General features: G+C 35.9%; 236 protein-coding genes, 1 tRNA gene, 7 pseudogenes, 2 riboswitches and 3 other annotated features (1 of these 249 cut by a window edge). Of the genes and pseudogenes, 165 read left to right on the forward strand and 79 right to left on the reverse strand.

The genetic code is table 11. The features are described 5' to 3' along the window. The 8 genes and pseudogenes from ACUN26_RS02330 to aceA all read left to right on the forward strand — a co-directional run. On the forward strand, positions 1–14 hold the 3' end of the coding sequence (locus ACUN26_RS02330) for a hypothetical protein (RefSeq protein ID WP_002093819.1). Its footprint begins 286 nt before the window's first position; the window shows 14 of its 300 coding nt (coding positions 287–300); its start codon lies off the left edge, out of view; its stop codon occupies positions 12–14. A 15-nt stretch (positions 15–29) separates the two neighbouring features. Further along, on the forward strand, positions 30–227 hold the full coding sequence (locus ACUN26_RS02335) for a hypothetical protein (RefSeq protein WP_000949415.1): 198 nt from the start codon (positions 30–32) through the stop codon (positions 225–227). Positions 228–514: 287 nt separating this feature from the next. Beyond that, the gene (locus ACUN26_RS02340) at positions 515–1,783 is read left to right on the forward strand and encodes a M48 family metallopeptidase (protein ID WP_001233276.1); all 1,269 of its coding nucleotides are present in this window, start codon (positions 515–517) and stop codon (positions 1,781–1,783) included. Positions 1,784–1,918: 135 nt separating this feature from the next. After that, positions 1,919–2,698 (forward strand): annotated as a pseudogene (locus ACUN26_RS02345) (MCP four helix bundle domain-containing protein); the annotation flags it as partial. A gap of 156 nt (positions 2,699–2,854) precedes the next feature. Further along, positions 2,855–3,646, forward strand: coding sequence for a methyl-accepting chemotaxis protein (locus tag ACUN26_RS02350; RefSeq protein WP_404841128.1), 792 nt, complete (start codon positions 2,855–2,857; stop codon positions 3,644–3,646). Between the two features lie 221 nt (positions 3,647–3,867). Then, positions 3,868–4,776 (forward strand): DMT family transporter, encoded by a 909-nt coding sequence (locus tag ACUN26_RS02355; RefSeq protein WP_000282398.1) that lies wholly within the window; start codon positions 3,868–3,870, stop codon positions 4,774–4,776. Between the two features lie 225 nt (positions 4,777–5,001). Next, positions 5,002–6,591 carry a malate synthase A gene (gene aceB, locus ACUN26_RS02360; RefSeq protein ID WP_000107647.1) on the forward strand — a complete coding sequence of 530 codons (1,590 nt, stop codon included), beginning with the start codon at positions 5,002–5,004 and terminating at the stop codon, positions 6,589–6,591. Between the two features lie 21 nt (positions 6,592–6,612). Then, positions 6,613–7,890 (forward strand): isocitrate lyase, encoded by a 1,278-nt coding sequence (gene aceA / locus ACUN26_RS02365; RefSeq protein WP_000787333.1) that lies wholly within the window; start codon positions 6,613–6,615, stop codon positions 7,888–7,890. Positions 7,891–7,927: 37 nt separating this feature from the next. On the opposite strand, the gene ACUN26_RS02370 is transcribed toward aceA, so the two are convergent. The 3 genes from ACUN26_RS02370 to ACUN26_RS02380 form a co-directional block, all read right to left on the reverse strand. After that, positions 7,928–8,257 carry a hypothetical protein gene (locus ACUN26_RS02370; protein WP_000721808.1) on the reverse strand — a complete coding sequence of 110 codons (330 nt, stop codon included), beginning with the start codon at positions 8,255–8,257 and terminating at the stop codon, positions 7,928–7,930. Between the two features lie 378 nt (positions 8,258–8,635). Further along, positions 8,636–9,427, reverse strand: a complete 792-nt coding sequence (locus ACUN26_RS02375; protein ID WP_000073822.1) for a phosphotransferase — start codon at positions 9,425–9,427, stop codon at positions 8,636–8,638. A 19-nt stretch (positions 9,428–9,446) separates the two neighbouring features. Continuing rightward, on the reverse strand, positions 9,447–9,941 hold the full coding sequence (locus ACUN26_RS02380) for a DUF6584 family protein (RefSeq protein ID WP_000208488.1): 495 nt from the start codon (positions 9,939–9,941) through the stop codon (positions 9,447–9,449). Between the two features lie 278 nt (positions 9,942–10,219). On the opposite strand from ACUN26_RS02380, the gene cspA reads away from it, so the two are divergent. Next, complete coding sequence (cspA, locus tag ACUN26_RS02385) at positions 10,220–10,423, forward strand: RNA chaperone/antiterminator CspA (protein WP_000301522.1); 204 nt, start codon at positions 10,220–10,222, stop codon at positions 10,421–10,423. A 137-nt stretch (positions 10,424–10,560) separates the two neighbouring features. Here the strand turns inward: cspA and ACUN26_RS02390 are convergent, their stop codons facing one another. Next, positions 10,561–10,746 carry a hypothetical protein gene (locus ACUN26_RS02390; RefSeq protein ID WP_000391370.1) on the reverse strand — a complete coding sequence of 62 codons (186 nt, stop codon included), beginning with the start codon at positions 10,744–10,746 and terminating at the stop codon, positions 10,561–10,563. Between the two features lie 290 nt (positions 10,747–11,036). On the opposite strand from ACUN26_RS02390, the gene ACUN26_RS02395 reads away from it, so the two are divergent. From ACUN26_RS02395 to ACUN26_RS02420, 6 genes are all read left to right on the forward strand, one after another. Further along, the gene (locus tag ACUN26_RS02395) at positions 11,037–11,618 is read left to right on the forward strand and encodes a competence protein ComK (protein WP_000444438.1); all 582 of its coding nucleotides are present in this window, start codon (positions 11,037–11,039) and stop codon (positions 11,616–11,618) included. Positions 11,619–12,126: 508 nt separating this feature from the next. Beyond that, a complete protein-coding gene (locus ACUN26_RS02400; protein WP_000347508.1) occupies positions 12,127–12,720 on the forward strand; it encodes a TVP38/TMEM64 family protein in 594 nt (197 codons plus the stop codon). Positions 12,721–12,902: 182 nt separating this feature from the next. Then, entirely contained in the window at positions 12,903–13,466 is a 564-nt protein-coding gene (gene lepB / locus ACUN26_RS02405) for a signal peptidase I (RefSeq protein ID WP_000751914.1), read from the forward strand. A 116-nt stretch (positions 13,467–13,582) separates the two neighbouring features. Beyond that, on the forward strand, positions 13,583–17,098 hold the full coding sequence (gene addB / locus ACUN26_RS02410; RefSeq protein ID WP_000058647.1) for a helicase-exonuclease AddAB subunit AddB: 3,516 nt from the start codon (positions 13,583–13,585) through the stop codon (positions 17,096–17,098). Continuing rightward, a complete protein-coding gene (addA, locus tag ACUN26_RS02415) occupies positions 17,095–20,820 on the forward strand; it encodes a helicase-exonuclease AddAB subunit AddA (RefSeq protein WP_000572316.1) in 3,726 nt (1,241 codons plus the stop codon). The genes addB and addA overlap by 4 nt, the downstream gene beginning before the upstream one ends. Positions 20,821–20,832: 12 nt before the next feature. Beyond that, positions 20,833–21,120 (forward strand): RNA polymerase alpha subunit C-terminal domain-containing protein, encoded by a 288-nt coding sequence (locus tag ACUN26_RS02420; RefSeq protein ID WP_000179958.1) that lies wholly within the window; start codon positions 20,833–20,835, stop codon positions 21,118–21,120. Between the two features lie 88 nt (positions 21,121–21,208). Here ACUN26_RS02420 and gerPF read toward each other — a convergent pair whose 3' ends face one another. The 7 genes from gerPF to ACUN26_RS02455 form a co-directional block, all read right to left on the reverse strand. Next, the gene (gene gerPF / locus ACUN26_RS02425; protein ID WP_001141566.1) at positions 21,209–21,424 is read right to left on the reverse strand and encodes a spore germination protein GerPF; all 216 of its coding nucleotides are present in this window, start codon (positions 21,422–21,424) and stop codon (positions 21,209–21,211) included. 42 nt (positions 21,425–21,466) lie between these two features. Beyond that, positions 21,467–21,853: a spore germination protein GerPE gene (locus tag ACUN26_RS02430; RefSeq protein WP_000902321.1), complete on the reverse strand. Its 387-nt coding sequence runs from the start codon at positions 21,851–21,853 to the stop codon at positions 21,467–21,469. A 15-nt stretch (positions 21,854–21,868) separates the two neighbouring features. Further along, positions 21,869–22,063 carry a spore germination protein GerPD gene (gene gerPD / locus ACUN26_RS02435; RefSeq protein ID WP_001052804.1) on the reverse strand — a complete coding sequence of 65 codons (195 nt, stop codon included), beginning with the start codon at positions 22,061–22,063 and terminating at the stop codon, positions 21,869–21,871. 6 nt (positions 22,064–22,069) lie between these two features. After that, positions 22,070–22,684, reverse strand: coding sequence for a spore germination protein GerPC (gene gerPC, locus ACUN26_RS02440; protein ID WP_001070754.1), 615 nt, complete (start codon positions 22,682–22,684; stop codon positions 22,070–22,072). 68 nt (positions 22,685–22,752) lie between these two features. After that, the gene (gene gerPB / locus ACUN26_RS02445) at positions 22,753–22,959 is read right to left on the reverse strand and encodes a spore germination protein GerPB (RefSeq protein ID WP_001012514.1); all 207 of its coding nucleotides are present in this window, start codon (positions 22,957–22,959) and stop codon (positions 22,753–22,755) included. Between the two features lie 14 nt (positions 22,960–22,973). After that, positions 22,974–23,195 carry a spore germination protein GerPA gene (gerPA, locus tag ACUN26_RS02450; RefSeq protein WP_001111187.1) on the reverse strand — a complete coding sequence of 74 codons (222 nt, stop codon included), beginning with the start codon at positions 23,193–23,195 and terminating at the stop codon, positions 22,974–22,976. A 99-nt stretch (positions 23,196–23,294) separates the two neighbouring features. Beyond that, complete coding sequence (locus ACUN26_RS02455) at positions 23,295–23,471, reverse strand: aspartyl-phosphate phosphatase Spo0E family protein (RefSeq protein ID WP_000462849.1); 177 nt, start codon at positions 23,469–23,471, stop codon at positions 23,295–23,297. A 246-nt stretch (positions 23,472–23,717) separates the two neighbouring features. Between ACUN26_RS02455 and ACUN26_RS02460 the strand changes: the two genes are divergently transcribed. Further along, positions 23,718–24,617: a fumarylacetoacetate hydrolase family protein gene (locus ACUN26_RS02460; RefSeq protein WP_001213082.1), complete on the forward strand. Its 900-nt coding sequence runs from the start codon at positions 23,718–23,720 to the stop codon at positions 24,615–24,617. Between the two features lie 35 nt (positions 24,618–24,652). On the opposite strand, the gene ACUN26_RS02465 is transcribed toward ACUN26_RS02460, so the two are convergent. Further along, the gene (locus ACUN26_RS02465; RefSeq protein WP_000926856.1) at positions 24,653–24,934 is read right to left on the reverse strand and encodes a hypothetical protein; all 282 of its coding nucleotides are present in this window, start codon (positions 24,932–24,934) and stop codon (positions 24,653–24,655) included. A 110-nt stretch (positions 24,935–25,044) separates the two neighbouring features. Further along, a complete protein-coding gene (gene rocD, locus ACUN26_RS02470) occupies positions 25,045–26,235 on the reverse strand; it encodes an ornithine aminotransferase (RefSeq protein WP_000616647.1) in 1,191 nt (396 codons plus the stop codon). Positions 26,236–26,385: 150 nt separating this feature from the next. Here rocD and ACUN26_RS02475 point away from each other — a divergent pair, with 150 nt between their 5' ends. Next, a complete protein-coding gene (locus tag ACUN26_RS02475) occupies positions 26,386–26,751 on the forward strand; it encodes a YisL family protein (protein WP_000233490.1) in 366 nt (121 codons plus the stop codon). Positions 26,752–26,808: 57 nt separating this feature from the next. Here ACUN26_RS02475 and ACUN26_RS02480 read toward each other — a convergent pair whose 3' ends face one another. Next, positions 26,809–27,363 (reverse strand): DUF2777 domain-containing protein, encoded by a 555-nt coding sequence (locus tag ACUN26_RS02480; RefSeq protein ID WP_000616037.1) that lies wholly within the window; start codon positions 27,361–27,363, stop codon positions 26,809–26,811. A 240-nt stretch (positions 27,364–27,603) separates the two neighbouring features. Here ACUN26_RS02480 and asnB point away from each other — a divergent pair, with 240 nt between their 5' ends. The 3 genes from asnB to katB all read left to right on the forward strand — a co-directional run bounded on the left by asnB (position 27,604) and on the right by katB (position 32,125). Then, positions 27,604–29,451 (forward strand): asparagine synthase (glutamine-hydrolyzing), encoded by a 1,848-nt coding sequence (gene asnB / locus ACUN26_RS02485; RefSeq protein ID WP_000333959.1) that lies wholly within the window; start codon positions 27,604–27,606, stop codon positions 29,449–29,451. Between the two features lie 190 nt (positions 29,452–29,641). Further along, entirely contained in the window at positions 29,642–30,601 is a 960-nt protein-coding gene (gene hemH, locus ACUN26_RS02490) for a ferrochelatase (RefSeq protein ID WP_001075095.1), read from the forward strand. 57 nt (positions 30,602–30,658) lie between these two features. Continuing rightward, positions 30,659–32,125 (forward strand): catalase KatB, encoded by a 1,467-nt coding sequence (katB, locus tag ACUN26_RS02495; protein WP_001069169.1) that lies wholly within the window; start codon positions 30,659–30,661, stop codon positions 32,123–32,125. Between the two features lie 272 nt (positions 32,126–32,397). On the opposite strand, the gene ACUN26_RS02500 is transcribed toward katB, so the two are convergent. Further along, on the reverse strand, positions 32,398–33,630 hold the full coding sequence (locus tag ACUN26_RS02500) for an ammonium transporter (RefSeq protein WP_001091643.1): 1,233 nt from the start codon (positions 33,628–33,630) through the stop codon (positions 32,398–32,400). Positions 33,631–33,848: 218 nt separating this feature from the next. On the opposite strand from ACUN26_RS02500, the gene ACUN26_RS02505 reads away from it, so the two are divergent. Continuing rightward, positions 33,849–35,144, forward strand: a complete 1,296-nt coding sequence (locus ACUN26_RS02505; RefSeq protein ID WP_000412004.1) for an alpha-amylase family glycosyl hydrolase — start codon at positions 33,849–33,851, stop codon at positions 35,142–35,144. Between the two features lie 10 nt (positions 35,145–35,154). Continuing rightward, on the forward strand, positions 35,155–35,382 hold the full coding sequence (locus tag ACUN26_RS02510; protein WP_001169966.1) for a hypothetical protein: 228 nt from the start codon (positions 35,155–35,157) through the stop codon (positions 35,380–35,382). Between the two features lie 39 nt (positions 35,383–35,421). Here the strand turns inward: ACUN26_RS02510 and ACUN26_RS02515 are convergent, their stop codons facing one another. Beyond that, positions 35,422–35,913 (reverse strand): YajQ family cyclic di-GMP-binding protein, encoded by a 492-nt coding sequence (locus tag ACUN26_RS02515; protein ID WP_001040146.1) that lies wholly within the window; start codon positions 35,911–35,913, stop codon positions 35,422–35,424. Between the two features lie 230 nt (positions 35,914–36,143). On the opposite strand from ACUN26_RS02515, the gene ACUN26_RS02520 reads away from it, so the two are divergent. The 3 genes and pseudogenes from ACUN26_RS02520 (at position 36,144) to ACUN26_RS02530 (ending at position 38,695) form a co-directional block, all read left to right on the forward strand. Beyond that, the gene (locus ACUN26_RS02520) at positions 36,144–36,998 is read left to right on the forward strand and encodes a CvfB family protein (protein WP_000281281.1); all 855 of its coding nucleotides are present in this window, start codon (positions 36,144–36,146) and stop codon (positions 36,996–36,998) included. 251 nt (positions 36,999–37,249) lie between these two features. Next, positions 37,250–38,098, forward strand: a pseudogene (locus tag ACUN26_RS02525) (RHS repeat domain-containing protein); the annotation flags it as partial. A gap of 11 nt (positions 38,099–38,109) precedes the next feature. Beyond that, positions 38,110–38,695 (forward strand): annotated as a pseudogene (locus ACUN26_RS02530) (hypothetical protein). Between the two features lie 68 nt (positions 38,696–38,763). Here ACUN26_RS02530 and prsA read toward each other — a convergent pair. Both prsA and ACUN26_RS02540 read right to left on the reverse strand, forming a co-directional pair. Then, positions 38,764–39,621, reverse strand: coding sequence for a peptidylprolyl isomerase PrsA (prsA, locus tag ACUN26_RS02535; protein ID WP_001214219.1), 858 nt, complete (start codon positions 39,619–39,621; stop codon positions 38,764–38,766). A 129-nt stretch (positions 39,622–39,750) separates the two neighbouring features. Beyond that, positions 39,751–39,882, reverse strand: coding sequence for a DUF3941 domain-containing protein (locus ACUN26_RS02540; RefSeq protein WP_001120851.1), 132 nt, complete (start codon positions 39,880–39,882; stop codon positions 39,751–39,753). A 100-nt stretch (positions 39,883–39,982) separates the two neighbouring features. Here ACUN26_RS02540 and ACUN26_RS02545 point away from each other — a divergent pair, with 100 nt between their 5' ends. Next, on the forward strand, positions 39,983–40,840 hold the full coding sequence (locus ACUN26_RS02545; protein WP_000364440.1) for a YitT family protein: 858 nt from the start codon (positions 39,983–39,985) through the stop codon (positions 40,838–40,840). A gap of 25 nt (positions 40,841–40,865) precedes the next feature. On the opposite strand, the gene ACUN26_RS02550 is transcribed toward ACUN26_RS02545, so the two are convergent. From ACUN26_RS02550 to ACUN26_RS02560, 3 genes are all read right to left on the reverse strand, one after another. Further along, positions 40,866–41,063: a DUF3813 domain-containing protein gene (locus ACUN26_RS02550; RefSeq protein ID WP_000527396.1), complete on the reverse strand. Its 198-nt coding sequence runs from the start codon at positions 41,061–41,063 to the stop codon at positions 40,866–40,868. Further along, positions 41,064–41,204, reverse strand: a complete 141-nt coding sequence (locus tag ACUN26_RS02555) for a hypothetical protein (RefSeq protein ID WP_000516816.1) — start codon at positions 41,202–41,204, stop codon at positions 41,064–41,066. 104 nt (positions 41,205–41,308) lie between these two features. After that, positions 41,309–42,118, reverse strand: coding sequence for a Cof-type HAD-IIB family hydrolase (locus tag ACUN26_RS02560; protein ID WP_000043172.1), 810 nt, complete (start codon positions 42,116–42,118; stop codon positions 41,309–41,311). Positions 42,119–42,610: 492 nt separating this feature from the next. Here ACUN26_RS02560 and ACUN26_RS02565 point away from each other — a divergent pair, with 492 nt between their 5' ends. Then, the gene (locus tag ACUN26_RS02565) at positions 42,611–42,790 is read left to right on the forward strand and encodes a YjzC family protein (protein WP_002093816.1); all 180 of its coding nucleotides are present in this window, start codon (positions 42,611–42,613) and stop codon (positions 42,788–42,790) included. A gap of 210 nt (positions 42,791–43,000) precedes the next feature. Continuing rightward, on the forward strand, positions 43,001–45,601 hold the full coding sequence (clpB, locus tag ACUN26_RS02570) for an ATP-dependent chaperone ClpB (protein WP_000365396.1): 2,601 nt from the start codon (positions 43,001–43,003) through the stop codon (positions 45,599–45,601). A gap of 36 nt (positions 45,602–45,637) precedes the next feature. On the opposite strand, the gene ACUN26_RS02575 is transcribed toward clpB, so the two are convergent. Continuing rightward, a complete protein-coding gene (locus ACUN26_RS02575) occupies positions 45,638–45,820 on the reverse strand; it encodes a YjzD family protein (protein ID WP_001211112.1) in 183 nt (60 codons plus the stop codon). 156 nt (positions 45,821–45,976) lie between these two features. Here ACUN26_RS02575 and ACUN26_RS02580 point away from each other — a divergent pair, with 156 nt between their 5' ends. The 7 genes from ACUN26_RS02580 (at position 45,977) to ACUN26_RS02610 (ending at position 52,076) form a co-directional block, all read left to right on the forward strand. Next, positions 45,977–46,711 (forward strand): hypothetical protein, encoded by a 735-nt coding sequence (locus tag ACUN26_RS02580; protein WP_000028709.1) that lies wholly within the window; start codon positions 45,977–45,979, stop codon positions 46,709–46,711. Positions 46,712–46,740: 29 nt separating this feature from the next. Then, a complete protein-coding gene (locus ACUN26_RS02585; RefSeq protein ID WP_000486174.1) occupies positions 46,741–47,613 on the forward strand; it encodes an NAD-dependent epimerase/dehydratase family protein in 873 nt (290 codons plus the stop codon). Positions 47,614–47,677: 64 nt separating this feature from the next. Next, positions 47,678–47,854, forward strand: coding sequence for a ComZ family protein (locus ACUN26_RS02590; protein ID WP_001003338.1), 177 nt, complete (start codon positions 47,678–47,680; stop codon positions 47,852–47,854). 233 nt (positions 47,855–48,087) lie between these two features. After that, positions 48,088–49,020 (forward strand): beta-ketoacyl-ACP synthase III, encoded by a 933-nt coding sequence (gene fabH, locus ACUN26_RS02595; protein WP_001100553.1) that lies wholly within the window; start codon positions 48,088–48,090, stop codon positions 49,018–49,020. A gap of 30 nt (positions 49,021–49,050) precedes the next feature. Continuing rightward, complete coding sequence (gene fabF / locus ACUN26_RS02600) at positions 49,051–50,289, forward strand: beta-ketoacyl-ACP synthase II (RefSeq protein WP_000412641.1); 1,239 nt, start codon at positions 49,051–49,053, stop codon at positions 50,287–50,289. Positions 50,290–50,395: 106 nt separating this feature from the next. Further along, on the forward strand, positions 50,396–51,187 hold the full coding sequence (locus tag ACUN26_RS02605; RefSeq protein WP_000539318.1) for a DUF2268 domain-containing protein: 792 nt from the start codon (positions 50,396–50,398) through the stop codon (positions 51,185–51,187). Between the two features lie 142 nt (positions 51,188–51,329). Further along, positions 51,330–52,076, forward strand: coding sequence for a YjbA family protein (locus ACUN26_RS02610; protein WP_000966122.1), 747 nt, complete (start codon positions 51,330–51,332; stop codon positions 52,074–52,076). A 142-nt stretch (positions 52,077–52,218) separates the two neighbouring features. Here the strand turns inward: ACUN26_RS02610 and trpS are convergent, their stop codons facing one another. Both trpS and ACUN26_RS02620 read right to left on the reverse strand, forming a co-directional pair. Continuing rightward, complete coding sequence (gene trpS, locus ACUN26_RS02615; protein ID WP_000110979.1) at positions 52,219–53,208, reverse strand: tryptophan--tRNA ligase; 990 nt, start codon at positions 53,206–53,208, stop codon at positions 52,219–52,221. Between the two features lie 75 nt (positions 53,209–53,283). Beyond that, positions 53,284–53,500: a binding site (T-box leader), on the reverse strand. Positions 53,501–53,605: 105 nt separating this feature from the next. After that, the gene (locus ACUN26_RS02620; protein ID WP_001045000.1) at positions 53,606–53,986 is read right to left on the reverse strand and encodes a DUF3899 domain-containing protein; all 381 of its coding nucleotides are present in this window, start codon (positions 53,984–53,986) and stop codon (positions 53,606–53,608) included. Between the two features lie 319 nt (positions 53,987–54,305). Between ACUN26_RS02620 and ACUN26_RS02625 the strand changes: the two genes are divergently transcribed. The 5 genes from ACUN26_RS02625 (at position 54,306) to ACUN26_RS02645 (ending at position 60,024) form a co-directional block, all read left to right on the forward strand. Continuing rightward, on the forward strand, positions 54,306–55,961 hold the full coding sequence (locus tag ACUN26_RS02625; protein WP_000727208.1) for a peptide ABC transporter substrate-binding protein: 1,656 nt from the start codon (positions 54,306–54,308) through the stop codon (positions 55,959–55,961). A gap of 128 nt (positions 55,962–56,089) precedes the next feature. Then, complete coding sequence (gene opp3b / locus ACUN26_RS02630) at positions 56,090–57,019, forward strand: oligopeptide ABC transporter permease (RefSeq protein WP_000534168.1); 930 nt, start codon at positions 56,090–56,092, stop codon at positions 57,017–57,019. Next, positions 57,016–58,032: an oligopeptide ABC transporter permease gene (gene opp3C / locus ACUN26_RS02635; protein ID WP_000974107.1), complete on the forward strand. Its 1,017-nt coding sequence runs from the start codon at positions 57,016–57,018 to the stop codon at positions 58,030–58,032. The genes opp3b and opp3C overlap by 4 nt, the downstream gene beginning before the upstream one ends. Positions 58,033–58,052: 20 nt before the next feature. Next, positions 58,053–59,096: an ABC transporter ATP-binding protein gene (locus ACUN26_RS02640; RefSeq protein ID WP_000854338.1), complete on the forward strand. Its 1,044-nt coding sequence runs from the start codon at positions 58,053–58,055 to the stop codon at positions 59,094–59,096. Further along, the gene (locus ACUN26_RS02645) at positions 59,089–60,024 is read left to right on the forward strand and encodes an ABC transporter ATP-binding protein (RefSeq protein WP_000166337.1); all 936 of its coding nucleotides are present in this window, start codon (positions 59,089–59,091) and stop codon (positions 60,022–60,024) included. Before ACUN26_RS02640 ends, ACUN26_RS02645 begins: the two co-directional genes overlap by 8 nt. A gap of 127 nt (positions 60,025–60,151) precedes the next feature. On the opposite strand, the gene ACUN26_RS02650 is transcribed toward ACUN26_RS02645, so the two are convergent. Continuing rightward, complete coding sequence (locus ACUN26_RS02650) at positions 60,152–61,597, reverse strand: MATE family efflux transporter (RefSeq protein ID WP_002093815.1); 1,446 nt, start codon at positions 61,595–61,597, stop codon at positions 60,152–60,154. Positions 61,598–61,949: 352 nt separating this feature from the next. Between ACUN26_RS02650 and ACUN26_RS02655 the strand changes: the two genes are divergently transcribed. Further along, positions 61,950–63,599: a peptide ABC transporter substrate-binding protein gene (locus ACUN26_RS02655; RefSeq protein ID WP_000728607.1), complete on the forward strand. Its 1,650-nt coding sequence runs from the start codon at positions 61,950–61,952 to the stop codon at positions 63,597–63,599. Positions 63,600–63,628: 29 nt separating this feature from the next. Here the strand turns inward: ACUN26_RS02655 and ACUN26_RS02660 are convergent, their stop codons facing one another. Continuing rightward, a complete protein-coding gene (locus tag ACUN26_RS02660) occupies positions 63,629–63,832 on the reverse strand; it encodes a hypothetical protein (RefSeq protein WP_000559975.1) in 204 nt (67 codons plus the stop codon). Positions 63,833–64,424: 592 nt separating this feature from the next. Here ACUN26_RS02660 and spx point away from each other — a divergent pair. Then, on the forward strand, positions 64,425–64,820 hold the full coding sequence (gene spx, locus ACUN26_RS02665) for a transcriptional regulator Spx (protein ID WP_000258267.1): 396 nt from the start codon (positions 64,425–64,427) through the stop codon (positions 64,818–64,820). A 49-nt stretch (positions 64,821–64,869) separates the two neighbouring features. Here the strand turns inward: spx and ACUN26_RS02670 are convergent, their stop codons facing one another. Then, on the reverse strand, positions 64,870–65,544 hold the full coding sequence (locus ACUN26_RS02670; RefSeq protein WP_000362596.1) for a TerC family protein: 675 nt from the start codon (positions 65,542–65,544) through the stop codon (positions 64,870–64,872). A 345-nt stretch (positions 65,545–65,889) separates the two neighbouring features. On the opposite strand from ACUN26_RS02670, the gene mecA reads away from it, so the two are divergent. The 4 genes from mecA (at position 65,890) to pepF (ending at position 71,392) form a co-directional block, all read left to right on the forward strand. Then, on the forward strand, positions 65,890–66,573 hold the full coding sequence (gene mecA, locus ACUN26_RS02675; RefSeq protein WP_000402125.1) for an adaptor protein MecA: 684 nt from the start codon (positions 65,890–65,892) through the stop codon (positions 66,571–66,573). Between the two features lie 72 nt (positions 66,574–66,645). Further along, positions 66,646–68,190: a cardiolipin synthase gene (locus ACUN26_RS02680; RefSeq protein ID WP_000799211.1), complete on the forward strand. Its 1,545-nt coding sequence runs from the start codon at positions 66,646–66,648 to the stop codon at positions 68,188–68,190. Between the two features lie 80 nt (positions 68,191–68,270). Then, positions 68,271–69,515, forward strand: coding sequence for a competence protein CoiA (locus tag ACUN26_RS02685; RefSeq protein ID WP_002093814.1), 1,245 nt, complete (start codon positions 68,271–68,273; stop codon positions 69,513–69,515). Positions 69,516–69,565: 50 nt separating this feature from the next. Beyond that, on the forward strand, positions 69,566–71,392 hold the full coding sequence (gene pepF, locus ACUN26_RS02690; RefSeq protein WP_000003362.1) for an oligoendopeptidase F: 1,827 nt from the start codon (positions 69,566–69,568) through the stop codon (positions 71,390–71,392). 535 nt (positions 71,393–71,927) lie between these two features. Here the strand turns inward: pepF and ACUN26_RS02695 are convergent. The 3 genes from ACUN26_RS02695 to ACUN26_RS02705 all read right to left on the reverse strand — a co-directional run bounded on the left by ACUN26_RS02695 (position 71,928) and on the right by ACUN26_RS02705 (position 73,979). After that, positions 71,928–72,821, reverse strand: coding sequence for a ClpXP adapter SpxH family protein (locus tag ACUN26_RS02695; RefSeq protein WP_000360648.1), 894 nt, complete (start codon positions 72,819–72,821; stop codon positions 71,928–71,930). Further along, complete coding sequence (locus ACUN26_RS02700) at positions 72,821–73,219, reverse strand: globin domain-containing protein (protein ID WP_000043381.1); 399 nt, start codon at positions 73,217–73,219, stop codon at positions 72,821–72,823. Before ACUN26_RS02700 ends, ACUN26_RS02695 begins: the two co-directional genes overlap by 1 nt. Before the next feature lie 181 nt (positions 73,220–73,400). Beyond that, positions 73,401–73,979 carry a CYTH domain-containing protein gene (locus ACUN26_RS02705; RefSeq protein ID WP_000191111.1) on the reverse strand — a complete coding sequence of 193 codons (579 nt, stop codon included), beginning with the start codon at positions 73,977–73,979 and terminating at the stop codon, positions 73,401–73,403. A gap of 144 nt (positions 73,980–74,123) precedes the next feature. Here ACUN26_RS02705 and ACUN26_RS02710 point away from each other — a divergent pair, with 144 nt between their 5' ends. Genes ACUN26_RS02710 through ACUN26_RS02725 form a run of 4 tightly spaced genes read left to right on the forward strand, consistent with a single transcriptional unit; the run spans position 74,124 to position 76,887 of the window. Then, positions 74,124–74,495 (forward strand): UPF0738 family protein, encoded by a 372-nt coding sequence (locus ACUN26_RS02710; RefSeq protein ID WP_001180013.1) that lies wholly within the window; start codon positions 74,124–74,126, stop codon positions 74,493–74,495. A 30-nt stretch (positions 74,496–74,525) separates the two neighbouring features. Continuing rightward, positions 74,526–75,164 (forward strand): GTP pyrophosphokinase, encoded by a 639-nt coding sequence (locus ACUN26_RS02715; RefSeq protein WP_001081482.1) that lies wholly within the window; start codon positions 74,526–74,528, stop codon positions 75,162–75,164. A gap of 17 nt (positions 75,165–75,181) precedes the next feature. Then, complete coding sequence (locus ACUN26_RS02720; protein ID WP_000673191.1) at positions 75,182–75,979, forward strand: NAD kinase; 798 nt, start codon at positions 75,182–75,184, stop codon at positions 75,977–75,979. Between the two features lie 14 nt (positions 75,980–75,993). Beyond that, positions 75,994–76,887, forward strand: coding sequence for an RluA family pseudouridine synthase (locus tag ACUN26_RS02725; protein ID WP_001079100.1), 894 nt, complete (start codon positions 75,994–75,996; stop codon positions 76,885–76,887). Positions 76,888–76,935: 48 nt separating this feature from the next. Here ACUN26_RS02725 and ACUN26_RS02730 read toward each other — a convergent pair whose 3' ends face one another. The 7 genes from ACUN26_RS02730 to ACUN26_RS02760 all read right to left on the reverse strand — a co-directional run bounded on the left by ACUN26_RS02730 (position 76,936) and on the right by ACUN26_RS02760 (position 84,312). Beyond that, on the reverse strand, positions 76,936–78,324 hold the full coding sequence (locus tag ACUN26_RS02730; RefSeq protein ID WP_000730504.1) for a peptidase G2 autoproteolytic cleavage domain-containing protein: 1,389 nt from the start codon (positions 78,322–78,324) through the stop codon (positions 76,936–76,938). A gap of 153 nt (positions 78,325–78,477) precedes the next feature. Continuing rightward, positions 78,478–79,218 (reverse strand): bis(5'-nucleosyl)-tetraphosphatase PrpE, encoded by a 741-nt coding sequence (gene prpE, locus ACUN26_RS02735; RefSeq protein WP_000872707.1) that lies wholly within the window; start codon positions 79,216–79,218, stop codon positions 78,478–78,480. A gap of 75 nt (positions 79,219–79,293) precedes the next feature. Next, positions 79,294–80,454, reverse strand: a complete 1,161-nt coding sequence (locus ACUN26_RS02740) for an FtsW/RodA/SpoVE family cell cycle protein (protein ID WP_000655682.1) — start codon at positions 80,452–80,454, stop codon at positions 79,294–79,296. A gap of 143 nt (positions 80,455–80,597) precedes the next feature. Then, entirely contained in the window at positions 80,598–81,527 is a 930-nt protein-coding gene (locus tag ACUN26_RS02745; protein ID WP_002038165.1) for a glycosyltransferase family 2 protein, read from the reverse strand. Between the two features lie 13 nt (positions 81,528–81,540). Then, the gene (locus tag ACUN26_RS02750) at positions 81,541–82,293 is read right to left on the reverse strand and encodes a class I SAM-dependent methyltransferase (protein WP_001292084.1); all 753 of its coding nucleotides are present in this window, start codon (positions 82,291–82,293) and stop codon (positions 81,541–81,543) included. 235 nt (positions 82,294–82,528) lie between these two features. Beyond that, the gene (locus ACUN26_RS02755; protein ID WP_000428841.1) at positions 82,529–83,374 is read right to left on the reverse strand and encodes a TylF/MycF family methyltransferase; all 846 of its coding nucleotides are present in this window, start codon (positions 83,372–83,374) and stop codon (positions 82,529–82,531) included. A 122-nt stretch (positions 83,375–83,496) separates the two neighbouring features. Further along, positions 83,497–84,312 carry a BclA C-terminal domain-containing protein gene (locus ACUN26_RS02760; RefSeq protein ID WP_000069684.1) on the reverse strand — a complete coding sequence of 272 codons (816 nt, stop codon included), beginning with the start codon at positions 84,310–84,312 and terminating at the stop codon, positions 83,497–83,499. Between the two features lie 165 nt (positions 84,313–84,477). Here ACUN26_RS02760 and ACUN26_RS02765 point away from each other — a divergent pair, with 165 nt between their 5' ends. The 10 genes from ACUN26_RS02765 to ACUN26_RS02810 all read left to right on the forward strand — a co-directional run bounded on the left by ACUN26_RS02765 (position 84,478) and on the right by ACUN26_RS02810 (position 92,497). Then, positions 84,478–85,575, forward strand: coding sequence for a glycosyltransferase (locus tag ACUN26_RS02765; protein ID WP_033657385.1), 1,098 nt, complete (start codon positions 84,478–84,480; stop codon positions 85,573–85,575). Positions 85,576–85,729: 154 nt separating this feature from the next. Beyond that, positions 85,730–86,419 (forward strand): class I SAM-dependent methyltransferase, encoded by a 690-nt coding sequence (locus tag ACUN26_RS02770; protein WP_001078421.1) that lies wholly within the window; start codon positions 85,730–85,732, stop codon positions 86,417–86,419. Further along, positions 86,416–87,102 (forward strand): glycosyltransferase family protein, encoded by a 687-nt coding sequence (locus tag ACUN26_RS02775; protein WP_001271194.1) that lies wholly within the window; start codon positions 86,416–86,418, stop codon positions 87,100–87,102. The genes ACUN26_RS02770 and ACUN26_RS02775 overlap by 4 nt, the downstream gene beginning before the upstream one ends. A gap of 12 nt (positions 87,103–87,114) precedes the next feature. Next, complete coding sequence (locus ACUN26_RS02780) at positions 87,115–87,795, forward strand: glycosyltransferase family protein (RefSeq protein WP_000651532.1); 681 nt, start codon at positions 87,115–87,117, stop codon at positions 87,793–87,795. Between the two features lie 14 nt (positions 87,796–87,809). Continuing rightward, positions 87,810–88,547, forward strand: coding sequence for a sugar phosphate nucleotidyltransferase (locus tag ACUN26_RS02785; protein ID WP_000676186.1), 738 nt, complete (start codon positions 87,810–87,812; stop codon positions 88,545–88,547). Between the two features lie 8 nt (positions 88,548–88,555). Further along, positions 88,556–89,101 carry a dTDP-4-dehydrorhamnose 3,5-epimerase gene (gene rfbC, locus ACUN26_RS02790; protein WP_000869430.1) on the forward strand — a complete coding sequence of 182 codons (546 nt, stop codon included), beginning with the start codon at positions 88,556–88,558 and terminating at the stop codon, positions 89,099–89,101. Positions 89,102–89,116: 15 nt separating this feature from the next. Further along, complete coding sequence (gene rfbB / locus ACUN26_RS02795) at positions 89,117–90,088, forward strand: dTDP-glucose 4,6-dehydratase (protein ID WP_001024154.1); 972 nt, start codon at positions 89,117–89,119, stop codon at positions 90,086–90,088. An 11-nt stretch (positions 90,089–90,099) separates the two neighbouring features. Next, on the forward strand, positions 90,100–90,954 hold the full coding sequence (rfbD, locus tag ACUN26_RS02800; RefSeq protein ID WP_000664678.1) for a dTDP-4-dehydrorhamnose reductase: 855 nt from the start codon (positions 90,100–90,102) through the stop codon (positions 90,952–90,954). A gap of 108 nt (positions 90,955–91,062) precedes the next feature. Beyond that, the gene (gene fabI, locus ACUN26_RS02805; RefSeq protein WP_000421885.1) at positions 91,063–91,833 is read left to right on the forward strand and encodes an enoyl-ACP reductase FabI; all 771 of its coding nucleotides are present in this window, start codon (positions 91,063–91,065) and stop codon (positions 91,831–91,833) included. A 142-nt stretch (positions 91,834–91,975) separates the two neighbouring features. Then, positions 91,976–92,497 (forward strand): spore coat CotO family protein, encoded by a 522-nt coding sequence (locus ACUN26_RS02810; RefSeq protein WP_002038172.1) that lies wholly within the window; start codon positions 91,976–91,978, stop codon positions 92,495–92,497. 60 nt (positions 92,498–92,557) lie between these two features. On the opposite strand, the gene exsY is transcribed toward ACUN26_RS02810, so the two are convergent. Continuing rightward, positions 92,558–93,016, reverse strand: coding sequence for an exosporium assembly protein ExsY (gene exsY, locus ACUN26_RS02815; protein ID WP_001277750.1), 459 nt, complete (start codon positions 93,014–93,016; stop codon positions 92,558–92,560). 125 nt (positions 93,017–93,141) lie between these two features. On the opposite strand from exsY, the gene ACUN26_RS02820 reads away from it, so the two are divergent. Next, positions 93,142–93,501: a DUF1360 domain-containing protein gene (locus tag ACUN26_RS02820; RefSeq protein WP_000899656.1), complete on the forward strand. Its 360-nt coding sequence runs from the start codon at positions 93,142–93,144 to the stop codon at positions 93,499–93,501. A gap of 101 nt (positions 93,502–93,602) precedes the next feature. After that, positions 93,603–93,788: a hypothetical protein gene (locus ACUN26_RS02825; RefSeq protein ID WP_033657318.1), complete on the forward strand. Its 186-nt coding sequence runs from the start codon at positions 93,603–93,605 to the stop codon at positions 93,786–93,788. Between the two features lie 78 nt (positions 93,789–93,866). On the opposite strand, the gene exsF is transcribed toward ACUN26_RS02825, so the two are convergent. The 6 genes from exsF to ACUN26_RS02855 form a co-directional block, all read right to left on the reverse strand. Continuing rightward, on the reverse strand, positions 93,867–94,370 hold the full coding sequence (exsF, locus tag ACUN26_RS02830; RefSeq protein ID WP_000492940.1) for an exosporium protein ExsF: 504 nt from the start codon (positions 94,368–94,370) through the stop codon (positions 93,867–93,869). 167 nt (positions 94,371–94,537) lie between these two features. Further along, complete coding sequence (gene cotY, locus ACUN26_RS02835) at positions 94,538–95,008, reverse strand: spore coat protein CotY (protein ID WP_001277720.1); 471 nt, start codon at positions 95,006–95,008, stop codon at positions 94,538–94,540. A gap of 132 nt (positions 95,009–95,140) precedes the next feature. Next, positions 95,141–97,207 carry an ATP-dependent helicase gene (locus ACUN26_RS02840; protein ID WP_000191189.1) on the reverse strand — a complete coding sequence of 689 codons (2,067 nt, stop codon included), beginning with the start codon at positions 97,205–97,207 and terminating at the stop codon, positions 95,141–95,143. Between the two features lie 99 nt (positions 97,208–97,306). Next, positions 97,307–97,729 carry a GNAT family N-acetyltransferase gene (locus ACUN26_RS02845; RefSeq protein ID WP_000543300.1) on the reverse strand — a complete coding sequence of 141 codons (423 nt, stop codon included), beginning with the start codon at positions 97,727–97,729 and terminating at the stop codon, positions 97,307–97,309. 1 nt (position 97,730) lies between these two features. Then, positions 97,731–98,249: a YjcG family protein gene (locus tag ACUN26_RS02850; RefSeq protein ID WP_000765873.1), complete on the reverse strand. Its 519-nt coding sequence runs from the start codon at positions 98,247–98,249 to the stop codon at positions 97,731–97,733. A gap of 93 nt (positions 98,250–98,342) precedes the next feature. Then, a complete protein-coding gene (locus ACUN26_RS02855) occupies positions 98,343–99,074 on the reverse strand; it encodes an alpha/beta hydrolase (protein ID WP_001076855.1) in 732 nt (243 codons plus the stop codon). 203 nt (positions 99,075–99,277) lie between these two features. On the opposite strand from ACUN26_RS02855, the gene ACUN26_RS02860 reads away from it, so the two are divergent. Together ACUN26_RS02860 and ACUN26_RS02865 are read left to right on the forward strand one after the other, a co-directional pair. Continuing rightward, positions 99,278–100,189, forward strand: a complete 912-nt coding sequence (locus ACUN26_RS02860) for a DMT family transporter (RefSeq protein WP_000808239.1) — start codon at positions 99,278–99,280, stop codon at positions 100,187–100,189. A gap of 77 nt (positions 100,190–100,266) precedes the next feature. Then, entirely contained in the window at positions 100,267–100,662 is a 396-nt protein-coding gene (locus tag ACUN26_RS02865) for a PH domain-containing protein (RefSeq protein WP_000395640.1), read from the forward strand. Between the two features lie 24 nt (positions 100,663–100,686). Here the strand turns inward: ACUN26_RS02865 and ACUN26_RS02870 are convergent, their stop codons facing one another. Further along, a complete protein-coding gene (locus tag ACUN26_RS02870) occupies positions 100,687–101,085 on the reverse strand; it encodes an Ig-like domain-containing protein (protein WP_000878714.1) in 399 nt (132 codons plus the stop codon). Between the two features lie 158 nt (positions 101,086–101,243). Continuing rightward, a complete protein-coding gene (putP, locus tag ACUN26_RS02875) occupies positions 101,244–102,722 on the reverse strand; it encodes a sodium/proline symporter PutP (RefSeq protein ID WP_000107200.1) in 1,479 nt (492 codons plus the stop codon). A gap of 461 nt (positions 102,723–103,183) precedes the next feature. Next, positions 103,184–103,421, forward strand: a binding site (T-box leader). A gap of 42 nt (positions 103,422–103,463) precedes the next feature. Next, positions 103,464–103,708: a binding site (T-box leader), on the forward strand. Positions 103,709–103,759: 51 nt separating this feature from the next. On the opposite strand from putP, the gene trpE reads away from it, so the two are divergent. The 15 genes and pseudogenes from trpE to ACUN26_RS02950 all read left to right on the forward strand — a co-directional run bounded on the left by trpE (position 103,760) and on the right by ACUN26_RS02950 (position 118,109). After that, positions 103,760–105,178: an anthranilate synthase component I gene (trpE, locus tag ACUN26_RS02880; protein WP_002093812.1), complete on the forward strand. Its 1,419-nt coding sequence runs from the start codon at positions 103,760–103,762 to the stop codon at positions 105,176–105,178. Then, a complete protein-coding gene (locus tag ACUN26_RS02885; RefSeq protein WP_000636351.1) occupies positions 105,175–105,762 on the forward strand; it encodes an aminodeoxychorismate/anthranilate synthase component II in 588 nt (195 codons plus the stop codon). The genes trpE and ACUN26_RS02885 overlap by 4 nt, the downstream gene beginning before the upstream one ends. Continuing rightward, positions 105,759–106,784 (forward strand): anthranilate phosphoribosyltransferase, encoded by a 1,026-nt coding sequence (trpD, locus tag ACUN26_RS02890; protein ID WP_001099645.1) that lies wholly within the window; start codon positions 105,759–105,761, stop codon positions 106,782–106,784. The genes ACUN26_RS02885 and trpD overlap by 4 nt, the downstream gene beginning before the upstream one ends. Position 106,785: 1 nt before the next feature. Next, positions 106,786–107,547, forward strand: coding sequence for an indole-3-glycerol phosphate synthase TrpC (trpC, locus tag ACUN26_RS02895; RefSeq protein WP_000536706.1), 762 nt, complete (start codon positions 106,786–106,788; stop codon positions 107,545–107,547). Further along, entirely contained in the window at positions 107,544–108,158 is a 615-nt protein-coding gene (locus ACUN26_RS02900) for a phosphoribosylanthranilate isomerase (protein ID WP_000865150.1), read from the forward strand. The genes trpC and ACUN26_RS02900 overlap by 4 nt, the downstream gene beginning before the upstream one ends. Beyond that, complete coding sequence (gene trpB, locus ACUN26_RS02905; RefSeq protein ID WP_001105048.1) at positions 108,155–109,348, forward strand: tryptophan synthase subunit beta; 1,194 nt, start codon at positions 108,155–108,157, stop codon at positions 109,346–109,348. Before ACUN26_RS02900 ends, trpB begins: the two co-directional genes overlap by 4 nt. A 3-nt stretch (positions 109,349–109,351) precedes the next feature. Then, a complete protein-coding gene (trpA, locus tag ACUN26_RS02910) occupies positions 109,352–110,128 on the forward strand; it encodes a tryptophan synthase subunit alpha (protein WP_000537847.1) in 777 nt (258 codons plus the stop codon). Positions 110,129–110,202: 74 nt separating this feature from the next. Then, on the forward strand, positions 110,203–110,562 hold the full coding sequence (locus ACUN26_RS02915; protein WP_000946157.1) for a DUF4029 domain-containing protein: 360 nt from the start codon (positions 110,203–110,205) through the stop codon (positions 110,560–110,562). A gap of 114 nt (positions 110,563–110,676) precedes the next feature. Continuing rightward, positions 110,677–112,176: an L-lactate permease gene (locus tag ACUN26_RS02920; protein ID WP_000996264.1), complete on the forward strand. Its 1,500-nt coding sequence runs from the start codon at positions 110,677–110,679 to the stop codon at positions 112,174–112,176. A 91-nt stretch (positions 112,177–112,267) separates the two neighbouring features. Further along, on the forward strand, positions 112,268–112,951 hold the full coding sequence (locus ACUN26_RS02925) for a DUF2278 family protein (RefSeq protein ID WP_001128599.1): 684 nt from the start codon (positions 112,268–112,270) through the stop codon (positions 112,949–112,951). Positions 112,952–112,986: 35 nt separating this feature from the next. After that, positions 112,987–113,328: pseudogene (locus tag ACUN26_RS02930) on the forward strand (RHS repeat-associated core domain-containing protein); the annotation flags it as partial. Between the two features lie 494 nt (positions 113,329–113,822). Then, positions 113,823–115,268, forward strand: a complete 1,446-nt coding sequence (locus tag ACUN26_RS02935; RefSeq protein WP_000537250.1) for a hypothetical protein — start codon at positions 113,823–113,825, stop codon at positions 115,266–115,268. 106 nt (positions 115,269–115,374) lie between these two features. Next, positions 115,375–115,551 (forward strand): hypothetical protein, encoded by a 177-nt coding sequence (locus tag ACUN26_RS02940; RefSeq protein WP_000509719.1) that lies wholly within the window; start codon positions 115,375–115,377, stop codon positions 115,549–115,551. A gap of 69 nt (positions 115,552–115,620) precedes the next feature. Next, entirely contained in the window at positions 115,621–116,040 is a 420-nt protein-coding gene (locus ACUN26_RS02945; protein ID WP_001084723.1) for a YxiG family protein, read from the forward strand. Between the two features lie 491 nt (positions 116,041–116,531). Beyond that, entirely contained in the window at positions 116,532–118,109 is a 1,578-nt protein-coding gene (locus tag ACUN26_RS02950) for a glucosaminidase domain-containing protein (protein ID WP_000472907.1), read from the forward strand. Between the two features lie 202 nt (positions 118,110–118,311). Here ACUN26_RS02950 and ACUN26_RS02955 read toward each other — a convergent pair whose 3' ends face one another. Next, the gene (locus tag ACUN26_RS02955; protein ID WP_000397504.1) at positions 118,312–119,145 is read right to left on the reverse strand and encodes a hypothetical protein; all 834 of its coding nucleotides are present in this window, start codon (positions 119,143–119,145) and stop codon (positions 118,312–118,314) included. Between the two features lie 201 nt (positions 119,146–119,346). Here ACUN26_RS02955 and ACUN26_RS02960 point away from each other — a divergent pair, with 201 nt between their 5' ends. Both ACUN26_RS02960 and ACUN26_RS02965 read left to right on the forward strand, forming a co-directional pair. After that, positions 119,347–120,132, forward strand: coding sequence for a zinc ribbon domain-containing protein (locus tag ACUN26_RS02960; RefSeq protein ID WP_000650067.1), 786 nt, complete (start codon positions 119,347–119,349; stop codon positions 120,130–120,132). 19 nt (positions 120,133–120,151) lie between these two features. Continuing rightward, positions 120,152–121,387, forward strand: a complete 1,236-nt coding sequence (locus tag ACUN26_RS02965; RefSeq protein ID WP_001099929.1) for a TcaA 3rd/4th domain-containing protein — start codon at positions 120,152–120,154, stop codon at positions 121,385–121,387. 46 nt (positions 121,388–121,433) lie between these two features. Here ACUN26_RS02965 and ACUN26_RS02970 read toward each other — a convergent pair whose 3' ends face one another. After that, positions 121,434–121,856 (reverse strand): hypothetical protein, encoded by a 423-nt coding sequence (locus ACUN26_RS02970; RefSeq protein ID WP_000336278.1) that lies wholly within the window; start codon positions 121,854–121,856, stop codon positions 121,434–121,436. Positions 121,857–122,055: 199 nt separating this feature from the next. Here ACUN26_RS02970 and ACUN26_RS02975 point away from each other — a divergent pair, with 199 nt between their 5' ends. From ACUN26_RS02975 to ACUN26_RS02985, 3 genes and pseudogenes are all read left to right on the forward strand, one after another. Continuing rightward, on the forward strand, positions 122,056–123,390 hold the full coding sequence (locus ACUN26_RS02975; RefSeq protein WP_001110248.1) for an FAD-dependent oxidoreductase: 1,335 nt from the start codon (positions 122,056–122,058) through the stop codon (positions 123,388–123,390). A gap of 76 nt (positions 123,391–123,466) precedes the next feature. Continuing rightward, positions 123,467–123,956: pseudogene (locus ACUN26_RS02980) on the forward strand (GNAT family N-acetyltransferase). A gap of 250 nt (positions 123,957–124,206) precedes the next feature. Next, the gene (locus ACUN26_RS02985) at positions 124,207–124,617 is read left to right on the forward strand and encodes a DUF3908 family protein (RefSeq protein WP_000996796.1); all 411 of its coding nucleotides are present in this window, start codon (positions 124,207–124,209) and stop codon (positions 124,615–124,617) included. 31 nt (positions 124,618–124,648) lie between these two features. Here ACUN26_RS02985 and ACUN26_RS02990 read toward each other — a convergent pair whose 3' ends face one another. From ACUN26_RS02990 to odhA, 6 genes are all read right to left on the reverse strand, one after another. Then, complete coding sequence (locus ACUN26_RS02990; protein ID WP_000025730.1) at positions 124,649–125,239, reverse strand: class I SAM-dependent methyltransferase; 591 nt, start codon at positions 125,237–125,239, stop codon at positions 124,649–124,651. Positions 125,240–125,330: 91 nt separating this feature from the next. After that, positions 125,331–126,872: a SagB family peptide dehydrogenase gene (locus tag ACUN26_RS02995; RefSeq protein ID WP_001175567.1), complete on the reverse strand. Its 1,542-nt coding sequence runs from the start codon at positions 126,870–126,872 to the stop codon at positions 125,331–125,333. Positions 126,873–126,887: 15 nt separating this feature from the next. Further along, positions 126,888–128,837 (reverse strand): TOMM precursor leader peptide-binding protein, encoded by a 1,950-nt coding sequence (locus ACUN26_RS03000; protein WP_000191879.1) that lies wholly within the window; start codon positions 128,835–128,837, stop codon positions 126,888–126,890. Continuing rightward, a complete protein-coding gene (locus ACUN26_RS03005; RefSeq protein ID WP_001061534.1) occupies positions 128,834–130,753 on the reverse strand; it encodes a putative thiazole-containing bacteriocin maturation protein in 1,920 nt (639 codons plus the stop codon). The genes ACUN26_RS03000 and ACUN26_RS03005 overlap by 4 nt, the downstream gene beginning before the upstream one ends. Positions 130,754–130,878: 125 nt before the next feature. Continuing rightward, complete coding sequence (gene odhB / locus ACUN26_RS03010) at positions 130,879–132,138, reverse strand: 2-oxoglutarate dehydrogenase complex dihydrolipoyllysine-residue succinyltransferase (RefSeq protein WP_000569923.1); 1,260 nt, start codon at positions 132,136–132,138, stop codon at positions 130,879–130,881. A gap of 130 nt (positions 132,139–132,268) precedes the next feature. Further along, a complete protein-coding gene (gene odhA / locus ACUN26_RS03015) occupies positions 132,269–135,136 on the reverse strand; it encodes a 2-oxoglutarate dehydrogenase E1 component (RefSeq protein WP_000197114.1) in 2,868 nt (955 codons plus the stop codon). Positions 135,137–136,103: 967 nt separating this feature from the next. On the opposite strand from odhA, the gene ACUN26_RS03020 reads away from it, so the two are divergent. From ACUN26_RS03020 to ACUN26_RS03065, 10 genes are all read left to right on the forward strand, one after another. Further along, entirely contained in the window at positions 136,104–136,319 is a 216-nt protein-coding gene (locus ACUN26_RS03020) for a helix-turn-helix transcriptional regulator (RefSeq protein ID WP_000428507.1), read from the forward strand. Next, positions 136,316–136,693 carry a hypothetical protein gene (locus tag ACUN26_RS03025; protein ID WP_001000064.1) on the forward strand — a complete coding sequence of 126 codons (378 nt, stop codon included), beginning with the start codon at positions 136,316–136,318 and terminating at the stop codon, positions 136,691–136,693. The genes ACUN26_RS03020 and ACUN26_RS03025 overlap by 4 nt, the downstream gene beginning before the upstream one ends. Positions 136,694–136,721: 28 nt before the next feature. Continuing rightward, positions 136,722–136,904 carry a DUF3976 domain-containing protein gene (locus tag ACUN26_RS03030; protein WP_001178306.1) on the forward strand — a complete coding sequence of 61 codons (183 nt, stop codon included), beginning with the start codon at positions 136,722–136,724 and terminating at the stop codon, positions 136,902–136,904. 135 nt (positions 136,905–137,039) lie between these two features. Further along, positions 137,040–137,402 (forward strand): hypothetical protein, encoded by a 363-nt coding sequence (locus tag ACUN26_RS03035; RefSeq protein WP_001034135.1) that lies wholly within the window; start codon positions 137,040–137,042, stop codon positions 137,400–137,402. A 17-nt stretch (positions 137,403–137,419) separates the two neighbouring features. Next, complete coding sequence (locus tag ACUN26_RS03040) at positions 137,420–137,689, forward strand: hypothetical protein (protein WP_001193096.1); 270 nt, start codon at positions 137,420–137,422, stop codon at positions 137,687–137,689. Between the two features lie 80 nt (positions 137,690–137,769). Next, positions 137,770–138,315, forward strand: a complete 546-nt coding sequence (locus ACUN26_RS03045) for a hypothetical protein (RefSeq protein ID WP_001267646.1) — start codon at positions 137,770–137,772, stop codon at positions 138,313–138,315. 168 nt (positions 138,316–138,483) lie between these two features. Then, a complete protein-coding gene (locus tag ACUN26_RS03050) occupies positions 138,484–139,080 on the forward strand; it encodes a DUF4878 domain-containing protein (RefSeq protein WP_000756069.1) in 597 nt (198 codons plus the stop codon). Between the two features lie 766 nt (positions 139,081–139,846). After that, the gene (locus tag ACUN26_RS03055; protein WP_131232464.1) at positions 139,847–139,915 is read left to right on the forward strand and encodes a hypothetical protein; all 69 of its coding nucleotides are present in this window, start codon (positions 139,847–139,849) and stop codon (positions 139,913–139,915) included. Positions 139,916–139,947: 32 nt separating this feature from the next. Then, entirely contained in the window at positions 139,948–140,847 is a 900-nt protein-coding gene (locus tag ACUN26_RS03060) for an ABC transporter ATP-binding protein (RefSeq protein WP_000054719.1), read from the forward strand. Next, positions 140,840–142,081, forward strand: a complete 1,242-nt coding sequence (locus ACUN26_RS03065; protein ID WP_001084157.1) for an ABC transporter permease — start codon at positions 140,840–140,842, stop codon at positions 142,079–142,081. The genes ACUN26_RS03060 and ACUN26_RS03065 overlap by 8 nt, the downstream gene beginning before the upstream one ends. A gap of 326 nt (positions 142,082–142,407) precedes the next feature. On the opposite strand, the gene ACUN26_RS03070 is transcribed toward ACUN26_RS03065, so the two are convergent. From ACUN26_RS03070 to ACUN26_RS03095, 6 genes are all read right to left on the reverse strand, one after another. Beyond that, the gene (locus ACUN26_RS03070; RefSeq protein WP_000846644.1) at positions 142,408–142,881 is read right to left on the reverse strand and encodes a hypothetical protein; all 474 of its coding nucleotides are present in this window, start codon (positions 142,879–142,881) and stop codon (positions 142,408–142,410) included. A gap of 452 nt (positions 142,882–143,333) precedes the next feature. After that, positions 143,334–143,540 carry a hypothetical protein gene (locus ACUN26_RS03075; protein WP_000568080.1) on the reverse strand — a complete coding sequence of 69 codons (207 nt, stop codon included), beginning with the start codon at positions 143,538–143,540 and terminating at the stop codon, positions 143,334–143,336. 32 nt (positions 143,541–143,572) lie between these two features. Next, complete coding sequence (locus ACUN26_RS03080; RefSeq protein ID WP_000443121.1) at positions 143,573–143,767, reverse strand: hypothetical protein; 195 nt, start codon at positions 143,765–143,767, stop codon at positions 143,573–143,575. Positions 143,768–143,930: 163 nt separating this feature from the next. After that, positions 143,931–144,110: a hypothetical protein gene (locus ACUN26_RS03085; protein ID WP_000060405.1), complete on the reverse strand. Its 180-nt coding sequence runs from the start codon at positions 144,108–144,110 to the stop codon at positions 143,931–143,933. Between the two features lie 120 nt (positions 144,111–144,230). After that, a tRNA-Val gene (locus tag ACUN26_RS03090) sits at positions 144,231–144,303 on the reverse strand. A 193-nt stretch (positions 144,304–144,496) separates the two neighbouring features. Then, the gene (locus ACUN26_RS03095; RefSeq protein WP_000929646.1) at positions 144,497–144,712 is read right to left on the reverse strand and encodes a hypothetical protein; all 216 of its coding nucleotides are present in this window, start codon (positions 144,710–144,712) and stop codon (positions 144,497–144,499) included. A 435-nt stretch (positions 144,713–145,147) separates the two neighbouring features. Between ACUN26_RS03095 and ACUN26_RS03100 the strand changes: the two genes are divergently transcribed. From ACUN26_RS03100 to calY, 6 genes are all read left to right on the forward strand, one after another. Beyond that, entirely contained in the window at positions 145,148–145,375 is a 228-nt protein-coding gene (locus ACUN26_RS03100; RefSeq protein WP_000251867.1) for a hypothetical protein, read from the forward strand. Positions 145,376–145,528: 153 nt separating this feature from the next. Beyond that, positions 145,529–146,815 (forward strand): D-alanyl-D-alanine carboxypeptidase family protein, encoded by a 1,287-nt coding sequence (locus ACUN26_RS03105; RefSeq protein ID WP_000234287.1) that lies wholly within the window; start codon positions 145,529–145,531, stop codon positions 146,813–146,815. A gap of 194 nt (positions 146,816–147,009) precedes the next feature. Beyond that, the gene (sipW, locus tag ACUN26_RS03110) at positions 147,010–147,579 is read left to right on the forward strand and encodes a signal peptidase I SipW (RefSeq protein WP_000767788.1); all 570 of its coding nucleotides are present in this window, start codon (positions 147,010–147,012) and stop codon (positions 147,577–147,579) included. 64 nt (positions 147,580–147,643) lie between these two features. Continuing rightward, positions 147,644–148,231 carry a CalY family protein gene (locus ACUN26_RS03115; RefSeq protein ID WP_000172853.1) on the forward strand — a complete coding sequence of 196 codons (588 nt, stop codon included), beginning with the start codon at positions 147,644–147,646 and terminating at the stop codon, positions 148,229–148,231. 135 nt (positions 148,232–148,366) lie between these two features. Continuing rightward, positions 148,367–149,221 carry a DUF4047 domain-containing protein gene (locus ACUN26_RS03120; protein WP_000919981.1) on the forward strand — a complete coding sequence of 285 codons (855 nt, stop codon included), beginning with the start codon at positions 148,367–148,369 and terminating at the stop codon, positions 149,219–149,221. Between the two features lie 427 nt (positions 149,222–149,648). After that, positions 149,649–150,242, forward strand: a complete 594-nt coding sequence (gene calY, locus ACUN26_RS03125) for a biofilm matrix protein CalY (protein ID WP_000053720.1) — start codon at positions 149,649–149,651, stop codon at positions 150,240–150,242. A 75-nt stretch (positions 150,243–150,317) separates the two neighbouring features. On the opposite strand, the gene ACUN26_RS03130 is transcribed toward calY, so the two are convergent. Beyond that, a complete protein-coding gene (locus ACUN26_RS03130; protein WP_000578871.1) occupies positions 150,318–150,641 on the reverse strand; it encodes a helix-turn-helix domain-containing protein in 324 nt (107 codons plus the stop codon). Positions 150,642–150,720: 79 nt separating this feature from the next. Continuing rightward, entirely contained in the window at positions 150,721–150,855 is a 135-nt protein-coding gene (locus tag ACUN26_RS03135) for an anti-repressor SinI family protein (RefSeq protein ID WP_000276222.1), read from the reverse strand. Between the two features lie 345 nt (positions 150,856–151,200). Between ACUN26_RS03135 and inhA1 the strand changes: the two genes are divergently transcribed. The 11 genes from inhA1 to ACUN26_RS03190 all read left to right on the forward strand — a co-directional run bounded on the left by inhA1 (position 151,201) and on the right by ACUN26_RS03190 (position 164,318). Continuing rightward, positions 151,201–153,588: a M6 family metalloprotease immune inhibitor InhA1 gene (gene inhA1 / locus ACUN26_RS03140; RefSeq protein WP_001035956.1), complete on the forward strand. Its 2,388-nt coding sequence runs from the start codon at positions 151,201–151,203 to the stop codon at positions 153,586–153,588. Positions 153,589–153,745: 157 nt separating this feature from the next. Beyond that, the gene (locus tag ACUN26_RS03145) at positions 153,746–155,113 is read left to right on the forward strand and encodes an aldehyde dehydrogenase (RefSeq protein ID WP_000028364.1); all 1,368 of its coding nucleotides are present in this window, start codon (positions 153,746–153,748) and stop codon (positions 155,111–155,113) included. Between the two features lie 237 nt (positions 155,114–155,350). Further along, a complete protein-coding gene (gene potA / locus ACUN26_RS03150; RefSeq protein ID WP_000720326.1) occupies positions 155,351–156,334 on the forward strand; it encodes a spermidine/putrescine ABC transporter ATP-binding protein PotA in 984 nt (327 codons plus the stop codon). Further along, positions 156,331–157,179 (forward strand): spermidine/putrescine ABC transporter permease PotB, encoded by an 849-nt coding sequence (gene potB / locus ACUN26_RS03155; protein WP_000715502.1) that lies wholly within the window; start codon positions 156,331–156,333, stop codon positions 157,177–157,179. The genes potA and potB overlap by 4 nt, the downstream gene beginning before the upstream one ends. A gap of 6 nt (positions 157,180–157,185) precedes the next feature. Further along, on the forward strand, positions 157,186–157,986 hold the full coding sequence (gene potC, locus ACUN26_RS03160; RefSeq protein WP_000714202.1) for a spermidine/putrescine ABC transporter permease PotC: 801 nt from the start codon (positions 157,186–157,188) through the stop codon (positions 157,984–157,986). Between the two features lie 36 nt (positions 157,987–158,022). After that, complete coding sequence (potD, locus tag ACUN26_RS03165) at positions 158,023–159,072, forward strand: spermidine/putrescine ABC transporter substrate-binding protein PotD (RefSeq protein WP_000772488.1); 1,050 nt, start codon at positions 158,023–158,025, stop codon at positions 159,070–159,072. Between the two features lie 59 nt (positions 159,073–159,131). Beyond that, the gene (locus tag ACUN26_RS03170; RefSeq protein ID WP_000727808.1) at positions 159,132–159,779 is read left to right on the forward strand and encodes a phosphatase PAP2 family protein; all 648 of its coding nucleotides are present in this window, start codon (positions 159,132–159,134) and stop codon (positions 159,777–159,779) included. Positions 159,780–159,888: 109 nt separating this feature from the next. Beyond that, the gene (locus ACUN26_RS03175) at positions 159,889–162,081 is read left to right on the forward strand and encodes an MMPL family transporter (protein WP_000856447.1); all 2,193 of its coding nucleotides are present in this window, start codon (positions 159,889–159,891) and stop codon (positions 162,079–162,081) included. 101 nt (positions 162,082–162,182) lie between these two features. Beyond that, the gene (locus ACUN26_RS03180) at positions 162,183–162,599 is read left to right on the forward strand and encodes a hypothetical protein (protein WP_000490306.1); all 417 of its coding nucleotides are present in this window, start codon (positions 162,183–162,185) and stop codon (positions 162,597–162,599) included. A gap of 98 nt (positions 162,600–162,697) precedes the next feature. Beyond that, positions 162,698–163,621: an RluA family pseudouridine synthase gene (locus ACUN26_RS03185; RefSeq protein ID WP_000448340.1), complete on the forward strand. Its 924-nt coding sequence runs from the start codon at positions 162,698–162,700 to the stop codon at positions 163,619–163,621. Between the two features lie 91 nt (positions 163,622–163,712). Then, on the forward strand, positions 163,713–164,318 hold the full coding sequence (locus ACUN26_RS03190; RefSeq protein ID WP_000241828.1) for a DUF1648 domain-containing protein: 606 nt from the start codon (positions 163,713–163,715) through the stop codon (positions 164,316–164,318). Between the two features lie 39 nt (positions 164,319–164,357). Here the strand turns inward: ACUN26_RS03190 and ACUN26_RS03195 are convergent, their stop codons facing one another. The 4 genes from ACUN26_RS03195 to ACUN26_RS03210 all read right to left on the reverse strand — a co-directional run bounded on the left by ACUN26_RS03195 (position 164,358) and on the right by ACUN26_RS03210 (position 169,614). After that, complete coding sequence (locus ACUN26_RS03195) at positions 164,358–165,179, reverse strand: CAP domain-containing protein (protein ID WP_000747570.1); 822 nt, start codon at positions 165,177–165,179, stop codon at positions 164,358–164,360. A 465-nt stretch (positions 165,180–165,644) separates the two neighbouring features. Continuing rightward, entirely contained in the window at positions 165,645–166,973 is a 1,329-nt protein-coding gene (locus tag ACUN26_RS03200; protein ID WP_000209622.1) for a (Fe-S)-binding protein, read from the reverse strand. Further along, positions 166,970–168,382 carry a glycolate oxidase subunit GlcD gene (gene glcD, locus ACUN26_RS03205; RefSeq protein WP_000884781.1) on the reverse strand — a complete coding sequence of 471 codons (1,413 nt, stop codon included), beginning with the start codon at positions 168,380–168,382 and terminating at the stop codon, positions 166,970–166,972. The genes ACUN26_RS03200 and glcD overlap by 4 nt, the downstream gene beginning before the upstream one ends. Positions 168,383–168,498: 116 nt before the next feature. After that, positions 168,499–169,614 carry a CdaR family transcriptional regulator gene (locus ACUN26_RS03210; RefSeq protein ID WP_000898653.1) on the reverse strand — a complete coding sequence of 372 codons (1,116 nt, stop codon included), beginning with the start codon at positions 169,612–169,614 and terminating at the stop codon, positions 168,499–168,501. Positions 169,615–169,750: 136 nt separating this feature from the next. Here ACUN26_RS03210 and ACUN26_RS03215 point away from each other — a divergent pair, with 136 nt between their 5' ends. The 9 genes from ACUN26_RS03215 to ACUN26_RS03255 all read left to right on the forward strand — a co-directional run bounded on the left by ACUN26_RS03215 (position 169,751) and on the right by ACUN26_RS03255 (position 177,907). Further along, positions 169,751–170,725, forward strand: coding sequence for a YncE family protein (locus ACUN26_RS03215; RefSeq protein WP_001234167.1), 975 nt, complete (start codon positions 169,751–169,753; stop codon positions 170,723–170,725). Beyond that, positions 170,718–171,389 carry a response regulator transcription factor gene (locus ACUN26_RS03220; RefSeq protein ID WP_000521658.1) on the forward strand — a complete coding sequence of 224 codons (672 nt, stop codon included), beginning with the start codon at positions 170,718–170,720 and terminating at the stop codon, positions 171,387–171,389. The genes ACUN26_RS03215 and ACUN26_RS03220 overlap by 8 nt, the downstream gene beginning before the upstream one ends. Before the next feature lie 3 nt (positions 171,390–171,392). After that, the gene (locus ACUN26_RS03225) at positions 171,393–172,793 is read left to right on the forward strand and encodes a sensor histidine kinase (RefSeq protein ID WP_000494805.1); all 1,401 of its coding nucleotides are present in this window, start codon (positions 171,393–171,395) and stop codon (positions 172,791–172,793) included. A 229-nt stretch (positions 172,794–173,022) separates the two neighbouring features. Then, positions 173,023–173,712: a FadR/GntR family transcriptional regulator gene (locus ACUN26_RS03230; protein WP_255253890.1), complete on the forward strand. Its 690-nt coding sequence runs from the start codon at positions 173,023–173,025 to the stop codon at positions 173,710–173,712. A gap of 168 nt (positions 173,713–173,880) precedes the next feature. After that, positions 173,881–174,600, forward strand: a complete 720-nt coding sequence (locus ACUN26_RS03235; protein WP_000869145.1) for a (Fe-S)-binding protein — start codon at positions 173,881–173,883, stop codon at positions 174,598–174,600. Between the two features lie 16 nt (positions 174,601–174,616). After that, positions 174,617–176,038 (forward strand): LutB/LldF family L-lactate oxidation iron-sulfur protein, encoded by a 1,422-nt coding sequence (locus tag ACUN26_RS03240; protein WP_000061931.1) that lies wholly within the window; start codon positions 174,617–174,619, stop codon positions 176,036–176,038. Further along, complete coding sequence (locus tag ACUN26_RS03245) at positions 176,038–176,748, forward strand: LutC/YkgG family protein (protein WP_000907756.1); 711 nt, start codon at positions 176,038–176,040, stop codon at positions 176,746–176,748. The genes ACUN26_RS03240 and ACUN26_RS03245 overlap by 1 nt, the downstream gene beginning before the upstream one ends. 86 nt (positions 176,749–176,834) lie before the next feature. Next, positions 176,835–177,584: a prepilin peptidase gene (locus ACUN26_RS03250; RefSeq protein ID WP_002038259.1), complete on the forward strand. Its 750-nt coding sequence runs from the start codon at positions 176,835–176,837 to the stop codon at positions 177,582–177,584. Between the two features lie 23 nt (positions 177,585–177,607). Next, positions 177,608–177,907, forward strand: a complete 300-nt coding sequence (locus ACUN26_RS03255; protein WP_000342675.1) for a cyclic-phosphate processing receiver domain-containing protein — start codon at positions 177,608–177,610, stop codon at positions 177,905–177,907. Between the two features lie 27 nt (positions 177,908–177,934). Here ACUN26_RS03255 and ACUN26_RS03260 read toward each other — a convergent pair whose 3' ends face one another. The 7 genes from ACUN26_RS03260 to phaQ all read right to left on the reverse strand — a co-directional run bounded on the left by ACUN26_RS03260 (position 177,935) and on the right by phaQ (position 183,416). Then, entirely contained in the window at positions 177,935–178,786 is an 852-nt protein-coding gene (locus tag ACUN26_RS03260) for a formate/nitrite transporter family protein (RefSeq protein WP_000893032.1), read from the reverse strand. A 205-nt stretch (positions 178,787–178,991) separates the two neighbouring features. Next, the gene (locus ACUN26_RS03265; protein ID WP_000383309.1) at positions 178,992–179,786 is read right to left on the reverse strand and encodes a TerC family protein; all 795 of its coding nucleotides are present in this window, start codon (positions 179,784–179,786) and stop codon (positions 178,992–178,994) included. Between the two features lie 90 nt (positions 179,787–179,876). After that, positions 179,877–180,042, reverse strand: a riboswitch (yybP-ykoY riboswitch). Positions 180,043–180,080: 38 nt separating this feature from the next. Continuing rightward, positions 180,081–181,400 (reverse strand): TrkH family potassium uptake protein, encoded by a 1,320-nt coding sequence (locus ACUN26_RS03270; protein WP_000822351.1) that lies wholly within the window; start codon positions 181,398–181,400, stop codon positions 180,081–180,083. A 114-nt stretch (positions 181,401–181,514) separates the two neighbouring features. Next, on the reverse strand, positions 181,515–181,700 hold the full coding sequence (locus tag ACUN26_RS03275; RefSeq protein ID WP_000241211.1) for an alpha/beta-type small acid-soluble spore protein: 186 nt from the start codon (positions 181,698–181,700) through the stop codon (positions 181,515–181,517). A 151-nt stretch (positions 181,701–181,851) separates the two neighbouring features. After that, positions 181,852–182,295 (reverse strand): MaoC family dehydratase, encoded by a 444-nt coding sequence (locus ACUN26_RS03280; RefSeq protein ID WP_001067920.1) that lies wholly within the window; start codon positions 182,293–182,295, stop codon positions 181,852–181,854. A gap of 101 nt (positions 182,296–182,396) precedes the next feature. Beyond that, entirely contained in the window at positions 182,397–182,921 is a 525-nt protein-coding gene (gene phaP / locus ACUN26_RS03285) for a polyhydroxyalkanoic acid inclusion protein PhaP (RefSeq protein WP_000448600.1), read from the reverse strand. Between the two features lie 42 nt (positions 182,922–182,963). Then, positions 182,964–183,416 carry a poly-beta-hydroxybutyrate-responsive repressor gene (gene phaQ / locus ACUN26_RS03290; RefSeq protein WP_000903016.1) on the reverse strand — a complete coding sequence of 151 codons (453 nt, stop codon included), beginning with the start codon at positions 183,414–183,416 and terminating at the stop codon, positions 182,964–182,966. Positions 183,417–183,614: 198 nt separating this feature from the next. Here phaQ and phaR point away from each other — a divergent pair, with 198 nt between their 5' ends. The 5 genes from phaR to ACUN26_RS03315 all read left to right on the forward strand — a co-directional run bounded on the left by phaR (position 183,615) and on the right by ACUN26_RS03315 (position 188,824). Then, on the forward strand, positions 183,615–184,097 hold the full coding sequence (gene phaR, locus ACUN26_RS03295; protein WP_000566960.1) for a polyhydroxyalkanoic acid synthase subunit PhaR: 483 nt from the start codon (positions 183,615–183,617) through the stop codon (positions 184,095–184,097). A gap of 153 nt (positions 184,098–184,250) precedes the next feature. Next, positions 184,251–184,994: an acetoacetyl-CoA reductase gene (locus tag ACUN26_RS03300; RefSeq protein ID WP_000250411.1), complete on the forward strand. Its 744-nt coding sequence runs from the start codon at positions 184,251–184,253 to the stop codon at positions 184,992–184,994. Positions 184,995–185,076: 82 nt separating this feature from the next. Continuing rightward, entirely contained in the window at positions 185,077–186,162 is a 1,086-nt protein-coding gene (phaC, locus tag ACUN26_RS03305; protein WP_000206839.1) for a class III poly(R)-hydroxyalkanoic acid synthase subunit PhaC, read from the forward strand. 95 nt (positions 186,163–186,257) lie between these two features. Next, a complete protein-coding gene (locus ACUN26_RS03310) occupies positions 186,258–187,451 on the forward strand; it encodes an NAD(P)/FAD-dependent oxidoreductase (protein WP_000772553.1) in 1,194 nt (397 codons plus the stop codon). A 23-nt stretch (positions 187,452–187,474) separates the two neighbouring features. Next, the gene (locus tag ACUN26_RS03315) at positions 187,475–188,824 is read left to right on the forward strand and encodes a TrkH family potassium uptake protein (protein WP_001204701.1); all 1,350 of its coding nucleotides are present in this window, start codon (positions 187,475–187,477) and stop codon (positions 188,822–188,824) included. Between the two features lie 39 nt (positions 188,825–188,863). On the opposite strand, the gene ACUN26_RS03320 is transcribed toward ACUN26_RS03315, so the two are convergent. Beyond that, positions 188,864–189,247 carry a DUF3905 domain-containing protein gene (locus ACUN26_RS03320; protein ID WP_000404293.1) on the reverse strand — a complete coding sequence of 128 codons (384 nt, stop codon included), beginning with the start codon at positions 189,245–189,247 and terminating at the stop codon, positions 188,864–188,866. A 100-nt stretch (positions 189,248–189,347) separates the two neighbouring features. Here ACUN26_RS03320 and ACUN26_RS03325 point away from each other — a divergent pair, with 100 nt between their 5' ends. The 11 genes and pseudogenes from ACUN26_RS03325 to cbpA all read left to right on the forward strand — a co-directional run bounded on the left by ACUN26_RS03325 (position 189,348) and on the right by cbpA (position 199,940). Continuing rightward, positions 189,348–189,500 carry a hypothetical protein gene (locus tag ACUN26_RS03325; protein ID WP_000240799.1) on the forward strand — a complete coding sequence of 51 codons (153 nt, stop codon included), beginning with the start codon at positions 189,348–189,350 and terminating at the stop codon, positions 189,498–189,500. 228 nt (positions 189,501–189,728) lie between these two features. Beyond that, complete coding sequence (locus ACUN26_RS03330) at positions 189,729–190,805, forward strand: putative 2-aminoethylphosphonate ABC transporter substrate-binding protein (protein ID WP_445540869.1); 1,077 nt, start codon at positions 189,729–189,731, stop codon at positions 190,803–190,805. A 19-nt stretch (positions 190,806–190,824) separates the two neighbouring features. Then, entirely contained in the window at positions 190,825–191,826 is a 1,002-nt protein-coding gene (locus ACUN26_RS03335; RefSeq protein ID WP_000006203.1) for a putative 2-aminoethylphosphonate ABC transporter ATP-binding protein, read from the forward strand. Continuing rightward, complete coding sequence (locus ACUN26_RS03340) at positions 191,827–193,584, forward strand: putative 2-aminoethylphosphonate ABC transporter permease subunit (protein ID WP_000425534.1); 1,758 nt, start codon at positions 191,827–191,829, stop codon at positions 193,582–193,584. Positions 193,585–193,736: 152 nt separating this feature from the next. Beyond that, positions 193,737–194,531 carry a phosphonoacetaldehyde hydrolase gene (gene phnX / locus ACUN26_RS03345; RefSeq protein WP_000687390.1) on the forward strand — a complete coding sequence of 265 codons (795 nt, stop codon included), beginning with the start codon at positions 193,737–193,739 and terminating at the stop codon, positions 194,529–194,531. Between the two features lie 15 nt (positions 194,532–194,546). Then, positions 194,547–195,641, forward strand: a complete 1,095-nt coding sequence (gene phnW / locus ACUN26_RS03350) for a 2-aminoethylphosphonate--pyruvate transaminase (RefSeq protein ID WP_001014015.1) — start codon at positions 194,547–194,549, stop codon at positions 195,639–195,641. Next, positions 195,638–196,822, forward strand: coding sequence for a saccharopine dehydrogenase family protein (locus ACUN26_RS03355; protein WP_000862167.1), 1,185 nt, complete (start codon positions 195,638–195,640; stop codon positions 196,820–196,822). Before phnW ends, ACUN26_RS03355 begins: the two co-directional genes overlap by 4 nt. Positions 196,823–196,862: 40 nt before the next feature. Further along, positions 196,863–197,645 (forward strand): DeoR/GlpR family DNA-binding transcription regulator, encoded by a 783-nt coding sequence (locus ACUN26_RS03360; protein WP_000117656.1) that lies wholly within the window; start codon positions 196,863–196,865, stop codon positions 197,643–197,645. 357 nt (positions 197,646–198,002) lie between these two features. Next, positions 198,003–198,329: pseudogene (locus ACUN26_RS03365) on the forward strand (NEAT domain-containing leucine-rich repeat protein); the annotation flags it as partial. 231 nt (positions 198,330–198,560) lie between these two features. Further along, positions 198,561–199,190, forward strand: a complete 630-nt coding sequence (locus ACUN26_RS03370) for a class II aldolase/adducin family protein (RefSeq protein ID WP_000895994.1) — start codon at positions 198,561–198,563, stop codon at positions 199,188–199,190. A 126-nt stretch (positions 199,191–199,316) separates the two neighbouring features. After that, entirely contained in the window at positions 199,317–199,940 is a 624-nt protein-coding gene (cbpA, locus tag ACUN26_RS03375) for a cyclic di-AMP binding protein CbpA (RefSeq protein ID WP_001264227.1), read from the forward strand. A 163-nt stretch (positions 199,941–200,103) separates the two neighbouring features. Here cbpA and ACUN26_RS03380 read toward each other — a convergent pair whose 3' ends face one another. Beyond that, positions 200,104–200,874 carry a divergent polysaccharide deacetylase family protein gene (locus ACUN26_RS03380; RefSeq protein ID WP_001234118.1) on the reverse strand — a complete coding sequence of 257 codons (771 nt, stop codon included), beginning with the start codon at positions 200,872–200,874 and terminating at the stop codon, positions 200,104–200,106. Between the two features lie 491 nt (positions 200,875–201,365). On the opposite strand from ACUN26_RS03380, the gene ACUN26_RS03385 reads away from it, so the two are divergent. After that, positions 201,366–201,647: an aspartyl-phosphate phosphatase Spo0E family protein gene (locus ACUN26_RS03385; protein ID WP_000495542.1), complete on the forward strand. Its 282-nt coding sequence runs from the start codon at positions 201,366–201,368 to the stop codon at positions 201,645–201,647. Between the two features lie 29 nt (positions 201,648–201,676). Here ACUN26_RS03385 and ACUN26_RS03390 read toward each other — a convergent pair whose 3' ends face one another. Then, entirely contained in the window at positions 201,677–203,173 is a 1,497-nt protein-coding gene (locus ACUN26_RS03390) for a DUF3149 domain-containing protein (RefSeq protein WP_000865077.1), read from the reverse strand. 195 nt (positions 203,174–203,368) lie between these two features. Between ACUN26_RS03390 and ACUN26_RS03395 the strand changes: the two genes are divergently transcribed. From ACUN26_RS03395 to ACUN26_RS03410, 4 genes are all read left to right on the forward strand, one after another. Continuing rightward, the gene (locus tag ACUN26_RS03395) at positions 203,369–203,815 is read left to right on the forward strand and encodes a MarR family winged helix-turn-helix transcriptional regulator (RefSeq protein ID WP_000203343.1); all 447 of its coding nucleotides are present in this window, start codon (positions 203,369–203,371) and stop codon (positions 203,813–203,815) included. Between the two features lie 159 nt (positions 203,816–203,974). Then, a complete protein-coding gene (locus tag ACUN26_RS03400) occupies positions 203,975–205,669 on the forward strand; it encodes a M3 family oligoendopeptidase (RefSeq protein ID WP_000008590.1) in 1,695 nt (564 codons plus the stop codon). Between the two features lie 139 nt (positions 205,670–205,808). After that, positions 205,809–206,342, forward strand: coding sequence for a DinB family protein (locus tag ACUN26_RS03405; protein WP_000941967.1), 534 nt, complete (start codon positions 205,809–205,811; stop codon positions 206,340–206,342). Positions 206,343–206,442: 100 nt separating this feature from the next. Next, positions 206,443–206,559, forward strand: a complete 117-nt coding sequence (locus ACUN26_RS03410) for a DUF6254 family protein (RefSeq protein ID WP_000038354.1) — start codon at positions 206,443–206,445, stop codon at positions 206,557–206,559. Between the two features lie 11 nt (positions 206,560–206,570). On the opposite strand, the gene kinB is transcribed toward ACUN26_RS03410, so the two are convergent. After that, positions 206,571–207,779, reverse strand: a complete 1,209-nt coding sequence (gene kinB, locus ACUN26_RS03415) for a sporulation sensor histidine kinase KinB (RefSeq protein ID WP_002038243.1) — start codon at positions 207,777–207,779, stop codon at positions 206,571–206,573. A gap of 207 nt (positions 207,780–207,986) precedes the next feature. Next, a riboswitch (PreQ1 riboswitch) is annotated at positions 207,987–208,030 on the forward strand. Between the two features lie 93 nt (positions 208,031–208,123). Here kinB and queC point away from each other — a divergent pair. From queC to queF, 4 genes are read left to right on the forward strand one after another with little or no spacing between them, the layout of a single operon-like run. Then, a complete protein-coding gene (gene queC / locus ACUN26_RS03420; protein WP_000711602.1) occupies positions 208,124–208,786 on the forward strand; it encodes a 7-cyano-7-deazaguanine synthase QueC in 663 nt (220 codons plus the stop codon). Continuing rightward, a complete protein-coding gene (gene queD / locus ACUN26_RS03425) occupies positions 208,786–209,277 on the forward strand; it encodes a 6-carboxytetrahydropterin synthase QueD (RefSeq protein ID WP_000368413.1) in 492 nt (163 codons plus the stop codon). Before queC ends, queD begins: the two co-directional genes overlap by 1 nt. Beyond that, entirely contained in the window at positions 209,270–209,986 is a 717-nt protein-coding gene (gene queE / locus ACUN26_RS03430; protein WP_000036310.1) for a 7-carboxy-7-deazaguanine synthase QueE, read from the forward strand. The genes queD and queE overlap by 8 nt, the downstream gene beginning before the upstream one ends. 18 nt (positions 209,987–210,004) lie before the next feature. Beyond that, the gene (gene queF / locus ACUN26_RS03435) at positions 210,005–210,502 is read left to right on the forward strand and encodes a preQ(1) synthase (protein WP_000918895.1); all 498 of its coding nucleotides are present in this window, start codon (positions 210,005–210,007) and stop codon (positions 210,500–210,502) included. Positions 210,503–210,550: 48 nt separating this feature from the next. On the opposite strand, the gene ACUN26_RS03440 is transcribed toward queF, so the two are convergent. Further along, a complete protein-coding gene (locus ACUN26_RS03440; protein WP_001165081.1) occupies positions 210,551–210,736 on the reverse strand; it encodes a YkvS family protein in 186 nt (61 codons plus the stop codon). A gap of 240 nt (positions 210,737–210,976) precedes the next feature. Here ACUN26_RS03440 and ACUN26_RS03445 point away from each other — a divergent pair, with 240 nt between their 5' ends. After that, a complete protein-coding gene (locus tag ACUN26_RS03445) occupies positions 210,977–211,123 on the forward strand; it encodes a hypothetical protein (RefSeq protein ID WP_000461689.1) in 147 nt (48 codons plus the stop codon). Between the two features lie 91 nt (positions 211,124–211,214). Further along, on the forward strand, positions 211,215–211,817 hold the full coding sequence (locus tag ACUN26_RS03450) for a histidine phosphatase family protein (RefSeq protein WP_000264991.1): 603 nt from the start codon (positions 211,215–211,217) through the stop codon (positions 211,815–211,817). 36 nt (positions 211,818–211,853) lie between these two features. Here the strand turns inward: ACUN26_RS03450 and ACUN26_RS03455 are convergent, their stop codons facing one another. Continuing rightward, complete coding sequence (locus ACUN26_RS03455) at positions 211,854–212,432, reverse strand: GNAT family N-acetyltransferase (protein WP_000619577.1); 579 nt, start codon at positions 212,430–212,432, stop codon at positions 211,854–211,856. 245 nt (positions 212,433–212,677) lie between these two features. Here ACUN26_RS03455 and ACUN26_RS03460 point away from each other — a divergent pair, with 245 nt between their 5' ends. From ACUN26_RS03460 to ACUN26_RS03545, 18 genes and pseudogenes are all read left to right on the forward strand, one after another. Beyond that, positions 212,678–212,872, forward strand: a complete 195-nt coding sequence (locus tag ACUN26_RS03460; RefSeq protein ID WP_000344285.1) for a hypothetical protein — start codon at positions 212,678–212,680, stop codon at positions 212,870–212,872. A gap of 25 nt (positions 212,873–212,897) precedes the next feature. Then, on the forward strand, positions 212,898–213,215 hold the full coding sequence (locus tag ACUN26_RS03465) for a hypothetical protein (protein ID WP_000502192.1): 318 nt from the start codon (positions 212,898–212,900) through the stop codon (positions 213,213–213,215). Between the two features lie 476 nt (positions 213,216–213,691). Further along, positions 213,692–214,051, forward strand: coding sequence for a class Ib ribonucleoside-diphosphate reductase assembly flavoprotein NrdI (gene nrdI, locus ACUN26_RS03470; RefSeq protein WP_000959449.1), 360 nt, complete (start codon positions 213,692–213,694; stop codon positions 214,049–214,051). Further along, positions 214,038–215,165 (forward strand): annotated as a pseudogene (locus tag ACUN26_RS03475) (ribonucleotide reductase N-terminal alpha domain-containing protein); the annotation flags it as partial. The gene nrdI and the pseudogene ACUN26_RS03475, both read left to right, overlap by 14 nt. Positions 215,166–215,547: 382 nt before the next feature. After that, positions 215,548–216,498 (forward strand): ribonucleotide reductase, encoded by a 951-nt coding sequence (locus tag ACUN26_RS03480; RefSeq protein WP_306474175.1) that lies wholly within the window; start codon positions 215,548–215,550, stop codon positions 216,496–216,498. Between the two features lie 94 nt (positions 216,499–216,592). Beyond that, positions 216,593–217,561 carry a class 1b ribonucleoside-diphosphate reductase subunit beta gene (nrdF, locus tag ACUN26_RS03485; protein ID WP_001203010.1) on the forward strand — a complete coding sequence of 323 codons (969 nt, stop codon included), beginning with the start codon at positions 216,593–216,595 and terminating at the stop codon, positions 217,559–217,561. A gap of 418 nt (positions 217,562–217,979) precedes the next feature. Beyond that, entirely contained in the window at positions 217,980–219,329 is a 1,350-nt protein-coding gene (locus ACUN26_RS03490; protein WP_000521249.1) for an APC family permease, read from the forward strand. 185 nt (positions 219,330–219,514) lie between these two features. Next, positions 219,515–220,789, forward strand: coding sequence for a Glu/Leu/Phe/Val family dehydrogenase (locus ACUN26_RS03495; RefSeq protein ID WP_002038236.1), 1,275 nt, complete (start codon positions 219,515–219,517; stop codon positions 220,787–220,789). A 17-nt stretch (positions 220,790–220,806) separates the two neighbouring features. Next, positions 220,807–221,097, forward strand: coding sequence for an SAV0927 family protein (locus tag ACUN26_RS03500; protein WP_000762558.1), 291 nt, complete (start codon positions 220,807–220,809; stop codon positions 221,095–221,097). 27 nt (positions 221,098–221,124) lie between these two features. Next, positions 221,125–221,373 (forward strand): hypothetical protein, encoded by a 249-nt coding sequence (locus ACUN26_RS03505; protein ID WP_000291046.1) that lies wholly within the window; start codon positions 221,125–221,127, stop codon positions 221,371–221,373. A 146-nt stretch (positions 221,374–221,519) separates the two neighbouring features. After that, the gene (locus tag ACUN26_RS03510) at positions 221,520–223,649 is read left to right on the forward strand and encodes a sigma 54-interacting transcriptional regulator (RefSeq protein ID WP_000491359.1); all 2,130 of its coding nucleotides are present in this window, start codon (positions 221,520–221,522) and stop codon (positions 223,647–223,649) included. A gap of 290 nt (positions 223,650–223,939) precedes the next feature. Continuing rightward, positions 223,940–225,433: an aldehyde dehydrogenase family protein gene (locus ACUN26_RS03515; RefSeq protein WP_000886181.1), complete on the forward strand. Its 1,494-nt coding sequence runs from the start codon at positions 223,940–223,942 to the stop codon at positions 225,431–225,433. Then, on the forward strand, positions 225,434–226,816 hold the full coding sequence (locus ACUN26_RS03520; RefSeq protein WP_000537093.1) for a putrescine aminotransferase: 1,383 nt from the start codon (positions 225,434–225,436) through the stop codon (positions 226,814–226,816). Between the two features lie 193 nt (positions 226,817–227,009). Then, entirely contained in the window at positions 227,010–227,390 is a 381-nt protein-coding gene (locus ACUN26_RS03525; protein WP_000687520.1) for a GntR family transcriptional regulator, read from the forward strand. Next, a complete protein-coding gene (locus ACUN26_RS03530; protein WP_000137720.1) occupies positions 227,387–228,085 on the forward strand; it encodes an ABC transporter ATP-binding protein in 699 nt (232 codons plus the stop codon). Before ACUN26_RS03525 ends, ACUN26_RS03530 begins: the two co-directional genes overlap by 4 nt. After that, entirely contained in the window at positions 228,082–228,864 is a 783-nt protein-coding gene (locus tag ACUN26_RS03535; protein WP_000836179.1) for a hypothetical protein, read from the forward strand. Before ACUN26_RS03530 ends, ACUN26_RS03535 begins: the two co-directional genes overlap by 4 nt. A 14-nt stretch (positions 228,865–228,878) precedes the next feature. Beyond that, positions 228,879–229,781 carry an ABC transporter ATP-binding protein gene (locus ACUN26_RS03540; RefSeq protein WP_000528814.1) on the forward strand — a complete coding sequence of 301 codons (903 nt, stop codon included), beginning with the start codon at positions 228,879–228,881 and terminating at the stop codon, positions 229,779–229,781. Continuing rightward, positions 229,781–230,557, forward strand: a complete 777-nt coding sequence (locus ACUN26_RS03545; protein WP_000475420.1) for an ABC transporter permease — start codon at positions 229,781–229,783, stop codon at positions 230,555–230,557. The genes ACUN26_RS03540 and ACUN26_RS03545 overlap by 1 nt, the downstream gene beginning before the upstream one ends. Positions 230,558–230,686: the final 129 nt, after the last annotated feature.

Genomic DNA, 230,686 nt, shown 5'->3' on the forward strand with positions numbered 1-230,686 from the left:
ATGTACTGCCTTAAGGGGGATAAGTACTTATGTTATCGAAGAAACAAATAGGGTATATATTTGTTTTAGTAGGTTTTTTTACGATTATTATAACGACGCTATTTTTTCAAGACTATGAATATGTAAAATATGTAAAATATGTAAAAGGCGCTGGTTTAATGTGCTGGTTTGTAAGTGCTTTTCTTATTCCGAATTATGAACCGAGGAAAGTGTCTAAAAATAGGTGAAACTCTTCTTATGTAGAAGAGTTTTTTTTATCCCGCATTAACGGGCAGTAAGACCCCCACCTCAAAATTCAGTGACAGCAAAGAAGTTAGGCGAGGGATCAACTGCCCGTAAAAGCCCGATTGGTGAAGGCTAATAATCAGTGGGGGATGAAGAAAACCCCCACTGATTAAAGTTTCACTTTATGTAAATAGAAGGCTCTCGAGCAATTCTCGTAATTAGCTTGTTCTAATTTAGCATGTACGAACTTACAATAATAATAGACAGGCAGCATAGAGGAGGGAATAACGTGAGGAAAGTTATTGGGTGGTCGCTTTTTTTGTACGTTGGATTTGCGTTATTTATATATTGGTATTTATTTGGATGGAATCATGAACTCATTCCGGACATGTATAAAGGAACGAGTGCAGATCCAGAAACCTTTATGAATGCGAAAGAGCTTACGCTAAGCCAAGATTATTCGCGCGTGAAAAATTTACTGTTCTTTTTAGCGACGCCTCTTGAATGGATTATTTTATTATTTGTACTCGTGCTCGGTATTTCAAAAAAGTTTGAGAAATGGTCAACGGAAACGACTAAAATAAGTGTCTTACAAGTTGCGATTTATTTCTTTTATTTATCATTACTCACAACGGTACTGGCATTACCGATGCAATGGATTGGGCGTAAAGTGTCGGTTGATTACGGTATTTCCACGCAAAGTACACAAAGCTGGATAAAAGATCACGTTATCGATTTTTGGGTTAATTATGCGACGATGTTACTCATTGTTACAGTTCTTTTATGGCTTATCCGTAAATTCCCGAAGAGATGGTGGCTAGCAGGATGGGCACTCTCTGTACCATTTACAATCTTTTTAACGTTCGTACAGCCTGTTATTATTGATCCACTTTACAATGACTTCTCGACGTTGAAAAATAAAGAGTTAGAAACGAAAATTTTAGCGATGGCAGACAAAGCTGACATTCCTGCTAAACACGTATATGAAGTAAATATGTCGGAAAAAACGAATTCGTTAAATGCATATGTAACAGGAATTGGCCTTAACTCGCGTATTGTAATGTGGGATACAACGCTTAAGCAATTAAAAGATAAAGAGATTTTATTTATTATGGCCCATGAAATGGGACATTACGTAATGAAACATATATATTGGGGCGTTGCGAGTTATATTTTCATATCGTTTATAGGTATGTATTTAATTAGTCGTATTTTAAATATGTGTATTCGAAAATGGGGAGATACGCTGCAAATTTCAAAAATGGCATGTTTCTCGATTTTACCTTTATTTTTCTTAATTTCTTCTGTACTATCCTTTGCATCACAACCAGCAACAAACTACGTTTCACGAATAGAAGAACGCGCGGCGGATCAATACGCTTTAAATATGACGAAAGATGGGAAATCAGGTGTGAAAACTTTTCAATATTTATCAAAAACAAGTTTAAGTCAAGTGAATCCACCAGCGTTAGTAAAATTTTTCTTATACACACATCCACCAATTTTCGAAAGAATTCATACGTTTGAGCAATATGAGAAACAAAAAAACAAGAAGTAGCGATTATGCTACTTCTTTTTTATAGAAATATAAGTTTGGTATTGGGAATATTTATCATTGCTTTTTATTGTGATTTTGTAAATAATAAGCTATAAAATTCTAAAAATCTATATATAAAGGAATAAAGGTGGAAATATGTATTTTTTACAAAATTTAAAAGTGAAACATAAATTATTCTTACTTATCTCATTAGCAGTTTTGGGCATGGCAATTATGAGCTGTGTAGCAATTAATTCTATTAACAAGATTAAGCACGATACAGAAATTGTAGTAGATGATTATCAAAATTCTGCAGTTTTATTAGAAGGAATGCTTCGTACACAAAATTCACTAGAATATAACTTACTAGAATTAATTACAACGTCACAAAATGAGGGGACAAATAAAGAGGGGATTATTAGTAGTGTTGAAAAGGATCTTAAAAAATATGATTCTTTATTAAAAGAATATGATGATGGCGTTAATTTAAGTAAGCAAGAGGATGAGCTGTTTCAGAAGATGAAGAAATCTTTGCCAAGTTATATGGAGACATATAAGAAGTTGTTTGACAAAGCGAAGGGAACAAATGAATCTCAAATGGTAAACGAATTTCAAAAGGACTTAAAACCGAAGGGAGTAGAGTTAGCTGGTTATGCTGTAGATTTAGAAACTTATGTTTCAAACTTAGCTGACCAAGTATTTAAAGATTCTCAAAAAATGATAGATCGCTCTGTTATTACCTTTATCATTCTTGCAGTAGTTACTACAATCATTATATGTATAGTAAGTTATATTATTAGCAAGCTTATAGTGGCACCTTTACAAACGGTTAGTCGTATGATGGAAAGAGCAAAAGAGGGAGATTTAACTGTACATGGTGATTATAATGCTAAAGATGAATTAGGTATATTAGTAAGTGATTTTAACGAGATGATTGCAGGGCTAAGAACAAATATGCAAGAAGTAGAGAATAATATTCAGCTTTTATTCCAATATGCAGACGGAGTAGTATCTGCATCAGAAGTATCTAGCGGTGCAGCAAAGAAAATTACTATGGATATTGAAGAAGTTGCCAATGGCGCAGAGAGCCAAATGCAGGCAATGGAACAAACTGCGGGTGCGATGGAAGAGTTGACACAAGGAATGCAGAGTATAGTGAATACATCATCCTCTGTAAATGAATTGTCTGCTCAATCAGCACTAGATGCAGAGAGTGGTAACAAATTAATGAAACAAATGATTCAACAGATGGATACAATCCAAAATTCAGTACATAGCGGTGTGAAACAAGTAGAGACTATGAAAGAACAATCAGAAGAAATTGTTAAAATCATTGATGTTATGCAAGGTATTACCTCTCAGATTAACTTATTAGCATTAAACGCCGCAATTGAGGCTGCACGTGCTGGAGAAAGTGGTAGAGGATTTGCAATTGTGGCAGATGAAGTACGAAAATTAGCAGAACAATCTAGTGACTCTGCTAAACAAATTGAGAAGCTTATTACTCAAGTTATGGGAACAACGAATCATACGGTACATATGATGGGGAAAGTAGATAATGAGGTACAGGCAGGTACACAAGTAGTAATGCATACAGAAAAAGTATTTGGAACTATTACAGAAAAAGTGCAGCAAGTATCTGAGCAAATTCAAACGGTATCTATGTCTACAGATGAAATTGCAGCGAGTAGTGAGGAGATTTCTGCTTCTACAGAAGATATGGCGCAAATTTCTCAAAGATCATCTGATCGAACTGATAGGGTAAAAGAGTCTATTCAACAGCAAGAAAAATCTGTTCAAGAGATTTCGACTTCAATTGAACATCTGCACAACGTAGCAGGAGGACTAAAACAGATAGTTTCCCAATTTACTCTTCAAAAATAGTAGAGTATATGTAAGTCTTCATAAATATATAGACCTCTCAATACATATAAAAAATCATCCTGTGGAATACAAAAGGATGATTTTTTATTATGAAAATTTTGTGTGGATGTCAATCGTTATATTCTAGTTTTTTACAATTTTTTGATTGTAATATATAATAATAAGTAATGTTTTTAGAATTTTTAGTTTTATAAGAGAGTGATTGTAGGAGGAGAGAAAGGGTGTACAATAAAAAATCAATGCCGGCTATAAAAATGATCCTTTCGATGTCTATTTTCGGATCAATTGGATTTTTTTCTGTCCAAACAGGTTTACCGTCTTTTGAATTAGTATTTGTTCGTTGTATTTGTGCAACTATATTTTTAGCGTTATGTTGGTTAGTGACAGGACAATATAAAAATGAAAAGTGGAATAAAAAAGAGATTGTGCAAATATTAGCGTGCGGCGTATTTCTCGTTTTTAACTGGGTATTTCTATTTAAAGCGTTTGAAGTTATGTCAATTACAATTGCAATTTCTGTCTATCATCTCGCTCCAATTATCGTATTAATGATTGGGAGTATCGTATTTAAAGAGAGGCTAACAGCGTTTGCCGTTATGTCCATTGTCATTTGTTTCCTCGGCACGGTTTTAGTAGCTGGAGTAGATGGAAGTGTGTCGCTCGAGAAACTCATGTCATCTGGAATGGTATGGGCACTACTTGCAGCGTTATTTTATGCTTTTACGACTTTATTAGGAAAAGGAATCAAGCATACGAGTGCATATGCGATGACATTTGTACAAACGTTTTTAGGTATATTTTTATTGTTACCATTTGTGGATTTCGGACAGTTTCAAGGTTTAACAGAGACGAACTGGATGATGATAACGGCAACAGGACTTATACATACTGGGTTTGTATATTACTTGTTTTTTGACAGTTTAAGAGATTTATCGACGAGACTTATTTCTGTATTAGTGTTTTTAGATCCTGCTGTAGCAATTTTGTTAGATACGGTCTTTACCGGATTTAGACCGACTAGTATGCAAGTTGTAGGGATTGTCCTTATTTTTGTAGGAATGGCACTCACTTTTCGTAAAGGAAGAGAAAAGGAGCTATCGGTGAAGGGAAGTGCTACCTCTGAAATGTAAAGTTGTATTTGATATAATTTCATTTTTAATTTTGGAAGATGTTACGAAAAGGCCGTTGTTGTATAACAGTGGCCTTTTTTGTATGGAATAGAGCACGAAAGAACGGCGTTTTCAAAAAAAATGAAATGAATTTTCAAAAAAAACTTCCTTTTCTGAAGATTTGTTATATAATATAAAACATAAAATCAAATCTGTTATAAAACAGTTTAAGAAGGGGATGCTAATATGTCGACGCGAACTTCACGGGTTACATTGCCCGGAGAAATGTTACCAGCGTACAACGAAATATTGACACCTGAGGTGCTTAGTTTTTTAAAGGAACTACATGAAAATTTCAATGAGCGCCGCACAGAACTATTACAAAAACGTGTAGAGAAACAAAAAAGAATTGATGCAGGGGAGTTTCCGAAGTTTTTAGAAGAAACAAAGCACATACGTGAAGCGGATTGGACAATCGCCAATCTTCCGAAAGATTTAGAGGATCGCCGCGTAGAGATTACTGGACCGGTAGATAGAAAGATGGTCATTAACGCTTTAAATTCAGGAGCTCATCTTTTTATGGCGGATTTTGAAGATTCGAATTCACCAACTTGGGAAAATGCGATTGAAGGCCAAATTAACTTACGAGATGCAGTAAAGGGAACGATCTCACACAAAAATGATAAAGGAAAAGAATATAGATTAAATGATAAAACAGCTGTACTCATTGTGCGTCCAAGAGGATGGCATTTAGAGGAAAAGCATATGCAAGTTGATGGGAAAAATATGTCCGGCAGCTTAGTGGATTTTGGTCTGTATTTTTTCCATAATGCGAAGGCGCTTTTAGAAAAAGGAAGTGGCCCGTACTTTTACTTACCGAAAATGGAAAGTTATTTAGAAGCGAGATTATGGAACGATGTATTCGTATTTGCTCAAAAATACATCGGTATTCCAAACGGAACAATTAAAGCGACTGTGCTATTGGAGACGATTCACGCTTCGTTTGAAATGGATGAAATTTTGTATGAGCTAAAAGATCATTCTGCTGGCTTAAACTGCGGAAGATGGGATTACATTTTCAGCTTCTTAAAGGGTTTCCGTAATCATAATGAATTTTTACTGCCAGATAGAGCGCAAGTCACGATGACGGCGCCGTTTATGCGCGCGTATTCTTTAAAAGTAATTCAAACATGTCATCGCCGTAATGCACCAGCAATCGGAGGAATGGCAGCACAAATTCCGATTAAAAATAATCCAGAAGCGAATGAAGCGGCTTTCGAAAAGGTGCGTGCTGATAAGGAGCGTGAAGCTTTAGACGGTCATGATGGGACTTGGGTTGCCCACCCGGGACTTGTACCGGTTGCGATGGAAGTATTTAATCACATTATGAAAACGCCGAATCAAATTTTTAGGAAACGTGAAGAAATACGTGTTACAGAAAAAGATTTATTAGAAGTACCAGTGGGAACGATTACAGAAGAAGGTCTTCGCACGAATATTAGTGTAGGTATTCAATATATTGCATCTTGGTTAAGTGGACGGGGAGCAGCGCCAATTTATAACTTAATGGAAGATGCAGCAACTGCGGAAATCTCCAGAGCACAAATATGGCAATGGATTCGTCATGAAGGCGGAAAGCTAAATGATGGCCGCAATATTACGCTCGAATTAATGGAAGAATGGAAAGAAGAAGAATTAGTAAAGATAGAAAGAGAGATTGGTAAAGAAGCCTTTAAGAAAGGGAGATTCCAAGAGGCGACAACATTGTTTACAAACCTCATTCGGAATGATGAGTTCGTACCGTTTTTAACATTACCGGGTTATGAAATTTTATAAAGTGAAAAGGGGATGGAATAAATGAAAAACGAAAGAATCGATAAATTACAAGAGAACTGGGAATTAGATACGAGATGGAAAGGAATAACACGTCCGTATTCAGCTGAAGATGTAATTCGTTTGCGTGGTTCGATTGATATTGAACATACAATAGCACGCCGCGGGGCTGAGAAGCTTTGGACATCGCTTCATACGGAAGATTATATTAACGCACTTGGTGCATTAACAGGAAACCAAGCGATGCAACAAGTGAAAGCGGGATTAAAAGCAATTTACTTAAGTGGTTGGCAAGTAGCGGCTGATGCAAACCTTTCTGGACATATGTATCCAGACCAAAGCTTATATCCAGCGAACAGCGTACCAGCTGTAGTAAAACGAATTAATCAAACACTTCAACGTGCGGATCAAATTCAGCATATGGAAGGAAGCGATGATACAGATTATTTCGTACCGATTGTAGCAGATGCAGAGGCTGGATTTGGCGGACAATTAAACGTATTCGAGCTTATGAAAGGTATGATTGAAGCGGGTGCATCAGGTGTACACTTTGAAGATCAATTATCTTCAGAGAAAAAATGCGGACATTTAGGTGGAAAAGTATTACTGCCGACACAAACAGCGGTACGTAATTTAATTTCCGCACGCCTTGCTGCGGACGTAATGGGAGTACCGACAATTATCGTTGCAAGAACAGATGCAGATGCAGCCGATTTAATTACGAGTGATATCGATCCGGTTGATAAAGCGTTTATTACAGGAGAAAGAACACCAGAAGGATTTTATCGTACGAAAGCAGGACTGGATCAAGCAATTGCACGTGGTTTAGCGTATGCACCGTATGCAGACCTCGTTTGGTGTGAAACGTCTGAACCAAATTTAGAAGATGCAAAACGATTTGCAGACGCAATCCATAAAAAATATCCAGGGAAATTACTCGCTTATAACTGTTCACCGTCATTTAACTGGAAACAAAAATTAGATGAAAAAACGATTGCGAGCTTCCAAAAAGAAATCGCATCTTACGGTTACAAGTTCCAGTTCGTAACACTTGCTGGATTCCACTCATTAAACTACGGCATGTTTGAATTAGCGCGTGGCTATAAAGAGCGTGGCATGGCAGCATATTCTGAATTACAACAAGCGGAATTCGCAGCAGAGAAACACGGTTACTCTGCAACTCGTCATCAACGCGAAGTAGGAACAGGTTATTTTGATGAAGTAGCACAAGTCATTACAGGCGGTACTTCATCAACGACAGCGTTAAAAGGTTCTACAGAAGAAGCTCAGTTTACGAAATAAAAGGAAGGTGATCACAATTAAGTGATCACCTTTTTTATTACTCTTTATATAAACTGATAACATCTTCTCCCGTTAAATATATTACGGTTACTTTTTTATTATCCTTCTCATAAACTTTCATTCCACCCTCTGCAAAAGTCTTATCCCATCCCTTTAATTTTATATGTATTTGATACCATATAGATAAACCTGATTCAAAACAATCGCCTTTATATACATACTCACCTATCTCCTCAGTAGTATGAATTAATTTAGCTTCATAAGGTATAGGGAATCCTTTAATTTCAGAATCAATAGTCTTATTAAAAACTAGAAGGTATGTTAACGTAATAATAGTAGCCAATAACAAAAATAAAATCTTTTTCATGTATGTAAATCCCCCATGGCAAACGGCCTTGTAATTTTATCCCGCTATTTGCGGCAGTAAGACTCCCGCCTCAAAAGTTGGCTGGAGCAAAGAAGTTACGTGGGAGATGCACAAAACCCCACTGATTAAAGTTTCCCTTTAACTAGTTGTATTATAATATAATATTTTTATAATGTGATTTTAATTATTATAAAATTTTTGTGAAACGAAAAAATGGGCTGAATTCTCTTACATAACTATAGAAAGCTAAAATTTCGTTAGGGGGTATCTCGAGATTTTAGCTTGATAGTTCCGGTAGGAAAAGAAACGATATGAACGATTATTCGGATATATGTAACATAACTTAAAATATATTTACTAACAAAAATAGAAATAATATTAGATCCATTCTTTCCCATGCTTACGAATAAACGTCATATCTTTTTCATAATGATCTAGATGTCCTTCATCAATCATTCTTTGGAAATTTCCGTCTCCTTCTTGTACTTTTCTTTTCACATATGTACATAACCCTTCTAAACGTAGTAACACCATTTCGAAGTAATTTTCGTCCATATCTTTATCGTAGGACTGAGCAAACAACTTTACTCTTTCTTTAATACGACCTGCATGTTGCGATGAGTCGTAATGAATTGCCTCACCTGATTCCGTATAATACACTCGACTTAAAGGTACACAAGTATAAAGCGTATAAGCGATATCCCACATTCTTGGACCAGGAGCAGCGACGTCAAAATCAATAATACCGACTGGCTTTTCATTATTGAAAATAATGTTATATATAGCAAAATCATTGTGGCATAAAACCTCAATGTTATGTGGGGTATGATCCATCGGTTTCCAATCAGCTAATAACGGAAAGTCACTTACAGCATCATGGTACAGACGGAGCATCTTTGCGATTTCTTTCAGCACATCATTAGACCACATGAATTCTTTTAAAGGATAATTGCCTGCGTCGCCTTCTATAAATGATAAAATCTCTCTATCTTTTTCATCTATGCCCAAAAACTTTGGGGCATAATGAAATCCTTTGTTTTCTAGATGACGTAATAGCTTATGAATTTTTGTACTGTCTGGCTTTAATTCCCGCCGAACAGTATTTTCAGAACGATATACGTTTGAGACGTTTCCCCCTGTTAGCTTTTCTTCTTGTTCGTAGTTTGACATGTGAAAATTCCCCCTATAATTAAAAAATCCAATTCCAAATAGTGAATATACCGACAATAGCAGAGAAAAGAAGGAAAGCAAGGAATACTAGACACCCAAGAGAGAGTAACTTATCTTCCCATGTTTCTTTATATTCATATACTAATTCCTCTGCTACTTTTTTTTGTACTGGAGATAAAGGCTGCTCTTTATACAATTTCTTTATCTTGCTAGAATCGCCTTTGAATTTTAAAGCACGCGCAATATGATAAGGATCATTTCCCATTGATTTTTCAAATAATAAACATGATTCATGCATAATATCTGTTTTATGCTCCTCTAGATACCAATAACGTCCAGCCATTTCTGGATATTGTAATTTATAATAAATGTCTCCGATTTGTTTTCGAAGATGTAATTCATTTGGGTATGTAAAGATGAGACCGTGTAATCTTTCTCTTGCCTTTCCGAGATTATTATTTTCAATATCCTCTTCAATTCTCTTTAATGTTTTTTTAGGAATTTTGGTTGTCATGAATTCCTCCTTATATAGAATAGAGATAATTTTATTTTATAAGAAATACTAAAAATTAGAAATTCTATTTTCAAAAAAGATTGTACATTTTATTTTAAGTATGCTATGATGATGTCAGTTGAATAGTTAAATTAAGCAATCCATATATTATCAAGTGCCGAAAACGAACGAGAAAAAGTATGTGAGAACTAGTTTATGTTTCGTGTTTGATAATGTGTGGATTCTTTTTTTATACAGGAAGACTAAAATAATTTGTATTTTCTTAGGAGGAAATAATCATGGCAGTAACAGGACAAGTAAAATGGTTTAACAACGAAAAAGGCTTCGGTTTCATCGAAGTTCCAGGCGAAAACGATGTATTCGTACATTTCTCTGCAATCGAAACTGAAGGTTTCAAATCTTTAGAAGAAGGTCAAAAAGTTAGCTTCGAAATCGAAGAAGGCAACCGTGGACCTCAAGCTAAAAACGTAATCAAACTATAATTTTATAGTTGATGATGGAAAAAAGGATGGCTCATGCCATCCTTTTTTTGTTGTTGAGATATATGTAAATGAAGTTGTACTCGACGTTTATAGAGGTAATGAAGAAGAGTAAAAGGCTTTCCAAAAAGGAAGGCCTTTTACTCTTCTTTTCCTGCTTTTTTCTTCTCGCGTTTTTTACATTCAGGACATTTCGATTTACGAAATGGTTTAGCGAAGAATAGCAGAATGAAAAATAAACCGAATATAATACTAGCTGAGTTTTTCACGATAATGACGCTACTATTTTTCATTTGAATCGATGGTTGGATCTCTTTTTCTTCCATAAGGGCCCTCCATATATTGGATTTATATTTTAATTATAGCAAAGTTAATTGTTGTAATGATGTAAAAAGAGGAAGGGATAATAAATATTTATAGGTAGTATAAATGCTGTTTTTATGGTTATAAAACTATTTAATTTATATATCGTGATTTTATTGTTTGACAAATGTTTGATAAATGATAAAAAATTGTAAAAAAGCGGAACCTGTTACCTATTTCCTTTTCATAGGTGCTAAAATTATATATGCAGCTGCTAATATAAATAGAAAATGAAAAAAGGAGATAATAGGATATGGAAAGTAAAGTAGAACGCTATGTCGAAAATTATGTTGTAACTAAAAATACAATGGCCTTACTTCCTGTTATTCTAAGTGAAAAGAAAATTGTTACGCGAGTTGTTGAAATGGAAGATTCTTTTTTCGTATTTCAAAAGCCTCTAGATATTATAGAGAGAAGTTGTCGTAAGCATGGATCTAGTTTTTTGGGCAGAAAAGAAGGAACGAAAGAGTTAACGCACATTACACATAAAGCACCGATTGCAATCAGTCCGACAGATCAACTTTATTTTTTCCCTACTTATTCTTATTCTAGAAAAGAGTGCGCGTGGCTGTCGCATTTTTATATCGAAAGTAATCGAGAATTAAAAGATGGAAATCTTATGATTCGATTTATAAATGGCCTTGCTGTGAAATTAGAAATATCAAAAAGTAGTTTTGAAAATCAACAAAATCGTACAGCGAAACTGCGTACAGAATATGAAGATCGAAAGAAGAAACAAGGAAATCCTTGTTTTAAAGAAATTGATAAAAGAGATGAATCAACATTAAGACCAGCTTATGAGAAAGTGTATTTTGTTAGGGAAGAAGATGTGTGAGAGGAAAAGGATGAGGAGACTCATCCTTTTTTTATTTCATTATATATACAGTTTACGCTGTAAGATTCATAAATAAACCGAGTGAGATGTACAAATATATTGTTCTTTAATGGAACAATATAATGGTAATTTCCTTATATATATTTAATGTAGTGTGAATATATATCATTTTATATTTGTGGCATACATGATACTTCTTTCTATATAGGTAGAAATACCCTTACGTGCAGTAAGGGTATTTTTTTGAAAAAGACGAATTATTCCTTTCTGTAGTTTCTGCTTTTTCATCAAACGTAACCGTTAAGTTACAATTTGTGTATAGTGTCTAAATTATCTTCATATCCTGTCGAATATTGAAAGATTATCATAGCTAAATAATGAAGGAATTCTAATGAAGGACATGGAAACTTAATAATTACATCTCCATATGTCGTATCTACCATTTCCTCTTTCAGAAAAGCAATGATACAGTAGAGGTAGTAATTAGAGTAAAGGGGTAAAGTGTAGAATGGATTTTCAGTCAATCAAAGAGTATTTTTCACCAGAAAATATGGATCATATTGTTGAAAGTTATAAGGCGTTCGGACCGCTTCTTGGCATCGGTTTGCCGATGATAGAGGCGCTTATTCCAGCATTACCACTTATTGTGTTTGTACTAGCGAATGCTGTTGCATTTGGATTTTGGCTGGGTTTCCTTTATTCATGGCTTGGATCAGTAATCGGTGCTATGCTTGTTTTTTTCATTATCCGCCATTTTGGACGAAGCCGTTTCTTTTCTTTTGTAAATAAGCATGAGAAAGTGCGCAAGGCAATGGGGTGGATTGAAAGGAAAGGATTCGCGCCAGTGTTTGTTATATTTTGTTTTCCGTTTACACCGTCTGCGCTTATAAACGTTGTAGCTGGTTTATCTCGCATTAGCGTAAAACAGTTCGGACTTGCGCTCGCATTCGGGAAGCTTGTGATGATTTTTATTTTAACGTACATCGGTCATGATTTAATGTCGTTTATTCATAAGCCAGTGAAATCAGTTATTGTAGCGATTGTTATTTTTATTTTATGGTATGTCGGTAAAAGAATTGAAGTAAAGTTAGAACTACATTAAGAATAGTCTTCTTTGTCCCACTATTTGAGGGCAGTGAAACTCCCTCCAAAAAATTCGGCTGAAGCAGAGAAGTTAGGTGGGGATCAAACTGCCCGATCGGTGCGGGATGAACAAAATCCCCACCGATTAAGTTTCACTTTATAAATGCAAGCTTCATTATTAAAGGGTAAGGGGAGAAGCGGATGAAGAAAACTTTGAAAAAAGAAGGCCTAGAGTGGATACGAACAATTTTAATTGGTGTACTATTAGCTGTATTTTTTCGAACGTTTTTCTTTTCAACGTACGTTGTAGAGGGGAAGTCAATGATGCCGACATTGCAGGATGGCAATATGCTCGTTGTAAATAAGGTGAGTTATCAAGTGGGGGACTTGAACAGGTTCGATGTCGTCGTTTTTCATGCGAATAAAAAAGAAGACTATGTAAAGCGAATTATCGGTTTACCTGGAGACCATATTGAATATAAGCATGATAAGTTGTATATAAACGGTCAATTTATTGATGAGCCTTATTTAGAGAAGTACAAGAAAGAGATAAATGGAAGGCAACTAACAGGTGATTTTACATTAGAAGAGTTAACAAAAGAAAAGGTGGTGCCAGCTGGTCATATTTTTGTAATAGGCGATAACCGCCTTGGGAGCTGGGATAGTAGACACTTTGGCTTTGTGAAGGCTGATACAGTTGTCGGTAAAGTCGATTTAAGATATTGGCCAATTCAAGAGGTGCAAACGAATTTTTCAAAAGGTTGATATAATGAAGTAGAAGTATAGAAAAGACAAACAACTCCGTTTGTCTTTTTTCGTGTACTATAATACAATTATAGTAGCAAACTAACGTTCGTTGTGTAAGTGAAAGGTGGGGTTACATGTCACTTCGATTGGTGATTGGTAGAGCGGGAAGTGGAAAGAGTACACTTTGTTTACGAGAAGTGCAAGAAGAGTTAAAACAGCGCCCGAGAGGCAAAACAATATTATATCTTGTGCCAGAACAGATGACATTCCAGACGCAGCAGGCGTTAATTGAAAGTGAGGATGTAAGAGGTTCTATTCGGGCACAAGTTTTTAGTTTTTCACGATTAGCTTGGAAGGTGTTGCAAGAAGTTGGCGGAGCGAGTCGTCTTCATATTGATGAAGCGGGTGTGCATATGTTACTTCGTAAAATTGTAGAATCTCGTAAAGATGGATTATCGGTGTTCCAAAAAGCAGCGGAGCAAAACGGTTTCTTTGAGCATCTTGGCAGTATGATTGCGGAGTTTAAACGTTACAATGTGACGCCATCTAACGTATATGAAATGTGGCAACAATTAGATGCGCATAGTAGCAGTGCTGAGCAAAAGTTATTAGCGAATAAAGTATATGATTTACAGCTATTATATGATGATTTTGAACGTGCTTTAATCGGGAAATATTTAGATTCAGAAGACTATTTACAATTGCTAGTGGAAAAGCTTCCGCAGTCTGAGTATGTAAATGGTGCTGAAATTTATATAGATGGGTTTCATTCATTTTCTCCGCAAGAACTTGAAATTGTAAGACAGCTCATGATTTGTGGAGCGAGAGTCACAATTACGTTAACGATAGATGAAAAAACATTAGCGCAGCCAGTGAATGAACTGGATTTATTTTATGAAACGACGTTAACATATGAAAAAATAAAACAAGTAGCGCGTGAAGAGAAAATAGAAATTGAAAAAACAATTCCACTTATGGAACAACCGCGTTTTCATTCTCCGGCATTAGCTCATTTAGAAACGCATTATGAAGCGCGTCCGAATGAAAAGTATTATGATGAAGCAAGTGTAACAATTAGTACAGCGGCGAATTTACGAGCTGAAGTAGAAGGGGTTGCTCGTGAAATTCGTAGACTTGTCGCGGATGAAACGTATCGTTATCGAGATATTGCAGTACTTCTTCGTAACGGGGAAAGTTATTACGATGTGATGCGAACGTTATTTACAGATTATAATATTCCACACTTCATCGATGAAAAACGCCCGATGTCACATCATCCATTAGTAGAATGTATTCGTTCTGCCTTAGAAATTATTAGCGGAAATTGGCGTTATGACGCGGTGTTTCGCTGCGTGAAAACAGAGCTTTTATATCCATTAAACGTAAGGAAAGAAATGATGCGTGAAGAGATGGATGAGTTCGAAAACTACTGTTTAGCGTACGGTGTACAAGGGAAGAGATGGACTTCTGAGGATCCGTGGATGTATCGCCGTTACCGTTCACTTGACGATACAAACGGAATGATAACAGATATTGAACGTGAAATGGAAGAGAAAATAAACAGGCTGCGTGATGTTGTAAGAACGCCAGTTATTCGCATGCAAAAAAGGTTAAAGCGTGCGGGAACAGTGATGCAAATGTGCGAAGCGGTTTACTTATTTTTAGAAGAACTTGACGTTCCAAAGAAGTTAGAAGAATTACGTATACGTGCAGAAGAGAGCGGAGATTTCTTATTTGCAACAGACCATGAACAAGTATGGGAAGAAGTAATGAGCCTTCTTGATACGTTTGTAGAAATGCTTGGTGAGGAGAAGATGTCACTATCAATGTTCACGGACGTTATGTCGACAGGACTTGAGGCACTTCAATTCGCTAACATTCCGCCATCATTAGATCAAGTATTAGTTGCCAATATTGATCACTCCAGGTTATCAGATGTGAAAGCAACGTTTATTATCGGCGTAAATGAAGGAGTTATTCCAGCAGCACCGATGGATGAAGGGATGCTTTCTGATGAGGAAAGAGAAGTTCTTGGTGCGGCAGGAATTGAACTCGCGCCAACGACGAGACAAACTTTATTAGAAGAGCAGTTCGTTATGTATCAGATGGTAACGAGAGCGTCTGAGAAATTATATATTTCATGCCCACTTGCAGATGAAGAAGGAAAGACATTACTTGCATCTAGCTTTATTAAGAAAATAAAAAGAATGTTCCCTAATGTGAAAGACTCGTTTATTACGAATGACGTAAACGACTTATCGCGTTCGGAACAAATTTCATACGTAGCAACGCCAGAAGTGACGTTATCTTATGTCATGCAGCAACTACAAACGTGGAAGCGATACGGATTTGAAGGGAATCTAGATTTTTGGTGGGACGTCTATAACTTCTACGTCACTTCGGATGAATGGAAACAAAAAAGTAGTCGCGTGTTATCGAGTTTATTCTATCGAAATCGTGCGCAGAAACTAAGTACGGTAGTAAGTAGAGATTTATACGGAGATAAAATAAAAGGAAGCGTTTCTCGTATGGAACTCTTCAACCGTTGTGCGTACGCTCATTTCGCGCAGCACGGTTTATCGTTAAGAGAGCGTGATATTTTTAAACTAGATGCACCAGATATCGGTGAACTATTCCATGCAGCACTGAAGAGAATTGCAGACAGGCTATTACGCGAAAACCGCACTTGGGCGGATTTATCAATAAAAGAGTGTGAGCATCTTTCTGTTTTAGTAATAGAAGAAATCGCACCGTTATTACAAAGACAAATTTTATTAAGCTCAAATCGTCATTTCTATTTAAAACAAAAACTACAACAAATCATTTTCCGTACGTCAATCATTCTTCGTGAACACGCGAAGTCGAGCGGTTTCGTACCAGTTGATTTAGAGGTGCCATTCGGTATGGGCGGTACGGGATCGCTTCCGCCGATGGAATTCTCATTACCAAATGGTGTGAAGATGGAAGTTATCGGCCGTATTGACCGTGTGGATAAGGCTGAAGATGAAAACGGAACATTCCTTCGTATTATTGATTATAAATCAAGTTCAAAAGCGTTAGACTTAACGGAAGTGTATTACGGATTGGCACTTCAAATGTTAACGTATTTAGATGTCGTTACTACAAATGCACAAACGTGGATGAAAAAAGGCCACGCAGCATCACCTGCTGGTGTACTGTACTTTCATATTCATAACCCGATTGTTGAAATGAAAGGTGACGCATCTGAAGCTGAAATTGAAAAAGAAATTTTAAAGAAATTTAAAATGAAAGGCCTCGTACTAGGAGATGCTGACGTTGTTCGTTTAATGGATAACAAACTTTCAACAGGAAGTTCAGATATTATTTCTGCTGGTCTGAAAAAAGACGGTAGTTTTAGTGCGCGTTCTAGCATTGCAAGTGAGCAAGAGTTTAACGTACTGCAAAAATATGTACACCATACGTTTGAACATATCGGAAAAGACATTACAGAAGGTGTTATTGATATTGCTCCTTACAAAAAGGGGAATAAAGCGGCATGTACGTTCTGTAACTTCAAATCTGTCTGTCAGTTTGATGAATCACTTGAAGATAATCAATTCCGTACGTTAAAAGATATGAAAGATAGTGAAGCGATGGAGAAAATTAGAGAGGAGGTTGACGGAGAATGATAGAGAATTGGCCTAAAAAACCAGAAGGTAGTCAATGGACAGATGACCAGTGGAAAGCCGTTGTAGCGAATGGACGTGACATTTTAGTCGCAGCAGCAGCTGGATCGGGAAAAACAGCAGTATTAGTTGAACGTATGATTAAAAAGATTATTAATGAGGAAAATCCAGTCGATGTCGATCGCCTGCTCGTTGTAACATTTACGAATGCAGCGGCGCAAGAGATGAAAAATCGAATTGGAGAAGCGTTAGAAAAAGTACTAATTGATGAGCCAGGATCTCAACATGTAAGAAAACAGCTGAGCCTATTAAATAAAGCATCTATTTCAACGATCCATTCATTTTGTTTACAAGTAATTAGAGGGTATTACTACATGCTGGATGTTGATCCTCGTTTTCGTATTGCAAATCAAACAGAAAATGAGTTGTTAAAAGAAGAAGTGCTAGATGACATATTAGAAGAAGAGTATGGAATCGAAGATAATAGTATTTTCTTTGAATTAGTTGATCGCTATACGAGTGACCGTAGTGATGATGACTTACAAAGAATGATTTTAGCGCTTCATACAGAATCAAGAGCGCATCCAAATCCGGAAAAATGGCTCGATAAATTAGTAGAAGCATACGACGTGGAAGGAAAGACAATTGAAGATTTAGTGTATGCTTCTTACCTATTAGAAGATGTGAGATTCCAGCTTGAAACAGCGGAACAACATATTCGTAAAGCAACCGAACTCGCAATGCTTCCTGACGGCCCGGCGCCTCGCGTTGAAACCCTGCAAGCGGATGCAGCTTTACTTGGAATGTTATCATCAGCAGCTCGTGAATCGTGGACAAGCGTGTATGAAGCGATGCAAAACGTATCGTGGCAAACGTTAAAGCGTATTAAGAAAAGTGATTACAACGAGGATGTTGTAAAACAAGTAGACTCTCTTCGTAATAAAGCGAAAGATGAAGTGAAGAAATTACAAGAAGAGTTATTTAGCCGCAAACCTGAAAGTTTCTTACGAGATTTTCAAGATATGCATCCTGTATTAGAAAAACTTGTGAAGCTCGTAAAAGTCTTTACAGAGCGTTTCCAAGCGATGAAGCGAGATAAAGGAATGGTTGATTTCACAGATTTAGAGCATTTCTGTTTGCAAATTTTAAGTGAACAAAGTGAAAATGATGAAGTGAAGCCATCAGCAGTAGCGCTTCAATATCGTAATAAATTTGCAGAAGTACTAGTCGATGAATATCAAGATACGAACTTCGTACAGGAATCCATTATTAAATTCGTAACGAAAGATTCTGAGAGTGAAGGGAACTTGTTCATGGTTGGTGACGTAAAACAGTCAATCTACCGTTTCCGACTAGCAGAACCAGGCTTATTCTTAGGAAAGTATAAACGCTTCACGCAAGAAGGATCGGGCGGCGGAATGAAGATTGATTTAGCGAAAAACTTCCGTAGTCGTCATGAAGTACTAGCAGGTACGAACTTTATTTTCAAACAAATTATGGGCGAAGAAGTTGGGGAAATCGATTACGATGCTGACGCTGAATTAAAGCTAGGTGCTAGCTATCTAATAGGTGAAGATGTAGCGGCTGAATTATTATGCATTCAGCAAACGGAAGAAGAAGTACTAGAGGGTGAAGAAGGTACGGAAGTCGAAAAGGCGCAACTGGAAGCTCGTCTTATGGCGCAGCGCATTAAAGCGATGGTCGATTCAGGTTATGAAGTGTATGACCGAAAAACGGATAGTATGCGACCAGTGCAATATCGTGATTTCGTTATTTTACTTCGCTCTATGCCGTGGGCACCGCAAATTATGGAAGAGTTAAAACTACAAGGAATTCCAGTATATGCAGACCTTGCGACTGGTTACTTTGAAGCGACAGAAGTAAATATTATGATGAACGTATTCCGCGTTATTGATAATCCGATGCAAGATATTCCACTTGCAGCAGTACTTCGTTCACCGATCGTTGGATTAAATGATGAAGAACTTGCGACGCTTCGTGCTCACGGAAAGAAAGGGTCATTTTATGAAGTAATGAGCTCATTCTTAAAAGGTGCACCGCTTGAAGAAGAACAAGAACTTCATGAAAAACTAGAATGGTTTTATAACTTACTACAAGGATGGCGTGAATTCGCGCGCCAACAATCACTTTCTGATTTAATTTGGAAAGTGTACGGTGAGACAGGGTATTATGACTTTGTCGGCGGTTTACCAGCTGGAAAGCAAAGGCAGGCAAACTTGCGTGTATTATATGACCGCGCAAGGCAATATGAAGCAACATCATTTAGAGGATTATTCCGCTTCTTACGTTTTATTGAACGTATTTTAGAACGCGGTGACGATATGGGGACGGCGAGAGCTCTTGGTGAACAAGAAGATGTTGTTCGCATTATGACGATTCATAAAAGTAAGGGACTTGAGTTCCCGGTCGTATTTGTAGCTGGACTCGGTCGTCGTTTTAATACACAAGATTTAATGAAACGTTTCTTACTGCATAAAGACTTCGGTTTCGGTTCACAGTTCATTGATCCGCGTAAACGAATTAAATATACGACATTATCGCAACTTGCAATTAAACGTAAAATGAAAATGGAATTAATTGCGGAAGAAATGCGCGTATTATACGTAGCTTTAACGCGTGCAAAAGAGAAGTTAATTTTAATCGGAACAGTTAAGGATGCAAATAAGGAAATGGAAAAATGGCTCGATGCGAGGGAACATAGTGAATGGTTATTACCAGATCACATACGTGCTGGAGCGTCTTGCTATTTAGACTGGATTGCACCTTCATTATATAGACATCGTGATAGTGAAATACTTCTTGAATTAGGACAAGGAAGTATTCCAGATGAAATTTACGGGTATGACACTAGCTGGAAAGTAGAAGTTGTGGACGGTAACACGCTACTTGCACCAGAGCCAGTTCAAGAAGAGAAACAAGAGTTGTTAGAAGCACTTCGTGAGAAAAAGGCTGTGCCATTACAAAGTGAACGAAAAGAAGAAGTGTACGATAGGTTAATGTGGAAGTACGGGTATGAGGAAGCAACCTCTCATCGTGCGAAGCAATCCGTTACAGAAATAAAGAGAAATTATCAGTCTGAAGAAGGCAGCGATAACGCCTTTATTAGAAAACTACGTGCACCAATTAAAACACGTCCGCGCTTTATGGAGAAAAAAGGATTAACGTACGCAGAGCGTGGGACAGCAGTCCATACCGTTATGCAACATGTAGATTTGAAGAAGCCGATTACGGTTGAAGTTCTTCAAGAACAAATTGCTGGAATGGTAAATAAGGAATTGTTAACATTCGAGCAGGCGGAAGAAATAGCGATTGAAAAAGTAATTTCATTCTTTGACAGTGACCTAGGTAAAAGGGTATTAGCGGCGAAAAGTGTTGAGCGTGAAGTTCCATTTACGATGATGCTATCAGCAGAAGAAGCATATCAAGATTGGCAAGGGAATAGCGGGGAATCGATTCTTGTCCAAGGGGTTATCGACTGCATGATTGAAGAAGAAGATGGTATTACGCTAATCGATTTCAAAACAGATACGATTGAAGGTAAATTCCCAGGCGGATTTGAACAAGCAAAACCAATTTTAGAAGATCGCTATAAAGTGCAGCTTTCGTTATATGCAAAAGCACTCGAGAAAAGCTTACAACATCCTGTGAAAGAGAAATGTTTATACTTCTTTGATGGGAATTATGTTGTGAATATTGAGGAATAGAGGGGCTTGAAAATGGCGACGGAAAAAACGTTAAGAACGTGTGAAAAAGGACATGAATACTATAAAAGTAGCGATTGTCCAACTTGCCCAACCTGTGAGAAAGAGAGAAAGCCAAAAGAAGGTTTTCTCTCTCTTCTTTCAGCACCAGCAAGAAGGGCATTAGAGCACCATGGTATTCACACTGTAGAAGAGCTCTCAAAATATAGTGAAAAAGAAATTTTAAAACTGCATGGTATGGGACCTGCGTCTTTGCCGAAGCTTAGGAAAGCTTTGGAGGAGAGCGGGTTATCATTTAAATAAATGGTGATGTGATGAATAATTTTCAAAGAAAAGATCCGTTACTATTTCATATAAAAAAGAGGTGTCACCTATAGGAGACACCTCTTTTTTACGCTGTTCCAATCTGATCTTGATCTGCCACATCAGAATCAAACGTATTTGTTGCACTAACGCCGTTAAAAGTGTTGACGACAAATCCGACATTAGAAGCTCCGGACCCGTTATAAGCTTTCGTGTTTTCTTTCGGAGACACGTTATAAAAATCTCCTAAATTGAAAGAACCGTTACTGTTTTGAACGACTAGATTTCCAACAACAGAAGGCATACCATCCACCTACTTTACTAAGCTTTTTAATTACTATATGAATTATTGAGCGGAAGGTTCATCCGTAATATATTGGCGGATTTGCATAATACGAGAGTTATTAAAAACATAATCAACATTTCCAATTTGAAAGCAACCAGAATTTAAAAGTGTTCGCAATTCAACGTTATTTACTTCAATAAAAGGGCATTCATTTATAATATTTAATTTGACATCTGTCGTTCGCTTTGGGATTGTAATGTGTTCATCTGTAAAGATTTCAAATGCATCTAAGCGCCCTTCACCTTTTATATAACAAGGGATTTCCCTGTGGACGGCAAGAGCTCTACTTTTTAATTCCATTTGATTTGCATCTCCAACTTGAAATACAGCAGCAATCCCTAAAGAAATAATAGAAACATTTTGGACAATAGACACATGATGTAACATAATTTCTCAGTCTCCTTAACCTGGAGTAGGAGGGACATCTGTTACTAATGGTACAAATGGACCCTCTGTAACAGTTTCAAACGGTGTATCAAGAATAGAAGATAAAATGAGGAAATTTGCATCCCCAATTAAAAAGAGAGCGGACGAAGATACACCGTTCATTTTAATCTGTCCGACTTTTAACTCACGATTTACAACGTTAAGATTCATACATACTTACTCCTTTCGGAAATTTCCCGGTATGTGCTGAATAAAGGATAGAAAGGCTTTGTCGATATCTTGTTTCATTGCTTGAATAATGAGGTTTCGTAAATAATCTGGATCTGTTGAAATACCTTCATATGATTGAGCTTGTGATAAATAATAAGGAAGTCTATGCTCCATCTGTTTTTTTATGTCATCAACCATCATTTGTCGATACATTTCATCAAGCGGTGTTCTCTCTTCTTGTTCAAAGTGGAGAATTCGATTATATGCTTCTTCATCTAAGTAGCGATGCATTTCTTGAAGGATACCTTGATAAAAGTCAGGGTTGGTGTCAGTTTCAGGATTGACCTTCAATGTTTCTGTATCAACTTGAAAATCTTCAATTTGTTGTCCTTTTGTTGAAAATGGATTTAAACCAATATTTAAAGTACCATTTAAATTTTCTACTTTTAATTGATCGAATTTGTATTCCACTTTTCCTATAGAAGAGGAGGGGCGACTTTTTAATTCATTAAGCTCTTCTTGTAATTGGCGGACTTGATCTTCTAGGCTAAGGATGGTTGCTTGTTGTATTTGGAGAGCTTGCTGAAGTTGGTGTAAGTAAGTATATATATCTTGATTCATTTTGTGAAACCTCCTTTTCAATAGGGAGGGTAAATATATTCCTGCTATATATTTATGACAAGGATGCCTTAAGAAGAACTGTTTGATGGTTTGATAGAAATAATTTGTCCTTTCGCCTGTAATGGGCGAAGAGGCTCTGTAAATCCACCCGTATTTGAAAATTTAGATAGAGCTTTAATACTTCCGGCCGTACCAATTTGGAATACAGAAGAAGTCGTAATGCTATCGATTCTAATACTGTTAATGATAATACTTTGGTTCACGTAAAAATTCAATGCAATTGCCTCCTTTAAGTTGAACCAATTATCGCTTGATCGATTACATCTGAATCATTGACAGTCGTTGCGCTTTGATAATTGTAGACAGAAACATTATCTCCAACGTTAAAAGAGCCGGCCCCAGCGAAAGCACGTGAATAACTAATAGGCCTAATCGCAAATACATCTCCAATGTGAAAAATACCACTTGACCCAATATTGACGATACGAATATGTCCGACCATAGCTGGCATATAAAACACCTTTCGTTTTTAAAATTTTCTTTTCTACTATTGTATGGGCGTTTTCAATAAAATGTGTGTTTTTTTGAAATAAAAGAAACACACACGTTATTACGTGTGTGTTTCGAATGTTTGATTAGGTTGAAAATCCGTATGTACATGCCAAATTACATTTAAGAGCCTGTCCAGTTCTTGGCTACAATCCACTGTTTTTTGAGAAGTCATTCCGTAGCGTTCAGCAAAATAGATCATTTTTTCACGTTTTTTTTCAATAGCTTGCTCAAACATTGAAATCGGCTCCATCTCTAAATGAAATTTTTAGTATATATGTAGTACATATTATACAAAAATCCCATAAAAAAGAAACAACTTCGCTAAAAAAAGTAAAATTTCTACATTTTATGTCAAATAACGAATGGTAACGAATAAGGTGCGAGAAGAATATTGTAAAAATTAGCGTGCATGAGAAGGTTTTTTTCTTATAGATGCGAATACAATTAAATGGTATGAGTTTTAGGATGGAGAGTGGAAATATTGCGTTTTGTAACGGCGAAGAAAGAGGAAAAGGTATTTGTAGGTATTGTAGACGAAGAGGAAGAAAAAGTACTGCACTTAAGAGAAGCGCAAAGACAAAAAGGGGAAAAGGTTACGATTCCGATTACAATGTTAGAGTGTATTGAAAGAGGGACTGAATGTCTTGAGAAAATATGTGAAATTGTAAATTGGGCAAAGGAAAATGAAGGGGTAGCGTATTATCCGTTAACAGAGGTGAAAATATTAGCACCAATTCCAAGGCCAAGAAAGAATATACTTTGTGTTGGGAAAAACTATCGTGAACATGCAATCGAGATGGGCGGAGTAGAGTCTATTCCGGAAAATATAATGATTTTTACGAAAGCACCAACAACAGTTATTGGAATTGATGAGAAAATCAATGGGCATTCCCACGCAACGAATGAACTAGATTATGAAGGGGAACTAGCTATTGTTATTGGTAAGCGAGGGAAGCAAATAAAAAAAGAAAAAGCGCTTGACCATGTTTTCGGATATACAGTTATAAATGATGTAACCGCTCGTGACATTCAAAGGAAACATAAACAGTTTTTCCTTGGGAAAAGCTTCGATACGTTTTGTCCGATGGGACCGTATTTAATGCATAAATCAATGGTTGAAACGCCGAACGCATTACACATCGAAACAGTAGTAAATGGAGAAGTAAGACAAACTTCAAACACAAATAAAATGATTTTTTCAATTGAAGAAATTATTTCAACGATAAGTAAAGGGATGACATTAGAACCAGGCGATATTATCGCAACAGGAACGCCGTCTGGTGTCGGAAAGGGCTTTACACCACCGAAGTTTTTACACGCTGGTGATGAAGTGGTCATTACAGTAGAGGGAATTGGTACTTTGCGAAATGTAGTGAAATGAAGAAAACAGCTATCTTGTATAAAGATAGCTGTTTTCTATGGTCTCGGGTTATAGAGGTAATCGATAACGGCAAAAGTGTAAAGACCAATTAATGCAAGTGTACAAATGCCAAATAATATAACCGCAAGTGCGCTTTTTTCTCGTCCAAATCCAATAATAGTAAGAATAACAGCAGTCCAAAATGATGCTTTCAGTAGTGTGAGTGTAGTAGGAGTTGAGTAATGAAGCCATGTTGTGGAAAGGATGAAACCAAAGAATGTAACTAAAATAAAAGCTGTAGCTAAATAGTTAATATGTTTACCATATCTTAATAGCATGTCGCACCTCCTTCTGTGAATGAAAATACAGAAAATTACAATTGAATTTTAATATAAATCACTATAAAAGGAAAGAGGTTGTCCTAACGTGTAGGACAACCTCTCTATCATTACGATAAAACAGCTTTAATTTTTTGGAATGCCCACTCTAAATCTTCTTCAGAGATTACTAGAGGTGGTGCGATACGAATTACATTTTCGTGTGTTTCTTTACATAACAGCCCAGCTGCTTTTAGTTGTTCACAGTAAGGACGAGCTGGCTCGTTTAATTCGATACCGATGAATAAACCTTTACCGCGAACGTCAGTAATCATTGGGTTATCAATTTCTTTTAATTGCCCAACTAATTTTTCTCCTAATTGAAGAGAACGCTCTGTTAATTTTTCTTCTTCTAACACTTCAAGAGCTGCGATAGAAACAGCACATGCAAGTGGGTTACCACCGAATGTAGAACCGTGAGAACCTGGCTCGAATACACCTAAAATATCGCGGTTTGCTGCAACGCAAGAGATTGGGAATACGCCGCCACCAAGTGCTTTACCAAGTATGTACATGTCAGGAGTTACATCGTCCCAGTCGCAAGCAAATACTTTACCAGTACGGCCTAAGCCTGTTTGGATTTCATCTGCTACAAATAAAACGTTTTCTTTTTTACATACTTCAAGAGCTTCTTTTAAGAAACCAGCTGGTGGAATGTTAATTCCTGCTTCACCTTGAATTGGCTCTAAAATGAATGCTGCTGTATTTGGTGTAATTGCAGCTTTTAACGCTTCTAAATCACCGTAAGGAATTACAATAATGCCAGGAAGCATTGGACCGAAGCCACGCTTGTACTCTTCGTTTGATGACATAGAAACAGCACCCATCGTACGTCCGTGGAAGTTATCTTCACAAACGATGATTTCAGCGCGGTTTGCTTCTACTTTTTTCACATCATAAGCCCAGCGGCGAGCTGTTTTAATTGCAGTTTCAACAGCTTCTGCACCTGTATTCATTGGAAGTACCATTTCTTTATTAGTTAGTTTCGCAACTTTTTCGTACCAAGGGCCTAATTGATCACTATGGAAAGCACGAGAAGTTAACGTAACACGATTAGCTTGGTCAATTAAAGCGTTAATAATTTTTGGGTGACGATGACCTTGGTTAACTGCAGAATATGCACTTAATAAGTCCATATAGCGATTTCCTTCAGGATCTTCTACCCAAACGCCTTCTGCTTTAGAAATAACGATTGGAAGTGGGTGATAGTTATTTGCTCCGTATGTGTCTGTAAGTTCGATAATATCCTTAGTTTGAATCATGATTGTTCCCCCTTTTGTTATTACAAGAAGTTTGTAAATACTCTAAATATTATATCATTTAAATGTAAAAAAGCGAAACATTTCCTGAAAATAAATGAACATGTTATCATATAGAGTGAAAAAGTGTGAAAAGAGGAGGTAGGGGATACGATGGTACATATGCATATTACAGCATGGGCGTTAGGTTTAATTTTATTCTTCGTTGCGTATTCACTTTATTCAGCAGGAAGAAAAGGGAAAGGTGTACATATGGGGCTTCGTCTTATGTACATTATCATTATTGTGACAGGTTTCATGTTGTACATGGGTATTATGAAGACTGCAACAAGTAACATGCACATGTGGTACGGTTTAAAAATGATAGCTGGTATTTTAGTTATCGGTGGAATGGAAATGGTTCTTGTGAAAATGAGCAAGAATAAGGCAACAGGGGCAGTTTGGGGATTATTTATTGTCGCACTAGTAGCGGTATTTTACCTTGGACTGAAATTACCGATTGGTTGGCAAGTATTCTAATAAAAAATAAAACCACCGTATCTCTCAAATGTTTGGGGGATACGGTGGTTTTTATTTTTATGTCGCATCGATATGCAACTCTTCTCCATTTACTTTCGTAAAACGGAAAATATTTTTATTTGAAGAAGAGTGACGAACGAAATGGTGCTGCAGTGTACAGATCATCTCTTCATTATCAAATAAAAGAATATTTACTCCCTCGCATGCTTCCTCTTTCGGTAAGAAGGATAAATAATTATGGCAATACATGCAATCATATAGAGAGTAATGAAGTGATTGCAATGATTCTGTTAATAACGCAAAAACAGAATCGGGTAATTCCTCAAGCCATTCATGATAGCTAAGGAGTAATTTTTTACGAATGCGTATCATTTCCCCGTTTTGGAGGGGATGTTGTTCATTTGCGATTTGCAATATGTTTTGTTCATAAAAACGAGCTGGTAGCCAGTTGTTGTTATATAAAACCTCAAAGCCATCTTCGGCAATATCTTCTAATAAAAATGCTTCGTCATTTTCATCATCAAAGAATACCCATTCATTGTTTATATATTCTACATTACCGACTGAATGAGCACGAGGCTGGTTATATAAAATATGTTTACGTTGTATCATACACGATTTCTCCTTTATGAAAAGTAGTTATTCTTGTTATAGACAGTTCGCGCGTTCTTTATAACTAGACACATCCGGACATAGGTGGGCATACAATAAAACACGTTTTACTGAGTGAAATTATTATTCCGTATACGGATGGTAGGTTATCGTCAAGTTTGTCATTTTTTTGTATCCGCACTTTTAGAGTGGGGATTACTGCACGTTCAGGAAAAGTAATAAGATGGAAGGATGATTTATATGTGCGGGATTACAGGATGGGTGGATTATAAACGCTCATTAGAAGGAGAAAGGGCCGTCGTTATGAAGATGGCTGAGACGTTAGCGAAGCGTGGCCCAGATGATAATAAAGTTTGGATTAAGGGTAATGTCGCGTTTGGGCATAAACGGTTAATCGTTGTTGACCCTGAGGGTGGTAAACAGCCGATGACTTGTTTAAAGGATGAAGTGAATTATGCAATTTGCTATAACGGCGAACTTTATAACACGGAAGACATTCGAAAGGAACTTTTAAGAAGAGGATATACGTTCAAAGGTCATTCTGATACGGAAGTATTATTAGCATCGTATATTGAATGGAAAGAAGAATGTGTCGATCATTTAAACGGTATATATGCGTTTGCTGTATGGGACGAACGGAAAGAACAAGTATTTATTGCAAGAGATCGATTAGGTGTAAAACCGCTATTTTATAAATATGATAGTGGACGATTACTATTTGGCTCAGAGTTAAAAGCGATACTAGCGCATCCTGATGTGAAGGCTGAAGTAACGTTAGAAGGGTTATCAGAAATATTCGGCCTCGGACCATCTAGAACGCCTGGTCACGGTATTTATGCTGGTATAAAAGAATTACGACCGGGCCACGCAATGACATTTTCAAAAAATGGTTTATGTATATGGAGATATTGGAATGTAGAAAGTAAAAAACATGAAGATTCCTTTGAAGAAACAGTAGAGAAAACACGCTTTTTATTACAAGATGCTATTACAAGGCAACTCGTTTCTGATGTACCGTTATGCACTTTTTTATCAGGTGGTGTAGATTCAAGTGCTATAACAGCAATTGCCGCAAAAGAATATGAAAGATCAGGGAAAGGGCCATTACACACGTATTCTATTGACTATGAAGATAATGAAAAATATTTTAAAGCAAATGCATTCCAACCCAATTCAGATGCGCCGTTTATTAACTTAATGACTGAAACGTTTCAAACGACTCACCATCGTTGCGTCATTTCAAATGAACTGCTAGCAGAGTGTTTAACAGAAGCGGTGCTCGTTCGTGATTTGCCTGGTATGGCAGATATCGATTCCTCATTATTATGGTTTTGCCGCGAAATTAAACAAGACTTTGTCGTCGGTTTATCTGGAGAATGTGCAGATGAAATCTTCGGTGGGTATCCGTGGTTTTATAGAGAAGATGATTTACAATCAAGTGCATTCCCATGGATGCGCTCTACAGAAGCACGTGAACAACTTCTGAAGAAAGAATGGAGAAGTAAATTAAATTTACAACAATATGTACAAAGGCGCTATGAAGAATCCATTCAAGAAGTTCCTATTTTAGAGGGAGAAAGCCCACTAGAAGCGAAGAGACGACAATTATTTTATTTAAACATGGTATGGTTTATGACAACATTATTAGACAGAAAAGACCGCATGAGTATGGGAGCAAGCTTAGAAGTGCGCGTTCCATTTGCGGACCACCGACTTGTCGAATATGCGTGGAATATTCCTTGGGAAATGAAAATGTATGAAAACCGCGAAAAAGGTCTATTGCGTAAAGCTTTAGAAGGGATACTTCCACATGACATTTTATATAGAAAGAAGAGTCCTTATCCGAAAACGCATAACCCGCATTATACAAAAGCGGTAACAGTATGGCTACAGGATTTATTAACGGATAAAGGCTCAATTTTGCATGAATTGTTTGATAAAGAGCAATTGAATGGATTAATCCACTCAGGCGGAAGTGCATTCCAAACACCTTGGTTCGGTCAATTAATGACTGGGCCGCAACTTCTAGCTCATTTAGCACAAATTCACGTTTGGTTTAAAGAGTATGGGGTAAATATTAAAGAATAGCAAAAAAGCGGCTTACATGTACGTGAGCCGCTTTTTTTATTAAATAAATTGTCATATAAAATTAAAAACCACCTTATAAATAATATTTATTTAGAATTATTATTTTGACGTACTTATTATTGCTTGTTATAATTGGAAACAAACGTTCTTGAAAAAGATTCTCATTTTCAAAAATTGAGGTGTGAAATAGATGGCAAAGAAAAAAATAGGTTTACTCGTAATGGCGTATGGAACGCCGGAGTCATTGGATGATGTAGAAGCGTATTATACACATATCCGTCATGGGCGTAAGCCAACAGAAGAAGCGCTCCAAGATTTAATCGGGCGTTATAAAGCAATTGGTGGAATATCACCGCTTGCGAAAATTACGAAAGAGCAAGCGCATAAATTAACGGATTCAATGAATAATATATTTACAGAGTATGAATTTACTTGTTACTTAGGATTAAAACATATTGCACCATTTATAGAAGACGCAGTAGAAGAGATGAAGAAAGATGGGATTGAGCATGCGATTAGTATCGTATTAGCACCGCATTACTCTACATTCAGCATTAAAGCGTATAATGAACGCGCGATTCGTCTTTCGGAAAAAATTGGTGGCCCTGTTATTGAACCAATTGAACAATGGTACGACGAATCGAAGTTTATTTCCTATTGGGCAGATCAAATAAAAGAAACGTTTACAAAAGTTAAAGATAAAGAAAAAGCAGTCGTAATTTTTTCGGCGCATAGTTTACCAGAGAAGATTATTGCAGCAGGTGACTCATACGTAGAGCAATTACGGCAAACAGCAGATTTAATTGCTACAGAAGCAGGTGTAAAGCACTATACAATTGGTTGGCAAAGTGCAGGAAATACACCAGACCCATGGATTGGACCAGATGTGCAAGATTTAACGAGAGATTTATTTGAAGAGCATGGATATGAATCTTTCGTATATTGCCCAGTTGGATTTGTGGCAGAGCATTTAGAAGTTTTATATGACAACGACTATGAATGTAAGGTTGTAACGGATGAATTAAACGCCCAATATTTTAGACCGAATATGCCAAATGCACAACCTGTATTTATTGATTGTTTAGCTGAAATTGTTTCCAAAAAAATGAAGGGAATAGTTGACAAAGATTTAGTTTTGAATAATAATTAGTTTATAATAATTTTAAATAAATAATAATTACTACGGAAGAAAGAGGAGGATCCCCAGATGAATCCAAATAATCGCTTAACAACAAACCAAGGTGCTCCAGTTGGAGATAATCAAAACTCTCGTACAGCTGGTCGCCGTGGACCGGTATTGTTAGAAGACTATCATTTAGTAGAAAAACTTGCACATTTTGATCGTGAACGTATTCCAGAGCGTGTTGTGCATGCGCGTGGTGCAGGTGCTCACGGTGTATTCGTAACGAAAAACAGCATGAAGCAATATACGAAAGCCGCATTTTTACAAAATGAAGGAACTGAAACGCCTGTATTTGTTCGTTTCTCAACGGTTATTCATGGTCAAGGTTCTCCGGAAACAGCTCGTGATCCACGTGGGTTCGCTGTTAAATTTTATACAGAAGAAGGAAATTACGATATCGTAGGTAACCACTTACCAGTCTTCTTCATTCGTGATGCAATTAAATTCCCTGATATGGTGCATTCTTTAAAACCAGCACCTGATACAAACATTCAAACGCCAGATCGTTACTGGGATTTCATGACGTTAAGTCCGGAATCTACACATATGATGACGTGGGTATTTTCTGATTACGGTACACCAGCGAGTTATCGTGAAATGGAAGGTTTCGGTGTCCATTCATTTAAATGGATTAATGCAGAAGGTAAAATCGTCTATATTAAATATCACTGGAAACCACAGCAAGGTGTACGTAACTTAAATGCAAAAGAAGTGCAAGAAGTGCAAGGGAAAGACTTCAACCATGCAACTCGTGACTTGTTCGATGCAATCGAAAAAGGAAATTATCCGAAGTGGGATTTACACGTACAAGTGATGCAACTAGATGAAACGGATTCTTTAGACTTTGATCCACTAGATCCAACGAAAGTATGGCCCGAAGATCGTTTCCCATTAATGGAAGTAGGAACAATGACGTTAAATCGTAATCCGAAAAACTTCTTCGCGGAAGTAGAACAAGTGGCGTTCTCTCCGAGTGCAACTGTAAATGGTATTGAACCATCTGAAGATAAATTATTACAAGGACGTTTATTCTCTTACCCAGATACACAGCGTTATCGCCTTGGTGCAAACTACTTACAAATTCCTGTAAACTGCCCATATGCAGCTGTTCATAACCAACAACGTGATGGTGCAATGCAAGTAAATCAAAACCCATCTACGGTAAACTACGAACCGAGCCGTCATACGGAAAATCCGGTTGAAGATCCAACTTACCGCGATTCAACTATGAAAGTAGAAGGCTACGTATCTCGTGAAAAAATTGAGAAACCAAATGACTTCAAACAAGCAGGGGAGCGTTACCGTTCATTTTCTAAAGAAGAGCAAGATAACTTAATTGCAAACTTAACAAACGACTTAAAAGACGTAAATGAGCGCACGAAATTATTAGCTGTTTGTAACTTCTTCCGTGCAGATCAAGAGTACGGTATGCGTTTAGCTCAAGCGTTAAATGTTGATATTACGCAATATGTAGGGAATGCTCCGAAATAAATAGAAAAAGACGACCGGTTTTCGGTCGTCTTTTTATGTGTAAAATAAGCTTTACACGGGGTATTTTTCGTTTTCATCATGTCGGAATTTGTTGGTAAATCGATATTTTGTGTCGAAACGTCGATATAATGAAAGAATCGCTGATATATTTAAAAAATCGTCGATATATCCGAATAATCGCTGATATATTCATGAATATACCAACTAGGGTATACCACCGACAGTATAATAAAAAGAGATGCAATCTACTAGTAGTAGATTGCATCTCTTTTTTAATTCACTCGCTCAGTATACTCATAAGCCTTCTCACCGTGCATCGAAATATCAAGTCCCATATGTTCTTCGTGCTCATCTACCCGAACAGGGAGGAAGTAGTTGATCGCTTTAATAATGGCGTATGTCATTATAATTGTGAATGCATATGTTGCTCCGATTGCGACAAGTTGTTTAAATAGTAAAGCTGCGTTTCCGTAAAACAGACCGTTAGCGCCATCACCGTTTACAGTAGTAGTTGCGAAAAGTCCAGTTGCAATACCGCCCCAAGTTCCTCCGATGCCGTGACATCCGAATGCATCAAGTGTATCGTCGTACCCAAATTTCGTTTTCAAGAAGAAGACAGCACCGAAACATAATACGCCCCCGATTGCTCCGATAAGAAGGGCGGAGAAAGGTGTAACAAATCCGCAAGCTGGCGTAATTGCGACTAAACCGGAAACAACCCCGCAAGCAGCTCCCATCGCAGTCGGTTTCGATTGGAAGAACCATTCAGATAGCATCCAAGTTAGAGCAGAGGCAGCGGCGGCTATATTTGTATTAATAAATGCAGTTAAAGCGACGTCGTTTAATGATAATGCACTCCCGACGTTAAAACCGAACCACCCGAACCATAGTAAACCTGCACCTAACATCGTAAATGGTAAATGGTGAGGAGAGGTACCGTTTATGTTTTTTCGTTTTCCGAGGAAAATCGCTAATACAAGACCAGCAACACCAGAAGTGATATGAACGACATTACCACCAGCGAAGTCTAACGCGCCAAGTTCTCTTAGCCATCCGCCAACGCCCCATACCCAATGAGCGACGGGATTGTAAACGAGTGTTGTCCATAGAAGAATAAAAATAAGAAAGGCAGAAAAACGCATTCTTTCAGCGAATGCACCTGAAATTAAAGCTGGAGTTAAAATAGCGAACATGAGTTGGAACATCATAAATAAATTGTGAGGAATAGTAGATGAGTAGTCTGGATTTGGTGCGTAGGTAACTCCGTTTAAGCCGAACCAATCGAGATTGCCTATAAGTCCGTGCCAATCTGGTCCGAAAGATAAAGAATAACCGATTACAATCCACTGAATTGAGACGATAGCCATTGCGCTGTAGCTGTGCATCGTTGTGCTCAATACATTTTTACTACGAACCATGCCTCCGTAAAAAAGTGCTAATCCTGGTGTCATTAACATGACCATTACTGTCGTTATAAACATAAAAACTGTATCTCCCGTATTCATTCAATCCCCTCCTATAATGTTAGAAAATATTACATTATTTGTTATGTTTCATATCATATTCGAAATTGAGGTGAAAATCAACTGAATTTTTAGAAAAATTTATTAATCATGTAAGAAAATCTAACATTATGTATTTTTGAAGGAATGAAATCAGCGTATGCGATTTGCTTGGATAATTGGTATAATATTCTTACAATTAAAAAACTTGGGGGATGCGTGTGGAAAAAATATGGACTAGGAACCTATTCATTTGTTTTTGTTTAGCTGTCGTTTTGTTTGTACCAATACATACTTTTGCAGATGAAAAAAGAGAGTGGCGAGATGAAGTCATATATTCGATTATGATTGATCGCTTCAATAATGGAGAACCGAAAAATGACAAGCAGTTAGACGTTGTTAATTTAGAAGGTTATCAGGGCGGAGATATAAGAGGGATTATAAAAAGGCTGGATTATATAAAAGAAATGGGTTTTACGACTGTTATGCTTTCGCCGCTTTTTGAAAGTGGACAGTATGATGGATTAGACGTGCGAAATTTTCAAAAAGTAAATGAACATTTCGGAACAGAAAATGATGTGAAAGAGCTTGTAAAAGAAGCTCACGAAAAAGGAATGAAAGTTGTATTTCAATTTCCATTTGGAGAAAACGAACAACAAGTAATCGACTCGATGAAATGGTGGGTAAAAGAAGTCGATTTAGATGGAAGTTATGTAATACATAGTGAAAAAAAGCCGCGTTCTTTCTGGGGTGACGTTCAAAAGGATATGCAAGTGATAAAGAAAGATTTTCGTATTATGACAAAAGAAGATAGTGAATACAATGAAAAAATAGTAGAATCGTTTTCCGAAGCGGATGTATCGGTGAAATCGTTATATGATGTGAGTAAAAAAGAAGAGGAGTTTGTTACGTTTTTAGATAATCAAGAAACAAAAAGGTTTGCACGTATCGCAAAAGAAAATATGTATTATCCGCCATCACGTTTGAAACTAGCTCTTACCTATTTATTAACATCACCAGGGATTCCGAATTTTTATTACGGAACTGAAATCGCATTAGATGGAGGAAGCGTACCGGATAATCGCCGATTAATGGATTTTAAATCAGATGAAAAGTTTATGCAGCACATAACAAAGCTTGGCGAACTTAGACAAATGAGACCATCTTTACGACGTGGTACGTTTGAACTTTTATATGATAAAGATGGAATGAGTATATTAAAACGAAAGTACAAAGATGAAGTAACATTAGTAGCAATTAATAATACGAAAGAAACACAAAAAGTTTCCTTACCTGCAAGTGCAATTGGTGAAAAACAACAGTTAAGAGGATTGTTAGAAGACGAAATTATAAGAGAAGAAAACGGGAAGTTCTATCTCGTTTTAAAGCGTGAAGAATCGAATGTGTATACTGTTAGTAAAGAAACAGGTGTGAATTGGTTATTTATCTCCTTAATCGTCGGTGTGAACGTATTATTTATTGCGTTTTTAATTGCGGTTAAAAGGAAACGTAGATGAGGTGAGATATTTGCAGAAAAAGAAGTTGCTCGCTCTATGTTCATGTTTTCTTATCGTATTTGTAAGTTTGTATTTTGGGGACATCGGTGACGATAGGGAATTTGTTCGGTGGGGTGATAGTATTCATTCTGTTGACACAGCAGCTCTTAAGAAAAATAATATTCAATACAAAATCGAAAATGATAAAGTATATATTCCGAAAAAATCATTTGATAAAGCGATATGGTGCTGCTCTTAATAAATACAAAAACTCCTCTAATTAAGAGGAGTTTTCTTTTTAGCGATAGTTAATGAATTGTACGTCAATCGGTAAGTCAGCACTGCGAACGGCTGCGATTACTGCTTGTAAGTCATCACGGCTTTTCGCTGTAACACGTACTTGATCATCTTGTACTTGTGTTTTCACTTTTAATTTCATTTCTTTAATGATGTTGTTAATTTTTTTCGCGTTATCTTTATCGATACCTTGTTGTAACGTTGCGCGTTGGCGAACAGTGTTACCAGTCGCAGCTTCCACTTTTCCATAGTCCAAGTTTTTAATTGGAACGTTACGTTTTACAAGTTTAGAAATTAAAACGTCTTTTACTTGGTCTAATTTGAACTCGTCGTCAGAAGTTAAAACAAGTACTTCTTTTTCTAGTTTAATATCACTTTTACTTCCTTTAAAGTCATATCGGTTTTGGATTTCCTTTAATGCGATGTTAATTGCGTTTGTTACTTCAGGTAATTCTACTTTCGAAACGATGTCAAAAGAACTATCTTTTGCCATAGTTAGCACCTCCAAATAAATTTCTAATCTTTTTATGTACTGTACATACTAAAGTATAGCTGAAAACGAGCTTAGACTTAAGTGTTTTCATACTGATATTCATGTAACCTCACTTTATTATAGTGAATTTTGGGCAGTTGGACAAATAAAGGAAAAATCGTGTTATAATTAACTTTTGTTTGGAATGATAAAAAAGATAACTTTATATATATAGAAGGGAATTAAAAAATATGTATTTGCAATTAGGATCGATTGAACAGGTAACTGTTTTACGCGAAACGGAAATCGGATATATGGTTGGGAATGAAGAGGAAGAAATTTTCCTACATAAAAACGAAGTAGCTGGAGAAATTGAAGAAGGCGATACAATTGATGTATTCTTATACCTTGATCACCAAAATCGTATTTCAGCAACAATGAAGGAGCCAATTATTACAACACATGATTGGAATTGGGTAAAGGTTGTAGAAGTTATTCCTAGTTTAGGTGTGTTTGTTGATATTGGTGTATCAAAAGATATACTAATTCCACTTGATGAGTTCCCGATTTATATGCCAGTATGGCCAGAAGTAGGCGACGAATTATATTGTACGTTAAAATTAACGAATCGTGATCGTTTAATCGCTCTTCCAGCAAGAGACAGTGATATGCAAGAAATTATCGTAGATGCGACGCCATCTATGCGTAATAAAAACGTCAATGGACGTGTGTATCGTTCACTTCAAGTTGGTTCATTCATACTAACTGATGAGCATTTCCGTGCTTTCTTACACCATACAGAAAGAAAAGAACAAGTCCGCATCGGTGAGCGTGTAACAGGTCGTATTATTGACGTGAAAGATGACGGTACAATCAACATTTCACTTCTTCCTCGTAAAGAAGAAGGAATGGAAGATGATGCTGCAGTAATTTATGAATATATGGAAGAAAGAGGCGGAGCAATGCCGTTTTGGGATAAGAGCCACCCAGAAGACATTAAAGAACGTTTCAATATGAGTAAAGCTGCGTTTAAGCGTGCGCTTGGTAAAATGATGAAAGAAGAAAAGATTTACCAAGAAGAAGGTTGGACTTACTTTAAGAAATAAAGTGAATGAAAAAGAACTATTTTTTCTCTAAATTTTTAAGAGAAAAAATAGTTCTTTTTTTATTATAAAGTAGATAAAAAGTAAATAAGGTGTAATAAAACGTTTAATCTACAAATATTTTACTGTATTTATAAGGAAAAAAGAATATAAAATGGTAAATTGTAGGAAAATATACATTTTTAGAAAAAAGACACAATATTGTCGTTTTTATATTGAAGATCACCAGAAAATTCTTTAAATTGTTAATTGTAAGAATGAAAACAGATGAGAATGGCCACGTACGTACGTATATCGCACCGAATGATGCTGGTGTAACATATAATTATGATCAAACAGGGAAACTATCGGATTTAGCTATTGCAACACCACAGCAAATGCTACTATTAGAGAAATATGAGTATGACAAAACAGGAAACCGTACGAAGATTAAACATGAAAGTTCTGATGGGAAAATAACGGAAACAAATTACGTATACGATCCAATTAATCAATTATTAAAAGAATCTACACCAAATGGAACAGTTAGAGACTACACGTATGATGGATTTGGCAATCGTACGAGCGTGAAAATAACAGAAAATGGAAAAGAAACGAAATCAGTAATCGCAACATTTAACGAAGGAAATCAACTTCTAAAATTCGGAAACGAATCGTTAACGTATGACGCAAATGGTAACCGTACATCTGATGGGAAATACACATACACATGGAACGAAGCAGACCAACTTGTTGCTGTAACGAAAAAAGGGGAAGGCAAACCGTTCGCAACATATAAATACGACAACGAAAACCGTCGTATTGAAAAGAACGTAAACGGACAAGTAACCCGTTACTTCTACGACGGTGACAGCATTAACCCGCTATACGAAACAGGCGGGAACGGAAAAGTCCTCCGTCAATACGTTTACAACAAAGACGGTGTCCGCCTAGCAATGAAAATCCAAGATCAATCGGTATACTACCACTACAACCCGCGCGGTGACGTAATAGTAATGACCGACAAGGACGGACAAATAGTCGCAAGCTATGAATATGATGCATGGGGTAACGTCCTAAAGAGCGAAGCGAAAGGAATCGCAGCGGCCAATCCATTCGGATATAAGGAGAAAATATGGATAAATATATTGAAATACACAAACCTGCAACAGAAAATAACGAATATTTTCTAGTGTTAGATGAACATGATAATTTTGAATTGGTTATCAACGATTAATAGATATATAGTTGATGTTGATACAAGCATGGAACAATTTATGGAAACAATGATGTCGAAATTTCATTTATATCTTTTAGTGGATTGTGAAGGGGTTCAAGAAGAATTAACAAAGGTGCAAAATTATATTTAGGAAAAAGAATTAAAAGAGTTAAACTGGAAAAAGTCGACCGTAAAGAGCGCAATTTTAATAAAACAGAATGATCCTGCAACTGATATTTTCGATGTGATTTCTCCTGTATGTATGGAGGGAAGCCTCATGTTCCTTTTCTCTGAAAAGGAAGTAAACGAAAATGAATTAGAGAGTATTATAAAACATATAAAATTTGATCGGACAAGAGTATATTTCAATAAAGAAACAATTGAACTGGCGGGGGGAATGGGTTATATAGTAGGGCATTTTGAAGATGAGTATTATATAGTATCTTTACGTTCGGAAAAGCAAGTATTTGTTTGCTTTGCAGAAGAATGTATCATAGGCTAGAATACAAGCAATAAAACATGAAATAAAAAAAGCACAGTCTTATCTTTTTAAATAAGACCGTGCTTTTTTTAGTTTCCCCGCTCAAATATAAGAGAAAATGTATCGTTTAATTCACTATCATTTATTTTAATATTTGCCTTTTTTAATTCGTCTTGTAATAGTTTTTGACTGAATGTAGGGTCAGCGATACGTTCTTCTTCTAAGTTTTTACGAATGGAGTCTTTCACTTCATCGTAAGGCTTTAAATCCTTTTTATCAGTTAATTTAATAATGTGATAGCCGTTCGTTGATTTGACGGGATTGCTAATTTCGCCAACTTTTAGTTTGTAGGCAGCTGTTTCAAATTCAGGCGCCATTGTACCTGAATTAAAGTATCCGAGGTCTCCGCCTTTTTCTTTTGATAGTAGATCTTGTGATTCTTGTTTTGCTAATTCTTCAAATGAAGCACCAGCGTCTAGTTTTTTCTTTATTTCTTTCGCTGCATTTTCATCGCTTACTAAAATGTGACTCGCTTTAATTTCTGGTTTATAGTGGTCTTTCACGTCTTTTTCTGTAACGCTTTTCTTAACGGCTTCATGCAGAGCGAGTTTGAACTTCATTTGATTTTTGAAATCAGCCTCATCTTTTAAACGATTGTTTTCTAAAAATCCTTTGAATTGGTCTCCAAATTGATTTTTTACTTTTTGGACCTCGTTATCTACATCATCGTCAGATACTTTATATTTTTTTGTAATAACGTCGTATGCCATCATTTCGTATAGCATGTCTTTTCCGTAACGATCTTTCAATTGTTTTTCGAAGTCGCTCTTCGTAATGGTTGAGTCTGTTGCTGTAGCGACTGTAGCTGATCCATTCTTTTGTCCGCAAGCAGAAAGCATTAATATACTTATTAGTGCAGTAATAATGAAAATATGTTTCCCTCTCATGCTAACACCTCATCCGAATATGTTATCGCTATTGTAGAATATAGAAGTGAACATGAAGTGAATTTTTAATGTTTTTTCCTGTGAAATGTAAAAAAAGTACATCAACAATTATGTTGATGTACGATGGGATCAAAGGTGATCAGTCTTCTTGGAATATGCGCGCTTGCCCTGCTGAATATTTTTTTGCTCTTGCTCATTTTTTTGCGTGCGTTTTGCATTATTATCGCGAGCTTTTTTGTCGTTATCACTCGTATGTGGCATATGTATCAACTCCATTTCTAAACGTTGTACGTTTATCATTTCCTTTTTCGTAAAGACTATGTATAGCGGTGCATTTATGAAGGGTAAAGGTGGATTAGAGATGGATTTGAAGTTGAATTATACCGAACTTATTAAGAAATTAATCGTTGTAATTATCGCAGGTTTATTAAATGCGATTGGAATGAATTTGTTTTTAACACCAGCGAAAGTGTACGCGAGTGGCTTTGCTGGATTGTCTCAATTACTATCACAAATATTAGGTGATTTTTTATCTATTCATATATCTACAGGGGTGTTGTTTAGTTTATTTAATATTCCTGTCGTTATTTTAGCGTGGAAAAAGGTTGGGAAGGCTTTTACGTTTTTTAGTTTTCTATGCGTTATATTTATGACCTTGTTTTTAGAAATTATCCCAGTTCGAGCGGTTTCGAACGATATTATACTAAATGCAATTTTTGGCGGCATTATTTCAGCGATTGGGGTAGGGGTTGCATTAAAATGGGGTGCTTCTACAGGTGGTTTAGATATCATTGCGATGATTTTATCTAAGATAAAAGATAAACCTGTCGGTACATACTTTTTCTTTTTTAATGCAATTATTATTATCGCTGCGGGTTATGTATATGGGTGGGAGAAAGCGTTATATACGTTAGTAACTTTATATGTATCAACGAGAATTATTGATGCCATCCATACTCGCCATGTGAAAATAACAGCGTTAATCGTTACGAAAAATGGTGCAGACGTACGAAAGGCGATTCACTCACGATTAGTGAGAGGGATTACAACTATACCTGCAACAGGTGCTTACACAAATGAAAATAAGGAAATGTTAATGATGGTTATTACTCGTTACGAGTTGTACGAATTAGAAAGGGTTATTAAACAAGTAGACCCAGGTGCGTTCACAAATATACTGCAAACGGTCGGGGTATTCGGATTGTTTCGAAAAGATTAAAGAGGACCAAAGCTGGTCCTCTTTTTTAATGCAAATTCGTAATGTTTTGCAACTGCTCCTGCATCTCGCGTAGCTGAACTTTCTCAGCAGTTGAAGAGTTTGCGTAAGCGGATTGCAAAGCGTTTTTTGCTGTATATACGAGATCTTGTTGTTCAGCGCCGCTTGAACAAGATACGGCATTTGCAACAGCATCTCTAGCTTGTTGGAATAGTAAGTTCCCCATTTAAACCCCTCCAAAAGAAGAGTTACTTCTCGCTTTTTCTGCCTCAGCTAATGTACCTCTGTACGGGAATCTTGCATCATGCTTCATAACAGCATCGGCTCCTTGTTGGATAAAACGTTTTGATTTGTTCTTTTTACCCATTCGAAAAACCCCCTTTATTTAGCTGAAAACAATTGACGCGTTAACTCGGCGTCTAATTATAGTATGAGCGTTTGGCGAGAAACTATAAGCAGGGAATTTTTAGATTACAATCCAAGAACCTCTTCTAAATATAGAGCGATGCCATCTTCTTCATTTGTTAATGTCGTATGATTGGCGAGTGATTTTAATTTAGGTATTGCATTACCCATTGCGATACCGTGACCAGCAAATTCAATCATTTCAAAATCATTATCTTCATCACCGAAAGCGATAATGCGCTCTTTTGGAATGTTGTAATGACTAGAAATTTTTTGCAATCCGACCGCTTTATTTAATCCACTTTTTACAATTTCAATAATTGGCCAAGGTGCGCCCCATTTTCTATGATCGATCACTTCAGCGTGCATATCAGTTAAATGTTGACGAATTGCAACGGAATGATCATCGTGTGCGTCAATTAATAAACAAGTCGGATGGTCGTTTAAAATATTTAATAAATCTCCTGTGAAAATCTTTGGAGAACCAAATTCGAAAATGTGTTTTTTATCTTCATCAATTTCACGAACGTACACATCATCCATCACTTCAGCGTATATATTTTTTACGCCGAAATCAAAGCAAGCTCGGACAATTTCTTGGGCTGTTGCTAGCTCAAGTGGAGAGTGATGTGTGCCCCAATTTGAATCAAGAGGGTGATGCACGTAAGCACCATTAAAGTTTACAATCGGTGTATTAAGATTAAGTTCTTTATAATAATCAAAACTAGCACGGAATGGACGTCCTGTTGAAATGACGACGATATGCCCTTGTTCCTTTGCTTTTGTAATTGTCTGTTTCGTTCGAGTGGAAATTATTTTGTTGTCTGTTAATAAAGTGCCGTCTAAGTCTAATGCGATTAAATGTTGTTTACTCATAATTTCACCTCTTATAATAATTTTTTTGTATCTATCTGTATTTCCGTTTTTAATATGCAGAAATAAGAGGTTAGACTGGGTGAGACCACCATAGATGGAAAGTTCACTATATATCCATCTTACGTCGCAAAGTACGGTGGTGTCTACTATTTCTCGTTGGAAATCAAGAAAAGTCAATATTTTTTTAGAAAGTTCAAACAATGTTTCTTTCATTATGTACAAATTGTGAAAAGGGTTACATTGCCCGTATGAGGAGGCTTATAATAAACATGTAATCTTCTCGTATATGTTTGACTCTCCTTTGAAGCTAGCCTACAGGTAGGTTGGTTTCTTTTTTTTCTACAAGTAAGGAAGTAATCCCTGCTTAAGCTTGTGTAATTATATATATTGTAAATCGGTGAACTGTAGTACTTGTTTCCTAAACATGACAGAAAAGCTTTCTTTTAAAATGGATATACTAATGAGGCAAGACGTCATGGAAGGAGAATGAAGATGGGACAAAATCGCAGGTTTCGTTCTGGACAAAAAGCGCCAAATGATGGCGTTTACGTAGAAATTGGTGAAACGGGAAGTATGGTAAAAAATCCGCAAATGGTACAATTAAATGCCGGTGAAAAGTTTCCAGATAACACGAATCATAACCGTCAGTGGACATATAAAAGAAAACCGTAACAGAAGCCGCAATCTTTATTGCGGCTTTTTTTTGTTACATAATATAATTTCATTTACTGTACTTTTTTAAGTAGCATAATGAATGCTCCCTTTTTCTTTTTCCAATAATAAGTTTGAAAATACATAGGCAAATTTATTGTATAAAAAAGTAAGTTGGCGTATAATCAAATCAAAGGTCAAAGAAAGTCAAACTTTTGGAGGGCTGTAAAGATGGACTTAAATCAAATGACAACGAAAACACAAGAGGCGATTATGAGTGCCCAATCTTTAGCGGTATCTCATCATCACCAAGAGGTGGATACTGTTCATCTATTACTTGCATTATTAGAGGAGCAAGATGGATTAGCAGTACGTATATTTCAAAAAATGAATGTTGATATAGAAGCATTGAAGCAAGATGTAGAAAATGTAATTAAAAAGAAACCTTCTGTAACGGGAAGCGGAGCAGAAGTTGGGAAATTGTATATAACAAGCAATCTGCAGCAACTGCTTGTAAGAGCAGGGAAAGAAGCAGAAAAACTGCAGGATGATTACATTTCAGTAGAACATGTATTGCTTGCTTTTTCTGAAGAAAAAGGCGATATCAATCATTTATTTACAAGATTGCATATTACGAAAGATAACTTATTACAGTCTTTAATGACAGTTCGGGGGAATCAAAGAGTGACTAGTCAAAATCCAGAAGCAACTTATGAAGCGTTAGAAAAATATGGCCGTGATTTAGTGGCGGAAGTGAGAGCAGGGAAAATTGATCCTGTTATCGGACGAGATAGTGAAATTCGCCGCGTTATTCGCATTCTTTCACGTAAAACGAAAAACAACCCTGTTTTAATTGGTGAGCCAGGTGTTGGTAAAACAGCAATTGTTGAAGGATTAGCACAGCGTATCGTGAAAAAAGATGTACCAGAAGGGTTAAAAGATAGAATAATCTTTGCATTAGATATGAGTGCACTTGTAGCCGGAGCAAAATTCCGTGGTGAATTTGAAGAGCGCCTGCAAGCTGTATTAAATGAAATTAAAAAGAGTGAAGGCCGTATTTTATTATTCATTGATGAACTTCATACAATCGTCGGTGCTGGTAAAACAGAAGGTGCGATGGACGCAGGGAATATGTTAAAACCGATGCTTGCTCGTGGTGAACTGCATTGTATCGGGGCAACGACATTAGATGAATATCGTAAATATATTGAGAAAGACCCAGCGTTAGAAAGACGTTTCCAACAAGTATTAGCAGAGGAACCGACTGTTGAAGATACAATCTCCATTTTACGTGGTTTAAAAGAGCGTTTTGAAATTTATCACGGTGTAAATATTCATGACCGCGCGATTGTAGCAGCATCTGTTTTATCAGATCGATATATTTCAGATCGCTTCTTACCGGATAAAGCAATTGACCTTGTTGACGAAGCGTGCGCAACAATTCGTACAGAAATTGATTCTATGCCAACAGAATTAGATGAAGTAACGCGCCGTATTATGCAGCTGGAAATTGAAGAAGCCGCTCTTGGAAAAGAGAAGGACTTTGGTAGCCAAGAACGTCTGAAAACATTGCAACGTGAATTATCGGATTTAAAAGAAGTTGCAAGTAGCATGAGAGCGAAATGGGAGAAAGAAAAAGAAGATATTCACAAAGTTCGTGACTTACGTGAACATTTAGAGCGTCTGCGCCGTGAATTAGAAGAAGCAGAAGGTAATTACGATTTAAATAAAGCAGCTGAACTTCGTCACGGAAAAATTCCTGCAATTGAAAAAGAATTAAAAGAAGCGGAAGAAATGAGCGCACATAATAAACAAGAAAATCGTTTATTACGCGAGGAAGTCAGTGAAGAAGAAATTGCTGATATCGTTTCACGCTGGACTGGTATTCCTGTCGCAAAACTCGTTGAGGGTGAACGTGAGAAATTACTACGCTTAGAGCAAATTTTATCAGAGCGTGTCATCGGACAAGAGGAAGCGGTAAGTTTAGTATCAGACGCAGTTCTTCGTGCACGCGCTGGTATTAAAGACCCGAACCGTCCAATTGGTTCCTTCATTTTCTTAGGACCGACAGGTGTTGGTAAAACAGAACTTGCAAAAACGTTAGCGCAGTCTTTATTCGATAGTGAAGAGCAAATGATTCGCATCGACATGTCTGAGTACATGGAGAAACATGCTGTGTCACGCTTAATTGGTGCACCTCCTGGATATGTTGGATATGAAGAGGGCGGTCAATTAACGGAAGCAGTAAGACGTAAACCGTATTCCGTTATTTTGTTAGACGAAATCGAAAAAGCGCATCCAGAAGTATTCAACATTTTATTACAAATGTTAGATGATGGACGCATTACAGATTCGCAAGGACGTACAGTAGACTTTAAAAACACGGTTATTATTATGACTTCAAATATTGGATCTGCTCATTTATTAGATGGATTAGAAGCAGATGGTTCCATTAAAGAGGAATCAAGAGAACTTGTCATGGGACAATTAAGAGGACATTTCCGACCAGAGTTTTTAAATCGTGTCGATGAAATTATTTTATTCAAGCCTCTTACAACGAATGAAATTAAAGGTATTGTTGATAAAATTGTAAAAGAATTACAAGGTCGTTTAGCTGACCGTCATATTACGGTAGAATTAACGGATTCTGCAAAAGAATTTGTTGTAGAAGCTGGCTTTGATCCGATGTACGGAGCTCGTCCATTAAAACGATACGTACAGCGTCAAGTGGAAACGAAATTAGCGAGAGAATTAATTGCAGGCACAATTACGGATAATAGTCACGTAGTTGTTGATGTAGAAAATAACGAATTAGTTGTTCATGTGAAATGAAAATAAAAAAGAGTTCGGATAAAATCCGGACTCTTTTTAGTGTTGTTCTACTGGCTCGTTTGGAATTGCAGCTGAAATCGCTAATACTAATACCGCAAGAACAACTGAGAAAATAGACGCTTGGTTAAAATCGTATGTACCGCCAGTCATAGAGCCGATTACGTAGCTCATCATATGTACAAGCGCGAACGACCAAATTAATGCCCAAATGAAACGCATATTTTACACCTCTATTCGTTCAATCTGTCCTTATTGTAACACAATTGAAAAAAGAATATAGAAAAATATTTGTAGATTTTTCAACGCAAATTTGCATTACGTTCATACATTATAAAAGAGTGGTTTTATACGTTTAGAAAATAAGGCGGGGGAAAAATGAGTATTACGGAACGTTTTTTTTACTTAGAAAAAGAACCATGTGTCATTTATTTACCGGAGAAGCCAAATGGGTTTTCAGTTATGCTCCTCGGTGATTACAACTACTTTATTGAGAATGGTACAAGTTTATGGACACAGCATGCGGGAAGATCTTATTTTTTACATGGCCTTATTGAGGAAGGCTACACGGTCTTTTCTTCTAATTTATATGGAAGACACTGGGGGAATGACCAATCTGTTCGTCTAGCGAAACGTTTATATGATGTTGTTTTGAGAAAAGAGACATTAAATACGAAAATGCACATTATGGCAGATGGTATGGGTGCGCTTGTAGCGCTTGAAATGATGAACAAATACCCTGAAAGTATACGTTCTGTCATTATGTTAAATCCGTGTTTAGATTTGCCAGAATATGTGGAGTTCGAAAAAGAGCATAAGTTTTTTTACAAAAGATTAGTGAAGGAATTAAGTTTGGCGTACGATTCCAAAGAAGAAGAATTAGAATCAAAAATAAATAAGAAATCATTTACGCTTCTTCCGTCTTGTGTACCTGTTAAAATTTTCGTATCAACACAAGAAAAAAGAGGAAGAAAACAGTTGTTACGTAAATACGAGAAAATGAGGCAATTCAATCAATGTGATACTTCTGTCTTATTCCATCTCCAAGATGTGAAATATAAAATGGTTAGACAAACAACGGATTTCTTTAAAAAATATGAAGAAGAATTGTGAGGCTCCCATATACATAAATGAGGAGCTATTTGTTTCAAGGGGAAAGGGTTGGTGGTATGGAACGCGTGCTGATTATAGGTGCACTTACGTTTGTAGGTTATCACCTTGTGAATAAAATGATTGCAGAAGAAGTAGAAGTGTATGGTCTTGATTTTGATGAATATGATAGTATGACAAAAATTAATGAAGAGAAGTTATTGTTAATTGGGCGAAACGCTTTATTTACGTACTATCCAATAAGAGATGAAGATGGATGGAGATCAGTAGAGGAAGAGAATTTCGATGCAGTTTACTTTTGTTTGTGTGAACCAAACCAGCAAAGTGGCTTTCGGAATGAAAGAGTCATATTACAATATTTAAAGCGGATTATAAAAATGTGTGAAGAAAATAAAGTAAAGCTAAATCTAATTTCTTCTATTGAGGTAGGATGCACAGGGGAATCCGAAAATAAACGCCTATTTTCGAAAGTAGAAGAAGGGTTAAAAAAAGGGGAATTACAATATAGTGTATTTCGAGTTCCTACATTATATGGTCCGTGGCAACCATCCTTTATGATGTATCATCAGCTCATTTTATCAGAACTGGATGAGAAAGAGTGCCGTTGTACGAGTGAGGAAAAAGGAAGCGATTTACTTTACATTGAAGATGTATGCGAATACTTATGGGGAAATGGAACGAACGGAGAGCATCTCGGTATATACAATTTACTTAGTGGTAAACGGTCGTTATGGGAAAAAGGGATGAATCTTTTACGTGCAGATGATAAAGTGAATAAAAATAATAAGGAAGAAAGAGATGAAGCGGCCGAGGATATTCCGATAAAAAGAAATACCCCGTTAGAATACGGTTTAAATAAACAATTGGCACATATGAAAAAATATAAAGAGTTATACGAAGGATAGTGCACGTGTTACACTATTGTATGGATTATGAATTGAAAGTTTTAATGGAGAGGAAGAGTATAATATGAACGAAAAAAGCATGCAATTTTTACAAATCGCAATGAAGCATTTACCAGAGGCAAAGGCAATTTTAGATTCGAATGGAATTGAGCTTGATATGGAGAAGGCACAACCAGTGTTAGAGTTATTAATGAAAGTTATGAATGAAGCATATGAGCTTGGGAAAGCAGACAAAGAATAAAACCCTTCTTTTTGAGGGGAGAGAGGCTCGAACCGTGAGTAGAAGCGGTTCGGGTCTTTTTATATTTCGAGCGAAGTAAGGGGAGGGTATGTTTTCGTTGTTTTTACTGAAAAATAAAGAGAATAAAACGCTAGCTTTCTGTTTTAGCTGAAATATATTCTAGACAAAAGTAAATTTATGTTTTAAAATTAGTACCAAGTCATAATAATTGATATAAAACGGAGGGCTGCGATGTGAACGTGGGCATTTTAGGGATCGGAAGATATGTGCCAGAAAAAGTAGTCACAAATCACGATTTAGAGAAAGTAATGGATACATCCGATGAATGGATTCGTACGAGAACGGGAATTGCAGAAAGACGCATTGCCGATGAGACAATAGATACTTCATATATGGCCGTAGAGGCTTCTAAAAAAGCACTTGAAGATGCAGGGATTAGCGGAGAGGATATCGATCTTATTTTAGTGGCAACAGTAACGCCAGATCGTGCTTTTCCAGCAGTAGCTTGTGTGATTCAAGAGGCAATTGGAGCGAAACACGCAGCGGCAATGGATTTAAGTGCAGCGTGTGCTGGTTTTATGTACGGAATGATTACAGCACAGCAATTTATTCAAACTGGAACTTATAAAAATGTATTAGTAGTTGGTAGTGATAAACTATCTAAAATTGTAGACTGGAATGATCGAAACACAGCAGTACTATTTGGAGACGGAGCTGGCGCTATCGTAATGGGAGCTGTTTCAGAAGGAAGAGGCGTTTTATCTTTCGAATTAGGAGCAGACGGAAGTGGCGGCAAGCATCTTTATCAAGACGAGTATGTTATGATGAATGGCAGAGAAGTCTTTAAATTTGCTGTTCGTCAACTTGGAGATTCTTGTCTTCGTGTGTTAGATAAAGCTGGTCTTACGAAAGAGGATGTGGATTTCTTAGTACCACATCAAGCGAATATTCGTATTATGGAATCTGCGAGAGAGAGATTAAATTTACCACAAGAAAAAATGAGTATGACAATTGAAAAGTTCGGTAATACATCAGCTTCTTCCATTCCAATTGCAATGGTAGAGGAATTGCAAAATGGACGTATTCAAGACGGTGATTTAATTATACTTGTTGGTTTCGGCGGTGGATTAACATGGGGAGCAGTAGCTCTTCGTTGGGGTAAATAAGGATTGAGAGAAAAAAGGAGTGTATTTTGTATGGAAAAAAAGAGGGTCGTAATTACAGGACTAGGAGCTGTTACACCGATCGGAACAGATGTTGAAACAGCTTGGGAAAACATAAAAAAGGGTGTATCTGGAATCGGGCGACTTACAAGAATTGATCCGGAACTATTTCCAGCAAAAGTAGCAGCAGAAATTAACGACTTTGAAGTCGAGAAATATATTGATAAAAAAGAAGCGCGCCGTATGGATCGCTTTACACAATATGCAGTAGCAGCAGCGAAAATGGCAGTTGCGGATGCAAAGCTTGAAATTACAGAAGAAAACGGACCTCGAATTGGTGTATGGATTGGTTCTGGTATTGGTGGTATGGAAACATACGAAGAACAATTTAAGATTTTTACTGAGAAAGGTCCACGCCGCGTGAGTCCATTCTTCGTACCGATGATGATTCCAGACATGGCAGCAGGTCAAGTATCTATTGCGACTGGAGCGAAAGGAATTAACACTTGTTCTGTAACGGCTTGTGCATCTGGTGCAAACTCAATTGGTGATGCATTTAAAGCAATTCAGCGCGGTGATGCGGATGCAATGATTACAGGTGGAGCAGAAGCACCGTTAACAAGTATGGCATTCGCAGGATTTAGTTCAGCGAAAGCATTAACATTTAATGAAGATCCAGCAACTGCTTGCCGCCCATTTGATAAAAATCGTAGCGGTTTTGTAATGGGTGAAGGTTCAGGGATTCTAATTCTTGAAGAATTAGAGCATGCATTAGCACGTGGTGCTCACATTTATGCGGAAATCGCTGGTTATGGCGCAACTGGAGATGCATTCCATATTACAATGCCTGCTCCTGGCGGTGAAGGCGGAGTGCGTGCAATGCGTCAAGCTTTAGCGGATGCAGGTCTAGAGCCAGAAGATATCGATTACATTAATGCACATGGTACAAGTACAGATGCAAATGAAAAATACGAAACGATGGCAATTAAAGAAACTTTCGGTGAGCATGCATATAAAGTAGCCATTAGCTCAACGAAATCTATGACAGGTCACTTACTAGGTGCAGCTGGTGCTGTTGAAGCGATCTTCTCTATTAAATCAATTACGGACGGAGTAATTCCTCCAACAATTAACTATGAAACACCAGATCCAGAATGTGACTTAGATTACGTACCGAATAAAGCGAGACAGCAAGAAGTAAAAGCTGTATTAAGTAACTCACTAGGGTTCGGTGGTCATAACGCAGTATTAGTATTTAAATCGTATAAATAATAGATGAAATAAGGTGTTTTTTCGTAATAAACTACGAAAAAACACCTTATTTATTTTTACGCCTTTTTCTTCTTTTGCATATACATAAGAAAAAGGGGGGATAAAGATGGGGGTTGTTGAAACAGCCGAGTGGTTACATCTATATTATGGACGGCCAGAAAAGCTTTGTGAGAAATTTACGAAGTATATTCCACTACCAAAAGAAAGGTTGTATCGTTTTTTAATTTCTAAAGGTATGTATCGCCCAGTAATGCGAGGAGAACGTGAAATTAAAGAATTAGAGAAAAAAGAAATTTGGAAAGAGTTACGTATGGAGTATGATAAATTGAAAAATTGGTTAAAAGGTCCGGATGTCCCTATCTTTATTTTATTATCAGATTCGTATAATCGAACTGTACAAGAAGAGTATAACGGAAAAGCTGGATTATCTATGCGTCACGTTATTTTCTTATTCGTATGTGGACGGAATTCGGTGGAAGAATTAAAAGTGTTATTGGCACATGAATATCACCACATATGCAGGTTACATCAAATTGAGACGAAAGAAACAGAGTATACGTTACTTGATACGATGATTATGGAAGGGTTAGCTGAGCAAGCAGTAACGGAAAGATATACAGAAAAAAATAATGCACCGTGGACGAAATATCTTTCAAAAGAAGAGGCGATTTATTATTGGCAAAACGTTGTTCAAGAAAGAATAAGTATAAAACGAGGAACGAGGGAGCATGACGTATTATTAAACGGACTTCATTCTTATCCGAAAATGCTTGGTTATGCGCTTGGATTTCACATTGTAAAAGATTGTGTAGCGTTTGAAGGGGAAGATACACTGTCTTTATTACCTATAGATGCGAAAGAAATATTGAGTAAAGCAAATACATTTCGTATTCCATGAAAAACAGGAGGTCTATCTCCTGTTTTTTTAGATATTATAGAAGGAAAAATAATAATTAGAATATATTTCCTTAAGTGGAATAAAGTTAAGCGAAAATGAACATAATGATTGGTACAAACAGTAGTGAAGTGAGGGATAGAGAATGTTATATCTACATGATGTATGGGTAAATTGGTTTGAAGGTGAAGAAAATGGGTATAACGTTTGTCATTTTTACGAATGGCGGAAAGATGATACGATTGAACTATTAGATCAAGTGCCATTATTAAAAGTAGATGCCACATTATATCATTACATCGAGAACGAATTGTTAGAGCTTCCGCAAAAGTTGTTGGAAGACGTACATCATAAGGCTTATATTCGTAAAAATCATGAACGTTTGCAGCAAGAGTATTGCTTTGTTGTTACAGATGGAAAAGGAATTATTGCGATTGATACAATTGGTTACAATGTACCAATTAGAAAAAGTAGACTTATACCTCGCCAAGAGCAGATGGTATATGAGATGGTGGAAAACGTACAAGCAGAAAAGTATGAGTTCCAAGTAGAGGAAACAGAAAAGGAACATCATATTTTATCACCATCGCCTTTCATTATGAATGGCTTAACTCGTAAAGAGAGACAGCTAAAACAATTATTATTTATGGCGTTAGATCAATTACATACAACGAAAAACACAGCGGAAATTCGCTATTGGTACACAGAATGGGATCCGTCAGCATATGGAACGGTCCAACATATGGAATTTGAAGATATTTGGGCAAGACTATATGATGAAGCGAAATCAGGCTGGTCTGAGAAGCACGAACAATTATGCGAGCGCCTTGTAAAAGGACAGCCGTTTTTTGAAAAGTTATGGGAAATGGAAAATGAGCAAAAGGTAAATTAAAAAACCGCCAATTGGCGGTTTTTTAATTTGGTGAAATCTAGCTTCAGCGGCAAGAATGTGCCTTCCTGCGAGGCAAAAAGCGCCTCTACGTCAGGAGCTCCATCCCCCTCACATTCTAAACGAGCCGCTTCCACTTTATAAGTTACCTACGTTTTCTGCTTAGTCCCATTGCGTTTTCTACTTTGCGTAGTTGTTTGAATGCAACGCGGTTTGCTTTTTCGGCACCTTTGTCTAGAATTTCGTCTAGTTCTGGGGAGCTGATTAGTTCGTTATATTTGTCTTGGATTGGGCGAATTGCTTCTACGACTACTTGTGCTAGGTCGCCTTTGAAGTCGCCGTATCCTTTTCCTTCGTACATTGCTTCTATTTCTTCAACTGTTTTTCCTGAGAATGAAGAGTAAATTGTTAATAGGTTAGAGATTCCAGGTTTATTTTCTTTATCGAATTTCACGATACCTTCTGAATCTGTTACAGCACTTTTAATTTTCTTTTCAATTGTTTTTGGTTCATCAAGCATACTGATCATTGATTTTGGATTCGGATCAGATTTACTCATTTTTTTCGTAGGTTCTGTTAATGACATAACGCGAGCTCCTACTTTTGGAATACGAATTTCAGGAACTATGAACACTTCACGGAAGCGTTTGTTGAAACGCTCTGCTAGATCACGTGTTAATTCCATATGTTGTTTTTGGTCATCACCAACAGGTACGATTTCTGTGTTATAAAGTAAAATATCAGCAGCCATTAATGGTGGATACGTAAGTAATCCAGCTGGAACTGAATCTCTACCTGAAGCTTTATCTTTATATTGTGTCATACGCTCTAATTCTCCAACGTAAGCAACAGATTGCATGATCCATCCTAGTTGAGCGTGTGCAGGTACTTCTGATTGTACAAATAAAGTAGCTTTTTCAGGATCGATGCCGCATGCTACATAAAGTGCAGCAAGACTACGAATGTTTTTGCGAAGTTGTATAGGATCTTGAGGTACTGTAATGGCATGTTGGTTTACAATACAGAAATAGCAATCGTGTTCGTTTTGAAGCTCTGTAAATTGCTTCATAGCCCCTAAATAGTTTCCAAGTGTAATCGTTCCGCTTGGCTGAATACCAGAAAAGATAACTGACATAATTATTTCCTCCTAAATTTGAATGCGTGATAGGGAAGAGAAGGCAAACAAAAAAGCCCATTCATCCCAAAAAACTATAGGGACGAATGGACCGCGGTACCACCCTAATTATTTCACTACTGTGAAATCTCTCTAATCCATAGTAACGTCTGGATATAACGCCAAGGCCTACTACTTTCGGTTCGGTTTGGTGCTCAAAAGCCCATTCCACATTGTACAATTACTTGTTCACACCAGCCACAAGCTCTCTGAAATTGTTTCAATATGTACTCTTCTTTATCATCGCATACATATAAATTTATTTATTGTTAACTGAGCTCTTTTAATATGAAAGAACTAAAGTTTTATAACAAAATGTTTTGCTGATAATTATATCATATGGGATAGTGTTTGCAAACTACATCAAAATAGTAAAGCTAATGAGAGTCGAGAACGCTCCGAGTATGATACCTGTAATACAAATAGGATATGTCCATTTGAATGAATATGTTTTATAAATACGTTCTTTCTTATTCACCGGTTCCTCGGATTCTTCAATTAACGAGTCTATTTTTTTGTTCGTGCCAAATACTCTCTGGAAAGCGTAAAGAGTTACATTGAAAAATCCATTTTGAAATATGAATAAAAAACCACCTATCAGAATAAAAAATAGCGCGATATAAAACGAGATGTTGACAAAGTTCAACAAAAATTGAGATGAAATGAGGAATGCACCAATACTAGAAGCAATCATCGCTATAAAAATTAGTATACAAGTATGAAAAAAAACTTTATTCAAAATATTCCCCTCCGTCAAAATATTACTAGAATTATTATACTATAAAAGCTATAATAAGTACTAGAAATAATTTTTTGAAAATTATACGCAATTAAAGGTCTGATTTTAAGATGATGGTAGCAATGTTAACGTATCTCTTTACGAAAAATTAAAAATATAAACATTTTATTAAAAATTTTAACAAAAAAACAAAAAACTATATTCACAATCGTCGTATTATATGTATAATGAAAATTGTAGAAACTTGGAGATTATTCTTTCAATTCTACTTTTTAACAAGTGAGGGTACAGGAAGTGCAATTAGGGGAGGCAACACAACATGAAGAAAAAGATACCGTTATTACTTGCATCAACTTTAACTGCAAGTATGTTGCTTGGCGCGTGTAGCTACCAAAAAGATGACGCAAAAGCAAAAGGGAAAGAGAACGCTACGAGTAGTAGTAACGGAAAACAGATTCTTAATTTAACAGAGTTATCTGAAATTCCGTCAATGGATGCATCATTAGCATCTGACTCTTCATCTTCTACAGCATTAAATAATACGATGGAAGGTTTATATCGTATTGGCAAAGATCAAAAGAGAATGCCTGGCGTTGCAGAAGATGTCGAAAAGCTAGATGATGGGAAGAAATACATATTTAAATTAAGAAAAGATGCGAAATGGTCAAATGGGGAACCTGTAACAGCTAAAGACTTTGTGTATTCATGGAAAAGAGCCGTAAATCCAGATACAAAAGCAACGTATTCGTACATTATGTTCGATATTAAAAATGCAGAGAAAATTCATAAAAAAGAATTACCTGCTGACCAATTAGGTGTAAAAGCGATTGATGATTATACATTAGAAGTGGAATTAGACAATCCCGTTCCTTACTTTATCGATTTAACAGTTTATCCAGTATTTTACCCGCTAAATGAAAACTTTGTAAAAGCACAAGGTGATAAGTTTGGTTTAGAGGCAAATACAACATTATATAACGGTCCATTCGTTATGAGTGATTGGAAACATGAACAAAGTTTCCAATTCAAGAAGAATCCTTCATATTGGGATAATAAAACGGTTAAAATCGAAGAAATCAACTTTAATATTGTAAAAAATACAGCAACTGATGTAAATTTATATGAGACAAAAGCGATTGATCGTGCGGCTTTAACGTCTGAATTTGTTGATAAGTTTAGACAAAGCCCAGAGTTCCAAACAAGAAAAGAAGCAGGGGTTGCTTACTTAAGATTTAATCAAAGTAATCAGTACTTAAGTAATAAAAACTTAAGAAAAGCAATTTCAATGTCCTTTGACCGTGATAACATTGCGAAAGTTATTTTAAATAACGGTGCAATTGGAGCTTACGGATTTGTTGGAAAAGATTTCGCTGAAGGTCCGAATAAAAAAGATTTCCGAGCTGAAAATGGAAAGCTAGTTGAAACAAATCCAAAAGAAGCGAAAAAGCTTTGGGAAACAGCGAAGAAAGAGCTTGGAACTGATAAAATCGAACTAGAATTCTTAAACTTTGATAATGAAGATGCTAAAAAAGTTGGTGAATTCTTAAAAGGTGAGATAGAAAAGAACTTACCAGGTTTATCAATTAAAATTAAACAGCAACCATTCGCACAAAAAAATAAATTAGAAGATTCTCAGCAATATGATATTGCGTTTGGTATTTGGGGACCAGATTTTCCAGATCCAATCTCATATTTAGATATGTTTGTTACGAATGGTTCTCAAAATAAAACAGGGTATTCTAATCAGAAGTATGATGAGTTAATCCTAAAAGCTAAAACAGATACAAAAGATTTACAAGCTCGCTGGAACAACCTTCTAGAAGTAGAGAAGATGTTAATTAAAGAGGATGCAGTTATCACTCCAATCTTCCAAAAAGGTTCAGCGTATGTAGTAAAAGGTGCCGTAAAAGATATTATCCCAATTAACTATGGTGGTAAATTAACTTACAAATGGGCATCTGTTGAACAAAAATAATCTTTTTTTTCCATCGTTTACAAGGGTATATGCCTATGATGGGCATATGCTCTTATTTTAAAAAAATAAAAGTAAGAATATTTTAAACTATCTTATTGCTTTTGAGAAAAACGGGGAGGTGCTTGACTATGGGACGTTATGTATTAAAACGTTTCGTGTACATGGCTTTGACATTATTTTTAATTACTACACTGACTTTCTTTTTGATGAAATTACTTCCGGGTTCTCCGCTTAAAAACCAGGAGAAGCTATCACCGGCACAAAAAGAAATCATTCTTGAAAAATACGGATTAAATGATCCGGTACCAGTTCAATACGCACGTTACTTAGGTAACTTAGCAAAAGGTGATTTAGGGGTATCATTCCAATATGATAACCGCCCAGTAACAGACATGATTGTGGATCGTATTGGACCATCAGCCCAATTAGGTTTACAAGCGATTATATTAGGGACATTTATCGGTTTAATTTTAGGTATTGTTGCCGCACTTCGTAATAATACGTGGGTGGATTATAGTGCAACAGTTATTTCGGTACTCGGAATGTCGGTACCATCATTCGTATTCGCCGCATTACTACAATATTTCGTAGGGGTAAAACTTGGTTGGTTCCCGGTAGCATTCTGGAAAGGACCAGAGTTTACTGTAATGCCTACAATTGCATTATCGATGGGAGTTATCGCAACAATCGCACGTTTCTCTCGTGCAGAATTAATTGAAGTTATGCAGTCAGACTATATTTTAACAGCGAAAGCAAAAGGAATTAGTCAAGGCGTTATCATTGTAAAACACGCACTTCGTAACGCGTTAATTCCAGTTGTAACAATTTTAGGACCAATGGTTGCGGCATTAATTACAGGAACACTTGTTATCGAGCAAATTTATGCTGTACCAGGACTTGGGGAACAATTCGTTAAATCGATTACTTTAAATGACTATACAGTTATTATGGGAACTACGATTTTCTATAGTGCAATCTTCATTTTAGTTATTTTCATTGTCGATATTTTATACGGAATTATTGATCCTCGTATTCGTTTAGCGGGAGGGAAAAAATGATGAAAGATGTACAAAAATTATCTCCAGATTTATTTCAACAAGCCAATCAAAATAATGTTGATAATGAAGTCATTGCCCGTCCAAGCTTAACGTTTTGGCAAGATGTAAGAAGACGTTTGTTCCAACATAAAGGTGCGATGCTTGGCCTTGTATTATTAGTAATCATTGCGCTATTGGCGATTTTTGGACCGATGGTAAGTAAACACTCGTATAAAGAGCAAGATTTAGGTCGTGCGAAATTACCACCAAAAATTCCAGTTATTGAAAATGTTCATTGGTTACCATTTGACGGTACAGATCAATATGGTGTTGACCAATATGAAAAACGTGATATTAAAGAGTACTTCTGGTTTGGTACAGATGATCTTGGCCGTGACTTATGGACAAGAACATGGGAAGGTACACGCGTATCATTATATATCGCTCTTTTAGCAGCAGCAATTGACTTAGTAATTGGGGTTGCATACGGAGGTATTTCAGCATTCTACGGCGGTAGAGTAGATAATATTATGCAACGTATTATGGAGATTATTAACGGTATTCCATACTTAATCATCGTTATTTTAATGGTAATCATTATGGGATCTGGTATTTGGTCGATTACACTCGCGATGGCGATTACAGGTTGGATAGGGATGTCGCGGATTGTTCGTGGACAAATCTTAAAGTTAAAAAACCAAGAATATGTATTAGCATCTCGTACATTAGGTGCAACGAACACGCAATTAATTGTAAAACACTTAATTCCAAACGTAATGGGACCTATTATCGTAATGACAATGTTTACAATTCCATCAGCGGTGTTTGGTGAAGCGTTCTTAAGTTTCATTGGTTTAGGAATTCAGCCACCATTCGCGTCACTTGGTTCTCTTGTAAATGATGGTTATAAATCTATTCAAACGTATCCACACATGATGTTCATCCCTGCGGTTGTCATCAGTATGTTAATTCTAGCATTCAACTTAATGGCAGATGGATTACGCGATGCGTTAGATCCAAAAATGCGTAAGTAAACGAGGAGGGAGAAGTAAAAATGAAAACATTGTTAGAGGTAAAAGATTTACAAGTCTCCTTTGATACACATGCAGGTGAAGTACAAGCAGTGCGCGGAGTTACTTTTGATTTGAAAAAAGGGGAAACATTAGCGATTGTAGGAGAGTCTGGTTCTGGGAAATCAGTTACTTCTAAAGCGCTAATGGGGTTAATCCCAAATCCTCCAGGCCGTATTAAAAATGGAGAGATTATATTTGACGGTCGTGATTTAACGAAATTAACGGAAAAAGAAATGCAGCAAGTTCGTGGTAAAGATATCGCAATGATTTTCCAAGATCCAATGACATCATTAAATCCAACGATGACAATTGGGAATCAAATTATGGAAGGTCTTATTAAACACCAAGGGATGAGTAGAGGAGACGCACGTAAAGTTGCGTTAGAATTAATCGACCTTGTAGGTATTCCAAATCCAGAAGCACGTTTAAAACAATATCCTCACCAATTCTCAGGTGGTATGAGACAGCGTGTAGTTATTGCGATGGCGTTAGCTTGTAACCCGAAATTATTAATTGCCGATGAGCCGACAACAGCGCTAGACGTTACGATTCAGGCGCAAATTTTAGAGCTTATGAAAGACATTCAGCAAAAGACAGAAGCAGCAATCATTTTCATTACGCATGACTTAGGTGTAGTAGCAAACGTTGCTGACCGAGTTGCGGTTATGTATGCTGGTAAAGTTGTTGAAATTGGAACTGTAGATGAAATTTTCTACAACCCAAAACATCCGTACACATGGGGCTTAATCGCATCTATGCCAAGTTTAGATGGATCAGAGGAAGAGCTATATGCGATTCCAGGAACGCCTCCTGACTTATTAAAACCGCCAAAGGGTGATGCTTTTGCACCACGTAACCCACAGGCGCTGAAAATTGATTTTGAAATGGAACCGCCTTTATTTAAAGTAAGTGATACACACTATGCGGCAACTTGGTTACTTCACGAGCAAGCACCAGAAGTAAAACCGCCGGCAGTTGTTGAAAAACGTATTCTTCAAATGAAAGCAGGTGAACAACATGACTAAACAACGTGAGAAATTAATTGAAGTAAAAAATGTAAAACAACACTTCGACGTGAGTGGTGGTGTTGTCAAAGCGGTTAATGATATTTCATTTGATATTTTCCGCGGAGAAACATTCGGGCTTGTAGGAGAATCTGGTTGTGGTAAATCAACAACTGGAAGAACGATTATTCGTTTATATGATGCAACTGCTGGTGAAGTGTTGTTCGATGGTGAAAACGTACATGGTAAGAAATCACGCGCAGAACTGAAGAAGTTCAACCGTAAAATGCAAATGATTTTCCAAGATCCATATGCATCATTAAACCCTCGTATGACAGTAGGGGATATTATTGCAGAAGGTATTGATATTCACGGATTAGCAAAAAGTAAAAAAGAACGTATGGACCGTGTTCATGAACTGTTAAACACAGTTGGTTTAAATAAAGAACACGCAAACCGTTTCCCGCACGAATTCTCGGGTGGACAACGTCAACGTATCGGTATCGCTCGTGCGCTTGCTGTAGAACCTGAATTTATCATTGCCGATGAGCCAATCTCAGCACTTGACGTATCGATCCAGGCGCAAGTTGTAAACTTACTGAAACAGTTACAAAAAGAAAAAGGTTTAACATACTTATTCATTGCCCATGATTTATCAATGGTAAAATACATTAGTGACCGCATCGGCGTAATGTATCGTGGTCAAATCGTTGAGCTAACAACAAGTGATGAGTTATATGCGAATCCAATTCATCCATATACAAAATCACTATTATCAGCGATTCCGCTTCCAGATCCAGATTATGAGCGCAATCGTAAACGTATCGTATACGATCCATCGCAGCATGATTATGGTAATGAAGCACCAACAATGCGTGAAATTCGCCCAGGACATTTCGTATTATGTTCTGAAGCAGAGTACAAGAAATATAAAGAGATTTATCAATAAAAAAAAGGTCATTCTTCCGTTACGGAAGAATGACCTTTTTTACTATATTTGTCGATAAGTCGATATATTTAAAGAATCACCGATATAAAGTGTATTTATCAATAAATGCACCTTAATCAAAGAAGTGCTACTGCGCCTGAACAGAAACATTCTCTTCTTGCTCATTCGGTTTAACAAGTGTGTAACTTTCCCATGCTCTACTTCTCCAGCGGAAGAACATAATAATTGCCCGCGTCCATTCATCGATAGCAATCGCTAGCCAAATACCAACGAGTCCCATATCTAAATGGAAGGCGAAAAAGTAACCGAGTGGCAAACTCATTAACACCATAGAGAACGCACCAATTAAAACTGGATATTTTGCATCACCGGCTGCACGAAGGGAATTAATGATGACGATGTTCATCGTACGTCCTGTTTCGAGTAGTACACTTAGTAAAAGAACGCTTGCCCCTAGAGCGATAATATGAGGATTATCAGTAAATACCCCCATTAATTGTGTGCGGAATGTAATAACGAGAGCGACCATAAATAAAGTCACACCAATTGCCCATTGTACACTTTTCCATACACGTGTGTATGCTTCATCTTTTTCATTTCCGCCAACTAGGCGTCCCACGATAATAGCTGTTCCCATACCGATTGCAATTGCGAATAAATAAGTAAACATGGAAATGTTAGTAGCATATTGTCTAGCAGCTAACGATTCTGTTCCTAAGTAAGTTGCGTAGTACAGGAAGACAATTTGGCAAGCTTGATACATGACTTGTTCAAAAGCAGATGGAATGCCAATTTTTAAAATTTTCCCCACGTATTCTTTTGATAAGGTGAAGTAATATTGTAATTTTACACGGTATTCCATAACGCGGTATAGTAACCAGAAGAACACAATCAGTGTCAGTAGTCGACTGACAGCGGAAGAAATCGCGGCCCCTTGTACACCAAGTTCAGGGAAACCGAACTTCCCGAAAATAAGTACGTAGTTTCCGGCGATATGAATAATATTCATTCCAAGCGAAACAAACATTGCTTGCTTTGTAAAGCCGTGAACGCGAATAATTGCGGCTAACGAGTTAATAATAGCTTGAAGGAAAATGGCCCCTCCGACGATGGATAAATAGCTTTGTGCATACGTTAGTACATCGCCTTGTAAATTCATTGCCATCATCATATGTTTTGAAAATAAAAGAAAACCAGCACTTATAACGAGTCCGACCACTAAATTTAATGTGACGGCTAATGCTGATATTTTAGATGCTTCCATAAAACGTTTGGAACCGAGGTATTGAGATACGACGATCGCAGCGCCATTCCCGATTACTTCTAGTACCAAAATAGCGATATGAAGATATTGATTCGCTGCACCAACCCCAGATACAGCATCGTCTGATAATGCACTTAACATGAAAGTATCAGCGATCCCCATCAACATAAAAAGAAAAACTTCTAGAAAAATAGGCCATGTTAATAAGAATAAACTTAATTTTTCTGTCGGCCCGTTTTTTGAGTGAATTGCTGTCATGTCCGTCCCCTCTTTACCGATATCTATTTTTAGCAAAGTGTATCGTAACATACTTTCTTATCCTTTGCACTCATTTTAACCTACATATTTTTAATATGAAGAGACCTTCATTTTATGCTAAAAAGAGAAGGATAATTATACAAAAAATATTATAAAATATAAAATTTGTTTTTCTCTGATAATTTAGAAAAGTTTAAAATTTGTTATTTCCGACACTTCAGTCGGGTAAACTGGTAATATGAAACGTTTTCAAAGATTTATTTTTTCACAGGAAATTTTAATAAGATAGAAATATAAATATACAAAAAATATATTTGTGTGTATAATATGAATTATTAGAACATATATATATTTCTTTTTGTTTGAAAATGAAAGGGCTAACATTTTTATGGAGGGTGGAAATATGAAAAAAAAGATGCCGGTTTTTGTATTATCAACGGTAGCAATGAGCATGATTTTAGGGGCATGTAGTTATCAAAAAGATGAACAATCGCAAGCGAACGCAAAAGGGGATAGCGGGAAGAGCGGTGCGAAGCAAGTTATTAACTTAATTGAAACGCAAGAAATTCCAACGATGGATCCAGCATTATCAGCTGATGCAGTTTCTTCAAGAGTAATGACTAATACGATGGAAGGCTTATACAGTTTAGGAAAAGATGATAAGCTAGTTCCAGGTGTAGCGAAGGAATTCAAAAAGTCAGAAGACGGTAAAAAATATACATTTAAATTACGTGAAGACGCAAAATGGTCAAATGGTGAGCCTGTGACGGCGAAAGATTTCGTGTATGCATGGCAAAGAGCGATTAACCCAGACACAGCTGCGAAATCAGCGTACATTATGTATGATATAAAAAATGCAGAGAAAATTAATAAAAAAGAGATGAGTCCAGACCAATTAGGCGTAAAAGCAATTGATGACTATACATTAGAAGTGGAATTAGACAATTCAATTCCATATCTTGTAGATTTAATGGTATATCCAATCTTCTATCCTGTGAATGAAAAGTTTGTAAAAGAGCAGGGGACGAAGTTTGGTTTAGAAGCAAATACAACACTATATAATGGACCGTTTACACTAAGTGATTGGCAACATGAACGTAGCTTTAAAATGACAAAGAGCCCATCTTATTGGGAAAATAAAGAAGTGAAGATTGAGGAAGTAAACTTTAATATTGTAAAAGATACGTCTACGCCAATCAATTTATATGAAACAAACGCAGTCGATCGAGCGACGTTATTAGCAGAGTTCATCGATAAATATAAAGGAAAACCAGATTTCCAAACAGTAGAAGATACATCTGTATTCTTCCTTCGTTTAAATCAAAAAGATCCAGCGTTAGCAAATAAAAATATTCGTAAAGCAATTTCTCTTGCTTTTGAACGTAAGCCGTTTGTTGACACGCTATTAAATAACGGTTCTAAGCCAGCGACAGGATTAATTCCTGATAACTTCATTAAAGGACCGGATAAAAAGGACTTCCGTGCTGTAAATGGAGATATTGTAAAACCAAACGTGAAAGAAGCGAAGAAGTATTGGGAAGCTGGTAAAAAAGAGCTTGGTAAAAATGAAATCGAATTAGAGCTATTAAATGAAGACGTTGAATTATCGAAGAAAACTGGTGAATATTTAAAAGGTGAGTTAGAAAAGAATTTACCAGGTTTAACAGTGAAAATTAAACAACAACCATTTGCACAAAAACTAAAATTAGAAGATGCGGGCGATTACGTCATGTCATTCTCTGGATGGAGTGCAGACTTCCCAGATCCAGTTACATACCTTGATATGTTTGTAACGGACGGATCACAAAATAAAATGAAATATTCTAATCCGAAATATGATGAGATTATCATGAAAGCGAAGAAAGATGGAAGCGATGTAAATGCTCGTTGGAAAAACTTACTAGAAGCAGAGAAAATGTTACTTGATGATGCTGCGATTGTTCCGGTATATCAACGTGGTAGAGCATACTTACAAAGAGATTCAATTAAAAATATGTACAACCATAAATATGGTGGCGATTTAAGCTTTAAATGGGCGTCAGTAGAGAAATAAGAAAAAAGCAGGTGATTACCTGCTTTTTTTTAATACGTACGTTTCTTATAAATACCTTTCCCACCAACTTGGTTCCATCCGGATTGTACATCCAAACTTTTGTTAACAAACTTCATTTTTTCTTTTCCGCCAAAGAGTTTTTCACCGATGCTATTTGAAATGACACCAATCAATGCTGTGATTCCGATGATGAGGGCAGCAACAGTAACAAAATCAATAAAAAAAGCAATCATTTGCAAATTCCCCCTTTGCCTGTCTGTATTTTTATTGTATGAGATAAAAGATAAAAAAGAAAGAAATGTCAGAAAAATATTTGGTTTACTTTAGAAATCGTGTAGACAGGAGGGAGAATGTTTGTTAAAATAAGAACAAATGTTCCTTTTGATTCTCATTTATATAGTCTTACATTTCTTAATTGATTTATCAAGAAAAAGTAAGAAAACGTTCTCTTTTTTTAGGTGAAATTATAGATAAATAACTATATATTATATGAAAAATCAATGGGAAGTGAGTATTAAAAGGTTTGAAGGTCATTGTTAAAGTACAGCTAAAGTGAGCGTAATCATGTTACATAGCAGTGGAATACGCGGAAGAGTTTTCTCAACTAGTAGGAAATTTACTGTATATTTCTTGCAAAATCTATTGTATAATGATTATAGAAGTTACTTATTAAAAGTAATTGTTGTTTATTATAAGTTGTTGCTTACATGAAATGCGATTTTTGTACTTTGTTATAAGACAAGTTATCGCGAAAAATTACTGAAGTTAGAATTTTAAACTGTAATTAGTACAGAATTTGTACTCTTTAAGGAGAGTGAGCTTTGTATGGTAACATTATATAGTTCTCCAAGCTGTACGTCTTGTAGAAAGGCGAAATTATGGCTAGAGGAAAATCATATTCCTTATACAGAACGTAATATTTTCTCAGATCCATTAACGATTGAGGAAATTAAAGAGATTTTACGTATGACAGAAAGCGGAACAGATGAGATTATTTCTACTCGTTCGAAAGTTTTCCAAGAATTAAATGTAAACTTAGAGTCTTTACCACTTCAAGATTTATATAAGATGATTCGTGACTATCCAGGGATTTTACGTCGTCCAATTATGATTGACGAGAAGCGTCTTCAAGTAGGTTACAATGAAGATGAAATCCGTCGTTTCTTACCACGTACAGTAAGAACGTTCCAATTACGTGAAGCACAACGTCTTGTAAATTAATTATAATAATATGAAAACCTTCTACCTATTATATAGTAGAAGGTTTTTTTTATTGTTTCACATTTCGTATGCGAACTTGTTGAACGATAATACCGATGCATAGAACAGTGAAAATGAACAAGAAAGGAATGCTTGTAGTGAAACTTGGGTTGTTATGAAAAAAGGTTGCAAGTCTGTCTTCGTGTGTAATCATCTTTCCAGCTGTATAGGCGAGTATCGCTGCTCCGCAATAAATGAGAAGTGGAAAGCGTTCCATAAGGATTAAAATAAGTTTGCTGCCCCAAATAATAATCGGAATAGAAATGAGTAACCCGATTATGACGAGTAATAATCTTCCGTGAGCCGCACCTGCAATAGCGATGACATTGTCAAACCCCATAACGAGATCCGCGAATACAATTGTACGCACAGCTTGGAATAAAGTTGTTTTCCCTTGAATAGAAGAAAGATCGTTGCTATTATCAGTTAATAAATTTACTGCAATGAATGTAAGTAAAACGCCGCCGATAAGCTGTAAAAATGGAATGTCGAGTAAGTAGACAGCTATTATTGTAAGAAGAATTCGTAGCACAATTGCTAAAAGAGTACCGATCAAAATGGCTTTATTTCGTTTTGCTTCAGGTAAATTCCGGCTAGCTAATGCAATGACAATTGCATTGTCACCACCTAATACAACATCAATACCGACAATCATTAGTACAGATGTTAAAAACTCTAAGTCCATTCGTCTGCCTCCATTTATGATGTTTTAATAAGCGAAATATATGTATGTGATGAAGAAAGTGGGAACTAAATAATCTCCTCTAATAGAAGTTTCACTTTATTACAGTGTACGGGAGAATATAGAAATGTATGTCCAAATTTTTCGTGTGTAAAGAATTGTCATAATGATATATTTATGTAGACAATCGAATAAAGATAGGCATATAACTATTTTTGTAAAATAAATCGATTTTATTTCCCTTCTGGAGAATCTTATCATAAAATGAGAGTACAAGAATCTATTGATTTGTCATATGAGTGGGGGATCCCTTCATAACAATTCTAAACAGGAAGGGAGAGTTGTATTTTGGAAATTGAAAGAATTAACGATCATACGATGAAGTTTTTTATTACGTACATTGATATAGAGGACAGAGGGTTTAATCGTGAAGAAATTTGGTATGACCGCGAACGTAGTGAAGAGCTCTTTTGGGAGATGATGGACGAAGCTCGTGATCATGATGACTTCTTTATTGATGGACCGTTATGGATTCAAGTGCAAGCAGTCGATAAAGGGATTGAAGTACTTGTCACGAAAGCCGAGCTCTCAAAGGATGGACAAAAGCTAGAGCTACCGATAGGTGTAGACAAAATTATAGACATTCCTTTAGATGAGGGTATCGAGTCATTATTCCAGCAAGAATTAGTGGAAGAGGTAGAAGAACAAACAGGAACAAACTTTAATGAAGATGGTACGTTTGGCTTTTTAATTAAGTTTAATGATTTTGAAGATGTTATTTCATTAAGTCATCGTCTTATCTTTGAAGATATAAAAGATGAGCTGTATTCATTTGATGACCGCTATTATGTATATGTGGAATTCGATGAAGTGCTACATGATGAAGAAGAAATTGATCGTATTTTAAGTATTATTTTAGAATATGGAGAAGAATCAACTTTAACAATTCATCGTGTGAGTGAGTATGGGAAACAAATTGTGAAAGAGCGTGCGCTTGAAACAATTCGCAATAATTTTCCTGCTAAAACGTAGGCCGATTTCTGTAGTATGAAATCGGCTTTTTATATGAAGAATAGGAAAGCTTTCTTAGTAAGGAGGTAAGAGATGAAAAATACGTTAAAGTTGATTTTCTTTGTTCTACTATTGTTCGCATTATTTGTTTCGTTACGTATGTTTATTGATGTAGCATTTTATTCGGATGTAATTGGGATAAAAGATGTTTCGATTTTAGGTATTATTAGTATTTTATTTACGGTATCTGCATTTTTAATTGGCTGCGTTATTTTCTTAGAAAACCGTCACCCGTCTAAAACACTTACATGGCTCATTGTGTTAGGTATTTTTCCGGTATTTGGATTCTTCGCTTATTTATTATTTGGACAAAACTTTCGGAGAAAGAGAATGTTCCAAAAGAAGGCGTTACTGGATGAACAGGCGTTTTTACAATATAAGGGGCATGAAGATTATGAAGAACGGATGTTACGTAATCATAAGCATCAAGAGCTGTTATTTCGTTTAGCGGACCGCTTAGGTGCTTTAAATATTTCATTTCAAACGGAAACGAGAACATTAACAAATGGGGATGAAACGTTTCAGGCCATTTTAGATGGATTAAAACGAGCGAAACACCACATTCATATGGAATATTACATTGTGCGTGATGATAAGCTTGGAACAGAAATTAAAGATATTTTAATACAAAAATCAAAAGAAGGCGTAGTCGTTCGGTTTTTATATGATGCGGTTGGAAGTTTTAGGTTATCGAATTCGTATATTGAAGAATTAAATGACGCAGGTGTCGAAATGATTCCGTTCTTTCCTGTGCGCTTTCCAATTTTAAACGATAAGATTAATTATCGAAACCACCGGAAAATCGTTGTTATTGATGGAAATGAAGGGTTTGTAGGTGGGTTAAATATTGGAGATGAATATTTAGGGAAGGATAAATATTTCGGTTTTTGGCGAGACACACATTTATATTTGCGTGGTGAGGCTGTTCAAAGTTTACAGCTTATTTTCCTTCAAGATTGGTTTTATATGACTGGTGAGGCAGTGCTGGCTCCAGAATATTTACAGGCAAAAGCAGTTGAAGGTGATCATTGGGGCGGAGTTCAGCTAATTGCAGGTGGACCAGATAATAAATGGGAAACGATTAAACATTTATATTTTGCAATGATCTCTTCTGCTCGGAAATCTATTTGGATTGCAACACCGTATTTCATTCCGGATGATGATATTTTATCTGCATTAAAGGTAGCGGCACTTGCTGGTATTGATGTTCGTTTATTAATGCCGAGTAAGCCTGATAAGCGCACTGTCTTTTATGCATCAAGATCATATTTCCCTGAGCTTTTAGATGCAGGAGTAAAGATATATGAATACGAAAAAGGTTTTCTTCATAGTAAAGTTGTCATCGTTGATTCTGATTTAGCTTCAATTGGGACAGCAAATATGGATATGAGAAGTTTTCATTTGAACTTTGAAGTGAATGCCTTTTTATATGATACAGATAGCATTCGAAAACTCGTTCAAGACTTTAAAGATGATTTAGAAGAATCAAGTGAAATTCATGTCGATCGTTTTCATAAAAGACGTCTTCATAGACGAATTGTTGAATCGACATATCGATTATTATCACCTTTATTATAAAAAGAGATGTCCGAAATTGGGACATCTCTTTTTTAAAAGGGATTTGTAATAAATTGTAGAATATAAGGAGCTGAAAGGGTGTGATTATAATGTTTATCGCTAAAAGAGAAAACGGAGAGAAAATTCATCTACTCTATAATCGAAATGAAGAGCTTTTACAACGTATGCGTAAAAGGGAGCGTTTCTTTTGTATAGCTTGTGGAAAGGAAGTGCAAATGAAATTAGGGAAACAAAAAAGTTGGCATTTTGCTCATAAGAAAGTGGAGTCATGCCTTGCTTTTTATGAAGCAGAATCTATATATCATATGCACGGTAAAGAATTGCTATATAGATGGTTGAAACGTCAAAATTTCCATGTGGATATAGAGCGTTACCTTCCAAAAATCCAGCAAAGACCAGATATTTTCGTAGAGAGAGCAGGTAGGGAAATTGCGATTGAATATCAATGCGCCAATCTCTCCATAGAACAACTTTCTAAACGAACATACTCGTATTGGCAAGCGGGCATTCAGGTCATCTGGATCATTGGTGGAAATCAATTAAAAAAGCAAGCTGCATATTGGATGAAATTTTCCTCACTTCTGGCTTTCTCCTTACAATCTTATCCTCAGCCATTTCTCATTTTCTTCTGTCCGAAACAAAAATCATTTATGAAATGTGCCTTTATCACTCCGTTTTCTACAAACGTCTCTTTCTCACATATTATGTATTTACCAAACGATACAACTACTTTTGAATTACTCTTTTCCCCTGTTCCTTTCCGGAAAGAAATATTAGGACAGGAATGGAAGAAGCGAAAGGACTACTTTCGGCAAAATGCCCTGTCTATTTGGAATTATAATCATAAGTCACTATTACGCCTCTTATATCAATTTAAATGTACTCCAGCGAGCTTTCCTTCTGAAATTGGTGTGCCACTCCCGTCTTCATTTGCTTTTCAAACAAATCCATTTACATGGCAAGCATTTCTATACATGAAGTGTATAGAAAAGCTTGCGGTAGGGAATTGTATTTCCCTTCAATATGTGTGTAGTTATGTAAAAAAATATACGAAAAGGCGCTTACTTCCGTACTTTTCACAACATATATGGAAAGTAGCGGTTACTGAATATATGACTTTTTTATGTTTTGTAGGCGTGTTGCGTAAAGTAGGAACTTATACGTACCGAAAAATGAGGAATATAGTTATGTTACAGACGGAGGAGGAAGTTAGGAAATATGATGAGATTTGCCTAACTTATGCGCTATCTCTATTTGAGACAAAGTTCAACATGGGAGAAGAAAAAGGGGATATAATAAAGAATGAACGTGAAGGAATTACATAAGAAAAACAGAATTGTACTTAAGTAGAGATATTTAAAGGAGGGCTTACAGAATGTCTGAACAAAATAAAGCAAAAACATTACCAGATCGCAATGAGATTGAAGAAGCAAGTACGTGGCGATTAGAAGATATTTTCCAAACAGATGCAGAATGGGAAAAAGAATTTCAAGCGATTAAAGAGTTACTACCGCAGTTAACTGAATTTAAAGGGAAGCTTGGTGACTCTGCGAACAACTTACTTGAGGCACTGCAATATGAAGATGAAATTTCAATGCGACTAGGTAAGCTATATACATATGCTCATATGCGTTACGATCAAGATACAACAAACTCTGTGTATCAAGCTTTAAATGATCGTGCGACGAATTTATATTCACAAGTATCTAGTAGCACAGCGTATATCGTACCTGAAATTTTATCTATTTCAGAAGATACACTACAAGCATTTTTAAAAGAAAATAGAGACTTAAGTGTATATGAACATGCATTAGAAGAAATTACACGTCAACGTCCACACGTATTATCTGAGGCTGAGGAAGCTTTATTAGCGGAAGCATCTGAAGTAATGAGTTCATCAAGTAATACATTTGGTATGTTGAATAATGCGGATTTGAAATTCCCGTCTATTAAAGGCGAGGACGGAGAAGAAATAGAAATTACGCATGGTCGTTACATTCAGTTTTTAGAAAGTGATGATCGTCGTGTTCGCGAAGATGCATTCAAAGCTGTATTTGAAACGTATGGGAAATTTAAGAACACATTTGCAAGTACGTTAAGCGGAGCGGTGAAACGTAATAATTTCAATGCACGTATTCGTAAATATGACTCTGCTCGCCAAGCTGCATTGAGCAATAATAATATTCCTGAAGCAGTTTACGATCAACTCGTTGAAACGGTAAATGATCACTTACATTTATTGCACCGTTACATCGATATTCGAAAGCGTGCGCTAGGACTTGATGAACTTCATATGTACGATTTATATACACCACTTGTACAAGAAGTGAAAATGAATGTGAAATATGAAGAAGCACAAGACATGTTATTAAAATCTTTAAACGTACTTGGTGATGAGTATGTTGAAATTTTGAAAGAAGCATATGAAAATCGCTGGGTAGATGTGTATGAGAATAAAGGAAAACGAAGCGGAGCATATTCATCTGGTGCATACGGAACAAATCCTTATATTTTAATGAACTGGCATGATAATGTAAATAATTTATTTACACTTGCTCATGAGTTTGGTCATTCTGTGCATAGTTATTACACAAGAAAGACACAGCCGCACGTATACGGTGATTATTCAATCTTCGTTGCAGAGGTAGCGTCAACTTGTAATGAAGCGCTTCTAAATGATTATTTATTAAAAACGACAGAAGATAAAAAAGAGCGCCTATATTTATTAAATCATTATTTAGAAGGATTCCGTGGTACTGTATTCCGTCAAACGATGTTCGCAGAGTTTGAGCATATTATTCATAAGAAAGTACAAGAAGGACATGCTGTTACGCCAGATATGTTAACGGAGATCTACTACGATTTAAATAAGAAATATTTCGGTGACGCTTTAGTAATCGACGAAGAAATTGGATTAGAATGGTCTCGCATTCCGCACTTCTACTACAACTATTACGTATATCAATACGCAACAGGATTTAGTGCAGCAACGGCTCTATCTAAACAGATTTTAGAAGAAGGGCAACCAGCGGTAGAACGTTACATTAATGAATTCTTAAAAGCAGGAAGCTCTGATTATCCAATTGAAGTGCTGAAAAAAGCAGGAGTTGATATGGCATCTCCTGAACCAGTGAAAGAGGCACTACAAGTATTTGAAGAGAAATTAAATGAATTAGAAGCGTTATTATTTGAAGAAAAGTAATGAGAAAAGACGAGGGATTTTATCCTCGTCTTTTTTGTTTAAAAATACAATTTGTCGATATTTGTCGAAATGAAAATCGGTTTTCCTTACTATTTCTAAATTTGAAGACAGTTTTATAGTTAATTTTTGAATTCAAAATCCTTTAAATCGTTTTCTATGGTTGAAATAAGAGAGAGCGATGACGATGACTCCGAATAAAAGAGGAAAGGCGATAATTTTAGGAAAAGCTTGTAATAGAGAGAGAATGTACAAGAAAAAAGAAACAAGGACACATGAAAAAATTAGTAAAATATAGGATTTCTTTATGAAAAACACCTCCTAAAGGGCTTTTATATAGCTTATTCAAAAATGAAAACGTTTAGAATGTGACAAAAGTGTGAAATTCGACAAAAGGGGTTGTCATCTGACGTCGAATCTTGTAATATAATAAGCGTGAACGAATTCACATACAAACATATACCCCTTTGTTTGAACGTGAAAATTTCTCCCATCCCCTTTAATATTTTTATAAGCCGTAAAGAAAAAGACCTGGTGTTTACACCAGGTCTTTTTCTATTGCTATCCATTTCCAATAACGCTCACATTTTACGTCAATCATTTGTACTTTGCGTTTCAGTTGTAATTTTTTTAGTTCGCGCTCGATCTCTTGTTGCGAGCAGTCATATATAAATGCTACTTCTTTTGAAGATATAAATTGCGTTGCTTCTAGTAACATTTCTAAAGGCGGTAATGGTTCTGGCTCGATTTCACATTTTACGAGCTCTTTTAATAATTGTACGTATACATCATAGGAATAAGTTCCAGCGATTTTAATGCCTTCTTCATCTGAGTTCGCATGAAAAAAGACGAGGGAAGGTATTTCTGTAATATGCATTTCATTTGTGAATTTTAAGTCACATTGGAAAGCTTTTTTTGCGCTGGCGGAATGTAGATCTTTTTTAAATTCTTCTACATCAATATTGCTATCTTTTGCACATGCAAGCAATAATTCGCAGTCAGGGTTTGATACATTTTCAAGGAAAATGTATTCTTGGAGTTTTCGCAAAAACTTCGAACCTGCTTTTCGGCCTTGTAACTCCGCTGCTTTAATTGCCATCGAAACTAAATATGGTGTTGATGATGCCTCTTGCATATGTACTTTTCCATCACATGAAAAACCTTGTAAACTTGTCGTCTTTTCCCACACAAATCGAATATTAGCAGGTTTATTCCATTTGTGTGAGGAAGCGTTCGTTCCGTCCACTTTTCCAGTTACAATATGACGAATAGAGAAGTATTTCCCGTATTCAAGCCATAGTTTAATAATAAAGGGTTCAATTTCCCAGCAATCTTTACAAAGTGGATCAATAAATAAATATGCTTCTACAGACTTATGCTCACATGCGGAAGGAGATGGCATATTGATATGCTTTGCTTCCTGTTTATCCATTATATTTCACCTGTTTCGTTTGGAGTATTAACCATATGCTGAGCAGTTAATGCTAAACGTTCAAAAACGAACTCTCTTATATGACCGTGTACTCCTGTGTCATCCATTGCTTGCTCCATACATGATAGCCAAGCCTCTGCTCGTTTTGGCGTAATCTCAAACGGAAGATGGCGTGCTCTTAACATAGGATGACCATGTTCTTCAGTGTACAAATTAGGACCACCTAAATATTGTGTTAAAAATTGTTTTTGCTTCCTAGCTGTTTCTGTTAAATCATCCGGGAAGATGGGAGATAAGTCAGGGTGTTTACTGACATAGGAATAAAATGTGTCTACTAATATTGCAATGCATTGTTCACCGCCAATTGCTTCAAATGGTGTCATCGGTTGCTTGCTCATCCTTTATAAACTCCTTTTTCCATGAAATGTATATCTATTGTAGCAATGGAATGTTCGAGAGGGCAAATAAACAGCCTTCCTAACATTCTTTGCTTCTTCTACAGGTGTAAATGAACCTTTTACTTTTTAAGAAGTGAGATGTATCCACTAGTAGAACGGATTCACTAGTGGAATTTTCACTTTAGCGTGCTTTGTTTTGTTTGGCAAGGAAAAAGCGTTTTACTTTGTTATTTGTATGGCGAACTGGTACGTTATGCTGTGTTAACAAATGAATAAATGCAGCTTTTCCTGTTTCTTCGTCTTGCACTTCATATTCAATTTCATAATCATCGTGATTGTAATAGAAACTATGATCAAAGACAAGCGTTCCGCCTTCAAATAATGTTTCAGCTCTTTCAGTTGTTAAACTGCCCATATAAGTTAAAGCGGAAACAGGAATTTGTAATTTGTGTAGTTGGTCTACTACAGCACCTTGAATGATTGTGTTTGTTTCCATCATCATTTTTGCTTCGGCCTCGGTTACAACTTGATGCGTTTCTAACAAGCCGATTTCTGCAGGTTGTTTTAACGTTAATGTATAAGTTTCCCCTTTATGACGAATACGAAGTGCAGAACCAGCTTCTTTTAATGAAAAGTCGGGCGTTTCAAAGTAGTGATTCACTTGTTTCGTGAAAGCTTCAATAGAAAAAGATTTGCATAATGATTGGAATTCTTCTTCTGTAACGATATTTTTAAATTCAATTTCAATTTCTTGTGTCATTGTATGCGCTCCTTTTGAAAAATAATTCTTTACACATTATCGCTTTTTCACAAATTTGGTTCAATGTTTTATTTGTTTGCGTCCATGTTATGATACAATAATACTGTTAAGTAAGACAGGAAGTTGAGATGGAGGAGTTCGAGCATGCAAAATAAAATTCAAGTAAAGAGCGTAGAAATGAGAGAGAATGCGCTTATTTTTTGTGCGGAAAATACTGAAATAGAGGTAAAGGAGTTAAGTGCGCGTAATCATGTACTTGTAGACTCAGACAATTTATCATTTTTATATATCTTAGAAAACGAATCATCTTTCATATATGTAAGTATTCCGCATACATGCTGGGAAGCGATGCGTGAAGCAATGAATAAAGATACAGCGATGTTTATTCAAGTGAATGATGTTGAAATGGAATTAGAAGGTTTAAAAGAAGAAGTAGAATATTTAGTTGAAAATATTGAAGGTAATGCAAATTACGGAGAAGAACTAGTAACTGCTGTAGAAAAAGTATTTCTATAAGCAAATGGATTGATTTTGGTGGTGGTTGAAATGAATCGAAATTGGGAAGAATTTTTAGCACCTTACCATCAAGCGGTGGCAGAGCTGAAAGTGAAACTAAAAGGAATGCGTACTCAATTTGCAATGTTAACAGAGCATTCTCCAATTGAGTTTGTAACAGGAAGGGTAAAGTCGGTTGCAAGTATCATTGATAAAGCGGAGAAGAGAAATGTACCGCTAGACCGGCTCAGAGAAGATATGCAGGATATCGCGGGCCTTCGAATGATGTGTCAATTTGTTGATGAGATTAAGCCTGTTGTAGAATATCTCCGAAAACGAAATGACTTTGAAATCGTGGAAGAGCGTGATTATGTTACGCAAAAGAAAGATAGCGGTTATCGCTCTTATCACGTTGTTATTAGTTATCCTGTTCAAACGATTCAAGGGGAACAAAAAGTATTGGTAGAAATCCAAATACGCACGCTAGCAATGAACTTTTGGGCAACGATTGAGCATTCTTTGAATTATAAATATAGTGGGCGTTTTCCTGAAGATATTAAAATACGCTTGCAACGTGCAGCGGAAGCGGCGTTTTTATTGGATGAAGAAATGTCTTCTATTCGTCTTGAAATTCAAGAAGCACAAAAGGCTTTTTCAAGAAAGCAAGAAACGAAAGATTCCGAATCATAAACTAAAGGGTGTTGGCGATGAAATTTACAATTATGTCAAAGGGAGATCAATCATCAGATACACTAGCAAGCACGATGAAAGAGTACTTGCTAGATTTTGGATTCATTATGGATGAAAAGGAACCCGATATTGTAATTTCTGTTGGGGGAGATGGAACGCTTTTATATGCGTTTCATCGTTATTATAATCGATTGGATGAAACAGCATTTGTTGGTGTACATACAGGGCATTTAGGTTTCTATGCAGATTGGTTACCGACAGAAGTAGAGAAATTAGTAATTGCGATTGCTAAAACGCCATTCCAAGTGGTGGAATATCCGCTTTTAGAAGTGATTATTCGCTATGTGAATGGAAGTAAAGAGTCACAGTATTTAGCGATGAATGAAGCGACTGTAAAAAGTGCAGAGGGCACATTAGTAACAGAAGTGGAAATACGGGGAGAGTACTTTGAAACATTCCGCGGGGATGGTCTATGTATCTCAACTCCTTCAGGAAGTACTGCCTATAATAAAGCACTTGGCGGTGCAATTATTCACCCTTCTATTGAAGCAATTCAAATTGCAGAAATGGCATCCATTAACAACCGTGTGTTTCGTACTGTAGGCTCGCCGCTTGTATTGCCGAAGCATCATACATGTGTGTTGAAGCCGGCTCCAGGGATGAACTTACAAATTACGGTGGACCATTTAACGATGGTTCATCAAGATGTGAAATCAATCCAGTATCGCGTTGCAAACGAGAAAGTGCGATTTGTTCGTTTCCGCCCGTTCCCATTCTGGAAACGTGTCCGTGACTCGTTTGTTGCAGATAAATAGAAGGGGTTTATATATTGAACAGATTTACATTGAAATGGGATATAGAGTCAGCTGAAGAGGGAACTTTAGTTAGAGAATTTTTGAAAACAAAAGGGATTTCTAAAGCTGCTTTAACGGATATAAAATTTCATGGCGGAGCCATTGAAGTAGATGGTCAATATGCAAGCGTTCGTCATCAACTACAAGCGGGCGAACAGTTACGTGTTTTTTTTCCAGTGGAAGAAAGAAGTGAAGGGATGATTGCGGAAGATATCCCACTATGCATTGTATATGAAGATGATGCAGTTCTTGTCATCAATAAAGAAGCGAACATGTCAACGATTCCGTCTAGAGAACATCCAGAGGGAAGTGTTGCTAACGCGCTTTTGTCTTATTATGATAAGCAGCATCTTGCCAGTACGGTGCACATTGTAACAAGGTTGGATCGTGATACGTCAGGACTCATGCTTATTGCAAAAAATCGTTTCGTACATCATCTTTTATCGAAACAACATCAACAAAAAGCTGTGAAACGAACGTATGAAGCAATTGTTCATGGAGAGATGATAAAACGTGAAGGAACGATTGATGCACCGATTGGTAGAAAATCAGATAGCATCATTGAACGAACATTTTGTGAGGATGGACAGAGGGCAGTTACTCATTTTAGAGTGATTCATAGCTCCTCGCAAAAGACGCATGTATCTCTTGAACTTGAGACAGGAAGAACGCATCAAATCCGCGTGCATATGGCTCATATGGGACATCCGTTACTTGGTGATGACTTATATGGAGGAAGAAGGGATGAAATGAAACGACAAGCACTTCACAGTACATCTTTGGCGTTTTATCATCCTATTTTAGAAAAGGAAATGTCTTTTGCTACGACGATTCCAAGCGATATGCAGCAGTTATTAATGCACGCTTAAAAAGGGACCAAAATTCTTATGTAATGAAGAATTTTGGTCCCTTTTTTCTTAGCGGAATAATATTAAAATTTGATTATCATCCGTACGCTTAATAACGAAAAATCCACTTTCAGCTTTTGTAGCAATGCCGTCATCATTTGGACGACAATATCCATGCGGTTCGCAAGTGCCATCATCACGTACTAACATTTGTCCAATTAATCCGACAGGAAGCCAACCAGAACGGTCTTTTCTTGCTATATATTTGCAAGCTGGATCCCATTCTGTATTTAAAAGTGGTTGTATTTCTTGTGTTTCTGTACGTACATATTGACGCTTTCCAAAGTTATCTGTTTTATAGCGCTTTTGCCAACTTAAAGCACCACTATTTCCTATAATAGCGGGGGTTGCACTAGATATTCCTAAAATGAAAGAATCGTTTGAAGTAGCTATCCGAATTTTTTCTTCGCTACTAAATGTAACGAAATAACCGACATCAATAGCTTTATGGTCCGCGGTTTCAAACATTTGTGCAAAATCCGTTCCGCCTGCATTGTAAGAAGCACCCTCAATGTACATTTCTCCATTATGAGCAAGCCATTTAGCACCGATATTATGATCGGTATCGTTTGTTCCATTTGCAATAAACCAAGAATAGGCTTCTTCGGCCGTGCCGAATCGTCCCATAATATGGCTTCCTGCAAAATGAGCTGTTGATGTATGATTACCTTCCGCATGAGAAGAGAATCCATTAGCGATAGTTGCGGTTCCTTCTGCGTGTGCTGCTTCGCCTAAAGCAATCGTATGTTTACCTTCCGCGTGAGAATAAGAGCCGCCTGCTGTCGTTTCACTTCCTTCACTATGCGAACTATGTCCAGTTGCTTTTGTTTTCGATCCTTCTGCATGGGAGCAAGTTGCTTTTGCGTGTGTAAGAAGTCCTTCTGCATGTGAAACTGTACCCTCTGCATGAGAGTGAAGCCCCTCTGCATGTGAATATCGGCCTTCTTTTTTTACTTTCGTATTTTCAGGTGCAGGAGTCTGAATTATGATCGTTTTTTCTGTTTGTATATTATTTGATGGAGTTAATGCTTCTTTTATTTTTTTTACTTGGTTTATAATATCGGTTGGAATTTCTGGTTGTATTTTTTTATTTATTGCTACAGGAATGTTCTCTTCCGTATTTTCCTGTTTTTCTTCAGAATGCAGTATTTGTTCATCGTGATGAGAGAGATGTTTATTTTTTTGTTGCATCTTTACTTTTCTACGATTGATTATGCGACTCATTACAGCATTTTCTAAAGAGACATATTTTGTTTTAGCTTTGCTCTTTTTTGATGACTCTTGTTCTTCTAGTTCTTCTATAGCTGCAGCTCGAATGCCGCACCAGTTGTTAATTCCATACATGGGCTGATATAAAGGGTGGAATTTTCTTTTTTGTTTAGAAGATTTTTTCTTCATTCTGTCACCTCCTGCGACATTATATGTCGTGCAATTAAAAAAAGATGCACTTTATTGCATCTTTTTTTAATTGCTTTACCTAGATTTATATAGGATACATCTAGAAAATATGATAATCTCTCGTTATTCGTGAATTGTACGAAGTAGAGAGGATTATGAAATTGGGCGGAATTTCTCAGGGACAAAAGGAAGGGAAGAAGGGACAGAAACGGTCTCCATTTCAGGGTAACGTAATCCAGTTAGTTTACCTCCAAATACAGCGCCAGTATCGATATTGACTGTATGATTTACAAAACGAGGTTCTTTTACTGGTGTATGTCCATATATAATCCAAGCGTCGCCCTTATATTCTTTCGCCCAGTCGCGACGGACAGGAGAGCCATCATCATGTTTTTCACCTGTAATATCGCCATATAATACAAACGTTTGTACTTTTTTATCTTGCCTTCCGATGTAATCTTTCCGAATGCCAGCGTGACATACAATTAACCTTTTCTCATCGAGCACGTGATATAAAGGGGAATTTTCATAAAGGGTGATGAACTTTTCTTTTATGATTTGCTGTTTTTGAAAAGATAGTGCTTCGTATTCAGCAGCAGTTGTTTCAAGTCCGTGAGCGATTGTCACATTACGTCCGAGGAAAAATCGGTACAGCTTATTACAGTGATTTCCAGGAGCGTAATAAGCCTCTTTTTTATGTATGACAAGTTCCCATACAAGTTCAATCATATGTAATGAATGAGGGCCACGGTCTGTAATATCACCAACGAATGCCAGCTTTCGCTCGTCGGGATGAACTGGCATTCCACTATTCCATTTATATCCTAGTTTCGTCGTTAAGTTTTGAAACTCTTGGAAGCAGCCATGAATGTCACCTATAATGTCATATTTCATATGTAAACCTCCATCCTATTTTTCATTAGTATAACTAAAAAAGGATAGAGATAAAAATATCGTTTTTTGCACGATTTATTTAAACATAAAAACTTTCGTTCGTGAGCGAACGTTTAAAATAAATCCAATTGCAATCATGTATGTAAGCAACGAACTTCCTCCGTAGCTCATAAGGGGTAATGTGATTCCTGTAATAGGTAGTAATCCGATTGTCATCCCGATATTTTGAAATACTTGAAAAGTAAACATTCCGATTGTACCAGCGCAGATGTAACTACCGAAAGGGTCATTACTTTCTAAAGCGATATGAATCATGCGGAAAATAAGTAGGAAAAAAAGTGCAATAATGACACTTGCGCCTAAAAATCCGAATTGCTCAGCGACATTAGTGAAAATAAAATCTGTATGTGGTTCTGGAAAGTATACTTGTCCATTTTCCCAACCTTTTCCTTGCATTTCTCCTGATCCAGTAGCTAAAAAAGCTTGTCTTAATTGATAGCCTTGCGCGTCATATTCGTAAGGGGCCAGCCAACCATAGAAGCGGTTTAATTGGTATTCTTTTAAGATATACTCCTTAAAGAATTCTGTATGAGCAATATAAATATACGTTAAGGTAACACCTGCTGTGAAAATAACGGAGACTAATCCGAAAATAAAGCGCCAACGTATACCGGAAACTAGTATCATTGCTGCCAGCATCGCTGAAATTACCATTGTGTTTCCTAAATCAGGTTCTTTTGCAATAAGTAGTAGCGGTGGCAAACTCGTTGCGAATATTTTTCCGAGTAAGATAAAATCTTCACGAGGTGTTCGAAAAAAATATTTTTCGTTATGATTAGCTATAATTCGTCCAATGACGATAATTAAAAATAATTTCATAATTTCTGAAGGTTGAAAATTTCCGATGCCTGGGAGCCTGTACCAAGCGGTAGCCCCTTTAATTGTAACGGCACCTGGAACCTGAAGTTCTAGCCCGATAAGTAATATCATTGCAAAGCTATATAAATACCAAGCAATTTTTTGATACCGATCGAAATCGATAATCATAATAACACTAATAGCGACAAATCCAATGAAGTACCATTGTATTTGCTTGAGTGCAAAATTTACATTTTGTAAAAATGGTGGTAAAGAGGTTTGCGCACTTGCAATAGCAAAGCAACTAACAGTCCCAATGGCAAATAAAATGAATAGTAATACGTAGTCTATTTGATATTGAGAATTCGTATCTTTCACTGTATGTAATCCTTTCTATCGCCTAGTAAATATGTTGATGACGTCATTCTAAAAGTAATATAAGCAGACTGTCCATACATTTATTCCACTATTTATGTAAAGTCATACATAATAGGGAGGAATAGCTCCTCCCTTATGCAAAGCTATCGTGGATTTAGCTCTTTTATAATTATATTTAAACAACGAGAAAGACGTATATGTGCATCTGGAATGAGATTGGGGTATTGTTTATAAAACTCGAATGCACCCATACACCACTCATAGGCTTTGAGCAGACTAGTTCTATAATCATTGAAATCTTGTAAGAAACCATACTTTTTTGAGGTTAAAACGAGATGTGAAAAATCTTCAGATCCTTCAAGTAATTTATGGTGTACTTGCTGTCCATCATGAAAGCGAAAGGAACTTAAAGGTTCAGTGATATAAAATGCATCACCTTTTGAAAGTAAACCCATCCAAGAGGCCATATCAACACTACAACAATAGTTCCTTTCATTTAGAGTACCAAAAGGTTCTGTTAATAGTCGCCTTCGAAAGAGTACAGTCGTAGGTTCACCAATAATATTCTGTCCAGATAAAAGCATATGGTTTCCAAAATCTATCCCACTTAGCAGGGTATCTTCGCTATACAATCTATTTACAGCGGGATGGTTTTCAATTATATCTCCATTTTCATCAATCCAAGTGCGATATGATGTAATAAGTGCGAGTTTTTGATTTAAGTCTTGTTGGAAATAGAACATCATTTTCTCAATTTTATTACTATGGAATAAGTCATCGTCCATTAAGAAGTTTATGTATTCGCCACTAGACTGTTCTAAGAGCATGAGGTCATTATGGAATTGTCCTAAAGTAGTACTATTCCGGATATATGTTATATGGGAATGGTTTGGTAAGTATTTTTCATTCATTAATTTTTCAGTTTCATCATTCGTACTATCGTCTCCTACAATAACTTCAATGTTTGGATAAGTTTGTGCCAAAGCACTTTCTAAAGCGATTTTGAAATAATGTGGTCTATTATAGGTGGGAATAAGGATGGAAACAAGAGGTAGATTTTTTTCATTTGTCATACGTAACTTCCTTTCAGAAGCTTTTTTTTGTAAGAACAATATCTTGATAACTCGTATATTCATGTCGGCCGCACCATAAACCATAGTGTGGTTTATTCATTACCTCTAAGCCATATTTATTCAATAAAGCGCAAATATCTGTTTCAGGATAAGCAACTGCGAAATTAGGAATATCTTTATTTACGACATAACAATTTTCAATTTGATGATAAAATCCTAACGTACTTAGTCCTGCATTTAAATAATAGGATGACTCAGGGTTTATTAAAAAGAACGTAATAAAACATCTCCCGTCTTTTTTTAATACACGTGCAATCTCAGATACGTAATGTTCTAATTCTGTTGGGAGAAGGTGCGTAAATACAGAAGTTAAAAAGATGAAATCGAATGTCGCGTCTTCATATGGAAACTTATAGTGAGAGGCATCTTCTTTTCCTTCTGGATTGTAAAATTGATTGTATATGTCAACGTGTTCAAAATGAAAATTATTACGGGTAGTTGTAATATTATTTTTACACCAAGTGATACCTTCTTTAAACAAATCAAATCCATAATACGCTCCATCATCAGTTAAGTAATTCATTAATGGAACAGCCATTCGGCCGACGCCGCAGCCTACATCTAATACTTTTTCGTTTGACTTTAAAGCCCCAATTTGAATGAAATGCTTTAGGAATTCTTTACCGACCTTTTCAAAATCGCCACCTACATATTGGACGAGTTCAGGAGGGGGGAGTAATTTTATTTCTTTTTCAAGTTCGCTCATAAATACACTCCTTCCTTGTAGTAAAAAGGCAAACCAATACGGTATCCATATTATCTCGATATTTACAGACGAATCTCACCTCAAAACGAAGAGTATGGGGAAATTAAAGTTTTATTTGATAGCGAAAGAGGATAAGATGTGACCGCTTATTACATACAAGGAGATTCCTAAAACGGTTCATGTATTCAAGTATTAGATTAATAGGAATGGAACCTCCTTATAATCAAAATTTCTCTTATTCTTTTCGCCAATATACACCAAAGATATCAATTTTAGTAATAGGAGCTTTTAAGTTTCTTTGATTTCTAAAGTCCGTCACAGCTTCTGCACAAGCTGGTAGTCCATAGTCATCAATAATAATATAGCCACCTGTTGAAACTTTATCGTATAAGTTCACGAGACCATCCATCGTAGATTCATACATATCCCCATCAAGTCGTGCAATTGCAATCTTTTCTATTGGTGCTGTTGGTAAAGTATCTTTAAACCAGCCTTTTAAAAATTTTACTTGATCATTTAATAAATCATATTTTCTAAAGTTTCCTTGTACTTGTTCTAAAGAAACACGTAAATAATCGAATGTGTGTAAATAATCACCGTAGTCTTTCGGATATTGTTCTAAATTCGGTGCTGGCAAACCTTCAAATGAATCTGCAACCCAAATATTGCGATCCGTAATGTTATTGGCTTGTAAAAAGCCATTCATAAAAATGCAAGAACCTCCGCGCCATACACCTGTTTCGATAAAATCTCCTTCTATATTTTCACGAACAACGGTTTCCATTGCCTCATGTAACTGATTCATACGTTCTCGGCCAATCATACTATGTGCTGCTCTTGGCCAATCCAGTCCATCATGACGTTCACTTTTTGAAACATCTGGCTTTACAATTTTTAAGTTATGATTTTCGGCATATTGCTTAATGAATAAAGGGAGTGGTACGGTAACTGGCTCGAATTGAAGTTCTTTTGATATATGTAGAGATGCAGGTAAGTACTCCTCATATTCTAACCATATTTCAAATAAAATTGTTTTCTTTAGCAATTCGAGATAAAGCTGAACAGCAGATTTATTTTCCATATTTATGCCTCCTGCAAAATGTCATACAACAATATGATTATGTAGATAGTAAAGATTTCATGATTGAATTCGAAATAGAAAAAGCAGTAAAACCAATATCAGTTTTACTGCTAAGTAAAAGATTAAGCGATTTTCTCAATAATAATAGATGCACTTGTACCAAGAGCTAGAGATAACCCAAGTCCTGTAACAACAGCTTCAACCATTGATGGAGTTATTGTAATTTGTGTAATTGCCTGGATAACGAGAGGCGCTCCAACTGAGATTAAGCTTGTGCCTGCACCTGGTACATTAACGCCATTAACTTGAATTGCAAGGCTACCTAATACACTTACTAATGCAGTATATGCGATAACAGTAATCTTGTAGAATCCAGTTTCACTTATGATGAAAGTATCAGCGTCCAATTGAGAAATTGCAGTACCAAACTGAGATCCAACCGTGTTAAACGGTACAGGATCATTAATTCCAAGAGCTAAAGAAACTGTAGCAGAGTTAAATGCATACAATCCTGCTGGAAGTCCTAATCCAGATGGCCCAGTAGGCCCAGTAGGTCCAGTTGGCCCAGTCGGCCCAGTAGGTCCAGTCGCACCAGTGGATCCAGATGGCCCAGTAGGTCCAGTTACGCCAGTACCTCCAGTCGGCCCAGTAGGTCCAGTTGCACCAGTACCTCCAGTCGGCCCAGTCGGCCCAGTAGGTCCAGTCGCGCCAGTTGTACCAGTGCCTCCAGTCGGCCCAGTAGGTCCAGTTGGCCCAGTAGGTCCAGTCGGCCCAGTAGGTCCAGTAGGTCCAGTAGGTCCAGTCGGCCCAGTTGGCCCGGTTGGAAGTGTAAACGGTGGTATTGGTGGTAAAGTTGGACCTACAAGATTAGGATCAAATGCACTAGCTGATAATGATTCATCAGGATTTAAGCCATCTGAATAATTATTATTTGACATAAATTCACCTCCATAAAGCTTTCATTATATAGTAGATGCAAAATCGCAAGAAAATGACACGGACATTTGAATTATTGAAAAGAAATCTAAAATAACTTGAACAATATAAAAATGTGGAAAGTTTCGCGTTTGTATAACATATGATTGAGTTGGAAGAAGGTGATTATATTGAACAAGCAAGGCATTACAATTAGTTTATGTATGATAGTCCGAGATGAGGAAAAGACAATAGCTCGATGTTTGGATGGGATTGAAGAAATTGTTGATGAAATTGTAGTAGTTGATACAGGTTCTGTTGATCGAACGAAAGAAATTGTAGAGAAATACACTCCTAATATATATGATTTCCAGTGGATTGATGATTTTTCGGCGGCTAGAAATTTTGCTTTTTCAAAAGCGACGCAACAGTATATATTATGGCTAGATGCAGATGACGTATTATTAGAAGATGCTCAAGAAGCATTGAAACAATTAAAGGGCCAATTAGATTCTAATGTGGATGCTGTTTCGATGCCTTATCACCTCGTAATGGACTCTAACGGGAAGCCTTTATATTGCACAAGAAGGTATCGACTTGTAAAGCGCGAAAAACAGTTTCAATGGTTTGGTAAAGTACATGAGTATTTAGCGGTTTCCGGTGAAATTTTTAATAGCAACATTGCTATTACACATAAAAAGGAAAAAGAAGTAACGGATCGTAATTTGAAAATTTTTCAAAATGCTGTAGCAGCTGGAGAAGAATTGAGTCCGAGAGATTTGTTTTATTATGCAAATGAATCTATGGATAATCAAAAATACAATGATGCGGTTCTTTTATATGAAACATTTCTGAATCAAGATGAAGGATGGTATGAAGAGAAAATCTATGCATGTGGTAAGTTAGGGGATTGTTATGCGAAGCTCGGACTGTGGGAGAAAGCAGTTGAGGCTTGTGCAAAATCGTTTCGGTACGATGTTCCTAGAGGAGAGAATTGTACAAGAATAGGATATATATATATGGATCAACAAAAGTATAATGAAGCGATATTTTGGTTTAAATTAGCAACGGAAGTGCCGCTGGCAAAGGATAGTCCGTTTCACAGTCCAGCTAGCTACACATGGCTTCCTTATTTACAAATGTGTATTTGCTACAGCAAGTTAGGGGAGCAAGACAAAGCTTATTATTACAATGAATTAGCAGCTTCTTATGTTCCGAATAATGCTGCAATCGAGTATAACCGTAAATATTTTCGAGGTGTTTTTGATAAACAATATAAGGTGTAATGCATGCTATTTTTAGGAAATAACTTGTCACGATTCTAATAATGATAGATTGGCTATATATTAGAGTATCGGCAGGGATGGTATTGGTTATAAAGTGTATTTTGTTCATATGAGATGTATATTTCAAATTCAATTTACATAAGGAGTGTGTGAAATGAATCGGGAAAAAAGTTCTTTATATGAAGAAAAATCTGATTTTTATTATAATGCAGCGAATCCAAATTTATTGAAGCATATAAAAAAGGAATGGAAAGAAGTTCTTGATATTGGTTGCTCGAGCGGTGCATTAGGAGCGGCTATAAAAGAAAATGGTACACGTGTATCAGGAATTGAGGCATTTTCAGAAGCAGCGGAAAAAGCAAAAGAAAAGCTAGATCATGTTGTTTTAGGTGATATAGAGACAATGGATATGCCGTATGAGGAGGGCCAATTTGATTGCGTCATATTTGGTGACGTATTAGAGCATTTGTTTGATCCATGGGCTGTGGTAGAAAAAGTGAAACCATATATCAAACAAAATGGTGTGATTTTAGCTAGTATACCGAACGTTGCTCACATCTCGGTGTTAGCCCCCTTACTCGCTGGAAACTGGACGTATACAGAGTATGGTCTGTTAGATAAAACGCATATTCGTTTCTTTACTTTTAATGAAATGTTAAGACTGTTTTTAAAAGCTGGATATTCAATTAGTAAAGTAGATCGTGTATATGTTGATCATAAAATATATGAGCCACTTATTGAAGAGTTATATGGAATTTGTAAAAAGTATCGTCTTGGAAGTGGCTTCATGGCTGAGACGGTTGTATTTCAATATATTATTGAAGCAGAAAAATCACAATTATGAGTGCGGCAGACAAAACAATATTATTTGTTACATGTATAAATGATCGGAAATTGTATGCACAATGTGCGCGACATATATTGAAATTGGCAGTACCTCCTGGATATACTATACAATTCATGCCGATTCGAAATGCAAAAAGCATGACGAGCGGATACAATCAAGCCATTTCACATCCAGCAAAGTATAAAGTGTATTTACACCAAGATGTATTTATTATAAACGCAGCCTTTTTATACGGATTAATTCAATTATTTGAGGAACATGAACATCTTGGAATGATTGGGATGGTTGGATCGCAATATGTTCCTCCAACTGGTGTATGGAACGAAGGGCGTGGGATTGTCGGGAAAGTCATTGGTTATATGAACGATTTGTTTTATATGGCAAGTTTAGAGCAACCATTTCATGAATCAAAGACGTTTATTCCTGTTGAATGTATTGACGGTTTGTTAATGGCAACACAATATGATATCCCGTGGCGAGAAGACTTATTTGACGGATTTGACTTTTATGATGTATCTCAATCATTTGAATTTAAAAAAGCAGGATATACAGTCGGTGTACCTGTACAGCGCGATGCTTGGTGTATTCATTATCATTTCGATGTGAATATGACAAACTATGAAAAATATAGAAAAGTATTTGTAGAAAACTATATGTCAGATGTGAATAAGGAAGAATAGAGGGGCTACAAAATGAAAGATCACACAATATTAGTCGTTGTTTGTGTAAATAATGAAAAGCTTTTCGAGCAATGCGAGAGGCAAATAAGAAACATTTTTGTTCCCCCTGGCTATGCTGTGCAAATTTTCCCGATACGAGATGCAAAAAGTATGGCAAGTGCATATAACCGTGCTCTTTCATTTCCAGCAAAGTATAAAGTATATATACATCAAGACACGTACCTTATTAATCGTGATATGTTTTATAATCTTATTTCTCTTTTTAAAGAAAATGAAAAACTTGGTTTAATTGGAGTCGCTGGTGCTCAGTTTTTACCGAGTAACGGGATATGGTGGGAAGGGAAAAATTTAGTGGGGAAAGTGATTGAGTATAGAAGACGGAATTATCAATTATTAAATTTAGATCAAGGGTTTTATGGAAATCAATCTTTTATGTCAGTGCAGGCAATCGATGGTTTACTCATGGCAACACAGTATGATATTCCGTGGCGAGAAGATTTATTTCAAGGATTCCACTTTTATGACGTTTCACAGTCTTTAGAGTTTCAAAAGGCTGGCTATCTAATTGGCATCCCTAATCAAGCAAATTTATGGTGTATTCATTATAACGGAGATGAGTTTGATGCCGATACATACGAGAAGTATCGGAAAGTGTTTGTAGAACAGTATAAAGATATACTATCTCCATCATAAGGGAGAGATGTAGGATGAAAGGGATTATTTTAGCGGGCGGAACTGGATCGAGACTATATCCAATTACGAAAGTCACGAATAAACATTTGCTTCCTGTTGGACGGTATCCAATGATTTATCATGCAGTATATAAGCTAAAACAATGCGGGATTACAGATGTTATGATAATTACAGGTAAAGAGCATATGGGAGATGTTGTTAGCTTTTTAGGAAGTGGCCACGAATTTGGCGTGTCTTTTACGTATCGGGTGCAAGATAAAGCGGGCGGGATTGCACAAGCTTTAGGTCTTTGTGAAGATTTCGTCGGAAATGATCGTATGGTAGTTATATTAGGAGATAATATTTTTTCAGATGATATTCATCCGTATGTTGAAGAGTTTACAAAGCAAAAAGAAGGTGCGAAAGTGCTATTGCAATCTGTAGAAGATCCTGAAAGGTTTGGTGTAGCGCATATTCAAAACCGAAAAATAATTGAAATTGAAGAAAAGCCGAAAGAGCCGAAAAGCTCTTATGCTGTTACGGGAATTTATTTGTATGATTCGAAAGTCTTTTCTTATATAAAAGAATTAAAACCTTCCGCAAGGGGAGAACTTGAAATTACAGATATAAATAATTGGTATTTAAAACGAGGAGTACTTACTTATAATGAAATGAGCGGTTGGTGGACGGATGCGGGAACTCATGCTTCTCTTCAAAGGGCGAATACGTTAGCACGGGATATGAACTTTGGGAAACAGTTTAACGGAGAATAGGTGAGAATATGAAAGTTGTAGAAACAAACTTTACCGATGCAAAATTGTTAGAACCGAGGTTATTTGGAGATGAGCGTGGCTTTTTTACTGAAAGTTATAATAAGAAGGTGCTAGAAACATTAGGGGTTACGTATTCATTTGTACAGGATAATGTTTCTTATTCAGCAGAAGCGGGAACAATTCGCGGATTACACTTTCAAAAAAATCCGAAAGCACAAACGAAACTTATTCAAGTTATGCAAGGAGCAATCTATGATGTTATCGTTGATTTGCGAAGAGATTCACCAACCTTTAAACAGTGGAGAGGATATATTTTAAGCGCAGATAACCACAGGCAATTATTAGTGCCAAAAGGATTTGCACATGGTTTTTGTACACTTGTCCCGCATACTATTGTTATGTATAAAGTAGATGAATATTATAGTGCTGATCATGACTCTGGTGTGCTTTGGAACGATAAAGAATTAGCGATTCCATGGCCAGTAACAAGTCCTATTTTGTCTGATAAAGATCGAATATTACCGTTACTTCAGGAATGTGAAGATAGCTTTTGAGTAGGAGAGTTGTTTATGAATATATTAGTAACAGGTGGGGCCGGATTTATTGGAAGTAACTTTGTCCATTACATGTTACAAAGCTATGAAACATATAAAATAATAAATTTCGATGCATTAACATATAGCGGGAATTTAAATAACGTAAAGTCTCTTCAAGATCATCCGAATTACTTTTTTGTAAAAGGGGAAATTCAAAATGGAGAGCTGCTGGAACATGTTATTAAGGAACGTGACGTGCAAGTAGTTGTAAATTTCGCAGCTGAATCACATGTAGATCGTAGCATTGAAGATCCGATCCCTTTTTATGATACAAACGTAATCGGGACAGTCACTTTATTAGAATTAGTGAAAAAGTATCCGCATATTAAGCTCGTACAAGTATCAACAGATGAAGTATATGGTTCTTTAGGGAAAACAGGAAAGTTTACTGAGGAAACCCCATTAGCTCCAAATAGTCCGTATTCTTCAAGTAAGGCGAGCGCGGACATGATAGCTTTATCTTATTATAAAACATATAAATTACCAGTTATAGTGACGCGTTGTTCCAATAACTATGGGCCGTATCAATATCCCGAAAAATTAATTCCATTAATGGTTACGAATGCGCTGGAAGGAAAAAAACTACCGTTATATGGTGATGGATTAAATGTAAGAGATTGGTTACATGTAAAGGATCATTGCAGTGCAATTGACATCGTTTTGCATAAGGGGCGTTTAGGAGAAGTATATAATATAGGCGGAAATAATGAAAAAACAAATGTAGATGTTGTGGAGCAAATTATTACTCTCTTAGGTAAAACAGAAAAAGATATTGAATTTGTTACAGATCGTTTAGGTCATGATCGTCGTTATGCAATTGATGCACACAAAATGAAGAATGAGTTTGATTGGGAACCGCAGTATACGTTTGAACAAGGGCTAAAAGAAACAGTGGAATGGTATGAAAATCATATAGAATGGTGGAAACCACTAAAAGAAAAGTAAGGGGCATGAAAATGAAAGAGCGGGTTATTATAACAGGAGCAAATGGTCAGTTAGGAAAGCAACTGCAAGAAGAGTTAAGTCCTGAAGAATATGACATATATCCTTTTGATAAAAAGTTACTAGATGTAACAAACATATCCCGAGTTCAACAAGTGGTACAAGAGATAAGACCACATATAATCATTCATTGTGCAGCTTATACGAAGGTGGACCGTGCTGAGAAAGAACAAGATCTTGCTTATTTAATAAATGCAATAGGAGCTCGAAATGTAGCGGTTGCTTCACAATTAGTAGGGGCTAAGTTAGTTTACATTAGTACCGATTATGTATTTCAGGGCGCAAGACCGGATGGGTATGGGGAATTTCATAATCCAGCGCCGATAAATATATACGGGGCCTCTAAGTATGCGGGGGAGCAGTTCGTCAAAGAGTTACATAATAAATATTTTATCGTTCGTACATCGTGGCTGTATGGTAAATATGGAAGTAATTTTGTGAAAACGATGATGCGATTAGGTAAAGAAAAAGATGAAATAACCGTTGTAGCGGATCAAATTGGCTCTCCTACGTACGTGGCAGATTTAAATATGATGGTTAATAAGCTCATTCACACTTCTTTATACGGTACATATCACGTATCCAATAGAGGATCATGTTCTTGGTTTGAATTTGCACAAAAAATATTTTCTTATGCAAATATGAATGTGAATGTATTACCTGTTTCAACGGAAGAATTCGGATCGGAGGCTGCGAGGCCGAAATATTCTATTTTTCAACATAATATGCTACGATTAAATGGTTTTTTACAAATGCCTTCTTGGGAAGAAGGATTAGAACGTTTTTTTATAGAAACAAAAAGTCATTAACAAATTTATGTTAATGACTTTTTTGTTTGCCTTTAAGCGGTTTTATGGTACTATAATTATAGTATCAGGTACTAATAACAAGTATAAGTATTTCTGGGAGGATATATCATGGAACTATTACAAGGGAAAACATTTGTTGTTATGGGCGTTGCGAACCAAAGAAGTATTGCATGGGGAATTGCTCGCTCTTTGCATAATGCAGGTGCAAAATTAATATTCACATATGCAGGAGAACGTTTAGAAAGAAATGTTCGTGAATTAGCGGACACATTAGAAGGACAAGAATCACTTGTATTACCTTGTGATGTAACGAATGATGAAGAACTTACAGCTTGCTTTGAAACGATTAAGCAAGAAGTTGGTACAATTCACGGTGTAGCACATTGTATTGCTTTTGCAAATCGTGATGATTTAAAAGGTGAATTTGTAGATACTTCTCGCGATGGATTTTTACTTGCACAAAATATTAGTGCATTCTCTTTAACAGCTGTAGCAAGAGAAGCGAAGAAAGTAATGACAGAAGGCGGAAATATTTTAACGTTAACATACCTTGGTGGTGAGCGCGTTGTGAAGAATTATAACGTTATGGGTGTTGCGAAAGCTTCATTAGAAGCGAGCGTAAAATATTTAGCAAACGATTTAGGCCAACATGGCATTCGTGTGAACGCTATTTCTGCAGGACCAATTCGTACGTTATCTGCGAAAGGTGTAGGCGATTTTAACTCAATCTTAAGAGAAATCGAGGAGCGTGCACCACTTCGTCGTACTACAACGCCAGAAGAGGTTGGAGATACAGCAGTATTCCTATTCAGTGATTTAGCACGCGGTGTAACAGGAGAAAATATTCACGTTGATTCAGGATATCATATTTTAGGATAAATATTGATTATAGTTTTTAAAGGACAGTCTCTAAAAGTTGAGGCTGTCCTTTTTTATTGTTCTCAGAAAGAACGATTTTTAACGAAAGTTCTTGCCACGTTATGAATATAACTATAATAGTACACGATTTATTCAGCGACGTATGGAAGTGGGAGGGACGAGTGTGAAGAATAAAAATAAAAGTTCAACAGTTGGAAAACCGTTGTTATATATTGCGCAAGTAAATTTAGAACTTGCTGCACCGAAAATAAAACGAATTATATTAACGAATTTTGAAGATGAGGACCGAGAAGAGAAAAGTAATAGAAACGAAAATGTTGTAAGTAGTGCTGTGGAAGAGGTGATAGAACAAGAAGAGCAGCAAATAGAAGAAAAAATAGAAGAAGAGGAACAAGAAGAGCAAGAAGAACAACAGCAAGTGAGAGCCGTCCCGTACAATAAATCATTTAAAGATATGAATAATGAAGAAAAAATTCATTTTTTATTAAATCGTCCTCATTACATTCCGAAAGTAAGATGTAGGATAAGAACGACTACCGTCTCATATATAGGATCGATTATATCGTATCGTAATGGCATTGTATCCATTATGCCACCAAATAGTATGAGAGATGTTCGGTTATCTATAGAAGACATCAAATCGATTGATATGGCCGGCTTTTAAATATGTAAAGGTGGTAGAAAGCTTCTACCACCCCAATAGTTTTTTAGTTTACTTAACTTATTAGATAGTAACGTCGCGTAGGCATTGAATCGCACAGAAGCAGCTTAAATCAACAGTAATGCAAGTAGATGTCGAGATTAATCTTGCATTTGGTACAGCTAAAAACGTACAAATTGGATCGTCACCAGGCGGTACAGGAGAACCGTCACCTAATACTACAGTTAACACACGCAGTACAGCACAGCTATCATCATCTACGCTTTCCACACGGAAAATTGGAGAACGGCAGCTAGTAAGGCTTGAAGATGGTGCAAATGCTTCAAAAGGTTCACCAGTTTTTGTGTATAAAATAAAAGGGCGTGTATTTGCTACTGATGCAGTATTGTGTGCTCCTAAAAATGGGATTTCACAACCAGATCCACACGTAGTAGTAGAGCAATCTTGTAATTCATTGATGAATTTTACAACGTCAACTACACAATGAGAAGAGCTATGGTGTTTATTTTCGTTACAACTCATTAATGTCACTCCTTATCTTCTTGTTTGTATTTACATTAATAAGATATTGGAGTCGGAGAGATTTGGTCACAATCTCAAGACCTTTTTTTTTAAATAGGCGAAAGAAGATAAGGGAAGGTGGATTCATGCTATTTACAAGCTGGCTTTTATTTTTTATATTCGCGTTAGCTGCTTTTAGGCTCACTCGTTTAATTGTTTATGATAAAATTACAGCTTTTTTGCGAAGACCGTTTATTGATGAATTAGAGATTACGGAACCGGATGGAAGCTTATCAACTTTTACAAAAGTAAAAGGTAAAGGATTAAGAAAATGGATTGGCGAATTATTAAGTTGTTATTGGTGTACAGGTGTATGGGTCAGTGCTTTTTTATTAGTTTTATATAATTGGATCCCGATCGTTGCGGAGCCATTACTTGCATTATTAGCTATCGCAGGTGCAGCTGCAATTATTGAAACAATTACAGGATATTTTATAGGAGAATAATATAGTTTCAAAATGTGAGAAAAAGCGGAGTTTAAAAGAATGAGGGAACGGATATAAGAAGTTGTTCATATAGTGAATAGACAGAATTGACAGTAGAGGAGATGTTTGCTGTGAGCAGTAATCAAAGGCAAAATTCATATGACCTGCAGCAGTGGTATCACATACAGCAACAACACCAAGCACAACAACAGGCATATCAAGAACAATTGCAACAACAAGGATTTGTGAAGAAAAAGGGATGTAATTGCGGGAAAAAGAAGAACAAAATAAAACAATATGAAGAATGAAACACTCATGTTACTGTGAGTGTTTTTTATTATAAATATAAAAAAGCGGTATTCCTGTTTTAGAAATACCGCTTTTTACTAGCTAATTTGTGCAACTGTTAATGCTGCCGCACGGACGTCTACAGTTCCAATCAATTCAACTGGTACGATTTGAATTAAGTCACCAGGGTTTAAGTTAATAAGAATAACACCACTGGATACGTCTACTTCACCAGTACCAATAACGTTAGAACGAACCGCTGTACCTGATCCAGGAATAATGTTAGCCGGCGTACCTAATGATAAGAAGAAACGACCAGCTTCTGGTGCCGTAGGAACGTTATCAAGACTAATTGTTAATGTATAACTAATTTGATAAATACCAGCTCGTAGAATTCGAATACCATCTCCGACACTTACTGTATCATTTATTACAGGAACAGTAATATTTGGGTTTGGACTTACGCTAGGTAATAGTAATGGTGTAAATAGTGAAGCGAACTGAGGTGCAGAAGCGTTGAAAGCAAAACCGAAGGCAGGTAGTGTACTAGCTGGTTTCGCTTCGCAATCAATCTTAGTAAATTCGCAATCAGAAGAGAACATGTTTTTCACTCCTTTATCTGTTTCTACTTTCAGTTAATGAAAAGGACAGGTTCTATGTTCTAGACAAGTTCCCAATTTTATAAAAAATACATAATAATACCTTTTAAGCATGGATTGGGTGGCAGAATTCTCTGCCACCCAATCCATGCTTAAATCGTTATTTAGTTTTAAATCGTAACATCACGTAAGCATTGAATAGCACAGAAGCAACTTAAATCAACCGTAAGACAAGCAGGGGTTGATACTAACCTTGCATTTGGTACATTTAAAAACGTACAAATTGGATCGTCACCAGGTGGTACAGAGGAGCCATCACCTAATACTACAGCTAATGCACGTAACACAGCACAATCATCATCATCGATGCTTTCAACGCGGAAAATTGGAGTTCTACAGCTAACAAGGCTTCCTGATGGTGCAAATGCTTCAAAAGGTTCTCCAGCCTTTGTGTATAAAATAAAAGGACGTGTATTCGCTACTGATGCAGTGTTATGTGCTCCTAAAAATGGAACTTCGCAACCAGATCCACATGTAGTGGTTGCGCATTCTTGTAATTCATGTATAAAACGAACGACATTAGATACACAGTTGAAATCAAAATCATGGTGATGATTATCTTCGTTGCAATTGCAGCTCATTATGTTCACTCCTTATCGTGAGTTCTGACATACACTATTACAATATGAACGGGATATGGTTGATATTACGTTAATTCTTATGATAAAAGCAGGTAATTTGAATAGGAGGGGGGAGTACGAGAAAAGACATCCTTATTTAGTGGATGTCTTTTCAGGTAAGTCTTTTCTTGTAGTATATAAAAAACGAGATATGTCTAATTTCTTTCCTCTGAAAAATTGCGGAGAAGAAATGTAAAGTTCTTCTTTCGCACGTGTAATTGCGACATAGAGTAATCGTCGTTCTTCCTCTAGTGCTTCAGAAGTTTCCGTTACACGGTCATTTGCGTCTTTTAAAGAAGAAGTATGCGGCAAAATACCATCGCTCGCTCCAAGTAAAAAGACGCATGGAAACTCAAGGCCTTTTGCGTTATGAATGGACATAAGCGAAACGGCATCTTTTTGCGGCATAGTTTTTAATGCTTCCATTTCTTTTTGACCTTGAATCGCCTCGTCGATAAATTGTAAGTAAGCTGGAATATCGGTGAAACGAGTTGCAGACTCCATTAATTCTTCTAACATTTCTTCTTGGATGTCTTTATGCATCGTAAAGGAAGAACGATCGTTACTTTGTAAGTACTCTAAATATTTTCCTTTACCATGAATAATTTCTTTTAATGCTTTTTTCGGTTCTAGTTCTTTTATAAATTTAATAAAATCAATGCGCTCATTTACCTTTTTTACTTGAAAAGGTTTCAAGCTCGGATTTAATAATAAGAAATGAAGAAGAGAAGGGAAACGACCTTCACCATATTTCCATTGCTCACGTTCAATAAAGGAAATGCACTCATCTCGGCCGATATACATAGTTGGTAATATGTTAGAAAGAGATTCTAGGCGAAACGGTTCAATCACGAGTCGTAAATGATCTAATACAGGTCTAATTAAAGAGTGCTCGTAAAAGGATTGACTCGCACCGTGTTTAATAAACGGGATTTTATGAATTGTAAGCTGATCAAGTAACGAACGGCTTACAGAATGTGTGCGATACAGTAAACAAAAATCTTTATAGTTTCGTTCGCCACTATCTACTTTCTCTTGAATGAGCTGTAAAATTTGATTTGCTTCATCAAGAGTTGTAGCTGGTCGTGCGTAAAATGGTTGTACACCTTCTTCACGAACAGAATATAGCTCTTTATCAAAACGCTCTTGATTTAGTTTGATAACTTCATTTCCAAGTCCAACGATAAATGGATTGGATCGATAATTCGTATTAAGCGCGATAATCGTTGTATTATCAAATTCCTTTGGGAAAGATAAAATAATTTGATGACTTGCTCCTCGCCAGCCATAGATCGCTTGATCATCATCACCTGCGATAAATAAATTATTTCTTGGCGTGGCTAACAATTTTACAATTTCATATTGTGCATACGATGTATCTTGGAACTCATCTACTTCAATATAGTGGAAACGTTGTTGTAATTGAGTAAGTAAGGGAGCGTTATTTTCTAACATATAATATGTTTCTAATAAGATGTCGTCGAAATCGATATAATTATATCGTTGTTTTACCTCTTCAAAACGTTCGTATACTTCTTTAAATTCTTGTTCAACTGGTGTTTTCGCTTTTACATCTTTCGGACGATTTAAGTTGTTTTTTTCAAGGGAAATCATAGCGAGCATCGTTTCCGCATCATAACCGTCTTTTAAACGTAATTCTTTTAAAATTTTCTTTATCATAATTTGTTTATGTTTTTCATTTGCTAAAATTTGCTGATTATATCCTTGGCTACGAAGCAATTTTAAAAAGACAGAGTGGAATGTACCAGCAACAACATAGCTACTTGTGGCACGATTCATACCTGGTAAATTTGCTACACGACTTCGGATTTCTTCAGCCGCTTTTTGTGTAAATGTAAGCAATAAAATATTCCGTGGATGAACTTGTTTTACATTTACTAAATAACCAACGCGGGTTGTTAAAACAGATGTTTTTCCGCTTCCGGCACCAGCCAATGTAAGAACAGGACCTTCTGTCGTTCGCACAGCTTCTAATTGTTTTTCGTTTAGAAAAACATTTTGCTGTTCGAGAGCGCGGAAATACGCCGCATCTGCATCTTCTTCCATAATTAAATGGGTAGATGTTTTCGGAATATGATATGTCGCACGCGGAATATCAGCGTGTGTTAACGATTTTTGTGAAAATTTTTCTTGTGTCATATATTCACCTTCAAAACTATAGCATCAACATTTAACTTTAGCGGAAGAAAAAGAAAATAGCAATGTAAAAAACAGGAGGGGCTACCTCCTGTTTTCAAATTACAATTCTTTTATCATAACGATGTGAGGAATATTTGCTTCCATAAATACATCAGAACTCGTTACGTATCCAAGTTTTTTATAGAAATCTTCAGCATGTGTTTGGGCATGAAGTTTCAATTTTGGTAGCGAGTTTTTTTTTGCATATGCTTCAAGTGCATCCATTACAATTTTTCCAATGCCTTTTTTACGATGGGAAGCTAGTACGCAAATGCGTTCCATTTTTCCTATTCCATCAATGGTGCGAAAACGACCAGCACCAACTGGAACATCATTATCATAAATAACAACGTGTGTTGATGTTTCTTCAAACTCATCATACTCTTCTTCAGCAGAAACGCGTTGTTCATTCACGAATACTTGCTTACGTACAGAGAATGCATCTCTTAGTTGTTCGTCTGTTTGTACGATCTGTGCGTGCAAATTAGTTGTTCCCCTTTCCAAGGTGGAATGTTTCGTGTACAGTCCATGTTCCGTTTTCTAATTGATATAGAAGATGGAAGCGATCAATTGGTTGTTCATAATAGAAATCTTTCATACGTAATCGACCTAATACATCAGCATGCTCTGCATCTGATAAACCTTGTCCGATTGTTAAATGAGGTACAAAAGCGTATTCGCGTTCTTGCGTGAATAATCCGCTATGCATTTCTTCATTTAAGAAAGTAAGTTCAGGTGTTTTTTCTACTTTAAAATAAAGAACATTATTAACAGGTGCGAATGAACCAACTTTTCCGACATGAAGGGTGAAAGGGTTCGTTTTATTTGCGATTGTATGTAGCTCGTTTACAATCGATTCTAATTGTTCATCTTGCGTCTCAAAGGGTGTTTTCAATGTAATATGTGGCGGAACTAATGCGTAGTGCGGATCATAACGCTTACGCAATCCGTTCGCTTTATCTTGAATCATTTTAGATGGAAAAATTACAATGCCTAATTTCATGTTCCAATTCCTCCCTTTGTAAGTCTAGTTAGATTTTGAGAAAAATAAATCTCTTTATCTATTATATCAAATTATTCTGAACACTGCTCTCTATTATTTCATTGATAGAATATGAGAGAAGGCTTTCGGTAAGTCAGCCTGCCAATACTTCCAAGTATGATTACCTTCAAACTCTTCGTAATGCGTGATGAAATTTCTATCTGTAAGAAGAGTATTAAGCTCACGGTTCGGTTCTACGAAATCAGATACTTGTCCATCAGTGCGCTTTACAGCTGTTTCTTCTGTACCAATGACGTGATAAAGTTCTAAAGCCTGTGGATCTTTGAATTCTTTTGCTAAGTTCATTACTGTTTCGTCAACAAATGGTGATTGCATAACAACTTTACCGAATGTATGCGGATACATAAGTGCAGTCATAAAGGAAACTGTACCGCCAAGAGAATCTCCAATTAAAACGCGACCTTTACCCATTTGATACGTTGGATAATTTTCATCGATATATGGAGCAAGCTCGTGAGCAAGGAAACGAATGTAAGCAGCATTCTTTACATCGCTTGGGAAATATTTTTCCTTACGATCGTGTACGTTTTTATATGGAATACCGACAATAATTGTGCGGTCAATTTCTTCAGTTTCACGAAGGCTTTCAATTACACGGTGTGCTTTACCGAGCTGAAAATAATCTCTACCATCTTGTGCAATTACAACTGTATGTTTGTGCAGTGGCGTGTAATTTACTGGTAAGTAAACTAAAAGCGTAACATCTTCTTGAAGTGATGCGCTATAAAATGAAATTTCCTCAATTCTCCCTATTGTTTGATTCATGTAGATCCCCCTAAATAAAAATTTACTGTAATGATTGTAAGGGCGACGCTTATAGTGAAAATGAAAGAACGATTCACTAATAGGTGCCTTAATTTCTATTTTACCATAATGGTACGAAGAATCTAAAAAATTAGTATTTAAGTTAGGAAAGAAAACGGATATAATGAAGTGGGATTTTTGACAGGTGAGAGGGGAGACAGAATTTGAAACAGGAAAGATCAATTGCACTACCGTTAGCCATTTCCATTATAGCTATTTCATTCGCAGCAGTTTTTGTAAAGATGTCCTCAGCACCATCTTCCATCTTAAGTATGTATCGTTTATGGATTATTGTACTTATTATGCTGCCTATCGTTTGGAAGAAGCGGGAAGAGTTCCAGAAGATTCAAATAAAAGATTGGGGATTTTTAATTGGATCTGGATTCTTTTTAGCGCTACATTTTCTTTTATGGTTTGAGTCTTTAAAGCATACAACAGTTGCTAGCTCGACAATTATTTTAGCACTTCAACCGATCGTGTCTTTAGTTGGAGGTTTTTTTCTATTTAAAGAAAGAACAACCTACTCAGCCATTGCAACGATGGGTATCGCTATATTAGGTGTAATGTGTATTGGTTGGGGAGATTTAGGTTTAAGTAAACAAGCAATTTATGGAGATATATTATCCTTTTTAAGTGTAATAGCGGTTGTCGGTTATTTATTTATCGGGCAAACGACAGTAAAGAAAGTCTCACACTGGATTTATAGCTTTACAGTTTTTGCATTCGCAGGTATTTTTATGGGGATTTATAATATCGTGCTGCAAGTGCCTTTTACAGGTTATACGAAGTGGGACTGGACCGTTTTTCTTTTACTTGCGATTGTACCGACAGTGTCACATGTCATTAATAATTGGTTATTAAACTACGTAAATGCAACAACAATTTCGATGAGTATTTTAGGAGAACCAGTTGGGGCGTCTATACTAGCATTTTTCTTACTGGGAGAAAAATTAAACGCAATGCAAATTATCGGCAGCACGCTCGTATTGTTTGGTGTATCTGTTTTCTTACTGCAGCAACAAAAAAGAACAGCAAAAAATGTGGTGAACGAGCCAGTGTATACACAGGATTTATAATGTTAGCGGAGAAAAGAGAAGTTAAGATACTTCTCTTTTTGTTTTGTAGAAATTTAGGTGAAGAAGGGGGGAGTGTAGTGGAATTTCCATCAAAAAAAGACGCATGGTTATATTCAATCTTTTTCATTATTTTAGGCGCCTGTTTTACTCCAATATTTGCAGGGAGAGAATATTTTCTTTTGTTTTTTACAATTCCATTGGCAATAGTATTTATTTGGAGTTGGTTTTCAACAAAATATATTGTCGGGGAAGAAACAATTACTATTAGATCAGGTCCCGTAAAAAAATGTATATTTATACGAGATATAAAACAAATTTCAAATACGAAAAACCCAATAGCAGCTCACGCATTATCATGCGATCGACTTGAAATTGTTTACGGCGTACATAAAACAGAGATTATTTCTCCTAAAGATAAAGAACAATTCATCAATCTCGTAAAAAGTAAAAATCCCCACATTGAAATAAAGTAAAAGAGTGGCTTCGTAGCCACTCTTTTACTTTGGGTTTGTCATATAAGGTTGTACATGAATGACGCATAGGTCACGAAATTTTCCTTCAGCAGTTGTAACAATTACGACTGCTCTTCCTGCACTTTGTCCAGTAATCGTTACCGTATCTCCTTTTGGATATATGGTAATGATGTCAGAATTCATATTTGTCCAAATAAGTTCTTTATTTGCTGCTTGCATTGGCAAAACGGAAGCTGATAAATCCGCACTTTGTCCAGTTTTTATTTTCAACTTATTTTTTTGCATATGAATACCGATAACGGAAATAACAGAAGGAGCAATTGAAATTTTGGGTGGATTAGGTTGAATGTTTAAACGAGAAGCAGAAGTATTTGTAATAGGTGAAAATTTTCTTATATGTTGTTGCTGGAAAGCTGCTAACATGTTGGAGTCCCCTTTCTGTATAAGTGCTAATACTAATACTATAAAGGAGTAGTGTTATGTTAAATTTAACGAAACATAAAGAATTTGTTAAATTTGAGAAGAAGATTGTCGAACTGTAAAAAAATCTCTGCTGTTACGATAACAGCAGAGATTTCTTTTTATAGACTATCACTATGTTGTTTTTCGAAATTCTCAAATTGCTCTTCAACTTCTTTTGAAGGTTGTGTTAGTAAACTAACGATTACGATTGCTAGTAAACTAATTGTGAAACCAGGAATCATTTCATATAAGAAGTTTGTTAAGAATTTAAATTGAGTCCATATTATAACAGTAGCGGCACCAGAAATCATACCAGCAAGTGCGCCCCATTTCGTCATGCGTTTCCAATATAGACTTAATAAAATAGCTGGTCCAAATGAAGAACCAAATCCAGCCCAAGCGTATCCAACAAGAGCTAAAATCGTATCATTTTGTTTAAACGCTAATGCGCACCCAACTAATGCGATACCAAGAACAGCCATACGACCGACAAATACAAGCTCTTTATCAGAAGCAGAGCGTTTAAAGAAGGTACGATATAAGTCTTCTGTTACAGCACTTGAAGTAACGAGAAGTTGAGATGAAATTGTACTCATAATTGCAGCTAAAATCGCAGCTAATAAAAATCCAGTAATAAGTGGATGGAATAAAATTTTTCCAAGCTCAAGGAAAATTGTCTCTGGGTTAGATAATGTCAACTCTTGTTGTGAATAGTAGGCAATACCGATAAGACCAGTAAACATAGCTCCGACAACAGAGAAAATCATCCAGCTCATACCAATTCTTCGTGCGCTTTTCAGTTCTTTTACAGAAGAAATTGCCATAAAGCGTACGATAATATGAGGTTGTCCAACATAACCAAGGCCCCATGCGAATAAAGAAATCATTCCTAAAGTGGAGGCACCTTTAAAAATATCTAAACGTGTTGGATCTACAGAGCGAATTGTATCAAATGCAGGTCCAAGTCCGTTTGCATTCATAATTGTTACGATAGGAACAAGAATAAGAGCAACTACCATAATGATTCCTTGCACGAAGTCTGTCCAACTTACTGCTAAGAAACCACCAAATAATGTGTAAGCTACAACGACGCTTGCTACAATGAATAATCCAATATGATAGTTCATACCAAATGAATTTTCAAATAATACAGCGCCTGAAACTAACCCTGAAGCTACATAGAAAGTAAAGAAAATCATAATAACAAGTCCAGATACTAAGCGTAGCATGTGAGATTTGTCGTGGAAACGGTGTTCCAAAAATTCTGGGATAGTAATAGAGTTGTTTGCAATTTCAGAGTAGGTACGTAAGCGAGGAGCGACATATAGCCAGTTTGCGTATGCGCCTAGTGTTAGGCCAATTGCAATCCAACTACTACTTAATCCAACGCTAAACATTGCACCGGGTAAGCCCATTAAAAGCCAACCACTCATATCGGATGCTCCAGCACTTAATGCTGTTACTGCGGGGCCTAGTGTACGACCGCCAAGCATATAATCTGTTAAGTTGGATGTTCGTTTGTAGGCGAAATAGCCGATTACTAACATCCCGAGCATGTAAATAGAGATAGAAGTTAAAGTTAACATCTGCGTACTCATGTAGTTCCCCTTCCTTTTGTCATGTCTTTTGATGCATTTTGCATATTTATCCCGCATTAACGGGCAGTAAAACTCCCACAAGTTAAAATTGACTGGGCAAGGAAGTTAGGTGGGAGATCAACTGCCCGTAAATGCCCGATTGGTGAAGGCTAATAATCAATCGGGGATGAACAAAACCCCCACTGATTAAAGTTTCACTTTATAATCTATCATGATTATTCAGAAAAATCCATGCGCAAATACGAATTTTCTGAAATTTAAGCGTTTTTTGACAGTTCTTTACTTTTGGGATATATGACTTTCTAGCAAAAAACCTTAATTTTAATAGAGTATTTATTATATTTACATAAAAACACGTTGTTTTGTCAATATAATATTGAAAGAAGGGAAAAATATTTTTTTTCGAAAAAAGTATTGACTTGTGAAAAAAGTTAAGTCTATAATGAGTGCAACTTAAAAAAATGCAAGCGTTGATGAAGAAGAGTACACATGATGAACATGTCAGAGAGCTGATGGTTGGTGCGAATCAGTATGGGATTGATGTGGAATGGGCTTCGGAGCTTCCAAACCGAAACGAAAGAAGTAGGCTTTGGCGACATGATCTCATCGATACAAGAGACACGTATTGTTTTTGATACGGTAAAGTGCGTTACATTCGTAACGAATTAAGGTGGCACCACGGGAGTACCCGTCCTTTCTATAGGATGAGTACTCCCTTTTTGTGTACAAAAAATTAAATATGTTAAATCGTTTAAGTAAGAAGAGTACGTATATTGGAGACGTTTTAGAGAGTCGGGGACTGGTGGGAGCCCGGTACGGTGCCATATACGGAATGGGCTTACGAGAGGTATGCTGAACAATTTTATTCAGTAGGCAACCCGGGTTCCGCCGTTACAAGGATAAGGTATATATTTTGTACCTGAATAAAGCGGGATGCTTTTGCGTCCAACATGAGGTGGTACCACGGTAAATTTATCGTCCTCTACATATTTCGATATGTAGGGGACTTTTTTATTTTTCAGAGTGAGGTGAAAGGCATGATGACAAAAGAGGAATTTATGAAGCAAAAAGAACAAGGAAAAACATTTTTAGTAATCGCTGAAGAAGAAGGAGATAGCATTACGCCAATTTCTTTATATAGACGTATGACAGGGAAGAAGAAGTTTTTATTAGAGAGCTCACAGCTTCATCAAGATAAAGGGCGCTATTCTTACTTAGGTTGTAATCCGTATGGAGAAGTGAAAAGCATTGGTATGGAAGTCGAACGAACGACACATGGGCAAACAGAAAAGTTGCAAGGTAACGTACTGCAAGTGTTAGAAGGGGTAATTGCATCATCGCAAGTAGAGAGCCCATTCCCATTTTGCGGAGGAGCAGTTGGTTATATAGGGTATGACGTCATTCGGCAGTATGAAAACATTGGAGCAGATTTACACGATCCATTAAATATTCCAGAAGTACACCTTTTACTATATCGTGAGTTTATCGTTTACGATCATTTACGCCAAAAGTTGTCGTTTGTATATGTATGCGGGCAAGATGATTCAGCAGATTATGAAGAAGTATACGAAAGGTTGCAAGTATACAAAGAAGAAGTGCTAAAAGGAGAAGAAGCGGAAGTAAAGGAAATACAATCAACATTAGCATTCACTTCTTCTATAACGGAAAAAGAGTTTTGCATGATGGTAGAAACGGCGAAAGAGCATATACGAGCAGGGGACATATTCCAAGTCGTACTATCTCAGCGTTTGCAAAGCGAGTGTAAAGGTGATCCTTTCGCTTTATACCGCAAGCTTCGCATTGCGAATCCATCACCATATATGTTTTATATCGATTTTCAAGATTATGTTGTACTCGGTTCTTCACCAGAAAGCTTGTTATCAGTTAGAGACGATAAAGTGATGACAAATCCAATTGCGGGTACGAGACCGAGAGGGAAAACAAAGCAGGAAGATGCGGAAATTGAAAAAGAACTGTTAGAAAACGAGAAAGAACGAGCAGAGCATATGATGCTTGTGGATCTTGGACGAAACGATATTGGCAGAGTGAGTGAAATTGGATCTGTGACGATAGATAAATATATGAAAGTAGAAAAATATTCTCACGTCATGCACATTGTATCTGAAGTTTACGGAACATTGCGAAAACGAATGAGCGGATTTGACGCATTAGCGTATTGTTTACCAGCGGGGACGGTTTCGGGAGCTCCGAAAATTAGAGCGATGGAAATTATCAATACGTTAGAGCATGAAAAAAGAAATGTATATGCCGGAGCTGTTGGATATATTTCATTCTCAGGAAATCTTGATATGGCGCTCGCCATTCGAACGATGGTTGTAAAAGATGAAAAAGCATATGTTCAGGCAGGAGCAGGTATCGTCTACGATTCAGATCCGGTAGCTGAATATGAAGAAACGTTAAATAAAGCGAGGGCGCTTTTGGAGGTAATGAAATGATTGTACTCATCGATAATTACGATTCGTTCACATATAACTTGTACCAACTGTTAGGCGAATACGAAGAAGAAATTGTAGTCGTAAGAAATGATCAAATAACGATAGAACAGTTAGAAGAGATGAATCCAAAAGGAATTGTGCTTTCACCAGGACCAGGAAAACCAGAAGATGCTGGTATTTGTATCGAAGTTATTCGTCATTTCTATAAGAACGTTCCTATATTAGGGATTTGTCTCGGCCATCAGGCAATTATATCGGCATTTGGAGGAGAAATTGTAAGAGCGGAGCACATTAAACACGGAAAAACATCGCGTGTGAAACATAACGGAACGTCAATCTTTTCGTACGTGACGCAGCCACTAACAGCGATGCGCTACCATTCACTTGTTGCAGAGCAAGCGAGTTTACCACAATGTTTTGATGTGTTAGCAAATGCTATGGATGATGGAGAAATAATGGCGGTTCGTCATAATTATTATCCGCTTTTCGGGTTACAGTTTCATCCAGAATCAATCGCAACAGAAGAAGGCGGAAAGTTAATACGTGCTTTTTTAGGAGAAGTAAAAGAGGAGGAGAGAGTATGAATACCTATCTTCGTAAATTAGTGGAGGGACAACATTTAACAGAAGAAGAAATGTATGAAGCGGGACTTCTTTTATTAAGTGACAACATATTGGAAAGTGAAGTAGCAGCTTTCTTAGTATTACTGAAAGCGAAAGGTGAAACAGCAGAAGAAATATATGGCCTCGTTCGTGCTCTTCGTGAAAAAGCATTGCCGTTTTCAAACCATATAGAAGGCACGATGGACAATTGCGGAACAGGTGGTGACGGTGCCCAAACGTTCAATGTAAGTACAACATCGGCATTCGTACTAGCAGGAGCAGGTGTAAAGGTGGCAAAGCATGGTAATCGTGCTGTTTCTAGTAAAACAGGAAGTGCGGATTTATTAGAAGAACTCGGTGTAAATATTAGCAGTACGCCAAGCGAAATTGATTATTTACTAGAGCATGTCGGTATCGCTTTCTTATTCGCACCAGCGATGCACCCAGCATTAAGGCGCATTATGAAAATAAGAAAAGAATTAAATGTGCCGACAATCTTTAACTTAATTGGGCCTTTAACGAATCCTGTTAACTTAGAAACACAATTTGTCGGTATTTATAAACGAGATATGTTATTACCAGTTGCGCAAGTATTACAGAAGTTAGGGCGGACACAAGCGCTTGTCGTAAATGGAAGTGGTTTTTTAGATGAAGCATCATTACAGGGAGAAAATCACGTAGCCCTTTTAAAAGATAATGAAATAGTAGAAATGAGTATCGATCCGGAAAAGTATGGTTTCTCAAAAGTGAAAAATGAAGAAATTAGAGGCGGGAATTCAATAGAAAATGCAAAGATTACGCTCGGCGTATTAAATGGAGAAAAGAGTGTTTACCGCGATACCGTTTTATTAAATGCAGGGCTCGCTCTTTTCGCAAACGGAAAAGCGGAAACGATTGAAGAGGGAATTAAACTAGCGACACATAGCATTGACTCTGGAAAAGCATTAGCCAAACTAAACTTATTAATTACAGCAAGCAACGAAAAATTAGAAAGGGTGAATTAAGGTGGGGACGATTTTAGACAAAATTGTAGAGCAGAAGAAAAAAGAAGTTGCGGAGTTATATGAAACATATACACCAGGGAATGAAAAAAGAAAAACATACTCACTCGTAAAAGCTTTAGAGCAATTTACTGTCATTGCAGAAGTAAAGCGAGCATCACCATCAAAAGGAGATATTAATGTACACGTTGATGTACGAAAACAAGTGAAAACTTATGAAGAATGCGGTGCAGGAGCAGTTTCGGTTTTAACAGACGGTCAATTTTTTAAAGGATCGTTTCACGATTTACAAACTGCAAGAGCAGAAAGTAACATTCCGCTTTTATGCAAAGATTTTATAATCGATAAAATCCAAATTGATAGGGCGTATGAAGCTGGTGCAGATCTTATTTTATTAATCGTAGCGGCGTTAACGAAAGAAAAGTTAAAAGAGCTTTATAGCTACGTACTAGAAAAAGGATTAGAAGCGATCGTTGAAGTTCATGATGAACAGGAATTAGAAATTGCAATCCAATTAAATCCGCACGTTATCGGTATTAACAACCGTAATTTAAAAACATTCGAAGTCGATTTAAGCCAAACAGAAAAACTTGGAAAACGATTAAACGAGGAGAAATTACTTTGGATTAGTGAAAGCGGGATTCATTCAAAAGAAGATATTATTCGTGTCAAACGAGCTGGAGCGAAAGGTGTATTAGTTGGAGAAGCACTCATGACATCATCTTCTATTCGTACCTTTTTTGAAGATTGTAAGGTGAACATATGAAAGTGAAAATTTGCGGCATCACTGATGTTGAAACGGCAAACCGTGCTTGTGAATACGGAGTTGATGCACTCGGATTTGTTTTTGCAGAAAGTAAGCGGAAAATCACTCCAAGGCTAGCGAAAGAAATCATTCAGGAGATTCCAGCAAACGTATTAAAAATCGGTGTTTTCGTAAATGAATCAGTAGAAGAGATCCAGAAAATTGCAGATGAATGCGGGTTAACGCATGTGCAACTACATGGGGATGAAGATAATCATCAAATTAAAAGATTGAATATTCCGTCTATAAAAGCGCTAGGAGTAACTTCAGAGGCTGATATGAAAAACGCTCAAACATATGAAACGGATTATATATTGTTTGATAGCCCGAAAGAAAAGTTTCGCGGAGGAAATGGAAAGAAATTTTCATGGGCACTACTTGAGCATATGCCAAAAGAGTTGCGAGAGAAAACGATATTAGCTGGTGGATTAAACGCTCTTAATATAGAAGAAGCGATTCGAACTATTCAGCCGTATATGGTCGATGTAAGTAGCGGAGTGGAGACAGAAGGAAAGAAAGATTTAAAGAAAATAAAACAATTTATTAAAAAAGCGAAGGAGTGTTCCAAATGAACTACGCATATCCAGATGAAAAAGGCCACTACGGTATATACGGAGGACGATACGTTCCAGAAACGTTAATGCAATCTGTATTAGAACTAGAAGAAGCATATAAAGAATCGATGCAAGATGAAGCGTTTCAAAAGGAATTAAATCATTATTTAACAACGTACGTCGGAAGAGAAACACCGCTTTATTTCGCTGAAAATATGACGAAGTATTGCGGCGGTGCAAAGATTTATTTAAAACGTGAAGATTTGAACCATACAGGAGCTCATAAAATTAACAATACAATTGGTCAGGCACTTCTTGCAGTACGAATGGGCAAGAAAAAAGTTGTCGCTGAAACAGGGGCTGGACAACACGGAGTGGCAACCGCTACTGTATGTGCCCTACTTGGATTAGAATGCGTCATCTTTATGGGGGAAGAAGATGTGAGACGTCAAAAATTAAATGTGTTTCGAATGGAATTACTCGGAGCGAAAGTAGAAAGTGTAGCGGCAGGTAGCGGAACATTAAAAGATGCGGTAAACGAGGCGCTTCGTTACTGGGTTTCACATGTGCATGATACGCACTACATTATGGGATCTGTTCTCGGGCCACATCCATTCCCACAAATTGTCCGTGATTTCCAAAGTGTAATTGGGAAAGAAACGAAAAAACAATATGAGGCGTTAGAAGGAAAGTTACCAGAAGCAGTCGTTGCTTGTATTGGCGGTGGTAGTAATGCGATGGGCATGTTTTATCCGTTCGTACACGATGAAGAAGTCGCTCTTTACGGCGTAGAAGCAGCAGGGAAAGGCGTTCATACAGAACAGCACGCAGCGACTTTAACGAAAGGAAGCGTTGGTGTTTTACACGGATCGATGATGTACCTTCTGCAAAATGAAGAAGGACAAATTCAAGAAGCACACTCTATTTCAGCAGGACTTGATTACCCAGGTGTTGGGCCAGAACATAGCTTGCTAAAAGATATTGACCGCGTTTCTTATCATTCCATTACTGATGATGAAGCGTTAGAAGCATTTCAATTATTAACGAAAAAAGAAGGGATTATTCCGGCTTTAGAAAGCTCGCATGCTGTCGCATATGCATTAAAATTAGCGCCGCAAATGAAGAAGGACGAAGGGCTTGTCATTTGTTTATCTGGCCGCGGTGATAAGGATGTAGAGAGTATAAAACGTTATATGGAAGAGGTGTAAAAAATGGGAGTAGAAAAAATTAAAGCAGTATTTGAAAATGGTAAAAAAGCATTTATTCCGTACGTAATGGGCGGAGATGGTGGACTTGAAAAGTTAAAAGAAAGAATTCGTTTTCTAGACGAAGCAGGAGCAAGCATCGTTGAAATTGGTATTCCATTTTCAGATCCAGTCGCAGATGGTCCAACGATTCAAAGAGCAGGGAAACGAGCGCTAGATAGCGGCGTAACAGTAAAAGGCATTTTTCAAGCGTTAGCAGAAGTAAGGAAAGAAGTGCAAATTCCATTTGTACTCATGACATATGTAAATCCAGTACTCGCATTCGGAAAAGAACAATTCATTGAGAGATGCTTAGAGGCAGGTGTGGACGGTATTATCGTTCCAGACTTACCGTATGAAGAACAAAATATTATTGCCCCGTTACTTCGAGAGGCAAACATTGCGCTAATTCCACTCGTTACAGTAACGAGCCCAATTGAGCGAATCGAAAAAATTACGAGTGAATCAGAAGGATTCGTTTACGCCGTTACAGTAGCAGGTGTAACGGGAGTGCGTCAAAACTTTAAAGAGGAAATTCATAGTTACTTAGAAAAAGTAAAATCACATACGCATTTACCGGTAGTGGCAGGGTTCGGTATTTCAACAAAGGAACATGTAGAAGAAATGATTACAATATGTGACGGAGTTGTCGTTGGAAGTAAAGTTATTGAGCTGTTAGAAAATGAAAAACGAGAAGAAATATGTGAATTAATACAGGCAACAAAACAAAAAGAAGAGGCGTAAGTCTCTTCTTTTTGTTTTGCGTAATAAATGTTAAAATATACAGAAAATACATATAATTTAGAGGGTGAGAAAGCATGCTAAGACGTAAACTACTATATCTTCTTTTAACTGTACCACTGTACGCTTGGCTTATTAGCATGACGAAAATAGAGTTGATGGCTCTATTTGTAGGGTATGTATTCATCTTTTCCAACTTAAATCGGATTCAAGAGCAATCTATTTTAGAAGTATGTATATTTTCAATTAGTATAGAACTATTTAGTATCGTTTCGATTGTATTATTAAATGAATTATTTCAATGGATTTATTCATTTTCATTAATGAAACTTGGGAATATTGTACTGCAAGCGATATGTGCTTACATTGTGTTTGTTGTGTTAGGAAAAATAATCGGACAGCAGACGGTTTTTGAGGATAATAGAAAATGGGAGTGAATCAAAAAGGAGCCAAACGGCTTCTTTTTGATTCTGTTGTAAAAACAATTGAAAAATATTACATCTGTTATATAATAGTTAAAAATTGTATTTTTAACGAAATGAGATGATAACATGGCCATATTGTTGGCACTTATCCCAATTATGATGATTTTCATTTGTTTATTTTTATTTAAACAAACGTCATTAAGGTCCTCATTAATTTCTTATGCGGTGTCTGTTGGAATCGTTTTACTCTCGCCAACGTTTCAATTAAGGATAAGTGAAACTGTGCATGCAACGATTAAAGGTTGGTTAATTTGTTTTATTGTCGGGTATGTTTTATTTTTCGGTATTTTTTTATTTCACCTCATGAACAAAATGGGGTACATCGATCAAGTAGCGCGTTTTCTAGAAGAAGTTACTCATGATCGCTTATTACAAATGCTTCTTATGTGCTTTGGTATTTGCCCACTAATTGAATCGGTAAGTGGATTCGGAATTGGCTTCATGGTTGCAGCACCTATCTTTCTTTCATTAGGCTATAAACCGTTTCAAGCTGTACTACTTTCATTTATTGGTTTACTAGCTAGTTCATGGGGCGCAATGGCAACTGGTACGATTATCGGTTCGCAGCTTATAAATATGCCGCTCACAACTCTTGGTACAAATACAGCATTATTAAGCATACCGATTTTCGCATACTTTATCATCCTTTCTTTATACGTTGTCGGTGGCTTTCAGGCAGTTATAGAAAAGTGGAAGGAAGGGATAGGATTCTTTCTATTATTTTCTCTCGGAATCTATCTTTCTAACGCATACGTAAGTGTTGAACTAGCAGGTATATTAAGTTCTATCGTTACCATTACATTTGGCTTTCTTATCATTAAACTAAAAGGGAAAAATGAGCAAACCTTTATAACAGAACATGCTGCGGCAACGGAGAGAGAAGTATCCATTATAAAAATTATTAGCCCTTATATCTTCTTAACAGTTTGTATTTTACTTTCTCGCCTCGTTCCACCATTACATGATTTGTTCAGATCATATGCAGTCCTTGATTTAAAATCATATTCTTACAAATTAGAAATGCTATATTCACCAGGTTTTTGGCTCGGCATGACTTGTTTATTTACAATTATTTTCTTCCGCATTCCATCTCATATTATGAAACAATCACTCTTGCAAACGATAAAACAATGGATTCCTTTTGCGATTACGACGACGATGTTTATCGCCATTTCAGAACTAATGGGTGCATCTGGTATGCATTCATTACTCGCAAAAACAGCTGGTGAAACATTTGGTACCTTTTTCGTTTTCGTTGCTCCGTTCATCGGTGGTATCGGTGGTTTTTTAACAGGTAGTAACGCAGGATCAAATGCGATGTTTATAAAACTACAAATGCAAACAGCACAAAACGTAGCACTCCCGTGGCAATACGTCACAACACTTCAAAACACCGCATCGTCAGTGGCGACAATCGCTTGTCCATCACGCATTACACTAGGTGCTTATTTATGTAATATCCCGTATCGTGAAAATGAACTATTAAAGAAGACGACGTTAATGATCTTTGGTGCGGTGTTACTTGTAGTGGTGGAGGTTATTTTTTGGTATATGTTGAGAAAATAAGAAATCCTCCTGAAAAAGGAGGATTTTCTTTTTATATGGATAATGCCTTAAGTATGAAAAGCTTCTACTAAATGAATAGGAGATGAAATGTATGCCCCTAAAAAACTACGGTGTGTTAAAAGGTACAGTTATACAATCAAAGATTGGAAAAGGGAAAACACCTCATTATCAAGTTCATTTACAAGGCGAAGCAGGAGTAGATTATCGTATTGCAATTAACGTGAAATCGCAAAGTTATCCGTCGGAAGTTTTATATTTTGCGAGTAACAATATTAGGTCAGAGGCGATTCATATTTTACCGACATTACCATTCGGTTTTACAGAAATAAAAAACAATGAACCGAAAGTAGCTTTAGATTATGTAAGAGGAAATCTATTTGACTCAAATCAAATGATCCCTTTACCACCTGAAAAAGCAGGAGCTGATAATGATTTAAATGAAAAAATTGAGCGGTATATAAAGCGAGCGATAGAAGAAAGTACGATTATTTACGCGTTCGGTGAAAGATGGGGGCCAGAAGAAAATACACCCGATTCTTACTTTCATTTTGAACCAGGAAACGGTATACATGATATTCATATGAATCAAGGAAATGTAGAAAAATGGCAAGGTGATGATGGTATATGGCAAGACGGAGGAATACTCATTCATTTTGAAAAGGAAGAAGAATGGATCGGTATCTTTCTTGCATTCCAGTCGCAGTCATGGTGTACGGATGAAGAAGGGCATGCTCGTGTTCCGGTTGAGAATTGTAATTATAAGAAAAATAATTGATGAAAAGAGCTCGTTCGACATGAACGAGCTCTTTTCGTTTCGAAAAAGAAGTAAATGGAAAAATCACACGTTACTTCTACGATGGTGACAGTATTAATCCGTTATACGAGACAGATGGTAGTGGAAACGTACTTCGTCAATATGTATACTCAATGGCCGGCGTTCGTCTAGCAATGAAAGCACAAGGACAAACGTTATTCTATCACTACAACCCAAGTGGTGACGTAGTAGCGATGACAGACCCAAATGGACAAGTTGTCGTAAACTATGAATATGATGCATGGGGGAACGTATTAAAGAGTGACGCAAAAGGTATCGCAGCAGAGAATCCATTTGGATACGCGGGATACATGTATGATAAAGAAATTGTTATGTATGGTGATCGCTATTGAAGGCATAGAAACTGTTCATGAATTATTAATAGTGGTATTTTTCATAATGATTGAAAATGATAACTTATAAAAGGTTTTTGATAGGATCAGAATTCATGGTCACTACTTTTTACTATTTATAAGTCCTTTCTAATCCTTTGTCACATGTATGATTTATTAAGTGATTTTTACACATTGTGTAGTATCTGCATATGGTTACTTTTAATATAAGGGATATAGGGGTAGTCTGTAAATGATTTACGAGGAATTGTAGGAATATTTTCGTAATTACAAATGAAAGTGTTTCTACATGTAAAATCTATCTTGTTTTTTTTATTCTTATCCTTTAATTTATGTAAGGGGATTGAACGGATGTTCTGTTTTTAATGGATAATAAAAAAGAATGGTAAGATAGTTTGGGAGTTTACTATATTATTCTAGACTTGTCTGTTTTCCACCCTGAAAGTCACAATTTTATGGATGCAGGAGGCTACATATATATGGGTACGAGGCAGAAAATTTTGATGCAAGCGATGATGCTTGTAGTCATGGTTATGATGAGTGTGGTGTTTAGTAAAGAAGTTGGTGCAGAATCAGAAAACAAGAGTGATTGGATCGATAGTGTTCATGTAACGCCAAGTGAGGTTTCTTTTGGTAATGAAATGAAAGTGAAAGTTACCGTCAAGGTTAATAATCCAAATGGCATAGGTTCTGATATAAGCATCAAGTATATCCTTCCTTATTTAGATGAAGAGGAAGAAGAAGTTTATGAGTATGTCAATTTAAAATATAATTCGGAAACAGATTTGTATGAAGGTGTATTAAATACTTATTTTGATTTTGAGCAGGTTGGAACTTGGGAAATTGATATGATCCATTCAGGAGTTTTGGGCTTAATAGCATATAACTCTAACGTTCATGAGCCACGAGGTAGCTCAGAGAGAGAAAGCATGGAAGAACTGAGCAGTGGTAACATTACGTTATTGGAGCCAGTAGTTGGTTGGAATTATTTCAAGGAATATGGAGAAACACAAGGACACTGGTATTATTTTGATGAGAAAAAATTGGAATTTGTGACAGGTTGGTTTAAGGAAAATGGAAAACAATACTACTTGAATGACAACGGAATGATGGTAACAGGTTGGGTACTAGTAGATGGCAAGTGGTATTACTTGAAAGAAAACGGATCTATGGTGACAGGTTGGACGTTAGTAAATGGTGAGTGGTATTACTTAAGTGCAGATGGAGCAATGAAAACAGGTTGGACGCTAGTAGATGGCAAGTGGTATTACCTGAAAGAAAGTGGCTCCATGATGAAAGGATGGGCGTTAGTAAACGGTCATTGGTATTACTTAAATGCAGAAGGCTCCATGGCGACAGATTGGATATTAGTAAATAATACATGGTACTATCTAAACGCTAGTGGTTCTATGGTGACCGGTTGGTTACAAAAAGATCGAAATTGGTATTACTTACACTCTAATGGTGCAATGGCAGTAGGAAAACATTTCATTGATGGTAAATGGTATGGTTTTAAAGAAAACGGTGAAATGATGTCTGACTGGAAGAATGGAAAAACAGGATGGAGAATAGAAAACGGTAAACTGTATTATTTAAACCAGAAAGGTGTAAAAGTAACTGGGTGGCTACAAGATAGTGGAAAATGGTACTACTTTAATACAAAAGGTGAAGCGGTAATAGGTTCGGTGTTCAATAATGGTAAGGGCTATTATTTGCAAAATGATGCTTCGATGGCAATAGGGTGGATTTCTCTTGAGGGTGAAAAGTATTATTTTGATGAAAATGGAGTAAGGGCAGCAGGTTGGAAAGAGATAGATGGTAAGTGGTATTCTTTCTTCCCATCTACTGGAAAAATGAGCAAAAATACGTGGGTTGATAGCAAATACTGGGTAGATGCAAACGGTGTATGGACAAAGACAAGATAACTGAATAGTAGATAAAAAATACAAACCTCATTAAAAAGGTTTGTATTTTTTATGAGAACTAACAGGAATGGGAAAAATATATAATAAAGTAAAGAAGGGATTTTGTATGGGGCATGATCTGGGTGAAGAGGATGCCTCTGTAACGCAGAATGGGTATACGTATGGTGATAATAATCCAGTGATGCTGACAAATCCAGATGGACAGGCACCTTGGCTTATTCCTGTAGCGATAAGTGGCTATAGTGCTTATAAAGGATACAAAGGCAAATCACGTGTTAATTGATTAAGAAAGTCTTATAAGCAAATACGTCATACATTAAATAAAAAACGTTAGAAAAGGATGAAAAGCTACATGAATAGTATTAATATACAGTCTATATTAGATGATTTATGGGGCGCTACCATTTTAGAGACACATATAGATTTGTTAAATGATAATATTAAATTTACATTGCAGGTAATTGATAACGGAGTGATAAAAGATTATAAATTAGTATTGATAGAAGTGTCATCGTTTTATTATGTTAAAGATGATGAAAAGCGTAGATTTGCATTTTATGATAGAGAAAAAGTAGATTATTTAGAATTAACAACGATTTATTATGAAGATCCAAATCTGAGTGAAGTTAAATTGAGTTTACAAAATGAGAAAGAATGGAGTAGCAAATATTCCACAGGAGTAAATATTATAATAGAGATTTGGGATTCTATTTTGTTAGTTGAAGCAAAACAATTTTCTCTTAATGGTAAAGTGATTAATCTTAAAATGTAGTTGTTTTTTAGTATAGTTATTTCGTTCGGAGCTGGGTATCGTTTAGGGGCAAAAAATTACAAGCTTGCCAACACACCTCCGTCCAATAAAAAGCACTTAAAACAGGGAATGCAAAAAGCTGGAACAAAACTAGAATTAAAAACAATGTGATTTAACATTTTCTTTGAGTAATTAGAGTGTAGTATATAAATTTATAATGGAGAGTAAGCATCAAATTTATTAATAATAAGAGGGTTTTGCAGCACCCTCTTATTAAAAAAGAAGAAGATGTACAATAAAAACTAACGAGCTGACTTTACAAATCAACTTTTTCCAATCCTTCTATGAACATGTTCCTTTATAAATTCCCCCTAAAAACTCAATATTAATAATTCGAATATTATACTATTAAATATCTACAATGTTATAGTTGTTTTTTTCGTCTTCCTTGTTACAATAGTAGTTAGATAACTATTAAACTAAAAAATTAATAAAAGGAGTACTAGGAAGAAATGTTTAAAAAAGCTGCAGCAATTGTCTTAACATCTAGTATAATTTCTATTCCTATAACAGGTTTAGCTGAAACTGTAACAACTTCTAATACAGCAACTGTAAATGTAAATGCTGTAAAACAATCTGGATGGGTTCAACAAAATGGGAAATGGTATTACTTAAATTCAAGCGGCATTATGCAAACTGGCTGGCTGTTTGATCAAGGGGTTTGGTATTATTTAAACGCTAGTGGAGCAATGCAAACTGGCTGGCTATTAGATCAAGGAGTTTGGTATTATTTAAATTCTAATGGTTCTATGAAAACGGGTTGGTTATTAGATCAAGGAGTTTGGTATTATTTAAACGCTAGCGGAGCAATGCAAACGGGTTGGCTATTAAATCAAGGAGTTTGGTATTATTTAAATTCTAATGGTTCTATGAAAACTGGCTGGCTTCTTGATAATAATAAGTGGTATTACTTAAATTCAAGTGGCGGAATGAAAATTGGTTGGCTACAAGATGGAAACAACCGTTATTACCTCCAAAATGATGGATCAATGAAAATCGGATGGCTGCAAGTGAATAATACGTGGTATTATTTAAACGCTAGTGGAGCAATGCAAACGAGTTGGTCATTTATAGATGGAAGTTGGTACTATTTACAAAATAATGGTGCAATGAAGACGGACTGGCTACAAGATGGCGATACATGGTATTATTTGCAATCCAACGGTATGATGCAAACTGGAACTGCTTCAATCAATGGAACGACGTACCATTTCGACAAGAGCGGTGCTTGGATTCCTGAAAATAACATCACTGCTACCACATATTTAGATCTTGATTTAACGTACGCTTCAAATGTGACTGGTGCAGAAATTGATGCTAATATTAAAAAATATCATCCAGACAGCCCATTAATTGGACATGGGAATGACTTTGTTGAAGCTCAAGCTAAACATGGTGTCAATGCTCTTTATTTAGCTGCACACGCTATTTTAGAATCGGGATATGGTAAATCTGAAATTGCATATCGTAAACATAACCTATTTGGGTTACGTGCTTACGATGCTGATCCATTTAAGTATGCGAAATATTTACCAACTTTCGGTGATAGTATTTCTTATAACGCAAACTACGTAAGAGAAAAGTACTTAGAAGCAAACGGATCATACTTTAACGGACCAACATTAAAAGGCATGAATGTCATGTATTCAACAGATCAAGAGTGGTCTGCTAAAATCGTAAAAATAATGGAACGTATTAAACCTTTCCAGAAAAAAGATTATGTATATGCGAAAAAATTACCTAAAAATCCAAACTCTTTAAATGTCGACGCCCTATCAAGTGATATTCCATATAAAACATACTCACAAGGAACGACAAAAACTGTTAAACTAGCTACTTCCTATTACGTTGTACCATATCCATTTGATGGTACAATTAAAAGTCAGTCAGTTACGAAAAATGATCAAGGCACACTAGCAACGGGTACACCTGTATTTATTTATCGTGAAGATCCAAACGGATGGATTGAATTCTCACTCACAATGAATGGAAATAAATATTGGGTATTAAAAGCTGGATTAAATATGTAAATAAAATACCCCTTTTAGAAAAAGCTAAAAGGGGTATTTTATATGTTTTAAATTATTAATAGGTTTGATGAGGTTAAAGTTGCTGTGCGCAAATATATGCACTTGTATAACTATCAAAGATTTCAAAAAAACTAAGCAACCTGAGTCCATATAAATATAGAACTCAGGTTGCTTAGTTGCGCTTTTTTAATACGGGGGCATTTCACAACGAACGCCCTCCTCTTATTTTATAAAACCCAAAACTAACAAGTGTAGAAATACACGAGAACAGCAGCGCCACACTAGAAAATGCAATGAGATACATATTATATTTCATTACTTTCCCGATGAGTTGGTTACTGTCGTACTGAAAAAGTTCTGCTATTATATTAAATAAAAACAATACGATAAACATGAAGATGACACCGTCAATGGATCCTTTAATGTCTGGTTTACTTAAAGCGATATGTGCAGAAATACAAATAGCGATAAATAAAAATAACCAAAAGGAAGGATTCAATAAATTGTTTATTGTAAATAAGCTTTTCAATAATACGAACGTCGACAAGAGCATGTTTTGAACCATTTCTAAAGTAATAGAAGTAGATGCAATCGTCTTTTCGAGAGTTGTATTAAATAAAAAATATGACTCTGGTACGAAATAGCGCATGAAAAGGATTAATGCAGTAATACCAGAAATAATAGGGCCAATTCCAATGAAGAAATTCCCAATTCGTTGATATACACTTTTTTGATTGTATTGATGTTGTACGTAACCTAACGCACCTTGGCTCGTATCTGTTGGGAAGAACTGCGTTGCTACAATTTTATGACGAAATAGTACGCACATAATGGCATGTCCAAGTTCATGAATAGGAACACCAATCCACGCAGTCAAAAGAAATCCTTTTCTTCCGAAAGCCCTCCACCAATACATTCGTGTGAGAGATTCTAAATAACCTAATAGAAATCCGATTACAATGATGACTCCAATTAAAGAAAATAACTGGATCACGCTTGTAAGGAGTATTTGAAAAATTGAGTTTACAAATTCCATTGCCTTTCATCCAATCTGTTTAAAGTTTCACTTTAGTTGCTCTGTTTCATAATAGCATTATTTTTCTAGATTACTAGTCTATATATTTTCTTTCAAAAGCAGGATTTCATAATCTGTTTCTTGTAGTCATGTTTTATGTCCAAAGTCATATATTGAACTTGTAACATCCTATAAGATATATGCTTAAGGAGGGATGAGAGCGTGAAATGTCCAGCATGTCATACAGAAAATGCAGTAGAAGCAAAGTTTTGCGGGAATTGTGGACATTCGTTAACCGAAGAAGTAGTAGCAAGTGGTGTCCAAGAAGAAAACCAGCAATCATCGCATGCAGAGCAAGCGAAGGAAACTCGTCCAAATGAAACGGTAGAGCAAGCAAAGCGTTTTACGAGTGGCTATTTTCGGTTTTTTAAACAGGCATTTCAAGCACCGACAGCGATTATGCAAAGTGGCAATGTCGAAGTGCGAAATGGAATTGTCAGTCTTGTTCTTATTTGTTTTTTAGGAGCATGTATTTTTTATAGAATGATGAGTGCTGGTGCAGCTGTTACGAGAACGCTAGTGCCAGAAGTATATACTCCTACATTTTTGGGAGAATCTGTAACGGTATTTTTCTTTTTATTAATTTTAACTTTGTTTGTTGGATTCATTATTTTTATAAGTGGTAAGATGATGAAATCCTCTTTTTCGTTTCTTGAAGTATTCGGCATATGGGGAACGATAGCAACGCCGGTTATTGCTATTTTAGTCCTTACTTTTCTTTTTAGTTTCTTATTAATCTTTTTCTCACCGATATTATTATCTTTAGCTACAACTTATATAGGGATTAGTATAATTGTAGCCATATTAAAATTAGATAACGGCGGATTAGATCTTGTTTATACACTTCTTATTGCAAATGTTTTCATTGGAATCGCAACATTTATTGTACTTTGGTCTTACATTAGCACTGTAATTCAAGCCTTTACACAGGGATTAACTGGCTTCTAATGCAAAGGTGGTTGAACGGATGAATGTATGTACAAAGTGTGGAACGCAGTTTGTAGATGGTGTGCAATTTTGTCAAAACTGCGGTACAAAGAGAGAAATTCCAGTGGTGAAGAAGAAAATGGGGAGCGGTACAAAAATTGGCATTACACTTTTAGCACTACTTGTTATAGCGATTGTTGGATTGTATTTGTATGGATCATCGTATTATGCGCAGGTGGCACAAGTAGACCGGATGATTACGATTTTACAAGAGAGAGACGGAGAAAAATTAGCTGAGATTATTACGACAGATGACCCATCGGTTATTGTAACGAGAGAGAGTTTCAAGCCTCTATTTTCATATATAAAAGAAAATCCGTCTTACGTGAATGAATTGAAACAATATTTAAAGCAAGGTGAAAAGCAAGGGGACGGAATTGAAAGAGCGGATTTTTCTTTAACGAAAGACGGGAAACATTACTTTATATTTGATCGGTATAAATTGAAGGCAAGGACGTATTATACGACTTTGCTTTCAAATGAAAAAGGTGCATCTTTAAAAATGAACGGAAAAGAAATCGATAAGACAGAAGACAAAAATTTTCAGAAGCAATATGGACCGTTTCTTCCAGGAGCTCAAGTGTTTCAAGTGGAATATAAAAATGACCATGTAAAACTATCACGCGAGGAAAAAGTTGTACTTATGAAACAAAGTCAAAATAATGTAACGATAGATTTAACGTTGCAAGGGCAATATATTACAGTTCAAACGAACGCGCCTGGTGCGACATTATATGTGAATCAAAAGCCAGTTACCGCATTGACCGGAGAAGAAATTACGTGGGGTCCCGTAGCAACTGATGGAAGTGCGACGATTTATTTAGAACGCAATGGAGAAAGCGGAAGGGAAACAACAAAAGTAGAAACGGTAACAGCACTTTCGGCTTATAACCTTCCATTCGAAAAGAAAAGCGTAGAAAAAACAGTCGTTTACAATGTTACTCCGCCACCTACGACTGGGTATGTATACAATGGTTTTATCTTCCCTGATAGTAATATTCGAAAATTAACGAATGCAGATTTAACGTATGTAACGAAAGAACAGTTGAAAATTGCTAGAAACGAAATATACGCAAGACATGGAAATATATTTCAAACGAAAGATATGCAAGCGTATTTTTCAAAACAGTCTTGGTACAGAGAAAATCCGTATTTTACAGGAAAGCTAACGGATATTGAAGCTTATAATGTTGAATTGATTAAATCAAGAGAATAGCGTTCGTGAAAAAGGTACAGTGTGTATTACTGTACCTTTTCTATGATTATTTAGCTGGACCAGGATCTCTTGAGAAAAAGATGTGAAAGAGAAATGTGACTTTACTTGCTTTTCCTGATGTACTAGCCTGTACGGCGGATAAAGAACTAGGTGATAAAGCTACTTCAGAATAGGGTGCTACGACTGTTTTGAGATTATGATCTGAATCTCCTGATGTAGTAACCGTTATTGTATCTGCAGATAAGTTAATAACTTTAATAGTACCACTTGGAAATATGGACTTACCAGCATGTGATGCTGAAGCGAAGCGAGTGCCTTTCCAAATATCTTGTGCGTAGGTATCGTTGTCAGATAACCAAGCACGAGCGCTGTATATGGTTGCGTTAATGGAAAATTCTTGGTCAAGTGGCGTGGCGGCTTTCGGTTCTTGCGGTTCATCTGGAGTTTGAGCGAGAAGGCCAGGGCACATGTATGTTTCACCTACTTTCAATAGTTACTGTTATAGCATATTAAACATGTTGTTTATAAGACACGACGGTTACCTATTCAGGCATAGGTTTGTGCACTAAATTTGTAGATGAAATATTATTTCTTTACAATGGGAATAGGTGTTATTTCTATAAAATATGGAAATTGTAAAGAGTAGGTAAAAAAGAAGGAGTGGTAAAGTGAACTATGTCATTATTGGCGGAGATGCAGCTGGGATGAGTGCAGCCATGCAAATTGTAAGAAACGATGAAACTGCAAAAGTTGTGACGTTAGAAAAAGGTGAAATCTATTCATACGCTCAGTGCGGATTACCGTATGTCATTAGTGGTGCTATTGCTTCGACGGAAAAATTAATTGCGCGTAACGTGAAGACGTTTCGTGATAAGTACGGAATTGATGCGAAAGTGCGACATGAAGTAACGAAAGTAGATACGGAAAAGAAAATTGTGTACGCAAAGCATACGGAGACGAAAGATGTTTTTGAATTTACGTATGACCGTTTATTAATTGCGACGGGAGTGCGTCCTGTTATGCCAGAATGGGAAGGACGAGAGTTACAAGGCATTCATCTTTTAAAAACAATTCCAGATGCTGAGCGTATATTAAAAACGTTAGAAACAAACAAAGTTGAAGACGTAACAATTATTGGCGGCGGTGCGATTGGACTGGAGATGGCAGAAACATTTGTCGAGCTTGGTAAGAAAGTAAGAATGATTGAGCGAAATAATCATATCGGTACGATTTATGATGCAGATATGGCGGAATATATACATAAAGAAGCGGATAAACATCATATTGAAATTGTAACGAATGAAAATGTAAAAGCTTTTAGAGGAAAAGAGCGAGTAGAGGAGATTGAAACGGATAAAGGTACATATAAAGCAGATCTTGTTTTAGTATCTGTCGGAGTAAAGCCAAATACTGATTTTCTTGAAGGAACCAATATACGTACAAATCATAAAGGGGCAATTGAAGTAAATGCATATATGCAAACGAATGTGCAAGACGTATATGCTGCTGGTGATTGCGCGACACATTATCACGTTATAAAAGAAATTCATGATCATATTCCAATTGGAACGACTGCCAATAAACAAGGACGACTTGCTGGACTCAATATGGTTGATAAACGAAGATCATTTAAAGGTACGTTAGGTACAGGCATTATTAAATTTATGGATTTGACACTCGCGAGAACAGGCTTAAATGAAAAAGAAGCGAAAGGGCTCAATATCCCGTATAAAACAGTTAAAGTAGATTCAACAAATATGGCGGGCTATTATCCAAATGCGAAACCACTTTATTTAAAATTGCTATATCGCTCCGATACGAAGCAATTGTTGGGTGGACAAGTAATTGGGGAAGAAGGTGTAGATAAGCGTATTGATGTGATTGCAATGGCGCTTTTCAATAAAATGAGCATTCACGATTTAGAAGACGTCGACTTAAGTTACGCACCACCATATAATAGCGTTTGGGATCCAATTCAGCAAGCAGCAAGGAGAGCGGAGTAGCACTTTTAAAGTGCTACTTTTTTTGTAAAGGGAAGTAATCTTTTTTATTGAATAATAAAGAGGGCGATTTATAAAAATGGTTGTAGCACTTCAAAGAGTTCAAGAATCAGAAAAAGAAATATTACGTAATTTGTACGCATTATATCTTCATGACCTTTCCAAATTCACCACTAATATAACGATTGGAGTAAATGGTTTTTTTGGAATATAAAGATTTACACTTGTTTTGGAAAAATGACGGAATCACTCCATATTTTATAAAAATTGATAATAGTATTGTAGGATTTTTATTATTATTAGAACGTCCATTTTTGAAGAAAGAAAACGATTTTTGTATGAATGACATTTTCATATTGAATCAATATAGGGGAAAAGGAATCGGTAAACAAGTTATTGAAAATTTACTAGAAGAGAAACGAGGACAGTATTTCGTTATCGAACTTCTAAAAAATGTACCGGCAGTTTCGTTTTGGAAGAAAGTATATAGAGAGTTAAACATTGAATTTGATGAACGAAAACAAATGATTGATGATGAAGAATGCCTCGTTCAAACGTTTAAAATATAATGAAATAAGTGTTCCTCGTATATTACTTTGAAATTTAGCTTTATCCCGCTATTTGTGGGAGTCGGGTTGCTCGTAAACGCCCGATTGGTGAGGGCTGATAATCAGTGGGGGATGAACAGCCCTCCTACTGATTAAAGTTTCACTTTATTTTGAATATAAGGTTCACCCTTGAAAACAAAGTACGTATCGCTTATATTGTCATATAGTATTTGTTTTTTTACAAAGCAATGAACGAACCAGGGGGCGCAGTATGGCAATTAACATGAAAACAATCGAGGAATGGATTGCGGAATCAAACGCAAGACAGGAAGAAGATTTTGGACACGTTGTTGAAGAGATGAAAGAAGTATGTGTCGGACTTGATAATGCGACATTAATTTATACGAAAAATGTATTTTGCTTCGGTAAGAAAGTAGAAGTATTGTTTTTCTTCCAAGACCATGTCGTTATCGGACAAGAAAAAGACGAATATGTTGAGATTGAAAAATTAAAGTATGATGCCATTACAAATAGTAATTTAAAAACAAATGACAAAAATACAACGTTAGAATTAAAGTTTGCTAACGGACAAACTATCAATTTAGATAGTTTAAATGATAACTATGGTACGAAAAATTGGTTATTTGCAAGACAAATTAAGAGTATCTTTAAAGTAATCTAGTAAAAAAGCAGACTCTTAAGGGTCTGCTTTTTTACTTATTTCCGATTACACAAATACAACCTCTTTCTTCATAACATTTCACACTTTTAAATCCCGTCTTATAAAAAAGGTTTATTAATTCTTCCGTCGTTTTAAATTTCTTCATATGATATTGAATTTTGAAAGTTTCAGCCACTAATAAAAAGGATCCGTTCGGTTGTAAGACGCGAAGCACTTCTTTTATATCGTGTTCAACATCGGGCCAAAAATAATGAGTTTGAAAGGCGGTAATGAGATCGAAGAAGTTCGTATTGTAAGGAATAGAGGAGACGTTAGCTTGATGAATGATTACTTTCCCTGTTTTTACATCTTTCATATTTGCTTTTTTTGAGTTTTCAACAGCTTGATCGGAGTAATCAATCCCGTATATTTTCCCAAATGTAGTTCTTTTTGAAAGAGTGTGTATTGTTTTGCCTCCGCCACAGCCGATATCTAATATAACTGCCTCTGTCTTTATATGCACTTTTTGCAACGCCCACTTTGTTAATTTCGTATGTGCAGCGTTCATAATACAAAGCATGGAAGAACCAATTGTTCCACGAGGATTTTTTGCTTGCTGAATTAATTGTTGTAAAATGCTCAAATCAGACTCTCCTTTTATGTAAGAATATATACTTATTTCGCTTTTTATAAATTAAGTCCTTTAAAAAAGCACGCCGGTGGACGGCGTGCTTTTAATTATGCAAAGACCCTTTTAACCAATTCCGCGCTCGATACGCCCCAACAGGAATTTGAATAAGTGATGTTTCATTTCCACCATCAATCCCGTACAATTGATCACAAGAATTTGTATCAAAACTTAGTAACGGATGACCACCCATCCCCATAGCGGTCGCAGCGAAAACGAGTTTATGAACGAGTATACCAGCTTCCATTTGGTGAATGCGATATCCTCTATAGCCTAATGCACGTGTGTAGTAATCCTTCTTTCCAACTACATGTAAGCAAAGTGGTACTTGAAAAAGGTTTACGTTATCCATCGTCATACTAGACTGAAGGGGGTAACGAAGGTCTCCATACCGAATTGGGTGTATGGAATGTGTTTTAATGTTATAAGCATAAGCCCCGTTTTCAATAGTTTTTACGTTATAAAAACATCCATACAAGGAGACGCGTGCATTTTCATTTATATACTTGCCATCAAGGTCGTTGTAATAGGGGAAGGAGAGACTCGTTTCTTGTAGTAAAGTAGCGAGCTCAGCTGCATCCCATTTCGTTAAAGTAAAGTCATCGTTAGGGGAGTACCGCTCTTTACAAAGCTGTAAGAAATCATACGATAAACGCTCTACTTTCGGTAGCTGTACAGTGTGCGCATGATGTTGATAGTACTCTTCATGAGCTAGTGTTTGGAAGTGTTCTGTCGATTCAATCATAGATGCTTCATTTATTTTTGTTATCATCGGATATCCTTCCACATGTTTGGAACGAACGAAATGCTCATGTGCTAAAGGTGGAATTTGCTGCAATAAGTCATGAGAAGTAACGGTTTTATTTTTACGATAATCATCGTGGAACCAATCTATATTCGGTTCTGTACTTAAAGGAATAACAGCATACACACTTTCTTCTCCTTCGGTCAGTCCGAGTAAATGATTGATTGCACGGTCTAGAAATTGAAAGTATATGCCATTTGTGTAACCGAATTGTTTCGCACATTCGAGTAATTGACCGATGAGAACGCCGCTATCTAATCCTTGCAGACGATACGAAAAGTTATTGTATTTAAAAAAGTTTTTCCAAAACATAGTGGATACAAATGCAGCACCAAAGCAAGAATGTATGTTACAGCGATTGCCGAGTGCGTCTGTAAGATAAGAATCGAAATTTCCTTCGCGAAGTAAGATAAGTCGGTGATACGCAGCGTCATAGTGGTAAATCCCGTCTGGATAATGATCCAATTTTAAATATATATACAATTCATTCGGATATAAAGCACCACCTGAAGGGATAGACCTCCGGAATAAATTTCTTTCGCTATTGAGCTGACATAATTGGGTTATACCAAATGAATACAAAAGGTAAGGACCAATCTCATCCAAAGTAGGTGTAGTAGAAGAGTTCGGCAAAGATATTGGGATTTCTGAAGAGAGAGGGATGACAGGTACATTTCGATATAACTTATAAGGAAGCGGTGCGTCTTCCCAGTCCACCTTATGATTCGGCATAATTTCATCAATAGTGAAATGGAGATGATGTAAAAAAGTATCTAGCTGCATGAAATCCCCCCTTTACTATGGAAATGGATGAGGATGTGGATTTAATTGTTCGTTTGTTAAAGGCTCAGCCCTATATCCAAGTGTCATCGGTACAGTGTACACTCTATCCAGTCCGGTAACACGAGTGAGATGGTGACCGAACGTCATCGGTAGCATGCCTGGGATCATGACTTTTACACAATGTAATCCGTTCTGCTCTATAAGGGGGACGGTTTGATCTACAACGATTACTTCGAGCCCAGATTGATGCAAACGATTTAAAAGTTGATGAAGATCAGATGTCAAATCCATATCAAACGATTGTAATGCATTCATTTCTTGGAACGATTGCACCGGAGCATCGTCACGTAAAAGGAAATGAAGACGTTCTTCCGTTTCTTTTAATCCGTACAGCATACTATGGTCTTCCATTTTATTAACGAGATAAGGATCTTGTAAGCATTTTTCGTAGTACTCTCTTTTTTGCTCGAGCTCATCATCTGCTATTAGTAACATGCCTGCTATTTCGTGAATTGCACTTTTTATAGCTCGAATAGGATCTAAATGAGAGCCCCCTGCACAAACAACGTTCATTCCATTTGCACGCGTATTTTTCGCAATTACCCATAAACTCGGGATGCCATGTTCCATCGTCGCGTTAAAAACGTGTAATTCATACCCGGTAATCGTGCGTAACCGCTGAATCATTAATTGTAATTCCGTATCGTTTGCTGAGCTAAGATCAAGGCGGGGAAGAGGTAATTCAGCATACCAAGTGAGCAAGAAGGCATCACGCTCTACAATTTCTAAAATGCCGTGAAAAATTGCTTCTTCTAAACTACCACCAATTGCACAACCATTGGATGTTTCATACACGAAAGCATCCCGATGACCGAGGCTATAATAAGCGATTGATTCTGGAACTAAAAGTGGCTTGTTTTGTGATAAAGAATAGCCCCATACCCAGTTTTGTTCATAGTCAGGATTAAACGGCTTAAACGGAAAACTATCACGATTATAATGTTCATTTGTATGTACACCGAGTGTGAGGGGATTCAGTGCATGATCCTCTAAATCATGAAAACTACCATGCACATTTGTCTTTTTTCCTCGAGGTGACATACCACAATATCGTTCTAAACCTTCTAAAATAGCAGTTGCTTCACTCAGTGCAAATGAATGGGTTCGACCTGCAACACCTTCATTCCCAAACATTAACGGCATGTTTATAATGACGTCAGCGAATGGTAATAAAGAATGCTGCATTTTTCCATTCAACATACCAACCCGGTAATCTAAATAGTCTCTCGTTAAAAATGTATTTAGTTCATGAATAGAACGACAGCGATACGTTTCAGCACTTGTTTTTAAGCTCGGTTGTAAAGAAATCTGTGCCGCATCCGCAGTATCAGTAGGTAAATTACTACATATAGGACAGAGAGGATCTGGAAGAAAAGAATGCCGCGTACATTGCAGTGTTTGTAAGTTTAGTAAAATGAGTTCATTTTCTAAAGAAGAATGTCCGTGAGCTAATATTTTCTCCGTTTCAGCATGAATGAGCTGGCACATTTGCAGAATGCCATTTTGGGTGGCGCGTACATCACGCCTCGTTACGTGCTCTGATTTCAATGCATATTTCCGCTGTAATTCCCACATTTCTTGTTGATCAAATCCGGCGATAAAGCGTCGTCCATCGGCACAATGGGTGCATCCCGTTGCAAGAGGATGAATATAAGGTCCGATAACACCTTCACCAAATGAAGTAAACGCACGTAGCCACGGAATATGATTGGAACGAAAAACAAGCTCAGCATCATGATGAATAGTAGAAGGAGAGCCGTCATGTAATACGAGAGCGAGGTTGATATTTTCAGGGAGTTCGTCTGTAATTGTATGTTGGCGAATGATGGAATATTGTTTGCGTAATTGATCATGTACATAGTCTGCAAGTAGGCCATCTCCTATAAGCAATATATGTTGAGTCATAGACCGTCCTCCTTTGCAATTAATACCCCGTACACACCATCTAAATTTTCTTTCAAAAATGATTCAATCGCTAAATCAAACACGAATGGATAAAAATTATGTTCTCCTAAATGCTGCAAGGCAAGCTGTAAAGATTGCACATCTGGAATTTCTTCGTCCGCTTGTATTTCTATTCGAAAAGAATCAGTGTCATATAAAATAATAGATGATTCAGGCAAAACAGTAGCTCTGTATGGAGTTTCTTCATTTTGAATGTGAAGAAGAGATAGTTGTAGTGCGTTACGTAACGCTAACGTCATATTAATACTGGATGCGCCATACCATCTATCATTTACACCGACCCAAACGACTGGAAAACTAAGAATCTCTTCACTCATTGCTATTTTAGGTGCTTCATGAATTGTAGAGAGAGCATCGTAATAAAACTTACAATGTGTATCATGAATTTCAGCTAGGTCGATCGTTGTAATTTCTTCTAGCATATGTGATTGCCGCTCATATAGTTTATTGTTTAAATGTTGTTGTAGTGCCCGGTATACACCTTCTGTCATCGTTTCCCCAGCACCAATACCGATATCGTTATGTTCAGGAATAAGGCGATGAATGATTTCAGCTACATATGTTTCAATTCCTGTTAAACCAGCTTCACGGCGAGCTTCATTATGAGTCAAACCAGCGCAAGTCATAAGAGGCAGGAGGGAAGCGGGACCATCGGATAGTGGTGTAGCTACTTGAATATTGCATTGTGATAACGGTAGTTGATATGAATTTTGTTCATCCCACACATGGAATATACCAGCTTCTTTAGAAGTTAATGAGTCGAAAAAACGGAACAATTCAGTTGAAGTATGTTGGTTGGACCGCTGCGCAAGTTTTTCGGTAAGATTTTCTATTGTATCAATTGTAAAACTTTCATCAGTTGCGAGAGGATGTTTTATAAAAGGATGCCATGTCCCTTCGAGTGTTTCACAGTTTAATAAAAAGAATTGTGGCTCTTTTTCTCGATATGAATCATCAGCGACGTGTTTAAATAATTCAAAAACAATTATATTTGCTAACATTGCGCCAGTAATTGGTGAAAAAGGAGCTGATGCATTTTCATTTTGCAAAGTAGTTTCATGTAGCCGATGCCAAGCTGATTCCCAGCATTCTTCACGATCAGCTGTTACGACAGGACCAGCCAAACCGAATGTTGATAAACAAATGGCGGGTATGAAGTTCTTTCCTACTTCCTTGCAAATCGTGTGAACTGTTCTTAAGCCTTCAATGTCTCCATTTTGAGAAACGTATAAAATCCAGTCAAAGGGTTCGAACACTTCATGCAGGGGGCGGTCAATTGTAGTATCTATTTCTTGAACAAGTACATTGTCATCAACTTCATATGCACGTTCTACTAGTTCATGAATTCGGTCGTAATTTGTTTCCATATAATCTGTGACAAGGTAATGAAATGTAGGTAATCCGGATTCTAGTAAAGAAGAAACTAAGGAAGTAAGCATATCCCCAGAACCAAGTATAAGGACATTTGCTGCGCGGTACGTCTGGAATTTTAAAGCACCTGAATGAGAATCAGCTTCTAGAAATTCAATTTGCGAAGCATACCTATCGAGTAATGCACTGTTTAATTCATGAGGTGCATCTTGACTTACATCACGAACAAAACCATTTTCATATAAAATCTCTCCAATTTCAAATACACGATGTTGATAGGGGAGAGGAAGACCATCGGTTATTTCTGCTAAAGAATGATCACCATTAAACATAGGCATTAATTTTTCAATCCAGTTATAAATTCCATCACCGTCCATGCGGAATGAACTGGCGTTATTTCGAAAATAGACACCCCCGTTTGAGTCGGGAAGGAAGAAAGTATCCTTATTTGCTTTAAGCTTTGCATGAGCTGGAAGGTTATTCATTTTAATCCTCCTTACGTTTTAAGCATACATTATTAGCTTATGTCATGAAATTTGTCCCGTATGAACGCAATAAAAAAAGGCTGTAGAATGATTTATTCTACAGCCTCTAATAGACTATTAGTCTATCAACCTTCTAATAATAATGATTTTGGATCTTCAAGCATATCTTTAACAGCAACAAGGAAGCTAACTGCTTCTTTACCATCAACAATACGGTGATCGTAAGATAGTGCAAGGTACATCATCGGACGATTTTCCATACGTTCTGCATCAATTGCAACGGGTCTTACTTGGATTTTGTGCATTCCTAAAATACCTACTTGTGGGCTGTTTAGGATTGGTGTTGACATTAGAGAACCGAATACACCACCGTTTGTAATTGTAAATGTACCACCTTGTAGCTCTTTTAATGAAAGTTTATTATCACGTGCTTTCATACCTAAATTACGAATTTCGCTTTCGATTTCAGCGAAGTTTAATTGGTTAGCATCGCGTACAACTGGAACAACTAATCCATCTGGAGCTGCTACTGCAATACCGATATCATAGAATTTTTTAATGATAAGCTCGTCGCCTTGAATTTCAGCATTTAATAATGGGAATTGTTTTAATGCTGCAACAACTGCTTTTGTGAAGAATGACATAAAGCCAAGACGTACATCATGTTTTTTCTCGAAAGCATCTTTACGCTCTTTACGTAATTCCATGATTGCACTCATATCAACTTCGTTAAATGTTGTTAACATTGCAGATGTTTGTTGTACTTCTACAAGACGTTTTGCAATTGTTTGACGGCGGCGGGACATTTTTACGCGCTCAACTGGTTTTTCAAATTCCGTTTTTGCAACTGGAGCAGGAGCTGGACTTTTTGGAGCAGCTGGTGCTTCTTTTGGTGCTGCAGCATGAGCTTGTACATCATGTGGTCTCACACGTCCAAGTGGATCTGTGCTACGTACGTCGTTTAAGTCGATTCCTAATTCACGAGCCATTTTTCTAGCAGCTGGTGATGCGATAGGATGGTTCGTATTTGGTAAACCTTGTAGAGCCGTAGCTTGTTCAGCAGTTGGAGCAGCAGCTTTCGGTGCTTCAGCTGTTTCTTGTTTTGGTTGCTCAGCCACTGGTGCAGGTGTACTTACTGCCACTGGTGCGCCATTTGCATCTAAAATTGCGATAGTTGCGCCAACTTCAACTGTATCCCCAGGCTCGCCTAGTAACTTTGATACAATACCTGAATCTTCTGCAATGATTTCTACATTGACTTTATCAGTTTCAAGCTCAACAACGCTGCCACCTTTCTCAACTTTGTCACCTACGTTGATAAGCCATTGTGAAATAGTTCCTTCTGTAATAGATTCTGCAAGCTCAGGTACTTTAATTTCGATCATTTTAAATGTCCTCCCCTTATTTGCCTAACGGTGTGTTTTGTCTTCTTTAATCTTCGGTAATCTCCATTTGTTAGCTCGACTTGGGCAGAATATCTGCCCAAGTCGAGCCGGGAAAAATTCATTGTTACTTTTAGTTGCTATAAACTTCAATTTCTTGTTTATCTTGACGGAAGTTATACTTCACATCTAAAGCGTGCGCCACAATTAGTTCTTGCTCAGCTTTGTGAGCGAACGGATCGCCACCAGATGGGCTAGAACGATCTGGGCGTCCAATGTAACCTGTTTTCACTGTATCTCCAGCTAGTTCGAACAGAATTGGAGCCATGTAATGCCATGCACCCATATTACGAGGTTCTTCTTGAACCCAAATAATTTCTTCTAAGTTTTTAAAGCGTTTCATAATAGATTGAACTTTTTCAGCAGGGAATGGATACAACTGTTCAATGCGAACGACATGAACTTCATCTAAGTTGTATTCATGTTTACCAGACTCGATTTCCGCTGCTAAGTCAATCGCCATTTTACCTGTACTTAAAACAAGACGTTTAACTTTATTTGGTTTCATGCCAAGGTTTTCTTGTTCTAAAGCAGGTTGGAAACGTCCTTCGCTTAACTGACTAGCAGTTGAAAGCGTAAGTGGGTGACGTAATAAACTCTTCGGCGTCATAAGTACTAAAGGTCGAACAGCTTCTGTTCCTAAAATAGATGCTTGACGACGCAAGATATGGAAGTACTGTGCTGCGCTCGTTAAGTTTGCAACTGTCCAGTTGTTTTCAGCAGCTAACTGTAAGAAACGCTCTGGACGTGCACTAGAATGCTCTGGTCCTTGACCTTCATAACCGTGTGGTAATAGAAGAACTAAACCAGATTTTTGACCCCATTTTGCTCTTCCAGCTGAAACGTATTGATCAAATAATGCTTGCGCAGTATTTGAGAAGTCACCATATTGCGCTTCCCACATAACAAGAGTTTCTGGAGCAAATACGTTATAACCATACTCGTAACCAACAACAGCAGCTTCTGATAACGGACTGTTATGAACAGAGAATGAAGCGTTAATGTTTGGTAAGCGATGTAATGGTGAATATGTTTCATTTGTATCAGTATCGTGTAATACGATGTGACGATGCGCGAATGTACCACGCTGTGAATCTTGACCAGTTAAACGAATTGGTGTACCTTCTTGTAAAATAGAAGCGAATGCTAATGACTCAGCAAGTGCCCATTCAATTTTACCGTTCTCTTCAAGAGCATCTTTACGGCGTTCAAGAATTTTCTTCACCTTCGGATATACGTTAAAGCCTTCTGGCCAAGATAATAGACCTTCATTCATTGCACGAAGTGAGTCAAGTTCAACACCAGTATCAATTGGCTGAATGCCTTTTGCAACAACATCTGGTACTTTAACGTGAATTGTTGCATCGCTCGTATCAGCTGGTGGTACTTGTGCATAATCAGATTTTAATTGTTCTTGTATAAATTGAGTAATTGTTTCAACCTCATCTGCATTTAGAACACCAGCAGCTTGTAATTGATCTGCATAAATTGCTCTTACAGTTGGGTGATTTTTAATTTTTTTGTACACTTGTGGTTGCGTAACTGCTGGGTCATCCATTTCGTTATGACCGTAGCGACGGTAACCAATTAAATCGATTAAGAAGTCTTTTTTGAACAACGTACGATATTGAATCGCCAGGTTAGCAGCAGCAAGGCAAGCTTCTGGATCATCAGCGTTCACGTGAACAATCGGAATATCAAAACCTTTTGCAAGGTCGCTTGAATATTTCGTAGAACGAGAATCATAGCTATCAGTCGTAAAACCAACTGCATTGTTTGCGATAACATGAATTGTTCCGCCCGTTTGATACGCGTTCAATCTGCTTAAGTTTAGTGTCTCAGATACAATACCTTGACCAGGGAATGCAGCGTCACCATGAACTAAAACTACGAATGATTTAGAAGTATCTTGTTCTGGAAGACCAGACTTTTTACGATTTTCTTGAGCCGCACGTGCGAAACCTTCCACAACAGGATTAACGAACTCAAGGTGACTCGGGTTATTCGCTAATGTAACGCGAGTGCTAACTTCTTCATTCCCAACGACTTGTTCTCTACCTAAATGGTATTTCACGTCGCCAGTCCAGCCAGCATTTGCCACTGCGCCTTCTATTTTTGCATGTTTGAATTCAGCAAACATGTGAGTATATGGTTTTTCTAATACGTGAGCAAGTACGCTTAGACGACCGCGGTGAGCCATACCAATCATGACATCTTCAACGCCGCCTTTAGCACCTTCTAGCACAATTTCATCTAGAACTGGTACAAGCATATCAACGCCCTCGATAGAGAAACGCTTTTGCCCAACGAATGTTTTATGCAAGAATTGCTCGAAACCTTCAACAGCTGTTAAACGTTTTAAAAGAGCAGTTCGTTTTTTATTTGATAATGGTTGACGCAATGAATTTGATTCCACCATTTGATGCAACCACGCGCGTTCTTCACTATCTTGTATATGTGAGAATTCATAAGCTAAAGATTTTGTATAAACGTCTTTTAATCTATGAATTACATCAAGTGCAGTGTGAATACCCTCTGGTGCATCTTGCCATACTGTTTTAGCTGGAATCGCTTTCAAGTCAGCATCGCTCAATTCGTTCATTGCTTTCTCAAGAAGAGATTGTCCGTTTGCAGCATCTTCCATCGGGTTGATGTGAGCCAACGTATGCCCGAAAGAACGAATCTGTTCAACAAGTTGAACGACTTTAAGAATTTTTTCAATGTTACCTGTGTTTTGAGGAGAAAAATGTGTTGCTGTGTTGTCCCCTGTTACGACATCATCTTGAAACGAAGGAGCTCCAAAAATTTCAAAAAGCTCTTGTAATTCCGCATCAACAGAACCTGCTCCAGTTACGTAAAGATCATACTGTTCAATAACATAACCAAGGTTCGGACCATGGAACTTGGCCCAAGGGTTTGTCGTTGTATTCTTCCTCGTCATTTGTTTAAACCTCCCAATGCATATAATCCTTTTCCTATACAAAAGGTGCATTTTGCTCTTTTTCAATAATTGATGAACTAATAATTAATGTAAATGTTGTCTTTACTCTTATGTTATTACAATAATTTACATAATACCAAACACTATTACTTATCTGTTTTGTAAAAAAACATTCACAATAACTTATCACCCAAGTTAATCTTTCATGTTATAAAGTAATTTTACAGAAAAATGGAGTGGATATATTTGGTATACCTACACTAACAACTATAATTGTTGCATTTACATATAGGTATAATAGTTAGAATGTTTCGATAAAATAAAGTTCGAATTATGTATATTGAAATAATAAGCGCTTTCATTGATATTATACAACAATATAACGGAATATAGTATAAAAAATAAAAAATTATGAATTTAGAGTAAACTTTATTTCGGTAGTGTTAAATATTGAAAGGAAAACGAAGGATTTCTACAAAAAAAGTGGCTAAACATAAAAAATGCTTCATAAACCGTTAGTTTCTATTAATATGCCGAAAAATACCGTAAAACAAATAACGCATTTCATCTAATAAAGCGGCAAATGAAATATTTTAAAAGGATAAAACAAATATGGAGATATTAAATTTTTATAAAAATGGAGAAGGGATATAGTAACGGATATATACATTGTTCCATGTTGCATTACAAAATAGACGTGCTGAAATTGAAAAAGTTTCTTCTATAATAAAGTGAAACTTTAATCAGTGTGGGGTTTGTCCATCCACCACTGATTATTAGCCTTCACCAATCGGGCAGTTATTTCCCACCTAAATTCCTCGTATTCACTGAATTTTGAGGTGGGAGTCTTACTGCCTGTTAATGCGGGATAAATAGCGTGAAACAAACTGAAATATATGTAAAGGAAACTTGATGTAAAGTTTACTTTACATATATACTCGATATAAGGGAGGAGGGAGAAATTTCCTTGGAAAATAAAATGGTCGAATATCGAAAAAAATTTGGACTATCTCAAGAAAAATTGGCTGAGAAACTTGGAGTTTCCAGACAAACCATCATTTCAATTGAAAAAGGGAAATATGATCCATCACTTCCATTAGCATTTGAAATAGCGAAAACATTTCAAACAACGATAGAACATGTATTTATTTATGAAGGAAAAGAAGAGGGGGAGAAAGGATGAATGATTCACAAAAGTATTTTGTTATTATGGGAATTATCTTTTTAATTATGAGTGGATTTATGATACTAGCAGGTATAATGACACATTCAGCACCACCAAGTCCTACTTATACGTTACTAGCAATGATGATTATGTGTTTCTGCTTAAGTTACTTACACCCGCAATTTAAAGAAAAAGATGAGCGAATGAAACTCATTCGTTATAAAGGGATGTTCTTCAGTTTTTTTGCATTAACAGCGTATTATCTCCTTTTCTCTATCGGCTTAAATTTAAAAGTAATGACACTATCTGCGGTTGAACTATTACATATACTTATGGCACTTACAATGAGTACCGTCTTTATCTCATTTGTTGTTTTGGCAAAAAGATATTAAGATGGAAGAGAGAAAGGAAGATTAACATATGCAAATGATGTATGCTTTTGGTATGGGGATCGTTTTATTTTTAGCGGTGTTCCTATTCATTCGTAAAGACGTTCAAAACGGGACGTTAACGAAACGAGGATTTTATAAAATGATTGGCTGTTTAGTTGTTATGTTTATAGCGATCATCGTAATGATTGTATTAATTACTCAATCATTATAAATTTTAAAAATGAAACCTTACTTTTTGTAAGGTTTTTCTTTTTGTATAAAAACCTAAAAATTACCACAAAAACCATTTACTACATGGAAGCTATATTGTATAATCCAATAAAATAATAGAAAAGGAGAATAGTATATGAATAAAAAAGCTATCTTCTTTTTATTAACAAGTCTACTACTTGTAGCTAGTATTACTTATATAATATGTAACACACGAGAACAAGTACCACCTATATTAGTATGGGAGGACCAAGAATACTACGTTACGGATGAACCTGCTCAAGCAGAAGAAGTCGGACAAAGGCTCGGAGAAGTGACAAAGAAAATTGAAGCAAGTAAAGCACCTACTAAAAATAGTGAATCTAATACATTACAAGAAAAAACAGAAGTATTCACAATGATTGAAGAAAAAAAAGATGATCAATCGCCTTTAATCATAAAGGAACCTTATGGTGATGAATATAGAATAGTAAGGCCGATGTTAAAGCAAGTACTATAATAGAAAAGGAGACTCATATGCAGACAATAGCTTCATACCCGTGGTCGTTAAGAAAAATATTTGTCTTTTTCCTTTGCTTTATTCTGCCTCCTATCGGTTTCATTTATATTTTGATGAATAGAGAAGCACTACAAAAGAGAGATTTCATTTTATATGTATTATTTGCTGCTATTAATATATCGCTTTGGTTATCATTGATGATTTTTGATAGGAGTATGTGGATGGTAGCGGGGCATGATGTGCTTAGCGTAATTGTTATTATTGTTTCGAATATGAATAAGGGATAACCCAGCAATTTTAAAGTTGCTGGGTTTTATTTTGATATTTATAATGAAATAACAAATCTTTAATAGAGAGTAGCGGCATTATGAGATGGAGAGCAGGAACGTTTGAAAAAATAGAAACAAACCATGCATCTATTGAACAAATTATAAATACATATAAGAAACAAAACTTAAATGGTGGAGCGGTTATAAGCTGTTTTAAAGTACATAACGAAAACTTTTTCAAAGAAATACCACATGGAGAAGATGGACACGAGCACTTTTTCAGAAGAATCTGCAACTCTTTAGATATAATCAATAACTTAGAAGAATTAAAAATACATACATCAGATAAATATAAGTTTCGTTTTAAAGAGCATCAGGCAGTCATGCTTGATGGTAGCATTGCCGCTCAAATTTTGTGGGGCGGAGCGTATGAAGCATTTCAAGAACGGCCGGTTGCTGCGAAGCAATTAGCGATTAATGTATGCCAATATATGTTCCAAGATCGATACGAAGATATTAAAGTGTTTGAAAGTGACCACCCTTGGACAGATTGGTTTTACGATGTTGCATGGGATGCTACTTGGATGTTATTAGATAGTAAGGAGCATAAAATGTGGTTAATTTGTGCTACGGATACGGATTAAAAGATAAAGAGTCTTGTAGAAATGCTACAAGGCTCTTTATCTTTTGGGAAAGAATAGAAAATAAATCGTATAAATGTTATACTAAAAAATGTTTGTAATGTAAGTTTTATACTGTTGTATAGTGATGGCTTACTAGAAAAGAAAAGGTAAGGTAAGAGGAGAATGAACGTGAAAAAGGTAAAGAAATTATTGCTACTAATGATGGTAATAGGGTTAACAGTTGGTGTTCTAGCAGGATGTGCAAACCCGAAAGATACTGCTGAAGAATTTTTAACAGCAATACAAAAAGGGGATGTAGAGAAGGCTCGTACATTCGTTGAAAGTGACAAGGAATTTAATAAACTAAATGAAAAAACAGATGATGCTGAAGCAAAAGAAATGCTAAGCGCAATTACGAAAAACTTTAAATTTGAAAAACTAGAAGAAGTATCAAAAACAGATGATAAAGCAGAAGTGAAAGTGAAAATTACATCTGCTGATCTATCTGTTGCCGTAACGAAAGCAATGGGAGAAGTTATGCCAATGGCCTTCGCTAGTGCCTTTAGCGAAGATAAAGAGCAATCTGAAAAAGCAATCGAAAAAACAATGACGTCAGCTATCGTCAAACATTTATCAGATAAAGATGCAATAATGGCAACACGCGAAGTTACACTAAACTTAAAGAAAAATAAAGATGGTGACTACAAAATCGTTGCTGACGATAACTTGAAAGAAGTATTGTTTGCGAATGCTAAAGCTTTGGAGAAGATGTTTGGTGGGAAGTGATTGACTTACATAAAAAAGAGACATCATATCACGTAGTAGGGTGATATGGTGTCTTTTTTTATGACCATGGAGAGGTTTGAACTCACGATATCCATTCTAAAAATTTTATATCATGTTTTTATAAATATATAACATAAAGCTAGTTGTAACAGGGAAGATACTGTATTCGATGTTTTCTTAGGCAGATCCTGTAACGTAGAAAAGTGAAATTTCTAGACCAGATTTTAATTAGTTTTCTTTCAGTTTTAATGAGGAGATGTACGAAGATGTTGTGACTATGCCTGCTGAATACTATTAATTGTGAAGTTAAATAAGACAACAATTTATTAGAGGAAGATTAGTTAGTTTAATTATAAGATTTAGGTGTTTAACAGGGTTACTAATTAATTTCAGTTCTCCCATGAAAAATTAAAGAAAAAGTATTGATTAACAAATTCGTGTTTTAAGTGAATGTGGGGGCTTCTTTAAATAAAGGTGGTCAACACTATGTAAATAATTAGGAGTGCTAAAATATGCAAAATTGCATATTAATTATTTTTAATCTTATGCTAACCTTATAATGCGAAATATAACATTTGTTGGTAATGATTCATTTTTGAAGGATAAAAAATGAGATATTACAGTGAATTGTGTGCCATCGTCCTATATTATAAACGATAATAACGAAAGCTATTTGAAGTCCTTTGAGGGAAATAAGTTATTAAAGAAGATACCATATAGAAGATTTTTCGGAATTTAAGATGTTACAAATGTCATCTTATTTTTAATGTCTGATAAAAGTGATGCCATTAGAGGGCAAAATATTGTGGTTGACTATGGATATACAATTGTATAAATAAATCATCTTGGGAATTAAGGTTGTGGATAATGAGTTTACTAATTAAAGATTTAACAAAGAAATTTGACGAGCATGTTGCAGTGAATAATTTGAATATCGAGATACCGAAAGGTGAAATATTTGGGTTCTTGGGCGGGAATGGAGCAGGTAAAACGACTACATTTCGAATGATACTTGGACTTTTATCGAAATCAAGCGGAACCATTTCATGGAATGGTAAACCTATAAATTATGATGTTACAGATAAGATTGGGTATTTACCAGAAGAACGTGGTCTTTATGCGAAAATGACTGTCAAAGAACAAGTTAACTTTTTTGCAAAATTAAAGAATATGAAAAGTAAAGATGCAGAAAAAGAACTGCACTATTGGCTGGAGCGTTTTAATATAACTGAGTATCTGAACAAAAAGGTAGGAGAACTTTCAAAAGGGAATCAGCAAAAAATTCAGCTGATAACAGCGATTATACATAAGCCTGAACTCTTAATTTTAGATGAACCATTTAGTGGTTTAGATCCAGTAAATGTTGAAATGTTAAAAGAAGCTGTTCTTGATATGCAAAAACAAGGGTCGTCGATTCTTTTTAGTTCACATCGTATGGAACATGTGGAAGAATTATGCCAACACATTTGTATCATGCACAAAGGAGTATCTGTTGTTCAGGGAGACATTGCCAAAATTAAAAGTGACTTTGGTAAAAAGAATGTTATAATCGTTGGCGATCATGACTTTGATCATTTAAAAGAAATAAAAGGTGTGGAAAGTATGAAGAAACGTAAGAATGCAGTTACTCTTAAAATTTCATATGAAGAAGTTTCGCATGTTTTATTTAAAGAGATAACGAAATTAGGGTATGTTAAAAAGTTCGCAGTGGAAGAGCCTACACTAAATGACATCTTTATTGAGAAAGTAGGTGCACAGCATGAATAGTTTCTGGACGATTTTTTTACAAAACTATAAATCTAAGGTAAAAGCTAAATCATATATTGCTATTACAATCATAATTTCTATGTTAATTATAGGACTGATGAACTTTGACAAAATTTATAACTATTTTGTAGGTAACGAGGAAGAGCAAGTTGTCATTGTTACAGAAAAAGAAGAATTATATACAACTATTCATCAAGTGTTTAAAAATGTCGATAGTAAGATGCATGTTAAACATAGTACGGATAAACAAAAAGCAGAATCGGGCGTTAAAAATGGTGATTATTCATATGCTATCGTTGTAGAGGAATTGGAAAATAAACAACTAAAGGCTACGTATATAACTGAGACAGATGTAAATCAGCAAGATGTTAGCAAGGTTCAAACGATTTTATCTCAAATACAATCTTCTAATTTCGCTCAGCAATTGAATCTATCGCAAGATGAATTAAAGGTGTTAACGACGCCAGTAGAAATTCATACCAAAACTGTTTCAGATAAGGTTAAAGATGGAGAACATACAGAGGGTGTAGGAATTTTAATTAATACCTTTATCATGCTAAATTATTTTATGATATTATTGTATGCTGCGCAATTAGCTACAGATGTTGCAACAGAAAAATCTTCTCGTGTAATGGAGTTAGTTGTTTCAAGTATTTCGCCTACAAAACATTTATATGCGAAGCTATTCTCAACATTATTGGCAGGTATTACACAAATGATAATTTGGGGCTTGGTCGCAACTGTTGGGTATAAAATAGCAATTAATGAATCGAAAAATGATATTTTAAATAGTATTGATTTAAACTCTGTTGCTCCTACTCTAGTGGCGTATGGGATTTTATTCTTCACATTAGGATTCTTATTATATGGCTCATTATCTTGTCTACTCGGCTCTATTATTAGTCGTATAGAGGAGTCTTCTCAAGCTGTTATGCCACTGATGTTTATGTTAATTGCTGCTTTGTATATCGCACTTTATGGAATGTCAAATCCAAGCAGCACGGTTGTTACCGTTACTAGTTATATACCTTTCTTTACTCCTATTGTTATGCTCGTACGAATTGGATTCCTCAATATTCCAGTATGGGAGATTGCGCTTACATTAGCGATTCTATTAGCAACAATATGTATGATGATTGGTTTAACGAGCCGTGTTTACCGCGGCGGCGTATTATTATATGGTAAAGGTGCATTTAGTAATATAAAGAAGGCAATCAAGTTAGGGAAGAAATAAGATTAGCTCATTCATTTTTGAGACTTATATTTACAAAGAACTACATGGTTAATCTATGTAGTTCTTTATTTTTTGTAAAATGTATATAAATAAATATAAAAGAATGTGTTGTCAATTTAGAAAGCGTTGATAATTTAAAAAACCTTATGTTGTAAACGATAGAAAAAGAAGAAGTAGGATCATAAACACATATGCACCATTAGGTAAATACGTGGAATTTATAAAATAGGTAGGGACTGTTTCGTTCCCTACCTATCTATTTCTGAATATCGATATTCAATTTTATATATAAAAAAATAAGCTCCGAAAAGCTTATTTTTTCATGATTATTCTCCTCTTCCTGTAACTGTCATTCCTGCTGTGTAAATTGTATCTACAGAACCATCAGCGCTTACAATTTCAACTTTGTAACGGTATGTTCCATTATCTCCAATATCTTCGCCATATCCTGTGAAAGTAGAAATTTCATCATTACTTCCAGCTGGAACCCATTGATTTTTCCAATTGAAGAAAGTATCATATTCTCCCCAGCTATCTCCATATTTCTTTTCGATGCTGACATTGTAATGAATATCCTCAGTTCGGTCATTTGTAATTCTTGCAATTACGTTTTGCCCAAATCGGTATTCCGTAGCGTGTACTTGAACTGTAACACCATTCACCGTTTCGCTAGGTCCACAGATATAACGACAGAACTCGCTTGCTCCGTCGGCATGTGCTTTAGTTGTATCAATGTTCATAACCGTGAAACCGCCCAAAGCTAAAGCTCCTGTTAATAATACTTTACCAAATGTTTTCACTTGAAATTCCTCCTAAGTATATTCTCAATTCGTTCAATAGATATCACATTAAGTAGTTTTATAACATGAATCTAATCGAACGCTGTTTTTCCTCGAATGTATTCGCTAGTAATCTTGTGTCGTGTAGTAATCTAATCTCTACATAAAATTCCATAGTTTTGATTCCATATATGTATCATGATTTACATAGAATAAATCTGTTAATACGTTTTGGGTATTTACTTATCCCACCTTCCTCGTTACCTTTTATTGGTAAAATATTATTTTTATTATATACTACTATTACCTATTTACAAGAGAAAATAATCCTGTATGCAAAAGTGCATAATAAAAAACGAACCAATACTATAGTTCGTTTTTCATCATGCTAAGTCTGATAAAGTCTCATTAACATTTTCTTTAATTTTTTGATGATACGATTTTTTAACATCTTCAATTATAGATTTGTACCCTCATTCCATATCCTTTAACCATTCTTCACGTAGAAATATACTCGTGCCTTTCGTCCGTCTGATGGGTTTGATTTGTCCCTTTTTCAATAGCGCATTCATACGAGCCATTGAAATCCTCAATATTTCAGTCACTTCCGAAGTCAATAAAATTTCTGTTTTGGCAAATTCCCTTTTATCGAATGGTTGCATTATATATACGTCGATCATAGCAATTACTCCTTATAAAAAATGGGCCTATGTCAAACATAGACCGTTGTATACCATTGTGCTGAGTAGGTGCTTGGGTTACCTCGTGAGATATGTTCAATTTGCTCAGCGGATTGAAAATCAAACAATTTTATTACATGCAGTAAATCACAGCATCTCGTTTCCTTGAGAATTTCCGCTACCAAACTTGCATCTTCTAACGGCCCCATTTCTACATAGCGCTCCATTGTTCTGATTCCTATTTCTGTATCTTGATGCACGTAAATATGGCCATCAAAGCATACACATTCATTTTTTAATCAATAAACCCAGTCATAAATAAAATTTGTTGTAATATCGGTCATATAGAATATTTGAGCATTTTGTGTTCCATGAAATGCTTTTATACTATTAAACATAAGAAGGAATTGATTCAATGATGTTGGGGCGTGAATTCTGTTTTACTTTACTATCAATAAATCTTTCGAATACGCGTTCAACAGAATATTCTTTTGAAATTTTGCTAGTTTTCCGTTTGTGGGGTTGTCGTTTTTTTACGATTTCTTTTTCTGTGAAGTATGTTAAAGACATAAAAAAAACTCCTTCATTCTCATTTAGAGTTAAAGGAGGAGTTTCGATCAAAACTTGAGCGGTACTCACCGTTAGTTTTGCTCAAAATATGAAATTATCAACAGTTGATACAAAAGGATATGACCCCGGAGAGGCTCGAACTCACGACCTCCACCCTGTCAAGGTGGCGCTCTCCCTGCTGAGCTACGGGATCTTCAAAAATACTTATGTAATAGCATCTTTAATAATAATGCTAAAGCAATTATATATAATTAACTGAAATTTTACAATATTTATACAGGAAGTTTTTAAAGATGGATCTTGTACAATCATGCTAGAAGTGAATAAAGGAATAATTAATAAGAAGGAAACTGAATAGAAAGTAGGTTTTAAATGTAGAGGTTATATTATTTACGATATTTATCCAAAGGGTTTTCATCGCTTAAATCAACAAGTAAAGGACATAAGAATAGCAAAGGTAAAGCAGCATTAGCATGATGAAAGGTATCGTTAGAAAGGTATTGCCTTCCAAAACAATACGGACAATCTTTTTCAAATGTCACAAGTATCGACCATACATCTTTTATTTTCCACTTCGTCTTACAATATGTACAATGTGCCATAGAATTCCTCCTCATTTTTAGTTTTTTTAATATATTCCATTTGATTGTACGAAAGCAAAGTGTATTTGATGTGATAAAATGAAAGTTGTGTTGTTTTTATACGGATGTATTTAGTAATGTATGACAAATTGTATAACGTGTGATGGCTATGTAGAATAAGGGATTTTCACTTTCGATATTCAAATTGGCCAATATATCCTTTTTACAATTTACTTAAAATCATGTATAACAGAGATACAAGATTTTTTTACCCCGCATTAACGGGCAGTAAGATCCCCGCTCAAAATTCAGCGAAAGCAAAGAAGTTAGGTGGGAGATCAACTGCCCGTAAAAGCCCGATTGGTGAAGGCTAATAATCCGTGGGGGATGAAGAAAACCCCCACGGATTAAAGTTTAACTTTATAAATATTCAAGAGTAGAGGGAGAATTATTGTAATGGTAAGAAAAACGTTCAAGATGCGCGTTTCTAGAAATAGAACGATTTCGATTAATGGCTCGATTCTTGATGTAGATGTTACGCATGATGAGTTTTTGCAAGAGCTTGTTGAGTGGGTCGATTCTAAAGGTTGGTCATTTATGGGGATGACGGATGAGATTACGCCTGAGGAAGCAAGTCAGAAGTTAATAGATTCGTTAATTGATGAGAAGGATAAGAAAGAGTAATTCCTTCTTATTTTTATTGTATAATTATGTCCTTTATCGTAAAAATATGATATAGTAAAAAATAGTGATTTTTCTTCCAATTTAATACAAATTACATATAGATTGGTAGATTCATTTTTTATTTGTAGGAGTAAAGTGAAAAGGGAGAGTCATATGGTAATTTTCAAGAAAATTTTGGTTTTTATTACAGTTATTGGTTTGTTTTTATTGACACCTATGACGTTGCGTGCTGAGACGAATATTGGAGTGAATCCGGAGCAAGTGGCACCACCACCTAAGGAAGGGCCAAATGTTTTTAGTCAGTTTGCAGCTACGATTGATGCGAAAACAGGTGATTTGTTGTATGACAAAAATGCACATCATCGTGCGTATCCAGCTAGTGTGACGAAAGTGTTAACAGCGATTTTGTTAATGGAGCATACGAAGCCAGAGGATCAGTTTACATTTTCGCAATTAGCATTAGATCAAGAGAAGAGTAATTATCAAATTGAGTTTCAACCCGGCGAGACGGTGAATAGAAATACAGCGCTTATGATTTTAATGGTGTTAAGTGCGAATGATGTGTCGTATGCGATTGCGGAGCATATTGGTGGAAGTGTTGAGAATTTTGCTAATATGATGAATGAAAAGGCAAAACAGTTAGGTGCTACAGATAGTCACTTTGTAACACCAAATGGACTGCATGATCCGAACCATTATACGACGCCGTATGATATCGCTATGATTACGAGAGGTGTGCAAAAGTATCCTGAAATTTTGCAAGCGATGAATACGAAAAGAACGACAGTTACTACATCTAGGCAGACGGTGTCTATTTTTAATAAATCTATTTATTTTGAGAACCCATATAGTATCGGCGGTAAGACGGGGTTTACGAATGAGGCACGTAATACGCTCGTTTTATTAAATGAGAAAGATGGAAATCGTATTATAAATGTAGTAATGGCTTCTCAAAGACCTGAAATCTATGAGGATTTAAAGCAGATGGCGGAATATTCTTTTGGGCAATTTACGAAACAAACGGTGCTAGATAAACATAGTTGGCATCAAAAGACAACGTATTTAAATAAAGATATTGATAGCGAACTTGAAAAAAGTGCAGAGCTTGTGCTTAAGAAAGATGAAGGGAAAAATGTGAAAACTATTTTTCGGGCCGCTTCATTAGATAAAGACTCTTTGTATCATAAGGGAATCCATCGTGGTGAGGTAGTTGGTGCAGTCGATATTACGAAAAATAATCAAACAATTGCGACGATAAATGTTCTTTCAAAAGAAGATGTTACTTTTGCGATGCCTAAAAAGGATACAATTGAGCCTGAAATAACAGAGTCAAATGTGAAAGTGATAAGTATTGGGATAGGTGCGATTGTATTAGTTGGAGTCATTTTATATGCTGTGGTGCGCCATAATAGACAAGGAATAAAATCAGAAGAAAAGTAAAAAAGCATGAGGACTGTGAAGAGATTTTGTCACAGTCTTTTTTATATACGGAAAAGAAGTTTAACTAATAATTGTAAATTTTCTTATTGCAATAACTCGAAGTTCGTTATATCATTTACTTGTGTTCTTGTTAAAGAACACAAGAAGCATTGCATACTTCAAATAATATAAAACAACGGAGAGGGAGAGAGACGATGAAATTAATTTGGAAGATAATTAGCAACGCGATCTCATTTGTTTTATTTGCATTGATGGTTTTCTTAGCTTTTGTAGTCATTTCTTCAAAAGCGAGCGGTGGGGATCCGACAGTGATGGGATATCAGTTTAAGAGCGTTCTTTCAGGATCGATGGAACCGACGTTTTTAACAGGATCAATCATTGCAATAGAGCCAAAGAAAGATGGTTCTAAATATGAAAAAGGTGATGTTATTACCTTTAAAGAGAAAGATCAAAAAATTATCACTCACCGTATTATCGGTGTGAAAGATACAAATGGAAAAGTAATGTATGAAACAAAAGGGGATAACAACAACGGACCAGATTTAGAACCAGTACTTGCAGAAAATGTAGTTGGGAAATATGCAGATATTACAGTTCCGTACGTTGGTTATTTACTGAATTATGCGAATTCAAAAGCGGGAGCAGCATTACTTCTTATTATTCCAGGCGTCTTTTTACTTGGTTATTCCGCGATTTCTATTTTTGGCGCTATTCGTAGCATTGACGGAGAAAAGAAAGATAAAAAAGTAGAACAATCCGTCTAGATCGTTTGGTTATACTTTCCGTTTAGGAAGTTAACAAATATATATATATTAAGGGGATATGGACATGACTTTAAAGAAAAAGTTAGGAATGGGTATCACATCAGCAGTACTAGGAGCAGCATTAGTTGGTGGAGGAACATTTGCGTTTTTCAGTGATAAAGAAGTGTCAAACAATACATTTGCGGCTGGTACACTTGATTTAGCATTAAATCCATCAACAGTTGTTAATGTATCGAATTTAAAACCTGGTGATACAATTGAAAAAGAATTTAAACTAGAAAATAAAGGCTCCTTAAATATTAAAAAGGTTCTACTGAAAACAGATTATAATGTAGAAGATGTAAAGAAAGATAATAAAGATGATTTTGGTAAACATATTAAAGTAACATTCTTAAAAAATGTAGATAAGCATGAGACAATTGTGAAACAAACTACATTAGATAAATTGAAGGGTGACACACTTACAGCCGTAGATAATGATTTAGCTGCTTGGTTCTGGGATGAAAAAGGTATTTCTGCAGGTAAATCTGATAAATTCAAAGTGAAATTTGAGTTCGTTGATAATGGGAAAGATCAAAATCAATTCCAAGGCGATAAGTTACAATTAAATTGGACGTTTGATGCACAACAAACAGCAGGTGAAGAAAGATAATAATAAAAAAGGGCTATCATATGGATAGCCCTTTTTCTATTTTTCTAGTATATAGCTATCATTTTATATAGTTCTTTATTATAATAAAGATAATGTTCTGTATAAAGAACGGAATGTTCGATGGGAGAGATTAAGATGCTGAAAAGACCACGTAATTTAAAAAAGATGCTTATATTGCCGTGTATGTGCTCTATTACGTTTTATTTAGGATCTCAAGTTATGACGCATACAGAAGCGGCATTCATTCATGAAACGAAAGTAGAAGCGAGTATTTCTACAGCAATTATATTTCCGAAAACAGTTACTACATTAAAAGAACAGGCTGAGCAACATAAAAAGTTTATTGAGCATGAGTATGGAACAATGAAGGGGAAACTGAAAGTAACTTCTATTGAAGAAATAAAACAGGCAATTTCTGTATGGCAACAAGGTCGTGAGAAAATTGTTTCTGAGAAGGAAGCCTTGCAAAATGTATATACTGAAATAGAAGCTCCTTACAACCAAATACAGGAAGAATTAAAAGTAACTAAAGATGAGTCGATTCAAAAAGTAGCCTTATATGTGAATGAAGGCTTTCAGATTATAAAAGAGAAGCGAGATTATATTGAGAAAGAAGTTAGTTTGAAAGCTATTGATGAGCAAATTCAGGCTCTACAGCAACAATTAAACGTTGCACTTGAAGCGGAAGGACAAAAGAAAGTAGAAGAACAGAAGAAAGTAGAAGAACAGAAGAAAGCAGAAGAACAAAAGAAAGTAGAAGAACAGAAGAAAGTAGAAGAACAGAAGAAAGCAGAAGAACAAAAGAAAGTAGAAGAACAGAAGAAAGTAGAAGAACAGAAGAAAGCAGAAGAACAGAAGAAAGCAGAAGAACAGAAGAAAGTAGAAGAACAGAAGAAAGCAGAAGAACAAAAGAAGGCAGAAGAACAAAAGAAAGTAGAAGAACAGAAAAAGCTAGAAGAGCAGAAGAAAGCAGAGGAACAGAAAAAATAGAAACAGATAAAAGCGGGGTAACTGCTTTAGTGAAACAGCTGGAAAACAAGAATGTGGTGCAAGAGATAACGAGCGAATAAGCAAAACGATTAATGTTTTATAGGAGTGTGAGGGAACGTTAGCCCTCACCTCTTTGTCTTTCTTTTTTCTTATAATATGAAATGTATTTGCGTGTGAAAAAAGTTATAAATTAGTATAAAGTAGTATATATTATTTTCTGAAAAATCTAAATAATATTGAGAAATAAAAATAATTGAAAATACTAAAAAATGTTGTTGTATTTACATAAGTTTGTTCGTTATAATGAACTTAAGGTTTTTGAAAAAGAACAAATATTAGCATCGCTAATATAGTTTTATTTACATCTCTTAATTTATATGAGAGATAGCAATGTAAAAATACAAAAAACAGCTAGGGGGAATTGATTGTGAGTCTGAAAAAGAAATTAGGTATGGGAGTTGCATCAGCAGCATTGGGGTTATCTTTAATTGGTGGAGGAACGTTTGCATTCTTTAGCGATAAAGAAGTATCAAATAATACATTTGCAGCTGGGACGTTAGATCTTACATTAAACCCTAAAACGCTTGTGGATATTAAAGATTTAAAACCAGGGGATTCTGTTAAGAAAGAGTTCTTACTAAAGAACGATGGTTCGTTAACAATTAAAGACGTTAAATTAGCAACAAAGTATACTGTGAAAGATGCAAAAAATGATAATGCTGGGGAAGACTTTGGCAAGCACATTAAAGTAAAATTTATTTGGAACTGGGATAAACAAAGTGAGCCTGTATATGAAACAACTTTAGCAGACTTACAAAATGCGGATCCAGATCTTTTAGCTAAAGACATCTTTGCTCCTGAGTGGGGAGAAAAAGGTGGATTAGAAGCTGGTACAGAGGATTATCTATGGGTACAATTTGTATTCGAAGATAATGGTCAAGACCAAAATAAATTCCAAGGTGATACATTGAATTTAGAGTGGACATTCAATGCTAACCAAGAAGCTGGGGAAGAAAAATAAAAAAAAAGCGGGTATCCCCCGCTTTTTTTTATAAAGAAAAAGAAGTGCTAGTTTGTAAGCACTCCTTTTTATATATTATTTTTGATTTTTCTTCCACTGTGTAAATTCAAGAAATTCACGAAACTGTTCTTTAGAGACACCAGAGTTCATTGCGTCTTTAACGAGCTGTGTCCATTCGGAGTCTAGGTGAGCTTCCTTTTCTGTTTCGTCATGAAGTAAAGTATCAACTGGAATTTGTAGAACTGCTGCGATTTTTTCAAGAAACTGAATGGAAGGGTTTTTTTGTAAATTTCGTTCTATAGAACTAATGTAAGATTTAGCAACACCAGCTTTTTCGGCAAGTTCAGTTAATGAAATACCTTTTTGTAAACGAAGGCGTTTTATACGTTCTCCAATCATGTTTGCGCACCTTTCTATCAATATGTCGTCGTCTTATGATGTCATTATTATAACATAAACTTCGTTAAAAAGAACAAGGCTATTGAGCTTGACTTGATGGCTTCATACGTTGGAAAAAGTGTTCGATATCTTGTAGGGCGATACCAGCATCTAGAGCTTCAAGTATTAAATCAATCCATTCTTGATCCAGTGTGTCCGTCTTATCTTTGTACAATTGTAATTCCTCCCTAATTATCGGTCATAACTGCTGCTACAGAATAAATGATAATAAAACCGAATTTTTTATTTTATGTATCGAATTATCAAATATTGTGTAGGTAAAACAAAGATAAAATCCCCATTAAACTCCCTCGATGGAAATAATTATAAATTGTTCGATAAAAACTTTCAATATTTTCAGAAAACATTGTTGAATTGTGATATATCCGTATACTAACTATGAAATTTTTACAAATATATTAAAAAAATTACATAATCTAACTAAATATTGAAAAAATATTGAATTTTTAATAAAATTCAAATTGTAATACATATTATTTATTAGGGGAGGAAATAAGGGATGAACAAGAAACCATTCAAAGTATTATCATCAATTGCTTTGACAGCTGTATTAGGTCTTTCATTTAGCACGGGCACTCAGTCTGTGTACGCTGAAACGCCTGGGAATAAAGCAGCTACGAGCCCAGTTGATGACCATTTAATTCCAGAAGAGCGTTTAGCAGATGCACTGAAAAAGCGTGGGGTAATTGATTCGTCAGCTTCAGAGAAAGAAACAAAGAAAGCTGTCGAAAAGTATGTAGAGAACAAAAAGGGTGAAAATCCTGGGAAAGAAGCAACGAATGGGGATCAACTTACGAAAGAAGCATCAGACTTTTTAAAGAAAGTGAAAGATGCGAAAGCAGACACGAAAGAAAAACTAAATCAGCCAGCAACAGGGACACCTGCAGCGACAGGCCCAGTTAAAGGCGGATTAAATGGTAAAGTACCAACTTCTCCAGCAAAACAAAAAGCATATAACGGCGATGTTCGTAAAGATAAGGTACTTGTTTTACTTGTAGAGTACGCTGACTTTAAACATAACAACATTGATAAAGAACCTGGTTATATGTATTCGGAAGACTTTAACAAAGAACACTATGAAAAAATGTTATTCGGTGATGAGCCATTCGCATTAGAGGATGGAAGCAAAATCGAAACGTTTAAACAATATTACGAAGAGCAATCCGGTGGTAGTTACACAGTGGACGGAACAGTTACAAAATGGTTAACAGTTCCTGGTAAAGCTGCTGATTACGGTGCAGATGCTGCTACAGGCCATGATAATAAAGGACCAAAAGGACCACGTGATCTAGTAAAAGATGCATTAAAAGCAGCTGTAGATAGCGGTCTTGATTTATCACAGTTTGATCAGTTCGATCAATACGATGTAAATGGTGATGGAAATCAAAATCAACCGGATGGTTTAATCGATCACTTAATGATTATTCATGCGGGTGTTGGACAAGAAGCTGGCGGTGGTAAATTAGGTGATGATGCAATTTGGTCACATCGCTGGACAGTTGGACCAAAGCCGTTCGCAATTGAAGGTACGCAAGCGAAAGTTCCATATTGGGGCGGAAAGATGGCAGCATTCGACTACACAATTGAACCAGAAGATGGTGCGGTTGGTGTATTCGCGCATGAATATGGTCATGATTTAGGTCTTCCAGATGAGTATGATACAGACTATACGGGTCATGGTGAGCCAATTCAAGCTTGGTCTGTTATGAGTGGCGGTAGCTGGGCTGGTAAAATCGCTGGAACAACGCCAACAAGTTTCTCACCACAAAATAAAGAGTTTTTCCAAAAAACAATCGGTGGTAACTGGGCAAATATCGTAGAAGTAGATTACGAGAAATTAAATAAAGGTATTGGTCTAGCAACATATTTAGACCAAAGTGTTACGAAATCTAACCGACCAGGTATGATTCGTGTTAACTTACCAGATAAAGATGTAAAAACAATTGAGCCAGCATTTGGTAAACAGTATTACTACAGCACAAAAGGTGACAATCTTCACACGAAAATGGAAACACCACTGTTTGATTTAACAAATGCAACGAATGCGAAATTCGATTTCAAATCATTATATGAGATTGAAGCTGAGTATGATTTCCTTGAAGTACACGCTGTAACAGAAGATGGACAACAAACGTTACTTGAAAGACTTGGCGAGAAAGCAAATAGCGGAAATGCAGATTCGACAAATGGAAAATGGATTGATAAATCATATGATTTAAGTCAATTCAAAGGTAAGAAAGTAAAATTAACATTTGAGTACATTACAGATGGTGGTTTAGCATTAAATGGTTTCCTACTTGATAATGCATCATTAACAGTAGATGGTAAAGTTGCATTCTCAGATGATGCAGAAGGTACATCACAATTTAAATTAGATGGTTTCGTTGTTTCTAGCGGAACAGAGAAGAAAAAACATAACTACTATGTAGAGTGGAGAAACCATACTGGATCAGATAGCGCATTGAAATTTGCTCGCGGTCCAGAATATAACTCAGGTATGGTTGTATGGTATGCAGACTCAGCTTACTCAGATAACTGGGTTGGTTTACATCCAGGACACGGTTTCCTTGGTGTAGTTGATTCTCATCCAGAAGCAATTGTAGGAACTTTAAATGGTAAGCCGACAATTGACAGTAGTACACGATTCCAAATCGCTGATGCGGCGTTCTCATTCGACAAAACGCCAGCTTGGCAAGTTGTATCTCCAACGCGTGGAACGTATACGTACAATGGCTTAGCTGGTGTACCGAAGTTTGATGATTCGAAAACGTATATTAATCAACAGATTCCAGATGCAGGACGTATTTTACCGAAGCTTGGTCTTAAGTTTGAAGTAGTAGGACAAGCTGATGATAATTCTGCAGGTGCTGTTCGTTTATACCGTTAATACCGTAAAACTACCGAGAGATTTTCTTTCGGTAGTTTTTTGTGAGCAATGAATTTTATATAAAAGAAAAAATTATATATAATGTAATTTTACGAGTAAAAAAGTTCTATATAAATAATGAAAGAATTGGATAAAAATAGTGGGAGAAGGTGAATAGATGAGCATTTCTTCTATTGTAAATAAACAAAAGCAATATTTTTATAATGGATATACGAGAAGTATAGAAACAAGAAAAAATAATTTAAAAAAGCTTTATGATGGAATTCAGCGTTTTGAAGAAGAGATATTTCAAGCATTGAAATTAGATTTAAATAAGTCAGTTCATGAGGCGTTTACAACGGAAGTGGGATATGCATTAAAAGAAATTTCTTTTCAATTGAAACATATGTCATCGTGGAGTAAACCGAAGCGAGTTCGAACAGCATTAACTCATTTCGGATCGAAGGGGAAGGTAGTACCAGAACCGTATGGTGTGACGCTTATTATTGCGCCATGGAACTATCCGTTTCAGTTAGCAATTGCACCTCTAGTAGGAGCGCTGGCAGCTGGGAATACAGTTGTTTTAAAGCCGTCAGAGTTAACGCCTAACGTTTCAAAAGTGCTTACGAGAATGTTAGAGGAATTATTCCAAGAAGAGCTTGTAGCGGTAATAGAAGGCGGGATAGAAGAGAGTACGGCATTGTTAAAGGAAAGGTTTGATTATATTTTCTTTACAGGTAGTGTTGGTGTTGGAAAAGTTGTGATGGAAGCAGCAGCCAAAGAGTTAACGCCGCTTACGTTAGAACTTGGCGGAAAAAGCCCATGTATTGTACATAAAGATGCAAAAATAGATGTAACAGCAAGGCGGATTGTTTGGGGTAAGTTTTTAAATGCAGGGCAGACATGTGTAGCACCGGATTATATGTACGTTCATTCTTCCGTGAAAGAACAGTTAATCGAGGCGTTAAGACATGAAATTACGGAGCAGTATGGAAAAGAGCCACTGAACAATGACAATTACGTAAAAATTGTGAGCGAGCGTCATTTTGAACGATTATGTCGATTCTTACAAGATGGTCAAGTCGTAATTGGCGGGAACTATAAAAAAGATACATTACATATTGAGCCGACAATAGTAACAGATATCACGTGGCAAGATGCTGTTATGGAAGATGAAATTTTTGGTCCGATTTTACCGATTATAGAGTATGACAAAATAGAAGATGTTATTGGCACAATTCAGCAACATCCGAAGCCGTTAGCGCTATATGTATTTTCTGAAAATAAAGAAGTGCAAAAGAAAGTGACGAGTAATATTTCATATGGCGGAGGGTGCATTAATGATGTTGTCTATCATCTTGCAACGCCATATTTACCTTTTGGGGGCGTTGGAAGTAGTGGATTAGGTAGTTATCATGGGGAAGAAAGTTTTCGGACTTTTTCACATTATAAAAGCATTTTAGCCCAATCTACGGCATTCGATATGAAAATTCGTTACTCTTCTACAAAAAGTGCTTTAAAATTCATACGAAAGTTGTTAAAATGATGATGGTGTTTATCAGTAGGCGTAGCCGTATGATAATAGCCCCTTCGCAATGGAAGGGGTTTTTCTGTTCGACATTATGTATCATGAAAAAATGAATCAAACATACTACATAAAGAATAGAAGCGAACGCTTGCTAAATAACCATTTTGTTTGGATCGAAACAAAAAATAGTCTATAAAACATAAATATTTATTCATGAATATAAAAATTAAAATTTAAGGTAGATAGGACGGGAAAATGAAAAAAATTATTAAAGTTGAAGCAGTAGAAAAACATTTTGGAAATCAAGTGATTATCCCACCGCTTTCTTTAGATATTAAAGAAGGAGAGTTTTTAACAATTTTAGGGCCGAGTGGTTGCGGGAAAACGACGTTACTTCGTATGATCGCAGGATTTGAAACTCCAACTAAAGGGAATCTTTTATTAGATGATGAAAAGATTAACGATTTGCCGCCATATAAGCGTCATATGAACTTAGTGTTCCAACATTATGCACTATTCCCGCATATGAATGTGGAGAAAAATATTTGTTTCGGTATGAAAATGCAAAAAGTACCAGCGGCAGAACAGAAAGAACGTGCTGAAGAGGCAATGCGTTTAACGCAGTTACTAGAGTTCCGTAATCGTAAACCTATGAAGCTGTCTGGTGGGCAGCAGCAGCGTGTAGCAATTGCGAGAGCGATTGTAAATAACCCACGTGTATTACTATTGGATGAGCCACTTGGAGCGCTTGACTTTAAGCTAAGAAAAGATTTGCAACGTGAATTGAAAAACTTACAACGCAATTTAGGGATTACGTTCATATACGTAACGCATGATCAAGAAGAAGCGATGAGCATGAGTGACCGTATTGTCGTTATGAATAAAGGACATATTGAACAAATCGGAACACCGAAAGAAATTTATAATAAGCCGAAAACGTTGTTCGTTGCGACATTTATCGGTGAAAATAATATTGTGAAAAACGGGGAAGACTACGTAGCAATTCGCCCTGAAAATGTAAAGGTACGTTCGGTTGAAGAACCAATTTTAGAAGATTACCATCTTGGACATATTGAAGACATTGAGTTTGTTGGAAATATGGAAAAGCTTTATGTACGTGATGAGAAAACAGCAGAATTATTGATGGCGTATCAAACAGCTGAAGAAGCAGCACAGTGGAGCATTGGAGATAATGTATATGTAGGATGGGAGCAAGAGGACGAGGTGACCTTAAATTGAAAAAAGGGAAATTACTCGCACTACCTACAGTCGCGTGGCTGTTAATCTTCTTCCTAGTTCCACTTGTATTCGTATTGGGTTTTGCCTTCATGCAGCGCGGAGCATACGGAACAGTGGAAATGCAATTTACGTTAGATAATATAGTACGTGTGTTTGATCCATTGTATATGGGAACATTATGGGAAACAGTAAAGATTGCTGTTATTACAACAGTACTTTGTTTATTAATTGGTTATCCATTTGCGTATACAATTACAATTGTTGATCGTAAATATCGTTCTATTCTTTTATTATTGGCAACGATACCGTTTTGGATTAACTTCCTTGTTCGTTCATATGCGTGGATTGTTATTTTACGTTCACAAGGTCTTGTGAACACACTGTTATTAAAATTAGGTATTATTAGTGAACCGTTAAATTTACTATATAATACGCCTTCTGTAATACTTGGAATGGTATATTCTTTATTACCATTTATGATTTTACCAGTGTATGCAGCAATTGAGCAGCTGGATAAGCGTAAGCTAGAAGCAGCTTATGATTTAGGTGCAACACCAGTAAAAGCATTTTGGAATGTAACAGTACCAATGACGATGTCAGGAATTGCTACTGGTTCTATTTTAGTATTCGTTTCTTCTATCGGAATGTTTGTTGTATCAGACGTGATGGGTGGATCGAAAGTAGCATTAATCGGAAACGTAATCCAAAACCAATTCTTAGGTGCGCGTGACTGGCCGTTTGGATCTGCGTTATCTATGATTGTTGTTCTATTCTCTGTTCTGTTAATTTACTTATATTATCGTGCAACGAAAGTATATAAATATGATGGGAACGGAGGGGAATAGGCAAAAATGAAAAAGTTTTTAGTTTCTTATTCTTGGTTAATTTTATTGTTCTTGTATTTTCCAATGATGGTTTTAATGGTATATTCCTTCAATGATTCTCGAATTAATGCGGAATGGGAAGGCTTTACATTCCATTGGTATACAGATTTATTTCAAAAACAAGATGTTATTGATGCGTTTGTAAATAGTATGACGATTGCAGTTATAACAACAGTTGTAACAACGATACTTGGTATGTTTTTTGCGATAGCATTACATCGTTACAAATATCGTTTTGAAGGGGCCATTAATGGTCTTGTATATTTACCTATTTTAATTCCTGATATATTAATGGGATTATCTTTACTTATCCTATTTAGTCAATTAGGTATGGAACTTGGACAAACAACAATTATTATCGCACATATTACATTTAGTATTTCATTTGTTGTTGTTATTTTAGCGGCCCGTCTTTCTAGCATGGGACGTGATTTAGAAGAGGCTGCAAATGATTTAGGAGCAACGCCATGGCAAACGTTTCGCCATGTGACGTTTCCGGCAATTGCACCGGGAGTTGTTTCAGCAGCGTTATTAACATTCACATTATCAATTGATGATTTTGTAATTAGTTTCTTCGTATCAGGACCAGGATCAACAACATTGCCATTATACATTTACAGTATGGTTAAGCGCGGAGTATCACCTGAAATTAATGCCCTTTCTACAATTTTAATTGTTGTTATTGTAGGATTAATGGTGCTATCGGAAATCTTCCGTAACAAAGGTGCAGATGGTGAAGAAAACTCTGGAGGACACCTTCCTTTATAATACGAACGATATAAAAAGTACGAGGGGGTAAAACCGATGAAATTAATGAAAAGAATAGCTGGCGCAGCAATTAGTTTTAGCCTTGTTGCTGGTGTACTTGCCGGTTGTGGTGAAAAGAAAGAAGAGTTAAACATTTATAGCTGGGCTGACAATTTTGATGAGCAAGTGCTAAGAGATTTTGAAAAGAAATATAACGTAAAAATTAACTATGATAAGTATGCAAGTAACGAAGAAATGCTTGCGAAATTACAAGCTGGTGGCGCAAAGTATGACTTAATTCAGCCGTCTGATTACATGGTTAAGACAATGGCGAAAATGGATTTATTAGCGCCGTTAGATAAGAAGAATATCCCGAACATCGAAAATATGATTTCTAATTTCAAAACGCCAGCATTTGACCCAGAGAATAAATATTCTTTAGTATACACTTGGGGCGTAACAGGGATTGCATACAATAAAAAGTATGTGAAAGAAGCACCTACAAGCTGGGCTGACTTATGGAACGAGAAATATAAAGGACATGTAACATTACTAAATGATTCTCGTGAAGTATTAGGAATGGGTCTTAAGAAGCATGGATTCTCAAACAGCACGAAAGACGATGCAGAGTTAAAGACAGCAGCTACTGATTTACAGAAGCTACTTCCAAATTTATTAGCATTTGATACAGATAACATTAAACAAAAGTTCATTACAGAAGATGCTTGGATCGGAACAGTTTGGTCTGGAGATGCAGCATTTATCGCAAAAGATAATAAAGATGTAGAGTACGTTGTACCAAAAGAAGGCGGCACAATTTGGGCCGACACGTTAGCAATTCCAAAAGGTGCAAAAAACAAAGAGCTTGCAGAGAAGTTTATGAACTATTTATTAGATGAGAAAGTAAGTGTGAAAAACTACGAGTCAATTGGGTACAGTAATCCAAATGAAAAAGCTCACCCTCTTCATAGTAAAGAATATCGTGAGAACCATATGATCTTCTTAACGAAAGAAGAATTAGATCGCACAGAATGGCTTGTTGATGTAGACGATAAGTTAAAAGACTATGATCGTTACTGGACAGAATTAAAAACAAAAGGTAAATAAGTAAGGAAATGCGGTTTCTAAAGTAGAAATCGCATTTTTTCATAGTAGGAGGAAATCGTTTGAAGAAGAAGTTACATCAGTATGAGGTAATGTGTGTTATTTTATTACTTACGGTATTTAGTATTATTGCTTGGCGCGTACATGCAGGTGGCGTTACAGTGATGGATACATATGTCCGCGGATTAGTAAAGGGGTTACAAACGGAGAGCTCACTTACTTTTTTCTCATACTTTACAAAGTTAGGATCAGCAATTGGAATTGTAACTATACTTATTATAAGTTTGCTTGTTTTTTGGCAGAAACGTTATTATGCTGCAATGATCGTGTATCCAATGGGGGTTTTGATCACACATCTCGTTAATAAAGGAATAAAAGAAATTGTGAAAAGGGAGCGTCCGTCGTTAAATGAAGCATTAGATGCACTTGGGTATAGCTTCCCTAGTGGGCATGCAATGTTATCTATTATGACATTCGGTTTTCTTACTTATATCATTGCGGCAAATTTGAAGAGTGTAACTGGGAAATATGTTATAACCATTTTGATGGGTATATTAATTGTATCGATTGGATTAAGTAGAGTTATTTTAAATGTACATTATCCAACTGATATTTTAGCAGGTTATTGCGTAGGTGGTATTTTGTTAATTATCGCGATTTATTATCATCGTTTACTTACTAAGAGGCTTCAGCTCAATAAAGAGAGATAAAAAACGTCTGGAAAAACTATCATTATAGTGTTTCCAGACGTTTTTTGTTTGTATGAAGATGTGATACAGTATAAGTGATAATTGAATTATTTAAAGTAGGTGAAAATGTGTGAAGACAAATGTACATAAAGTGGATAAGTGGGGGAAGTTAGGAACTTTCTTGTATCAGTTTCGTTATACAGTAATTGTAGCGCTACTATTGCTTGCGATAGCACTCGGTATTTTTGCTCCAAAGCTACCGGGAGTATTAGGTGGTGATGGTTTTCAAACGGAAGGGGACTATCAAAAGACGAAAGAAATTTTAGATAAAGATTTTAAGAGGTCTCAAGATACGCTCCTACTCGTTTTTGAAAGGAATAAGGATGCTTCACATGAGGATTTTAAAAAGCAAATAGAGAGCATTGTAAAGAAGGTTGAAGAGAACGAGAAATATGAATCTTTCCATCATCCAGTGCAAAATAAAGAAATGTTACAAGATAATATCGGTTATGCGACAATATTATTTTCCGGGAAAACAACTAAAGAACGTATGGAAAAGACATTACAGTTCGCTGATACTATTGAGAAGGAAAGTAATACAGCATTAAAAGTAACACCTACAGGATTTCCAAAAATTAATCAAGAGATTAATGAAAGAACACAAAATGATTTAAAAGTAGCAGAGATGATTGGTTTACCAATTGCATTTCTCGTATTACTATTTTCATTTGGTAGCCTTTTGGCATCTATTTTACCGATTGTAAATGGCGCGCTTAGTGTCATTAGTACGATGGGGATTTTATATTTTATAGGTAGCGACAAAGAGTTATCTATTTTCGTATTAAATGTTGCACCGATGATTGGACTTGCACTATCCATTGATTTTGCACTGTTATTTGTGAATCGTTTTCGAGAGGAAGTTGCGAAGAGAACGGTGAAAGAAGCGATAGCGATTACGTATCAAACGGCAGGACGTGCGATCGTATTTTCAGGATTATGCGTATTCGTTGGTTTATCAGGCTTATTTTTCTTTAAAATTGATTATATTCAGTCTGTTGCCATAAGCGGGATGATTGTTGTGATTATGAGTATTTTATTCTCACTTACACTTCTTCCAGCACTATTATCTTTAATTGGAAAACGAATATTAAAAAAGAATCAAGTAGCACATACACCGGCAAAGGCATGGCGTAAATTTGCACAATTTGTAATGAAACATCCAATCATAATGATTATTGCTGTTACAACATTTATTGTTATTTGTTTATTACCGCTACGTACAGCTAATTTGCAGTTTCCTGGTGTTGAAGCGTTACCTGAAAAGAGTGACACTAGAGTTGCTTATGAGAAATATGAAGAAGCATTTAATAAAACGGTCCAAACACATGCTGATGTTACATTAGTAGTAGAGACGAAAAAAAATATAAAAGAAAAAGAGAGTTTACAAAAGATAGAAGAAGTTGTTCAAAAGTTAAAAGATGATGAGAAAGTATATGAGGTAAGAAGTTTATACGATGGGTTAACCGGAATGAAAGCAGATCAAGTTGCTGGTATATTGCAGTCGCCAGAAGCGGCAAAAATAGCTCCTGTATTTGAAGCGTACTCAAAAGGAAATAAGACAATAATAGAAGTCTTTTTGGATACGAAGCCTCGTACAGAAACTGCGAAACAGTGGGTTCGTGATTTCAAAAGTAATTATAAAGAAAATGATGTTACGTACTACCTAGGCGGAATGACGACGTTCCAAAAAGAGTTAGAAGATGAAATTAAAGATAAAGTTGCAATTGGTATGTCAGTTATATTCGGATCAACCTTTGTCATTTTATTATTCGCATTCCGTTCTATACTCATTCCAATTAAGGCAATTATTATGAACGTACTTAGTTTAAGTGCAACAATTGGAATTGTCGTTTGGTTATTTGAGGGTGGTCATTTTGGTTTAGAAGCGAGTCCTGTTTTATTTGTATTACCAATCTTCATTTTCGGCCTTGTATTTGGGCTTAGCATGGATTATGAAGTATTTCTTATTTCACGTATTCATGAGCTTTATGAAGAAACAGGAGATAATGATCAAGCAACGTTAGAAGGGCTCGTTTCAACGAGTAGAATTATAACGTCAGCTGCTTTAATTATGATCGTTGTAACGGGTGCGTTCGCATTTACTGATATTTTACCAGTAAAGCAAATGGGTCTTGGCGTGGCATTAGCGATATTCCTTGATGCAACCGTTATTCGTCTTATGCTTGTACCAAGCTTAATGAAGTTGTTTGGAGACTGGAATTGGTGGCTGCCATTTCGGAAAAAACGAGAAAAATCATCATAAAAAATACTCATCTTATAGATGAGTATTTTTTTATGAATAGCAAGGCCTACATTTTGCAAATAGTATGTGATAAGAACATTACATATAAGTAGGTGAAGGCAATGTTTCGTTATTTCAAATTTAAGCTAAATGATACAGTACAATTTTCAGAAAACGATGGGCATATGTATCGCATTGTCGGTTATCGATTAGAAAAAGGATTTTATCCAAAAGATGAATGGACTCATATCATTTATGAACTGCTTAGAGAGTTTGATGGATATACGATGGACGCAGAAGAGGAGGAACTTGTAAAGGTTATTCAAGTAGAGGATGAGTATTACAAAATACAAGAGCTATCGGGCTATCGGTATCCAGTAAAAATGAAGCAAAAGCAGCAAGTTATGAAAGGAGAGAAAATAGACGACTTATTAGATACATACAACGACTATAAACGATTGGCGGATTTCTTCAAAGATTTATCGTATGAGCAAAAAGCTGAAGAAGTATTGCAGGAAATGAAAAGGCTTAGAGCGTGAGGGGCAGTCGATTATAAGGCTGTCCTCTATTTTTGACGATGCATCAAAGCGTGTTTTCCGTTACAATGAGAGAATCAATAGAAATAAGGTGATATAGTATGGAAACAAAGAAGAAGGGCGAATGGTGCGAAATTACTGTACCGGCTAAATGGAATGGTATAAGTATCGAATCGTTATTAAAAGTAGAATGGGAACTACCGAAAAAGTTATTACATCAGCTTCGTATGGAAAAAGGTGTTACTGTTAACGGTGAACAGAGAAGATGGAATGAGCTTTTAAAAGAGGGCGATAAATTCCAAGTTCACATGTTTATGGAGGAAGAGTACGGTGTAGAGCCAGAATATGGTGAGTTACATGTAGTATATGAAGATGATCACGTACTTATCGTAAATAAACCAGAGAAAATGGACACACACCCTGCCGAAAAAGGTGGAACGGGAACACTTGCAAACCTTGTTGCTTTTCATTTTCAAATGCAAGGTTTAGAGACGAAGGTTCGCCATATTCATCGTTTAGATAAAGATACGACAGGTGGTGTCGTGTTTGCTAAACATAGAATTGCTGGCGCGATTATGGATCGTTTATTAATGGAACGAAAAATAAAAAGAACGTATGCTGCGCTTGTTGAAGGGAAAGTGAAAAAGAAGAAGGGTACAATTGACGCTGCTATTGGAAGGGATCGACATCATGCTACGAGACGTCGTGTTTCCCCAAAGGGTGATGAAGCTATTACATACTATAAAGTAGAAAAGTATTTTAAAAAGCACAATACAACCTTTGTAACCTTACAATTAGAAACAGGTAGAACGCATCAAATTCGTGTGCATATGAGCCATAATGGTAATCCGCTAGTTGGGGATGTGTTATATGGTGGACAAACAACATATATGTCAGGGCAAGCGTTACATGCAATGAAAATTAATTTCTTGCATCCAATTACGAAAGAAGAGATCGAAATTGATGTACCGTTTCCTACAAAATTAAACAATATAATGAAAGAATTTCAAAGGGAAAATGTGTAAAGTGTAAGTTTTAATTTGAGAAAAGTAAATTTTTGCAGGAATTTCTCTAAAAGAAGCGAAGCCGTAAAGAGAAAAGAGAGGTGAGAATTACTTGGTCAAATATAAATATATACTAGGAATATTTTTCGCTTGTCTTTTATTTACCCTATGCATCTATCCATATTTACCAGAACGTTTGGCAGTACATTGGAACGAAAATGGTGGGCCGAACGAATTTATGAGTAAACAAGTTGTTGTTGCATTTATTCCGGTTCTTATTATTTTTTTACATGGATTTGTGTATATTATTTCACATAATATATATAAGTTTAATGGAGGAGAGCATTTCATTATAGGCGGATTTATAAAGACGATTACTTTATTTATGTTGTTTATTCATATGCTTATTCTCGTTATTAATTTTGGAAGTTTTATATCCTTTCAGACAGGATTAACGATCGGGATTAGTATGTTTCTTTTTATGCTTAGCAAAGATTTTAAAAAGATAAAGGGTAAAGAAAAAGATCCAATTAAATTACAAAAAATTCGTTTAGTGAGTAGACGAATTTTTCAAGTGATGGCATGTGGTATACTGTTTTCCTTGTTTTTGAACTTGAAGTGGGGATTTTATGTATTGCTTAGCGTAATAAGTTGCGGATCTATTTTGTTTATGTCCTACATTTTATATTCATACATAATAGAAAGTTACGAAACTTAAAAAGAGTCTTCTCATTATGAGAAGACTCTTTTTATCTATTTACTTCGTAATAAATTGTTGTGTCCAGTAGTTACCGCTTTCTACATAACCAACACCGATGTGAGTGAAGCCGTTATTTAAGATGTTTGCACGGTGTCCAGCACTGTTCATCCAAGCTTGTACTACCTCTTCAGGTGTACGTTGGCCTTGAGCGATGTTTTCACCTGCAGATGTATAAGAAATACCAAATTTCTTCATCATGTCAAACGGAGACCCGTATGTAGGGCTGTTATGATCAAAGTAGTTATTTTTTTGCATATCTTCAGATTTAACACGCGCTACTTTGCTTAATTCAGTATCGATTTTTAGTGCTGGTAAGCCTTGTTTTGTACGCTCAGCGTTTGTTAATTCAACAACACGTTGTTCGAACTCGCTTAAAGATTTTGCTTCTTCAGCAGGCTTTTGCTCAGCTGGTTTTTGTTCTGTAGGTTTTTGCGTATTATTGTTTTCAGCAGGCTTTTGAGCTTCTGGCTTTTGTTCAGCAGGCTTTTGCTCAGCTGGTTTTTGTTCAACAGGCTTTTGAGTTTCTGGCTTAGCTGTTGGTTGCTCAGTTACAACATTTTCAGTAGGTTGTTGACCAGGAACGAAGCAATTTGGTTGGAAGTTTCCTTGTTGCCATTGTGCTAATGATTCAACTCCCATAGATTGTAAGAATGCTTGTAACTCTTGTTGGTTCATTTGCTTCATCATCACTTTTGAATGCTGAATATTTTGAACCTTTATGTTAGATGGTTGTACTGTTGCAGCTTGTGCATCTAAAGAAGATACTCCTAAAGTAAGAGCTGTTGCAGCAGCTACAGATAATAAAACACGCTTTTTCATGATGTGTGTCCCCCTATATAAAGTTTTAATTTGTTTTCACACGATTTGTTTTTGACAGCCTGTCTGACTGACAAATCCATCGTAGCATACAATTTACGAGAAAAAAGATGGAAAAAAATTCATAGACTTAAAATTTACCTAATTTATCCTAAGGAGAGAAAAGGAGAGAAATAAGAGAAACGTAGAGTGTAAAAGGAATTTTCAGCATTTTTATACTTCGTTTTAATAGGAGGTTTTTGGATAAATGTACCTATATTGAAAATGAAGAATCCTATTGTATCAATGGTTTGAACGTTTTTTTAAGGAATATACTGGATTGTTTTTTACAAAACTGTAATGTTTCTGTTGTTCTTTTTTATAATAAAGTAACATATTTTTAATGTTGTAGCAGACAAAAAAGCGGCTATCTCTTTACATAGACGAAGGAGATAGCCGTTTTCCTATTATTACGTATGTTACGAGTTATTACGAGTTAGTTTCAATTGCTTCTAATAATAAATCTACAATGTGAATTCCTCTCATTTTATGAGAAAGACCTTCACGTTCAATACCTAGTTTCATTTGTAATAGGCACCCTGGATTTGCAGTGACAATTGTTGCTGCATCTGTTTCATGTACACGGTCCATTTTATAATCTAGAAATTCCATTGATAATTCTGAGTGTACAATGTTGTATATACCAGCCGAACCACAGCAGCGATCCGCATCTTTCATTTCACGGTATGTTGCGCCTTGAATGGCTTCTAGTAGCATACGAGGTTCAGAAGATGTTCGCATAACGTTACGTAAATGGCAAGAATCTTGATACGTAATAATTTGCGGCGTGAGTCGTAAGTCAGTTCGTTTATGGAAATCTAGTTCTACTAGAATAGCGGTAATATCTTTAATTTTAGAAACAAACTGCTTTGCACGTTCAGCCCATTCTGGATCATCTTTTAGAAGATAATCATAGTCTACGAGGTAAGCCCCGCAACCACCTGCATTCGTAATAATATAGTCGATGTTTAAGTCTTCGAATGCTTTTATATTTCGTTTCGCTAATTCTTTTGCTCCACTCTTTTCACCAGCATGTCCATGTAATGCACCGCAGCAACTTTGTGTTTGCGGGATAACGATATCACAACCGGCTAATTGAAGAAGTTTCATCGTTGCGTTATTTGTTTCTAAAAACATCGTATCCATTAAACAGCCTGTGAAGAATGCAACTTGTTTTTTCTTTGTACTTTCAGCAGATAAAAATGTAGGACGATCTTTCATTGCTTTCATTTTAGGGACTTTTGGTAAAACGAGATCCATCGTTGCAAGTGTTTCAGGGAATAACTTCATAATACCTGTTTTATGAGTTAACGTTTGTAAGCCGGAACGTTGGTAAAATCCGATAAGTCCAGTTAAAGTTCTCATTCGATTTTGATGTGGGAATAATCCTTCAAAAACGATTTTACGAACGGCTTTCACTGGCATAGAGAATTTTTTATTTTGATTAATAATATCACGGGCTTCTTCTAATAAATGTCCATAATTCACACCAGATGGACAAACAGGTTCACAAGCACGACAGCCAAGGCAAACGTTTAAAGTATTTTCAACATCTTCATCTGGCTCGATTAAACCATCAACGACAGCTTTCATTAATGCGATACGTCCGCGCGGCGAATGTGATTCTTTATACCCAGATTGAATGTAAGTAGGGCAAGTAGGTAAGCAGAACCCGCAGCGCATACAGTTTAGTAGCTCATCTTCACTTAATCGTTCTTTAAATTCCTTTTGAATGTTTTCTTTATTTAATGTTGTCATCGCTCAACCACCACTCTTTTACGAGTGTCTTTCGCGAACATCTTTCCAGGATTCATAATGTTATTTGGATCGAAGGCTTGTTTAATCCCTTGCATAGCGGCAATACCTTCTTTACCTAATTTCATTTCTAAATAGGGAGCTTTCATCGCACCAACACCATGTTCACCAGTAATCGTACCACCAAGCTCAATTGCTTTCGCAAATATTTCAGCAAAAGCTTGTTCAGCACGGTGCATTTCTTCTTCATTACGGGCATCTGTCATACAAGTTGGATGTAGGTTTCCATCACCAGCGTGTCCAAACGTACAAATAGGAATATTAAATTTTTTTGCGATGGCATTAATAGCTTCAACCATCGGAGCAATTTGTGAACGAGGTACTGTTGCATCTTCTAATATTGTCGTCGGTTTTAATCTTGCAAGTGCTGATAGTGCGCTACGGCGTGCTGTACGAAGTGCATCTGCTTCCGCTTCATCTTTTGCAACGCGAACATCAACTGCATTCATAGAGTGGCAAACGTTAGCCATTTTTTCAATATCTCGATCGACCAATTCGGGTGGACCATCTTGTTCAATTAATAAAATTGCTTTTACGTCAGTTGGTAAACCGATTTGTGCAAACTCTTCTACAACTTCAATTGTCGGTTGGTCTAAAAACTCAAGTGTCGCTGGAATAATTTTATTTGCAATAATAGAAGAAACAGCACGTGCAGCTTCATTAATATCTTCGTAGAGTGCCAGCATTGTTTTCTTCGTTTCAGGCATAGGAACAAGTTTTAATATCGCTTCTGTTACTACTCCAAGTGTTCCTTCAGAACCGATAAATAGACGAGTTAAATCGTAACCAGCAACATCTTTTGCTAATTTACCACCAGTACGAATGATATCACCATTTGGTAAGACAAGTTCAAGACCCATTACATAATCACGTGTTACACCATATTTTAACCCACGTAATCCGCCTGAGTTTTCATTAATATTACCGCCGATTGTAGAAATTTTCATCGAGCTTGGATCTGGCGGATAAAATAATCCCTTTTCTTCTACTGCTTTAATAATATCAAGTGTAATGACACCAGCTTGTACGGTAATTGTTAAATTTTCTTCATCAATCTCTAAAATATTGTTCATATGGCGGAAAATAAGGACGATACCGCCTTCTAGTGGACAAGTTCCTGCACAAAGGTTTGTTCCAGAACCACGAACATACACAGGGATTTTGTGAGAGTTACATACTTTTAACACTTCAGCTACTTCATTTGTATTACGAGGAGCAATGACTGCATCAGGCATTGCTTGGAAGTTTGGAGTGGCATCATAACTATAAGTTAAGCGCCCCATATTGGATGTATCTACATTATCTTCGCCAACAATGGATACGAATGAATGAATAATTTGCTTGTCTAACATTGGAAATCCCCCTCAAACTGTTAACGTGTTTAGTCATAATAAAAACGTTGTAACAGTGCTTTCATTATAATGATAAAAAAGTTGGAGGATTCTTTCTATGTATAATCATCTGAAGATTAATCTGTTTTATCGTTCTTTTTTGTATGATTATCTAATAAAAGGAGTGCGAAGTATAAAACATTTAAATCTTTGAATTGTTTCGGATCAAGTCCGGTATGTTCTTCAATTTTTTTTAGTCGGTAATGCAATGTATTAATGTGTATATGTAATTGCTCAGCTGTCTGTTTATAAGATTGGTTATAATCGATAAATAAACGTAAAGTGTGCATGAGCTCAGGAGATTGTACTAAGTTTTCAATGGTACGCTCTAGAAACTGTTCTCGCGTTTCGATAGAAATATCTTGTAAGCACATTTCTAAACGTAAATCTTCATTAAATACAATTTTTTTCGTTTCAAGTGACACAGAAAGCGCTCGTAGTGCTTGTTCATATGATATGTGCATCTTGCTTGGCGTAACGGTTTGTCCAATCCCGATATATAAAGGGATAGAAAATAAAGTTTCACAGTCATGTTTTAACCGTTTTAAAAATAGGTAAGTTTGTTCTTTAGAGCTCATCGCTGAAAATAAAATAAATCGATCATTTCCCCAGCGAACAAATAGATGGTCTTTTGCTAATAGATTGCGAATATGTTGCCAAACTTTACGCTGGAGCATCGTATCATTTTGATCAATCGAAAACAAAATAAGTTGTTTCTTCTTATATAAATCAACGCCAAGTGTTTTTGCACGATCGAGAAAACTTGAAGACCAGTCTGTATTTTGAAGCCAATCAAAGACAAATGCTTCATAAGAACGGTGTTCAAGTTCTAATTGCTCTAAAAAGTAGTTTTCATGAATTAATAATTCGGTCATCTTCCGTAATATTTCTCCGTATTGTGAAATATTGTCGGGTTCTCCTGTAATTCCAATAACACCAATTACTTCGTCATGAAATAGTAAAGGAAGATTCATCCCGGCTTTTACACCTTGCAACCGTCGTTCATCTTCTTTTGTAATGATGACGGTTTTCTTTTGTTTCGCGCAGCGGAGTGCTCCCTCATGAAATTGACCGATTCTTTTTGCATCTGTACTGGCGATAATAACACCTTGTATATTAATGATAATAATATTTTCTGTAATTAGTCTGCGTACTTCCCGTACAATTTTATTCGCTAAATCAGGAAAAAGCATAATTTGCACACCTCAAATTCTATTTGTTGTACATTATATATGTAAGTTGAATAAGAAAGGAAGATTTCACACTTTCCACACATTTATTTGTTATTTTACAATTATAACGAAATCATTCGAAAATGGAGGGAATCTTTTGAGAAAGTATGTTTTTCTTCTCTGTTTTTTATTTCTATTAGTAGGGTGTCAAGGAAGTTCATATACACCAATTACTGAAGATAAAAGTATTATTATAACAACGAATATAAAAGAAGGCAGTATTAGTTTTATTGATAAAAAAACTAATAAATTAATTACGACATGGGAATTAAATGAACCGATGGCAGGAATTGCACTACTTCCAAACGGCGAGGACATACTTGTATATGGTAAGCAGTTAGAATACATGTATGTATATTCACTAGCAGAAGGAAGGCAAGTGGAAAAATATAAAACTGGAAAAGGCATTGTAAATGTGGTTGTATCAGAAGATAAAAAACAATTGTTTGCCGCCGATCAAAATGCACAAAAGGTAAGGTTCTTTACGATAGAAGGGAAAGAGACAGAAAGTGTTTCAACAGGAAAAGGACCGATAACCCTGGTAGAGTATCATAACCAGTTATCTGTACTAAACTTTTATGATACGAAGCTAACGACAATTGATACAAAGAAAAAAGAGGTTATACAATCCTTTATGATTCCACCAGCATCAACAGGAGCAACGATTAGTCCGGATGGAAAAGAGATATGGATTGGCGGACATGGTGATGGAAATCAAGTGAATGAGAAAGTATTAGTGTATTCTTTACAGAGCGGCGAAATGGTACGTTCTTTACACGCCCCGTTTATGCCTGTGAACATAACGAAAGATAATAAGTACGTATATGCATTAAGCCATGGTTCGAATACGCTTAGAAAATTTGATATTAGTACGTATAAAGAGGTAGCTTCCGTTGAAGTAGGCTCAAATCCATTTGCATTTTTGAAAAGCGGGGCAGAAGGATATGTAGCAAGTTATGATAGTGATGAAGTGTGCGTCATGGATATGAAAAGTATGAAAATAAAACAAACAATTAAAGTCGGAAAAGGACCATTTCAACTCATAGAGAGGGAAGGGAAGGACAATGGGTAAATATAGAGTGCTAGTTGTAGATGATGAAAGTGACATGAGGCAACTTGTCGGAATGTACTTAGATAACTTCGGATACGAGTGGGGAGAAGCTGAAAATGGAAAAGAGGCTCTAAAAAAATTAGAGTCAGATCATTATGATTTCGTTGTATTAGATATTATGATGCCAGAGATGGATGGACTTTCAGTTTGCAAAGAGATTCGAAAAACGTCAGATGTGCCAATTATATTTTTAACGGCAAAAGGTGAAGAGTGGAATAGGGTGAACGGTTTACGCATGGGAGCAGATGATTACATTGTAAAGCCGTTTAGTCCAGGTGAATTAATTGCTCGTATGGAAGCTGTACTAAGACGTTATACAAAGCAAGAACAGCAAGAGGAGATTCAATTTGGTCCCATTCTTATTAATGAAAAAAGTAGGAGGATTGAGGCAGATGGCGATCCGATTTCTCTTACAGTAAAGGAGTTTGATTTACTATATTTCCTTTGCCAACATACAGGACAAGTATTTAGCCGGGAACAATTGCTTGAAAAGGTGTGGGGGTATGATTATGCGGGAAGTACAAGAACAGTAGACACACATGTGAAAACGATGCGTTTGAAACTTGGAGAAAGTGGAAACTACATTCAAACTGTTTGGGGTGTAGGCTATAAATTTGAGGTGTAACGTATGTTTACGATGGTACAAAAGCTTTGGCTTACAGTAGTATGTGCAGTATGTGTAACAGTTTCCTTTCTTTATTTTGTATCTTTATACTCGTATGAAAAGTTATACGTTGATAATTTAAAAGACTCATTAGTAATGGAAGGAAAGCGTCTTGCAACGCAATATGATAAGAATGAAGGAATGTCAACTTTTGAAGAGAAAGTAAGAGCATTTGATCAAATATCTAGTTCAGACGTTCTTTTCGTTTCCAATCCTCGTGATCTAAGCGCATGTTTGCCTTTTGATGTGCATCATCATTCTCTTATAAGTGAAGGGGATAGACAAACACTACTAGATGGTAAAACGGTGACAAAGGTAGGATATGAAGAACATTTTGATCGGAATATTATGGGGGTTGTTATCCCTGTTTTAGATAATAAAAAGTTAGTTGGAATTGTATATTCTTATATTCCTTTAAAAAGTATAAAAGACTTAATATATGATATGGGTCTTATTTTAGCCCCGCTAGCAATTGCTATGATTTTAATTACGATATGGATTGGGAGAAAAATTATTATAGCGATTACGAAGCCGCTTTCGCAAATGGAGCGGGTTGCCAATCATTTCGCTACTGGAGATTTCTCGGAGCGGATTACCATTTCTTCAGAAGATGAAATTGGACGATTAGGAAAAGCATTTAATAAAATGGCGCATTCTTTAGAAACAGAAGATGTAAAGCGTAAGGAATTTTTGGCTAACGTTTCGCATGAACTTAGAACACCGCTTAGTTATATAAAAGGGTATAGTGAGGCTATCTTAGATGGTGTAGCAAAGGGACCGCAGCAAGAAAAAGTGACGCAGCTTATTCATAAAGAAGCGGATCGTATGCAGCGTCTCGTTCATGATTTATTAGATTTAGCGCAACTAGAAGGTGAACATTTTCCTCTAAAGAAGCAACCTATTGTGTTCTCGCAGCTTATTGAAGATGTGTTAGATACGTATGAACTAAAGTTTATAGAAAAAAAACTTCGTATTTCAACGAATTTAAATCCTGAAATTATCGTAATGATTGATGAAGATCGTATGCAACAAGTTCTTCATAACGTGTTAGATAATGCGATACGGTATACAAATCAAAACGGGAATATCATAATAACGCTAGAGCAAATAGACGATTACTGTGAGTTGAAAATAAAGGATACAGGAATAGGTATTGATGCAGAGCATTTAGAGAATCTTGGTGAGCGTTTTTACCGAGTTGATAAAGCGAGAAGTCGCCAACATGGTGGAACAGGTTTAGGGCTTGCGATTGTAAGGCAAATTGTTCATATACATGATGGTGAGTGGAAAATAGAAAGTGAAAAAGGTAAGGGAACAACAGTATTTATTAAGTTAAAAATACAAGATGAAGGAAGCATGTTCTAATGTAAAGGACATGCTTTTTCAATTGAATATAAATGAATATAGGAATAGATATAAATTAATAGCAAATAAATATTAAAAATTTGACTATTTTATGAACAAAACATTTGTACTTCTTACCAATTCGTTCTAAAATAGGTATGGATGCTAAGTTCTTATAAATCGTTTCAATTGTTGTTTGGAAGATACTGAGGTGATTTAACTGGAGTACAAATCTATTAAACCGAAAAAAATTTACGAAGAAGTATCTGAAGCTATTTTAACAATGATTAAAAATGGTACGTTAAAACCTGGTGACAAGCTACTTCCTGTGCATCAATTAGCTGAGCAGTTTCAAGTTGGCAGATCTGCTGTTCGTGAAGCGTTAAGTGCGCTAAGAGCGATGGGCTTAATTGAAATGAAGCAAGGAGAAGGCACATATGTGAAGAACTTTGATTCTTCTTCATTAACAAAATCATTAAACAATAGATTATTAATGAAGAAAGAAGATATTTTGAATTTATTAGAAGTGCGAAAGGTGCTTGAAGTGGGGGCAGTTCGAGCAGCAGCGGCAAAACGTACGGAAGATAATTTGCAAAATATGAAACATTGGTTAGATGAAATGGCAAAGAGCATTGGAGATGAAAAGGCTGGCGAAAAAGCAGATTTTCAGTTCCATATGGGAATTGCAGAGTCTTCGCATAATAGCATTTTGCTTGAACTCATGAATCATGTTTCAGAGATGATTGCTGAAACGATTGGTGAATCAAGACGCATTATTTTATATGGTGAACAAACGACATCAGAACGACTTATAGAAGAGCATCAAGTTATATATGATGCGGTTTTAAAACAAGATGTAGAATTAGCGCAGCAAGCAATGCTAGAGCATTTAACAAATGTAGAACATATTGTCACAGGTAGAAACGATATAAATTCGTAATTTAATCTTCAAAAAATCTAATTTTCTGATAAAATAGAGAAAGATTAAGTAAGCGTTTTCTTTAGAAAAGGGAGAGGATAGGCCATGGTTGAGCCTATTTCTTCTCTCTTAAGTCATCTGATGACCATATGTTTGTTGGCGAAGTTGTAAAGAGGGGGAGTAATAATTATGAAAGTTACTTTATTTGTTACTTGTTTAGTCGATATGTTTGAAACAAATGTCGGTAAAGCAACAGTTGAAGTGTTGGAGCGTTTAGGTTGTGAAATTGAATTTCCGGAAGCACAAGTTTGTTGTGGTCAGCCTGCTTATAATAGCGGCCATGTAGAAGCAGCAAAAGAAGCGATGAAACATATGATTGAGACTTTCGAAGATGCAGAATATATCGTTACGCCATCTGGCTCTTGTGCGACAATGTTTCATGAGTATCCGCATGTTTTTAAAGATGACCCGAAATGGGCTAAACGTGCACAAAAGGTTGCTGATAAAACATATGAATTTACACAATTTATTGTAGATGTTTTAAAAGTGACAGATGTGGGTGCAAGTTTACCAGGAATAGCTACTATTCATAAGTCTTGTCATATGACACGCCTGCTTGGAGTAAAAGAGGCACCAGGAATTTTATTGTCTAATGTAAAAGGATTAACTGTGAGAGAACTGCCAAACGTGCAAAATTGTTGTGGGTTTGGGGGAACGTTTTCAGTTAAGATGACTCCGATTTCTGAGCAAATGGTAGATGAAAAAGTAGATAGTGTAATGGAAACAGGTGCTGATTATTTAATCGGTGCAGATTGTGGGTGTTTGTTAAACATTGGCGGACGTATTGAGCGTTTAGGAAAAGAAGTAAAAGTAATGCATATTGCTGAGGTACTGAATAGTCGCTCATGAAGGGGGAACATAAGCTATGTCTATGAAAATCAGTGAGAAAAAATTTAATGATCGCGTAGGCGATGGAATTCAAGATTCGTTTATGCGTGGAGCAGTATCTTCTGCACAAACGCGTTTATATACGAATCGATTAAAAGCAGCGGACGAATTGGGAAACTGGGAAGAGTGGCGTGAACTAGGTGAACAAATTCGTCAACATACGTTAGAAAATCTTGATTATTACTTAATGCAGTTAAGTGAAAATGTATCAAAAAGAGGCGGCCATGTGTACTTTGCGAAAACGAAAGAGGAAGCAGCAAAGTATATTCAAGACGTCGCGAAAAAGAAACAAGCGAAAAAAGTAGTGAAATCAAAGTCGATGGTAACAGAAGAAATTAGTATGAACCATGCGCTTGAAGAAATTGGTTGTGAAGTGTTAGAAAGTGACTTAGGAGAGTATATCTTGCAAGTAGATAACGATCCACCTTCACATATTATTGCGCCTGCACTTCATAAAAATAGAACGCAAATTCGCGATGTATTTAAAGAAAAACTTGGCTATGAAAATTCTGATGATCCATATGAGATGACAAAGTTTGTTCGTAAACAACTTCGTGAGAAATTTATGGATGCGGAAATTGGTGTGACGGGTTGTAACTTCGCTGTTGCAAATACGGGATCTCTTTGTTTAGTAACGAACGAAGGTAATGCGGATCTTGTTATGTCAATTCCGAAAACACAAATAGCAGTAATGGGTATGGAACGTATGGTTCCGACAATGGAAGAGTTAGATGTTTTAGTTGGTTTACTATGCCGTAGTGCGGTAGGTCAAAAGTTAACAAGTTATGTAACAGTAGCAGGACCAATTCAAGAAGAGGAAGTTGATGGACCTGAAGAGTTCCATTTAGTTGTTGTTGATAATGGTCGTTCTCAAATTCTTGGATCTGAATTCCGTTCAGTATTGCAATGTATTCGTTGCGCAGCTTGTGTAAATGTATGTCCTGTATATCGTCACGTTGGTGGACATTCATATGGATCGATTTACTCAGGACCAATCGGTGCGGTATTAACACCACTTTTAGGTGGATATGATGATTACAAAGAGCTTCCTTATGCATCTAGTTTATGCGGAGCATGTACAGAGGCTTGTCCAGTAAAAATTCCATTACATGATTTATTATTAAAGCATCGCCAAGTAATCGTTGAACAAGAAGGACGTGCGCCACTTGCAGAAAAATTAGCGATGAAAATGTTTAGTATGGGTGCTTCTTCAGCTGCATTATACAAAATGGGCTCAAAAATGGCACCAGCAGCAATGAGTCCATTCACATCTGGTAACCGTGTATCAAAAGGTGTTGGACCACTTAAAAACTGGACGGATATTCGTGAATTCCCAGCGCCAAGTAAAGAAAGATTCCGTGATTGGTATAAAGATCATAAGAAAGGCGGGAATAAATAATGGCAGGATTAATTCAAAACCGTGATTCCTTTCTAGATAACATTGCAAAAGAACTTGGGCGTGCGCGTAAAAGAGAAGGTGTCGAGCGTCCAGTATGGAAAAGTAATGTGAATATAGAAACGTTAAAAGATTATTCACAAGAAGAATTACTAGAAGTATTTAAAAAGCAATGTACAAACATTCATACAACTGTAGTAGAAACGACAAATGACCGTTTGTATGAAGACCTTCAAAAAGTAATCATGGAAAACGGCGGGGGACCTATTTTATTATCAGCAGATGAACGCTTTGATGCATATGGTTTAACATCTTTATTTAAAGAAGAACTTCCAAAGCGAGATATTGAAGTAAACGTATGGGATCCAGAGAGAAAAGACGAAAATATGCGTATAGCTGAAAAAGCGAATATCGGTATTGCATTTAGTGATTATACATTAGCTGAATCTGGTACAATTGTTGTACAAAGTCATAAAGGGCAAGGACGTTCTTTACACTTTTTACCGACTGTATACTTTGCTATTATTCCACGTGAAACACTTGTGCCTCGTATTACGCAAGCAGTTCAGGATATGAACTCACGTGTAGAAAATGGCGAGACAGCGGCATCTTGTATTAACTTTATTACAGGACCTAGTAACTCTGCTGACATTGAAATGAATCTTGTTGTCGGAGTACACGGACCATTAAAAGCGGTATATTTCATCGTATAAAAGAGGGGAAAGCAGGCCAGAAAATGGCCTGCTTTTTTAGTAGAATAAAGGATAATATGAAGTAGAAGTTCTCTCCTTTTTTTGTTATGTTCTTTTGGAAAGGAGAGGAAGGGATGTTCACTTATATATATGCATTGTTAGTGGGTATGGTGTTTGGTTCTTTTTTTATGCTAATCGCAATAAGGGTTCCTTTAGGCGAGTCTATTATTACACCGCGTTCGCATTGTCATTATTGTAAGTATGTACTAAAGCCAAAAGAACTAATTCCAATCATTTCATTTTGTATACAAAGAGGGCGCTGTACGAATTGTAAGAGGGGAATTCCGATTCTGTACGTAGTATTTGAATTTGTAACCGGTACAATATTTTTTCTTACTGTATATATGATTGGAGTAGAACGAGAGCTTCTCATCATTTTATCGCTTTTTTCGTTACTTCTTATTATTTCCGTTACAGATTATATATATATGTTAATTCCTGATCGTATTTTAATTTCGTTTGCTTTTCTGCTTATTTTAGAATGTATTTTTGTACCGTTAGTTACGTGGATAGATAGTATAGTTGGTAGTGGGGTTATACTCTTTTTGTTATATTGTATGCAAAAGATATATCCAGAAGGGCTTGGTGGAGGGGATATAAAATTACTCTCGCTACTTGGATTTATAGTGGGATTGAAAGGGGTTTTTATTATTTTATTTTTAGCGTCTTATTGTAGTCTTTGTTTTTTCGGGATGGGTATTTTATTAAAGCGTATAGAAGCAAGTAAACCAATTCCATTTGGCCCTTTTATTAGTCTTGGAGCAATATGTTATGTATTAATTGTGTATTCAAAATAGAGGGGGATAGAGAATGAATATATATGGATGATCAAAGAGGTTGTCCGTTTGGATATGTGCCCGCAACTACAGTAGAAACTGCCTTGCAATTTGTTAGGGAGAATGAGGTAAATATTATTTCTCTCGACTTTAATATGGGATGGCGGCAGAGTAATGGATTTGATTTCGTAAATATTTTTTGTAAAGAGGGATTATATGTTAAGGAAATCCACTTTCACACAAATGATGTCATTGGTATGGATAAGATGAAACAAAGAATAGAGGGTGGAAAAGAACAAGGAGAGATTGAAGCAAGTATTATTGTGAAATATGTGGGGAGCTAAAAACTCCAAAGTCTAACTTTGGAGTTTTTAATGTTTCATATGTGCTTGTAAAGGAATAATCTCTTCTTGTTGAGCTGCTGCGATTACAGTCTCTTCCTGTTTAACATCAGGTGTTTTCTTTGTTAAGTAGTGATATACCATACCGACAAATACGGACCCGCCAATAATGTTACCGATTGTAACTGGAATTAAGTTATGAATAGCGCCTGCAAAAGAAATTGTCTCAGGATGTGGTGATACTAAAGATAAAGCAAACAGTGATAAGTTTGCAATGCTATGCTCATAACCAGATAAAAAGAAAGTGAAAACGAGCATCATCATCATTAATATTTTGGCTGTGTCACCTTTCACTTGAGAAGGTAAGAAGCAGGCAAGACAGACAAGCCAGTTACATAAAATTGCTTTAAAGAATAATTGCATTGTAGGTGTATTCATCTTTCCTTCAACTACTTTATTCATTAAATGACCGTGATCAATCGCTTCGAAAATGCCAGTTGCGTAAAATAGTAAGGCAAAGAATAAAGCACCCGCTAAGTTACCTGCATAACATGCAATCCAGTTGCGAAGTGTATCAGAAATCGTTGTTTCTTTTCTTAAAGTTGCTACTGTGAAGTACATTGTATTTCCAGTAAATAATTCAGCACCACCATATATAATAAGTACGAGGGCAATCCCGAAAAACATGGAAGCAGCTAAATAAGTTGCTGGTGAATCTGCAATGTGAAAAAAGTTACCTAATTTAAAACATAGTACAATAATAAAACCGATATAAATGCCCGCAAGTGCAGCACGAATGAAATATTGCATCGGATTTATATCTAGCATTTTCTTTTTGCTCTTAGCCAGTTTGACAACATAATCTAATCCTTGTTCTAGCATGAGTCATACGCTCCTTTAGTAAATCTTCTATAAATACTCCTTATATGAATAAAGTACATGGATTCGTTCACAGTTTCAATAAGTTTGTGCAATATTTCACAAAAAGGACATACATAAAATAAGAAAGCGATTACAAAAGGTAGTATAATGGAATTTTTTCTAAAAATAGAGAGGGAATTGAAATAAAAAAGAAAAAGCGCTGTAATTACAGCGCTTTTTCGTCTAAATTCTTTTCTACTTTTACTTCTACTTCTTTCGAGAAGAACCAACCGCCAACTGCGATTCCAACTAATACAATCCAGAATGTAAGTTTCCACGGAGTAGATTCTGGGAATGAATGCGGAATTACATTTAATGCAGGGTGTGCTAATGTATAGATTGCTAACTTCACACCAACCCAACCTACAATTAAGAATGCTGCAGTTTCAAGTCCTGGTTTACGTTTTAATATTTGTACGAAAGCAGTTGCTGCAAATCGCATAATGATTAATCCAATAAGTCCACCTACAAAGATAACAACGAATTGCCCAGTATCAAGACTACCAATTGTACCTAGTCCTGTTTTCGGTAAAGTCATTGCTAATGCAACAGCAGCTAAAATTGAATCAACTGCAAAGGCGATATCAGCAACCTCGACTTTAAATACAGTCCACCAAAAATTCTCTTGTTTTTTCTTTGCTTCTTTTTCTTCTGTGTCTTCATCCGTATTCTTTTTAACATACGTTTTAAATAAGTGATTACCAGCGATAAACATAAGGTAAATAGCACCGATTGCTTGCACTTGCCATACATCGACTAAGAACGAAATCATAAATAACGATCCGAATCGGAAAACAAATGCCCCCGCTAATCCGTAAAATAGTGCTTTTTTACGTTTTTCTTCTGGTAAATGTTTTACCATAATTGCAAGAACAAGCGCGTTATCAGCCGCTAAAATCCCCTCAAGTGCAATCAGGATGAGTAATACCCAACCATACTCCAATAATAATGATACATCCATGTACATTCTCCTCTCATTTCTATAAGTACTAAATAAGTGAAGAATTTCCCCACTATTTAGTTTCCCCATACTCCTGCCTATTAACTTTGGAAGAATTTGGTGATGAATACAAAAAAGACCTCTGCCGTTAATAGGCAAAGGTCTTGCTAGACATATGTAATAAAAATGCCAACAAAGCCGGAAGAACTAAGTTCTACGTAATGACGACTTTGTTTCCAAGAAATATTCTTGGACGCTACTCCCCTTTGGAGATATGCTATTGTACTCTCATTATATGGATAATTTATACGGTTGTCAACCTGTTAAAATATCTTCGTTCGGATATTTTATTTTCCGGTTCTTTTTGCGTGCAAATGAAAAAGCCAATGTTAATGGTCCCATTTTTCCAAAAAACATCATAAAGATAATAATAGCTTTTCCAATTATCGTTAAGTGTGGCGTTAAATTCATACTGAGACCGACTGTTCCAAATGCTGAAAATACTTCGAAAGCACTCATCAATAGAGGAACTCGCTCAGTAATACTTAAAATTAAAATAGCAGCAAAGATAAATGAAATGGAAATAATAGTAATGGTCAATGATTTGACAATGAGCGTATCTTTAATGGATTTTTTAAACACAACAATATCATCTTGTTCTTGTAAAAATTTAAATACGCCAAAAAACATAATTAAAAATGTTGTTAACTTAATTCCACCACCAGTTGAAGCACTACCAGCACCAATAAACATAAGAAGCATCATTAATAAAAGGGAAGGTTTTGTTAATGCAGAAATATCAACGGTATTAAATCCGGCAGTGCGCGTTGAAATTGCTTGGAAATAAGCAGCCATTCCTTCTTCAAATGGGGTAAAACCTCTCATAGAAAGAGAATTATGGAACTCGAATATGAAAATAAAAACGGTAGCAATAATATTGACGATTAGAGTAGAAGAGAGCATGAGTTTTGAATGTAATGTAAGGTTTTTAAAGTTCTTTTTTCTTTTTATATCTATAATCACTGTAAAACCGATTCCACCTAAAATTATGAGAGAAGAAATAACGAGATTGACGAGAATACTATGAGAATGGGACATTAAATTATCGCTCCACACAGAAAAACCAGCGTTGTTAAAGGCAGAGATCGAATGAAAAAAACTATAATAGAACCCTTTAGCAATTCCGTATTTTGGTACCCATTCAAAAGAGAGGAGCAAAGTAGCAATACATTCTACTGTAAAAGAGAATAGAAATAATGCTTTGGCAAGACGAATGACACCGCCGATATTCGTTTGATTTAGTGCTTGTTGTAACAAAATGCGATTCTGAAGACCGATTTTTCTGCCAAGCATAATTGCAATTAAAACAGCGAAGCTCATAATGCCAAGACCGCCAACTTGTATAAGTGTTAAAATTACACATTGACCAAATAAGGTAAATACTTTTCCAGTGTCCACAACACCAAGCCCTGTAACTGTACAAGCAGAAACCGTTGTAAATAAGGCATCGAGCCATGAAATAGATGTTGTTGTAGCAATTGGTAGTTTTAATAAGCATGTGCCGACAATTGATAATACAATAAAAGATAAAGTAAGAACACGAGGAGGGCTCATGCTAATATTAATCCGTTTCATCTCACATATCGTTCCTTTCAGTTTGTTCTTACTAGTATGTGAAAAAGCGCTATTATGTATGTTGCAAATAGAAAGAGGCAGAGAATATCTGCCTCTAAGCCATATGTTATAGTATTATCCGCGTAATTGTTGTTGAGCTAAAGCAACAAGACGTTTTGTTACTTCACCGCCAACGGAACCGTTAGAACGAGATGCTGTATCTGAGCCTAAGCTAACACCGAATTCTTGTGCAATTTCATATTTAAATTGTTCAAGTGCTTGTTCTGCACCTGGAACTAGTAATTTGTTTGTTTTTACCATGTTGACACACATCCTTTTGAGTAGTCCAGTTCAGCCAAGTTAAGTACTATCTAAACTGGTAACGTTATTTTATGTGGAAACGATGTACTCATACCCGGAAGTAATCGGTGTGATTAGAAGTTCTTGGATAGAAAAAAGAGTAGCAAATTTGCTACTCTTTTTTCAGTATTGTCGCTGTACCTTCCACGACAATATCATCGGATTGATTGTAGATGTTTGTTTGTAATGTAATGATTTTCTTATCATCCCGTTTTTTAATGACTTCTGCCACTACACGAAGTGTATCGCCGATTTTGACAGGAGCACGGAATGAAACGTTTTGGGATAAATAAATCGTATTTTTTCCTGGGAGTTTCGTTCCAAGAACAGTAGAAATAAAACTTGAAACGAGCATACCGTGAGCAATACGTTCTTTAAACATTGTCGTTTTTGCAAAAGAGTCTAAAATATGAATAGGATTTACATCTCCAGTCAATTTTGCAAAATTGATAACGTCCTCATCCGTAATTGTTTTTGTTAGAGATGCTTGATCACCGACTTGAATCTCATCATAACGAAGCTCCGGAACAGTTTGTGCTTCTTGAAATGGATTCATTTTGTCCTCCTTCTTTTCCATATCGAAAAATGTAAGCCATCTTGATGTAGTAGGAGGAAGAAAGAGTTTTGTTTGTGCTGCAGTTAGTTGCCACATTTTTCTTACTTGATGGAAGTAAATAGATTTTTTGAGTTTTCCTCGAACTGCTTTGCGAGTTCTAGTTGTTTGGACTTGAACTCTCCCAAAAAAACTTCTAACTGTTTTTGAACCTCTTCGCGTTGCGATTGTTGTTGTTCAATAAAGTGTTTTGTTGTTTCTTCAAATTGACCGCTAGTTTGAGTAAGAATAGACAAAGATGTTTTTGTAGGAGAAACAGTAAGTTGATGCATTTGAGTAGAAAGCTCATTCCATTTCCCTTGCCACTCGTTAATTTGATCATTTAAGGAGTTTCCAGTTAATTGCTTCACGTAATCTGTATATTGGTTATTGAACTGAGCTGTGAATTGTTGTAGTTCTTTTTCTAGTTCATTTACTCCTGATGTTAATTTATGCAAAGCGTCTTGTTGTTGTTTTAACGTTTCTAAAGTAAGTTGCTCTAATTGTTTCCCAGCTGAAGAGAAGAGGGAAAGAGATTGAGACCAGTTTTTCCAAAATGCATCGACTAATTCGTATGGTTTAGTTTCCATTGTTTGACCTCCAAATGTTTTTTTGCATATTGTGAACGCAGATTACTCTGCTGTACCACCAGGTGAAGATGAAGAATCCTTTTCATCCTTTTCTGGAGAAGTAGAAAATGGAAAGAATGCATTGGTGTATAACGTGAAAAACGTCCGCAACATATTTTGATAATGTTCAAAAGAAGTCGCACATGTTGATAAATATTGCTCTCCATATTCAGTTAAAGAATAAATTCTTTTTGCTGGCCCTCCATCGCTTGTATCCCAAGTAGAAGAAATAAGGTTTTCTTTTTCTAACTTGCGTAGTGTTCTATAAACATTACCTTGGTCAACAGAAGAAAAGCCGATGTCCATTAGCATTTGAATGAGTTTGTAACCATGAAGACTCCAGTCTTTTAGACAGAGAAGTAAGAAAGGAACTAAGAAGTTTTTTGGCATGGAGTTTGGTTGTTTCGCTTGGTTTTTTTCCAAACTTTCTGGGTGTTCTGGTTCATTATGTAGCATGATTGTACATCACCTCATGAATCAGTTAGATGGAATTTTTTGCTTATAAGTGCAATTTACACCTATCTGTTTTTAATGTCAATACATTTGTTGGAAAATAAAGAAAAATAAAATATAGACTTGAAGTTTTATTCAGAATATTAGAAAATAGTGAATAGGTTGAATTGTTTCAAAAACAAAAAAGGGAGTGTAGGCGAAGTGATTGATCAAAAATTCGATCCATTGCAAGCATGGAAAAATGCTTATGAACAAACCGAAACATTTTGGGGAAAAGCGCTCAATGAAACAATTAAAACAGAAGAATATTCTGCTTGGATGGGCAGCGTTCTAGACTTGAATTTGTTTTATCAAAAAGCATTAAATGATACGACAAAAAGTTATTTAGAACAAGTGAACGTGCCAACGAAAGAGGATATCGCTAGAGTAGCTACGCTTGTTATTAACTTAGAAAATAAAGTTGATAATATTGAGGAAGTTCTAGAAGAGAAAGTGGATTCGTTAGGACAAGCTCCTACATTAAAGCGTGATGTTACGAAAGTAAAACAAGATATTCGCACGTTAGAAACGAAAGTTGATCAAATTTTAGAATTGCTAGAAAAGCAAAATGCAGTACTAGCTAAACTACAAGTACCTGTAAAAGAAGAAGTAAAGCCGGCGAATAAGCCAGAAAATAAAAAATGATAATAGCGTTTGTTTACAACGTGTAAAAGAGAGAGAGAGAATCTCGTTTTCACGTATAAACAACGAAACATAATTAATATATGGACTCTATTAGTATGGGTACCAAAATGATTCATAATAATCGTTCACAAATTCATTTAAGGGGGAAAAGAAATGGTTCAATTAAATGGCAAAGTAGCAATCGTAACAGGTGGGGCAAAAGGAATTGGAAAAGCAATTACAGTAGCATTAGCACAAGAGGGAGCAAAAGTAGTTATTAACTATAACAGCAGTAAAGAAGCAGCTGAAAACTTAGTAAATGAACTAGGAAAAGAAGGGCATGACGTTTATGCAGTTCAAGCGGATGTTTCTAAAGTAGAAGATGCAAACCGACTTGTAGAAGAAGCTGTGAATCATTTTGGTAAAGTTGATATTCTTGTTAATAATGCTGGTATTACAAGAGATCGTACATTCAAAAAATTAAATCGTGAAGATTGGGAGCGCGTAATTGACGTGAACTTAAGTAGTGTATTTAATACGACAAGTGCGGTACTTCCATACATATCGGAAGCAGAAGAAGGAAGAATCATTAGTATTTCTTCTATTATTGGTCAAGCTGGTGGATTTGGACAAACAAACTACTCAGCAGCAAAAGCAGGTATGCTAGGATTTACAAAATCATTAGCGTTAGAACTTGCAAAAACAAATGTAACTGTAAACGCAATTTGCCCAGGATTTATCGATACTGAAATGGTAGCAGAGGTACCAGAAGAAGTGCGTCAAAAAATCGTTGCGAAAATCCCGAAAAAACGTTTTGGACAAGCTGATGAAATTGCAAAAGGTGTAGTATACCTATGCCGTGACGGTGCGTATATCACTGGTCAGCAATTAAACATTAACGGTGGATTATACATGTAATGAAGTAAGAAAAAAGTGCATATCCATATCAGGAATGCACTTCTTTTTTTAGAAAGAAATCGACCGAAAAGGAGATAGAAAAATGACTACATTCGTAACAGAATGGGAAAAGCAATTGGAGTTGTACCCAGAAGAATATCGCAAAGCATATCGCCGTGTGAAAAGAGCGAGCGAAATTTTATTACGCGAACCAGAACCACAAGTTGGTTTAACACCGAAAGAGGTTATTTGGACGAAGAATAAAACGAAGCTTTATCGTTACATTCCAAAACAAGAAAAAACACAGAGAGTCCCAATCTTATTAATATATGCTCTTATTAATAAGCCATATATTATGGATTTAACTCCTGGAAATAGTTTAGTGGAATATTTAGTAGATCGTGGTTTTGATGTGTATATGCTTGATTGGGGTACATTTGGTTTAGAAGATAGTCATTTGAAATTTGATGATTTCGTGTTCGATTATATTGCAAAAGCAGTGAAGAAAGTAATGCGAACTGCAAAATCGGATGAGATTTCTTTACTTGGTTATTGCATGGGTGGAACGCTAACGTCTATTTATGCGGCACTTCATCCGCATATGCCAATTCGTAACTTAATTTTTATGACAAGTCCTTTCGATTTCTCTGAAACAGGATTATATGGTCCTTTATTAGATGAGAAATATTTCAATTTAGATAAGGCGGTTGATACATTCGGAAATATTCCGCCGGAAATGATTGATTTCGGAAATAAGATGTTAAAACCAATTACGAATTTTGTTGGTCCATACGTTGCTTTAGTTGATCGTTCAGAAAATGAGCGCTTCGTCGAAAGCTGGAAATTAGTTCAAAAGTGGGTTGGCGATGGCATTCCGTTCCCGGGTGAATCATACAGACAGTGGATTCGTGATTTTTATCAAAATAATAAATTGGTTAAAGGTGAACTCGTTATTCGTGGACAAAAGGTAGACCTTGCAAATATTAAGGCGAATGTCTTAAATATTTCCGGGAAACGTGATCATATCGCTCTGCCATGTCAAGTAGAAGCTTTACTAGATCATATTTCTAGCACAGATAAACAATATGTATGTTTACCAACAGGGCATATGTCTATCGTTTACGGTGGAACAGCTGTAAAACAAACATATCCGACGATTGGAAATTGGCTTGAAGAGCGTTCCAATTAAAAATAAAAAATCCAACTAGCGTTGTGTTAGTTGGATTTTTTTATGGAAAATAACAAAACATAGAAAGGAGAAATTTACATTTTAGGAGTATAATTATGAAGCTTATGACTGGTAAGTTGTTTTGGAATAGAGGAGTTTCTGTACCTTGTTATCCAACGTTAGAAAATGATATGATATGTGATGTGCTCGTAGTCGGAAGTGGCGAAGCGGGTGCTCATATAGCGTATTCATTAGCAAAGATAGGAATGCGTGTTACGCTCATTGAAAAAAGAGCAATTGCATGTGGTAGCACAGCTGCCAATACAGGTTTATTACAATTTCTTCATGATAAATCGTTAACCTCTCTTATTCATACATTTGGGAAAGTAAAAGGGGTACGGGCATATAGGCTTTGTTATGAAGCCCTTAGAACAATGGAGAAGGTTGTACCGACTCTCGATATTGATCCCCATTTTATTCCGCGAAATAGTTTGTATTATGCGAGTAGAGATGAGGATATTTCATTTTTACAAGAAGAATATAATACGTTACGCTATTATGAATTTCCAGTTGAATATTTTACAGAGTCTGATATTAAGAAACGTTATTCATTTGCAAAACAAGCAGCATTATATACAAGCGGTGACGCAGAAGTGAATCCATATTTGTTAGCACATAGTCTTTTGCATAAAGCAAAGCAAATGGGTGCTACTATATATGAACATACAGAGGCAATACATATTAAACAAATTCAAAATGATTTAATTTGTTACACAAAAACAGGAAATAAAATAGCAGCAAAGAATATTATTATGGCGACAGGTTATGAAGCGCTTTTTGGAAAGAAAGAAAAAAATACAACAGTAGAAACGTCTTATGCAGTTGTTACAAATAAGATAGATCAGTTCGAAGGTTGGCATGAGAAATCATTAATTTGGGAAACGGCACGGCCTTACCTATATTTTCGAACGTATCAAAACCGCATTATTGTAGGCGGATTAGATGAGGCGTTGAAAATTCAAAATATCGGCGATACGAAATTATTGCATAAGCGTGATATCCTTATTAATATTGTAAAAGAAATGTTCCCGCAGTTTAATAATATACAGGCAGAGTATTATTGGGCAGCAGCATTTGGTGGTAGTCATGATGGTCTCCCTATTTTAAAAGAAGATAAAAAGATACATAATTTATATTACGCACTGCCATATGGGGGAAATGGAACTGTATACGGAATGGTATTTGCAAAACTATTTCAGCAGTTATTTACAAATAAAGAAAGTGATGATTTTTCTTTATTTAATCGATAGAAAAAAGGTAGCGAAGTGATGGAATGAGAGATATAAAAAAGTTTTTACAAAAATTACGCCCCGTACAACTTATTGTTTTGTTTTATTTATTAGCAGTAGTCGTATCGGTAATATTACTTAGTTTACCATTTGTTACGAAGGATGGTGTGAAATGGACATTTATCGATGCCCTATTTACATCTGTTAGTGCGGTAAGTGTTACAGGACTTTCAGTTGTTACGATTTCAGATACGTTTACAACAGCAGGAATTATTGTATTAGCTCTAATTTTACAATTAGGCGGATTAGGCATCATGGCACTTGGCACATTCGTTTGGATTATAACGGGTAAAAAGATTGGTTTGCAGCGAAGAAGATTAATTATGGCAGACCATAATCAAGGAAATTTATCGGGTCTTGTAGAATTAATGCGTTCTATTTTAATTGTAATTATTTCGATAGAAATCATTGGAGCCATCCTGTTAGGTACAAGATTTTTACTGTACTTTCCGACTTGGCAAGAAGCTTATTTTCACGGTTTCTTTGCCGCTGTTAGTGCAACGACGAACGGTGGATTCGATTTAACAGGACAATCGCTAATCCCGTACAAAAAAGATTATATCGTTCAAATGATTCATATGTTACTCATTATTTTAGGGGCGATTGGCTTCCCTGTGTTAATGGAAGTGAAGCAATTTCTTAGTAAGAAGAGAGAACAACTTTTTCGTTTTTCGTTATTTACAAAATTGACGACAACAACATTTTTTGCACTTGTTGTTGTTGGAACCATCATGATTTTTTTACTAGAACGAAATCATTTTTTAGTAGGAAAGTCATGGCATGAAACTGTTTTCTATACGTTATTCCAATCTGTGACGACGCGAAGCGGTGGACTCGCTACAATGGATATACGTGAATTGTCACAACCAACGCTTTTATTTATGAGTATATTAATGTTTATTGGAGCATCTCCAAGTTCGGTTGGGGGCGGGATACGTACGACAACATTTGCGGTTAGTATATTATCGTTATATACATTTGCAAGGGGCGGTAGAACGGTTCGAGTCTTTAAACGACAGCTACATGAAGAGGATGTATTAAAAGCATCTGTCGTTATGACGATGGGGATATTATTATGTGCCACGGCACTATTTATTTTATCCATTACGGAAAATGTACCGCTTATGAGCTTGATCGTTGAAGTTTGTTCTGCTTTCGGGACGACAGGTTTATCGACAGGTATTACGCCAGATTTAACAACTGTGGGTAAACTTGTACTTATTGTACTTATGTTTATCGGACGCGTCGGTATTTTAACATTTATATTAGCTAGTGGTGGAAGAGAACAACCACCTCGCTATAAATATCCGAAAGAAAGAATTATTATTGGATAGTATGAAACCATTCTACCTGCGTTAGGTAGAATGGTTTTTTTAATCGTTAATTCCGAATTGGGGATGCATAAAAGCGTCGTTTTTATTATCAACTTCTTTTTTAAGTAATTCTTGATTTTCTTCTGCAATCCACCCGATATCATTTGTAGGATGGATCCATTCATCCCCAGCCATAATGGCAGGGTCTACCTCATCACTCCAATTGTTTAAGGGGCTGTTCTCGGAATTGTATTTACTGTCTCCAATTACAACATCATATTGATTTACAAAAGGTTGTTGCATCTTTTTTCCTGTTCCTTTAAAAGAAGGGAAGTTCATTTGATGAGGGAGCGTCTCGTCTAAAATTGGCGATTGGATTGTTTCTTTCTCTTTCAAAGTAATCGCTCCTTTTTGTAAAGGTTTGTTCGTATGTAGTATTTCCATCTATAAGCTCTTATGTACTTGTTAACACTTGCCAGTAATAGTTATTTCAGATTGCTCCAAACTAGAGTAGAAAGTAATTTCTTGAGAGCAGGTGAACGTATTGGTAAAAAGAAAAGTGAAACAAAATGCAGCAATTAACAATAATAAAACTCCGAAAGAAAGCTTACCAGATGCAGAATTTGCATTAGAGTATGAAGGAGAAAACAGTGCAAAGTATGCAAATCGAAATTCAAAAAAAGGTAAACAAAAATGAGGCGTTTTTTACAAACGCCTCGTTTTTTTGTGGGATTATAAAGGTTTTTTTAATTATTTGTAAATTTAATATTTTATATTAGCAGAAAAATGTGAAAAAACATAGAAGTAGCAACGTATTACACAAAAACAAACAACAAACAAAAGATTAATGTTGGTTTAATACTGCTTTTACACTAATTGTTTATATTTGAGTTGTACATAAGATTTGTAAAAGGAGAGAGAGACAGTGAAAAAAACAATCTTTAAAGCTGTAGCAACTGGAATGGTATTTTCGTTATTAATGGGGTGTGGTGCAAAGAAAGAAGAAAGTGCTGGAGCAAAAGTGAAAGATGATAAATTATCTGGATCGTTAACTGTTTATACAGCGATTGAAGAAGAGCTTGTACCGATTTATCTTGATTCTTTCAAAAAGAAATACCCGGATGTGAAGTTGAACATTGTTCGTGATTCAACAGGAGTTATTACAGCGAAATTGCTAGCTGAAGGAAAAAATACACAAGCAGATGTTGTGTGGGGAACTGCGGCGTCTAGTCTATTAGCTTTAGAGAAAAAAGATATGTTAAAAGAATACTCTCCAAAAGGAGCGGATCGTGTCCTTCCGCAATTTAAAGATGATAAGAAACCTGAAAAATGGGTAGGTAATACTGCGTTTATGACGGGGATTGCTGTAAATAAAGAAGAATTAAAGAAGAAAAATTTACCGATGCCAGAATCATATGAAGATTTAACGAAACCAGAATATAAAGGAACACTTGTTATGCCACATCCAGCTTCTTCTGGAACAGGATTTTTAACAGTTTCTGCATGGTTGCAAATTATGGGTGAAGATAAGGGCTGGGATTACATGAAAAAACTTCATGATAATATGGCATCTTATACGCATTCCGGTTCAAAACCAGCGAAATTAGCAGGTGCAGGTGAATATCCAGTTGGTGTGTCAATGGTTTATAGCGCTTTAAAAGAGAAACAAAAAGGTGCACCAGTTGAAGTTGTACTGCCGAAAGAAGGACTAGGCTGGGAAGTAGAAGCGAATGCACTTATTAAGAAAGATAATGCGAAAAATGATAAATTAGCACAAGCGTTTTTAGACTGGGCAATTACAGATGATGTAATGAAGTTATACTTCGAGAAAAATGGATTTGCGACAATTAAAAATAACTATAAACTTCCAGATGGATTCCCGAAAGATGTGACAGAAAAGTTATACAAAAAGAATGACTTTAAATGGGCAGCAGAAAATCGCGACAAAATTTTAGAGCGTTGGGAAAAAGAGTTTGGTCAAAAAGCAGAATCGAAAAAGTAAGTGAGTGGGAGAGAGAAAAATGAGCGAATATTTATCAATTCAACACATTCAAAAACAGTTTGATACATTTACAGCGTTAAAAGATATTTCTTTTACAGTGAAAAAAAATGAGTTTGTTTGTTTATTAGGCCCGAGTGGTTGTGGGAAAACGACGTTGCTTCGCATTTTAGCAGGGTTAGAAGAAGCGACAACAGGTAGTATAGCTGTGAATGGAAAAGATATTACAGCATTGCCGCCTGGTAAGCGGAACTTCGGAATGGTTTTTCAATCGTATGCATTATTTCCGAATTTAACGGCGCTTGAAAACATTGAATACGGCTTAAAGACAAAAAAATATGAAAAAGCAGAAGTAAAAGAGAAAGCGCTATTGGCGTTAGAACTTGTTGACTTACTGAATGTAAAAGATAAATATCCTGCTCAAATATCTGGTGGACAACAGCAGCGAGTAGCACTTGCACGTGCGCTCGCTCTGTCTCCCGATATTTTGTTACTAGATGAGCCGTTATCTGCTTTAGATGCAAAAGTGCGTGAAAAGTTGCGTAGAGAAATGCGTGATTTGCAAGAAAAAGTCGGAGTAACAACTATTATGGTAACGCATGATCAAGAAGAGGCATTAACGATGGCTGATAAAATTGTTGTAATGAATCATGCGGAAATTATGCAGATTGGAACACCAGAGGAGATTTACCAAAGACCAGCCAATCCGTTTGTGGCAGATTTTATTGGTTCTATTAATTTCTTTTCGAAAAATAATGAAGAACACGCAATTCGTCCTGAACATGTAACAGTTGTGCACAATAATGGTATGAAAACTGTTGTAGAAAGCATGGAATTCCGGGGGGCTGTATACCGGACGGAAGTGCGGGTCATAGAAGAGAAAACACACCTTTATAACGAGAAAATCGTAGTGGATATATTGGCATCAGAAGTAGAAGCAACTTCTATTAGGAAAGGAAAGCAAATTCAAATCTCTTTCTCAGAAAATCATATGTTGTCATATGGAAAGAAGGTCATTGTATAGATGGAGATGTTAGAAAATTATCAGGTAGAAAATACGAAAAAAAAGATTAAGAGACGTATCGGTAAAGAAGAGTGGATACAGAGACTAGTAATTATCGGTATGCTTCTTTCATTTCTTATCATACTTGTATTGCCTTTATTACAATTGTTTACACAAGCCTTTTACGATAAAGATGGAGCTTTCATTGGTGTTGCGAATTTCAGTAAATATTTCACAACATCAACTTTAGTTCAATCATTACAAAATACGATATGGATTTCGGGCGCGACAACAATTATTTCCGTTACACTCGCTTTCATTTACGCATATGCGATCGCTCGTACGAATGTTTTTGGAAAGCGCATATTTCAGTACGTAGCGTTATTACCATTATTCGCGCCAACGATGATGCACGGTATAGCACTTACATATTTATTTGGTAATCAAGGGCTAATAACGAAAGGAATGTTTGGTTTATTTGAAGGTATACAAATCCCTTTATATGGACCGGTAGGAATTGTAATGGCTGAAGTTATGTATACATTTCCGCAAGCATTCCTTATTTTATTAATTGCTCTTCAAGGATCTGACTATCGTTTATATGAAGCTTCTAATATGTTAGGAGCGAGTAAAACAAAGCAGTTTCTTACTGTTACTTTACCTAGTGTAAAGTACGGATTAATTAGTGCAATGTTCGTTGTATTTACACTTAGTTTCACTGATTTTGGGGCGCCAAAAATTGTAGGAGGACAATATAATGTGCTTGCTACTGACGTATATAAACAAGTAATTGGACAGCAAAATATGCCAATGGGGGCAACTGTCGGAATGATTTTATTAATCCCAGCTATCTTTGCTTTTGCAGTTGATCGTATTACGCAAAGAAAACAGGCGAATTTTTTATCTTCAAAAGCAGTACCTTACAGAATAATAAATAATAAGAAAAGAGATGTTATTTCGTTCGTATATTGTAGCGTAATAACGCTTATGATTATTCTTTTATTCGTTGCAGTTGGTATTGCTGCAAGTGTAAAAGTATGGCCGTATAATATGAGTTTTACATTTGAGCATTTTAATTTTTCAAGTTTAACGGGAGATGGACTTGAAGCGTTTAAAAATAGTGTAATTGTTTCAGCGGTTACAGCGGTTATTGGGGCAATTTTAACATTTGTGTTCGCGTATGTAATTGAGAAAATAGACCAGCTACAATTTTTCCGAAAAACAGGTTACTTTTTCTCTATCGTACCTTTAGCAATACCAGGTTTAGTACTTGGGTTAGGCTACGTTTTCTTCTTTAGTCAACCAACAATACAAATATTTGGACTTTCCGTAACGAACCCGTTTCATTCTCTATACGGAACAATTGCTGTGTTAGTACTAGTTAATATCATTCATTTTTATTCTGTAACATTTGTTACGGCAACGACAGCTTTAAAGAAATTAGATCGAGAGTTTGAACTAGTTTCACAGTCGATGGGGATCCCGTTTTATAAAACATTCTTTCGAGTTACGGTACCGATGTGTCTACCAGCCATTTTAGAAATGGTAATGTACTATTTCGTAAATTCCATGGTGACTGTCTCGGCAGTTGTATTCCTATACGCAGCTGATTTTAAACTAGCTGCTGTGTCAATTGTAAATATGGATGATGCAGGAAATGTGGCACCAGCAGCTGCGATGAGTGTACTTGTTGTTGTTACTAATATTGTAGTAAGAGTTGTATATGAATGGGGAACGAAAGCACTTCGTAACCGAACGTCAAAATGGCAACAAAGATAAAGTGAAACTTTAATCAGTGGGGGCATCCCCCGCTGATTAATAGTTGAACCAATCGGACTTTTAAGGCAGCATGATTCCCGCCTAACTTCTTTACGAGGGGGAGTCTTACTGCCTGGCGAACAGCGAGATAAATAAGAAGGGTGATGGATAGAATGAAAATAGAAGCAGTTATTTTTGATTGGGCAGGTACGACAGTTGATTACGGATGTTTTGCACCACTGGAAGTATTCATGAAAATTTTTCATAAACGTGGTGTTGAAGTTACAGCAGAAGAAGCACGTAAGCCAATGGGATTATTAAAAATAGATCATGTAAGAGCACTAACAGAAATGCCTCGTATTGCGAATGAGTGGAAGCGTGTTTTCGGACAATTACCAACAGAAGCAGACATTCATGAGATGTATAAAGAATTTGAAGAAATTCTCTTTGCTATTCTGCCAAACTATGCCACGCCAATTGATGGGATAAGAGAAGTGATGGCTTCATTACGTAAAAGAGGCATTAAAATTGGCTCAACAACTGGCTATACGAGAGAAATGATGGATATTGTTGCAAAAGAAGCAAAATTACAAGGGTATAAACCTGATTTTCTTGTGACGCCAGATGATGTTCCAGCAGGTCGTCCGTACCCGTGGATGTGCTATAAAAATGCGATGGAACTTGGTGTGTATCCGATGAATCATATGATAAAAGTGGGAGACACGGTGTCAGATATGAACGAGGGCAGAAATGCTGGGATGTGGACTGTTGGCGTAATTCTCGGTAGTAGCGAGCTCGGCTTAAGCGAGTGGGAAGTTGAAACTATGGATCCGGTAGAACTTCATGAAAAGATGGAAGTAGTTCGTAATCGTTTCGTTGAAAACGGAGCTCATTTTACGATTGAAACGATGCAAGAACTCGAGAACGTAATTGAACATATCGAGAAACAAGAACTTATTATTTCATAAAAGGGGCAAAGGATCATGAATGGAAATCACTACTTATTATTAACGCCAGGACCATTGACGACAACAAAAACGGTAAAAGAAGTTATGCTATACGATTGGTGTACATGGGATGTTGAATATAACACAATGGTGCAAGATGTAAGAGCTAAACTTGTATCGTTAGCAACGAAAGAAGAAGAGAAATATACAACGGTTTTAATGCAAGGAAGCGGTACGTTTTCAGTTGAAGCAGTGATTGGTTCTGTCGTTCCTAAAAATGGAAAGCTTCTTGTTTGTACAAATGGTGCATACGGTAAGAGGATTGTGCAAATGGCAGAGATGTTACATATAAATGTGGTCGTGAGTCAAACAGAAGAGTGGGAACCTACTAATATTGCAGAAGTAGAAAAGTTATTGCAAGAAGATAAAGAGATTACTCATATTGCAGTAGTTCATTGTGAAACAACTACAGGTATTATTAATCCAATTGTAGATGTATGTAAATTAGGAAAGCGATACGAGAAGGTTACAATTGTTGATGCAATGAGTAGTTTCGGCGGGATTGAAATAGACATTGCTGATTTGCAAATTGATTTTTTAATTAGTAGTGCGAATAAATGTATTCAAGGTGTTCCTGGATTTGGTTTTGTTATCGCAAATCGTGAGGAATTACTAAAGTGTAAAGGGCAAGCACGCTCTTTATCTCTTGATTTATATGATCAATGGGAAACGATGGAAGAGCAAAATGGGAAATGGCGTTTTACTTCACCTACGCATGTTGTACACGCTTTTTATCAAGCCTTGCTTGAACTAGAAAAAGAGGGCGGAGTAAGAGCACGTTGCAATCGATATTATAACAATCAAAAATTATTGGTCAACAGAATGAAAGAAATTGGATTTAAGTCATTAGTAGATGAAAAATATCAATCTCCTATTATTACATCGTTTATTTACCCAGAGGGATTTGAATTTCAGGAGTTATATAACGAGTTAAAGAAGTATGGATTTGTAATTTATCCAGGGAAAATTTCGAAAGTAGATACGTTCCGTATTGGAAATATCGGTGATGTACATGAGGAAGATATAAATCGTTTAGTTGATAGTATCGCCAAAGGAGTTGTTATAGGTTGAAAGTATTTTGCTTAGGTGGAGCAGGTAAAATTTGTCGTGAAGCGATTTTGGATTTAGTTCAATTTTCATCTTTTGAGACGATTACAGTAGCCGATTTTAACGAAGAAGAAGGTCGTAAAGTAGTAGAATGGCTCAACGATCCTCGTGTTGATTTTGTGAAAGTCGATGTGACAAATCATGAGGATACAGTTGCAAAAATGAAAGGCTATGACATTGTAATGGATGGTACGACGATAAAGTTAAATGGATTGTCTACTCGTTGTATTGCGGAAGCTGGGTGTCACGGTGTGAATTTGAATGGATTTGGTGAAGAAAATGAATCACATGCTATATTTGTTCAAAATGAAAAAACATGTTTACCCGGATTTGGTATGACACCAGGTGTAACGCAAATGATGGCCATGCATGCAGCAAATCAGCTAGATACTGTAGAGTATGTTCGTGTAAGTCACGGTTCGTATCGTCCAATTGCTTTTTCTGCATCAATTACAGAAACAACGACATATGAATATGATCCAAATTTACCATCGCGTACAGTATATGAAGATGGTAAGTTTAAGCAAGTACCTCCTTTTGCGCGACCAAGAGAAATTGAATTGCCAGCGCCTTATGGTAAAACAATGCAGTATATCATTCCGCATTCTGAAACGATTACGTTAGCAAAGGCACTAGAAAATAAAGGTGTCAAACTGATAGAGACGAGAGGAACTTGGCCAAAGAAAAATATGCAGCTCGTACGTGCTTTATATGATTACGGCATATTGCGTAATGATCAAATTGAAATAAACGGGAAAGAAATTGGCATTATGGATTGTATTTCGCAGTATTTATTACAATCGAAAGAAGGTCAAGAGACGGAAGTATACGGTTATGCACTTCATGTAGAAGTAGTAGGTATGAAAAATAATGAGAAACAGAGACATGTATTATATCATACACATCCGTTATCTGATGGATCTATTGTAGGATGGGAAAATTTAAGAGCTTATACGAGAAACGTCGGTATTCCATTTGGAATTGCTACCGAGTTAATTGCAAATGGGAATGTAAATAAAATGGGTGTTGTTACGCCTGAAGAAGCTTTCGAAAATCCACAACTTGTTTTTGATGAACTAGAAAAGCGCGGCATTTATATTCATGAAGAGGTTTCTACTTACAAAGAAAATTATAATTTTGTATAAGCAAGGAACTTTATGAGGTAGATACAAATGGGGTGAAGCTATGTCTGTAGTAGGAGAAGAAAGAAAGCGGACTATTCTTGAAAAAGTAGAGTTTAAAGGAAAAGTAAAGGTTTCAGAATTAGCGAGAGAATTCGCTGTATCAACAGAAACAATTCGTCGATATTTAGAAGAGTTAGATCGTGAAAAAAAGTTGAAGAAAGTGTATGGTGGAGCTGTTCAACTTCCAGGTGCCGGGATAGAGGCGCCGATGTTAGAAAGAGAAATGCTACATATAGAAGAGAAGAAAAGAATTGGTTATAAAGCAGCAACATTTGTAGAAGATGGTGATGTCATTGCAATTGATGACGGAAGTACACCACTTCAGATGGTTCCATATCTTGTTCATCGAAAAAATTTAACGATTGTTACGAGTTCTTTTCCAGTAGCGACACAATTAATCTCTTCTATTAATAAAAAGATGTTTCACGGTGAAGTTTTATTTATTGGTGGAAAAGTATCCCCAAAGCATTCGCGTGTATCAGGATCTATTTCTCAGCAAGTGATTCATCAATTTCATTTTCATAAAGCGTTTGTTTCGATTGATGGGTTATTACCTAGTTTTGGCGTTTCCAGTTTTGAATTAGAAAAAGCAAAACTGTCGGAAGCGATGATGAAATTAGCTGAGAAAACATATATTTTATGCGACCATACAAAAGTAGGCGTAAAAGGGAATTATAGAATAGCAGGATTTTCTCGTATTCAACATGTTATTTGTGATAAGAAAATGCCATATAGTTTTGAAGAAGAAGTTAAGAAGCATAATATTCAATGGACAGTGTGTTAAATAAAGTGAAAGCAGTAATGAAATAAAAGGTTTGCATTCATGCAAAAAGTGGACACATTTTCTCATTTCCTTCATATAATTTACCAATATAAAAAAAGTTGGCTGAAGGAAAGAAGGGGGAATATGTCAGAACGCATATATAATAAACTTGTATTGTATGCAAATATTTTACAAAAAATTGGTTTTATTAATGAGAAAGAAAAAAGTGAAATTCTTCATACGATAGGTAAAAAATCCCTTTGAATAAAGGGATTTTTATTGTGTATCGCTAGAAACATATTTTACATGTAATATTACAGTTATCAATATAAGGGAATTTTATTTTGAAAAAATTATATTAAGGCGCTAGTAGTAGCGACATTAGGCGACAAAGAAACAGAGAAAGCAGATGATAACTCTAATTCATGCCATACGGAAACAAAGAATCAAGTGGATAGCCAAAATATGATAACAGATAAATAATTAAGAGAATTTGTTAATAAAAAAGTATGTAATAGAAAAGATTTAAATACACCAATTACGAAAGAAGAGTTATTGCAAGTAAAGGACTTGTTTTTAAATACGAATGAGATTATTGATTATCGTGCATTGAAATATATGCCGCATTTTAAATTTTTAACAGTTGCGAATGCGAAGATAAAAGATCCGTCATTCTTTACGAACTTAAAGCAAATGAGAAAAATACGTTATTCTTTCATTAGAAGAATAACGTATTTTTTATTGTAAAATGAAGTAGGACATGGACGGCGGGATTGGTATGTGAGTAGCCTATTTTTACGAGGAGCGTTGAAATCATATTGACAAAAAAGCATTCTCATGTGATAATTCAATTAAATTTTTAGAATAATCAAAAAATATTCCTTTTACATAGAAAGGATTCGAACATTATATAAATATTACGACGGGGGTGACGAAATGTTATTTTTTCTGAAGAAATGGAATGAATTAAAAGATGTGAAATCTGAATTGGCACTTCGTGATTGGTTTTATGGTACAAAAATTAGTTTATCGTTATGTACGTCAAAAGAGCCATTAACATTTTTAGTGAATGTCGAGGGAAGAGATAAAGGATTGTTTTCAGAAGAGGATTTTATTGTTGTCAATTGCATGTGTGAGCCAGTGTTTGAAAACGAGGAAAAACCAGCGGCAGAGTCATTTATGCATGCGGATATTTATAAAAAAAGCAGTGCGGAATGTATTTTACAAGTACAGACTGTAGATAGCCATTTAATATCAGAGTTATACGGAGAAGAAAGAGAAGTAACATTCGATAAACGTAGCGTGGAACGTGTTTTTGGAAAAGAAGGTATAACAGAAATGACAATTCCAATTGTAGAAGATGAAAAGAAATTTGCTGATTTGTTAGAAAGTAATGTTCCGAATTTTATTGAAGGTGGAGGAGTAGTTCTCGTTCATAATTACGGCATGATTGTGTGGGGGAAAACGCCAGAAGAAGCGAAAAAATGGCTAGAGGGTATAGAATATTTAATGAACTATCATGTAAAGTTGTTAATGATAAAAGGTGCGAAGAGCTCTGTTATATAAAAATGTTTGCGATGTTGTTACAATTCCATAAATAAATGAAAGCGTTTTAAAAATAATTTTACTCATAAAATATAGGTCTCCTTATTATATATAGATTACATGTTGACATGTAAGGAGGAACATATTTTGCGAGTTAAATATCATTTTCTGCCAAAACAGCAGGTGACTTATTGCAAGATAAATGATACTGGTGAAAAAGCATTACAAATTATGAATGAAACGGGATTTCGAGCAATCCCTGTATTAGCAGAAGATGAGAAGCTATTCATGGGGATTATTTATAAAGTAGATTTATTAGAAAAGAAGTGTAATAGCGGATTAGAGCATGTAAGTACAGGAGATATGTTAGAAAATTCCTCTGCATTTATTTTTGAAAAGGATTCTTTCTTCAGAGCGTTTTATGTGATTCGTCGTCTCCCATTTTTAGCGGTGCTAAATGATTATAATGAATTTGTTGGTATCTTAACACATTCCAATGTATTTGATGTTATTGAAGACTCATTCGGTATGCGGACGGGTGGTTATATATTAACAATTGCAACACAAGATTGTAAGGGAACGATTAAAGAGCTTGGGACATTGTTAAAAGCATATAATATCGGTGGGTTGTTTACGCTAGATAACGGTGATCAATATATTCGCCGTATTATCGTAAATATATCAGATGAGTTAGATGAAAAAAGATTAAAGAAATTAATCGAAAAAATAGAAAAAAAAGGATTCAGAGTGAGTCATGTAGATTATATTTAAGTGAAAAGGAAAGGTACCAATCTACTATATGTAGAGTGGTACCTTTTTTTCGTGTAAGTGATGAATTGTCTCCCACTATTTTTGTGAGCACCGCCGCCCGTAAACGCCCGATTGGTGAGGGCTAATAATTAGTGGTGAATGCCCCACTAATTAAAGTTTCACTTTATTTTGAAACAGCAGGTGGAGATAATGCTAAATCAGACAAAAAAATAAAGTCTGCATGCTCGCGAATTTTGGGAATAGAGGTTTCTATAACACGTGATGTAATTTCACCTGGAGGCCCAACGTGTCCGATAGCTACCATAATTGGTTTTTCTTGAATTTTTTTGATAAGTAATTGAGCTTGTTTTGAAATATGTCCTGCTGTATAAACATCATCAAAAAATAGTTGGTTTTCAATAATAGGCACCCCTAATTCTTTTCCGATTTGTGGGACGACACTATTAGGGTTTGTTTTGCTATCTAAATAAAATAAACCGTGTTTTTTACAAGCTGTAAGTATAAGACGTACAATTCTTTCGTCAGCTGTTACTTTTGATCCCATATGATTGTTCATTCCAATTGCATGCGGTACTTCTTTAATCGCTTGTTCGAGTCGGTTGTTTATTTCTTCATCGCTTAAATCAGTTGTAAGTGCTTTTGGTCCAAGCCATTCTTTTTTACCTTTAATAGGTTCCATTGGCATATGTATAATAACTTCATGGCCTTTTTTATGGGCAGCTATTGCATCTTCTTTTGTAGAAGGAAGGAAAGGCATAACAGCAACAGTCAGTGGAATGGGAAGTGATAACATTTTATCAGTTCCCTTCATATTATTTCCGAAGTCATCAATGACAATAGCTACTTTATTTGTATGGGCATTGGCTTGAATCGGAAACAAGAAGGATGATAAGAACATAGTAAAAATGAGCAATGCAATCGTATATTTGCGCATATAAATATTTCCTCTCTATTTTATCCCGCTATTTGCGGGCAGTAAGATTCCCACCTCAAAATTCGGCTGGAGCAAAGAAGTTAGGGGGAAGATCCACTGCTCGTAAACGCCCGATTGGTGAGTGCTAATAATCAGTGGGGATGAACAAAACCCCCCACTGATTAAAGTTTCACTTTATCAATCATCATTATGTTTTGCGTTTTTATATAAATTAAACAAAAAATGTCGAAGAAAAGTATATGGTAAATAGAGAAACCGCTATTTAATTGGTATTTGTAAAAAAAGAAGATGAAAAAAATGTCTATTATTGCGAATGTATTTACAAAGATAGAATAATTTGTAATAATTCTCAAAGTGAGGGTAAAGATTTGTAAATTACAGGGAGAAAATGTTTAATTTTCTGATTCTTCAAATTTGAATATGATTAAGCAGGTAAAAGGTCAATAGTGAAGTGAAGTTGAGAGCATGGAAGAATAATAAGGGGGATATGGATGTTTACTGTAAAAAGGAAGTACACATTAGAAAAGCTTTCACGTGATATTCATATGAAGCGTGAAGAAATGATTCAACTAGGATTAACAAGCGGGTTAACTAGTAGGGAAACAATTCAAGTTAGTCAAGAATTGGACAAGCTTATTTTACAATACCAGCGCTATAAAGAAAAACAAACACCAAAATGGTTTTCCATTATAAAGGTACCTATTTTCCAAATCGGATATGAAGGAAAATCGAATAATTTTTGGCGAATGCTTGTGGCGGGTTTTATGAAATAAGTATAATTACCCTTTTGTGATAAGGATAATTATACTTTATGTAACGGTATTTCGATATGAACTGTCGTTCCTTTGTTTTCTTTACTGTCAATAAAAATATGCCCATCGTACATCTCTACAATTCGTTTACATATGACAAGTCCAAGACCTGTTCCAGTATCTTTATTAGTAAAGAACGGATGAAAGAGGTGTTTTTGAATATGTTTTGGAATACCTTTTCCAGTATCAATAATTTGCAATTGTGCGTGTGTTTCATTGTCTGTTACGACAATGGTTAGTGTGTCACTAGAAGTCATGGCTTCAATTGCATTTTTTGTAATGTTTAAAACCACTTGTTTCATATGGTCTTTTGAGCAACGGATATGAACAGGATGGTCTGGCAAATGTAGATGGAATACAATGTTATGTAGATTCGCCTCAGATTGAATAATCAATGCTACCTCATTTAGAATAGTTCTCACATCATATGTTTGTTCAATGATAGCAGTTGGCTTTCCAAGAATAAGAAATTCACTTACAATTTCATTAATTCTCTCTATTTCTTGTTCGATGATGGAAAAGTAAAACTGATCCTGTTCATCTTTATATTTTTCTTTTAATAGCGCAACGAGTCCTTTAATTCCCGTAAGAGGATTGCGGATTTCGTGGGCTGTACTCGCTGCAAAAGTTCCAACCAATTCAATTTTTTGCAGTTCATTTTGTTGTCTTTCCAGCTTTGTTTGCCGTTTTAATAACATATATTGAGCGAGTAAAAATAAGATAGACATTAAAAATAAAGTAGCTATACATTCTATTGCAACCCATTGGTATAAAGTTTGCTTGTGGATAGGTAATGGAGAAACAGAGACCTTCCAATTTAACCTTTGGAGTGGGGTAGTGAGCATATTAGAATGCGCATCGCTTGTTTCATTATTGTCATCAGTTAGAAAAACTACATCATGTTTATCAGTTACTTCGAAATGGTATTGTGGTTTAATAGCATTTAAAGAAGATGAAATGTAGTCAAAGCGTAAACTTGCTAACAATAAGCCTGAGAGTTCCTTCTGTTTGTTAAATATTGGGGAAGCGATTATAATAGCTTGATGTCCAAGGACGCGATCTGTAATGACGGATGATACAGTTGTTTTCTTAGTTTGTAATGCGTCTTGAATATACTTGCGGTCTGAGACGTCTACAGGTCTTGATTCGCTTTCTGATGCGATGGTAATGATTCCTTCTGGTGTAACGTAATATAGACCAGAAAAGCGCGCATCGTTTCCATCTGTATCATGCACAATTTGTTTAATCCCATTTATGTTACCAGTCTCGGTACCTACGACTTTTGCAAGCATTTCTAAGGCAGAAATTGCTTCACCAAGGTGATGATCTAAATAGTCTCTATATAAAAAGAGAACCGTATGAGCAGATGTTTTGTTTTCCTGCTTCATTTTATACGTATGATAGGAATAAAATGTAGCACCAATCACTATCGTTGGTAGGATAACAAGCAATATATATAAAACTATGCTTTGGAATTTGACTTTCAAATGTGGTACTCCTTCTTTTTTTATTATCATTATATATAAACTATGTTAAAATTGTCATGTTTTTATTCAAGAATGATTCGTAATATATTAGGGGAGAAGAAATGGATGAGTGAATGCTCATTCGGAACTCACATGAAGTATTAAGCTGTATTTTCTTTTTATTGCTGAGAATTTAAGTGAAGGGTTGAAAGTTGTATGACATCAAATAATGAACGAGAAGATATTTCTCAATCTTTAAAAGTATTTATTGCATTATCTCGTGTACACCGTTCTGTTATGGATACTACAAATAAATCTATACAAAGTAACGGGTTAAATCCAACTGAATTTGCTGTATTAGAACTGCTATATCATAAAGGTGGTCAACCACTTCAGCAAATTGGTGAGCGCATTTTAATAGCTAGTGGCAGCATTACATATGTTGTAGATAAGCTGGAAAAAAAGGGATTAGTAAAGAGAATCCCATGTCCGAATGACAGACGTGTTATTTATGCGCAATTAACGGAGTCTGGGGAGAGTTTTATTGCTTCTATTTTTCCGGGGCATGAGCAAGTTATACATCAGTCTTTTGAAATGTTAACGAAGGATGAAAAGGATGAATTACTTGATTTGTTGAAAAAAATTGGAAAGTATGAAAAGTGATACTATGTTCCAAAGGAGCTTTGGATAAAAAATCCAAGGCTTTTTTGCATATAAGTAAGTAAGATGGCAGCTGCCGAATTTTGTTGAAAACTAAGAGGGGATTTGGGAAGAAGTATTGAATTATAGTAAAGGTATACATAATGGAGAGGAGGCTCGTTCATGTCATTTAAAGACTATGAATATAAACGGCCAAATATTGAAGAATTAAAAGAGAAATTTACTGTTGCTTTAGAGAAATTTGATAACACAAAAACTGTAGAAGAACAAAAACAAGTTATCAATTCAATTAATGAAATTCGCAATGATTTTGGTACAATGGGGAATCTTTGTTACATTCGTCATTCTGTTGATACGACAGATGCTTTTTATAAGGAGGAGCAAGATTTCTTTGATGAATACTCTCCAGTTGTACAAGGATATGGAACAAAATATTATAAGGCGTTAATTAGTTCTCCATTTCGTGAAGAATTAGAAGCCTATTACGGAAAGCAATTATTCGCTCTAGCAGAATGTGATTTAAAAACATATTCAGATGAAATCGTGAAAGATTTACAATTAGAGAATAAATTGTCTTCACAATATACACAGTTGTTAGCATCTGCAAAAATTGACTTTGCGGGAGAAGAAAGAACATTATCGCAACTGATTCCATTTATGCAAGGAAAAGAAAGAAGTGAACGTAAATCAGCAAGTGAAGCATACTACGGATTTTTAGCTGGAAATGAGGAAGAACTAGATCGTATTTATGATGAGCTTGTTAAAGTAAGAACGAAAATTGCGAAATCTTTAGGTTTCAAAAACTTTGTTGAACTAGGATATGCAAGAATGTATCGTACAGATTACAATGCGGAGATGGTTGCGAATTATCGTCAGCAAGTACTTGATTATATCGTTCCAGTTACAACGGAATTAAGAAAGAGACAAAAAGCACGTATCGGTGTAGAAAAGCTAGCATATTACGATGAAAACTTTGAATTTGCTACAGGTAATCCAACTCCAAAAGGAGATGCAGATTGGATTATTAATCATGGGAAAACGATGTATAAAGAGTTATCAGCTGAAACAGATGAATTTTTCAATTTCATGTTAGATAATGATTTATTAGACTTAGTTGCGAAAAAAGGAAAAGCTGGTGGCGGATATTGTACATATATCGAAAATTATAAAGCGCCATTTATTTTCTCAAACTTCAATGGAACATCTGGTGACATTGATGTATTAACACATGAAGCTGGTCATGCTTTCCAAGTATATGAAAGTCGTAAATTTGAAATTCCAGAATATAATTGGCCAACATATGAAGCGTGTGAGATTCATTCTATGAGTATGGAATTCTTTACATGGCCATGGATGAAACTATTCTTTGAAGAAGATGCAGATAAATATTATTTCTCACACTTAAGTTCAGCACTTCTGTTTTTACCATATGGTGTATCTGTCGACGAATACCAACATTATGTATATGAAAATCCAGAAGCATCACCAGCAGAGCGTAAGACAGCATGGCGTAACATAGAGAAGAAATATTTACCGCATCGTGATTATGAAGATAATGATTATTTAGAGCGCGGTGGCTTCTGGCAACGTCAGGGGCATATTTATAGCTCGCCGTTCTACTATATTGACTACACGTTAGCTCAAATTTGTGCACTGCAATTTTGGAAGCGCGCAAGAGATAATAGACAAGAGGCATGGGAAGATTATGTGAACCTTTGCCAACAAGGTGGAAGTAAATCATTCTTAGAATTAGTAGAAGTGGCAAATTTAACATCACCATTTGCTGAAGGTTGTGTGAAAAGTGTCATTACAGAAATTGAAGCATGGTTACATGCGATTGACGACACAAAATTGTAAAAAACATGCGCTTTTTTTCACATGTTTAACATCGACATAATGGGAAAATGATGAGATAATAAAAGAAAATTCAGAATACTAAAGAGGTGTTTCTAATAAGGAGCACCTCTTTTCACCAACAAAAAGGGGGGAAAGAAGTATGCTTCAATCTAATATGGATGTGAGTTTAGAAAGTTTGGTGAACTCATTGCAGTCTACCCGAAGCACGCTATTATCAGAAATTGAAATGTTAAATGATACAGAAGTGAATGTAAAGCCACGCCGTGATAAATGGAGTATTATTCAAATTTTACATCACTTACATTTAGTTGAACAATCTGTCACATCTGCCCTTGTATATGCTCTACACAAAAATGAAAGAAATGCGACTCCATTTAAAGACCTCCAACTTACGCTTGATCGCACACATAAAAGAGAAGCTCCTCAGCAAATGCAACCAACAGAAACTTTAATGAAAAAACAGCAAGGAATTCAATTGCTAGAACATTCACGACAAGAACTATTACATGCGCTTCATAGTATCATAGATGAAAAAGAATTAGTTGAAAATGGATTAAAGCATCCTGTTTTTAATGATTTGAATTTGTATCAGTGGGTTCAATTTCTTGATTTACATGAACAAAGACATCTTACACAGTTAAAAGAGGCGAAATACGCAATTTTGCAGCGATAAAGTGGAAGAAGTGGGAAACCACTTCTTTTTTGATACATGCATAGTTTTCTTTCTTACTTTGGAATACTACATGGAGAAAGAAAAGAAGGAGTTGAAAAGTATGTCCAAGAAAAAGAGAGAAGAAGAGCGTGCTTGGAAAGCACGTAAAGAGAATCAAAAACCACATGGAAAAGTGAAAGCTTTTGCTGAATTAGTTGAAGGAACAGAAAAAACGTGATGATTATTTCATCACGTTTTTTGTATGAGTGGAAAGGTTAATAAGAAGGTTGTACCGATTCCTTTTTCACTTATAATATCAATTTTTCCATTCATAGCTTGAACAACACTGAATACAACCATCATTCCAAGACCAGTCCCTTTTTCTTTCGTTGAATAGAAAGGAGAACCGAGGCGCTTCACCTGTTCTTGATCCATGCCAACTCCTGTATCTTTTATATATAGCTGGATATGCTTATGATCAGGAACTAATGTGAAATAAAGATCGCCACCTTTTGGCATAGCTTCAATGCAGTTTTTTAAAATATTTAATAAGCATTGGTTTAGTTTTTGCTTCTCTCCAGCGATAAAGAAAGAAGTACTTTGCTTTATGTAATGAGTACGGACATTTGTTAAATTGGCAAGTGGTGTAATTAAAGATAGTGCATGCAGTAATTCTTCCTCGAGTTGTAGTGTTTGTTCTTTTTCAATACTCGGTTTTGCAAAGGTTAAATAGTCTGTGAGAACATGATTTGCTTGCTCAATACCATTAATGGCAATATCGATATATAATTTCCGTTCTTGCTCGGTACATGTATCAGACTGCAATAGTTGTAAAAATCCTTTCGTTGAAGTTAAAGGATTGCGAATTTCGTGCGAGATGGAAGCTGCCATTTCACCGATTAAATGAAATTTCTCAGCGTTCATAAGCTCATTTTGGAGACGAACCTGAGTTTGTAATATGTGTAGTAAATATAAAATAAGGATCGTACCAAGCATCGTACATAACTCATACACAATAATATGGGGTATATAATCTACCTTATTTGTAACTTCTGAAAGGAAGAAGGGTATCCAGCTAAATCCATATGTGAGACTGTAAATAATAGCAAGTGCTATTTTTATACGATTAGAAGTTCGATTGAAAAATTTGTACGTTAATAGTAGAACAATAAATAGAACAATAGAAGCGATAAGGGATGGGAAAACACCTATTCCTCCTAATAAGAAGCGATATATGTTTAATACAGCTAAAATAGAACCACCAGCAATAGGCCCTCCTGTCAATGTACCGACAATTAATACGATATGACGCATATCAAATTGAAAACCATTATTTGTTTTTGCTGCAAAAGTGATACATAGTATTGTAGCGAGGCAACACAGTACAATAAATATAGCTGAATTTAATTTAGGAGACCGTTTCCCTTTTTGATTCCAAAATAAGTGATAAATAAGCATTGTAACGAGAATGGATAAAATATTTAAAAAGAGGTAAATAATAAAGTGTTTCAGTGGGATGCCTCCTCTCTCCGAATAGTAAATTAATCATACTATAAAATGAAAGAAATGGAATATAAAATAGCGGAAAAATCAGAAATTTTTTCTGGTAGTATACAATATGTTACAATATGTTTTGTCAATGAAAGAAGAAATTCCATGCACCGCATGGGAGAGGTTCGCGAACTCCCTCTATAAAAAACTATGGAAACAACAATATCCTTAGGTATTGTTTTGTTTTTTTATTGTGACAGTTCAAGAACGTTCTTTCTTCTTATTCGTAGTAGAGAAGGAGAATGAGTGAAATGAAAAAAGAAAAAGCAGTTGTTGTTTTTAGTGGTGGACAAGATAGTACAACATGTTTATTTTGGGCAATAGAGCAGTTTGCAGAAGTAGAAGCTGTAACATTTAATTACAATCAACGTCATAAATTAGAAATTGATTGTGCAGTGGAAATTGCGAAAGAGCTAGGAATTAAACATACGGTACTAGATATGAGTCTATTAAATCAACTTGCTCCAAATGCGTTAACGAGAACGGATATGGAGATTACACATGAAGAAGGTGAATTGCCATCGACATTTGTAGATGGACGAAATTTACTATTCTTATCATTTGCTGCTGTATTAGCAAAACAAGTTGAGGCACGTCATATTGTAACGGGTGTATGTGAAACTGATTTTAGTGGTTATCCAGATTGCCGTGACGTGTTTGTGAAATCGTTAAACGTTACATTAAATTTATCTATGGATTATCCATTTGTCATTCATACACCACTTATGTGGATTGATAAAGCAGACACGTGGAAATTATCTGATGAACTTGGCGCATTCGAGTTTGTTAGAGAAAAAACATTAACATGTTATAACGGAATCATTGGTGATGGTTGCGGTGAATGTCCAGCATGTCAACTTCGTAAAGCAGGATTAGATACGTACTTACAAGAACGCGAAGGAGCGAACAACTAATGGATAATTTCTTTGGATTTCGCATCGTAGAAAATTTGCAAAAAATGGACAAGGATATTCAACGTAAACAACTCAAATATCATAATAAAAGAGTAATGGTCAGCAAGGAATTTACATTTGATGCAGCGCACCATTTACACTGTTATGAAGGAAAATGTAAAAACTTACATGGTCACACATATAAAGTTGTATTTGGGATTAGTGGATATGTAAATGAAATAGGCCTTGCAATTGACTTTGGAGATATAAAAGAAATTTGGAAAAACGAAATTGAAATATATTTAGATCATCGTTATTTAAACGAAACATTACCAGCGATGAATACGACTGCTGAGAATATGGTCGTTTGGATTTATGAAAAGATGGCAGAAGCATTAACGAAAGATAATCGTGTGAACGAATATAAAGGAGCTCGTGTTGAATTTGTTCGTCTATTTGAGACGCCAACTAGTTATGCGGAAGTAAGACGGGAGTGGATGCTCGATGAGTAAAATTCCTGTCTTAGAAATATTCGGTCCGACTATTCAAGGAGAAGGCATGGTTGTCGGGCAAAAGACTATGTTTATTCGAACTGCTGGCTGTGACTATAGCTGTTCTTGGTGTGATTCTGCTTTTACATGGGATGGATCGGCAAAAGATCAAATTAGACAAATGCCAGCGGAAGACATTTGGAATGAGCTTGTTGAAATTGGAGGAGAAAATTTCTCTCATGTTACGATTTCGGGTGGGAATCCTGTTTTATTGAAAAATATTGAGTCGCTTCTTTCTATATTAAAAGAGAATGGGATGCGAACGGCGATAGAAACACAAGGGAGTAAATGGCAAGATTGGTTACTTCAAATTGATGAGATAACCATTTCGCCAAAACCACCAAGTTCGGGAATGAAAACAGATTATCAAAAGTTAGATGCTGTAATTCAGAAACTAGCAGGAAAAGATATTAGTTTAAAAGTAGTAGTATTCGATGATCGCGACTTTGAATATGCAGTTAAGATGCACGAACGTTATCCATCTGTACCATTTTTCTTACAAGTAGGGAACGATGATACGAAAACAGTGGATGATGCAATGCTTATTAAAAAATTATTAGATAAGTATGAGTGGCTTATTGAAAAAGCTGTTAATTGTAAAAAAATGAATGATGCGAAAGTATTGCCGCAGCTTCATGCGTTAGTATGGGGAAATAAACGAGGCGTATAAAGAGAAGGGATGTTTAAAATGGCAGGAAGATTAGATGAAGATTTAAAAGATGTAACATTATTAGGAAATCAAAATACAAAATATTTATTTGAATATAGCCCAGAAATTTTAGAGGTATTTGATAATAACCATCCAAACCGTGATTACTTTGTAAAATTCAATTGTCCTGAATTTACAAGCTTATGCCCGAAAACAGGACAACCAGACTTTGCAACAATTTATATTAGCTACATTCCTGAACAAAGAATGGTAGAGAGTAAATCTTTAAAGTTATATTTATTTAGCTTCCGCAATCACGGTGACTTCCACGAAGATTGTATGAATGTAATTATGAATGATTTAATTAAATTAATGGATCCGCGTTACATTGAAGTATGGGGCAAATTCACACCACGTGGTGGTATTTCAATTGATCCATATTGCAACTACGGTCGACCAGGAACGAAGTATGAACAAATGGCAGATTACCGTATGATGAACCACGATCTATATCCGGAAACGATTGATAATCGTTAATAGAAAGAAAAGTCCTGTATACTATACAGGACTTTTCTTTCTATTATATTATGCATTTTGATTAATGACAGTATAGTTTTTATGACTTACAACTGTAAGAGGTTCCATATCTAGTTCTCTAAAATTCTCCATAATTGTTATATCAACAATAACAGAGTTTTGATTTACCTTTTGAACACGGCCTTGCATTCCACCTTTAAATTCGATGATATCTCCAGTTTCTGCGATCTGCATAAGCAACTCTCCTTGTTACAGTTTTTCCAAAAAAGAATAATTTGGGATTTTTTATTTTCCTTTATTTTGAACTATGTTTCCTGTTTTGTAAATGTTTTCAAAGGAAAAAGTCGAAAAATATTCATATTTTATAAGATAATATCCATATTTCATATGATGCTGGAGAAAAAGTGTTTATATCTTTATAATGAAAATGGATGTTGGTCTGTTTAATAAGGGGGAAATAGGAGCGGTAAAATAATGTTTGAAATTATGGGGAGCTTTATAGCTTTGTTCTTATATTTATTTTCTTATACACAGTTGAAGAAAATTCGTCAACATGAAACGAATACATATTTTGATGGAATAGATGCTTCAGTTACTCATAGTAGTGGCGGAGATATGTAACAATATGTAACTTTTATTTTCAGCATGTTATGATGAATGTAAGAAATAGTACATAATATAGTTCGTAAGTGATGAATGGAGAGTGAAAAGAATGTGGATATCTTTTATTCGTCATGGTCGCTTGAATAGTACTATAGAACCGATGACAATTACTTCATTTCATGAATGGCTGAAGAGATATGATGTAGATAGTATGAGTAGGGAATGTAACATACCGATTGAAACAATTGAGGCAGTAGAATCGGCAAATTTAATTGTATCGAGTGATCAAAGACGTGCTGTACAGTCAGCAGCGGAATTAATGAATTCTTTGTCCTTTGTGCAAAATTCTCTTTTTAGGGAAGTAGAAGTACCGTCGAGTTTTTTTGCACCAGAATGGTTTAAATGTAAGCCGGGGACTTGGTTTTTTATTGGACGTGCTTTATGGATGGTTGGGTATCATAAAGATGTTGAGTCGTATAAGGAAGCAAGGGGAAGGGCAAAAGAAGCTGCTAACATGTTACATCACTATGCAATGGTGCACGGGAAAATCGCGATAGTAGGACATAGCTATTTTAATACGATGATTGGTGCGGAACTGAGGGCGATGGGATGGTCTGGACCTCCTATTTTTCATCGGAAGCCGTGGGGATATACAAAGTATACGTTCCATGAGGCGATGAATGGAAGTGTATTAAATACAAAATTAACTTAAAAGCACACGATTTTATATAAAATCGTGTGCTTTTTTTTAAGATATAGAAACTAATGTACGTAATGGTTTTATTAGATGAGCATAAGGTTCGCCAACGAGCATTACGGTTTTATCTTTGTTGTAACCTAGTTTTTCATACAGTGAAAAAGCACGCTTGTTTTCTAAATTAACAAGTAAGGCGATTTTTTCATAACCTGTTTCAGCTGCATGAAGTTCAGCTGCATCGATTAACTTAGAGCCAATGCCACGTCCGCCGTACATATTTGAAACTGACAACGTGTCAATATAATACTCATCAAGTTCAGCTTCTTTTTCTAACGTAATGGATTCATCTTCATGTAGTTCTCTTAAGTGGCGTATGATTGGTGCATCAAGTTGTTGAGCGTCACTACCGTGATAAGCGACAATAACCCCAACTACCTTTCCATCTTGTTCCGCCACTAAACAGTTTTCATAGCTCAATCGATTATTTTCTTTTACGAACCATTTTTCAAGTCCTAGTAATACATTTGCTTCAACTGTGCTACCAGTGATTTTTTCAGCAATTTCATGCAGAGCATTATACAATAAAGGAGATATTGCCTTTGCATCTGTCTTTGTTGCTTTCCGAATCATAGTATCCCTCCTAGTTCTATTTGTATATTGTAACATAGTGGTATGGAACTTTGTATGATTGAATGCCAAAATGTTTGATATAGAGAAGTAGCTATGTTAGTATATGATATTTAGTGGACATATAATAAAGCAATACTGCTTGTAAAATAATGAAAATGAAATGAAGGCATAGCAACAGGAAAAATTTACAGTTGTTGACCTATAAAAGATACGATAAAATAAAATATTGCATAGAGGTGAAATACATGGATGAACAATTAGCAAATACAATTTTGGATCAGCTGAAAAATGGTGAGATAAAGGAGTATGTTGCAACGAAAGATGTATTTTATACGTTTAGGAAAGTTGTAGTAAGTCGAGAAGATTTTAAACATATTATTGGGAATGCACAACGCGGCGGACAGGTAATTTATACATATTCAAAAACGCCACGTTCATAAATAGAAGATAAAGGGGAGGAGAATTATGGGCGATTTTAAACAAGGCATTTTACCGCATTGGGATTATATGTGGAAAGATAGAGCCGGAAATAGATGTATGGGAATGGTTATGTATCCAGAGAAACGAAAATGTTCAACAAAAATGCTTCAGAAAATAAAAAGGGCGTATGAGCAAGCGGCAGAAATTAAAGTAACTGTACAAGTTCAACAGACATATGAGTACATAGAAGGAATGATCGTATACTTTGATGAAGAAGCTCCTGTATGTACAATGCTTGATAAAGATGAGAATCCGCATCACATATTTGTAAAAGATATTTTGCGTATTGAGCACTCTGAATAAACTTTTCATACATAAATTGAAACGCCATAATAATAATCTTTTTCTATAATAGTTATCTTTTAGTATGTAACGAGCAACGAAAGTATATGTATAATATTTAATAAAGTAAAATTGATAAATGTAATCGTTTGTTAGAACAGATTATCGTTTCATGTCTGTTCTTTTTTGCGTGATGCTGGAGAAATATATTCCTCCAGCATTTGCCGTTTTATGACAAAATATATTGTTAACTTTTTTTAAAATGAGGTTAAATTCGTTGACAACTTTTTTGAAAAGCACTTTATTGACATGAGTTTTAGAATGTTGTTTCATAGTCATTGTATTGAAAAAAATCGGCGGTCTTGTCGAAAAGTAAAAGTTAAAAAAAGAAAGAATTTATACATATATCTTGTGTCTTATTTTGAAACGTAATACAATATATAGAGAAATCAAGAAATGACATACAAAGAGTATAGATTGGAGAGGGAGGGTCGGAAATGTTAGTTGCATATGATTCTATGACAGGAAACGTGAAGCGTTTCATTCACAAATTAAATATGCCGGCCGTTCAAATTGGTGAAGATCTAGTAATAGATGAAGACTTTATTCTTATTACGTATACAACAGGTTTTGGCAATGTACCAGAACGTGTTTTAGAATTTTTAGAGCGCAATAATGACAAATTAAAAGGCGTATCTGCAAGCGGCAATCGTAACTGGGGAGACATGTTCGGTGCAAGTGCTGACAAAATTTCTGCTAAATATGAAGTGCCTATTGTATCAAAATTTGAGTTATCAGGAACAAATAACGATGTAGAATATTTTAAGGAAAGGGTGCGGGAGATTGCGACACATTGAACTGAATAATGAAATCACGCAAATGCAGGACGGTTTTTATCAGCTTCATAAAGATAAAGAGGCATTAGAAGTCTTTATGGAAGAAGCTAGAGAGAATACCGTTCCTTTTAATAGCGTGGCAGAGCGAATGGAGTATATGAAAGAACATGATTACTATTACAATGTTCTGGACGAGTATAGCTTGGAGGAAGTAGAAGGAGTATATAACATCGCTTATGGTGAAAACTTCGAATTCCAATCTTATATGGCAGCATCTAAGTTCTACAAGGATTATGCGTTAAAAACGAATGATCAAAAACAATACTTAGAAAGCTATGAAGATCGTGTAGCAATTGTGTCATTATACTTAGGACGCGGTGATGTTGCGAAGGCAAAACAATTCGCAAGCATGATTGTAAAACAAAACTACCAACCAGCGACACCAACCTTTTTAAATGCGGGAAGAAGCAGAAGAGGAGAAATGGTGTCTTGTTTCTTGTTAGAGATGGACGATAGCTTAAATTCAATCGGCTTTAACATTAATACTGCAATGCAATTATCAAAAATTGGCGGGGGAGTAGCTTTAAACTTATCTAAGCTACGTGCGCGTGGTGAGCAAATTAAAGGGATTGATAACGCTGCAAGTGGTGTAGTACCTGTTATGAAATTGCTTGAAGATTCGTTTTCATATGCGAATCAACTTGGCCAACGAAAAGGTGCTGGTGCAGTATACTTAAACATCTTCCATTGGGATATTATCGAATTCCTTGATACAAAGAAAATAAATGCCGACGAGAAGAGCCGTATTCAGTCTCTATCAATCGGAATTATCGTTCCAAGTAAGTTCTTTGAGCTTGCTGAGAAAAACGAACCTTTCCATGTTTTCGCGCCTTATACGGTGTTTAAAGAATATGGCAAGCATTTAGATGATATTGATATTGATGAAATGTACGATGAATTAATGAGCAATCCGAAAGTGAAGAAGAAGCCGCTAGATATTAGTGCACGTGATATGCTTATTAAAATCGCAATGATTCAGCTTGAGTCTGGTTACCCATACTTAATGTTTAAATCAAATGCAAATAACCAGCATCCACTGAAGGATATTGGAACTGTGAAGATGTCGAACTTGTGTTAAATATGTAGCACCTTCTAGTAGAAATGCTAGTCGAAAACTCCGTTAAACGGGGAAAGCCTCAAGTTTGAGGTAACCTACCGTGCTAAATCTTATCTTAGAATGAGCATAGAAAAGTTCAGAATGTATCTTATTATTTTGTATAGCAGAGTGATCAGACAACATAAAGTAATAAGAGACTTTCTGAAAGATTAAGATAAGTAAAAGCCTAACGACTATCCCTTATGGGAGTAGAGCGCAAGCGATTGGCGTTCGAAAAGCGGAGCACCTAATCAGGTAATGCTGTAGGTGATGATATAGTCTGTCCTGTATGGTGACATACAGCAGTTGCATGAGCAACGGACTGAGGAGTAGCGAACTCGGTTGAACATTCGAGACAGAAATCTTCCAGCTACAAGAAACTTCTGAAATAAATGATTACGGTACAGATGACATTATCCGCCGCGATATTAACTGTAACTTAGGATCACTAAATATCGTAAATGTAATGGAAAATAAAGAAATTCGTGAAGCAGTTCATGCAGGAATGGAAGCTTTAACAGCTGTTTCTGATATGACAATCATTCCGAATGCACCAACTGTGAAAAAAGCAAATGATGAGCTTCATTCAGTTGGACTTGGAGCAATGAACTTACATGGATATTTAGCAAAAAATAAAATCGGTTATGAAAGTGCAGAAGCGAAAGAGTTCGCACGTGCATTCTTTATGATGTTAAATTACTACTCTATTGAGAAAAGTATGGAAATCGCTAAAGAAAAAGGCGAAACATTTAAAGACTTCGATAAGTCTGATTATGCGAACGGCACATACTTTGAGAAGTATGAAACGACAGATTACAGCCCAGTAACTGAAAAAGTTCAGCAACTATTTGAAGGAATTCATATTCCAACAAAAGAAGATTGGACAAGTTTAAAAGAGCAAGTGCAGAAGAATGGATTATATAATTCATACCGTCTTGCTATCGCTCCAACACAATCTATCAGTTACGTTCAAAATGCAACTTCAAGCGTAATGCCGATCGTAAGTCAAATCGAATCAAGAACGTATGCGAATGCGACAACATATTATCCAATGCCGTATTTATCAAAAGATACGTTCTGGTACTATAAATCTTCTTACGATATGAATCAGTTTAAATTAATTGATTTAATTGCAGAAATTCAAGAGCATATTGACCAAGGAATTAGTACAATTCTTTACGTCAATAGTGATATTTCAACACGTGAGTTAGCACGTTACTACATCTATGCACATAAAAAAGGCTTAAAGAGTCTGTATTATACGAGAACACGTAAATTAAGCGTGGAAGAGTGCGTAGCTTGTACCGTTTAATATAAAAAAGTGAGACATTATGAGCAGGGTTTTCTGAACCCTGCTCATGCTTAGTTATCAATTTTTCATGTTTATTTAGAGAAGGGGCGATTGAATGCGTGCGGTAAACTGGAACAAAAAGGAAGATGATTTTAGTTTAATGTTTTGGAAGCAAAACATCGCTCAGTTTTGGACAGAAGAAGAAATCGCGGTGTCTTCTGACAAAAATACTTGGGCACAATTATCAAAAGAAGAGCAAATTGCTTATAAGCGTGTATTAGGTGGTTTAACACTTTTAGATACGAAACAAGGTGGCGAAGGGATGCCACTTGTACTTGTTCATCTTGAAAATTTACAAGCAAAAAGTGTATTAGCTTTCATGGGAGCTATGGAAGAAGTACATGCGAAGAGTTACAGTCATATTTTTACAACGTTAGCTACGGAAGAAGAAATTGATGATATTTTTGAATGGGTAGACAATCATCCATTACTTGAGAAAAAGGCTGGTATTATTACTCGTTACTATCGTCGTTTATTAAAGCCTCAAGTAACGAAAAAAGAGTTATACATGGCAATGGTAGCAAGTGTGTTCTTAGAAAGTTACTTATTCTATAGTGGATTCTTCTATCCACTTTACTTAGCAGGTCAAGGTAAATTGACGGCAAGTGGTGAAATTATTAACCTAATCATTCGTGATGAGTCCATTCACGGCGTATTCGTCGGTATTTTAGCACAACAACTTTTCGCAGAGCTTTCTGCAGAAGATCAACAAGAAGTGCAAAAAGAAACGCAAGAGTTATTAATGGAACTATATGAAATTGAAATGGCATACACAGAAGAAATTTACACTTCTATCGGTCTTGTAGATGATGTAAATCGTTTCGTTCGCTACAATGCGAATAAAGGACTTATGAATTTAGGACTTGAGCCGAAGTTTGAAGAAGAAGAAATTAACCCAATCGTTTTAAATGGTCTACGTACAGATACGAAAAACCATGATTTCTTCTCTGTAAAAGGAAATGGTTACGTAAAAGCAACGAACGTTGAAAAGTTATCTGACGATGACTTCGCATTCAATTTTTAATATCGTGTCATAGAAAAAGCTGTCTTTATAGAAAAGACAGCTTTTTTCTATGGATAGTTTACATAATGTTATTATTTCATGGAAATATTCCTATCTCATAAAAACCAAATTTGTAAGGGAGTGAAAATAAAAAACACGAATTAAAGTTTTATTTTTTATATTTAGCAGTATGAGAGATTGAATAACTTATGTCAAAATGAATAAAAAATGAGAAGAAGTGAGGCCTCATTCCACCTATATGTTTTCTTTCGAATTGAATTTTTTAATTACATACATTTTGGCTCGAAAATTGCATGATATTTAAAAACAAAAGGGAACTGTAATAGTTGGTGTGATGTATACAGCTATTTGAAAGCGTTTCCTTTTCGCTGTCGATTTTCAAATGAAAATGAGATAGAGAAAGTAGGGGGAATGATAGGTGGGAAAAGTAGTTGGTTTAAAACGTTCGTTAGGGCTTTGGTCAATTGTTATGCTAGGGGTCGGGTATATGACACCGATGGTTGGATTTGATACGTTTGGAATCGTTTCGGAAAAAACAGGTGGGCATGTTCCAGGAGCTTATTTGATTGCATTAGCAGGGATGTTGTTTACCGCTGCAAGCTACGGCAAAATGGTAAAGGTTTTTCCTACCGCAGGATCAGCTTATACGTATACACAGAAAACAATTAGTACAAGACTTGGGTTTCTTGTTGGATGGTCCGCATTATTGGATTATTTGTTTCTGCCGATGGTGAACGCACTATTAACGAGAATTTATTTGTCAGCATTTTTTCCAAGTGTTCCTAATTGGATATGGGTCATTGGTTTTATTCTACTGATTACACTTATAAATGTTATTAGCGTAAATGTTACTGCTAACTTCAATACGTTTTTAGTAATATTTCAAGTGCTAGTAATGGCCGTGTTTGTTTTTCTAGTTATAAAAGGTTTATTAGCGGGAGAGGGAACAGGAGAAGTTTTTTCCATTCAGCCGTTTTTTCAATCAGATATACAAATATCACCGTTAGTTGCAGGTGCAACAATTCTTTGTTTTTCATTTTTAGGTTTTGATGCAGTAACTACATTTTCGGAAGAGACACCAAACGCGAGGAAGACAATACCTCGGGCTATTTTTCTTACTGCTTTAATCGGTGGAGTTTTATTCATTACAACTACGTATTTTACACAATCTTTCTTTCCAGATACATCTGTATTTAAAGATAAAGAATCAGCGTCTCCAGAAATTGCGCTATATGTTGGTGGAAAACTATTTCAAGCTTTCTTTTTAGTAGGAACGCTTATGGGGACACTCGCGTCTGGTTTAGCTTCTCATACAAGTGTGTCTAGATTATTGTACGTAATGGGTCGAGATAATGTCATTCCGAAAAAAATATTCGGATACATTCATCCTCGTTGGCGAACGCCAGTATATAACATTATTATTGTAGGAGTTATTTCACTCTCTGCGATATTCATTGATTTAGAAACGGCAGCATCACTTATTAATTTTGGAGCGCTTATTGCATTTACATTTGTTAATTTATCTGTAATTTCCTACTATGTAATTAAGAAAAAAAGATATAAAACGATAAAAGACTGTTTAAATTTTTTAGTGATGCCTATTTTAGGTGCTGGTACTGTAGCAGTACTATGGTTTAATCTCAATGTTCATTCACTTATTCTCGGTATTTGCTGGGCTGCTATTGGAATGGGATATCTTTTATATATTACAAATATGTTCCGCTTAGCTCCTCCGCAAATGCATTTTGAAGAAGTGCAGGAAATGTAAAAAGCAAAAGACATCGGATAAATCCCGATGTCTTTTGCTTTTTATATTTAATAATCATGCAGTATTGCATAAGTCATTCAAAGCATCATAAGTAGGAGGGTGACACAATATGATTACCGTAGCATTTTCACTTGGCACGATTATTGCTTTGTATAATTAGTAAAAATAAAAAGCGAGGTGTTATCGTGCCGATTCAGTCAGAAAAACATACAGGTGAGGTTGAAAATCCTTTAGAGGAATTTCAAGCTATATTAAAAGAGGCGCTTCATTTTTTACATTATCCAGACGAAGTATTTGAATTTCTGAAAAAACCAATGCGTTTTTTAGAAGTAAGTATTCCTGTTCGTATGGATGATGGAACAACAAAGGTATTTCAAGGGTATCGTGCTCAGCATAATGACGCAGCTGGGCCAACGAAAGGTGGTATTAGATTCCATCCAGATGTTACGGCAGAAGAAGTAAAAGCACTTGCTGGCTGGATGAGCTTGAAATGTGGAGTGACAGGACTGCCATATGGAGGCGCAAAGGGCGGGATTATTTGTAATCCACAGGAGATGAGTTTTAGAGAATTAGAGTCATTGAGTCGTGGGTATGTAAGGGCAGTAAGTCAAATTGTGGGACCGACGAAAGATATTCCGGCTCCTGATATGTACACAAATGCGCAAATTATGGCTTGGATGCTAGATGAATATGACCATATTAGGGAGTTTGACTCTCCAGGCTTTATAACCGGGAAGCCATTAATGCTAGGAGGATCACAAGGACGGGAAACAGCAACTTCTAAAGGTGTATTGTATACGCTTCAGTTAGTAAGTGAGTTAAAACAAATTCCACTACAAAATATGAGAGTTATTATTCAAGGATTTGGGAATGTTGGAGGGTATTTGGCGAAATATTTATATGATATTGGTGTGAAAGTAGTTGGGGTATCAGATGCTATAGGAGGAATTTATAATCCAGACGGCTTAGATGTTCCTTATTTATTAGAAAACAGAGATTCTTTCGGTGTAGTATCGAATCTCTTTAGTAAAATAATTTCTAATCAGGAGTTGTTAGAAAAAGAATGTGATGTACTCATTCCAGCGGCAATTGGGGGAGTCATTACGAAACATAATGCAGGAAAGCTTGGATGTAAGATTATCATTGAGGCTGCAAATGGTCCAACAACAAAAGAGGCGATAACGATGTTAGAAGAAAAGGGAGTTTTGGTTGTTCCAGATATTTTAGCAAACTCGGGTGGTGTTATTGTTTCTTATTTTGAATGGTGTCAAAATAATCAAGGATATTATTGGACAGAGCGATATGTTGATCAATGTTTAAAGGAGAAAATTACATCTAGTTTTTCTAACGTACTTGACACTTCAAAACACTTTGGAGTAAATATGAAAATTGCTGCTTATATTGAAGGAGTTCGTAAGATTGTAGAAGCATCGCGCCTAAGAGGTTGGTTGCATTTTTAACCTAAAGGAGGGCTCAAATGAAACTGGATATTTTATTAGAAGAAGTGGAGAGACAACCAATCGGTTATTATTGTGTTTTGTCGAAAAGTCATCGTTACGATATAGCTGTTACGTATTCACAACAGTTTCTTGGAAAAGCAATGGTTACCTCTATTCAAAATGGGAGAATGATTTTATTAAGTCAAGAAGATATTGTAGAGGAACAATATTGGGCACCGAGGTTAGGAATTGAGATTGAAGACATAGAAGAGTTTCAAAGCTTTTTTTATATGATTCTTCAGTCACAAAGGTTAGAAGAGCAATATTAATAGAATAAAAGAAGGGGATGATTGATTATGTACTATGATATTATTACGAGTCCATGCTATGGAACAATTGAAAAAGTTTCTATTGTTAAGGATTCTCGAGTTTATGAATGGGAGCCATTATTTTCGATTAAAGATATGAATGGTAAACTGGAAGTAATTAAGATGGGATGTAGCGGAGAAGTTCACTCTTTAGAAGTAGAGGCAGGAGATAAAGTAATTCCAGGTATGGTATTAGCTTATATTCAAGAAGACCTTTTCGTTAGTGGTAGTGATTAATGATAGAACAATGAGGAAGATGGAGGTGCTCATCTTCCTTTTTTTATTAAGTAAAGGAAAGAATGTTTTTTGTTTTCAGATTAATTAAAAAAATCTGCATTTAATGATACAATACAAATTAAGTAGCCCAAAGGAGGAATAGCAGAATGTTTTCCATTGCTCGTAATAAAATTAGACCTATTGTTTCTCTACCTATCGATCAATCCGAAAAGGAATGGAATATAGACGTTGAAAATATAAAAGAACCTTTTCTATTTTTAAAAAGGGGAGAGAAATTATTTGCATACGTTCATGTCAAGGATCTGCTATCAAACAGTAAGGACTTACATTCCAAGGCATTGCTTGCAAATGCAGTTTCGCTAGATACAATATGTTATCTTAGTAAAAATATTTCTTTAACAGCTCTGTTTCAAATTATTGGAGCGCCGATTGCGATAGTGAAAAATGAAATGGATGAGTTAATAGGATATATAAGAAGAGAAGATGTTTTTGCAGAACTATTTAAACAAGAAAATCAGAGTGTTGATATATTAAAAATTATTTTAACGTCTATTCCAATGGGGATTTTTGTAGTGGATCGTGAAAAGAAAATTGTAAATTGCAATGAATCTGGTTTGAAGATGATTAAATCTACACCTGAAAGAGTAATGAATGTACCAGCAGAACAAATTTTTAACGAAGGACATATTAATAACGTATTTGCAACGGGAAAGACAATTTTGAATCAATTACAAATCACAAATGAGATGGGTGTATTAGTTGACTACAGTCCCATTCCAAACTTTGATGGAAATATTGAAGGAATGGTTATTATCGTACAAGATTTGCCGATGGTTGAGGACATGGCAATGGAAATTGAATATATAAAGGATTTAAACAAAGATTTGCATGCAATTTTGTCTAGTATTTATGATGAAATATTAGTTGTTAATCATAAAGGGGAATTAATTCGTTACAGTGAAACCGTTATTAATGATTTTTGGGGGAGTAATTTGAAGGATCTTTTAGGTAAAAACCTTTTAGACTTAGAACAGAAAGGGTTATTTAGTCCATCTGTTACGCGATTAGTATTAGAGCAACAAAAAAAGGTATCAGTTGTACAAGAAACAAAAAGTGGAAGAAAAATATTGGCAGTTGGAAATCCTGTATTTGATGAAAACGGAGAGCTTCATCGTATTATTATTGCTTCAAGAGATATTACAGAAGCTACGAGATTAAAGACGGAATTACATGAAATAAAGAGAATATCAGAGCAATATAAGAAGGAATTAGATGATTTTAAAAATAAAGATCGTTTTCTTAAGAAACTTATTTACTGTAGTCCGAAAATGGAGCAAATTATAAACCAAGCTAAAAAAATAGCAGATTTCTCTTCCAATGTTCTTATTTCCGGAGAATCGGGCGTCGGGAAGGAAGTAATTGCTCAAGCAATTCATCAACTTGGAAAGCGATCTGCAAAGCCATTTTTAAAATTAAATTGTGGTGCAATTCCAGAAACTTTGTTAGAAAGTGAACTATTTGGTTATACGAAAGGTGCTTTTACAGGAGCAGATAAAAATGGAAAAGAAGGATATTTCAAGCGAGCTGATCAAGGTATTTTATTTTTAGATGAAATTGGAGAAATGCCTCTACATTTGCAGGTGAAATTGCTTAGGGTCCTGCAGGAACAAGAAGTAATTCCTATTGGAAGTACAATACCTACGAAAATAAATGTACAAATTATTGCCGCTACAAATAAAAGTCTGGAAAAGATGGTAGAGGCAGGAACGTTCCGTGAAGATTTATTTTATCGCTTAAATGTAATTCCATTGCAAGTGCCTCCTCTACGAGAACGAATGGAAGATGTTCCAGTACTCGCTTTTCATTTTTTACAACAGTTAAATGAAAAATATAATAAAAACTATCATTTAACTCCGGATGCACTTAACTTACTAGAGTTTTATTCATGGCCAGGAAATGTACGTGAATTACAAAATATGATTGAACGTTTAGTAGTATCAGCAGATGATCCAGTAATTGAAGCTGAGTTTGTTAGTAAGTTTTTAACCCCCGGTTATGACTTTAAAAAATCAAAACCAGTTATTACGAGAGTATTACCGTTACAAGAAGCACTACATTCTGTAGAAGAACAATTGATTTTACTTGCAATGAAGCAGTATAAAACAACGACTAAGGCAGCAAAAGCTCTTGGCATTAGCCAATCTTCAGTGAGTCGAAAATATCAAAGGATTGTCAGTGAAAAAGGAATGCCAACTGATATAATCTCGTATTCCTAAAAAAGGAGAAGGTCACATAGACTTCTCCTTTTTGGTTAGTTTAGCGAGTTTTCCGCTATTCGTGGTTGGCAAGTACTATCATCTCACATTTCAGCAAAATGAAAGACGGTAATGGTACTGATCTACGTTTTGTTTTATGCAAAGTGGAATAGTGTATGCAACAACGCATACTTCTTTTTTATTACACGTAAGAATATAGTTAGTTTTTATAGGATTCCTTTGTGCTTTAAATGTTGGCATGAAACTTGCTTATAAATATATAAACGATTAATAAAGGAGGATTCAATATAGTGCTAGATTTAAAAATGTATGTAAACGGTGAATGGAGAGAGTCTAGTAATCAAGAAAAAAGAACAATAATTAACCCTGCGAATGGCAAGGGTATAGCATATGCACCTGAGGGAACAATTGAGGATACAAAATACGCGATCGAAGTGGCAAGAGCGACTTTCGATAGTGGAATTTGGTCAGAAACATCCACTGCTGAAAGGGCGTCATATTTATTTAAAATAGCAGATGAAATTGATAAAAATATGGAAGAGTTAGTGTATCTTGAAACAATGGATAATGGAAAAACATACCGTGAGGCAGAAGGAGATATTGGAGATGCAGCGGCTTGTTTTCGCTATTATGCTGGATTGATTACAAAGCCAGATGGGCAAACATATCATGTAGCCGATCCAATGCAAGCAATGGTTGTAAGAGAGCCAGTTGGTGTTTGTGGATTAATTGTTCCATGGAATTATCCGCTATTGATGAGTGTATGGAAAATTGCACCTGCTTTAGCAGCTGGAAATACAATTGTGTTTAAACCTTCTGAAGTGACACCAATTACTGCGACAAAGCTATTTGAAATCCTTGAAAAAGTAGGGCTACCAAAAGGTGTTGCTAATATGGTAATGGGGGCCGGCCCAATAGTAGGAAATGAAATTGCAGCGAGTAGTAAGGTGGATATGATTTCCTTTACAGGTGGAACAAAAACAGGTAAGCACATTATGAGAACGGCAGCAGATAATATGAAAAAGATTTCGCTAGAACTTGGAGGCAAATCACCGAATATTATTTTTGCAGATGCAGATTTTGAAACAGCTATTGATTATGCACTATTTGGTATTTATGCAGGTAGCGGACAAGTATGTTCAGCAGGATCGAGAATCCTTGTTGAAGAAAGCGTTTACGATAAATTTATTAATAGTTTTGTGGAGCGAGCGCAGCAAATTAACGTTGGGCCTGGTGATAATCCTGAATCAGAAATGGGACCACTTGTAAGTCAAGAACATATGGAAAAAGTATTACGCTACATTGAAATTGGGAAAGACGAAGGCGCAGACATCGCTTGTGGAGGTAAGCGAATACTGACTGGTGGAAAAGGTGAAGGTTTCTTTATTGAACCAACGGTCTTTGTCAATGTAAAACCCGATATGCGCATTGTACAGGAAGAAATTTTCGGTCCTGTTGTAGTAATTCAAAAGTTTAAAAATGAACAGGAAGCAATTGAGTTAGCAAATGGTACAGATTATGGCTTAGCTGGAGGGGTATTTACAGTTGATGGTGCGAAAGCAATGCGTGTAATTCGCAAGCTTCGCGCAGGAATTACGTGGATTAACAGCTATCATCCAACATACAATGAGGCACCTTGGGGTGGATATAAGCAAAGTGGTATAGGTCGTAGTCTAGGAACGTTTGGTTTAGAGGAATTTCAAGAAATTAAGCAGATTAATATAAATCTAGAAGTAGAACCTATTGGTTGGTTTGCAAATAAAAAGAATATAGGAGTGAAATAAATGGGAACGAACGTGGAAAATAAATTGAATGAACAAGATGTAAAAGGTTCAAATGTAAATGAGTATATTACGAAAGTACTACAGTTAATTGAAAAAGAAAAAGTTTCTGAAGAAGAAGCAAACTGGATTCAAAAAGAAACAGTAGATGGATTTAGAGAGCATGTGAATCCTGGTTTTCTAGCATATAGAAAAACAGTAACAAAGGATGGACAATTTGCGGCAGTAGAATGGTCTGATGAAGGATCTTGTTTTATGGATATTAATGGTAAAAAATATATTGACTGTTTAGGTGGATTCGGAATTTACAATGTTGGTCACCGTAATCCGAAAGTAGTAAAAGCTGTGACAGATCAACTAAAGCGTCAAGCATTACACAGTCAAGATTTACTAGATCCACTTCGAGCGATTCTTGCAAAGATTTTAGCGGATATTACACCTGGTGATTTGAAATATGCCTTCTTCACAAATAGTGGAACTGAAAGTGTAGAGGCAGCATTAAAACTAGCAAAAATGTATAGTGAACGAACAACTTTCATTTCTACAACTCGTGCTTTTCATGGTAAGAGCCTTGGTGCTTTATCTGGGACGGCAAAAGGAATGTTCCGCAAGCCATTTTTACCATTAATTCCGGGTTTCCGTCATGTCCCATTTGGCGATATTGATATGATGAGAAAAACATTTGAGACATGCGCATTAGTGGGAGAAGATGTTGCAACAGTTATTTTAGAACCAATTCAAGGAGAGGGCGGTATTATTTTACCTCCAGAAAATTATTTGAAACAAGTACGAGAGCTTTGTGATGAGTTTGGATCACTCCTTATTTTCGATGAAGTGCAAACTGGAATGGGACGTACAGGGAAAATGTTTGCAGCGGAATTATATGATGTTGTGCCGGATATTATTTGTCTGGCGAAGGCATTTGGTGGAGGCGTCATGCCAGCAGGAGCTATCGTTGCGAAAGAAAAAGTATTCCAAAGTTGGTTTGAAAATCCATTTATGCATACAACAACATTTGGAGGGAATCCGCTGGCATGTGCGGCTGCAATTGCAACAATCCATGTATTATTGGAAGAGAAATTACCAGAACGTGCTGCTGAAGTTGGGGCGTATTTCTTAAATGGATTGAAACAAGCAGCAGAAGGGCACGAGGATAAAATCTTTGAAATTCGTGGTCAAGGTTTAATGATTGGTATTGAATTCCATAAAGACGAGATTGGTTACGAAGTGTCAAAGGCAATGTTTGATCAAGGTATTCTCGTTGCTGGAACGTTAATTAACTCAAAAACAATTCGTATCGAACCATCTCTTACAATTAGTTATGAAGAGGTAGATACAGTTATTAATACGTTTAAATCTGTACTAGCGCAAGTAAAAGGAAAGTAATTTTTGTATAAAATTATATACGGATTCAAACTAGTAAAACTATCATATTTTTTACTGTACTAGTTTTGATTGCAAGGAGGCAGTGTAACGAAAGTTGCACTGCCTTTTTATTACATTTTATTTGTAAGTATTTACATATACTCTGTCTTAGTGTACTATTTAACTAGTACACTAAGACAGAAGGAGGGAAGAAATGAAAATAGAATTTTCTCCAAATACACCCATTTACATTCAGGTAATGGAATACATAAAAAAAGAAATTGTAGTTGGGCATTTATCGCCTGGTGATAAAATTCCCTCTGTACGTGAATTAGCGAGTGAATTACAAGTAAATCCAAATACAATTCAACGAACATTTCAAGAATTGGAACGGGATGGTGTTGTTGTAACGCGTAGAGGAATGGGACGATATGTAACGAATGAAGGGGAGAAAATTATGGAGCTGCGCAAAGATATGGCGAAAGAATTACTTCATTCTTTTATAGATGGAATGGATAACTTAGGGTTTTCAGAAGACGAAATCCTTTCAATTCTTCGTTCTTCCTTACATGAGAAGAGGGAGGAGAGCGAATGACAGAACTATTAAAAATAGAAAACTTATGGAAGAGATACGGGTTAAAAGCAGTGATTCGTGAATTAAACATAGAGATTACGGAAGGGAAAATTATAGGGCTTGTTGGAGATAACGGGAGCGGGAAAACGACGTTATTGAAAATGATTGCAGGTTTGCAGCACCCTTCTGAAGGTAGCATTACAATTAACGGTAAAAAAGTTGGGTTAGAGACGAAAGAAATTGTTTCATTTATGTCCGATAAGCCAGTCTTTGATGATTGGATGACTATAAAAGATGCTTTATTTTTCTATCGAGATTTTTATAAAGACTTCGATATTCAAAAAGCGGTAGATACGATTGCGGAATTTAAAATACCGTTAGAAGAAAAAATTAAAGCATTGTCAAAAGGGATGATTGAGAAGCTACAAATCATTTTAACATTTTCTCGAAAAGCGAAGTTATACGTACTGGATGAACCGCTTGGCGGGATTGATCCTCTTTCTAGAGAACACGTATTGGATTTAATTTTACAGTTTTATAGAGAAGATTGTACTATATTAATTTCAACTCACTTAATAAATGAAATTGAAAATATTTTTGATGAAGTAATCTTTTTAAAAGATGGGGAAATTGTTCTATATGAAAATGCAGAAGAACTTCGTTTTCAGAGAGGAAAAGCAATTCATGAACTGTTTAAGGAGGTGTTTAGTAAGTGAAGTCAATACTATCCTATTTGTGGAATGTAAATAAGAAAAGATACATTGTTACTTTTTTACTTTTTGTGCTAATTGAAGCGGTTTTATTTTCGCAAATGATTGTAAGAAAGAGTGATGCGGCCATCAATAGACAAGAGGGCATATTTGGGATTATTATGGTTATCTTTCTTTTTTATGTAATTTATATGTTTTTGCAAACAATGAAGTCATATTCTCGCTTACTAACCAATCCAATGTTACGGATTACAGCAATATCTGGGAAACAATATGTGTTTTCTATGCTTATTTTCTCATATATTGCAATGGCTATATGGTATGGGGTATGTGGAGTTCTTTTCTACGTAAGTTATGTATTAGCTTTTCCTACGACTTCTGTATATGTAGAGGCAAAAGAAATAATGCAAGTGGGCATAATGAATAATTTAATATATGCAATAAGCGATTTGTTTGATTTTTTGTTTGTGACGTTACAAATCTTATTAGTAATTACTCTAGTTAAGTTGCTCACTAAAAAGAAAAAAGCACAAAATATACTGATCGTTATTATTTCTCTAGTAGTAAATATAACGATTACTTTAGCGATAACCTTGCTAGGAAAATTAGCTCCAGCTTTCCAAGAATTGCGAAGAGTAGAATATCGTAGTGAAAGTAAAAGTCTTTTTATTGAGATGTTTCAAGAAAATGGATTTAATATTTTTAATATAAGTTTTATGGTAATTGTTAGTGCTCTAATAATATATGTAATTGCTTATATTATCGACAAAAAACTAGAAGTCTAAAGGAGGAATCAGCATTGGGAAATGTAGTAGTAAAATTAGAAAATGTTCGAAAAAAGATTGGTAGAACAGAAATTATTCGAGGTTTATCATTTGGGGTTCGAGAAGGGGAAGTGTACGGATTCCTTGGACCGAACGGTAGTGGTAAGACGACGACAATTCGTATGATGACAGGTCTTATTTCTATGACAGAAGGCGATATTACAATTTGTGGTCATAGCATTCGCACGGAACGTGAAAAGGCGTTAGAGCAAATTGGAGCGATTGTAGAAAATCCGGAACTATATGATTATATGACTGGTATGCAAAACTTAAAGCATTTTGCGAACATGGCAATTACACCTATTAATAAAGAGCGCATCGCTGAAATTGTAAAGCTTGTTGAATTAGAGCATGCAATTCATAAAAAGGTAAAAACATACTCACTTGGTATGAAACAACGTTTAGGAATTGCGCAGGCGTTACTTCATCAGCCGAAAATATTAATTTTAGATGAACCGACAAATGGATTAGATCCAGCTGGTATTCGCCAAATTCGTGATTATTTACAACGACTAGCGAAAGAAGAGAATATCGCGGTAATCGTATCGAGTCACTTATTAAGTGAAATTGAATTAATGTGTGATCGCGTCGTAATTATTAAACAAGGTGAGTTTGTACAAGAGTACAACTTACATGAACAAGCGAAACATGATGAGACAGTAGTAGTAGCGTTTGAAGTAGATGAAGTTCAGAAAGCGAATGAAATTATTAAAGGTAAAGCACAGGAGAATGTAATTGTGGCATCTGTAACAAAAGAGAGAATTCCACAGCTTGTAAAAAAACTTGTGCATGCTGATGTGCTTGTATATGGTGTTACCGTTCAAAATAAAACGTTAGAGGATGAATTCTTAGCGATTACTGGGGGAGTGAAAGCGTAATGTTTAAATTAATTCAAAATGAATTTTTAAAGTTACATGCGAAAAAAGGTATGTATATTTTAATCGGTGTCATTGCGGCACTCGAAATTTTAGGAAATTTAGCAATGATGAAGTGGGGAAAAGGTGATGAGTTTAAGGGGTCGTATTTAGATTATGCAAACTCAGAGATTGGTTTAATCGTTTTATTCGCAACAATTTTTGGGATCACACTTGCAGCCCGTACTCTTACTGATGAGTTCCAAAAAGGTACAATTAAACAATTGTTAATTCGTCCAAGAAAACGACTTACAGTTTTATTTTCTAAATATATTACTGTGTTATTAGCGATGCTATTTATCATATTTGCTGGTATGTTCATTGCAACGATTATTGGTGGTATTGTAATGGATGGTAGTAAAACAGATTTAACGTTAGGAATTGTTTTAAAAACGATGTTATATCAGCTTGTATCACCATTTTTCTTTGCAACACTTGCCTTTTTCTTAGCAAATGTATTTAGAAAATCCGTATTGCCATTAATTATTACGTTGTTCTTATATTTCTTGCAAGGAGCAATTACTATTGCACTAATGATGTTTGCAAAAGGTGTAGCGAAGTTTGTAGTATTCTTCCATTTAGATTTAAGAGCTTACGACAGTAATAAATTGGTAAGCGGTGGAATGGAGCCACCATTTGCAGAATTTACGTTTACAACTTCATTATTACTTTTAGCTGCATATTTTGCTGTATTACTTGTAGCATCAAGTGCATTATTCCAAAAACGTGACGTATTATAATAAAAGAAATCCCCGTTTGTAAAAACGGGGATTTTTATTACATAGTTTTTTACATTTCTAGTATTCTGTATTGTTAATTTGAGATGCTGTTAGCGATAGAATACCGGATCTTCTCCAGCTATTTAAGTA

Source organism: Bacillus sp. WC2503 (genome assembly GCF_052682895.1).

Coding starts and splice junctions, on each gene's coding strand:
- ACUN26_RS02335 (WP_000949415.1), top strand. CDS start 30: ATGTTATCGAAGAAACAAATAGGGTATATATTTGTTTTAGTAGGTTTT.
- ACUN26_RS02350 (WP_404841128.1), top strand. CDS start 2,855: ATGCAGGCAATGGAACAAACTGCGGGTGCGATGGAAGAGTTGACACAA.
- aceB (WP_000107647.1), top strand. CDS start 5,002: ATGTCGACGCGAACTTCACGGGTTACATTGCCCGGAGAAATGTTACCA.
- aceA (WP_000787333.1), top strand. CDS start 6,613: ATGAAAAACGAAAGAATCGATAAATTACAAGAGAACTGGGAATTAGAT.
- ACUN26_RS02370 (WP_000721808.1), bottom strand. CDS start 8,257: ATGAAAAAGATTTTATTTTTGTTATTGGCTACTATTATTACGTTAACA.
- ACUN26_RS02375 (WP_000073822.1), bottom strand. CDS start 9,427: ATGTCAAACTACGAACAAGAAGAAAAGCTAACAGGGGGAAACGTCTCA.
- ACUN26_RS02380 (WP_000208488.1), bottom strand. CDS start 9,941: ATGACAACCAAAATTCCTAAAAAAACATTAAAGAGAATTGAAGAGGAT.
- cspA (WP_000301522.1), top strand. CDS start 10,220: ATGGCAGTAACAGGACAAGTAAAATGGTTTAACAACGAAAAAGGCTTC.
- ACUN26_RS02390 (WP_000391370.1), bottom strand. CDS start 10,746: ATGGAAGAAAAAGAGATCCAACCATCGATTCAAATGAAAAATAGTAGC.
- ACUN26_RS02395 (WP_000444438.1), top strand. CDS start 11,037: ATGGAAAGTAAAGTAGAACGCTATGTCGAAAATTATGTTGTAACTAAA.
- ACUN26_RS02400 (WP_000347508.1), top strand. CDS start 12,127: ATGGATTTTCAGTCAATCAAAGAGTATTTTTCACCAGAAAATATGGAT.
- lepB (WP_000751914.1), top strand. CDS start 12,903: ATGAAGAAAACTTTGAAAAAAGAAGGCCTAGAGTGGATACGAACAATT.
- addB (WP_000058647.1), top strand. CDS start 13,583: ATGTCACTTCGATTGGTGATTGGTAGAGCGGGAAGTGGAAAGAGTACA.
- addA (WP_000572316.1), top strand. CDS start 17,095: ATGATAGAGAATTGGCCTAAAAAACCAGAAGGTAGTCAATGGACAGAT.
- ACUN26_RS02420 (WP_000179958.1), top strand. CDS start 20,833: ATGGCGACGGAAAAAACGTTAAGAACGTGTGAAAAAGGACATGAATAC.
- gerPF (WP_001141566.1), bottom strand. CDS start 21,424: ATGCCTTCTGTTGTTGGAAATCTAGTCGTTCAAAACAGTAACGGTTCT.
- ACUN26_RS02430 (WP_000902321.1), bottom strand. CDS start 21,853: ATGTTACATCATGTGTCTATTGTCCAAAATGTTTCTATTATTTCTTTA.
- gerPD (WP_001052804.1), bottom strand. CDS start 22,063: ATGAATCTTAACGTTGTAAATCGTGAGTTAAAAGTCGGACAGATTAAA.
- gerPC (WP_001070754.1), bottom strand. CDS start 22,684: ATGAATCAAGATATATATACTTACTTACACCAACTTCAGCAAGCTCTC.
- gerPA (WP_001111187.1), bottom strand. CDS start 23,195: ATGCCAGCTATGGTCGGACATATTCGTATCGTCAATATTGGGTCAAGT.
- ACUN26_RS02455 (WP_000462849.1), bottom strand. CDS start 23,471: ATGTTTGAGCAAGCTATTGAAAAAAAACGTGAAAAAATGATCTATTTT.
- ACUN26_RS02465 (WP_000926856.1), bottom strand. CDS start 24,934: ATGCTATTAAGATATGGTAAACATATTAACTATTTAGCTACAGCTTTT.
- rocD (WP_000616647.1), bottom strand. CDS start 26,235: ATGATTCAAACTAAGGATATTATCGAACTTACAGACACATACGGAGCA.
- ACUN26_RS02475 (WP_000233490.1), top strand. CDS start 26,386: ATGGTACATATGCATATTACAGCATGGGCGTTAGGTTTAATTTTATTC.
- ACUN26_RS02480 (WP_000616037.1), bottom strand. CDS start 27,363: ATGATACAACGTAAACATATTTTATATAACCAGCCTCGTGCTCATTCA.
- asnB (WP_000333959.1), top strand. CDS start 27,604: ATGTGCGGGATTACAGGATGGGTGGATTATAAACGCTCATTAGAAGGA.
- hemH (WP_001075095.1), top strand. CDS start 29,642: ATGGCAAAGAAAAAAATAGGTTTACTCGTAATGGCGTATGGAACGCCG.
- katB (WP_001069169.1), top strand. CDS start 30,659: ATGAATCCAAATAATCGCTTAACAACAAACCAAGGTGCTCCAGTTGGA.
- ACUN26_RS02500 (WP_001091643.1), bottom strand. CDS start 33,630: ATGAATACGGGAGATACAGTTTTTATGTTTATAACGACAGTAATGGTC.
- ACUN26_RS02515 (WP_001040146.1), bottom strand. CDS start 35,913: ATGGCAAAAGATAGTTCTTTTGACATCGTTTCGAAAGTAGAATTACCT.
- ACUN26_RS02520 (WP_000281281.1), top strand. CDS start 36,144: ATGTATTTGCAATTAGGATCGATTGAACAGGTAACTGTTTTACGCGAA.
- prsA (WP_001214219.1), bottom strand. CDS start 39,621: ATGAGAGGGAAACATATTTTCATTATTACTGCACTAATAAGTATATTA.
- ACUN26_RS02540 (WP_001120851.1), bottom strand. CDS start 39,882: ATGCCACATACGAGTGATAACGACAAAAAAGCTCGCGATAATAATGCA.
- ACUN26_RS02545 (WP_000364440.1), top strand. CDS start 39,983: ATGGATTTGAAGTTGAATTATACCGAACTTATTAAGAAATTAATCGTT.
- ACUN26_RS02550 (WP_000527396.1), bottom strand. CDS start 41,063: ATGGGGAACTTACTATTCCAACAAGCTAGAGATGCTGTTGCAAATGCC.
- ACUN26_RS02555 (WP_000516816.1), bottom strand. CDS start 41,204: ATGGGTAAAAAGAACAAATCAAAACGTTTTATCCAACAAGGAGCCGAT.
- ACUN26_RS02560 (WP_000043172.1), bottom strand. CDS start 42,118: ATGAGTAAACAACATTTAATCGCATTAGACTTAGACGGCACTTTATTA.
- ACUN26_RS02565 (WP_002093816.1), top strand. CDS start 42,611: ATGGGACAAAATCGCAGGTTTCGTTCTGGACAAAAAGCGCCAAATGAT.
- clpB (WP_000365396.1), top strand. CDS start 43,001: ATGGACTTAAATCAAATGACAACGAAAACACAAGAGGCGATTATGAGT.
- ACUN26_RS02575 (WP_001211112.1), bottom strand. CDS start 45,820: ATGCGTTTCATTTGGGCATTAATTTGGTCGTTCGCGCTTGTACATATG.
- ACUN26_RS02580 (WP_000028709.1), top strand. CDS start 45,977: ATGAGTATTACGGAACGTTTTTTTTACTTAGAAAAAGAACCATGTGTC.
- ACUN26_RS02590 (WP_001003338.1), top strand. CDS start 47,678: ATGAACGAAAAAAGCATGCAATTTTTACAAATCGCAATGAAGCATTTA.
- fabF (WP_000412641.1), top strand. CDS start 49,051: ATGGAAAAAAAGAGGGTCGTAATTACAGGACTAGGAGCTGTTACACCG.
- ACUN26_RS02605 (WP_000539318.1), top strand. CDS start 50,396: ATGGGGGTTGTTGAAACAGCCGAGTGGTTACATCTATATTATGGACGG.
- ACUN26_RS02610 (WP_000966122.1), top strand. CDS start 51,330: ATGTTATATCTACATGATGTATGGGTAAATTGGTTTGAAGGTGAAGAA.
- trpS (WP_000110979.1), bottom strand. CDS start 53,208: ATGTCAGTTATCTTTTCTGGTATTCAGCCAAGCGGAACGATTACACTT.
- ACUN26_RS02625 (WP_000727208.1), top strand. CDS start 54,306: ATGAAGAAAAAGATACCGTTATTACTTGCATCAACTTTAACTGCAAGT.
- opp3b (WP_000534168.1), top strand. CDS start 56,090: ATGGGACGTTATGTATTAAAACGTTTCGTGTACATGGCTTTGACATTA.
- opp3C (WP_000974107.1), top strand. CDS start 57,016: ATGATGAAAGATGTACAAAAATTATCTCCAGATTTATTTCAACAAGCC.
- ACUN26_RS02640 (WP_000854338.1), top strand. CDS start 58,053: ATGAAAACATTGTTAGAGGTAAAAGATTTACAAGTCTCCTTTGATACA.
- ACUN26_RS02645 (WP_000166337.1), top strand. CDS start 59,089: ATGACTAAACAACGTGAGAAATTAATTGAAGTAAAAAATGTAAAACAA.
- ACUN26_RS02650 (WP_002093815.1), bottom strand. CDS start 61,597: ATGTTACGATACACTTTGCTAAAAATAGATATCGGTAAAGAGGGGACG.
- ACUN26_RS02655 (WP_000728607.1), top strand. CDS start 61,950: ATGAAAAAAAAGATGCCGGTTTTTGTATTATCAACGGTAGCAATGAGC.
- ACUN26_RS02660 (WP_000559975.1), bottom strand. CDS start 63,832: ATGATTGCTTTTTTTATTGATTTTGTTACTGTTGCTGCCCTCATCATC.
- spx (WP_000258267.1), top strand. CDS start 64,425: ATGGTAACATTATATAGTTCTCCAAGCTGTACGTCTTGTAGAAAGGCG.
- ACUN26_RS02670 (WP_000362596.1), bottom strand. CDS start 65,544: ATGGACTTAGAGTTTTTAACATCTGTACTAATGATTGTCGGTATTGAT.
- ACUN26_RS02680 (WP_000799211.1), top strand. CDS start 66,646: ATGAAAAATACGTTAAAGTTGATTTTCTTTGTTCTACTATTGTTCGCA.
- pepF (WP_000003362.1), top strand. CDS start 69,566: ATGTCTGAACAAAATAAAGCAAAAACATTACCAGATCGCAATGAGATT.
- ACUN26_RS02695 (WP_000360648.1), bottom strand. CDS start 72,821: ATGGATAAACAGGAAGCAAAGCATATCAATATGCCATCTCCTTCCGCA.
- ACUN26_RS02700 (WP_000043381.1), bottom strand. CDS start 73,219: ATGAGCAAGCAACCGATGACACCATTTGAAGCAATTGGCGGTGAACAA.
- ACUN26_RS02705 (WP_000191111.1), bottom strand. CDS start 73,979: ATGACACAAGAAATTGAAATTGAATTTAAAAATATCGTTACAGAAGAA.
- ACUN26_RS02710 (WP_001180013.1), top strand. CDS start 74,124: ATGCAAAATAAAATTCAAGTAAAGAGCGTAGAAATGAGAGAGAATGCG.
- ACUN26_RS02715 (WP_001081482.1), top strand. CDS start 74,526: ATGAATCGAAATTGGGAAGAATTTTTAGCACCTTACCATCAAGCGGTG.
- ACUN26_RS02720 (WP_000673191.1), top strand. CDS start 75,182: ATGAAATTTACAATTATGTCAAAGGGAGATCAATCATCAGATACACTA.
- ACUN26_RS02730 (WP_000730504.1), bottom strand. CDS start 78,324: ATGAAGAAAAAATCTTCTAAACAAAAAAGAAAATTCCACCCTTTATAT.
- prpE (WP_000872707.1), bottom strand. CDS start 79,218: ATGAAATATGACATTATAGGTGACATTCATGGCTGCTTCCAAGAGTTT.
- ACUN26_RS02745 (WP_002038165.1), bottom strand. CDS start 81,527: ATGACAAATGAAAAAAATCTACCTCTTGTTTCCATCCTTATTCCCACC.
- ACUN26_RS02750 (WP_001292084.1), bottom strand. CDS start 82,293: ATGAGCGAACTTGAAAAAGAAATAAAATTACTCCCCCCTCCTGAACTC.
- ACUN26_RS02755 (WP_000428841.1), bottom strand. CDS start 83,374: ATGGAAAATAAATCTGCTGTTCAGCTTTATCTCGAATTGCTAAAGAAA.
- ACUN26_RS02760 (WP_000069684.1), bottom strand. CDS start 84,312: ATGTCAAATAATAATTATTCAGATGGCTTAAATCCTGATGAATCATTA.
- ACUN26_RS02770 (WP_001078421.1), top strand. CDS start 85,730: ATGAATCGGGAAAAAAGTTCTTTATATGAAGAAAAATCTGATTTTTAT.
- ACUN26_RS02775 (WP_001271194.1), top strand. CDS start 86,416: ATGAGTGCGGCAGACAAAACAATATTATTTGTTACATGTATAAATGAT.
- ACUN26_RS02780 (WP_000651532.1), top strand. CDS start 87,115: ATGAAAGATCACACAATATTAGTCGTTGTTTGTGTAAATAATGAAAAG.
- ACUN26_RS02785 (WP_000676186.1), top strand. CDS start 87,810: ATGAAAGGGATTATTTTAGCGGGCGGAACTGGATCGAGACTATATCCA.
- rfbC (WP_000869430.1), top strand. CDS start 88,556: ATGAAAGTTGTAGAAACAAACTTTACCGATGCAAAATTGTTAGAACCG.
- rfbB (WP_001024154.1), top strand. CDS start 89,117: ATGAATATATTAGTAACAGGTGGGGCCGGATTTATTGGAAGTAACTTT.
- rfbD (WP_000664678.1), top strand. CDS start 90,100: ATGAAAGAGCGGGTTATTATAACAGGAGCAAATGGTCAGTTAGGAAAG.
- fabI (WP_000421885.1), top strand. CDS start 91,063: ATGGAACTATTACAAGGGAAAACATTTGTTGTTATGGGCGTTGCGAAC.
- ACUN26_RS02810 (WP_002038172.1), top strand. CDS start 91,976: ATGGAAGTGGGAGGGACGAGTGTGAAGAATAAAAATAAAAGTTCAACA.
- exsY (WP_001277750.1), bottom strand. CDS start 93,016: ATGAGTTGTAACGAAAATAAACACCATAGCTCTTCTCATTGTGTAGTT.
- ACUN26_RS02820 (WP_000899656.1), top strand. CDS start 93,142: ATGCTATTTACAAGCTGGCTTTTATTTTTTATATTCGCGTTAGCTGCT.
- ACUN26_RS02825 (WP_033657318.1), top strand. CDS start 93,603: ATGTTTGCTGTGAGCAGTAATCAAAGGCAAAATTCATATGACCTGCAG.
- exsF (WP_000492940.1), bottom strand. CDS start 94,370: ATGTTCTCTTCTGATTGCGAATTTACTAAGATTGATTGCGAAGCGAAA.
- cotY (WP_001277720.1), bottom strand. CDS start 95,008: ATGAGCTGCAATTGCAACGAAGATAATCATCACCATGATTTTGATTTC.
- ACUN26_RS02840 (WP_000191189.1), bottom strand. CDS start 97,207: ATGACACAAGAAAAATTTTCACAAAAATCGTTAACACACGCTGATATT.
- ACUN26_RS02850 (WP_000765873.1), bottom strand. CDS start 98,249: ATGAAATTAGGCATTGTAATTTTTCCATCTAAAATGATTCAAGATAAA.
- ACUN26_RS02855 (WP_001076855.1), bottom strand. CDS start 99,074: ATGAATCAAACAATAGGGAGAATTGAGGAAATTTCATTTTATAGCGCA.
- ACUN26_RS02870 (WP_000878714.1), bottom strand. CDS start 101,085: ATGTTAGCAGCTTTCCAGCAACAACATATAAGAAAATTTTCACCTATT.
- putP (WP_000107200.1), bottom strand. CDS start 102,722: ATGAGTACGCAGATGTTAACTTTAACTTCTATCTCTATTTACATGCTC.
- trpE (WP_002093812.1), top strand. CDS start 103,760: ATGATGACAAAAGAGGAATTTATGAAGCAAAAAGAACAAGGAAAAACA.
- ACUN26_RS02885 (WP_000636351.1), top strand. CDS start 105,175: ATGATTGTACTCATCGATAATTACGATTCGTTCACATATAACTTGTAC.
- trpD (WP_001099645.1), top strand. CDS start 105,759: ATGAATACCTATCTTCGTAAATTAGTGGAGGGACAACATTTAACAGAA.
- ACUN26_RS02900 (WP_000865150.1), top strand. CDS start 107,544: ATGAAAGTGAAAATTTGCGGCATCACTGATGTTGAAACGGCAAACCGT.
- trpB (WP_001105048.1), top strand. CDS start 108,155: ATGAACTACGCATATCCAGATGAAAAAGGCCACTACGGTATATACGGA.
- trpA (WP_000537847.1), top strand. CDS start 109,352: ATGGGAGTAGAAAAAATTAAAGCAGTATTTGAAAATGGTAAAAAAGCA.
- ACUN26_RS02915 (WP_000946157.1), top strand. CDS start 110,203: ATGCTAAGACGTAAACTACTATATCTTCTTTTAACTGTACCACTGTAC.
- ACUN26_RS02920 (WP_000996264.1), top strand. CDS start 110,677: ATGGCCATATTGTTGGCACTTATCCCAATTATGATGATTTTCATTTGT.
- ACUN26_RS02925 (WP_001128599.1), top strand. CDS start 112,268: ATGCCCCTAAAAAACTACGGTGTGTTAAAAGGTACAGTTATACAATCA.
- ACUN26_RS02935 (WP_000537250.1), top strand. CDS start 113,823: ATGGGTACGAGGCAGAAAATTTTGATGCAAGCGATGATGCTTGTAGTC.
- ACUN26_RS02940 (WP_000509719.1), top strand. CDS start 115,375: ATGGGGCATGATCTGGGTGAAGAGGATGCCTCTGTAACGCAGAATGGG.
- ACUN26_RS02945 (WP_001084723.1), top strand. CDS start 115,621: ATGAATAGTATTAATATACAGTCTATATTAGATGATTTATGGGGCGCT.
- ACUN26_RS02950 (WP_000472907.1), top strand. CDS start 116,532: ATGTTTAAAAAAGCTGCAGCAATTGTCTTAACATCTAGTATAATTTCT.
- ACUN26_RS02955 (WP_000397504.1), bottom strand. CDS start 119,145: ATGGAATTTGTAAACTCAATTTTTCAAATACTCCTTACAAGCGTGATC.
- ACUN26_RS02965 (WP_001099929.1), top strand. CDS start 120,152: ATGAATGTATGTACAAAGTGTGGAACGCAGTTTGTAGATGGTGTGCAA.
- ACUN26_RS02970 (WP_000336278.1), bottom strand. CDS start 121,856: ATGTGCCCTGGCCTTCTCGCTCAAACTCCAGATGAACCGCAAGAACCG.
- ACUN26_RS02985 (WP_000996796.1), top strand. CDS start 124,207: ATGGCAATTAACATGAAAACAATCGAGGAATGGATTGCGGAATCAAAC.
- ACUN26_RS02995 (WP_001175567.1), bottom strand. CDS start 126,872: ATGCAGCTAGATACTTTTTTACATCATCTCCATTTCACTATTGATGAA.
- ACUN26_RS03000 (WP_000191879.1), bottom strand. CDS start 128,837: ATGACTCAACATATATTGCTTATAGGAGATGGCCTACTTGCAGACTAT.
- ACUN26_RS03005 (WP_001061534.1), bottom strand. CDS start 130,753: ATGAATAACCTTCCAGCTCATGCAAAGCTTAAAGCAAATAAGGATACT.
- odhB (WP_000569923.1), bottom strand. CDS start 132,138: ATGATCGAAATTAAAGTACCTGAGCTTGCAGAATCTATTACAGAAGGA.
- odhA (WP_000197114.1), bottom strand. CDS start 135,136: ATGACGAGGAAGAATACAACGACAAACCCTTGGGCCAAGTTCCATGGT.
- ACUN26_RS03025 (WP_001000064.1), top strand. CDS start 136,316: ATGAATGATTCACAAAAGTATTTTGTTATTATGGGAATTATCTTTTTA.
- ACUN26_RS03030 (WP_001178306.1), top strand. CDS start 136,722: ATGCAAATGATGTATGCTTTTGGTATGGGGATCGTTTTATTTTTAGCG.
- ACUN26_RS03035 (WP_001034135.1), top strand. CDS start 137,040: ATGAATAAAAAAGCTATCTTCTTTTTATTAACAAGTCTACTACTTGTA.
- ACUN26_RS03040 (WP_001193096.1), top strand. CDS start 137,420: ATGCAGACAATAGCTTCATACCCGTGGTCGTTAAGAAAAATATTTGTC.
- ACUN26_RS03045 (WP_001267646.1), top strand. CDS start 137,770: ATGAGATGGAGAGCAGGAACGTTTGAAAAAATAGAAACAAACCATGCA.
- ACUN26_RS03060 (WP_000054719.1), top strand. CDS start 139,948: ATGAGTTTACTAATTAAAGATTTAACAAAGAAATTTGACGAGCATGTT.
- ACUN26_RS03065 (WP_001084157.1), top strand. CDS start 140,840: ATGAATAGTTTCTGGACGATTTTTTTACAAAACTATAAATCTAAGGTA.
- ACUN26_RS03075 (WP_000568080.1), bottom strand. CDS start 143,540: ATGATCGACGTATATATAATGCAACCATTCGATAAAAGGGAATTTGCC.
- ACUN26_RS03080 (WP_000443121.1), bottom strand. CDS start 143,767: ATGGAGCGCTATGTAGAAATGGGGCCGTTAGAAGATGCAAGTTTGGTA.
- ACUN26_RS03085 (WP_000060405.1), bottom strand. CDS start 144,110: ATGTCTTTAACATACTTCACAGAAAAAGAAATCGTAAAAAAACGACAA.
- ACUN26_RS03095 (WP_000929646.1), bottom strand. CDS start 144,712: ATGGCACATTGTACATATTGTAAGACGAAGTGGAAAATAAAAGATGTA.
- ACUN26_RS03100 (WP_000251867.1), top strand. CDS start 145,148: ATGGTAAGAAAAACGTTCAAGATGCGCGTTTCTAGAAATAGAACGATT.
- ACUN26_RS03105 (WP_000234287.1), top strand. CDS start 145,529: ATGGTAATTTTCAAGAAAATTTTGGTTTTTATTACAGTTATTGGTTTG.
- sipW (WP_000767788.1), top strand. CDS start 147,010: ATGAAATTAATTTGGAAGATAATTAGCAACGCGATCTCATTTGTTTTA.
- ACUN26_RS03115 (WP_000172853.1), top strand. CDS start 147,644: ATGACTTTAAAGAAAAAGTTAGGAATGGGTATCACATCAGCAGTACTA.
- ACUN26_RS03120 (WP_000919981.1), top strand. CDS start 148,367: ATGCTGAAAAGACCACGTAATTTAAAAAAGATGCTTATATTGCCGTGT.
- ACUN26_RS03130 (WP_000578871.1), bottom strand. CDS start 150,641: ATGATTGGAGAACGTATAAAACGCCTTCGTTTACAAAAAGGTATTTCA.
- inhA1 (WP_001035956.1), top strand. CDS start 151,201: ATGAACAAGAAACCATTCAAAGTATTATCATCAATTGCTTTGACAGCT.
- ACUN26_RS03145 (WP_000028364.1), top strand. CDS start 153,746: ATGAGCATTTCTTCTATTGTAAATAAACAAAAGCAATATTTTTATAAT.
- potA (WP_000720326.1), top strand. CDS start 155,351: ATGAAAAAAATTATTAAAGTTGAAGCAGTAGAAAAACATTTTGGAAAT.
- potC (WP_000714202.1), top strand. CDS start 157,186: ATGAAAAAGTTTTTAGTTTCTTATTCTTGGTTAATTTTATTGTTCTTG.
- potD (WP_000772488.1), top strand. CDS start 158,023: ATGAAATTAATGAAAAGAATAGCTGGCGCAGCAATTAGTTTTAGCCTT.
- ACUN26_RS03180 (WP_000490306.1), top strand. CDS start 162,183: ATGTTTCGTTATTTCAAATTTAAGCTAAATGATACAGTACAATTTTCA.
- ACUN26_RS03185 (WP_000448340.1), top strand. CDS start 162,698: ATGGAAACAAAGAAGAAGGGCGAATGGTGCGAAATTACTGTACCGGCT.
- ACUN26_RS03195 (WP_000747570.1), bottom strand. CDS start 165,179: ATGAAAAAGCGTGTTTTATTATCTGTAGCTGCTGCAACAGCTCTTACT.
- ACUN26_RS03200 (WP_000209622.1), bottom strand. CDS start 166,973: ATGACAACATTAAATAAAGAAAACATTCAAAAGGAATTTAAAGAACGA.
- glcD (WP_000884781.1), bottom strand. CDS start 168,382: ATGTTAGACAAGCAAATTATTCATTCATTCGTATCCATTGTTGGCGAA.
- ACUN26_RS03210 (WP_000898653.1), bottom strand. CDS start 169,614: ATGCTTTTTCCTGATTTAGCGAATAAAATTGTACGGGAAGTACGCAGA.
- ACUN26_RS03220 (WP_000521658.1), top strand. CDS start 170,718: ATGGGTAAATATAGAGTGCTAGTTGTAGATGATGAAAGTGACATGAGG.
- ACUN26_RS03225 (WP_000494805.1), top strand. CDS start 171,393: ATGTTTACGATGGTACAAAAGCTTTGGCTTACAGTAGTATGTGCAGTA.
- ACUN26_RS03235 (WP_000869145.1), top strand. CDS start 173,881: ATGAAAGTTACTTTATTTGTTACTTGTTTAGTCGATATGTTTGAAACA.
- ACUN26_RS03240 (WP_000061931.1), top strand. CDS start 174,617: ATGTCTATGAAAATCAGTGAGAAAAAATTTAATGATCGCGTAGGCGAT.
- ACUN26_RS03245 (WP_000907756.1), top strand. CDS start 176,038: ATGGCAGGATTAATTCAAAACCGTGATTCCTTTCTAGATAACATTGCA.
- ACUN26_RS03250 (WP_002038259.1), top strand. CDS start 176,835: ATGTTCTTTTGGAAAGGAGAGGAAGGGATGTTCACTTATATATATGCA.
- ACUN26_RS03255 (WP_000342675.1), top strand. CDS start 177,608: ATGGATGATCAAAGAGGTTGTCCGTTTGGATATGTGCCCGCAACTACA.
- ACUN26_RS03260 (WP_000893032.1), bottom strand. CDS start 178,786: ATGCTAGAACAAGGATTAGATTATGTTGTCAAACTGGCTAAGAGCAAA.
- ACUN26_RS03265 (WP_000383309.1), bottom strand. CDS start 179,786: ATGGATGTATCATTATTATTGGAGTATGGTTGGGTATTACTCATCCTG.
- ACUN26_RS03270 (WP_000822351.1), bottom strand. CDS start 181,400: ATGAAACGGATTAATATTAGCATGAGCCCTCCTCGTGTTCTTACTTTA.
- ACUN26_RS03275 (WP_000241211.1), bottom strand. CDS start 181,700: ATGGTAAAAACAAACAAATTACTAGTTCCAGGTGCAGAACAAGCACTT.
- ACUN26_RS03280 (WP_001067920.1), bottom strand. CDS start 182,295: ATGAATCCATTTCAAGAAGCACAAACTGTTCCGGAGCTTCGTTATGAT.
- phaP (WP_000448600.1), bottom strand. CDS start 182,921: ATGGAAACTAAACCATACGAATTAGTCGATGCATTTTGGAAAAACTGG.
- phaQ (WP_000903016.1), bottom strand. CDS start 183,416: ATGCTACATAATGAACCAGAACACCCAGAAAGTTTGGAAAAAAACCAA.
- ACUN26_RS03300 (WP_000250411.1), top strand. CDS start 184,251: ATGGTTCAATTAAATGGCAAAGTAGCAATCGTAACAGGTGGGGCAAAA.
- phaC (WP_000206839.1), top strand. CDS start 185,077: ATGACTACATTCGTAACAGAATGGGAAAAGCAATTGGAGTTGTACCCA.
- ACUN26_RS03310 (WP_000772553.1), top strand. CDS start 186,258: ATGAAGCTTATGACTGGTAAGTTGTTTTGGAATAGAGGAGTTTCTGTA.
- ACUN26_RS03315 (WP_001204701.1), top strand. CDS start 187,475: ATGAGAGATATAAAAAAGTTTTTACAAAAATTACGCCCCGTACAACTT.
- ACUN26_RS03320 (WP_000404293.1), bottom strand. CDS start 189,247: ATGGAAATACTACATACGAACAAACCTTTACAAAAAGGAGCGATTACT.
- ACUN26_RS03335 (WP_000006203.1), top strand. CDS start 190,825: ATGAGCGAATATTTATCAATTCAACACATTCAAAAACAGTTTGATACA.
- ACUN26_RS03340 (WP_000425534.1), top strand. CDS start 191,827: ATGGAGATGTTAGAAAATTATCAGGTAGAAAATACGAAAAAAAAGATT.
- phnX (WP_000687390.1), top strand. CDS start 193,737: ATGAAAATAGAAGCAGTTATTTTTGATTGGGCAGGTACGACAGTTGAT.
- phnW (WP_001014015.1), top strand. CDS start 194,547: ATGAATGGAAATCACTACTTATTATTAACGCCAGGACCATTGACGACA.
- ACUN26_RS03360 (WP_000117656.1), top strand. CDS start 196,863: ATGTCTGTAGTAGGAGAAGAAAGAAAGCGGACTATTCTTGAAAAAGTA.
- ACUN26_RS03370 (WP_000895994.1), top strand. CDS start 198,561: ATGTTATTTTTTCTGAAGAAATGGAATGAATTAAAAGATGTGAAATCT.
- ACUN26_RS03380 (WP_001234118.1), bottom strand. CDS start 200,874: ATGCGCAAATATACGATTGCATTGCTCATTTTTACTATGTTCTTATCA.
- ACUN26_RS03385 (WP_000495542.1), top strand. CDS start 201,366: ATGTTTACTGTAAAAAGGAAGTACACATTAGAAAAGCTTTCACGTGAT.
- ACUN26_RS03395 (WP_000203343.1), top strand. CDS start 203,369: ATGACATCAAATAATGAACGAGAAGATATTTCTCAATCTTTAAAAGTA.
- ACUN26_RS03400 (WP_000008590.1), top strand. CDS start 203,975: ATGTCATTTAAAGACTATGAATATAAACGGCCAAATATTGAAGAATTA.
- ACUN26_RS03405 (WP_000941967.1), top strand. CDS start 205,809: ATGCTTCAATCTAATATGGATGTGAGTTTAGAAAGTTTGGTGAACTCA.
- ACUN26_RS03410 (WP_000038354.1), top strand. CDS start 206,443: ATGTCCAAGAAAAAGAGAGAAGAAGAGCGTGCTTGGAAAGCACGTAAA.
- kinB (WP_002038243.1), bottom strand. CDS start 207,779: ATGCTTATTTATCACTTATTTTGGAATCAAAAAGGGAAACGGTCTCCT.
- queC (WP_000711602.1), top strand. CDS start 208,124: ATGAAAAAAGAAAAAGCAGTTGTTGTTTTTAGTGGTGGACAAGATAGT.
- queD (WP_000368413.1), top strand. CDS start 208,786: ATGGATAATTTCTTTGGATTTCGCATCGTAGAAAATTTGCAAAAAATG.
- queE (WP_000036310.1), top strand. CDS start 209,270: ATGAGTAAAATTCCTGTCTTAGAAATATTCGGTCCGACTATTCAAGGA.
- queF (WP_000918895.1), top strand. CDS start 210,005: ATGGCAGGAAGATTAGATGAAGATTTAAAAGATGTAACATTATTAGGA.
- ACUN26_RS03440 (WP_001165081.1), bottom strand. CDS start 210,736: ATGCAGATCGCAGAAACTGGAGATATCATCGAATTTAAAGGTGGAATG.
- ACUN26_RS03445 (WP_000461689.1), top strand. CDS start 210,977: ATGTTTGAAATTATGGGGAGCTTTATAGCTTTGTTCTTATATTTATTT.
- ACUN26_RS03450 (WP_000264991.1), top strand. CDS start 211,215: ATGTGGATATCTTTTATTCGTCATGGTCGCTTGAATAGTACTATAGAA.
- ACUN26_RS03455 (WP_000619577.1), bottom strand. CDS start 212,432: ATGATTCGGAAAGCAACAAAGACAGATGCAAAGGCAATATCTCCTTTA.
- ACUN26_RS03460 (WP_000344285.1), top strand. CDS start 212,678: ATGGATGAACAATTAGCAAATACAATTTTGGATCAGCTGAAAAATGGT.
- ACUN26_RS03465 (WP_000502192.1), top strand. CDS start 212,898: ATGGGCGATTTTAAACAAGGCATTTTACCGCATTGGGATTATATGTGG.
- nrdI (WP_000959449.1), top strand. CDS start 213,692: ATGTTAGTTGCATATGATTCTATGACAGGAAACGTGAAGCGTTTCATT.
- nrdF (WP_001203010.1), top strand. CDS start 216,593: ATGCGTGCGGTAAACTGGAACAAAAAGGAAGATGATTTTAGTTTAATG.
- ACUN26_RS03500 (WP_000762558.1), top strand. CDS start 220,807: ATGAAACTGGATATTTTATTAGAAGAAGTGGAGAGACAACCAATCGGT.
- ACUN26_RS03505 (WP_000291046.1), top strand. CDS start 221,125: ATGTACTATGATATTATTACGAGTCCATGCTATGGAACAATTGAAAAA.
- ACUN26_RS03510 (WP_000491359.1), top strand. CDS start 221,520: ATGTTTTCCATTGCTCGTAATAAAATTAGACCTATTGTTTCTCTACCT.
- ACUN26_RS03520 (WP_000537093.1), top strand. CDS start 225,434: ATGGGAACGAACGTGGAAAATAAATTGAATGAACAAGATGTAAAAGGT.
- ACUN26_RS03525 (WP_000687520.1), top strand. CDS start 227,010: ATGAAAATAGAATTTTCTCCAAATACACCCATTTACATTCAGGTAATG.
- ACUN26_RS03530 (WP_000137720.1), top strand. CDS start 227,387: ATGACAGAACTATTAAAAATAGAAAACTTATGGAAGAGATACGGGTTA.
- ACUN26_RS03545 (WP_000475420.1), top strand. CDS start 229,781: ATGTTTAAATTAATTCAAAATGAATTTTTAAAGTTACATGCGAAAAAA.